Source organism: Demequina sp. B12 (assembly GCF_028823635.1).
Taxonomy (GTDB): domain Bacteria; phylum Actinomycetota; class Actinomycetes; order Actinomycetales; family Demequinaceae; genus Demequina.
This window is the reverse complement of the sequence record NZ_JAPEHU010000002.1, coordinates 1-228,173: the sequence shown is the minus strand read 5'-3', so window position 1 is coordinate 228,173 and position 228,173 is coordinate 1. Positions and strand designations below refer to the sequence as shown.

The following is a 228,173-nucleotide window of genomic DNA, read 5'->3' as shown; positions in this document are numbered from 1 at the left end:
AGTTCGCCCTCAACCGAAGCCATCTCATCACGCGTGGCATTGCGCTGTGATGTGAGTTGCGCGCACTCCCCCTCCACTTCAGCAACTCGCGCATCGACATGCTGGGTGTACTGGGCGGCAGACCTGACATCGAGTGACTCAATGCGCTTGCCATCTAGTCCTTGCCATACGTCCGCCGTGTCAGGGACGACCGCCTCTCGTGGAAGAAGTTCACGCCGGCCGGAGGATCGCGGCTCTGGCATCCCTGCAGGGAGGTCACTGCCATCGATCAACGACGTCGCCATCTCGCGCATAGTGGTCCACGCCGCGGGGTTCAGGTGAACCAGGTCCTGTTGAGGCGAGGACAGCGCCCGTTGGTGCTCGGCCTCGACCCCACGCAAGTAGTCCTCGGCAGAGTCTGCGATGCTCTGGGCGGGCGCGGCATCAATCCTCACATCGATTCCGCCGTTCTCCCCGACAAGGACACGAGTCGCACTGCGCTCGACGGACAACTTCAAGCGCGACAGCATCCACCGTCCCATCACACCAAACATGCGGGCATTGAATCCGACAGCGTGCCTAAAAACGGATGGCAGGGAGGCGTAGTGGTCACGCGGCTGCTCCACCTGCATCTCAGCTTGCGCCTGCCATGCTGGTGTCCCGAGCACGTGAGTCGCGGCGCGGTGCGCAATATCGCGTGGGTTGCCCGCGACGCGCGAGCCGGGGATAAGGGTCGCGGGCCCTTCAGGACCGAACGCGTCAAGGTCGAGAGTCGCATCTGCGAGATCGTCCACGATGTCCTCGCCAACCACGGACCGCACTGTGAAGCGCGCCACGAACACGTCGTCATCGTGAACAGTTGAGTCGAGTTCGAGATGGTCCAGCGCCCCAGTTCGCATTCCGCTAAGCAAGCCACCCACCGCGCACAGAGCAGCACCGGCGTGGCCAACGAAGTTTCCCGGGTACCGGACATAGACGGTGGAACGGTCAAGGTCCGGCCGATCCTCGGGACTAATGACCACGTTCGCATCCCACCCCGGCAGCACCAACGAGTCAGAGGCATGGGAAGCGCCGCTGACGGGAATCATGATGTTCAACTTCCGGAGGTTTGTGCTGCGGCTCTCAACCCCGTCGCCGACGGACCTTGGCAAAGCGTCATCCACGGCCCGCACCACGGTGTTTGCGGCGCTCACTACGTCCGTTGCCACTGGCGTGTCCGCAGTGATCAACTGCGCAGCGACCACACGAACCTTGTCGAGCACCTGAGTGCCGATCGCCGTAAACAGGTCCACACGAGACTGCTCGTCGCCACGCAACTCTGTCGCAGTTACCTGCGGAGGTAGTCCTTGTGCCTCCACGATGTCCTCCGGCGTGACCCATAGCGAGGGTCCCACGACACCGGCAGCGGTCCAAGCTGCAACCGTCTCTCGAACTTCACCCCCTACAGGAGCGGAGTCCGTCACATAGATGGTGCATTCCCGCAGCTTAGTTCCAGATGCCACCGTCGTCGTCCTTCCTCATGCTCTCCACGGCCGAGGCGAGGTCGGCGAGGGCGGCAAGGGTCACGTGACTGAGCTCATAGGACAGCGGTGCGTCCAGGAGGTCACGGCGCGCGGCATACTTTGCTTCGTGGTCCGCGTATACGGCACGCAACTTCGACAGCCGTTCAAGTGCTTGTGCTTGGCGCGCCTCCCATGAGCCGGCCGGGTCCGCAGCAGCCTGAAGGGTGTTTGCGCCGTCAACGATCCATGCACGGAGTTCACCCGAGCGCACGTCGGCGCCAGCCGAGGTCTCTTGTCCGAGGTCAGCAAGGCGGCGGTATCCGTCAACTGGGCGTAGCGATTCAGTAGTGTTCACTTCGAGCATTGCGAGCGCGAACGACTCAAGGATGGACGGCAACAGGTCGGGGCCGTTCGCGGCCGCTGGGGTCAACAGAGGCTTGGGGAAGTCTCGATAGTCACCAGAGCCGCTGCTGGGAGCGGGAACGTAGATGCGCGCCGCGGTCTCAAGGTCCAATTGCTTCAGCAGCGATGCCGTAAACCATCCTCGCACCATACGCGCCAGCATTGCGGAGGAGAAGGGGACGGCCTCCGTCAGGGGGCGTGCCCGGCGCCAGCGCCAGAACTCCGCCCGCGTGTCCACGGCCGCAGCCCGTTGTCCCCACTCGGTGGCGATGGGCTTCATGAGGCTGTCGAACACGACAGGCTCGTATGGCTCGCCAAGCACGGTGAAGATGTCGATCGACGCACCGTTCCGGTCCGTGAACGCCTTCGCGACCTTGTCCGTCCATTGGCCTCGCGCTTCGAGGAGCTTGTGGACGCGCTCCTTACCCGGAGACCGGTCTGGCAGAGGAATCTCAGAGAACGAAAGGTTGTACTTGATCTCGTGCCGCTCATGGACCTGGACGAGTACCGAGGGGTTAATGCTCACCAATGGCGCGGCAGCGTTGAGCGCGGCCGACAACTGCCCATCAAAGCGATCCAACCGTGCCTCATGTTCACGCGGAGATACCGCCTCGGGATCGAGATAGTCCCGCAACCCCTGTGCCACGAGATTGCCGACGGCAGTACCCGGACGCGTCACCCACGCGTCCGCACGCTTCTTGAACTGGGCAGGGCCGGACGCTAGTTCAAACCGCGCAGGCGTGGGCGCAGCCGACGCTGAGTCATGGAACCTTTCATGGCGCGGCACCCACAAGCGCTCAGCGATGAGTAGTGTCTGACTTGCTGCACCATGAGCATCAATATCCTCAGCGCCCAGAATCACCTCAATATCCGCCGTAGCCCGTGCCTCGTGCGGGCGCTCACCGCCTACGGTTCGCAGCACCGTCTCGCGAAGCAAGTCAGGAAAGTTGTCCGCCGGCTCCAGCAAGAACTCGTTGGGCGCTGGCTTGATGTGGTGAGGGACGAGATCCCCCTCAGGCCAGGTGCTCACGTCCAGCGCCCGATCATCGCTCTCGGCGACCCCCGACTCAAGGCGCTCACGGCCGTGCTCGACTGCTTCAAGCATCGGCTCCACGAGGTTGCGCACCAGGTCAGGAATCATCTCAGCGCTCAAGTCACGCACGTCAGCCTGAGCTTCCATCAGGAGTGAGCCTGCAGCGCGGTTGATCGCGGCCTTGAGAGACCCCGTTTCGCGAAGGATGACCGCTGTCGCACTATCCGCGAGGTCACCTGCCACCTCTTGGTCCACGGCAGCAACACGCCTGCGCAGTTGCTGCGCCTCGCCAACCAGTTCATCTCGTACCTGCGAGACCTCAGTCTTGAGTTGACGCACAAGCTCGGCCGTGACCGGTGCACCCTCACGTGCGATCGTCAAAGCAACCTCGGTCACGAGGTGCTTTTGGATGCTCTTTGACCAATCCGCTGCTACCGCGGACTGTGCAGCAAGCTGATCGCGTTGGAATGCCAGGCGCTGGTCATGAAGATTCGCGAGAATGGCTCGACTGACGTCACCCGCCCGCGAGCCCTTGGAGTCGATGCCATCGCGAACCTTCGTCAGCATCTGGGAAGCTGCACTGCGAACTCGTTCCTGCGTCGACTCTGGCATGAGCGCATCAATGATCTGGTTCTGCTCAGCCCCGCGCTCGTCGAGCCCCGATCGCTTGAGGAACCGCTGGAAGGACTGCGTTGCAATGTCGCGTACCAGCGCAGCACCAGGCCTGTCATCGTCCTTTGAGCGACTGCCCTCGTGCTGCGTCAACACTCGGTCAATCGCCGCGCGGGCGAGATGTTGCGATGAGTAGTCACGGAAGCGATCGCGGCCCAGGCTCACACGCGCAGACCCCAATGCAACAAAAGGCGCCTCCATACCGTCACTGTGCATCGGCATCTTGTCCCGCACAGAAGAAGCCGTTGCGGACCACTGAGCCTGAATGTAGGCGGACATGGTGTCCTGCAGAGTCTCGCTCGTCACCCACGACGCGAGCGACTTCCCCAGCGCGCGATAGACATCGTTCTGCGTCTGGAACGTCACAGCCTCGTTACGTGCACCCACCAAGAAGGGAAAACGCGGGCCGAGCCTACGTGACGCACCTACCTGCACACCGTGGCTCGCGAACAGTTCTGCCGTACCCTGCGACGCACCTGACTCCGCCCAGTAGCCATTGAGGAGCTCGCTCAGCGCCGCGAGAGAGTTGGGACGGACACCTCTGCGGGCCTCCTCCGGGAGGTAATCGAAGACGTCCGGGGCATACAACACACCAACGATGTCCTCGGCCCAACTCTCATCGAGGCTTCGGATCACATCGCACACGTCGATGACGGCACCGGAGCCACTTCCACCGGCGATCGACGACACCACAATTACCGTGGGCTCCGCGTGCACGGCAGCCGGCTCTCCTCCTAGCACGCGCGTCGCTGCCTGAAGCTCGGCCACGACCTGCGTGCCCGTCATTGAACGGTGAGCCTTACGTACCGCGTCACGAACCCGATCAAGTCCCCCAATCGTGATGATGCGCCCCAGGGCGCGGTACTGCCCTGCGCCACGCGAAGCGGGAATGTTCACCTTGTCGGGGTTCGGGCGCCACCCGCCCAGCGCATCGTGCAGATGGGCCCCACCCTTTTGCACTAGTGCAGAATCGATGGTGCGATAGTCGACGCCTGTTCCCACCAATCCTTGGTAGTTCCCCGCCGGGAGCTGTCCAGGCAAGTCCTGGTCATTTCCGTCGGCGACTGTCGGCACGTCAATGTGCAAAAACTGCCAGGCGGCAGGGAACTCTCCGGTCCAACCTGCCTTGTCGAGTCGGCTCACCAAGTCATCGCGGACCACGCGGAGGGTCTTACCCCCGGATCCGCCAACGCCAACAATGAGGAATGGGCGCAACATAACTACTCCTGTCGGTTGCTGGACACAGCTGTTTTAATCAAGGAAATCCATGGGCGGCGGCGTGCCGTCGCGACGCGGAGGCTCCTCTGGCGGCGCCTCCTTCTTTCTACGCCGGGAACCTATGACACGCTTTTCGGTTGCAGGCGGAGGCGCTAGGGCATCACCAGACCCCAAGAAATCACTGACGGGCGCCGCGGAACTACTCGAACTCGAACCGCCCACCGCATCGTCCAGGAACGATTCAACCTGGGAGTCGCCTGCTGACCGTGGGGCGCTGGACACAGCAGCATCTCGGTGAGAGTCTGTGCTGCCTCCAGTCTCACTACGACGCTCGTCAGCAGCCGCATTCATATCTGTGAGGACCTGCGACCAGTTGGAGCCGCGAATCGCATCGAGGCGCTCAGGCAAAACGGCCGCCACACCATCGGGAGCATCCACCACGATCAAGAGCCGCGCATTTGCAGTGTCACGCGTCACGCCCTCGGGGTCAGCCGTCAACACAAAGTCCGTCGTGCCCGGAAACGTCGCCCGTCCAGCATGTGCGGCGGGATCCATCGTCGCCGACCCAGGTCCCCAAAACGCCATCTGAGGCCCAGCAGTCACGATGCTCTGCGCAGAACGCCACGGATTGAGCGGCAACTTTCGATCAAACGTCACCGAGCCAATTGTCTTTCGAGGCGTAGTACTCGCAGCGCCAATCGACTGCACCCGGGAGAAGTCTTCGACCGGATCGACAAGGTCGCTACCCGGTGAGTCCGACCGCTGTACGCCAGCAGCCGTGATCACGACGGGAACCTCACAGTACTGCGCCGACTGCCCAAACCTGTAACGATCAGCCAGATGGCGCCCCAGGTATGCAGTCATAAGCGCAAACAGAATCGCAAGCGCCACCAACAGGATCGTCCACCCAACGCGCGCGACCTCGTCCACCGGGCGTTCCATCGATGCCTCGACGGGCACGGACATTGTCAACGGCTCATCCGCATCGACACCGTAGAGTTCAAGCTGCACCGACCCCTGTGCGACGCCGTCAGCACCGCTTTCTGTCGCGAGCGATAACGGAAGCTCCACCTCCTGACCTGCAGCCACGTCGACACACTCGGGCGCCTGGGGCGTCAGCGAGAGCGTGAGCCCGTCGGCACCACTGGGCCCATCAATCGCGAGTCCGGCGACGCAGGCACGGCCTTCACCTCGTTCCGGGCCCACGATCGTCAGTGAAGACGTCACAGCTTCGGTTCCGACTACGTTGGGAAACCGTAGCGACTTTTGCACCGTTGAGGGGTAAGAAGCGGGCAACACTGTCTCCGCTGATGTTCGTCCTGAGACTGGCCCCAAGCGAATTCCATGTGTGGCGGTAACGGCTGTCACATCCACGGATACATCGACTTCAGGCACAACGTCGTCGTTGGGAACTGTGACGTTGAGAACTAGACCACCGGCACCGTCCGATACCACATCAGCCGAAGCCCCCGCAGCAGACACGGTCGCGGTGACATCGCCAAAGGTATTCGCCGTGAGCGCGTCACCTTGGCGAGACAGCACCACGATGGGAACTTCCGTGGTCTGTCCAATGACAAACCCATCAGGGGGCTCCTCGACAACGACTCGAGCATCCCAAAAGTAGTAGAGACTCGCTGTAGTCCCCTCGCCCACATCGAGTGCCCACGGTCCATGCGCCCGTGAATCCAAGACCGTGATTTCGACAACCGTCAGGTCAGGTTCCGTGCGCACCTCAATGTCCGCACCATCAACTGAAGTTGAACCTGCCAATAACTCCGTCGGGCCGCTCACCGGGGCAACTATGGTCAAGGGATTCGCGTCGAGGTCTGCGCTCACCAGTACACGTGCGCGGGACACCCCGGCGTCAACGGGCATCTGCAAGACACCGCCAGCACAAGCAGGCCCCGGGCAAGCCGCGTCCGCGTCGACCACGCCACCCTCAATCAACGCGCCAGCTTCCGAAAACACGGTCCGCAACGCCGTCGCATCGGCCGCTCGCAAGTACGCGCCACCAGACCAGTCGGGTGGGATCGGCACGGTGCCGCACTCGGTGGTCGCTGAAGTCCCCTCAGCGATAGCCTGCAAAAGGTCTTGGTCCTGAGCCGATGGGGACCGGGCCGACCCTTCGGTGAACAATGCAAGCGCAAGGAGCACGGTGTTGTTAGACCGCAGCGAATCCGAGATTCCTCGGGGCGTGCAAATCTCATCGACCGCCGCTTCCTCGCTCGCATCAAATGCGCCATTGTCATCGACATCGAGACTTCCGTCGGTGAACCACAGGACTAAACTGCACGACTGCCCACCTGTCTCGTTGGCCCGCCGTTGGATGCTTTCGTTAGCACCCTTAAGAGCCTCGCGGTAGTCGGTGTGCTGAGCGTTATTGCGCGATGGAAGTTCGTCACGCACGGAGGCTCGGAGTTCCTCGCCATGAGTTCCGGTCACCGCACCCCATCCCACAAGTTCGGAGTAGGTGGTGCCAAACGTTGCCAGCGCAGCTTCCACCTCAAGCTCATCTCCAACTTGTGATGCGAGCGCTTCGAGCGAATCCAACGCGGTCTCGATCGCACCAACGCGGAGCGCTTCCGGGTCTGTTTCTTGGAGGCTCGCACTCTCGTCAACGACGATAACGGCGAGCACTCTGTCGGCGCTAGCCGCACAGGCCGAGGTTTCGGCAAGTGCCCGAGTCCCCACATCGCTCAGATCCGATGCCGCACGTGCCGCCGTAGCGGGGACTATCGCAAGAGCACTGACGACAACTGCAGTCAGGACCGCGTGCATCGCCTTCACTTTGCAAGCTCCGTCGCGACAAGAAACGCACACATCAAGCCAGCGACAAGTCCGGCGACCATCGCACCATGGGCGAGTCTGCCGAGAAATGGCTGTAGTTGAAAACGTGGATTGGACCGTCTTTTGTTCTCAAGTGACCGATGAACACTGGCGCCAGCGACAGTGCCGATACAACCCATTACGTACCCTGCCAAAGGCACGAACCACGACACGGGTTGAGTCGCACCGAGAACTGCACATGCGCCAGCAACAATCGCGAGCGCGAGTGTCACGACTGCGGGCCCACGGGGCACATAAACTCGCGTGGCCCCACCTGTCGCTACCTCAGCAACCATGCTCAATGTCCCCCTCAGGACTCGATCTTGTTGACACTAGCAGCCACCTCTGACATCGCACGTCAGAAGTGACGCCAAGAGCTTCTATGTGATGACTTGCGGATCGGCATCGCAAGTCATCAGCAGCTCCTCCAGTGTTTCGGCCTCTTCTCGCGTTACCCACAACCCGTAGATCGACTTCACCGCCACAATGCGTGCTCCGTAGTCGCACCAATACTCTTGGTGCGGAGGGAGCCACTGCGAGGGGTCCGACGCGCCCTTCACCTGATTAGTCGGTCCATCGACGGCCAACAGATTAAGTGGATCGTTCGCGAACAACTCACGGTCGTGGGCGGTCCATGACTGGGCACCCTTCCGCCATGCATCCGCCATTGCAACAACGTGGTCGATTTCGACAGCGTTGGACGTTCCCCAACCACGTTCAAACGCAATCGTCTTGCCCGTGTACGGATCTTCGAGCCGGCCCGTCGCCACCACACAACCTCCGGTGCCGCTCCGAACAACGATATCTTCCAGGTCGCGCCGAAGGATGTCGTTTCGTGTGTCGCAACCATTCCGATCTACGTCCTCCCACGCCCGCCCGAATAGTTCCCGAGAGTAGTTGTTCCACGGGTCAAGGGAGCGCACTTCGAGGCCATCGAGTAGTTCGAGGTACCGAGAAACTGTGGACTTTTCAGCGGACTCGCCCTCAGTCGGGACGGCCGTCGGTGCCGCAGCCTCAGTCGCCGCCGGCGAGGTCGCCAATGCTGCGCGATCCTGAGCAGACTCGGCCGTCTCGGGCACATCTGGTGAGCCCTTTGCATCTGGCTCAGCGGTCACTGTCACGGTGACGGGCGAACTGGGCCGTTCGGGTCCTGAGGACGTCGGTCGCATCCCACTGGTCTGGCCCAGCGTGTAGCCGATACCGCCAGCCAGAATTGATGTCACGGCGATAACCACTACGGTCTTCAGCCACGGCGGGCGCGCTCTGGGAAGGCGGACAGGCTCGTCCAAGGGGTTGTCGGCCCCCGCATCGGGGTTCCCCAAGAAATCGGCACCGTTACCCGTACTGCCACCATTCACAGCGGCCACTCTATTCCGTCGCCCCGACAAGAGTGCCCGAAATAACTAAAGGTTATGTGTCGACTTCGCCACAGTTGCCACCTCTCGTTCCGAATAGTCCCTTTAATCGGCGTAGCGTTCCCATTGGCGTCGGCCGCGGCCCAGCTTGTCTGCCAGCGACGCTACGGACTCGGAGTTTGCCCTACTGCGCAGGCAGATCCTCGGGAATGTGCGTGGCACCGTCGTCACCCAGTTCCCAGTACGGGTTCACGGCGAGTTCCCACACGTGTCCGTCCGGGTCCGCGAAGTAGCCGCTGTATCCACCCCACGGTGCAGCAGTGGGTGCCTTGAGATGAGTCGCGCCTGCGGCAATGGCCGCTTGGAAACGCTCGTCGACTTCATGCTCGGTCGCATAGTTCTGGGCCAGAGTGACGCCGCCCATGCCGAGCGTCGCCACGGCATCGGCTCTTCCCTGGTCTTCCGCTAGCGCGGGAAGCGGGAACAAGCCCAGCACGAGCGTGCCCATCTGAAAGAACACGATCTGCGGCGTTGCCTGCCGAACCTGCCAACCCCAGCGCTCATAGAACCCACGCGCAGCGTCAAGGTCGGCGACGCCGAGCGTGATCATCGATACCCGTTGAACTGTCATGAAAGCCCTTCCTGCCGTCCATTGATGACGCTACAGGTCGCGGCGAGAGGCCGCCTGGGCTCTGTCAGTTCTCGCGCAGTTGCCGGCGCCGAGTCTCCAACTGGATGATCTGCGCGAACGCTTCCTGCGCTGCCTCAGTACCCGCGCCGGCACGCTGCATGCGGCCCCGCAGTTCGGCGATCTGGCGGGTGATGCTGAGATCCAGCACCCGGGCCAGCACGGTTCCCGCGTAGTGGCCAATGGTCTCCGGCTTGTCATGCGGCAACGGTGACACCGACAGCTCCGAAATGGTGGGAGTCAGCGACTCCCCTGCTTGCTCTGCGACATCGTTCGCCCAGTCAGGTCCCGCACTGCTGGGCCCGCCGGCGGCGAGAATCGCCTCAAAAATCGCCCGGTACTGCGGCACGGAGTACGCATCAGGGCGCATTTCGAGGACCACAGCGGCGCCAAGCGGGTCCTTGACCACCTCTGCCGGTGCTTGCAGCAGTGTGCCCAGAGAAAGCGCTTCCGCTCTCACCACCGGGTCTCGGCGGTCAGGGCGTGCGGGCGCCGTCACGCCAGCGTCCGCATACGACACTTGGGGAAGCGCTCCCGTGTGTGGCGCAGGCTCAGCACCGCCACGTTGCTTGGCCGCACGCGTGACCGCTTGGCGCACAATGTCGAGGTCCATTCCCAGCCACCCTGCCAGGCGCCTGGCGTATTCGGGCTGGATGGCGCGGTCACGAATGCCCGCCACGACGGGGGCCGCTACCCGCAATGCTGCAGCGCGCCCTTCGGGAGTCTCCAAGTCGTTGGCGGACAGCGCCGTCTTGATCACAAACTCGAACAGCGGCACTCGTGCCTGCAGCAAGGCTTGGACGGCGGCGTCCCCGCCTGCCATGCGTAGGTCGCAAGGATCCTTGCCCTCAGGGTCCACGGCGACAAAGGTCTGTGCCAAGAACTGCTGGTCGAGCTCAAACGACTTCAGCGCGGCGTTCTGTCCGGCCTCGTCACCATCAAAGGTGAAGATCACCTTGGCACCGGAGGTACCCACCTTCATGGCGCCACCAACCGTGTCACCCATGAGACGGCGCACCACCTTCACGTGCTCCTCACCGAACGCAGTGCCACACGTCGCAACCGCGTTGGTGATACCCGCCAGGTGGCAGGCCATCACATCGGTATACCCCTCCACCACGATCGTGGTCCGCTCCGCGCGAATGGTCCCCTTCGCCAGGTCGATGCCGTAGAGGACCTGATTTTTCTTGTACAGCGGGGTTTCGGGAGTGTTGAGGTACTTGGGGCCTTGGTCGTCGTCGTGAAGGCGCCGCGCTCCAAAGCCGATCACCTCACCGGTGACATCCCGGATGGGCCACATGAGACGTCCACGGAAGCGGTCGTAAATGCCGCGTTGCCCGTCGGAGACCAAGCCGGAGGCACGCAGTTCGTCTTGTGTGAAGCCCTTGGTCTGCAAGTAGTCCGTGAGGTGGTTCCACCCCTGGGGCGAGTAGCCCACGCCAAAGTGCTCCGCAGCGGCGCGGTCGAAGCCGCGCTCGCGAAGGAAATCACGGCCGATGCGCGCCTCAGGGCCGCTGAGTTGCTCGGCAAAAAACTCTTGGGCGACGCGGTGAGCCTCCAGCAGTCGCTTGCGTTGCCCCGCAGTGCCTTCGCGGCGCGGTCCCCCTCCGGCTTCATACCGCAGCGTGATGCCGGTGCGGTCGGCGAGATACTCCACTGCCTCCGCGAATGGGAGACCGTCGATGCGCATGATGAACTCGATGACATCACCGCCTTCACCACACCCAAAGCAATGCCACCGGCCAGAACCAGGGCGAACGTGGAAGGACGGGGTGCGCTCATCATGGAAGGGACACAGCCCCTTGAGCGAGCCCACCCCCGCGGACTTCAAGGCCACATGCTGACCGATGATGTCCTCAATAGGGGCACGCTCGCGCACCGACGCGATGTCTTCCCTATTGATAGTCCCAGCCACGCCTGAATCGTACTCGGCGACGGCCTCCACGTCACAAGCCCCGCCTGCTACCGCACGGCCCCCCTCCGCCAGGAGCGAAGCCGTGCGGCGCGACTCGCTGCGGTCGGTAGGCTTGAGCACGTTCGCATCCATCGAAAGGACTCCCCTGTGAGAATCGATGCCTTCCTCGCTGACTCTGCTGAGGTCGTCAACGGCAAGATCTACGCGCTCGGCGCGGGATGGAACACCATCTTTGTACGGCAGTTCCCGGCGGCGCACCGACGCCTCGCCGTTGCCGCCACTGTGCACGTTCCCTTCACCGCCACCAACGCTTCCCACCAGTTGGAGCTGAAGCTGCTGACCGAGGACGGCAAGGAGTACCCCATCGGTATCCGCGCTGACGCTGACGGAAACGCTCAGCCGGTGCGCGGCATGGGCGGCGAGTTCACCTTGGGCCGTCCCGCTCACCTGGTGGACGGTGACGAGCAGGTCGCATGCTTCGCGTTCACCATTGATGGCATCCGCTTCATCCAGCCGGGCATGTTCTCCTGGGTGATTTCTGTTGACGGTGAAGAGCTGGGCCGCCTGCCCATGCGAGTGCAGCAGATCCAGCAGCAGTAGTCCATGGGCGTGTACGCCGGGGTCGTGTACCCCGCCTACCTTGCGGTGTGCGCGCTGCTCTTGTTGGCTGGCGGTGCCACCCTCATCTGGGTCAACCTCCATCCATGGCTCAAGCGCGTCGTGACAGTGATGTGGATCGTCACTGGTGTCCACGCTGTCACCGTGGTTGCCGTGCTGCTGGGCGACTCTGAGGCTGGCATTGTGCTGACCCTGGGGTATCTCCTCGCCTCGGTATTGCTACTGCCGCTGCTGGGCATCGGCCGCCTAGGTGAACCAGAGAATGCTGCCTTCGATCCCGACCCCAACCGCCCCGTGCTCGCCCCAGACCAGATTGCGCGCGTCGATGGCGGGGTGGCCATCATCATCGCTATTGCGGGCGCGGTGTTGGCCTGGCGAGTCTTCGAAATCCTGGCGGCCTAATGCATCCCATCGGTCGCATCGTGTTGGTGGCGGCATACGCCGTCCTTGGTCTTGCCGCCACAGGACGCTCGGCATACCAAATCTCCACCAAGTTCACTGAGGCTCCACTGCCCTACACCATCTCCGCGCTCAGTGCAGTGCTCTACATCGTGATCGCTGTCGCGCTGTGGCGCGGTTGGCGCGGCGTCGCATTGTGGGGCACCACGGCGGAGTTGGTGGGAGTCATCACTGTTGGCACCCTGGGGTACATCGAGCCTCAATGGTGGGCAGACGAGACCGTCTGGACCGGCTACGGATCGGCCTACGGCTGGTTCCCCCTTGTTCTCCCACTCGCCGCGCTCTGGGTCATCGTGCGCGGTTCTTCCTCTCAAGCGACAGGATCACGCCCCTCATGAGCGATAGCCCGGCTCCCAGCACCGAGACAGCTCCGACACGCGCCTCCACCGCGGGCGCTGGCGCACTCAATGTGGTGCGCGGTGCGCTGATCGGTACCGCCGAGACTGTGCCCGGGGTCTCTGGCGGCACTGTTGCCCTCATGACCGGGGTCTACGAGCCCATCTTGACCTCCGCCGGCCACTTCATCACGGGTGTACGCATCAGTGTCGTTGACGGGATCCGTGGGCGCGGGTTCTCACGGGCCACCCCTGAATGGGCGCGGGTCCGCTGGGGAATCCTCATCCCGTTGGGGATCGGCATGGTGGTGGCGCTGCTGCTCATGGCGGGCGTCATGGAGGGTCTCGTGGAAGACCATCCGGTCACGATGCGGGCACTGTTCTTCGGCCTGGTCCTGGCTTCCCTGGCGGTCCCGTTCCGATTGGCTGCCCAGTCTGCTGCGGGCCACCGCCCAGCGGGACGGTGGCGCCTTACGGATTGGGCTATCGCCGTCGTGGGTGCTGTCCTTGCCGCGATCATCGTGACCCTGCCCGGTGCGGCACTCGAACCGAGCCCTGCGGTATTGATCCCTGCAGGCGCTGTCGCCGTCTCGGCGCTCGTCCTGCCCGGACTGTCAGGCTCCTTCCTTTTGCTCACCATGGGCTTGTACGAACCCACCCTGGAAGCCGTCAACGACCGCGACCTGGGCTACCTCGCATTCTTCGCGATCGGACTCGCGATTGGACTGGTCTCGATCGTGAAACTGCTGCAGTGGCTGCTGGAACACCACCGCCGCACCACGCTGGTGGTGTTGACCGGCGTCATGGCCGGTTCGCTGGTCGCACTGTGGCCGTGGCAGGACGAGGACCGTCACCTCGAAGCACCTTCCGGCGATCTCACGGCCCCCATCATCGCGTTCCTCGCAGGCTTCCTCGTCGTCGCGGCCTTGCTGATCGTGGAACGCCGTATGCTGGCGGCAGCACGCACCGCTGAGCCCCAGACCAACGCGCCCACGGCGCACTCCGACGGCCACACTGACGGCGACGCAGCTTAGCCCGCTCACACGGGCAGGTGCACTACTGTCCGCCGCAGTACTTGTGGTGCCAGTTGTAGGCGGACGTGTCCGTCAGCGACGCCACCTGGTCCACGGCAATGCGTAGCCGTTCGTCGTCGCCGCTTGCTGCCCGGTAGTCGGCGGCAAACTGCGGCTCCATCGCGGACGCTCCCCTGTCGGCCAACGCCATCACGAGTTCACGCAGCACGCGCCGTTGCTTGGTGTAGGTGGGGCTGGTTTCCCGGGGTGCCATGAGGAAGTGGACGGCGATGCCTTTGAGGATGAGGATCTCGTCCAGGGTGTCTTGCGGCACCACCAACGTCGCATGGTGGCGGGTATGCGGGCCCTTGCCGTACTCCGCCTGCGTGGCAGCGATAGTTGCCGATGCGAACCGGCCGATGAGCTGGCTGGTCATGTCTTTCAGCGCGGCCAGAGCGGTACGTGAGCCGTCGAACTCGTCTGCCCACCACCGGAACTGACGGAGGCGCTCGAGCGCGGCAAGGAGCGCGTCCTCGTCACCCCTGCCGTACCACTCGCGTGCATGGTCGACCACTTCTTGAGCATGGCCAGGATCGCGCAACACTGACAGAGATACCTGGCGATACACCACCGAGTCCTCGACGTCATGGACCGAGTAGGAGATGTCGTCTGCCAGGTCCATGATCTGTGCTTCAAAACTCTGTGCCCGCTCGGGGGCGCCTTGACGCAGCCAATCAAAAACAGGCCGGTCATCCTCGTAGACCCCAAACTTGCGGCTGGGTTTGCCATCAGCCCGCAGCGGTGCGCCCGCTTCACCCCAGGGGTACTTCACCGCTGCATCCAAGCTGGCACGCGTGAGGTTCAAACCAATGGGCTCGCCGGTCTCAGGGTCGACCGACTTAGGTTCCAAACGAGTGAGCAGCCGTAGGGTCTGGGCGTTGCCTTCAAAGCCGCCGATGTGCCGGGTCACCTTGTCGAGGGCACGCTCACCATTGTGGCCAAAAGGTGGGTGGCCCAGGTCGTGCGCCAAGCAGGCCGCGTCCACCACATCGGGCGAGCAGCCCAGCGCCTTCGCCAACTCACGGCCCACTTGGGCCACCTCAAGCGAATGCGTCAGGCGCGTGCGGACAAAGTCACCGCTGCCCAGCCCCAGCACTTGGGTCTTGGCGCCCAAACGCCGTAGCGCGCTCGAATGCAGGATCCTGGCGCGGTCCCGTTCAAAGGGAGTGCGGTTGGGGCTCTTCGAGGGTTCGTTGACCCATCGTTCGACGTCCGCCTCGGTGTAGCCCTGGGTGATGTCGTTCACGCTCTCAACCTAGCGCGCTTCCACGACCGCTCCTGCCTCATCACCCCTGCGTGTGTCACAGGTGCGGCGTACCGTGGAAGGCATGGGACTAGTCAAGGCATTCTGCGCTGTATCTCTCGACGGCTTCATCGCGGCGCCAGGGGATGACATCTCCTGGTTGGAAGCGGACCGTCCCGAGTGGGCTCCCATGGCGAGCGGACCCTGGTCCCACCGGCCGGAAGACGCCGTCACCTTCGCCGACTTCTACGCGGGCGTGGGAGCCATGCTCATGGGACGGCGCACCTTTGATGTGGTGCATGACATGCACCAGTGGTTCTACGGCGACACTCCGGTGCTCGTGGCGACCGGACGCCCACTTCCACACACACGTCCCACGGTGACCTCGGCATCGGCGCCCATCGCGAATCTTGTTGCGGAGGCCCAGGAACTCGCAGGAGACAAAGACGTGTACCTCGACGGGGGCACCATCATTCGGCAAGCACTCGACGCGGGGCTTGTCGACCAGATGATCGTGACGGTTCACCCCACGATTCTGGGTGCCGGACACCCCCTGTTTGCGGGTGCGGAGCAGCGCCATGCGGTGACGATCAGTGACGTCCGCCGGTTCGGAGACGGCATGGTCCAACTCACCATGACGCCCGCTCGCGAGCCTAGCGATACGAGCCCGCTCCCCGCGGACGGCGGTCCAGCGGACGAAAGCGCCTTCGGCCACGCCTAGGCCTAGCCTCCGGAGACGCTCAGCTCTGCTTCGCGTAGCCGAATCTCAAGGTCGGGGGTGATGTCCTGGGTGTCGAGCCACCCATCTGGACAGGATGGCGTCCTCGACGTGCCTTGCCGCCCGCGCGGGCCTTCAGCATCGGCTCCCGGGTACTCGGTGTCGAGCGGCAGGGAGTCCAACAGTGCACGCAACTGCGGCAGCGTTTCGACGAGTCCCAAGTTCTTGCGGATCTCGCCACCCACCGGGTAGCCCTTGAGGTACCACGCCACATGCTTGCGGATCTCCCGCATGGCCTTAAGTTCATCTCCACCAAAGAACGGCACCATCAGTTCACCGTGCCGGTAGATGGTGTCAGCGACCATACGTAGACCTGGCTTCACACGGTCATCGCGCCCTTCAAAGGCAGCTTGCAGGTCAGCGAAGAGCCACGGGCGTCCCTGGCAGCCGCGACCCACCACCACGCCGTCAACACCGGTGCGTGCGACCATGTCCAACGCGTCCTCGGCCGCCCAAATGTCTCCGTTGCCCAGCACCGGGATTGACTTCACGGCCTCCTTGAGTCGTGCAATCGCTTCCCAGTCTGCGTGCCCGGAGTAGTAGTCGGCGGCGGTACGTCCATGGAGCGCTACGGCCGCAACGCCTTCGGACTCCGCCATCCGGCCTGCCTCGATGTACGTCAGGTGGTCCTCGTCGACACCTTTGCGCATCTTGACCGTGACGGGAATGTCGTACGGCGCGGCTTCGCGGACTGCCGCGCGCACGATGTCGCGGAACAGGTCCTTCTTCCACGGCAGGACCGCACCGCCACCCTTCTTAGTCACCTTGGGCACGGGGCAACCAAAGTTCATGTCGATGTGATCTGCGCGGTCCTCCGTGACCAGCATTTTCACTGCGGCACCGATGGTGGCCGGGTCAACGCCGTAAAGCTGTACTGACCGTGGTGTCTCGTCGGGGTCGTGGTGGATGATGCGCAGGCTTTCCGGGGTGCGTTCCACGAGCGCGCGGGACGTCACCATTTCCGCAACGTAGATGCCGCCGCCGTACTCACGGCACAGGCGCCGGAACGCGGCGTTGGTAATGCCGGCCATGGGCGCCAACACCACGGGAGTGTCGATAGTCAAAGGGCCGATGCGCAGGGGTGGAAGCACTCGCTCGCCGGAGGCGGGCTGAGCCGATGCGTCAGAGGTCATTCCTCTATTGTCGCGGATTCCGAAACTGCCGTGTTCTCGCCCTCGAGCGCTCCCCTGTGCCCCACGACGAGCGCACCAATGCCCGTGGTGAGCGGTACCGCAAGGACCAGCCCGATCGATCCCACAAGAGTTCGCACCACTTCTTCAGCGATCTCTGCACTCGTGAGTGACATTCCGATGGACTGGTCGTAGAGCGAGACGAGCATGATGGTAGGAAGCGCTGCCCCCACATACGCAAACGCAATGGTGTAGACGGTGGAGGCAATGTGGTCGCGGCCAATCCGCATGCCGCGAGCAAAGAGGCTCCACGCCGACAAGTCTGGCCTGGCCGCACGCAACTCCCAGACGGCGGAGGCTTGGGTCACCGTGACGTCATTCAACACACCCAAACCCGCAATGATGATGCCGCATAGGACGAGCGCTTGGAGGTCAACGGTTCGTCCTGCGAGTTCAAGGTGGGTGCCCTCTTCTGACCAAAAGCCCGTGAGATGAGAGGCCTCGACGGCCCACGCTGCCAACAGCGTAGTGATGACGAGACCGGCGAGCGTGCCCAAGTAGGCCGTCGTGGTGCGCGCATTGGCTCCGTGAGCAAGGTAGAGCAACACAAACAGCGCTCCCGACCCGGTCACCAGGCCCACGACCACGGGGTTTGCTCCCTCGAACAGCGCGGGAACCGTGAAGAAGATCACCACGCCGAATGCTGCTACCAGGCCCAGCAGCGCACCCAATCCGCGCCACCAAGCAATCGCCAGCACGAGCACGACGTACAGCACTAGCAACACCAGGATGGGAGGGCCACGGTTGAAGTCGCCAAAGATGAGCGTGCCGTCGTCGACCATGAGAACTCGGATGGAGTCCCCCTCCGAGTAGGAGAAGGTCGCCAACTCCAACGGCATCAACTCGTGGAGTCCCGATTCCGGATCCTCGTCAATGGTCACCTGGGCGACACCGGTGGCATCGTCGACCGAGTCCACGGTGACATCCACCCAGGAAGCACCTTCATAGGTGGTGGGCACCGATCGCAGGAACGACCAGTCCGATGGCCACACGGCAACCGCGCCTGCCATCGTAAGGAACACCACGATGCCCACCGCAATGGTGAGCACCGTGGTGGTACGTTCAGAAGCCCGCGGGCGGTCCTCCAGGACGTGCGAATGACCGGCGCCCATCAGCGCTCCCCCACCGCGAGCATCGGCCCCACGAAGTTACGCGCCCACCAGACGCGTGGCCAGGTACGCCTGCACCTGAGACAACGCCACGCGCTCCTGCTGCATGGTGTCGCGGTCACGGATGGTGACGGCCTGGTCATCCTTGGTGTCGAAGTCGACGGTGATGCAGTACGGCGTACCGATCTCATCCTGACGGCGGTAGCGCTTTCCGATCGCCTGCGTGACATCGAGATCCACGTTCCAGGCGGCACGCAGTTCCTTGGCCAATGCGTCTGCGGTGGGCAAGAGTTCTTCCGACTTCGACAACGGAAGGACGGCAGCCTTGACGGGTGCGATGCGCGGGTCCAGGTGCAACACGGTGCGCTTGTCGACGCCGCCCTTGGTGTTGGGGGCTTCGTCTTCGTCGTACGCCTCGACCAGGAACGCCATGAGCGAACGGGTCAGACCCGCGGCAGGCTCGATCACGTACGGCGTGTAGCGCTCGTTCGTGGCGGGGTCCAAATAGCTCAGGTCCTTGCCGGAGTGCTCCGAGTGCGTGGACAAGTCAAAGTCGGTGCGGTTGGCGATACCTTCGAGTTCGCCCCATTCGCTTCCCTGGAAGCCAAAGCGGTATTCGATGTCCGTGGTGCCCTTGGAGTAGTGCGACAGCTTCTCCTGGGGGTGCTCGTACAGACGCAGGTTGTCAGCCGCAATACCCAGGTCCTTGTACCACTGCAGGCGAGTGTCAATCCAGTACTGGTGCCACTCATCATCCGTGCCGGGCTTGACGAAGAACTCCATCTCCATCTGCTCGAACTCACGGGTGCGGAAAATGAAGTTTCCGGGCGTGATCTCGTTGCGGAAGGACTTACCGATCTGGCCGATGCCGAACGGGACCTTCATACGCGAGGTGCGCTGGACGTTGTCGTAGTTCACGAAGATGCCCTGGGCGGTCTCGGGGCGCAGGTAGTGCAGGCCCGACTCGTCCTGGCTGACGCCCAGGTAGGTCTTGAGGAGGCCGTTGAACATCTTGGGCTCGGTCCACTCGCCGCGGGTGCCACAGTGGGGGCACGGGACCTCTGCGAGTCCACCCTCGGGGGCGCGGCCCTTCTTCTCTTCGAAGGCCTCGATGAGGTGGTCCTCGCGGCCGCGCTTGTGGCACGACAGGCACTCGACGAGCGGGTCCACGAAGGCCTTGAGGTGACCCGAGGCTTCCCACACTGCGGGAGGAAGAATGACTGATGAGTCCAGGCCGACGATGTCGTCACGGCTGGAAACCATGGCACGCCACCACTGGCGCTTGATGTTTTCCTTCAGTTCCACACCCAGCGGGCCGTAGTCCCACGCCGACCGGGTACCTCCGTAGATCTCGCCGCACGGAAAGACGAAGCCGCGACGCTTCGCTAGCGAGATCACATTGTCCAGGCGTGACGGTGCCACTGAATGCTCCTTGGGTGAGAACGACTGTGTCGGCACAGTCTATCCGCGTTCCCCGCACGCGGGGCCCCGGACACGACTGTGCCGACACAGCGACCGTCGTTCTCTTAGGAGTCTTTCACCGCGCGCTTCAGTGCCGGCACCGCGGTGAGCTTGGGATAGCGCGTCTCCGGGATGTCGAGCGCCTCGCCCGTTTGCGGGTTGCGGCCTGTGCGTGCGGCGCGCACAGCAGGTTCCACTGTCGCGATGCCGGGGACTTTAACGCGGCTACCGCTCGCGACTGCGGCGGTCACTTCAACCCCAAGCGCGTCGAGGACGCGTGTGACGGCGGCCTTGTCGAGACCAGCCCGGTCGCCGATGCGAGCGGTGAGTTCAGCGGTGGTGAGGTCCATGATGGACGTCCTTTCGTAGGTCATGCGGTGGGAAATGTGCTGGGGTCGACGAGTCCGCGTTGGACTGCACGGACCAGTGGCCGGGGGACTCGGTAGGTGGTGCCGTGAACCGTGACATTCTGAAGCTCCGGTGCGCTGGCTTTCCATTGCGCGCGGCGGGAGCGTGTGCGGGAACGTGAGGTCTTGCGTTTGGGAACAGCCACGACTACCCCTGACGGCCCTTGAAGCGAGGGTTGCGCTTGTTAATGACGTAGGTCTTACCCCGCCTGCGCACCACGATCGATCCTTCTTTACGGGCGAGCGAGCGAATGCTTGCGCGTACTTTCACTGTGGTCCTCCTTGGGAGTAGCGGCGGCGGAACCGTTCCACGCGCCCTGCGGTGTCCACGACGCGCTGCTGTCCGGTGTAGAACGGGTGGCTTGCCGAGGAAATCTCTACGTCGATCACGGGGTACTCGTTGCCGTCATCCCAGGTGATCGTGGCGTCGGACGTCATCGTCGACTTGGTGAGGAACGCGAAGTTCGCTGAAGTGTCACGGAACACGACGGGGCCGTAGTGGGGGTGGATCCCTTTCTTCATGGTTACCAACTCGACTTCGTGACGCCGGGAAGTTCACCACGGTGCGCTGCTTGGCGCATGGCGACGCGGGACAGCCCGAAGGCTCTGAGGTACCCGCGCGGTCGACCATCGGAGTTATCCCGGTTGCGCAGGCGCGTGGGACTGGCGTCACGGGGTAGCGCATGGAGCGCTGCCATGGCCGTCGCGCGTTCCTCAGGGCTCAGGTGGGGGTTGACCGATGCACGCTTGAGTTCACGCCGCTGTGCCGCGTAGCGCGCGACGATTGCCGCCCGTTGCTCGTTGCGAGCGATCTTGCTCTTCTTTGCCATTAGCGGGTCTCCTTGAAATCGACGTGGCGCCGGATGGCTTTGTCGTACTTGCGCAGCACCAGCCGGTCAGGTGTGTTGCGACGATTCTTGGTGGTGATGTACCGCGTGCCGGTGCCCGCAGTCGACTGCAGGGTGATCTTGGGCCGAATGTCCTTGGACGCCGCCATCAGAGCTTCTCCCCTTGGGAGATGAGCCGGGAGACCACAGCGTCAATGCCGTCCCGGTCAATGACTTTGATGCCGCGGGTGCTGACATTGAGGCGGATGTGGCGTCCGAGTGAGGGAACCCAGTACCGCTTGCGTTGGATGTTGACGTCCCAGCGGCGCGCGGTGCGGCGGTGGGAGTGGGATATGGAGTTGCCGAAGCCTGGTGTGGCTCCGGTGACTTGGCATCGTTGAGCAGACATGCGGAACAAGGTAGTAATGAGAATCATTCTCGTCAAGTGCTACTGTGTCGGCCATGACCTCTTCACTCACGATTAGCACGCTCGCCACCTTGGACCCCATCACCCGAGCCACCGCGTCGCTGGGCCTGGTCCTGGACCGCACTGACGTTGTGACCGTGACCGTCGACATCCACGACGATGCCGTCACCCATACCCTCACCGCCTCCACTGGCGCCCTGAGTTCGACGACGACCCCGCTTGAGCATGCGTGCCTCTCCTGTGCGATCAGGGAGGTAGTGCTTCCTGAACTAGTCGCACTCCAGGAGGTCGAGACCTGGAAGCACGCCGTGATCGTCCTCCCGCCCACCTCTGAGCCGGCACCGGTGGTGCGCCTTCTCGACGACAACCTCGGACACCAGGGGCTCCTCCCCCGCGCCGCATACGGCACCACGATCGCTGCGTTCGATGCCGAGACCTTTGCCGCGGACGCCACCTCCGACGACTGGCTGGAAGATCGCGGCTGGTCGCTTCACGAAGACGACGACCGCGTCGTCGCCGAGGCCGTTGCCCCCATCGTGACGTCCTCGGACACCATTGCACTCGTGGGAGACAAGCCCCTGGATGAACACACCCTTGCCCTTGCCGACCACCTGCGAGGCGACGGCAGCCGGGTCGTTCCGTGCTCCCTCGACGACCTTCCCGCACTGGCACTTCCTGCCACCGCAGGCCGCACGCGCGACTGCCTGGAGCGCGCCAACCCTTTCACCCCCTGCCGACGCACCCCCGTCGACCGCGCTGGAGTCTGGACCGTCCGCCTCACCAGCACGCACGGCTTCCACCCTGAACGCCTGCGCGAGCATGTCGCCCACCTCGCTGGCTCTGCGACGCGCGTGCGAGGGCACTTCTGGGTGACGTCGCGCCCGGACAGCGCATGCGTCTGGGACAGTGCGGCCGGCCAGGTCTACGTGGGTGAACATGGCACATGGGGGCCGCGCACGCCGCGCACTGAGCTCATCGTCACCGGAACCAGCGACTGCCGGGACACGATCGCCGATGCGTTCTCACGGTCACTAGCGCGCCCCGGCGAAGAGCCCTCCGACGACGTCCTCGCGGATTGGCTTGGCGAGATCGACGCCTGACCACGTTCCCAACTTTGACAATGATTATCAATAGAACTTAGACTGGACATATGAACCTCACCCGCACCATGGCCGTCACCGGCGCGATCGGCACCCTTCTCCTTGCCGGCTGCTCCACAGACGCCACCTCAGGCTCAGACACCGCAGCGTCTGGTGACGCGTCATCCGCGGCTGCACTCACCGTCGGCACCGCGTTCTATCCGCTGCAGTTTGTCGCCGAACGGGTCGGCGGCGACGACGTCACCATCGAGACACTCATCTCCCCCGGCGTGGAGCCCCACGACTCAGAGATCTCTCCCGCCACAGTGCGTGCCATGCAGACCATGGACACCGTTCTGTACCTCTCTGACTTCCAGCCGGCAATCGACGCCGCCGTGGAGACCACCGAGGTTCGCACCCTTGACGCCCACCACATCGTTGACGAGAACAGCGAAGCCGTAGCAATCCACGCGGAAGAGGCCCACGAAGGCCACGACCATGCAGAAGACGACCACGACCACGAGGACGCAGAGGACCACGACGGCCACGACCACGGCTCTGCGGATCCCCACTTCTGGCAAGACCCCACGCTTCTCGCCGAGTACACCACCGACGTCATTGCAGAGTTCTCCGAGCTCGACCCCGACAACGCAGCGGCTTACGAGGAGCGTGGGCAGGAACTCATCACAGACCTGAACGATCTCGACACCGCTTTTACTGAAGGCCTCGCCACCTGCGAACGCCGCGACCTGTACGTCGGACACGAAGCTTTCGGCTACATGGCACTTGCCTACGACCTCGCCCAAGAAGGCCTGTCTGGCATCGACCCCGAGGCAGAGCCTTCACCTGCGCGCGTCCGCGAGGTGCGCGACCTCGTTCTCGAGACCGGCGCCACCACGATCTTCACCGATTCTGAAGTATCGGCGTCCGTGGCCGACTCCCTAGCCGAAGACGCAGGCGTAGAAGTCGCCGTCCTGGACCCCCTAGAGTCCGTTGTGGACGGAGACGACTACCTTGGAGTCATGAACCGCAACCTTGAAGCGCTGAGGACCGGCCTTGCATGTAGCTGACAACTCCGCTGCCGCCACCCCGCCTGCACTCGTTGCACGCGGGGTGCGCGTGCGTTTAGGCGGGCACGAAATCCTCCATGGCGTCGACTTTGACGCTCATCACGGCCAGGCAGTCGCAGTCATGGGTGGAAATGGCTCCGGAAAGTCCACGTTGGTGCGAGCCGTCGTGGGCGCTATCCCCTCGACAGCAGAAACAATCGAGGTGTTCGGCGAGCCCCGTTCCCGCAAGCATGCCCACCGCGTCGGGTATGTCCCCCAGCGCATGGGCGCTGGTTCGGGTGTGTCCGCCACCGCCCTCGAAGTGGTGACCTCTGGCCTACTCGGAGCGGGACGCCTGCGCCCACCGCGCGGTGCCCGCGCACGCGCACTTGCCGCACTCGAGGACTTGGGCGTTGAAGCTCAGGCCCACAAAGATGTCTCCACCCTGTCCGGGGGCCAGCAACAGCGCGTGCTCATCGCTCGCGCCATGGTGCGCGAACCTGAGTTGCTGATCCTCGACGAACCTATGGCTGGTGTCGATGTCCCCAGCCAGGAAGCCCTCGCGGCAGCGCTCCAGCGCAAACGCGACGCGGGTGGCGCGGTGGTGATCGTGCTCCATGAACTCGGGGCCCTGGCTTCACTCATCGACCACGCCGTCGTCCTCGAACACGGCTGCGTCACTCATGTGGGCGAGCCACCTCGTGCCCTGGGCGTCCACGCCCTGCCGGGGCACGACCATGACCACGCGCACACCGACGTGCCGGAACCGCCTGCGTCACCGTTTGCTTGGGAGGTACGCAAGTGAGTTTGCTGACTGATCCGATCGTGCAGCGCATGCTGCTAGTCGCCATCATGGTGGGTGCCACCGCGCCCATCGTGGGCACGTACTTGGTGCACCGCCGCATGGCGTTGCTGGGCGATGGCATTGGCCACGTCGCGCTCGCGGGTGTCGCGGCAGGTTGGCTCGCGGGTTCGTGGGCAGGGCTTGCCCAGAAGGATGCGCTCGCTATCCCCGGAGCCATCGTGTTCGCCATCACTGGAGCGGTCGTGATCGAACGTATGCGAGCCCGCGGCATCGCCGCTGCGGACGTGATTATGGCGATCATGTTTTACGGCGGCATCGCCTCCGGCGTGCTTCTGATCTCCATGGCCGGTGGATCGAACGCCAACCTCATGGGCTACCTCTTCGGCTCCATCAGTACCGTGAGTTGGGACGACGTGTGGGTGACCGTGATCATGGCGGTCATCATTCTCGTCATTGGCCTGGGGCTGCGCCCCGCACTGTTCGCTGTGACGCATGACCAGGAGTTCGCATTCTCGACGGGGCTTCCCGTAGGTGCGCTCAACATGGTGGTCGCTGTGCTGTCCGCAGTCACGATCACGGCGTCGATGCGTGTGGTGGGCGTCCTGCTCGTGTCCGGGCTCATGATTCTCCCAGTGGCGATCAGCCAACTCATCACCAGGTCGTTCAGCAAGACCATGACCTTCGCGATGGTGATCGGCGTGGTGCTGTGTGTCACCGGTGTGGGTATTACGCTGTTCCACAACCTGCAGCCAGGCGCGCTGATTGTTGTTCTGGGCGTGCTCCTGTATGTGGTGGTCGCCTCTGGTGTGGCTTTGCTCAAGAAGCACCGCCACCGCCGTGACTCCGCTGCACTGCGGGCAGACCTACGCGACCAGGAGGCCTCCGCATGACCGCACCATCGCCTACCCCACGCATGACTAAGCAGCGTGTTGCGGTCCTTGAGGCGCTCGAATCGAGCGAAGAGTTCCGTTCAGCACAGTCCTGGCACGACACGTTGCGTCATGGCGGTTCGACCGTGGGGCTAGCCACCGTGTACCGCTCGCTCCAGGCGCTTGCTGAGGCTGGCGAAGTGGACTCCGTTGTCACAGAATCGGGCGAGACGCTGTACCGCCGCTGTGAAACCGTGGACGAGCACCACCACCACCTACGGTGCCGCGTATGCGGTACAGCCAAGGACATCGAAGTGCCGCAGTTCGAAGAGTGGGCACAGTCCATGGCTGCGAGTCTGGGATTTTCGCAGATCGATCACACCGTCGAAGTCACCGGCGTGTGTGAACGCTGCGCCACGCAGGGCACCTGATGGCAGGAGTTCCCGGCTTCATCACCGATCTGGGGTGGTGGGCCATCGTTCCATTTTTGTTCATGGTGGTGTTCTTCCGCTCCCAAGGTACCTACTGGGTAGGCCGCTGGTTGCGTCGTGGGGCCGATGCCGTGGCGCTGCAGGCAGGAGCAACGGAAGGCGATTCCTCCGGCGCTACCGCACCCCCACCGCCAGCTACCGCGCGAAGCCGGATCGCCCAGAAGATGTCGGGTCCCGCAATGGACAGGGCTCAACAGTTCTTGGAAAAGTGGGGATTCATTGGAGTCCCGCTGTGTTTCCTCACCGTCGGGTTCCAAACCATTGTGCTGACGACAGCGGGCTACACGCGGATGCGGTGGGATCTTTTCACGGTCGCGATGCTGCCCGGATGCGCGGCCTGGGCCTTCATCTACGGGGGCATCTCCGTCACCCTCATTGAGTTGTGGAAGCAGTCTCCCTGGTGGTTCCTCGGCGGCGTCATCACCGTCGTCGCGCTTGCTTACGGCGCCACTAGGCTGCGCCGAAACGCCGGTTCCGCCGTGCGTATTCCTCAATAGCTGCCCACAGGTGCGTACGGTCCACGTCCGGCCACAGCACGTCCGAGAACACGTACTCCGCGTAGGCCGCCTGCCACGGCAGGAAGTTGCTTGATCGTTGCTCGCCACTGGAACGCCAGAACAGGTCCACGTCAGGCATGTCTGGCTCATCCAGGTGGGCGGCCAGGGTTTTCTCCGTCACCTTGTCCGGGTTGATCTGTCCCGCCGCAACCTTGCGCGCAATCTCGCGCGCGGCATCGGCGATTTCCGCACGTCCCCCATAGTTCACACACATCGTCAACGTCAGACCAGTGTTGTCCTGGGTGACTTCTTCAGTTTTCTCCAACTCCTTGATGACGGACTTCCACAGTTTGGGCCGACGACCCGCCCAACGGACGCGGACACCCCACGCATGCATCTCCTCGCGCCGGCGCGCAATGACGTCACGGTTGAAGCCCATCAGGAACCGCACCTCGTCAGGGCTGCGCTTCCAGTTCTCCGTCGAGAACGCGTATGCGCTCACATGGGTGACGCCCACCTCGATTGCGCCCGCGACCACGTCCATGAGCGACGCTTCGCCGCGCTCATGGCCCGCCGTCCGTGCAAGCCCGCGCTCCTTAGCCCAGCGGCCGTTGCCATCCATGACAACAGCCACGTGAGCCGGCACAGCACCAGCCGGAAACTCAGGTGCGACGGCACCGCCAGGGTGAGGAAAAGGCTTGTCGTAGGTCACGTCCGTCAGCCTATCGGGGCGGAGTCAACGCGGACGGCACTCCCCTGTCGACATGGCTGAGGGAACGCACCTTCTTCTCGAGGTGGAACTGCGCATAGGCTGCGATGAGGCCTGCCGCATCGCGACGGGACCGGTCCACCGACGCGTCCGCCCGTTCCCACTCGCCGCTGAGCAGAGCGTGCAACAGGTCGAAGACCTCGGGACTCGGGGCAGCAGCGCCAGGTGGGCGGCACGCCTCACACACTGCGCCACCACCAGCCACAGCGAAGGCCCGATGCGGTCCAGGCTTCGCGCACGACGCACATTCGTCGAAGCTCGGCTCGTAACCAGCGAGCGCGAGCGAACGCAACAAGAAACTGTCGAGGACGAGCCCCGGGTCGTGGGCACGCCGACTCAACGCCGCAAGGCCGCCATGAAGAAGTCTGTACTGCTCGGACGCGTCCTCTTTCTCGTGGTCGACCAACTTGTCGACCGTTTCCACCATCGCCGTCGCCGCAGTAAACAACGCATAGTCCTCAGCGATGCGGCGCGCGTACGGCTCACGTGTTTCCACCTGGCTCACGATGTCCAGATTGCGCCCCTCATACAGTTGCACATCGACCAGCATGAAAGGCTCCATGCGTGAGCCGATGCGGCTCGTCGTACGGCGCACTCCTTTAGCGACCGCGCGCACCTTTCCATGGGACCGAGTCAGCATCGTGACGATGCGGTCTGCCTCACCCAGTTTGTGAGTCCGCATCACAATCGCGTGATCGCGATACAGGGGCACTGTCAGGACTCCTGAACCATCAGGGTCCGCCCTAGCGACTCCACCTCGTCAACGCTCCAGCCGAGCGAACGATAGAAGCCCAGCACCTCGCTGTTCGTTGACCGCACCTGCAAGTTGACCTTGGGGCAGCCCAAGACCTCAAGCTCGGCAACCGCACGGCCCACGAGCGCGGTCGCGATTCCCTCACGACGACGCTCAGGTGTCACGGCGACGTGATACAACCAGCCTCGAACTCCGTCATAACCGGCCATCGCCGCACCAACCACAGCGTCAACGCCGTCACTTACCTCACAGGCGACCCAGAACAAGTCGGGGTCCCGAGCACACTTCCGAGCGATCAGCTCTGCAGGAGCATTGCGCGCGGGATCCGTAGGAAAGCACTCACGCCACAGCTCCACGACAGCGTCAGTGTCGCGCGGCGCAAAACGTCGAACTCGTACAGGCATTAGGGCTCCGAAACTTCCTCTGTGGCAAGCAACACCTCGACGGTCGCTCCCGACAGTGCTTCGTCAATCTCTTCCTCAGTGGGCTCGTCGGGAAGTGAATGGAGGACCAAAGCGGGCTGAGTCAAGGCCACGACCACCCTGTAGCGTACGGCCCCGTCCTCAGCCGCACGGCAGGCGACGGCCGCCGTGTCATAGAACGAATCCTCCGGGCATATCTCCGCAGACACATCCACCGCATCGGTCTGCGCGAGGATCGTGTACATGATGTCCTGCGCTTCCTCATCAAAAGGCAGACGCGGAGAGCCCGTCCAGCACTCCTGAACGTACGGACGCCGCGGAGTGTCAAGCTGACCGCCCCACACCACCGAGTCCGCGCAGTCAATCAACGTGAAGTCCTGAACGGAGAGGTCCGGGAGGTTGTCCGCCGCGTCCCCCGCTTCCGACGCGGCGGTGCAGCTCACGAGCACCAGGGCCGCTGCGCCCGCCACAAGAACCGCACCAGCGGTGCGTCTCATCACGGGCGTCAGCATGGCCCCAGTCTAGGTCCCCAGACCGGTGAGATCCCTGGGAAAAGGCTTCCAGGCCCTCCCTAGCGTGCGGACCGATTCACCGCCGACACGATTGCCTTGAGAGTCGCAGTGGTGATGGACGCGTCAACACCCACACCCCACAGAATGTCGTCTCCGATCTGGCACTCCACGTACGACGCAGCCTGGGCGTCGCCACCCGTCGTCATCGCATGCTCGTGGTAGTCCAGCACTTCGACCTTGACTCCCCGGGTGCCCAGCGCCGCCACAAACGCGGCAACAGGCCCATTTCCGGAAGCCTCCAGCGTCACAGGTGCCCCGTTGTCGGTGATGTCGGCCGCCAACGTGTCCGGACCGTCATCGGAACTGGTCGCCCGAGTACCCAGGAGTGAGAACCGTCCCCACTGGCCCGCTTCCGTCGGTGACGGCAGGTACTCGTCGCGGAAGACCGTCCAGATGTCATCCGAGGTCTGCTCCTCGCCAGTGGCATCGGCTTGCTGCTGCACTACCCGCGAGAACTCGATCTGAAGCCGACGCGGCAGGTCGAGGTTGCGCTCTGTCTTCAACAGGTACGCCACGCCACCCTTGCCGGACTGGCTGTTGACGCGGATCACCGCTTCATACGAGCGACCCACGTCCTTGGGGTCGATCGGGAGGTAAGGAACGCCCCACACAATCTCATCAACGGTCGTGCCCGCCGCATCGGCCTTCGCCGACATCGACTCCAGGCCCTTCTTGATCGCATCCTGGTGGGAGCCGGAGAAGGCCGTGAACACCAGGTCGCCGCCCCACGGGTGACGCGGGTGGACATCGATTTGGTTGCAATACTCGACGGTGCGGCGCACCTCATCGATGTCCGAGAAGTCGATCTGCGGATCAATGCCCTGGCTGAACAGGTTCATGCCCAACGTCACCAAGTCCACGTTGCCGGTGCGCTCGCCATTGCCGAACAGGCAGCCCTCGATGCGGTCAGCACCTGCCATGTACCCGAGCTCCGCGGCGGCCACAGCCGTTCCGCGGTCGTTGTGCGGGTGCAGGCTCAGCACCACAGAGTCGCGGTAGTCCAGGTGACGGTTCATCCACTCGATCGAGTCGGCGTACACGTTGGGGGTTGCCATCTCCACGGTCGCGGGCAGGTTGATGATGACCTTCCGCTCAGGGGTGGGCTTCCAGACGTCGAGCACCGCGTTGCACACCTTGACCGCATACTCGAGCTCGGTCCCGGTGTATGACTCGGGGCTGTACTCATAGAAGACCTGGGTGTCCGGGATGAGCTCTTCGAACTTCTGGCACAGCATCGCGCCATGGGTGGCGATGTCCAGAATCTGGTCCTCGTCCGCGCGGAACACCACCTCGCGCTGCAGGATCGACGTCGAGTTGTACAGGTGAACAATCGCCTGCTTGGAACCACGCAACGATTCGTAGGTGCGCTCGATCAGGTGTTCACGCGCCTGCGTCAACACCTGAATGGTGACGTCGTCAGGGATGTGACCGCCTTCGATCAGTTTGCGCACAAAGTCAAAGTCGGTCTGGCTTGCCGAAGGGAAGCCCACCTCGATTTCCTTGTAACCCATACGCACCAGCAGGTCGAACATGCGCATTTTGCGTTCGACGTTCATGGGTTCGATCAACGCTTGGTTGCCGTCGCGCAGATCGACGGCACACCACCGCGGTGCCTGCTCGATGCGGTTGTTCGGCCACGTGCGGTCAGGAAGATCCACGGCAATCTGCTCGTGGAAGGGCCGGTACTTGTGGATCGGCATGGGGCTCGCGCTCTGGGAGCCGCCTGTGTAGTGCTCACTCATGTGGGGAATCCTTCGTGGGTGTCGGTCTGGTAGCCGCCGGCACGCGAAACTCCGCGACGAGGATCCGGCTTAGAAACTAAGCCTCGTCGCGGCACGTAAGGAGTAGCGAGAGTGCACGCATGCCGTCCACCATAGCGGACGCATCGGCGCCCCGGCACATGCTGCTAGAAACCTAGGCGTCCCAACTGCTTGGGGTCGCGCTGCCAATCCTTCGCGACCTTGACGTGGAGATCCAGGAACACCTTGCGGCCCAGCAGCCGTTGGATGTCTTGGCGAGCGGTCGCGCCCACGTCTTTCAGGCGTGCCCCACCGCGGCCAATGATGATGCCCTTTTGCGAGTCGCGCTCCACGAACACCTGGGCACGGATCTCCAACACATCCCGCTGGGACGTATCCTCACCCGGCTCCACCATCTCCTCGATCACGACGGCAATGGAGTGTGGAAGTTCATCGCGCACGCCCTCCAACGCCGCCTCGCGGATCAACTCTGCAATCCGCACGTCTTCCGGCTCGTCCGTCACATGCCCTTCGGGATACAGCGGCGGCCCCTCGGGAAGATGCGCCGCCAGCACATCAACCAACACATCAACCTGGATGTCCTTGACCGATGACACAGGGACGATGTCCGCCCACTCACCGAGTTCCTGGACAGCCAGGAGGTGCTCGGCGACCTTGTCGCGCGAAACCTTGTCAACCTTGGTGACGATCGCGACCACGGGAGCCCGCGCTTCCCCCAGCTCGCGAGCAATCCACTTGTCGCCCGGGCCCACCTTCTCGTCTGCCGGCAGACAGAAGCCGATGACATCAACCTCAGCGAAGGTCTCCCGCACCAGGTCATTCAAGCGCTCACCCAAAAGCGTGCGTGGACGGTGCAAACCTGGCGTATCGACGATCACCATCTGCGCATCGTCCCTGTTGACGATGCCCCGGATAGCGCGTCGCGTTGTTTGCGGGCGCGACGACATGATCGCGACCTTCTCTCCCACCAGCGCATTCATGAGCGTGGATTTACCCACATTGGGGCGTCCCACAAAGCATGCGAAGCCGCTGCGGTGAGCGGTCGGTTCAGTCATCAGATTCCTCCTCAGGAGCGGCTTCCACCAGCAACGTCGTCAATCGCCTACGCCGTCCTTCCATTCTCTCAGCAGTCAAGACCAGCCCGTGGGCCGATGCGCGGGCGCCGCGGATCGGCACCTTACCCAAGGACTTCGCTAGCAGGCCCGCTGCGGTTTCGACGTCCTCGTCCTCAATGACGACGTCAAACAGCTCAGCGAGGTCGTCCAAGTCCATACGGGCGGGGATGCGGTACACACCGTCGGTGACGCGCTCAACTTCTTGAACGGTGCGGTCGTGTTCATCGACCACCTCCCCCACGATCTCTTCCAAGGCATCCTCGATCGTCACCAGCCCGGCGACACCGCCGAACTCATCGACCACGATCGCCATGTGGAACACCTCGTCCTGCATACGCCGCAGCAGGTCGTCGACCGGCACGGACTCGGGAATGAACTCCGCTTCCCGCATGAAGTCCTCGACGGGCGCACCGAGTGCACGCGTGTCATCCCACGTGCGTGCCACGACGTCCTTGAGGTACAGCACTCCGATCGTGTCGTCGATGTCGTCGCCGATGACGGGCACCCGGGAGAAGCCCGAACGCATAAACAGCACCATCGCTTTGCGCGCCGGCGTACCGGACGCGATCGTGATCATGTCCGTGCGGGGAACCATGACTTCGCGCGTGAGGGTGTCGCCGAGGCTCACGACTGATCTCAGCAGCTCTGCGTCCTCGGCCTCCAGCGCATCCTGAGCCTGCTCTACGAGATCCTCAGGCTCAGCGAGCGGTGGGGCCTTGAGCGCCGGGAGCAGCGTCTTGAGCGGCCCAGCACTCCGGGTGAGGATCCATCCTGTCCCGGCGAGCACCCGAATGGACCCTTCCGGCGCGCGGCGAGCGATCTGGCGCGGCACAGCACGCGCCACCACCAAGGATGATGCGGCGGCAATGGCGACCGCGACCACAACCGTCAGCGCAACCGGCCATTCCCACGCTTGCGTGACCGCGCCCACCACCAGCGTGGTGCACACAATCGCGACCGCCTCGCACACCGCGTACGCCACCGAGGCAGCATCGTCGGGATGCTCATCGAGCGCTGCCCAACGCGCGACCTTCGTGGGTTTGCCGTCGGGCCGCAACGCGTGCGCGAGCTCCCGTTCGCGAGCGTGGGGAAGCTGCTCAAACGCCGCGACAATGGCATGCAGTACTGCGGCCCCGAGCAAGGACAGCACACCCACCGCCACCAGGACGGCAACGGTAGATCCGGTCACGGCGCCTATCCGCGCTCAGCCAAGAAGGTCAGCAGGAGACGGCGCTGCAAAGCAAACATCTCCTTCTCCTCTTCGGGCTCCACATGGTCGTAACCCAAGAGGTGCAGGATGCCGTGAGTCGTGAGCAGCAGCATTTCCTCGGCCGGCGAATGTCCGGCGGTCACAGCCTGACGTTCCGCGACCGTGGGGCACACCACAATGTCTCCCAGGAGCCCCGCGGGCGTGGGCTCATCCGGGGTACCCGGACGCAACTCGTCCATGGGGAAACTGAGAACATCTGTGGGGCCGGGCTCATCCATCCACTGAATGTGCAGCTGCTCCATGGCAGGCTCATCCACGAACATGATGGCGAGCTCGGCACCGTCGGCGACGTGCATCTCCCGCAACACGTAGGTCGCGAGCTCGGAGAACTCGATCTCGTCGACCTCATAATCCGTCTCGTTATTGACGTCGATCAACGGTCGCCCTCCTTGAAGCGTCGTTGCTGGCCCCCGCCACGCGGAGCGCGCGACTCGTCGGCCTTGGCGTAAGCGGTCACAATCTCTGACACCAAACGGTGTCGCACCACGTCCTGGGCGCCCAACTCGCAAAAAGCGATGTCCTCGACACCGTCCAAAATCTCGCGCGAGGCGCGCAAGCCCGACTGGGTTCCACCGGGGAGGTCCACCTGCGTCACGTCACCGGTCACAACCATCGTGGTGCCAAAACCCAAACGCGTCAGGAACATCTTCATCTGCTCGCGCGTAGTGTTCTGTGCCTCATCAAGAATGACGAACGCATCGTTGAGCGTGCGCCCGCGCATGTAAGCCAGCGGTGCGACTTCGATGGTGCCTGCCTCCATGAGGCGAGGAATGGACTCCGGGTCAACCATGTCGTGCAGAGCGTCGTAGAGCGGGCGCAGGTACGGGTCAATCTTGTCGTTGAGCGAACCCGGCAGGAACCCGAGTCGTTCTCCCGCCTCGACGGCCGGGCGCGTCAACACAATGCGATTGACTTTCTTTGCTTGAAGAGCTGCGACGGCCTGAGCCATCGCCAGATACGTCTTTCCTGTTCCTGCAGGGCCGATGCCAAAGGTCACCGTGTGAGACTCAATGGCACTCACATACTCCGCCTGCCCCTGAGTCTTGGGCCGAATGGTGCGTCCCCGAGTAGAGAGGATCGACCGGCTCAACACGCTCACCGGACTCTGTGGCGCATGTGCGTCCGGCCCGGCCCCAGCATCGGCTGCCGCCGCCGCAACGCCCCGCGCGGCCGCCAGCATCCGCACCGACTCACGCGCAACCTCGGGAGTCAGCGGCACTCCCGCCGCCATGACGGACCGTAGTTCCTCGACTGCCGTCGCTGCTGCCGCAACCTGAACCTCATCCCCCGTGAACGTGATGCGGTTGCCGCGGACATGGATATCCACATCGGGATGTGCGCGCTCGATCTCCTTCATCACCGCATCCGCACTCCCCATGAGTTCCGGCATGCGTTCCGCGTCTTCAATGACGACTACTCGCTGTGGTGTCACGCAGGGTTCCATTCCAACTCAGTTCCGCCAAGAACATGGCCGTGCACGTGAAAGACCGACTGGCCGGCACTCGCTCCAGTGTTGAACACCCAACGGAACTCGCCGCCACACTCGGCATCCGCAATCTCCTGCGCCGCGAGCGCCATCGCCGCCAGTTCCTGGGGAACCTCCGCTGCAGCCGCCGCCACATCCTTGACGTGGGTGCGGGGAATCACCAACACGTGCACAGGGGCTTTGGGGGCAATGTCGCGGAAGGCGACCACATGCTCATTTTCGAGCACCTTGGTCGCGGGGATGTCTCCGTCGATGATCTTGCAGAACAGACAGTCCTCACTCATAGACCTAGCGTAGGCCCCCGGTCGTCCCTGCGTCTGCCTGGCTTCCACGGCTCCACGCCCCCCTCACTGCCGCGAGCGCCGCCATAGCGGCCGGACCGGCACTGGAGGCGCGCAGGACATGGGGTCCGAGCACAACAGTGCGGGCTCCGGCCTCTTCAAAGGCCTCGCGTTCCTCGGGAGCGATCCCGCCCTCGGGCCCCACGACGAGCCACACGTCACGGTCCAGCGGCACATCGGTGAAGTCGGTGAGCGCGGTGTCACCATCTTCATGGAGCACGAGAACGAGCGTGCCGGCCTCGACTTTTTGCCCGATGCGGGACGCAAGTTCCTTGGTCGACATCACGTTGGCGACGGGGGCGATCAGTGCTCGCCGAGACTGTTTGGTAGCCGCCATCACGACCGACTCCCATTTGGCCCGGCCCTTATCCGCCTTGGGACCGCGCCACTGGACAATCGACCGCTGGGCGCTCCACGGCACGATGCCGGTGGCACCCAACTCGATGGCGGACTCGACCGCCTGTTCGTCACGACCGCCCTTTGCCAGGGCCTGGACGAGCGTCACTGGCGCGTCACTGTCAGTCGAGACCGCATCGACCTTGATCTCCATCAGGTCGCCAGCGGCAGAAACGATCACACCCGAGGCGCGCAGCCCGGCACCGTTCACGACGTCGACTCGCTCGCCGCACTCACGGCGCTGAACCGTCACTGCATGCCGTGCCTCTGCGCCTGTCACCGCCACGACCGACCCCACGGTCGCCGCAGCCAGCTGTGGGTTGACGAACACCGGGGCACTCATACGGTTCAGCGTCCCTTGAAGTGACCGCGCAGGCGGGAGAACACTCCGCCACCTAGAGGGGCCAAGGTCGCCTCAGGCATCTCCTCACCACGCAATGCGGCAAGCTGACGCAACAAGTCAGTCTGCTCATCGCTGAGGTCCGTGGGGGTGTGCACGTCCAGGTGGACATGCAGGTCTCCACGGCCTGCCCGTTGCAGACGCCCCACGCCCAAGCCCTTGAGTTTGACGGTGCTGCCCGCATGGGTGCCCTGGCGAATCTCGACAGGCTGAGGCCCATCAAATGTGTCCACGTCCATCTGAGCGCCCAACGCCGCAGCAGTCATGGGCACCTCCAGGGTGCAGTGCAGATCGTCACCTCGGCGTTCGAACACGTCGTGCTGCTTCTCACGAATCTCGACGTACAGGTCACCCTTGGGCCCGCCTGCAACACCCGCATCCCCACGCCCAGACAAGCGAATCCGAGTGCCTGTCTCGACACCGGCGGGGATGTCAACCTTCACCGTGTGGCGTGAATGCGTGCGACCCTGCCCCGAGCAGTCACCGCAGGGCTTCTCGATGATGGTGCCGTAGCCGCCGCACGCGGGGCACGGCGAGGTCGTCATCACGTTGCCCAGAAGCGAACGCGCCATCCGCTGCACCATGCCGGCGCCGTTGCACTGACGGCACTGCTGAGGCTGAGAGCCGGGAGCACAGCACGATCCGTGGCACGTCTCGCAGACATCGGCCAGATCCACCTGGATCTCCCGAGACACACCGAACACTGCTTCCTTGAGGTCAATAGTGGCCTGCACCAAGGTGTCACCGCCACGCTGGGTCCGCGATGCAGGACCACGCTGCTGCTGGCCGCCGAACGGGCTTCCACCGCCACCAAAGAACTGCTCGAAGATGTCCTCGAAACCGAAGCCCTGCGGCCCACCCTGCGCACCGGAACGGCTTCCGCGCGGATCGACACCGCGGTCATACTGGGCGCGCTTGTCCGAGTTGCCGAGCACCTCATAGGCGGCAGCAACTTCCTTGAAGCGCTCTTCGCCCTCGGGCCCCGCGACGTCAGGGTGCAACTCGCGCGCAAGCTTGCGGTAGGCCTTCTTGATCTCTGCTTCGGACGCGTTGCGTTCCACGCCCAGCGTTCCGTAATAGTCGTTCACTCAGTCTCCACGATTCTTGACAGGTAGCGGGCGACGGCACGCACCGCGGCCATCGTCCCTGGGTAGTCCATTCGCGTCGGGCCTAGGGCACCCAGCAGTGACACGGCGTCACCGCTGCCTCCATAGCCCGCCGCCACGATCGATGTCCGAGAGAAGGCATCCTCCCCGTTCTCGGCACCAATGCGCACACTCACGTCGCGACCCTCGGCCGCCATTTCATGCAACAACCGCAACAGCACGACTTGTTCCTCAAGCGCGTCGAGCACAGGCCCAATCGCGTCCGTCTCAAAGTCGTTTGCCGCGCGAGTCAGGTTCGAAGCACCAGCGAACACGACACGTTCCACCGTGCCGCCGCGGGCTCCCGTAATCACGGCCTCCACGACTGGAGCCGCCCACTCATGCTGGCGATCACGCTGAAGCCACACCTCAAGCGCCGGCGCAAGCGTCGTAGGTGTCCGCCCCACCGTCACCTCATTGATGGCGCGAGCGGCGTCCTCGAACTCCACTTCCGTGACATCGCGACCCAACGTCACCGTCGACTGCTCAACCCGAGCATCGGCCGACACCACCACCACCAACGCACGGTCGACACCAATACGCACCAACTCCACACGCCGCACCTGCGACTCCCGCGGAGACGGATACTGCACCACCGCAACCTGACGCGTCAGTTGACTCAGCAACCGAACCGAGCGCTCCACCACATCATTCAAGTCGACAGCGTCCGACAAGAACGTGGTGATGGCTCGCTTATGTGGTGCCTGCAATGCTGCGCTCGCCACATGGTCCACGAACCGGCGATATCCCGCATCAGTGGGAATGCGACCGGCACTGGTGTGCGGCTGGGCGATCAGCCCTTCCTCTTCCAACGCGGCCATGTCATTGCGGATGGTGGCCGATGACACACCCAAATGCGCGGTGTCCGCCAACGCCTTTGAGCCCACCGGCTCCGAGGTGGACACATATCCTTCGACGATGGCGTGGAGTACCGCGCGGCGACGGTCTTCACTCACCGGGTCCTCCTTGCGCTGGGCCTCATGGCCCCGCTCTAGCACTCACAACGTTCGAGTGCTAATTCTAACGCGCACCCCCCATCCACAGCCAAGTGGCTCAACCTCGCGCATCTGCCCTGGTTGCGATAGGTTGGGAGTATTCCTGTGCATGCGGTCAGATTGAGATGAAGACCCATGCACGCGGAAGGCGTCGAGTGCGCTGAGGGAGAGATGTCACTTGCGTCATCAGATCCCCGGCGTCAGACTCCACGTCGATGGCCCAGCACTCCTACATCAAAGTGGTGAAACAGCATGACTGAGAACAACGCAACGCCTCCTCCCCCGCAGGACCCACAGCAGCCTCAGCAGCCTCAGCAGCCTCAGCAGCCGCAAGGCCAGCCAAACCAGCAGGCACCCCAGGGCCAGTACCAGCAGCCCCAGTACGCCGCGCCACAGCCCGTCAGTGAGGCAGACGAACGCACCATGGGTCTACTGACCCACCTGTCAGCAATCTTGATCGGCCTGTTCGGCCCGCTCATTTTCTGGTTGATCTACCGCGAACGCAGCGCCTACCTCAACGACCAGGGCAAGGAAGCGCTGAACTTCAACATCCTCGTCGCTATCGCATACGTCGGCGTCAGCATCCTTGCCGTCGTCACATTCGGCATCGGCTCAGTGTTGTACCCCGTGGTCTGGATCGGCGCGCTCGTGTTCCAGATCATCGGTGGCATCGCCGCGAACAAGCACGAAAACTACCGCTACCCGCTGAACTGGCGCATCGTGAAGTAACCCGGAGACGCCCCTGAGGCGTCACCCGAGGGATGTCAGGGTCCCGCATCAGCCCCATGGCTGATGCGGGACCCTTCCCTTTTATGCGAGCCTTCACATATGACTGACAACACCCACCTCCCACCGCACCCGGGCAGCCCTGCATCCACCGGCTCACCCACGCCAGACAGCGGCTACTACCCGGGCCCCGCACCCGTCGCGGCACCCCAGCCCATGCTCGAGTCGGACGCTCGCATGTGGTCGATGTTCATCCACATTTCCGCCGTCATCGGCGTCGTCATCTCCGCGAGCTTCTTGGGGTTTGTCGCCCCACTGGTGATCTGGCTGATCTTCCGCGAACGGAGCGCGCTCGTCGATCACCAGGGACGCCAGCAGCTCAACCTGCAACTCACCGGCCTCATCGTGGGTGTCGCAGCCGTGGTGTTGGGGGCCATCACGTTCGGCATTGGCTTCCTGCTCACCGGACCCGCGTGGGCCGCGTACTGGGTTTACTCGATCGTGGTGTCAATCATCGCCGGCGTGAAGTCGAACAGCGGCGAGTACTACCGGATTCGCCTCGCCATCCCCTTCTTCAAGTAACACCCGTTCCGAACTGACGGACGCCCAGCACAGGCACACCGCGACACGCCGCGCCCCGGGCCTCAACTCACCGGGTTTCCGTCAGTTCGGAACAGCCACGCCGCGCAAGGCGTCAGCATCCTCACAAGTCCAGCCAGGCGTGGGGCTCAGGTCAGCGCACGCACCACGGCATCGGCCAGCAGCCTCCCCTTGAGCGTCAACACCAGCCGGCCTGCCAAGGCCGCACGTCCGTCAACAAGCCCATCGGCCATGAGTTGCGCCACCTGCCCCGGACGGAGCTCAGGAAGGTCAGCGACGGCAATCCCCTCGCGCAAACGGATCTGCAACATCACCGTCTCCAGGTCAAGGTCCTCCTGCGTGAGCGGTTCGCGTTCGGCCGCGGGGCTGTCGCCAGCATCGAGCCTGGCCGCATACGCCCGCGGGAGTTTCACATTCCACCACCGCTCCGCACTCACCGGCACCTCGCCAACCACCCGAGGCCCCAGGTACGAATGTGCGCCAGGCCCCACACCCCACCAGTCCTGCGACGTCCAGTACGCCATGTTGTGTCGGCAGCGCTGATCGTCCGAGATCGCCCAGTTCGACACCTCGTACCAGCCGTAACCAGCCTGAGCGAGGCGCGCATCGGCCATCTCATACATGTCGGCTTGCGTGTCGAGGTCGACGGCCTGGATCAGGCCTCGCTTCAGTTGGCCACCCATGCGCGTACCGGGCTCAATGACCAGCGCGTAGGCGCTGACATGGTCTGGCTGTAGCGCGAGTACCGCATCGAGCGAAACTTCCCAATCCGCGAGCGTCTCCCCCGGCGTGCCATAGATCAGATCAAGACTGACCGCAAGCCCGGCCTCCCGCGCCCATTGCACCGCCTTCGCGACGTTCTCGGGCTGGTGTGTGCGCTCCAATGTGGCAAGCACATGAGGCACCGCCGACTGCATCCCCAGACTCACCCGGGTGAAGCCCGCCGCTGCCAGCGCAGCCAACGACTCACGCGTCACGGAGTCCGGGTTCGCCTCGGTGGTGACCTCCGCATCGGCGGCCAAACCCCAGGTCTCCTTCACCCCCGTCAGCAACGCCACGAGCGCCTCGGCGTCAAGCATGGTGGGCGTACCGCCGCCAAAGAACACGGTCCGTGCGGGGCGGCGGTCCCCTGCCATGGACTGCGCGGCCAGGGCCATCTCGGCGAGCGCGGCACTCACATAGTCCGAACGGGAGGAGAACTCGGACTCGCCCGGCGCATACGTGTTGAAGTCGCAGTATCCGCAACGCACCGCACAAAACGGCACGTGAATGTACACCCCAAAGTCGCGCTGGTTTGCGTTCGGGGCGGGTGACGCTGGAGTCACTGCTACTTCTTCTTGCCCTTGTCTGAGCCGTCGTCCGACGTGCTGAGCGCCGCGATGAAAGCCTCCGGCGGGACCTCAACAGAGCCGATGTTCTTCATCCGCTTCTTACCGGCCTTCTGCTTCTCGAGCAGCTTGCGCTTACGGGAGATGTCACCGCCGTAGCACTTCGCGAGCACGTCCTTGCGGATGGCACGAATGGTCTCGCGCGCAATGATGCGTGCACCGATCGCTGCCTGGACTGGGATCTCAAACTGCTGGCGGTCGATGAGGTCCTTGAGCTTCGTCACCATGCTGACGCCATAGGCGTACGCAGCATCTCGGTGCACGACCGCGCTGAACGCGTCCACGGCCTCGCCCTGGAGCAGGATGTCGACCTTCACCAGGTCAGCACTCTGATCACCAGCGGGTTCATAGTCCAGCGAGCCATAGCCACGCGTGCGTGACTTCAGTTGGTCAAAGAAGTCGAACACCACTTCTGCCAACGGCAGCGTGTAGTGCATCTCGACGCGCGTCTCCGACAGGTAGTTCATGGTGCCCATCTGCCCACGACGTTCCTGGCACAGTTCCATCACCGTGCCAATGAACTCGCTGGGCACCAGGATCGATGCTTCGACGACGGGCTCACGCACCTCAGAAATCTTGCCTGCGGGGAACTCGGAGGGGTTGGTGACGGTGACGATCTTGCCGTCCTCCATCTCCACCTCGTACACGACGTTCGGGGCAGTAGAGATGAGGTCGATGCCGAACTCCCGCTCCAGGCGGTCGCGCACGATCTCAAGGTGCAGCAGTCCCAAGTATCCACAGCGGAAGCCAAAGCCTAGAGCGACTGAGCTTTCGGGCTCATAGACAAGCGAAGCATCGTTGAGCTGGAGCTTGTCGAGCGCATCACGCAGCACCGGGAAGTCAGAGCCATCGAGGGGGAACAGGCCCGAGTACACCATGGGCTTGGGGTCGCGGTATCCACCGAGCGACTCCGCGGCACGGTTGTTTGCCTGGGTGACGGTGTCGCCTACCTTCGACAAGCGCACGTCTTTCACGCCGGTGATGAGGTAGCCCACCTCGCCCACGCCCAAGCCCTTGGTCGGCTTTGGCTCCGGGCTAATAACGCCGATCTCGAGCAGATCGTGGGTCGCGTTCGTCGACATCATCGCGATCTTCTCGCGTGGCTTGAGCGAGCCGTCGACGACTCGCACATAGGTCACGACGCCACGGTAGGTGTCGTACACCGAGTCAAAAATCATGGCGCGGGTCGGAGCATCAGCAACACCCACGGGGGCCGGAATGTCCTGGACCACACGATCAAGAAGTGCCTCGACACCGAGCCCCGTCTTGCCGGACACACGCAAGACCTCGTCCTCCTCGCAACCAATGAGTTGCGCGAGCTCCGCAGCGTAGCGGTCCGGGTCTGCGGAGGGCAGGTCGATCTTGTTGAGAACGGGAATGATGGTGAGGTCGTTCTCCATCGCCAAATACAGGTTGGCGAGGGTCTGGGCCTCGATACCCTGCGCCGCATCGACCAGCAGGATCGCACCCTCACACGCTGCGAGCGACCGCGATACTTCGTAGCTGAAGTCGACGTGGCCAGGGGTGTCGATCATGTTGAGCGCGTAAGGGGTGTCTCCCACCTGCCACGGCATGCGCACCGCCTGCGACTTGATGGTGATGCCACGTTCGCGCTCAATGTCCATCCGGTCCAGGTACTGGGCTTTCTGCAAACGTGCCTCGAGCACACCGGTGATGCCAAGCATGCGATCAGCGAGCGTCGACTTGCCATGGTCGATGTGCGCGATGATGCAGAAGTTGCGGATGAGCTCGGGCGCAGTCGCTGCGGGCTCGATGCGGGTCGCGGCAGTCACGGTGGTGGGGGTTCCTTACATGTGTGTATGCGGGCCAACGAGCATTTTCCCACGTTCTGCAGTTTCTTCATGCCGTTGTAGATTCTGCCGATAGAAGTCCTGATGGCGGCGGACGTCCGCAATGGGTGGAGGATCGTAACGGTGGCAACGGACGACGAGCTCTTCCGGACGGCTTTTGCCGGCGGAGCGCTCGGGATGGCAGTGCTCGACGCAAGCGCCTGCCTTCTTGAGGTCAACCCCACCTTGGCGACCTGGCTTGGACACACTCCGCAGGACATGGCGGGATTGATGCTGTCCCACATCACGCATCCTGACGACTTGGGCCGCGATCAGCGGCTCCTGGACCGTCTGAAGCGCGGCATTGCCGGCCACATTCACACACAACGTCGCCTCGTGACCCGTAGCGGTGAGGTGGTCTGGACGCGCACCACCTTCTCCCGGGTTCCCGGTGAGCCGATGCGCATCGTCGCTCAAGTGGAGGACCTTACCGAGGCGCGGCGTGCGCAAGAGTTACTTGAGCACCGCACCCTGCACGATCACCTGACGGGGCTTCCGAACCGCGCGCTGCTGTTGGACCGTGCGACAGTCATTCTTGATCATCCTGCCCCGCGTGCGGCATGCATCTTCCTTGACATTGACGACTTCACTTTGGTCAATGAGTCGTGGGGACATGAAGCCGGCGATCGCTTGCTGCTGGAGATCTCACGCCGTTTGCAGATGGCTAGCCGGCCCGGGGACACCGTGGCGCGACTTGGCGGGGACGAGTTCGTGGTGCTCGCGCCGGGCATCGATAGCGCCGATGCTGTCGCGGACTACGCCACGTACCTTCAGGAAGCGGTCAACCGTCCGGTCGCGATCGATGGCCACGAGGTCACGCCGTCAGCGTCGGCAGGACTCACCCTTGCCGTTCCAGGGATGAGTGCTGAGGCATTGATTCGTGATGCCGATGTGGCGATGTCGAGCGCCAAGCGCAGTGGCCGCAACAGTGCGGAGATGTTCTCCGAAGACATGCGCCGCGACGCGCGTATGCGCTTGTCCGTGGAGTCAGAGCTGCGCGCGGCGCTTCGCGAAGGCCAGTTGCAGGTGCACTATCAACCGATCGTGGAACTCACGACCGGAGAGATCCGTGCCTACGAAGCGTTGGTCCGGTGGCTTCACCCTCAGCGCGGTTTGCTCATGCCCGAAGACTTCCTGGGCGTCTGTGAGGAAGCGAACCTGGTGGTGCCGCTCGGTGAGGTGGTGCTCCGTGACGCATGCCGATTCCTTGCCGACAGGCCAGGGTTTGACGGGCGAGTGCTCGTGAATGTGTCCGCGCAGCAGATCGGCGGGGCCGGTCTGGTGGAGGCCGTCCGAGACGCAATCACTGATGCGGGTATCCACTCCAGCCGGCTTGCGCTCGAGATCACTGAGACCGGAATGCTGCTGGCGACCCAGGCGACGCGCACCGAGCTCGACGCTCTCACCGAGCTGGGGGTCGAACTCTTGATTGACGACTTCGGCACGGGCTACTCGGCACTGTCGTCGGTGCTGCGCTCCCCCGTCTCAGGCATGAAGCTCGCCCGCGAGTTCACCTTGCGGTTGGGCGACGAGTCCACCGGAGACCGCATCTCCATCGCTATCTCGTCGCTCGTCGCAAGCCTGAAGATGACCGGAATCATTGAAGGCATCGAAACCGAGGAACAGCGTCGCCTTGCTATCGCGCACGGCTGGAAGCTGGCCCAGGGCTACTTGTTCGCTCACCCCAAGCCCGCGGCGCAGATCCCGCACGGGCTCGCGTGGGACTCTCCGTCTCACTCGCTACGCTGACCCTGTGGAAGCCCTGCTCGCAGTCCTCGCTGTCATCGCCATCGCTGGATTCACGCTGGTGAACCGGTCTCAGACGGGAGCACGCAAGAAGCCGTCGTCCCGCCCACCCCGAGGCAGCAGCCGATCCACGGGTCCTCGGACCCGTGGCCACGACGTCCGCTCGCCAGGACGCAGGAACGGCCACAGTGGACAACGGTCCGGGGGACGTGGTGTCGCCACGGCTCAGCCCCGCCCGTACCCGGGCGACTACACCGGGTACGTCACGGTGCATTACGACCCTCACCCCGACGGCCGCCCCGACCCAGGCGAGATTGTCTGGACCTGGGTTCCCTTTGAAGAAGACCACTCCCAGGGCAAGGACCGGCCCGTGCTGCTCATCGGCTACGCGGGCGAGTGGCTCGTAGGTCTGCAGTTGACGAGCAAAGACCACGATCTCGATGCCGCCCAAGAGGCCCGTTGGGGCCGGTACTGGCTGGACATTGGCTCTGGCCCCTGGGATCGCAAGCGCCGTCCCAGCGAGGTCAGGCTGGACCGACTCATCCGTGTAGACCCGGCAGCGGTGCGCCGCGAGGGCGCTATCCTTGACAAGGAACGCTTCGAGGCCGTCCAGCATTCGCTAAACGAAGTGCATCACTGGTAGCATTGTCGTTTGTGTGTGAGCGCGCGCTCGCGCTCCAGCCCTCTAAGTTTCGCAAGTTTCATCAACATTCAAGAAGGATCGCTGTGGCAAACATCAAGTCGAAGATCAAGCGCATCGGCACCAACGAGAAGGCCCGTCAGCGCAACGTCGCCGTGAAGTCCGAGCTGAAGACCAACGTGCGCAAGGTGCGCGAGGCCATCACCGCTGGCGACAAGGACAAGGCTGTTGCCGCTCTCAAGGTCGCCGAAGTCAAGCTCGACAAGGCCGTCTCCAAGGGCGTCATCCACAAGAACCAGGCTGCTAACCGCAAGTCGGCGCTGGCCAAGCAGGTTGCCGCGCTCTAACGAGCATTCGCTTTTCTCTTAAGGCCCCGTGACGCTTTGGCGTGACGGGGCCTTAAGTGTGTCCCCTGCGGGAGTTATCGGCTCGCCAGCCCAGCGATGGTGCGAACCGCCCGCTCAAGACTGAACTCAGGTGCGCGTGCCGCTCCCTTGATCTCGGCATCGGCCTGTGCCACCGCTTCGATCGCTTCTGCCAGCGTGTCAGCGGTCCAGCGCTGGAGTTCGCGACGTGCGCGATCCACTTGCCAGGGCGCAATCCCCAGGTCCTTGGTGGGGTCCAGGCGCCTCCCCCGTGCTGCACCCACCTTGGCAAGGACCCGCAGCTTTGCTGCCAACGCCGCGTTGAGAGGCACAGGATCGGTGCCCGTTGACAAGGCGTGGCGCAGCAATGCGAGCGCCTTCGCGGAGTCTCCCGCAACCGCAGCATCGGCCACTTCAAACGCTGTCGCGTTCACACGTGTGCCGTAATACTTGGTGATGGTGTCGGGCGTGACCGAACCGTCAACGTCCCGCATGAGCTGCTGGCACGCGGCCGCCAGTTCCGCCACGTCAGCGCCCACAGCATCAACGAGCGCTCGAACGACCTGGGCACTCACGGGCCGTTTGCCACGCTCGAACTCCCCTGCCACAAAGTCAGCTAGTTCGGAGTCTTTCTTCACCGCGGGACAGGTGTACTCAGGCGCACCCGACTTGCGAATCGCGTCGAGGAGACGTTTGCCGCGAACGCCGCCGCCATGGCGAATGACCACACAGACGTCAGGGTCCGCGGTGGCCAGGTATGCCAATCCATCCGTCAGAAACTCGTCGTTCATTGCTTCCGCACCTTCGACAACGACGATGCCGGCGGCGTCGAAGAGCGACGGGCTGGCCGCGGCCAACAGGGCGCCGCGCGTGTAGGCGCCGGCATCGAGGCGCGTCACCGCGGCATCGGGCCGTGCGGTCGTAATGCGTTCGATCGCCCGCTGTCCCAACACCGTTTCCGGTCCGCTGACGAGGACCACGGGGGCTGGCTTGGCACGAAACCACGTAGCTTCTGGGGCGCGATTGCGAGGTGGCATGGCACTAGCGTGCCATGCCAGTGTGACACCGCGAGGCCACGTGAGGTTGACCGCTGACGAGAATCACGTCACCGCACTGTGCCGTCACGAGCGGGGCGGCACCGCGGTCGGCATACAACGCAACGGTCTCGGCACGCGGGTGCCCGTAGTCATTGTCACGACCGGCGCTGTAGATGGCCCACGCCGCATCAATCTGACCGGCAAGTGCCGCAGACTGATGAGCAGAGCCGTGATGCGCCACCTTCACCACATCCACACTGACGCGCCCCAATGCGGCGGCAAGGCGGTCCTGTCCCCACGGTTCCAGATCACCCAGGGCAAGCACGGCGGTGGCGCGGGCCTGGGCATGCACCACAATGCTGGCATCGTTGTCCCCCGGCGCCACCGGGTCGCCCTCCTGCGCGCTCGGCAGCACCGTCAGGTGCACGTCACCCACCCGGGCTTCGACACCGTCCGCCGGTACCACCACGTCAACCCCGTCTCTCTCAAGTTCCGCTACGGCACGCCCGCCCAGCGCCACTGACGACACCCACGCGTTGTCCACGCGCGCCACCTCCATCACCTCTGCGACTGCACCGTCGTGATCCGCATCCGGGTGGGTGAGCACCAACAGTGGAACGGCGGTGACGCCATGGTCCTGGAGGCATCGCTGCGCGGCAGGCCCGTCCTCCCCTGTGTCGATCACGACTGCACTGTCAGGCCCGGCTCGCAGCATCATCATGTCTCCTTGTCCCACGTCGCACGCGACAACATCCCAGTCGTGCACCCGCACGCCAGTCCACCGGTCGAGCAGGGCTCCAGGCACTTGGAGACCGATGACGCTCACCGCGCAGGCAACGCCCGCGATACTGGCCGCAACGGTGCGCGAGCCAGCCATGGGAGCCAGGAGCCACAGACACGCGGCGGCACCCGCGCAGATCAGTCCCGCGGTGCCGGGCAGCCACGGCCACCAGGATCCGGGTGCCTGTGCCGCAGCCTCGGCAAGACGGGCGATGGGGAGGGCCGCCATGCCAGCAATGTGTGCCAACGCGTCAGCGAGACCCGGCCACCACAGCGATGTTGCCGCACACCCCAGACCCGCCAGCATGACAGGCAGGAGCAACGGAGCGGCCGCAAGGTTCGCCGCGACCGCATACGGATTGATCCCAGGATCAAACGACACCAAGAAAGGCAACAGCGCCGCTTGTGCCGCCACGGGGATCGATATCGCGGAAGCGAGCCGGGGCGTCAGCACGCGACTCAGCCGACGCGCGATATGGGGTGCGACCACCACGATCGCGATCACCGCGGTCACAGACATTGCGAAGCCGACTTCAGTCGCGACCCCTGGAAACACATGCATGAGCACCAGCACCGTGGCGCTCAATGCGGGCAGTGCCTGTGCGGGGCGTCCCAAGGCCAGCGCCACCCCCACTGCAAGCGCCAACCCGCACGCTCGCACGACCGAGGGCTGGGTGCCAACAAACGCGACAAACGTCGCGGCCGCCACGATGATCAGGCTCGCGCGTGCCCATCGGGGCGCACGGGTGCGCCGAGCGATCGCGAGCATGACGAGCGTCACCGTCGCGAAGTGCGCCCCGGAGACTGCAGTGAGATGGGCGAGGCCCGATCTACGCATGGCGTCTGTTTGCTCGTCGGGCATGTGACTGGTGTCACCGGTGGTCATTCCGATCACGAGTCCGCGCACCTCAGCGGGGAGGGCGCTGCTGGCCTCCACCAGTCCGGTCCGCGCTTGCGCAGGTACGGAGGTGGGTGCTTGAACGGTCGTAATCTCTGCGTTCCAGGCCACCGGGTCTTGGCGCGGCTGCGGCGTCGAGAACGATGCCAGCGCCCACACACGGGCCCCACGTCCGATGCGCGGCACCGAGGACGCGCCCGACGTAGCCGACGCGCCCGACACGGCTGCCGCGCCCGATGTGGCCTCCACCGCTAACACCACTGCGGTGCGGGCGGGATGCCATGTGGCCTGCTGATCTGCTGGGGTGTCTTCACCCTCATGCGCCACGTCCGTGGCACCGCATCTGTCCCCTCCGTGGACCCGCCAGCGGTCCACCCGTACCGGGATCATGGCCACTTCCCGGCCGGCAACATCCACGGTGCGCGGCGCATCAACGACGACCGCGTCTATACACACCGGACTCTGCCCCACACTCGCCACCCACGACGTTTGCAGTGCCTCATGCGCCGCTTGGGCTGCGGTGGCAGTCAGGGAACTCGCACACGCGACAGCCACGGTGAGTGCGAGTGTGGCAACACGGCCTCCTGTGACACCGGCGGTGACCCATGCGAGCACGCCGAGGCCGGCGCTCACTGCCACGACCGCCCACGTGGGGACACCTGTGGCCAGGAGGAGGATGCTCAACCATGCGGTCCCAGCGGCTGGCAGCAACCGCACGTCATGAGGAGTCATACAGTCGCGTGGGCGCGAAGTTTCTCCACGGTTGCGGGGCCGATCCCTGCCACACGTTGGAGATCATCCACGCTCGCGAAGGGCCCGCCAGTGTCGCGTTCGTCGCTGATGCGGGCCGCGATTGCCGGGCCTACGCCTGGCAAGCCCTGGAGTTCGTCGACAGTGGCGCTGTTGACATTGATGAGGCCACCATCGCTGGTGGCGGCGAGCGTCCCTGCGACGTCCGCGCCACCACCGGTCGCAGCGGCAGCGTGTTGTTCCCATTCGTCGTGCGTGAGGACGTGGATGTGTTCGCCATCGGTGACATGCCGCGCAAGGTTAAGAGCGTCAGGAGCGGCCTCTGGGGCGGCGCCTCCGGCTGCCTCCAAGGCATCGGCAACCCGCGCTTGAGCTGGCAAGACCACAAGCCCCGGCGCGGTCACGGCACCTGACACGAACACTACGACCTCCGGCTCAGGCGGCTCAGTGACGCTGAGCGTGGCGTAGGAAGGGGTGGGCGAGGGGCCCGATGCGTGCGACGGTTCGGTGGCCCGGGAGCCACCAGCGATGATCGCCCAGACGGCGCCGGCGAGAATCGCGAGAGTCACCACGATCGTGACGGCGACGCGTGGTTCCACGCTCCACCGGGCACCGCGGTGAACCGTATCGATCTCCCGCCCGTGTGCCGCTTCATATGCTCGTGCGGCGTGGTGAGCGGCAGTAGTACGCCAGGTGGAAAGCCCTGAGGGATCCTGGGAGGCAGTGGCGGGAGGTGGAGTCACATCGTGACGCTAAATCCGGCCGCCCCTCGCATGATCGCTGAGGTGTCAGTCTGTGGGGAAGCGTGTCCGCATTACTGCCCTGGGGAGGGCGCTGCCAGCCAGGTGTCGCAGGCCGGACTACTCGGCGACCGCTAGCGGAGCCATGTCGGCCACCACCACCGCTAGCGCCCCCGGGCCTGAGTGCACGGCAAGGACGCTACTCACGGTGGATGTCACCAAAGCCGATAACTGGTGGTGATGCATACGCAACGCGCGCACCGCATCGTCCCCAAAGCTGGGCTCTCCGAGCGTCATGACCGCGACCGCGGGGTCAGCGGCAGCATCAACTGCTGCCTCCGCTCTCACCAGGACGGCGTCGCGTGCACGCGCGGTCGACCTCACCTTATGGGTGACGTGCGGTTGGCCGTCAGTGATTTCCAGCACCGGCTTCACGCTCAGCATCCGCCCCACAGTCGCGGCCGCCGATGAGATCCGGCCACCACGACGCAGGTACTCGAGCGTGTCAACCGTGAACACGCAGACCGCGGACTCTGCCACCTGGCGAGCGATCTCCACGACCCGATCCCGTGCATAGCCGGCACGCACCGCTCGGGCCGCCGCCATCGCGGCAAAACCCGTCGCCATCGCGACGGAGCCACTGTCCACCACGTCGACAGGGATGGAGACTTCTCGTGCCGCGGCTCGCGCACTGTCAACCGTGCCAGACAAATGCGCGGACAACGCGATCATGACCACTGACTCCGCACCAGCGGCCTCGGCATCCCGGTATGCCTGGGTGAAAGCGGCGGTCGCAGGCTGAGATGTGGACACCGCGGCGCCACCCTCGAGAGCGTCGAGCACTTGCCCGCTGGAGATGGACACACCCTCATCGAAGACTTCACCATCAACAATGACGGACAACGGAATCACCACGATCCCGTGCTCCGCAGCGACGTCTGCGGGCAAGGACGCAGCCGAGTCTGTGACAACGACAATGCGTTCACCCATGGGCCATAACCTAGCGATGCCCCGGGAAGCGCGCTAGAGGCGCGCCGCCCAGGGCATCAGGAGTCTGGCGACTCACAGGCAGGAAAGAACCCCTTATGCAGGGACGATGTTGACGAGCTTGGGCGCGCGCACAATCACAGTCCGAATGTCCGCACCCTCAAGCGCACGGACCACGCCAGGTGCGGCAAGGGCTTGTTCGCGCAGGTCGTCTTCCGAGATGTTGGGCGAGACTTCAAGGCGGTCACGGACCTTGCCCTTGACCTGCACCACGCAGGTGACGGTGTCCTCAACCAGGAGAGCTTCGTCGACCTGGAGCCAGCCTCCGCGGGACACGTTGTCGTGCCCCAGCATGGACCACATGTCTTCAGCGCAATAGGGCGCGAACATGCTCAGCAGCACGGCCACCTGCTCGACCGCCTCGCGGACGGCGGGGTCAGCCGCTCCTGGACCAGAGTCGATTGCCTTGCGCGTGGCGTTCACCAGTTCCATGGTGCGGGCGACCACCACGTTGAAGCGGAACCCTTCCGTCAGTTCTGCGCACTCGTGCATGGTCTTGTGGGTCACAGCACGCAGGGCTGCGTCACCGGTCGCAGGGTCAACGCCCGGTTCCGATGACACGTCGCGGGCCAGTCGCCAGGCACGTGCCAAGAACTTGGACGTGGCGCCGGGCGAGACATCCGCCCAGTCGATGTCGTCCTCGGGAGGTCCCGCGAACGCCATGGTGAGGCGCACGGCGTCCACGCCGTACTCGTCCAACTGCTCCGACAGGCGCACGATGTTGCCACGCGACTTCGACATCGCGGAACCGTCCATCAGGACCATGCCCTGGTTCAGTAGGGCACTAAACGGCTCGTTGAAGTCCACCAGGCCCATGTCGTTGAGGGCCTTGGTAAAGAAGCGCGAGTACAGCAAGTGCAGGATGGCGTGGGTGACGCCTCCGACGTACTGGTCGATCGGCGCCCACTTCTGCGCGGCCTCCGGGTCGAACGGCCCGTCCGTCTTGGTGGGCGACAGATAACGCAGGTAGTACCAGGACGAGTCGACGAAGGTGTCCATGGTGTCGGTATCGCGCTTGGCAGGCTTGCCACAGTCGGGGCACTCGGTGTTGACCCAGTCGGTCGCGCCACCCAAAGGCGACGTGCCCTTGGGCTTGAGATCCAAACCTTCACTGGGCGGAAGTTCGATCGGAAGCTGGTCGTCGGGGACCCGGACCTCGCCGCAGTCGTCGCAGTGCACGATCGGAATGGGGGTGCCCCAGTAACGCTGACGCGAAATCAGCCAGTCGCGCAGACGGTAGTTCGTCGAGGTCTCCCCCAGGCCCTTGGCCTCGAGGTCCGCGATGATCGCCGCAATGGCATCGGCTTTGGGCATGCCGTCGAGAGCCCCGGAGTTCACGAGGGTGCCATCGCCTGCTGCAGCGATGCCGGTCTCGGCGGGGTCCCCTACCTGGTTGCCGTCCTCGTCGCGCACGTCGAGGACCACCCGGACGGGCAGGTCCATGGCACGGGCAAAGTCCAAGTCGCGCTGGTCGTGCGCGGGCACCGCCATGATCGCGCCGTGCCCGTAGTCGGCCAGCACGTAGTCGGAGGCCCAGATCGGCAGACGTTCACCGTTGACCGGGTTGACGGCGTAACGCCCCAGGAAGATGCCGGTCTTTTCGCGTTCGGTGGACAAGCGGTCGATGTCCGAGGCGGCCTTGACCTGTTCCACATACGTGGCGAACTGCTCTTGGACGTCCGCGTCAGCGTCGGCCACGAGTTCCGCGGCGAGGTCCGAGTCTGCTGCCACCACCATGAAGGTCGCTCCGAACAGGGTGTCGGGGCGGGTGGTGTAAATGTCGATCGGCTCGTCGCGGCCTTCGATCTGGAACTTCACGTCTGCACCGGCGGAGCGACCAATCCAGTTCTTCTGCATCGCAATCACCTTGGACGGCCACTTGCCCTCAAGGGTGTCGAGGTCGTCAAGCAGGCGGTCGGCGTACTCCGTGATCTTGAAGTACCACTGGTTCAGCTTCTTCTTGGTGACGGGGGTGTCGCAGCGTTCACACAGTCCTCCGACAACCTGCTCGTTGGCGAGCACCGTCTGGTCCTTGGGGCACCAGTTGACGGCGCTGTGCTTGCGGTAAGCCAGGCCCTTCTCGTGGAAGCGGGTGAACAGCCACTGGTTCCAGTGGTAGTACTCGGGACGGTGGGTGGCCAGTACCCGATCCCAGTCGAACGAGCATGCGTAGCGCTCCATCGAGCTGCGCTGCTGGGCAATGTTGTCTTCCGTCCAGCCGCGAGGGTCAAGGCCGCGGTTGATGGCGGCGTTCTCTGCGGGCAGCCCGAACGAGTCCCAGCCGATGGGGTGCAGGACGTTGAATCCTCGCTGGACCCAGTAGCGGGCGATCACGTCACCGAGCGCGTAGGCCTCAGCGTGACCCATGTGAAGGTCGCCCGACGGGTAAGGGAACATATCGAGCACGTACTTCGTCGGACGCTCGTCTGCCGCGTCGCCGGAGCGGAACGGCTGGGTCTCCTGCCACACGGGTAGCCAGCGCTCTTCGATCGCGCGGAAGTCGTACCTGGATTCGTCGTTCTGGGGCGTTACAGTCACCCCGCGATTGTATCGGTGACTACGACAGGCCGATGCTGGCTTACGGTCCATCCCTGCGCCGGGGCGCGGGGTGGTGCCGCTATGCGGTTTGGGTGACGGTGACGCTGACGTCGAGTTGTTCGGTTGCGCCTGCGACCACGCCAGTCAGCGGTGGAATGTCGCTGTACTCGCGGGCACGCCCCACAATGACGTGGTGGTCGCCTACCTCGCGGTCGTTAGTGGGATCGAAGCCGGTCCATTCTCCGGTCCACCATTCCACCCACGCGTGGGACTCTCCTTCGACAGTTTCGCCGATGCCGGCGTCGCGCTTGGGATGGAGGTATCCGGAGACGTACCGGGCGGGAATCCCGACGGTGCGCAATGCGCCGATCGCAAGTTGAGCGAAGTCTTGGCAGACCCCGGACCGGTTCTCCCACGCCTCGGCCGCTGAGGTGTGCACGGTGGTGGCACCGGGGACGTACTTCATCTCGGAGTGGAGGTGTTCGCAGATTGCGCGTGCGGTGGCTTCCGGTCCCAGCTTCGCTGAGGCTTCGTGCGCGAACTCCGCCAGAGCATCGGGCGGTGATGTCACCGAGGAGTTCGCAAGGTACTCACATAGGAGGTCCCGAAAACGGGGACCTTGGAGTGCGTCCCAGCCAGCTTTCTCTCCTCGCGGCGGCTGCGAGGTGACGTCGACCACGGACTGCGCTGTCACGGTCAAGCTTTGGTGGGGTTGGAGGACTTCGAACACGGTGACATCGCACTCCCAGTAGTCCCGGTAGCTCGAGCGCCAGGTGACCGGACCGATGTCCACGGTGGAATCAAGAACGCGCTGGCGCGGCAACCAGGCAGGGGTCACGCGCGCCTCGTTATAGGAAGAACCGATGTCTGTGGCGTACCGAAAGTGAGTACGGTGCTCGATTCGCAGGGTGGTCATAGCGCCTCCTGACTCCACACGACTGTCGCGTCGGGAAGGAAGTAGCGGTCCCTAATGAGGTCCGATGCCGTGGCACAGGCCCGCTGGACGGACTGCATCTGAGAAGCGAGGTCGTCGAGGACTTCCCGCACCGGTGAGTACTCGAGGTTGGTCCGCGCGCGGCCAAGCGCCAGTTGGGCTCGTCCTGCGAGGGTCCGGCTGCGTTCCTCCCCCTCAATGTTGGTGAGGAACTGCTCAGCCATGCTCAGGTTGTAGGCGATCGAGCGGGGGAAGTGGCGGTCGACCAGAAGGAACTCGGCTGCACGCTCCTCCGTGACGAGGGCCCGCACCGTGCGCAGATAGGCCTCATGGGCTGAGCAGGTGCGGAGCAGCGTGGTCCAGTCGGGACCAGCGGTTCCTTCGAGAGAGCGGGTCATGAGGAGTCGCGCAATCATGTCGGCGCGTTCCAGTGACCGGCCAAGTTCGAGGAAGTTCCACACGTCGTCGCGGGATGTTGTCGCTGAGGCCAGTCCGCGCGTCACTGCGGCACGTTCTCTGACCCACACGAAGAACTCATGGGGACGGGCAGTACGTCCATTCCAGCGGCGCAGGTCCATGCGCGTCGTGTTCAGGCACTCCCATACCTCAGTTGAGATCACTTCCCTCGCGCGACGAGCGTTCTCGCGGGCGGCCATCAGCGCCCCTGCAATCGAGGACAACTGCTGCGGGTCGAACGCAAGGGTTTCCAGCACTTGCGCTCTCGACGCACCCCCATCGCAGGGCACGTTCATCACGGTCAGGAGCGACGCGTTGGCACTGGGTTCGTCGACCCAGGGATCCTCCAGGAGCACGTTGAGGTGAACGTCCAACAGGCGGGCAGTGTTGTCCGCGCGCTCGATGTACCGGCCAATCCAGAACAGCGATTCGGCGATGCGACTCAGCATGGCGCACCTCCCCCGCTTGTGCCTCCAACTTCGTGTTGCTGTTGCTGTTGCTGCTGTTGTTGCTGCCCCGCAACAACGTCTTCTGGGTGAGCGGACTGAGGAACGGAGGCGAGCCCCGCCAGCTCGACGCGCGACTCGACAGGTGGTTCGCCGTGGGGCCGTTGTCTGACTCCACCGAGGACCCAGGTGTCTTTGGACCCGCCGCCCTGAGAGGAGTTGACGATGAGTTGACCGCGCTGAAGAGCGACACGAGTCAAGCCACCGGGAAGCACCCATGGCTCCTCGCCATCATTGATAGCGAAGGGCCTCAGGTCGACGTGTCGCGGCTCGAGGCCACTCTCTGTCAGGGTCGGCACGGTCGACAGTTGCACGACAGGTTGCGCGATCCATCCCCGAGGATCCGCAAGGATCTGTGCACGGGCCGCCGCAAGTTCGTCACGGCTCGCGCGAGTGCCGATGAGTACGCCCTTGCCGCCGGCCCCGTCCACGGGCTTGACGACGAGTTCGTCAAGCCGGTCGAGCACTTCCTCTCGCGCTTCGTCTTCTTCCAGTCGCCACGTGTCGACGTTGGGGAGCACCGGCTCCTCGCCCAAGTAATAGCGCGTGAGGTCCGGCATATAGGTGTAGATCAGTTTGTCGTCAGCGACGCCGTTGCCGATGGCGTTGGCAATGGTCACGTTGCCAAGACGTGCAGCATGAATGAGACCTGGCGCGCCCAAAACAGAGTCCGGACGGAACTTCACCGGGTCCAAGAACTCGTCGTCGACTCGACGGTAGATCACATCGACTCGCCTGCGGCCGGCGGTGGTGCGCATGAACACGTGCCCATTCACCGTCTCGAGGTCGCGTCCCTCGACCAGTTCGACACCCATCGTGCGCGCCAGCAATGAGTGCTCGTAATACGCCGAGTTGTACACACCAGGAGTGAGCACCACGATCGTCGGGTCATGCACCCCTTCTGGAGCACTCCTCGCGAGAGCGGAACGCAGCCGGCGGGAGTACTCCAACACGGGGCGAATCCCCATGGCTCCAAAGAGCTCAGGAAACATCTGCGACATCGCACGCCGGTTAGACAACACATAACTCACGCCGGACGGCACGCGCACGTTGTCTTCGAGAACTCGCCAAATCCCATGCTGGTCTCGCACCAAGTCGATTCCGGACACGTGGACACGCACCCCGTTGGCGGGCTCGACTCCCGCGACCGCGCGGTAAAAGTACTGACTGGTGGCAATGAGACGGCGCGGCACCACCCCATCGGTCACACAGCGCTGCGAGCCATACACGTCCGCCAGGAAGGCTTCGAGAGTTCGCACGCGCTGTGCCACACCGGGCGAGATGATGTCCCACTCATCAGCGCCCACCACTCGGGGAACAATGTCCAGCGGGAACGGTCGTTCCTCCCCCGCATGGTCGAACGTGACTCCCTGCGCAAGATACGTGGACGCCAAGGCTTCCGCCCGCGAGCGCAGATCGTCTCTCGACATCCGCTCGATCTCTTCATAGACGCGCGCGTACGGCTCACGAACCTCACCGTCGAGGTCCATCGCCTCGTCCCACGCGGCTGCTGGCGCATAGCCGCTCCACGGAGTCCCAGCATCGGTCATCACCCCACGTTAACCGGGGTCCGTGACAAACGCGTGGCGAGAACGTATCGAGTGGGTATCGCACGCCTATCGCCGCGCCCAGGAGCACCCTGCCCGCTAGAGTGCCAACTATGGGCTATCCCGAGGATCTCCTAGCATCAGAAGAACGCCTACTGCTCCACCGCCACGAGCATTGGAAGGCACTGATCGTGCCGGGCTTGCTCTTCTTGGTCTATACGGGCCTGGCGATCTGGGGCCTGGTCGCGATCAGCGGAGCCGACCTGTCTGATGGCACGGCGCTAGTCCTGCGGATTGTGCTTGGGGTCGTGTGGCTAGGGCTGTTCAGTTGGCTTGGCGTTGCGCCAGTAGTGCGGTGGGCGAGCACCCATTTTGTACTGACTGACCGCCGGGTGTTGTTCCGCACCGGCATCATTACGCGGTCAGGGATCGATATTCCGATCGCGCGAATCAACACTGTCCAGTTCCGTCACGGACTCATCGACCGGATGTTCCGTACCGGCACGCTGATCATCGAGTCAGCGTCGGACGACCCACTCGAGTTCACCGATATCCCCGAGGTCGAGAAGGTTCACGCCATGCTCTACAACGAGCTCTATGACGAGATCGAGGACGAAGAAGGCCGTTGAGTCACACGTGACCGGCGGTTCGCGACCTAGTCCGGTAGTCCCGGGTTTCTTCGCTGCACCGTCGGTAGCATCGCTGGTATCAGCGCATGTCCTGGGAAAGTCGAGGAACTATGGCTACGGACCAGCGTCCTGACTCCGGTCAGATCGATGCCGCGGCAATCGGCCACGCCCTAGGAGCAGTCAGTGCCGCAGCATTGACAGGCACTCCCGAGGACCCTGCGGCTGCACGTGCGCGCGTCATTCGCGCGCTGATCGAGGCGGCTGACGGTATCAGCGCCCACGACATGGCCGCCACACTGGATCTCCACCCCAATACGGTCCGCAATCACCTCGACGTCCTCGTCGCCCAAGGGTGCGCGCATGCCATCAGCGAACGGTCTGGTGAACGCGGCAGACCCAGGACGCTGTACTCCCCTGTCCCGGAACGCCTGACCCCGTTGCACGTGCTGGACCAGGCCCTCGGCAATGCCCATGTCAGTGCATCTCCTGGGGAGGTTGCCGCCGCCGCGGCAACCACCTGGCTGGCAGCAAACCACGCGCGGCCTACCGAAGCGACAGGCGATCAAGCGGTCAGCGATGCCGTCGATGCGTTGGAACAGTTGGGATTCGAGGCCGCCAGCGACGCCGTGGGCGACCACATCGAAGTCACGGAGTGCCCCTACACACCGCTGATCGCCACACGGCCTGAGATCTGCACCATTCACGCAGAGGTGATCGCACAGATCCTGGCCTCTTCCGGCGGGACCGTTGGCTTGAGGGAACTCGAAGTGTGGCCTCGTCCTGGACTGTGCCGAGCCAATCTGGCCCGAACCGACCGTGAACCTCACCAACGGGTGACGCCAGCCTCGGCCACGCCGCAGTAAAGGGCGGCTTCCCCGTGTCCGACCGCGGTTAGTCGCGTAGCCCTCCACCGGACGCTTCACGTGCCCATAGTTCGGCCGCATCTTGCGCGGCACGCATCGCGTCATCGAAAGCCATAGCGGCAGCACCCTCGTCGTAGCCGTCTTCAGTATCCGCGGCCCGCCCTACGGCTAGACCCACGAGAAAAGTCGCCAGGACGCCCCGGTCTGGTGTTGCTGTGCCAGCCCTTCGCGCCAACTCCACCAGGCGTGCCACATCGACGATTCCGGTGTCGAGTCCCAGCTCCCCTGCGAGCCCTTCGACCCAGGCTTCCAACTGTGTGTCTGCCATGAGGCGCCTCCTATCCGTCAATGCCATCTTGGCAGTGTTGCCCCAGGAATGTCGGAGAACATCGCCGCGCCACGTGCCGCAGGACGCCAGTTCAGAGCGAGCGCACGACAGTGACCAGCACGTCTCCGTCGCGCACTGTCACGGGGTACACCGTCAGATCGGGACTCGTGTGGACTGGTTCCTTGTCCATCGTCACCAGGCACTCTCCAGTGACAAGCGAGAAGACCTGTTTGTATAGCGGCGAACAGATCGTAGGCTCTCCCCCGCGGTCCCCCGTGATGCCCCGGGAGATCACCGCAGCATCGGCGAATGGGCACATGTTCTGAACCGCATGGACCGTACCGTCGTCAAGGCGGAACAGGGCGACCTGTTCACCCTCGACGAGCGCGGCCGCGCCCAGCCCTGGAGTGAGGTCGTCGATGCGACAGACGTGGATTTCGCTCACGGTAGCGGTCATCACAGGGCCCTTCCCGCATCGGCAAGCATGGACTCGCGTTCGGAACCGGTCGCCGGACGTCGTTGCCCGCGTTCCACGACGTATGCCAGGGACGGATCTGGCTCCTGGGGCGCGTTCACGAAACTCTGGAACTGGCGCAGGCGTTCCGGGTCGTCCAGCACGGCCTTCCACTCGTCCTCGTAGGAGTCCACGTGGTGAGCCATGTGCGCATCGAGGTCGTCACAGATTCCTAGCGAGTCGTTGACGATGACATCACGGATTGCATCAAGGCCACCTTCGTACTCGGCTTGCCAGGGCGCGGTGCGCTGCAAGCGGTCTGCCGTGCGGATGTACAGCATCAGGTACCTGTCAATGACCTGGAAAACCGTGGCATCGTCAACGTCCTCAACCAGCAACTGAGCGTGTGCAGGGGCGAAGCCACCGTTGCCGCCCACGTAGACGTTCCAGCCCTTCTCCGTCGCAATGACGCCTACGTCCTTGCCGCGAGCCTCTGCGCACTCGCGGGCGCATCCCGACACACCAATCTTCATCTTGTGTGGGCTACGCAAGCCGCGGTAGCGCAACTCGAGCGCGATCGCCATCCCCACCGAGTCCTGGACGCCAAAGCGGCACCACGTGGAACCCACGCACGACTTCACCGTGCGGAGGGACTTGCCATAGGCGTGCCCTGACTCCATGCCAGCGGCCACGAGGCGCTGCCAGATCGCTGGCAACTGTTCAAGGCGGGCACCAAAGAGGTCGATGCGCTGACCGCCAGTGATCTTGGTGTAGAGGTCAAACTCTTGCGCAACCTCTGCGATCACCATGAGTTTGTCGGGGGTAATTTCGCCGCCGGGAATGCGCGGCACCACCGAGTAGGTGCCGTCCTTTTGCATGTTCGCCATGACGCGGTCATTGGTGTCTTGTAGCGCGGCGCGGCCGTCCGCCAGCACGTGCTCGTTGTAGATCGACGCCAGGATGGATCCGACAGTGGGCTTACAGATGTCACAACCGTGACCGGCACCAAACCGGTCGATGATGTCGGTGAAGGTAGTCAGGCCAGCCACCTGGATTGCGCTAAACAACTGGGAGCGCGACATTGCGAAGTGCTCGCACAGGGCGTTCGAGACTTCAAAGCCGCCCTTCTCCAGCTCGGTGTTCATGATCTTCTTCACCAGCGGCAGGCACGATCCACACGCCGTTCCCGCCTTGGTGCAGGCCTTCACTGCGCCCAGGTCGTGGCAACCTTCCTCGTTGACCGCATGCCGGACGGACCCCGCGGTGATGTTGTTGCATGAGCACACGGTGGCTTCATCAGGCAACTCAAGTTCGGGGCGCTCAGCGACACCCTCCGGAAGGATCCAGCTAGACGGGTCGCCAGGCAGCGCCGAGCCGACCATGGGGCGCAACTGCGAGTAGGCCGATGCGTCCCCCACGAACATTCCACCCAACAGGACGGACGCGTCGTCGGTCATCACCAGCTTCTTGTACGCACCGGAGAAGGGATCGGAATACACCACTTCGAGCGCCCCGGGAGTGGCGGCGAAGGCGTCGCCGAACGATGCGACGTCCACACCAAGGAGCTTCAGTTTGGTCGCGGTATCCGCGCCGTTGTACTGCGATGAGCCGCCCAGGAGGCGCTCCACGGTGACATCTGCCATGGAGTTACCGGGAGCGATGAGCCCGACGGAGAGGAAGGCATCTGGCTCACTGGCCGCACATTCACCGATGGCGGAGATGCGCGGGTCTTCGGTGCGGCAGGCGGCGTCGACCTTGACTCCGCCGCGCTCGCCTAGCGCCAGTCCAGCGTCCCGCGCCAACTCGTCGCGTGGACGAATACCGGTGGCAAAGACCACCACGTCGAACAACTGCTCGGAACCGTCGTTGAATCGCAAGGAGCCCACGTTGCCGTCCGCCCCGGCAAGCACCGCATCGGTGGCCAAGGAGCACTTGACCTGGACTCCCATTCGTTCAATCAGACCTTTGAGAGCTTCGCCACCGGAACGGTCGACCTGAAGCGCCATGAGCCGGTCGGCAAACTCGATGACGGTCGAGGTGGCACCCATGCTTTGCAGCGCTCCGGCGGCTTCGAGCCCCAGGAGACCACCACCGATCACGGCTCCCCGCACGGGACCGCCATGTCCGGGGCGGGAACGGACCCACTCTTGCAGGGCGGCAACATCGTCGAGCGTCCGGTACATGAACACGCCCGGCAGGTCGAGCCCAGGCAGCGGCGGCGCCCAGGCAGACGAGCCTGTCGCGAGAACGAGCTGGTCGTACGGGAAACTTTCACCAGCATCCGTCGTCACTGCACGGGCGGCACGATCGATGCGGGCCACGCGGGCGTCACGCACCAAGGTGACGCCGCTGTCGTTCCATAGTCGCTGATCGCCAAGCAGCAGATCCTCGGGGTTTGCCTTCGAGAAGAAGCTCGTCAGCGCCACACGGTCATACGGCGCGTACGACTCTTCGCCGATCACCGTGACGTGGAACCGACCGTCAACGTCGCGCTCGCGCAGGGTTTGGACAAAGCGTTGGGCGACCATGCCTGCGCCAACCACCACGATGCGTTCGGGACTCATGTGCCACTCTCCGTTGTCTAGCACGGGTCTTGTCCCGACCCAAGAGAGCGAGCAAGTCCCGTATTACCAGGTGCGTCGAGTTTTACACACGCGCAGGGCAAACCTGCGTGACTAAATACCTACGAGGACACGTCGGGCAAGAGCGACTGGTAATGATCCGCCATGATCTGCACCAAGGCCGGGTGGGGAGCCAGCGGGCCCGTCACGTAGTCGGCACCAGCTTTCTCAATCCGGCGCTGGAAGAAACCGGGAGCCAGCAGGTATGAAGCAACAGCCACCACCCCGTCCTCGCCGTTGCCACGAGCCTGTGCCACGGCATCGGCGACCGAAGGCTGGGTCCCCGCCGCAAAACCGATGCGCACCGGACCACCCCACCGCTCTCTGAGCATCTCCGCCGCCGCATCTGTGTCCGCCTGCGAACGAGGATCCGAGGAGCCTGCTGCCGCAAGCACCACCGTCGCATCGTGCGGCACCCCCTCCTCATCAAGCCTCTGCACCACAATGTCGATCAGCCGCGAATCAGGGCCCAACGCCGGGGCCGAGACCACATCTGCGCGATGCTCAACCGCCTCCGCAATGTCGACATACACGTGATAGCCACCGGCAAGCAGGATCGGCACCACGATCGCACTCAAGCCCTCGCCCTCGGGAATCGCATGCACGACCTCGTCGACTTTGGGGTCCTGGACGTCAACGAACGCCTCACGCACCTCCAGTCCTGTGGCAGCCCTCACGTCATCCAACAGCTCACGGATGACCTGCTGCCCAGCTTCCTCGCGAGTACCGTGCGCGCATCCGATCAAAATAGGCGACGTTGACATACGCAAACCCCCAGGGTTATCCAAGGTCAGCGGCGGGAACCGACGGTGTCGCTGCCAGCTCCGATGCCAACAACTCCGGTTGTGCGACCTTGCCGACGACGATAATCGCCGGAGGTTTCACCCCTGTTTCCGCGGCAATACGAGCAATATCTCCCACCACACCCCGCGTGACACGCTCACGCGGCGTGGACCCGTTCTCGATAATCGCCACCGGCAACTCCGGCGCGCAACCAGCCTCCACGGCAGCCGCAGCGATGTCTGGAAGCGCCGTCACTCCCATCAAAAACACCACCGTCGCGCCAGCGACCATCGCCGCAAGCGCTGCCTTGTCCGCCCCAGCGTGTCCAGTGGTGACAAGCACCGATGTCGCGACCGAACGTTGAGTCACGGGAATCCCAGCCAGCGCCGGGACCGACAACGCACTCGTCACGCCCGGCACCACTTCCACGTCGACACCGGCCTCAAGGCACGCATGCACCTCTTCACCACCGCGACCAAACACGTACGGATCGCCACCCTTGAGACGCACCACCGTCTTCCCCGCCACGGCATGCTCCACGAGGATCCGGTTGATCTGGTCTTGTGGAACGGGGTGCCGGTCAGGCGACTTGCCCACGTTGATCACCTCGACGTCGTATGGCACGGCGACCAACAGCTCCGTCGCCCCCAAACGATCGGCAACCACGACATCGGCTTCCGCCAGCGCCTGCTTGCCACGAACGGTGACCAGCCCAGGGTCGCCCGGGCCAGAACCCACCAAGATCACCCGACCCGCCCCTGGCCGCTTTCGCCGAAGATCAACCTCACCCGCGTCGATATGAGCCGCCACCGCGTCACGGACAGCACGAATGCGTGCAGGATCGGGGTCTCCTAGCGACAACACGCCCACAGCAAGGTCACCGTGGTGGCTCATCGCCGCCTGGCGTGCCGTGCCCCGCGCAGCATGGGAGGCATCGATGCACCAGGTCCGGCGCTCCGCGGCCCATTGGGCAACGTCATCGTTCAGTTCGGGATTGTTCGTCGCCGCAAGCACGAACCACGCGTCGTCCAGGTCGGAGGCACGGATGCCGCGTTGCAGCACCGTCAGATCACCGTGCAACGCACGCCGTTCAATGTCGGCATCGAGTTCAGGAGCGATGACCACCACGCGGGCACCCTCCGACAAGAAACGCCTCACGCGGCGCGCTGCGACGGTTCCCCCACCTGCCACCACGACGCGCTTCCCGCGCAGGTCAAGTCCTACAAGAGCAGTCATCGCCGTCGCACTACCCCTGCGACTGTGCCCATGCCGCGGCTGCGTCAACCGCCGTCGCCACATCGGCATCCGTGTGGGCGTGGGAGACGAACCAGGTCTCGAAGGCACTGGGCGGCAAGTACACGCCAGATTCCCGCATGCTGTGGAACAGCGAGGCAAACGCTTGCGTGTCCTGTACAGCGGCCTGGTCAAAGGTCACGGGGCTGTGCTCCAGACCCAGGAAGAAAGACACCAGCGTGCCGGCACGACCCACGGCATGCGTGACGCCGGCGTCGGTGAAGGCAGCAGAGACACCAGCGGCAAGCGCGTCAGCGAGGCGGCCGATGTGCGTGTAGACGTCCTCGGTGAGCAGTCGCATCGTGGCGAGACCGGCAGCAACGGCTACCGGGTTTCCCGAGAGCGTTCCCGCTTGATACACGGGGCCTAGCGGCGCGAGTTGCTCCATCAGATCAGTCCGCCCGCCCAAGGCGGCCACAGGCATTCCCCCGCCAATGACCTTGCCGAAGGTGACGAGATCCGGCTGCCACGGCTCGATGCCAGCCGCAATGTCGAGGTCACGCTCAACGCCCCAGTAACCTGCGGGCCCCGCACGGAAGCCGGTCAGCACCTCATCCACGATGAACACGGCGCCCTCATTGCGGCACAAGGTCGCAATGAGACGGTTGAAGCCACGCGGAGGCGTCACTGTTCCCATGTTCGCCGGAGCGGCCTCCGTGATCACAGCCGCGATGCGCGCGCCATGCTCGGCGAACGCTGCGGTGAGAGCGTCCTCGTCTCCGTACGGCAGTACCAGAGTGTCGGCGGCTGCACCGGCAGTGACGCCAGCCGATTCCGGAACGCCTGCGGTGGCCAGGCCAGAGCCTGCGGCAACGAGCAGCGCATCCGAGTGCCCGTGGTAGCAGCCAGCGAACTTCACAATCACGTCGCGACCGGTGGCTCCGCGTGCCAACCGGATTGCCGTCATCGTGGCTTCGGTGCCGGTGGAGACCAGCCGGACACGTTCTGCTGGCGCGTACCGGCCGCGAATCTCTTCTGCGAGTTCCACCTCACGCTCGGTCGTGGCGCCGAACGACAGCCCGCGCGCGGCAGCTTCCTGAACGGCCTGCACCACCGTGGGGTGTGCGTGGCCCAGAATCGCGGGGCCCCACGAGCCCACAAAGTCCACGTAGTCGCGCCCATCTGCGTCAGTCACACGAGACCCCTGGGCGGACGCAATCGGCACAGGCTCACCGCCGACGCCGTTCCACGCGCGGACAGGCGAGTTCACACCACCCGGCAGGATCGCACGGGCACGGTCGCTACGGATACTCATTCAACGCTCCTTCAGCCACTGTGCGACCTCAAGGGCCGCATAGGTCAGCACAATGTCAGCGCCGGCACGAACGATCGAGGTCACGGCCTCAAGATGCGCTGAGCGGCGGTCAATCCAGCCGCGTTCTGCGGCGGCTTCGATCTGGGCATACTCGCCTGAGACGTGGTACGCGGCCACGGGGACGGCCGATGTTGCGGCAACGTCCGCGAGCACGTCCAGGTACGGGAGGGCTGGCTTCACCATCACGAAGTCGGCCCCCTCACCTTGGTCAAGGTCCGCCTCCACGGAACCCTCGCGACGGTTCGCGGGGTCCATTTGGTACGTCTTGCGGTCACCCGTGAGTTCCGACTCCACCGCGTCACGGAAGGGCCCGTACGCAGCCGAGGCATATTTGGCGCTGTACGCCAGGATGCTGGTGTCGGTGAAGCCTTCAGCATCGAGAGCGTCGCGGACTGCGGCCACCTGGCCGTCCATCATTCCACTCAGTCCGAGGACATCCGCGCCCGCCCGCGCTTGGGCCAGGGCCATGTGGCCATAGATGGTGAGCGTGGAGTCGTTGTCGACAGAACCGTCGTGTGCGAGCACGCCGCAGTGGCCGTGGTCCGTGAACTCGTCCAGGCAGAGGTCAGCCATCACGACCAGGCGACCCGCTGCCGCTGCGGTGGCGCGTGCGATGGCGAGGTTAAGGATTCCGCCGGGGTCGACGGCACCGCTGCCATCCGCGTCACGCACCTCCGGGATCGCAAAAAGCATGACGCCGCCGAGGCCGGCAGTGACTGCTTGCTCGACGACATCGTCAAGGGCGGCCAGCGAATGCTGGTGAACGCCTGGCAAGGACACGATGGGACGCGACTCCGTGAGGCCTTCCTTGACGAAGACCGGCAACACCAACTGGGCTGGGTCCACCCGGACCTCGGACACCAGTCGCCGCATCGCCGGAGTGGTACGCAAGCGGCGCGGGCGGCGTTGCGGGAAAGCCATTACTTCTCCTCGGGGGCCTCGGGCACGATGGCCTCGTCGCTGGGGTCGGGTTCAGCGGCCTCTGTGTCCTCTGACTGCACTGCGGCGGACTCCGGATCGAGAGCTTCCAGCAAGCCCGCAACAATCCCGTCGTACGACGGAGCCTGCGCGACCGCAGCAACGGACAGGCCCGCGGCGCGAGCGGCGGCCGCAGTCATGTCACCGATGGCAATCACAGGCGTGTCAGCAGCCATTTCGGGGCAGGTCGCAGCGAGTCGTTCAGCAACAGAACCCGACGTCAGCAGCACACCGTCGAAGGCACCGTCCGCGAGCATCTCGCGAACATCGGGGTCAGGGCCGTCGCCATCAACGGTGCGGTACGCCTCAACGATGTCAACAGTCCAGCCCTTGCGCGCCAATCCCCGTTCGAGCACAGGAGACGCGAGATTGCCCAAAGGCGCGAGCACGCGCCCCTGACCCTCAGGAAACTCGGCCACAATGCCGCGAGCGTTCTGCTTGTCCTCGGGGACCAAGTCAACAGCCAGACCGACGTCCTGACAGACAGTTCGGGTGGCTTCACCCACGGTGGCGGCCTTCGCCTGGGGCTGAGGGTTGCTCAGCCGCATGCCACGCGAACGTGCGATCTGGTCCATCGCGATGACCGCGTTGCGGCTCGTGACTGCCATCCAGTCATAATCCCCCGCACACCAGGCGAGAGTGGCTTCCTCGAGCGCCTCCGGGGATGCCGGACCTGCAATCGCGATGAACTCGACCTCCTCCACGATGGCGCCCGCTGCGGCGAGCCGCTGAGCCAGGTGACGTCGCTGGGCGGTGACGGGCACCAGCAGGCGCTTTCCACGAAGTGCTGACAGGTCCATGAATCAACTGCCTCCCATGAGTCGCCCGGCACCACGTCCGAGCAAGGTGAATCCAGTACTGCGGCCAAGCGACGCTGCCTCCTGAGCAGGGCCGTTGGTGGTTTCGTTCAAAGCGAGAGTACCCGCGCCATTGATCACGCGAGCCTTCAACGTCAGACGGTCGCCTTCCACGGTAGCCAACGCCCCCACGGGCGCAGCACAACCGGCGTCCAAGACGCCGAGGAGCGCGCGCTCTGCCGTCACGGCGCGGCGCGTATCCGCATGCTCAAGGTCGCGCACAGCATCGGCCCACATGGGGTCCGCATCGGGAAGGATCTCGACCGCGAGCGCTCCCTGGCCGGGTGCCGGGAGCATCTGGGCGGGTTCGAACAGCTCGGTTGCCTCTTCGATGCGGTCGACGCGACGAAGTCCCGCAGCTGCCAGCACCACGCCGTCAAGCCCCTCGTGCAGTTTGCCCAAGCGGGTGTCGATGTTGCCGCGCAATCCCTCGACCTTCAGGTCAGGGCGTAGCGCGAGCAGCTGCGCGGCCCGTCGCGGGGACCCGGTGCCGACGCGAGCGCCCGAGGGAAGGTCGGCAAGGGACACTCCCCGAGTGCAGAGTGCGTCACGCACGTCTTCGCGCTCGGGGACGGCAGCAAGCTCAATGTCGGGATGGAGAGCGACGGGAAGGTCTTTGAGCGAGTGAACCAACACGTCGCACACGCCGTTGAGGAGAGCATCGCGAAGCGCGTTGACGAACACGCCGGTCTGACTCAGCCCCACGAGCGACCCTTGGGAGACGTCACCTTCGGTGCGGATGTGCACCATTTCCACGTCAAGGTCGACACCGCGGGCGGCAGCGGCTTGAGCAATGGCGTCCGCAACCATGCCGGACTGCGTACGCGCAAGCTTGGAGGCACGCGTACCCAGACGAAGCTTCATGATTGGCACTCTTTCACTCGGTGGGGTCGGACTGGGGGTCTGCGGAGCCATGGGCGGAGTCGTCCGGCCGACGGCGGCGGGACTGCGCAATCATGGCGGCGGTCGCCGTGGCGATCACCGCACCCGCCACGACGATCCACACCCACACGCGGGACGAGTCGTCGGTCTCCCCCGCTGTGACGGTTGGTGTGGCGCTCGGCTCGGGGGTCGCTTCCAGGCTTGCGCGGATAGGCGAAGGTTCCACCGTGGGCGTTGGGGTGTCGCTTGAGGCGGACGGGGTGGCCGACGGTGTTGCTGACGGTGTGGCCGATGGCTCGACGCCGGGAGCGTACGTGAACTCGATTGTTCCCTCAATGGGGTGCCCGTCTTCGGCCACAATCCGCCATTGAAGGACGGTGTCGCCTGCAGGCAGGTCGGCGTCCACGGCGGCAGCAAGCGCGGACTCCTCCGGATACTCCGGTACGAGTTCATAGATGGCACCGGTCGCGTCGACGAGAGCAAGCTCGGAGCCGATGTCCAAGATGGCCGACGTGAAGTCCAAACGCACGATGTCGAGCGACTCGACGGTGGTGCCGGGTTCGGGCGTGGAGGCTCGCAACTCGGTGTGCGCTGCCGCGACGGGGGCGACAGTCACCATGCCGACCACAGTCAGCAACGCCACGATGGCGCAACGAGCACGGACAGTCACAACGGAGGGCATGCCGCCATTGTCCCATTGCGGGCGACGCCTGCGTCACTTCCCGGCCACTCAAGGTTCACCACACCTTTGCGCCAGCGTTCACCTCCAGGCCGCACCGCCAGACCACCATGGGAAATGTGAGAGTCGCGCTAGTGGCAGAGTCATTCCTCCCGCACACCAATGGCGTCACCCATTCGCTGCTGCGGGTCATCGATCATCTCCTCGACCACGGGCACCAGGCCATGGTGATGACGCCGCAAGCGCGACGCGGAGACGGCGACCACCACCCCACGTACCGTGAGGTGCCAGTGACCCCCGTGCCGGCCATCGGCTGGCCGGGCTACAGAGACGTGCGGGTATGCACCGCCGGTCCCGCGCGCATCGGCCGAACGCTCGCGTCGTGGAGACCCGACATCGTTCACCTGGCGTCACCCTTCATGCTTGGATGGGCTGCGTTGAAAGCAACGCAGCCACTGGGGCTGCCCACGGTCGCCGTCTACCAAACGGACGTGCCGTCCTATGCGGCCCGGTACCGCGCACCCTGGGGCGAAGAGTTGCTGTGGCGGCGCGTGCTCGACATTCACGGCCGTGCCGACCGCACCTTGGCTCCATCAAGCCACGCCCAGCACCAGCTCGAACAGCGCGGCGTGCCTCGCGTCCACCGATGGGGGCGAGGCGTCGACATCACGCGCTTCCACCCCGCACGGCGATCGACAGCGTTGCGGGCCGCGTGGGCGCCCGGCCACCACACCGTCATTGGATACGTCGGACGGCTCGCCCCCGAAAAGCAGGTCGAAGACCTCGCGGCGCTCGCGAACATCCCGAACACCACGCTCGTCATCGTCGGCACTGGGCCATCAGAACCGCAACTACGACGGCTCCTCCCGCACGCGGTGTTCACGGGGTTCCTTGACGGTGATGATCTTGCTGAGGCGATGGCCAGCTTTGACGTCTTTGTTCACTGCGGGCAACTCGAGACGTTTTGCCAAACCATTCAAGAAGCCCACGCGAGTTCCGTTCCCGTCGTTGCTCCCCGGCGCGGCGGCCCGGTGGACCTGATCGAGGACGGCCTCAATGGCATGCTCTACGCCCCGGGGGACGCGGCCCAGTTACGTGCCGCCGTGACGCATGCCGTCACTCATCCACAATGGCGCGCGCGTGCGGGCAACCATGGACGTGTCGCCGTCCAGGGCCGGACCTGGACTGCAGTGTGCGACCAGTTGGTCGAGCACTACCGCGACGTCATCGAGACCCGTGCCCGCACCCCACTCGTGGAAGTCGCATCGTGAAGATCGCACATGTCGCCAACTTCTATGGGCCCCGCTCTGGAGGACTCCGGACCGCGGTCAATGCCTTGGGAAGGGGCTACGCCGAACACGGCCACCACGTCCTCATTGTTGTTCCAGGCGCGCGAGACGGACTTGAACGCACCGCGTCCGGAACCCGCGTCACCATCCGCTCACCCCTGCTGCCGGGGACAGGCAACTACCGTGTCATCACCCGGCTCGCTGCCGTGCGAGACACCTTGGAACGGTTTGCGCCGGACATCCTCGAAGTGTCCGACCGCACCACGCTCAGCGGCCTCGGATCGTGGGCCGCCCCCCGCGGCATCCCGACGATCTTCTTTGCCCATGAACGCGTGGACGGCCTCGTCAATGCGTATGCACCCGCCACCCTGCGGCCTCGCGGAAAGGCACCGGCCCGGTGGTGGCGCCCCGCAATCGACACTCACAATGCGGCCATCCATGCTCGATTCACCACGGTGGTGTGCACCACCCAGTTCGCCGCCGCCGAGTTCTCCCGGCTAGGCCTCGCCACGCGGCATGTTCCGCTCGGCGTCGATCTCGACCGGTTCGACCCCGGCGCCCTGAGCCCCGCGCTGCGCCACACTCTTGCACCCCCCGATCATGTGGTCCTGGTCATGGCGACTCGCCTCGCGCGCGAGAAACAACCAGAACTCGCCATCGATGCTGCGCGCCTGTTGCACTCACGTGGGGTGAAAGCGACCCTGGTCGTGGCCGGTGCTGGTCCGCTCCAACGTTCACTACGCACGCGAGCAGCCGGAATCCCGGTCAGATGGTGCGGGTTCATCGACGACCAGGACCAGTTCGCCGCTCTCCTCGCCACCGCGGATGTCGCCATCGCGCCCGGCCCCATCGAAACCTTTGGACTCGCTGCCGTGGAAGCGCTCGCGTGTGGCACCCCAGTAGTAGTGAATGCCGCGTCAGCGCTTTCCGAGGTCGTGGGCCACGCCGGGATTGCTGCCCGCGGCACCCCAGGCGATATGGCGACAGCCATTTCAGCGCTGCTGGCACGGGACTCGCGCGTTCGGCGAGAGCGTGCACGCCTGCAGGCGGAGTCGATGCCGTGGACGGCCACCGTCGAACGGATGCTGGCGATTCACCAGGACCTGCATACACGCCACGCCTCCCGGACACTCCGATGACCGGTCCCCGCGTTGCGGCCATTGGCGACTCCATGACGCTGGGTGTTGGCGATGGACTCCAGCAAGCGTGGGGGCAAGTGGGGTGGGCCCGGCATACGGCCGATGCGCTGGGCGCCTCGGACTACCTGTGTACCGCTGCCAACGGCGCCAGGGCGAGGGACTTGCCTTCGCAGGCTGCTCGGGTGCGCCGCTGGAACCCCGACATCGTGCTGTGCACTATTGGCGGCAACGACGCCTTGCGAGCGGATTTCGATGCCCACGAGGTGCAAGAGTGCGCGACTCGCGCGCTGCAACTCTTAGCCGCTCCCCCGCGCAGGCTTGTCCTCATGACGATCGACCGCATCGGCTTGTTTGACCTGATGCCACGACGAGTCAGTGCCGTCATGGCTGAACGTGCCCAGAGAGTCAATACGGCGCTCAGAAGCGCGGGCGACCTGGTCCAGGTGAGCTGGGTGGACGGCGCGGCCGTGATGGCTGATGTGGGCGTGCGGGGGTGGCATGTGGATCGCATCCACCCCTCGCCGTTGGGTCACCGTGCCTTGGCACAGCAAGCGGTGACCGTGGTGACCCCGCAGTGGCCCATGACGGCACGGATCCCCGCAGCCCCACCGACGCCGTCACGGCCCGCCCAGATGTGGTGGCTCGTACAGCATGGGACACCGTGGGCTTTCAAGCGCAGCAAGGATCTTCTGCCCGCCGTGGTGGGTGTGATCGCCACGGAGCTGGCGCACGAAGGGCGCCGTCGACACTCTGCCGACGACGCCCTTCGTGGCTGACGGGACAGGCGACGCTGCCCCGTGAGGTTTAAATGAGCCAGCGGTTCTTCTGGACCACGTCCAGCTTCTTCCACCAGGTTCCCAATCCAATTGCTTGGTAACGAACCTCAAGCGGCACTACTGCGAGGAGCGCAATGATGTAAACGATGTGCTCGTCGAGGAAGGGGTTGGTCGAAGGAAGCATCTGAGTGAGATACATCATGAAGAGCATCGCGGAACCAGCCAACAGGCCGACACGCGTGCCAATACCGAGAACGAGGGCGAGGCCCACGCCAGCAAGGCCGAGCATGAAGGGCCAGTCGGTCCACGCCTGGCCGCCCAGGTCAACGAAGAAGTCGTGGAACGGACTGTTCGGGTTACCTGCATAAACGAGGTACCCCTCGGTAATGCGGGCACCGCTCAGCCATGCTGAGTCACACATAGCCTCGATGGTGAACGAACCGTCTTCTGCCGTGGTGCGGCAGGTCGAGAATCCAAGCCCGAAGAGCTTGTCGAGGAAGGCCCACAGGAACACCCAGCCGATCGCAATGCGGGTGATCGACAGGAAGACCCAGCCGGTCTTTGAACCTACGGGGCCGGTCAACTCCCCGCTGGTGGATTCAGTGGTAGTCATCGTTGTCTCCTTTGATGCGGATACGTAAGACGCGTCCGTCAGGGCGCCTCATTTGACACAGTACTCCCGATCCCTGTTCACGGCAGAGGGAAACCGCAGGTCTTTGCCGAACTGTCACATCCGTCACACTCTGCTCATCTGGGGCGCGTAGCATCGGCGCATGACTGGACTCTCACCACTCGCGCTCCCCGCCCACGACAGCCCTGCTTGGCTGGACTTTTCCGACACATATGTCGCTGAGCGTCTCGGGCTGGCTGGCCGCGAGCTTGACGCTCTGCGTGACGGGTCAACGCAGGACGCGCTGGGTTCGTGGAACACAGCGGACATCGCGACAGACCAAGCCGCGACGCTCATGGAGACGTTGGCCGAGGTTCACCCCCTGGCAGACGTGCGCAAGCGTGCGAGCGAACTCCATCAAGATGTCGTCGGATTTGTCTCGCGGCGCGACAGCGACCCCGTCCTCTACGCAGCCGTGCGCGATCGGCTCGTCGCCACAGACCCGGAAACGGAGTACCTCCGCGCCTTGGTGTTGCGCGACTTCGAGTTGGAGGGCGCACATCTCGATGACGAGGCGCGCGCCCACATCACCGACGTGACCGCCCAGATCACTCAGGCCTCGAACGAGTTCTCCGACAACATTCGCGAAGATGTCGGCTCCGTGAAGGTACCCGCCGCCGCGCTCGCGGGGTTGCCCCAGGACTACATCGACGCGCACACGCCTGGACCCGACGGGCTCGTGACCATCACAACGGACTACCCCGACATGGTGCCGTTCCTCGACATGGCGGCGGACCGTGACGCACGCGAAGCCCTCATGCGCGCGGACTACAACCGCGCGCCCGCCAATGACGCGGTGCTCCGTAGGCTCCTGGCGCTACGCCAGCAGAAGGCGCAAGCTTTGGGCTTTGCGTCGTGGCCTGACTATGCGACCGCGCCCATGATGATGACCGATGGCGATGGGATCGAGACTTTCCTCACGGAGGTCAACGCGGCTGCTCACCCGGCTGGGCTGAAAGATGTCCAGATGATCCTGGACCGGCTTCAGCAGGATCACCCGGACGCGACCGCAGTCAAAGTCTCCGATTCGCGTTACTACCTTGAAGTGTTGAAGGCGGAGAAGTTCGGCGTTGACGGACGCGTCGTCCGCGAGTACTTGGACTACGCACGGGTGCGTGACGGCATCATCGCACTCGCCGGAACCCTCTTCGAGCTCACGTTTGCGCCGGTGAGCGACGCGCCACGCTGGCACGAGGACGTCGAGGTCTACGACGTGGCCGATGCCGGGGGAACGCGCATCGGCCGCATCCATCTGGACATGCACCCGCGCGCGGGAAAGTACGGTCACATGGCGTGCTTTGGCGTGGTGGGCGGCATTGCCGACACGCATCTGGCGGAGAACGCCTTGGTGTGTAACTTCCCGCGCGGCAAGATGACTTTTGACGATCTCGAGACCTTCTTGCACGAGTTCGGTCACCTCATGCACGGCATTGTGTCAGGCCGTGCACGCTATGCGCGCCTTGCGGGCTTGAGCGAACGCGGCGAGTGGGACTCTGTCGAGGCACCGTCACAGTTGCTCGAGGACTGGGCGTACTCCCACGCCGTCTTGAAGGACTTCGCCACGAATGATGCAGGCGAGCCCATCCCTGCGTCACTCGTCGATTCCATCCGCGCCAGCCGTGACTTGGGCGGCGGTCTCCTGACCTGCCGTCAACTGGTCTACGCGAACTTGTCCTACCGTCTGCACCGCGATGTACCGGAGGACTTGGCGGCAGCATCGGCGGCCGTCGAGCGTGAGTTCGATGTCAGAGAGCCCTTGGACGGCACTCACCAGTACCGCTCCTTTGGGCACCTGACGACGTACTCGTCCTGCTACTACACGTACCAGTGGAGCCTGTCGATCGCGAAGGATCTCGCCACCGGGTTTGATATCGATGACTTGCTGAACGTGGAACACTCCCGGCGCTATCGCGACACTGTGCTCGCACCTGGCGGGTCGAAGCCTGCCGCTCAACTGGTCGAGGACTTTCTGGGGAGGCCCTTCACGACGGACGCTTACGCCGCCTGGCTGGCATCCCTCGCATAGCGCACAGGCCCGATGCGTGAGGCAAGGCCGGGCACGGCAGCCTCACGCATCGGCTTGTGTACCTAAGCGTCGAGCGTCACGGTGAGGTGTGCCTCGAAGTGGTGCTTGAGCACCTCACTCATGGGGGTCGCGCGCACTCCCATCAACCACTGCACCTGCAGTCCGTCCATGACCGCGACGGCCTGCTGGGCGGCGGCAGCGCAGTCGACGCCATCGCGAACCTGCCCCTGGGAGGCCGCGGTGCGGTAGGCAGCCTCGATGCGCGAGACAAGGTTGTCGTAGCGTTCGATGAAGAAGTTCCGGGCGGGATGGTTCTTCGACGTCGCCTCCGCTGACACAACGGCGTACAACTCGACCACGCCTGGTCGGTTCTCATTCAAGCGGGCCGATCGCACCAAGCTCTTGAGGGCCTCGATGCCGTCTTCCCCGTTGACGGGGTTGACTTCCCCATCCTGCTGATCGCGACGCTCAAGGACAGCCATGAGCAGCGCTTCCTTAGTGGGGTAGTGATAGAGCAGGCCCGGGTGAGACATGCCGGCCCGCCCAGCGATGTCGCGCAACGAGCTACCGCGGTAGCCGTTTTCTGCGAACTGCGCCATCGCCACATCAAGGATGTGGGCTTTCGTGGCGCGTCCGCGGGCATAGGTGCGCTCGGCTACTGATTCGCCCATTTCGGCAGATTCTTCCTGAATGGTGGTCAATTTGTCGTTCACGACCACGAATCTACCATACGGTCAGAAACATGGTAGTTTCCCCCTACATCTGTAAGTCGAAAGGATTCGCGTGAGCACCGTCGCCTACCTCGATCCATCCCTCCCCATCCCGTCTCGAGTGGACGACCTTCTGGGCCGCATGACGCTCCCGGAGAAGGTGGGGCAAATGATGCAGATGCACACCTACGGGGGCGTCGACCACCTCATCACCGACCTGCACGTCGGATCGATCCTCCACGCCTCCCCCGAACGACTCGCACGCGCCCACGAGCTCAACGCGCGCACACGGCTCGCCATCCCCCTGCTGATCGGCGAGGACTGCATCCACGGCCACTCCTTCTTCAAGGGCGCGGAAATCTACCCCACCCAACTGGGCATGGCCGCATCATTTGACCCACACCTGCTCGAACGAGTGGCCCGCGCAACTGCCGTTGAGGTCGCCTCGACAGGCATCCACTGGACCTTCTCCCCCGTTCTGTGCATCGCCCGCGACCTCAGATGGGGGCGCGTGTCAGAAACCTTCGGCGAAGACCCGCACCTCCTGGGCGAACTGGGCGCCGCCATGGTGCGCGGTTACCAAGGCGACGGCCTCGCAGACCCCACGGCCATCCTCGCTACGTCCAAACACTTCGCCGGGTACTCCGAAACTCAAGGCGGCCGTGACGCATCCGAAGCCGACATCTCGCGACGCAAACTGCGCTCCTGGTATTTGCCGCCGTTCGAACGCGTCGCCCGCGAAGGGTCCGCCACGTTCATGCTCGGCTATCAGTCGACTGACGGCGTCCCCATCACGATCAACTCGTGGCTGCTCAACGACGTACTTCGCGACGAGTGGGGCTACACCGGCACCCTGATCACCGACTGGGACAACGTGGGCAACCTGGTTCGCGAACAGCGCCTGTTCCCGGACTACGCTCACGCTTCGGCGGCGGCCGTGAACGCCGGCAACGACATGATCATGACCACTCCTGCGTTCTTCGAGGGGGCGCAAGACGCCGTCGAGCAGGGGCTCTTGGACGAGTCGCGCATTGACGAGGCGGTCGCCAGAGTCTTGACCTTGAAGTTCGCACTCGGGCTGTTCGAGGACTCCCGCATGGCAGACCCCCAGCGCCAAGCCGCCGTCATCGCCAGCCCCGAACACCGCGCGCTGAACCGGGAAGCGGCACAACGGTCGCTGGTCTTGCTCGAGAACAACGGCGTGCTGCCGCTAGCGTCTCAGACGCCGCTCACCGTGGCCGTTGTGGGCCCGAACGCAGACGACCCCGACACCACACTGGGCGACTGGGCGGGGGCCTCGGGCCAGGCCGATTGGCTGATGGAGGGCCACCCGCGCGACATGATCTCCACCGTGCTCGACGGTGTTCGCGCCGGGGCACCCGCTGGCTCGACCGTCATTCACGCGCGCGGTGCCGACATCATCACGACCGGCCCCGACCCCCAAGGCGCGTTCTTCCCTGACGGGCAACCACGCCCGCACATTGCCTTTCCCGTCGACCCTGACCCCGCCATGATTGCGGAGGCAGTCGAGGCCGCTACCGGCGCCGACGCCGTCATCGCGGTGCTGGGCGACCGCATCGAACTCGTTGGCGAAGGTAAGTCGACCGCGACTTTGGAACTCCTGGGCGGCCAAGTCGCGCTGCTTGACGCCCTGGTTGAAACCTCGACGCCAGTCATTCTGGTGGTTCTGGCATCCAAGCCGCACGTGCTGCCACGCTCAGCCGACAAGGCTGCGGCCGTGATTTGGGCAGCGAACCCCGGGATGGCGGGCGGGCACGCCCTAGCCGACCTGATCTTCGGCGCGGTCGAGCCGTCGGGACGCCTCCCTCTGTCGTGGCCGCGCCATGTAGGCCAACAGCCCACGTTCTACAACCAGATCGACGCCCAGCACGGGTACCGCTATGCGGACCTCACTCAGGAGCCTCGTTGGGTCTTCGGTGAAGGACTCTCCTACTCGACGGTTGAGTACAGCGACCTCACTATCCACGAGCCTTCACTAGGACCGACAGACACGGTCCGGGCGCACGTCACCGTGACAAACACGGGAACGCGGCCCGTCCTCGAAACCGTGCAGGCCTACGTGCGAGACAACGTCACGTCAGCCACCTGGGCAGACCGTGAACTTAAATCGTTTGTACGACTGCCGGTGCCTCCGGGCGAGTCAGCGACGGCCTCAATCGAGATCCCCGTGTCCGCTTGCTCCATCGTGAACTCTCATGAAGAACGCGTGGTCGAGCCGGGAGACTTCACCCTGCTCGTAGGCCCGTCGTCGCGACTGTCCGACCTCCTTACCGCGCCGTTTCACGTGCAGGAGCGCTAGTCCATGACGGCGCCCACCCCTGTGATCACGCGGGAACTTTCCCGCGCACGCCTGGCGGTGTCGCTGATCTTCTTCACCAACGGGATCGTCCTAGGCGGATTCGCTCCGCGCGTGCCTGCTATCAGGGACCATCTGGATCTGACGTACGGCACGTTCGGCCTCGCCATGTCGATGTGGCCGGTAGGTGCGCTGCTGTTGGGGCTTGCGGCAGCACCCATGGTGCGCCACCTGCGATCGTCACGCGTCGCGACGGTGGGAATGGTCGCATCGGCGCTCGCGATGGTGCTGGCGGGCACTGCTGGCAATGTGTGGGTGTTCGGCGTTGCGCTGTTCTGGGTGGGAGCGACCGATGCGTGGGTGGACGTCGCGCAGAACGCCCACGGTTTACGGGTCCAACGACGTTACGGCCGTTCGATTTTCAACTCGTTTCACGCGTTGTGGAGTGCAGGCGCGGTCGCCGGTGGCGTGATCGGCGCGGTGTGTGCGGGCGCCGATGTGTCGGTGGCGGCACAGTTTGGGGCTCAAGCGGTGCTGGTCACAGCGGTCAATGTGGCGGTCTACCGGTGGCTGTTGGCAGGGCCTGAGCCGCAGTCGGTGGCCGACGAAGGTGCCGGTGAGGCGGGTGTTCCTCAGCACACTCCGTTGCGTTCTATCCCCTGGCGTACCTGGGGCCTGCTCCTCGCCTTGACCATCATCGCCATTGGCGGAGGGTGGACCGAGGATTCAGCGTCTACCTGGTCCGCAAGCTACATGTATGACGAGCTGGGCGCCACGGCAGCGGTCGCGGCGTTCGCGTTCATTGCGATGCAGAGTTCTCAGTTCGTCGGGCGACTCCTGGGCGATGCGATGGTCGACAAGTGGGGCCAGCGCTCCGTCGCTCGCTGGGGTGGCTCACTCGTTGCGGTGAGTATGGGTCTGGCGCTCGCCTTTCCGTCAGCGTGGGGCACTGTTGTGGCGTTTGGCGTGGCGGGTTTTGGTGTCGCGACGCTGATCCCTGGTGCGATGCATGCGGCGAATGAGCTTCCGGGCTTGCGGGCGGGTACGGGGCTCACGATCCTGTCGTGGCTGCTTCGCTTGGCGTTTCTGTTCTCCCCAGCCCTCGTGGGCGCGATCGCTGACGCGACCTCGCTGCGCGTAGGGCTCATTCTGATGCCGGTCTTTGGGCTCCTTGTTGTTGCGCTTGCCGGCTCGATGGCTCCGAAGGCCACTCGGTAGGCCCCCGTCAGCGACGGCGGGAATAGACGGCAACCGCCTGCGTTATTAGATGCAAACGCATATAATTACGAGAGTGGCGGACGGCCCGCAACGTGAGACCTCGCGGCGCCCGTCATCCGTCCCGCGCTCGTCACCCCCAGGAGGCTCCCATGCAGTTCGGCATCATGTCCGTCTCGGACATCACCCGCGACCCTGTCAACGATTACACCCCGTCCGAGGCCGAGCGCATCAAGAACACCCTTGCCATCGCCCTCAAAGCGGAAGAGGTCGGACTCGACGTCTTCGCGATCGGTGAGCACCACAACCCGCCGTTCTTCTCCTCGTCCCCCACCACGCTGCTCGCGTCCATTGCCGCTCAGACTGAGCACCTCACAGTGACGACCTCCACCACATTGATCACCACCAATGATCCTGTGCGCATCGCGGAGGAATATGCACTGCTGCAACACCTCACCCACGGGCGCATGGACCTCATGTTGGGCCGCGGCAACACAGGTCCGGTCTACCCCTGGTTCGGCCAGGACATTCGCCAAGGACTGCCCCTCGCCCTGGAGAACTACAACCTGCTGCACCGTTTGTGGCGGGAGGACGTTGTCGACTGGGAAGGAAACTTCCGCACACCCCTCCAAGGCTTCACTTCCACTCCCCGCCCTTTGGACGACGTTCCCCCCTTCGTGTGGCACGGGTCGATCCGCACCCCCGAGATCGCAGAACAAGCCGCCTACTACGGCAACGGTTTCTTCGCGAACCACATCTTCTGGCCCAAGGAACACACCCAGCGCATGGTGCAGTTCTACCGCCAACGCTTCGAACACTACGGCCACGGCGCCGCCAAGGACGCGATCGTGGGGTTGGGTGGTCAGACCTTCATCGGCAAGACGTCGCAGGAGGCCCGCGACCGCTTCCGCCCCTACTTCAACGAGTCTCCCGTCTACGGCCACGGCCCCTCACTCGAGGACTTCTCGACGCAGACACCGCTGGCCGTCGGGTCTGTTCAGGAAGTCATCGACAAGACCCTCACCTTCCGCGAGTACGTGGGCGATTACCAGCGCCAGCTGTTCCTCATCGACCATGCGGGGCTGCCTGTCGAGATGGTGCTGGAACAGTTGGAGTTCTTGGGCGGAGAAGTAGTTCCTGTGCTGCGCAAGGAGACCGAGTCTCGCCGCGATCAGGCCGCGCCCGCCAACCCGCCCTCGCACGCCGACCTGGTGAAGGCCAAGTATGGTGACAGTGAGCCCCGGCAGCCACGCCCCAACGCTAATCGCGGCGACAACGTCACCGGAGCTTCCCCTTACCAGGACTCCGAAGGCACCCAAGCCGTGTATCCGACCTTGTGAGGAAGCCATGACCAGCGCCAAGAGCCGCACGCGGGAAGCCAATGTCGCATGGGAGCAGGCCATGACCACCCATGCCGTGCTGATGCGCACCTTCGCCGCGCATGATGTGTGGTGCGATCTCAGCGTCCGCGAGTACGACGTGCTGTACACCCTGGCCAAAGCGAAGGAGCCGTTGAGGCTCAGCGCCCTGGGCCACGGGGTGCTGTTGAGCCAGCCCGCACTGTCGCGCATGGTCGATCGTCTTGTCTCCCGCGGGCTGATCAGTCGCTGCGTGGATCCGGCCGATGCTCGGGCCACTCACCTATCCCTCACCCCTGAAGGCGTCGCTCTCCAACGCAAGATCGGTCGGGGCCACGGCGCTCACGTCGCCACCGTCATGCAGACCGCGTTCACGGACGAAGAAATCGCCACGTTTGAGGCGCTTCACCGCAAACTCATCGCTGCAACACTGGAGATGTCATGACCCAAGAGACGTACCGCATCGTGGTGGTGTCGGCCGGAGTGTCGAATCCCTCGTCCACCAGCATGCTGGCCGACCGCACGGCACAACGCGCAGTCGCGCTTGCCAGGGCGCACGGGCACGATGTGGAAATCAGCGTGGTCGAACTGCGCGAACTCCTGCCCGAACTCCCGCAAGCACTGTCGACTCAGTTCATGGGGCCCGGCTTCCGCCGTGCGATCGACCTGCTTGCCGAAGCCGATGGCGTCATCGCAGCAACACCGGTCTACAAGGCCGGCGCATCGGCAGCCTTCAGCGGATTTTTCCAGGTTCTCGACAACGATCTCCTCATCGGCAAGCCGGCAGTGCTGGCGGCGACGGCGGGAACGTCCCGGCATGCTCTGGTGATCGACCAAGAAGTGCGCGGCATGTTCGCGTACTTGCGTGCGCTGCCGGTGCCGACCAGTCTCTTCGCGGCGCCCGAAGACATGAACGATCCTGCGTTGGGGTCCCGGATTGACCGTGCAGCACAGGAACTCGTGTTGCTGATGGAGTCCGGGTTTGCTCGTGCCGTCCGCGGTGAGACCTGGGACACCTATAGCCACGAGTTCGGCTCTGACGCAGGCCGCGAGGTGACGGTCGACTTCTCGAGTGCCGTCATGAAGCTCGCGGCGGGCGGCACCCTGCCGTCACAAACGTCACGAAATAGAGACAAACCGACCACGCCACGGTAACCAGAGGTCACAAGTGTGTTGCAGTGGGTGCAACTGGCAATGATCGGGCGCTAGCCTCGTGACAGCCCCCTGGTGAGTAAGGACCTAGATGACTCTTCACAGTGACTCAGACGTCGTTCGTAGCGACGCCAGTTCCCGTTACGAGTACTCTCTCAACGGCGATCTTCTGGGGTTCATTGAGTTTGTCGTCGAGGGCCCGCGGACCATCTTGACTCACACCGAGGTCCCCGAAGAGTTCCATGGAACCGGGGTCGCTCGCGAGCTGGCCGCCGGGGCCATGGCAGACCTCGCCACGCGTGACACGGTCGTCGTTCCTGCCTGCCCCTACCTTGCGCGCTACCTGCGCCGCTGTGACGACCCCGGCTTCACCATCGAATGGCCGGCGCCTCGCTCCTCCTAACGGCGCTCGCTCCCACGTCCGAGCCCTACAAGCCGCGAGCGCGGGCTACTACCCGCCCGCGTTGAGAGCCCCAAAACCGCTCAAGCATGTCGTGCAGCTCGGCTGCGGAAGCATCGGCACCAAAGGCCTCTGTCAGCGGCTCGAACTTCACGCCGTATGCGAGTTTCCCCGCGCGGACCGGCTCGAAGCCCATGTGGTCGACCAGGGTGGCCACGACCTCAGTGTCGGCGGAGTCGTCGCCGGCTACCGCGACCGCAATCCTGTCCGCGCTGCCACGAGGGCGCGCCAGCTCTTCCAGGGCGTAGCCACTGAGATGGTTGAGTGTCTTCACGATGCGCGCCCCGGGGAGGTGGAGTGCCACAACTTCGGACGATGACGTGGTCGCGTCTTCAAACTCGGGCCGGGAGCCGTCGAGTTCCCACCAGTAGTTCATCGCATCGATCACGAGAGTCCCAGCCAGGTCCGGGAGGTTGCGGTACTGGTGCAGGGGCACTGCCAGCACCACGACATCGGCGCTCACCACAGTGCCAGGGTCGTCGAGCGAGCCCGCCATCGCCACGTCATAGCCGGCGGTGCGAAGCAGCGCGGCGATGGCCTTTCCGACGCGGCCGGCGCCCAGGATCCCTACGGTAAGTCTCGAGTCGGTCACGGAAGTCACCCTAGGCGACGCACACAGTTAGGGTGACTCTCGTGACTTTTGCTGAGGATTCTCACCGCGCTGTCTTCTTGGACGTGGACGGCACGTATGCGGACCATGGCGTGGTCCCCCCTGCCCACGTGGAGGCTGTCCGCGAGCTGCGCGCAAATGGCCACTATGCGCTGCTGTGTACGGGACGCCCTGCTTGTGCTGTCTCTCCCCTGCTGACGGCAGCCGGTTTTGACGGCATTGTGAGTTCAGCTGGCGCACGCGTCGACATCGGTGGCGACATCATCACGAGCACGTTGTTCCCGCAGGAGGTCACGCGCCGAGCCGTCGAGGTTCTCGAGAGCCATGGGGCGACTTATGCCCTGGAGGCACCTCAAGCGATGTACGCGTCCGCGGCGGTGGAGCAACTGCTCGACACGTTGGCGCCCGGGCCTGCGGCCACCAAGGAGCGTCACCAGGCATGGGAAGTGTTCCGCGGCGCTTTGGTCGTCAGTGATGCGTTGGGCGAGCACGATTGCGCCAAGATCTTTGTGTTCAACTCCGGTGGGCTGATGGCCGATGTGGTGGCAGAGATTGGTCCCGAGGTGTCCGTAGTCGCGGGCTCCAACGAGTCGCTGGGCGAGCGCACCGGTGAGATTCACCTCACGCACATCACCAAGGCTGTCGGCATGGAAGCAGCCAGAGTTGCACTGGGCGTCCGGCCGGAGAACGTCGTCGCTGCAGGTGATGGTCCCAACGACCTCGAAATGCTGGCAGGAGCCGCCACGGCCATCGTCGTCGAAGGTGCGCTGCCTGAACTGATGGCGCACGCCGATGTCGTGGCACGGCCTCCGCGCGACAACGGTCTCGTGTCAGCGTTCCGAGAACTGGGCCTGATTTAGGTCGCTTGCACCCCGGGGCTTTCGGGATGTCACACCTCGGTGCGAGAATACTGAATGTCCCCGTCGATGCGCGCTGTCTGTGCGGATCCGATCCGCACCCACGTGTCGACCAGAAAGGCACTCTCGCATGACTGACGCTGCGGCCCGCACCGCCGTCTCCACTGATACCGAGTCCACGACCGCCCGGGACAACCTTGTCATCCGGGTCCTCATCATCTCGGCATTCACGGTGATCTTGAACGAAACCATCATGGGTGTTGCCATTCCTCACCTCATGACGGACTTGGGCATCACCGCGATCGACGCCCAATGGCTCACGACCGCATTCCTCTTGACGATGGCCGTCGTGATTCCGATCACGGGGTTCCTGCTCCAGCGGTTCCCCACCCGACCGCTGTACATCATCGCGATGTCCGTGTTTGTCGCGGGCACTGCCATGGCCGCTATCGCGCCGGGCTTCGAGGTGCTGCTACTGGCACGCATCGTGCAAGCATGCGGTACTGCCGTGATGCTGCCGCTGCTCATGACGACCGTGATCTCCCTCGTTCCCGAAAAGGAACGTGGCAAGCGCATGGGCACCATCGGCATGGTGATCTCCGTGGCGCCCGCCATCGGTCCCACGATCTCTGGCCTCATTCTGGCCTTCCTGTCATGGCGCTTCCTGTACGTCGCTGTCTTGCCTGTGGCGATCACCGTGCTGGTCTTCGGCATCATGTCGATGCGGTCCACCAATGAGCCCAAGAAGACGCCCTTGGACGGGTTCTCCGTCCTGTTGTCGGCAGTGGGGTTCGGCACCCTGGTCTACGGCTTGAGCCTCATCGGCGAGTCCGCAGAGGGCAATATTGCCGTGGCCATCAGCTACTGCGCCGTGGGAGCCGGGGTCATCGGCCTGTTTGTCTGGCGTCAGATCGCGCTCCAACGGCAAGACCGGGCGTTGCTTGATCTCAGGACCTTCGCGTCACGTACCTTCGCAGTGTCGACCGCGATGTTTGTCGTGTGCATGATGTCGCTGTTCGGCACCATCATCCTGCTCCCGCTGTATACGCAGGGCGTCCTTGGCATGACAGTGCTCCAGGCGGGTCTGCTGCTCTTGCCCGGCGGCCTCACCATGGGACTACTGGCCACGCCGGTAGGCCGCGCATACGACAAGATCGGGCCACGCGCACTCCTCATCCCGGGCACGGTGCTGGTATCGATCGCATTGTGGTCGGCAGCGCTGATCCTGGGCGAGACGACGGCCTGGTGGGTGGTGCTTGCGATTCACATCACCATGTCCGTGGGCCTTGCCCTGATCTTCACGCCGCTGTTCACCGCGTCGCTGGGGTCGCTACCCCGGCACCTGTACTCGCACGGCTCCGCCATCGTGTCGACCATCCAACAAGTAGCGGCGGCCGCGGGCACCGCACTCTTTGTGGCGTCGATGACAGCAGTGATGGTGTCGCAGGAAGCAGCGGGGGCTTCAGAAACGGCAGCCCACGCTGAGGGCATCACGACCGCCTTCCTGATTGGCGCGATCATCGCCACCTGCGGCATCGGACTTGCCACCTTGATCCGCAAGCCCGAGTCAGCTGACGGCCCTGCCGTCGCCGCGCACTAGCGAAAGCGAGCACACCACCGGCCACGGCGCGTGGCCCTGAGCCCTAGGGCCGGGACCACGCGTCAGGTCAGCGGTGTGATCCGAGTCCAGGTGGGGTGTTTCGGTTCGCGCCCGTCCCCTGAAGAGCGCCGTGTCAGACGTCGCCCCAGCCAGGGCAGCACGTATGTGGCGTAGTAGCGCGCCTCTGCAAGCGCCCCGGTTGCCACGACCTCTTCCCCGTCAGCCGCCGGCAACGCTGTCTCTACCCCCAGGTGTGTCAGCACGCGGGCAGCAACACGGGAGTGCCCCAGAGCGTTCAAATGCAAGCGGTCGGCAGACCAGTACGGAGCACGCGCCAGCTCGGTGTCAGACCAGTTGTCGACGAACGGCTGATCAGGACGTCGCTCGAGGAGCTCCGCGACGGCGTCGAGGTAGATTTTCCCCCGTTGGCTCATCATCGCTCCACGCGGTAAGCGAGCCGTGGGGTCGCCTCCGGAGAGCAGCAGAAGTTCAACGCCAGCGGCGTCGCACCGGTCAATCGACATCTCGATCAACTCCATGATGCGGTCAAGATCGAACCCAGGCCTCATCATGTCGTTGCCGCCGCCATTAAACGTCACCACCGTGGGCAGAGGGTCCAGGCCCAACACGTGCTCGAGCTGTTCGTGGACGATCGGCTCGATCAAGCGGCCACGGATGGCGACATTGACGTACTCGACTGGCTCGTCGAGACCGGCGGCAAGCCCCGCCGCGACAAGGTCCGCCCACCCGCGAACACCACCGTGGGGAAGGTCGTCCCCCACACCTTCGGTAAAGCTGTCCCCGATCGAAGCAATGCGCATACGGGCCACAGTATCTGGGAACCGGGACCTTGCTGTGCGACCATGGAGGCATGCCAACCTTGCACGACTTCACAGCGACGTCCCTGTCCGGCAAAGAACGCAGCCTTGCAGATTTTGCCGGTGAGGTGGTGCTGGTCGTGAACACGGCATCGAAATGTGGCTTTACGCCGCAGTACGCCGGCCTCGAAACCCTGTACAAGGGCTACTCGGAGCAAGGCTTCGCCGTGTTGGGGTTCCCGTGCAACCAGTTTGGGTCACAGGAGTCCGGCACGGAAGAAGAGATCGGCGAGTTCTGCCAAGCGAACTACGGTGTGAGTTTCCCGATGTTCGCAAAGGTGGACGTCAACGGCAAGAACGCGCACCCGGTGTATCAGTGGCTCAAATCGGAAGCTGGCGGAATGCTGGGCTCTGCCATCAAGTGGAACTTCACCAAGTTTCTGGTGGGCAGGGACGGACACGTGATCGCGCGTTACGGATCCAACACGGAGCCCGAGCAGATCGCCGCAGACATTGAAAAAGCACTCACCACGGAGGCACACGCATGAGCCGGATCGACTCGGGCGGCAAGGAACTGTCGGCCAAGGATCTACGTGACCGCTACTGGGAACTCGCCGTCACCGACTCGAAAGTCAGCGTCTTCCAACACCGCAGCCCCTGGGCGGCTTGGGTTCCTGTGCTTCTGGTGCTCTTCTACGCCGTCAACACCTACCGAGTCATGACGACGACGGACCACGTGGAGAACTCGCTGCTCGCATCCATCATTTGGGCACTCATCTTGCTGGTACCTGCAGGAATCGTGTTCTGGCTGTGGGGCATGAACCGACGCCGCACCGTTGTACGCCTGATGAACCGCCGGGATACCCCCGACGGCGCGTCGATCACGCTGCGTGACAACCACGCTGGTCGTCATGACTATCTTGTGGAGCCTGAGGAAGCAGACCGGATCGCACGGATCATCGCGGACTCACAGGCAAAGTAGCCACCAGCACTGAGGAACCTGCACCCATGACAGAAGCTACTGTCCCCGCAGTCATGGCGGCTCTCGCCGACCTCGAGGACCCCAAGATCCTGGCGGTCAACCAGCGCCACGGCGACGATCACGCCGTGAACCTCACCAAGGTGCGTGCCATCGCGAAGTCGGTCAAGACCAACCACGATCTTGCGCTGGAGTTGTGGGCTTCGGGCGACTCCGCGGCTCGCCTGGTGTCTTTGTTGATCTGTCGACCGAAGAACTTCTCTGCTGCCGAGCTGGACGCCATGATGCGAGACGCGCGTATCCCCAAGGTCCGCGACTGGCTCATCAACTATGTGGTGGCGAAAAGCCCTCACATGGAGGATCTGCGGGTGGCCTGGTTCGACGACAAGGATCCGATGGTGGCGGCTGCAGGTTGGGCGCTCACGTCACTCCGCGTGCGCAAATCCCCCGAAGGTCTCGACATGCCGGCCCTGTTGACCCTGATCGAACAGGACATGAAGGACGCACCCGACCGTCTCCAGTGGGAGATGAACAACACGCTCGCGAACATCGGGATCGAAAACGCCGACCTGCGGGACCGAGCACTCGACGTTGGGGAGCGCCTCGAAGTCCTCAAGGACTATCCGACGCCGCCGAACTGCACGTCCCCGTATGCGCCGGCTTGGATCAACGAGATGGTCAACCGGCAAACGTAGGGTCGTCCAACGCGCCATTGCAACAAGGGGAACCCGTGTTGGCACGATGTGGTGTCGCGGTCATGTACAGCGCAGGATTGTCTGCACCCAGATATGCGAAAAGCCGCTCCGAAGAGCGGCTTTTCTACGATGCTGTCTCAACACATCGTGGAGCTGAGGGGACTCGAACCCCTGACCCCCTGCATGCCATGCAGGTGCGCTACCAGCTGCGCCACAGCCCCGTGATCTTGCGATCCCGTGCCCCTGAGGGCGAAAGTAATAGTAGCCCAATCTTGCGCCGAAACCTAATCCGCGCATCGGCTCCTCAGGCGCCTTCGCTACAGCGCTCCGCACCCATACGCGTCGAGTTTCCATGGCCCGTCTGGCCTGGGCGTCACGACAGACCAGGCCGCGTGAGGGACATGTCCTAAGGGGCTCTGGGTAGGTGAAACGTGCAAGACGTGAGACAGCCCCAACTGGATTGCGGAACCGTGGCTGACCACAACGACGCCCCCTTCCACCTTGGCTAGCTGACGGAGGCATTGGCCCACGCGGGCGGCGACATCGGCCGAGGTGCCCCACCCGTCGATCTGGGGGTCCTCGCCACGCTGCTTCGCGGCGTACTCCTCGGGCCAACGGCTTGCGACCTCCTGGTGCGTCAGCCCTTCCCACACTCCATAGGAGCGCTGGGTCAACGCTTCGTCGACCTGGACAGGCACACCGGCAAGGTTGGCGAGTTCGGCAGCCGAGTCGCGAGCCCTCGCGAGCGGGGAGCTCACAATGTGGAGGTCTGTCCCCCACGCATCGACGATGCGTTGACCAGCGATACGGGCTTGGGCACGTCCCTCGTCTCCAAGCGGGATGTCCAACGACCCCTGGAGCCGCCCCTCCGTGTTGAAGCCGGTGCGGCTGTGACGCCACAACACGATCGTGGTCATGAGTTGACCGCCGTGGTCACCGAGGAAAGCCCATTCAAGCGATCGCCCACGGTATCCGGCCCGATGCCGTGGCGTTCGAGTGTCCAACGCCCGTCATTCCGGCGCTGTAGCCGGCTCCACTGGGCGTTGTCGAGCGGCTCAAGGGTGCGTGGCGTGGCACGAAGATCAAGCAGTGCGTGAAGGCCCTGGGTGATTGCTGATCCGTGAGCGACAACCACGAGAGTCGAGTCCGCGCGCTGCGCCCACTCCTCGATGCCCGCGATGACACGCGCCGTCACCTGGGCATGCGTTTCATAGCCGTCGATCTGCGGCTCTCCCCCACCCCGCCAGACTTTCATCTGGTCGGGATAGGTGGCCTCTCGCTCGGCAATGGTGAGACCTTCCCACACTCCGTACGCACGCTCTTGGAACCGTGGGTCGAAGGCGACGTCGAGCCCTGCGGCCGAGCCAATGGCTTGGGCCGTGTCTGCGGCTCGCACCAACGGTGATGACACCACCGTCGAGTCGGCGGGAAGCAACGGAGCCAGCGCGTGGGCGGTCCGCGCGATCTGGTCACGGCCGTCGGCATTCAACGGAATGTCAGAGGCGCCTTGGAGGCGTCCATCTGCATTCCACTGCGTACGGCCATGCCGCACTACATACAACTGCACGTCTGTGTCCTTACGTCAGGTCTGTCGGTACGTGCCTACCGGGAACCTAGGCGAGGGATACGACCGGGCAGTCCTTGTAGAGGCGCTCCAGGTCGTAGTAGGCGCGCTCCTCATCGTGCATCACATGGACGATGATGTCGTTGAAGTTCAGCAACACCCAGCGACCCTCACGGTGACCTTCACGGCCAATCGCCTTCGATCCGAGCCCGTGAAGGGACTCCTCGATGGCGTCCGCGATCGCGACCACTTGGCGCTCGTTCGAGGCTGAGGCGATGACGAAGACATCGGTCAACGGCATCGCGCTCGTGACATCGAGGGCCACGATGTTGCTGGCCTTCTTGTCGTCTGCGGCTTTGGCGGCTTCGCGGGTGAGTTCTACTGCTCGATCAGTCGCGGTCAATCAATTGCCCTTCAACACGTTCCATACGATGACTCCCAGCACGAAGGCTACGGCACCGATGACCGCGAGTTGCGCCCATCCAAAGTGGTGGCGACCGCCCGCGGGGTGGAGTTCTGGCTTTTCCCGAGGTTCGATCTCGAAGTTACCGGTCTCGACCGGGTCCACGTGCGCGGCTGGCTGGAAGGTCGACGTTCGCACGTTGGACAGGTCCGGTAGTGGGAGCGCTTCGCTTTCCAGCTGCTCGCGATCGACGTCGACTTCGATCTGGCCGGTCACGGCGGGCACTTCTGCCGTCATGAGCGGGTGGCTGTCCCATTGGGATGCCGCTTCCCCAGCGGACGGGGCCCCCAGAATCGCATCGAACGACGGCTCTGCGCCCGAACCAGGCGTCAGGGAGTCGTGTCCGGGACCGTCTTCGTCATCGCTGCTGAATCCCCATTGCGTGCCGGACTGGAGGTCGGTCGACTCACCACTGCTCTCGGCGGGTTCCCAGGGTTCGAGGTTGGGGGCAGGCGTGGGCTGCTGCGCTGGCGCCTCATACTGTGGCTCGTCGGCACGAGTGTCGTAGGACGGCTGCGGTGCCGGTGACTGATGGTCGTATGCAGGAGCCGATGCCGCGCTCGGCACAGAATGATGACCGCCCCACTGGTCGTAGGTGCCGGCGGCGTAGCCTCCCGAGGGCGCCGCGTCATCGTCTGCGTAGAGCGGGCCGTCATCGTTCTGCGGGGCCGAGGGCGCCTGCGGCTGCGCTCCCATCGGCGCAGAAGGCGCGGACGGGGCAGCTTGGCTGGGGGCCGAAGGTGCCGGCGCGGACGCAGCCGAAGGTGCTGACACGTGTGAGGTTGCGGCGGGTGCAGATGCTGCGGAGTACGCGCTCGGCGCTGTCAGCGACGAACCTGCGGATTCGGCAGCCTCGCCACTTGCCTGACGTTCCATCAAGCGCCGCTGCGCGGAACCCGGGGGGAACAGCATGTCGAACATCTCGGGGGTCATCCCCGGGGGCATACCCAAGGGGCGTGCAGGTTCCTGTGCAGGTGCGGAAGGCGCCGCTGGTGCTGAGGCGCTCGCAGGTGCCGATGCGGGCTCGGCGGGCGGGGCCGAGACCACGGAGGCAGGTCCACTCGCGTTGACAGGAGTCGCTGCCGTCATGGGCTGACTCTGTGGCGAAGGGCTCTGTGGAGAAGGGCTCTGTGGCGACTGGTGCTGTGAAGTTGGGTGCTGTGGCGACTGCGCCGGAGGCAGCGGCTGAGATGTCGCGGGCTCACGAGGGGCGCTAGGCGCTGCCGGCGCAGAAGCAACGTGTGGTGCCGACTGCGGCTGCGGTGCGGACCACGACTGTGATGCCGCCGGCGCCGAATCTGCAGTTCCTGCGGGGTCTGCGGTGTCGGGAATCAGCGAGGACCGCCGTGGCGAGGCGGACTCGGGACTTGCGACCGGAGCACCTGAGTTGGGCGCCTGGGGCGAGACTGCGCCACGCACCTGGGCGATCTCGTCAGAAGCCGTTTGCGCATCGCGCTGAGCCGCGGCGGCCTTATCGCGGGCAATCTTCTCCTGCTCGGCGATACGCTCCGGAGTCATCGCGGGGATCTGACCTGTCGCGATCATCTCCTCTTCCGCGGTCCACGTTTCGACGGGGTGCTCCAGGCGCTCCATACGGCGGCGTTCACGGCGCGAGATCGCGCGCAACTCGGACGTCTCCATAGGGATGCCGTGCGTGTCGAGCCCAGGCTCGAGCGGTGCGGTGTCATCGAGGCGATGCGCCTCCCGCTGCTCGCGTGCACGACGCTCACGACGTGAGTGCGGCCGCTCCTGGTCAGTCATCCAATCCTCCTGCGTACAGGTCGTGTTGCGCGATGTAATCCGCCACGGCGCTCGGCACCAGGTAGCGAATCGGCGCACCCGCCCTCACCCGGCGCCTGACGTCTGTCGAGGATACCGCCATGGCTGGTACTTCAACCAGCGCGTGTGGAGTATCCAACTGACCCAACGAATGACCGGGCCGAGTCACTCCCACAAATGTGGCAAGTGTGGAAAGTTCCTCAGCGTCCTTCCATTCTGACAAGCGAGCCAGGGCATCGGCCCCCGCCATGAAGTACAACTGCGCACCGGGATTGGCGTTCGCCAGGTCTCTCAACGTATCGACTGTGTAGGTGGTTCCCCCGCGGTCGATGTCGACTGACGACACGGAGAAGCGGGGATCGTCCGCGACGGCGAGCCGACACATCGCCAACCGATGCTCGTCGGAGGCCACCTGCTCCCCTTGCTTGAAGGGTTGCACGTGTGTGGGCACCACAATCATGCGGTCCAGGCCGAGGGCGGCACACACCTCCGACGCAGCGGCGAGATGGCCGTGGTGGATCGGATCGAATGTGCCGCCAAAGACACCGACTCGCTGATGCGGTGCGGTCACGTCAGTGGCGGGTGCCAATGCTCCGGAATGCGAACGTCACGAACAGCAACGCCATCAGACCAGTGAAGGCAATGAGACCAAAGGCCTCTGCAGGAATGGGGAGTTCATTGACAACGTGCGTGGACTCAGCAGCGGCTTCCGCGAAGATCACTGGGGGACTTCCTTCCGTCAAGATTGACCGTCATTATTCCATGGACATGGAGAGCGTCAGGGACGCACGTGACCATCTCCGTAGGCGATCCAGGTGGTGGTCGTCAGCTCACCAAGCCCCATGGGCCCACGGGCGTGCAGTTTCTGTGTCGAGATTCCGATCTCTGCACCGAGCCCAAACATCGCACCGTCGGTGAAGCGCGTCGAAGCATTCACCATGACCGCCGCGGTGTCGATGCCTGCCACGAAACGATCGGCGGCGCCAATGTCGTCGGTGACAATCGCCTCGGTATGACCGGTGCTGTACAGAGCGATGTGAGCGACTGCCTCATCGAGGCTGTCCACGACCTTCACAGCGAGATCCAGGCTCAGGTACTCCGTGGCCCAGTCATCATCCGTTGCGGGAACCGTCTGCACCCCGTCCGGCGCAAGGTCCGCCGCTGCCTGATCCACGTGCAGAGTCACATGCTGCTCGTGCAGAGCGGTCATCACGGCCGGGAGAACTGAAGGCGCGGCGTCTTGATGCACCAGCAAGGTCTCCGCAGCATTGCACACGCCCACACGCTGGGCTTTCGAGTTGACCACGATGTCGATGGACCGCTGCAGCGGCGCAGATGCATCGAGGTACACGTGACAGTTGCCCTCACCGGTCTCGATGGCAGGCACCGTCGCTTCCCGCACGACAGTTTGAATCAGGTCGCGTCCTCCACGCGGAACGAGGACATCGACAAGACCGCGTGCATTCATCAGCACGCGTGCGCCTTCACGCCCGTAGGAGTCGATAGATTGCACCGCGTCACGGGGTAGACCCACACTCTCCAGTGCGTCCTGGAGCACGGCCACGATCACTTCATTCGAGTTCGCGGCAGCTGATCCACCGCGCAACACCGCCGCGTTGCCTGACTTCAGCGCCAGGCCTGCAGCGTCCACGGTGACGTTGGGCCGGGCTTCATAGATCATGCCGACCACTCCCATCGGCACGGCCTTCTGCACCAGCCGAATGCCGTTGGGGAGCGTCGAACCGCGCTTCACTTCGCCCACGGGGTCCGGCAGCCCGGCGAGATACCTCAAGGCATCAGCAATCGCCTGCACCCGCTCGTCGGTCAGAGTCAGCCGGTCGACAAGCCCCGCTGCCATCCCATGCTCGCGCCCACGAGCCACGTCACGGCCGTTGGCCTCCACAATCCGCGCAGACTGCTGCACGAGTGCATCGGCCATGGCGTGCAGCGCCGCGTCCTTCACGACGCGCGTGGCGGATGCGAGCGCTCGTGACGCAAGTTTGGCGCGCTGGCACGCTTCCAGGACAGCCGTCTCAACGTCCGGGGTTACGGAGGTGTCAGTCATGCGGCCAGTCTAGCCAGCACCTGATCTCAGATCGAAGAGGCCTTTCTTTCCTCGCGGATCAGCGTGCGCGTTGCGGCACGACTGCAGCGACAGGCTCCTCCGGTTCGCGCGCCTCTCGGTCGCGGCGGTGACGCGCCGCTTTGTCCACCTCGATGGTGATGACCATGACTGACGTCAATGCGAGAACGATGCCCCACTGGCCCAGGGACAAACTGGTCGAGCCAAGCCAGTTCTGCAAGAACGGAACCTCGGTCGTAGCCACCACAAACACCACCGTGGCAAGCGCAAGGGTGGGAACTTTTCCCCAGGGCCCGCGCAGACCTGACTCGGGGTCGCGCCGGAGCTGTGCGCCGCTGATGAAGGTTCCCAGCGCGATGATCGCGTAGGCCATAGTGACTGGCGCCGATGCATGCTCAGTCGACAGCTGGTCGTTCCACACCAGGAGCGGCACAAGCGCAGCAAGCATCAGCACTCCGCCATAGAGGAGCCACCGCAACACATTGCCCTTCGAGGCGATTCCTTCGCTCGTATCCCTCGGGGGCCGCTCCATCAGGCCAGGTTGCTCGTCTTCCAGCAAGATGGCGGCGACCGCGAACATCGCCACGGAGAAGTTCAACATCAGCACCATGACGGGGGTGAGCGCGTTTCCGCCATTGAGGTTCAGGATGCTCGCGACCAAGAACAGCAAGATCAGCGAGATCAACTGAGACATCTGGAACACCAGGTAGTTCGAGATTTTCGCGTAGACGACGCGACCGAGCTTCACTGCGCGGACCAGGGTGGCAAAGTTGTCGTCAGTGAGCACCAGCTTCGCAGCCTGCTTCGTCACCTCAGAGCCGGAGCCCATTGCGACGCCGATGTCGGCCTGCTTGATCGCCGCAGCATCGTTCACAGCATCGCCTGTCATCGCCACCACATCACCACGGGCTTGCAAACGTTGAACGAGCCGTAGTTTGTCTTGCGGAGTGACTCGTCCGAACACGCCCAGGTCGTCGACGCGTTCATCGATCTCTTGGTCCGTCAGCGCCGCAAACTGAGCTCCAGAAAGACCGTCACCGGGCAGGTCCAGTTCACGCCCGATCGCTTGCGCGGTCACGACGTGGTCACCGGTAATCATGCGCACCGCAATACCCGCAGCGTGTGCTTCATCCACCGCCTTCTTCGCCTCGGGGCGCAAGGGATCCACGATCCCGACGACCGCGACGAACGCCAGGTCGGAGATGGCGGCCATCGGATCGGCGATGGCCGCCCCTTCGTCCTCAGGTGCGATGACCTTGATCGCCAGTGCCAACGTACGCAAACCTTCGGCGGAGCGTCGTTCAATCTCCGCCGTGATCTCGTCGCTGACCGCCGCGATGTCGACTGTCCGGTCTCGCTCCTTCACTGCAGACGTGGAACGGTCCAACAGAACATCTGGCGCTCCCTTGACGACGGCAATCAAGCGCCGCTGTCCTTGCCACTGGACATGGTGGAACGTCGCCATGAACTTGTAGTCGGAGTCGAAGGGCACCTCTGCTTCACGAGGGAAGCGACGTCGTGTCTCGTCTGCGTCGACGCCAAGCTTTTCTGCCAACACCACGAACGCTGCCTCGGTGGGATCACCGACTACCGCCCCGTCAGCGGACACCGTTGCGTCGTTCGGAAGCGCCAGGCCGTAGGCCAGCGCGGGCCCCGGCTCAACTACGTCACCCTGAGTGCGCCGGATGTGGCCTTCAAAGGAGTACCCGGCGCCGTCAACAGTGAAGGTCTCCCCACCCAGCCAGATGGTGCGTGCCATCATCTGATTCATGGTGAGCGTGCCGGTCTTGTCCGAACAAATCGCGCTCGTGGCACCCAGCGTCTCCACGTCGTTCAGCGAAGTAATGATCGCTTTCGACTCAGCCAGACGCGATGCACCCCACGCCAGCAACTGCTGAACAAACGTGGGCATACCTGTAGGGATTGCAGAGATCGCGACCGCGGTTCCCAGGAACATCAGGTCCGCGAATGACTGCCCTCGGATCAGGCCCAGACCCACGATCAAGACCACGGCACCCCAGGCGAACGCGCTGATCACACGCGTGAGGCCTGCGAGTTCACGTTGCAGAGGCGACTTCACGCGTTCCACCGCGGTCAGCATCGACGCGATGGAACCCATCTCCGTCTGCATCCCCGTGGCGACCACGAGCACCGTGGCAGTACCGCGCGTCACTGAGGTGTTTTGGTACACCATCGACACTCGGTCACCCAAGGGCGTGTCCGCCGCGGCGACGGGCTCGGCGTGCTTCTCAATGGGTGCGCTTTCGCCGGTTAACGCAGCCTCTTGCGTCTCCAGCGTGGTTGCCCTCAGAATGCGCGCGTCGGCGGGGACAATGTCACCCGCTTCAAGTTCCACCACGTCACCGGGAACAATCTCAGTTGCCGGAACCTCGACGACCGCTCCCCCGCGATTCACCCTGACGTGTGGGATCTGCATCGTGGCCAACGCATCCACGCTTGCTTGGGCTTTGCGTTCCTGGCTGGCACCGGACCACACATTGAACACCACCAGCGCCGCTACGAGCACGCCGGTCGACCACTGTGCGATCGCCATCGACACAATCGCCACCGCGATCAGCATGATGTTCATCGGATCAGCCAACTGCCGCAACGCTAGCTGCCAGATCGTGGGCGGAGGCGCAGCAGTCAGTGCGTTGGGACCGTAGCGTTCCAATCGCTCACGTGCATCGCTTGCGGTCAACCCGTCAAGCGAGCTGTCCACTACTTGTGCGACGTCCGAGGCGGACATCGTCCACCACGCTGACGGGGAATCCTGCCTATCTTGCGCCATATGTGACTCCAAAGAGGTCCAGTGCTTTGGAGTCTATGGCCTACTGGGCCTCACCTTCCTGTTGCCGAGGTCCCGGTGCCGCGGGAGTCCGCTATGGCACGGTCACGATGAGGTCGTCAATGTGAACAAGCGGCCGTGCAAAGTGTTCACCCAGGTCGTTGCGCAGTTGGTCCGTCGTCTGACCCAGCATCTGGGGTATCTCATGTGAGGCAAAGCCCGACAGGCCCCGGGCTACTACCACGCCGGTGGGTGAGACCAACTCGACAGGATCGCCCGCGTCGAACTCGCCACGCACCGCTCTCACGCCCGCAGCCAGCAGGGAGGCGCGCCGCCCTTCGACAGCATGCGCGGCACCGCTGTCGAGCAGCAGTTGTCCCTCCATGCGCGCGGCGTGCGCCAACCAGGTCAGCCGTGTACCTGCGCGTTTGCCTGTGGGGAGGAACAACGTGCCAACGCTGTCTCCCGACACTGCTGCAGCCACGGAGGGCGCGGATGTCAACACGGTCACGACTCCCGACGAGGTCGCAATGGTCGCCGCTTCCAGCTTGGTGACCATGCCGCCGGTACCCAGCGCAGACCCTCGCTTGGAGATATCGACTCCAGCGACATCCTCGGGGCCCGCCACCACGTCAATACGGCGCGCTCCAGGAGTGTCCGGAGCAGCGGTGTACAAGCCGTCGACGTCCGTCAGCAGCACTAAGGCATCGGCTCTCACGACGGTCGCCACCAGGGCGGCGAGGCGGTCGTTGTCACCAAAGCGGATCTCGTCGGTCGCGACAGTGTCATTCTCGTTGACGATGGGGACGACACCGAGTTCCAGCAGACGATCGAGTGCGCGCTGGGCGTTCCCGTAGTGGGTACGCCGCACCATGTCGTCCGCGGTCAGCAAGACCTGGCCCACGTGGAGTCCGTGGGCGCCAAACGCACGCGAGTACGCGGCGATCAGCATGCCTTGACCCACCGACGCAGTGGCCTGCGCGGTGGAGAGTTCACGTGGACGGCTCGGCAATCCCAGGGGGCCGATGCCGGCAGCGATCGAGCCCGAGGTCACCAAGATCACTTCGCGGCCAGCGGCACGCATCGAAGCGAGAACATCGACGAGAGCGCCCAGCGCGGCCTCATCGAGTTGACCGTCGATACCCGTCAGGGAAGACGAACCGATCTTGACAACGACTCTGTGTGCCTGAGCAATGGTCTCCCGCACGGTCATGCCTACTCGTCCTCCGTGGGATCCGTCCAGTGTCCGGCATCTCGCTCGGTCCACAGTTCCTCACGGGCAGCCTGCTTGGCGTCCATGCGTTCCTTGTGGTCGGCGCGCTTCTGAGCGCGCGTGGCGCGGTTGCTTCCACGCTCGTGCTCTTCGACACGCAGGTCCGTCCCCCGCGAGCCCAGCAGCTCTGCGCCGGCAGCCATTGTGGGTTCCCAGTCGAACACCACACCACCGTCTCGCGGACCGATGACGACTTCCGAACCAGGCACTGCGCCCGCCTTGAACAGGGCGTCTTCAACGCCAGCTCGCGCCAAGCGGTCGGCCAAGTATCCGACGGCCTCGTCGTTGGCGAAGTTAGTCTGCTTGACCCAACGTTCCACCTTGGTTCCCCGCACCTGGAAGTAGTCCAGCGCACCATCGCGCACGTGGGTCACAGTGAAGCCGCTGTCGTCGACAGCCTTGGGGCGGATGGTGATCGGGGCCTTCTCCAGCACTGGCTCCGCGGCACGGTGGTCGGCCACCATCTTCGCCAGTGCAAAACCTAGTTCCCGTAGACCCTCATGAGATGCCGCGCTGACCTCAAAGATGGGCAGCCCGGTAGCGGCGAGGTCGTCGTGCACCATCGCGGCAAGTTCACGTCCGTCCGGCACATCAATCTTGTTGAGGATGATGATTTGGGGGCGTTCTGCCAGCGGTACGCCGCTGATCGCCTCGTCTCCGGTGTACGCGCGCAACTCGTCAGAGATCACCTGGAGATCCTTGACTGGATCGCGGTCCGTTTCCAGCGTGGCGGTGTCAAGCACGTGCGCGATCACGGAGCACCGTTCGATGTGGCGCAAGAAGTTGTGGCCTAGGCCCTTTCCTTGCGACGCGCCTTCGATCAAGCCGGGCACATCAGCCATCGTGAAACGGGCGCTTCCGGCCTGGACCACGCCAAGGTTCGGCACCAGCGTGGTGAAGGGGTAGTCCGCAATCTTGGGACGGACCTTACTCATGGCCGCGATCAGAGAGGACTTCCCTGCACTGGGGTAGCCCACGAGTGCGACGTCGGCGATCGACTTGAGTTCTAGGACAACCGTGGCCTCATCGCCGGGTTCGCCGAGGAGGGCAAAGCCAGGGGCCTTGCGCTTCTGCGTGGCGAGTGCCGCGTTGCCCAGGCCGCCACGGCCACCCGCGGCGATCACGAGTTCCGCACCGTCGCCGACCAGGTCCGCGAGGACTTCACCGTCAGTGGTCTTCACGATCGTGCCGTTGGGCACGCCGAGGCGCAGATCCTTCGCGTTGGCCCCGTGACGGTGATCACCGGCGCCCTGGGCGCCGTTGTCAGCTGCCCGGTGCGGCGAATGGTGATAGTCAAGGAGCGTCGTCACCTGCGGGTCAACGACCAAGACCACCGAGCCGCCTCGACCACCGTTGCCACCGTCAGGTCCGCCCAAAGGCTTGAACTTCTCGCGGTGCACGGAGGCTACGCCGTGTCCACCCTTGCCGCCTGCGACGTGCAAGACGACGCGGTCAACGAACGATGCCATAGTCGCTGAGCCTCCCAGAGTCGTGGGTGTGGTGCACCCGGTGAGATACGCGTCAGGGGCGCCACCTCACCGGCGACGCCCCTGACGTTAAAGAATGAAGTGTGGCTCTTAGCCTGCCACCACGTCGACGACCTTGCGGCCACGACGGTTGGTGAACTGCACCGTGCCAGCCTCGAGGGCGAACAGGGTGTCGTCCTTACCGCGGCCCACGTTGTGGCCGGGGTGGTGGTGCGTGCCACGCTGACGGATGAGGATCTCACCTGCGGAGACAGCCTCGCCGCCGAAGCGCTTCACACCCAGGTACTGGGGGTTCGAGTCACGACCGTTGCGCGAGGAACTCGCGCCCTTCTTGTGTGCCATGAGTATTCCTCGCTTACTTGATGCCCGTGACCTTCAGGCGCGTGAGCTCCTGACGGTGGCCGATGCGCTTACGGTAGCCGGTCTTGTTCTTGTACTTCAGGATGTCGATCTTGGGTCCACGCTCGTCGCGAACGACCTCAGCGGTGACCTTGACCTTGGACAGAGACTTTGCGTCCGAGGTGATCTTGTCACCGTCGACGAGCAGCACCGGAGCGAGCTCAACAGTGGAGCCCTGCTCCGCCTTGAGACGGTCGACGACGATGATGTCGCCTTCGGACACCTTCTCCTGGCGGCCGCCCGCCTTCACAATCGCGTACACCATGAATTCGAATCCTTCAAAGCTTGTGGTTTTCCTGCCGCTGCCATGCACGGCGCAGGCAGGCCTTGGCGCTTGCGCACCGACGTACAAATATACGCGGCACAACCCGTCAGGTCAAACTGACGGGCCCACCATTGTGCGCTACTTCTGAGTGTTGTCGTCTGCGTCTGCAGCAGGGGCCTCCGCGGGCGCGGAGTCATCCTGTGCAGGCACCTCAACAACGGTCTCCTCGACGTCAGCCGCCGAGGAATCCGAGACGGGCTGCTCGCCTTCAGCGGGCAACTCGTCAGCGTGGTGAGCTTTCTCTGCAGCGGCCGCAATCGATGCCAGGGTCGCCTTCACGGCGGCCCGGGCCTCTTCACGGTCGTCCAGAGCGTGTGTCTCACCCTTGGGGCTGTCCTCCTCAACTACTTCAGCCTTCTTCTGCTGCTGCTGTTGCTGAGGCTGCGAACCTTGGTTCTGCTGTTGCTGGTTCTGCTGACCCTTATTGCGTCCGCCACGGCGACGCTCGGGCTGCTTCTCGCTGGCCTCGGCCACGGGCTCCCCGTGGACCAAGAAGCCACGACCCTTGCAGTGGTCGCAGGTCTCGGAGAACGCTTCCACCAATCCCTGGCCCACACGCTTGCGCGTCATCTGGACCAGACCCAGGGAAGTGACCTCCGCAACTTGATGCTTGGTCCGGTCGCGGCCCAAGCACTCGATGAGTCGGCGCAACACCCGGTCACGGTTCGCTTCCAGCAGCATGTCGACAAAGTCGATCACGATGATGCCGCCGATGTCGCGCAGGCGGAGCTGGCGCACGATCTCTTCTGCGGCTTCGAGGTTGTTGAGCGTCATCGTCTCTTCGAGAGTGCCGCCCTTGCCCACAAACTTGCCGGTGTTGACGTCGATCACCGTCATGGCTTCGGTCCGGTCGATCACCAAGGATCCACCAGACGGCAGCCACACCTTGCGATCCATGCCCTTCGCCAACTGCTCGTCAACGCGGGAGTCAGTGAACACATCGCCGTCACCGTGGTAGCGGTGCAACCGGTCCATCAAGTCTGGTGCGACCTGGCCCACGTACGCGCTGAGCGAGTTCCACGTGTCCTCGCCCTGAATCGTGAGCGAGTCAAAGTCCTCATTGAAGATGTCTCGCACGACACGGATCGCCATGTCGGGTTCGCCACGGAGCAGCTTAGGGGCCTTGCCGTTCGCTGCCTCAGCCTGAATGTTCTCCCACTGACGCTTCAAGCGCTCGACGTCTGCACGCAGTTCGTCTTCCGAGGCGCCCTCGGCGGCAGTACGGACGATGACCCCAGCATCGGCCGGAATCACTTCACGCAAAAGCTTCTTCAAGCGAGCGCGCTCAGTGTCGGGAAGTTTGCGGCTGATGCCGGTCACTCCACCGCCGGGAACAAACACCAGGAAGCGTCCCGCGAGCGAAATCTGGCTCGTGACGCGAGCACCCTTGTGGCCGATGGGGTCCTTAGTGACCTGGACCATGACGGTGTCACCGGGCTTCAATGCCAACTCGATACGGCGCGGCTTGCCTTCAAGTCCGGCGGCATCCCAGTTGACTTCACCCGCGTACAGCACAGCGTTGCGACCACGGCCCACGTCAACGAACGCCGCTTCCATTCCGGGAAGGACGTTCTGCACACGACCCAAGTACACGTTGCCAGCCATGGACTGCTGCGCCTGGTGGCTGACGTAGTGCTCGACGAGCACATCGTCTTCGAGTACCGCGATCTGGACACGGTGGTCCTTCTCGCGCACCACCATCGAACGCTTCACTGATTCGCGGCGTGCAAGGAACTCCGCTTCCGAGATCACTGGGCGACGGCGCTGGCCGTCACGTGACTCGCGTCGGCGCTGACGCTTGGCCTGGAGGCGGGTTGATCCCTGCAACTGGTCGTCCTGAGCGGCTCCCCCGCCGTTTCCTGAACCAGACCCCGAACGTGAGCCACGACGACGGCGACGACGGCGCGAGGAACCGCCCGCCTCTCCTTCGCCCTCGGTGTCACCCTGGTCGGCACCCTGTGCGTCACCCGACTGGCCGCCAGCGGCGTTGTCGGATGCGCCACCGTCGGTGCTGGAGTTCTCCGAAGGTGTTGGCTTCTGCTGCTTGTCGCTCTGACCGCTCTCGCTGTCGGAGGCATCGGCGCCCTCGGCGTTGCCGCCCTGGTCACCACCCGTCTTGCTGCGACCACGGCCGCGGCCGCCACGGCGACGGCGACGCTTGGCCCCAGCGTCAGTTCCTGCCTCGCCCTCGTTCCCTGCGGACTGCGATGCCCCGTCTGCAGTTGCAGCGGCAGAGGCCTCCTGGGTGTCCTTCGCAGGTGCGTCGGCGGAAGCAGCATCGTCCTTCTTCGTGGATGCCTTGGCATTGCGCGGCTTGGTCTGCTTCTGAGATGCGTCTCCGTCTGCCGATGCAGACTTGCCGGCCTGCTTCGTGGACTTGCCAGCGTCAGTAGCGGTGTCGTCTTTCTTACCGCCGCTCTTGGGCTTGTCGGCAGACTTGGCGCCCGACTTTGCCTGCGTCTTCTTGGCAGGAGCCTTCTTCGCAGGCTTATCTGCGGCATTGTCGCTCGAAGCTGCCGGCGGACCGGCAGGGGCCGATGCTCGACGGGGCTGGGCAGGCTCAGGCGCCTGGAAGATCACGGCTGTAGTCGCGGTCTCGGGTGTGGTCTTTTCCTCGCTCACGCGGGTACCTCGAATCGACACGGACCACACTCCGCGCCGACTTTGGTTGTCGGTCATGGCTCACGGGTTCGTGGCCACCAAGTCTTCAGGTCGCGGCGGACAGCGGCGCCTGCCTATCGAGCGCCTATCCCCGATGTCTCCGCCTGCCGGCTGTAGCCCGGCGGGACCAGGACGGGACTGGCTGCTGCGCAGTCGCTGCGTCTGTCGCGCGGTTGGCACCCGGTGTGGCTGGGTGCGGACCTGCCCACCATTGTGACACACGGCATGCACTACCGGCCCAAAGCCCCTGGGAACAGCGTGTCCCCGCCATCGTGACCGAACCGTAACGCACCCCGGGACCTTGGTCCCTGCGGCATCCGGGCGCACCGCCAGGTAGCGTTATCGCCATACGACATTGAAGGGAAGTCCCCCCTGTGGATGTGCTTGAACTCGCGCGGTGGCAATTCGGAATCACCACCGTCTACCACTTCATTTTGGTGCCACTCACCATCGGTCTGTCGACACTGGTCGCCATCATGCAGACTGCCTGGGTCCGTACCGGAAAGCAGAAGTACTACCGACTGACCAAGTTCTACGGGAAGCTTCTGCTCATCAACTTTGCACTCGGTATCGCTACCGGAATCGTGCAGGAGTTCCAGTTCGGCATGAACTGGTCCGAGTACTCGCGGTTCGTAGGCGACGTCTTTGGCGCCCCGCTAGCGATGGAAGCGCTCATGGCGTTCTTCCTGGAGTCGACCTTCCTCGGGCTCTGGATCTTCGGTTGGGACAGGCTTCCCAAGAAGGTCCACCTTGCGACCATCTGGTCCTTTGCGATCGGTTCACTGCTGTCCGCTTACTTCATCATTGCGGCCAACTCCTGGATGCAGCACCCCGTGGGTGCGGAGTACAACGCGGAGACCGGCCGCGCAGAGATGACAGATATCTGGGCGGTGTTGACGAATAACACCACGTTGGCGGCATTCCCCCACGTCATAGCGACGGCGTTCTTGGTCGCGGGAACCTTCGTGGCAGGTATCGCGGTCTACTGGATGGTGCGGAAGTCTCGCGAAAGCAAGACTCACGAGGACTTGCCGATGTACCGCACGGCGGCGCGTTTTGGCGCGGTCGTCATGTTGCTGGCCGGCATCGGTGTCATCGTCACCGGTGATATTCAAGCCAAGCTCATGTTCGAGCAGCAGCCCTACAAGATGGCGGCAGCCGAAGGCCTGTGTCATACCGAAGAAGGAGCCGCGTTCTCGCTGCTGACGATCGGAAACTTGGCGGGTGACGACTGCGGATCTGTCCAGCACCTCATCGAGGTTCCCGGCATGCTCGCCTTCATGGCGACCGGGGACTGGGACGGCACCGTGCTCGGGCTCGATGACCTGCAGGAGATGTACGCGGAGCGCTACGGCGCGACCACCCCTGACGGTGAGGAGATCTCGTACCAGCCGAACCTGATGATCACGTACTGGTCGTTCCGCCTCATGATCGGTCTCGCCGCGTTCTCTGCAGCCCTCTGCGTCGCGATCTTCTGGTTCACGCGCAAGAACAAGGCAATCGATCAAGGGTGGATGTCGAAGCTCGCCATCATTTCCCTGCCCATGCCGTTCCTCGCGGGTAGCTTCGGCTGGATCTTCACGGAGATGGGCCGTCAGCCCTTCGTCGTTGCACCGAACCCCACGGGCTCTGACCAGATTTTCTTGATGACCATGTTCGGCGTGTCCGAGTCGACCTCAGTCACCGAAGTTGTGATCTCCCTCACCACGTTCACGCTGGTGTACGCGATCCTGGGTGTCTTCTGGTTCAAGCTCATGCATCGCTATGCGATCGAAGGAGCTCCGAACCCGGAGCCGGAGGAACACTCCACCGATCCTGACCGCCCCATGTCCTTCGCATACTAGGAGTCCCCCATGGATCTGGCACTTGTATGGTTCATTCTCATCGCGGTCCTGTGGACCGGATACCTCGTCCTTGAGGGATTCGACTTTGGCGTCGGCATGCTCATGGAGAAGGTCGGCAAGGGTGACAAGGGTCGCCGCGTCGCCCTGAACACCATCGGCCCCGTGTGGGACGGCAACGAAGTGTGGTTGCTCACCGCGGGTGGCGCCATGTTCGCGGCCTTCCCTCACTGGTACGCCACCCTCTTCTCGGGCTTCTACCTACCCCTGCTGCTCATCCTGGTGGCGCTCATCGTGCGTGCCGTGGCGATCGAGTATCGCGGCAAGATCAACGACGATGCCTGGCGTCGCCGTTGGGACTGGATGATCATGGGATCGGCATGGATCCCGTCGATCCTGTGGGGCGTGGCGTTCGCCAACATCGTGCGTGGTGTCCCGATCGACGAGAACATGACGTACACCGGAGGCTTCTTCAACCTCCTCAACCCCTACGCTCTCCTGGGTGGCGCCACGACTCTGGTGCTGTTCCTCAGCCACGGTGCGATCTTCCTTGCATTGAAGACGTCGGGCGAGGTTCACGACCGTGCCGCGGCAGTCGCGAAGACCCTGGCCCCCATCGCAGTCGTCGTCGCCGGCGCCTTCGCGGTGTGGACCCAGCTCGCCTACTCGGTCACCTGGACCTGGGCTGCCGTGGCCATCGCCGCGGTCGCACTCCTGGGGTCGATGTTCTTTGGCAACCAAGGAAGCTACGGCAAGGCATTCGCTACCAACGCGGTCGCCATTGCCGCGGCAGTGGTGCTGATCTTCGGCTCGCTCTACCCCGACGTCATGCCGTCCACGACTGACCCCGCCTACTCGCTCACCTTGGAGAACGCGTCGTCATCCGACTACACGTTGACTGTGATGACATGGGTGGCCGTGATCTTTGTGCCGATCGTGCTGGCGTACCAGGCCTGGAGCTACTGGGTCTTCCGTCGCCGTCTGTCGCTGGACCACATCCCCGAGCACTCGTCGCTCACCTTCATCAAGAAAAAGTAGCGAGTGCGACCACTCGACCCACGCCTGGCAGGACGAATCGGTCCTGCCAGGCGTTACATCGTTACGACGGCTTTGCTGGGCTTCTTCACCGCCCTGCTGATTGGCGTCCAAGCCCTCGTGTTGGCTCGAGTTTTGGCTCCCGTGCTGGCACCTGGCCCCCTCACCGACGACGGACTTGGTCCGCTCGGCTTCGTGGTGCCACTCGAGGCCCGGCAACTCTCCGTTGCATTGGCCTGGCTGATCCTGGTGGTGGGTCTACGGGTTGTTGTCACATGGGTTCAGGAGCGTCTGGCCCACCGCGCAGGTGCGCAGGTCATTGCGGAGCTCCGGGAGCAAGTGGTCTCCCACGCGACTGCACTGGGCCCCCGGTGGATCGCTTCAGGAGAAGGCACCGCGGTCGCTACAACCGTGACCCGCGGCCTCGAATCCCTGATGCCTTACTTTGTGCGGTACCTCCCACAGTTGTTGCTGAGCGTCACCGTGACCCCGGTGATGATGGTCGTGGTGTTGGGTTTGGACTGGATCTCTGCGCTGATCGTGATCGGCACCGTGCCGTTGATCCCGATCTTCATGATCCTCATCGGCCTTGTCACCCGGGAACGCTCAGCGAAGCACCTTGATGCGATGCAACGGCTTGCGTCGCGGACACTCGATCTCATCGAAGGCCTCCCCACGTTGCGGGCGCTGGGCCGTGAACGCGGGCCCGCCGCTCGCGTGCGAGAGCTCGGCGATGCACAGCGTCGCGCCACGATGGGTTCCTTGCGTATCGCCTTCATGTCAGGCATGGCGTTGGAGCTGCTGACCACCCTGTCGGTCGCGTTGGTTGCCGTCACCCTGGGATTCCGACTCGTCGATGGAAATGTCTCGATCGAGACGGCACTCGCCGTGCTCATCCTCGCTCCTGAGGTGTACTTGCCGCTGCGCATGGTGGGGACCCACTTCCACGCGTCAGCGGACGGCCTCGCCGCCGCAGACGCCGCGTTCGAAGTCCTCGAGATTCCCGTCGAGGACTCCACCGGCAAGCCTGCCGCGCCCTCGCTCCACGGCGCGTCGTTGGTGATCGAGGACCTGTCGGTCGCGACGCCTGACGGACGACGGCTCGCTCCTGCGCGTCTCAACACTGTCATTCGGCCAGGAACCGTGACCGCACTCGTCGGCCCCAATGGGGATGGCAAGTCCACCGCGCTTGCAAGCCTGATGGGACTTCTTCCTGCAGACTCAGGTTTCGTCGCTGCCCTGACCGAGCATGGTCGGACCGACACGATCGACGTTGACCTGGCCACCTGGTCCACACAGTTCGCGTGGGCGCCCCAACGTCCCGACCTCGGACCTGAGGGGCGCACTCTGAGCCTGGGCCAACGGCAGCGCGTCGCGCTCGACCGGGCCTTCGCATCGGCCCGTCCCGTCCTCGTGTTGGACGAGCCCACCAGCCACCTGGACCGGGCACACCGTGATCAGGTGATCACACGCATTGTCGCTGCGGCACAGTCCGGCACCACGGTGGTGGTCGCGACGCACGAACCCGAACTGATCGCCGCCGCAGATGTGGTGGTTGACGTGACCGCGATGGAGGTGGCGCGGTGAAAGAACTGCGCACGCTGATCCGCGAATGCGATCTGTCGAAGCCCCGCGTCGCCCTGGCGATCCTGACCGGCTCCGCCGCACTTGGATCTGCGGTGGGCCTGAGCGCCGTGGCAGCCTGGATGATTGCCCGCGCGGCAGGCATGCCCTCCCCCGCCGACCTCGCGATCGCCGCCGTGGTCGTCCGGTTCTTCGGCATCGGCCGTGGACTCTTTCGCTATCTGGAGCGCTTGGTGTCTCACGACGCAGCACTGCGCGGCGTCGTGGCCCTACGTGCCCGCGTGTATGAGCGGTTGGCCGCGGCGCCAGCCGACTCGGTCCTGAGCTTGCGACGCGGTGACACGCTCGCGCGCATCGGCGCTGACGTGGATGCCGTGGGGGATGCCGTGGTGCGCGGCGTGATCCCGTTGGGCGTGGCGTTTGTCGTGTCAGGCGTGGCTGTGGGCATCAACGCATGGATGGACCCTGCAGCGGGCATCATTCTGGCGGTGGCGTTGGCTGTGGCCGCGTTCGGCGCTGCGGGATTGACGTGGCGCGCCGCACGCCTCGCGGCGGAACGGTCGGTGACGGCCGATGCCAGGGTCACCGAAGCAGTGATGTCCAGCCTTGACGGTGCTGCAGAGCACCGGGTGTGGGGCACCGCACAGGAAGCCCACGAGGCGCTCCAGGACGCGGATCGCGATGCGGTGTCCTCCCAGGAGCAGTCGGCGCGGCCCGCCGCCTTTGCCGCCGCGCTGCAAACCCTGTGTGCTGGCGCTGCACTTGTCGGGTGCGTCTGGGTCGCTGTCAAAGGTGCCCACTACGGCGAGTACGGCCCTACGACCGCCGCCATCATCGCGTTGCTGCCGCTCGCGGCATTCGAAGGCGTCAATGGGGTTCCCGGAGCCGTGACTCAACTGTTCCGCTCCCAGAAGGCGGCTCAGCGCATCGTCGCTATGGCGCCCAACACTGACTCCCGTGGTGTCTCGACGCAGCCGGCCGAGCCGGACTCGGCAGAGCCTGGCCTGTTGACGGTCCGCCTCACCGAACTCCAAGCAGCATGGCCGGAGATGACCCCCACGGTCCCCATCACCGCCAGCGTAGGACCGGGACAGATTTTGGCCATTGTGGGACGTTCGGGAGTGGGCAAGACCACCGTGCTCACCACGATTGCTGGCGCATTGGCACCGCACGCGGGCACTGTCGACATCCACGGGGAAGGCGCTCACACGGTGCCTGCAGAACGCGTCGGCACGGACGTGGGCATGACCGCTGAAGACGCGCACATCTTTGGAACGTCCGTCATGGAGAACCTCCGCGTTGCCCGCGGAGACGTCACCGAGGATCAGGCAGCCGAGGTGTTGGAACTCGTAGGGCTGAGCTCGTGGATCGCGGGGCTACCCGACGGTCTCGACACCGTCCTCGGCACGGGTGGAAACTCTGTTTCCGGTGGCGAGCGTAGGCGTCTGCTTCTGGCTCGCGCCTCGCTGACGACGCAGCCGGTGATCCTCATCGACGAACCCGCCGAGCACCTCGATGAAGCCGGACGGACAGCATTGCGCGCGGTGCTCCAGCATTTGTCGGCGCACAACCGTACGGTTGTCATCGTGACTCATCACCTGGAACTGACCGACCTTGCCACCGAGGTGGTGAGCCTCGATGCCTGACCGGCGTGCCAAGGACATCTCCCTCGCAGATGCCATTACCGCCCTCAACCAGAACCTCGAGCTCGACGAGGTTCTTGACGTGTTCGTGGAGTCCGCGCGCGCCCTGACCGGCGCCAAGTACGCGGCACTCCACGTGATGGATCCACAAGGCAAGTCGGTGGCCTTTCACGTGAAGGGCATGGACGACTCCACCCAAGGCATGATCGGCCACCCCCCTGGCCGTGTGGGTGTCCTGGGCAGGATCCCCGATCACGGGACGCTCGCCGTCGAAAACGTCCGCACGCACCCCGCACACCAGGGGATGCCCGCGAACCATCCCGAGTTGGGGACGTTCCTGGGCACCGCCCTGACGGTCCGCGACACGGTCTTTGGATACCTGTACCTGGCGGACAAAGACGGTCCGTTTGACGACGGCGACGACCACTTGATCATGGCGCTAGCTGCCGGAGCCTCCGTTGCGATTGACCACGCCACACTGTATGAGCAGGCCAAGCAGCGCGAGCGGTGGCTTGAAGCGTCGCAACGACTCACTACCGAGATGCTCACCATCACGGACGAAGAAGAAGCGCTCCAGGGCATCGTTGATGCGGCCTGCGATCTTGCGGGCGCCTCCACGGCAGCGCTGGTCCTTCCGGGTGTCGACGACCAGTGGATCATCGAGATGACCGCAGGTGACGGATCTGAAGCGCTCATCGGTTTGGCGTTGCCGGCTGAGGGCCGCGCCATGGAGGTCGTACGCACCGGCACCGGCATCGTCGCGCCCGCGCCCCCCGGCACCCATGTCCTGAAGGAAGTCACCGAGTACGGACCATCGCTGTACGCACCGCTGTCAGCGGAAGGCAAAGCCATCGGCCTCCTGATGCTGTGGCGCAACAACGGTGAAGCAGAGTTCAGCGAAGACGACTTGCGCACCGCTCAGCGCTTCGCACACCAAGCGGCGCTCGCGTTGACGCTGACGGAGTTGAGCCATGCTCGCAATCACTCCGCACTGTTGGAGGAACGCGAACGTTTGGCCGACGACCTGCACGACTTCGTCTCGCAAGAGCTCTTCGCTACCGCGATGCAGATCGAAGCGATCTCATCGGAATCGAAGCCTGAGGTGCGCGCGCGGCTGGCGGAAACACTCGAACACGTCAAGCGCGCCCAACACGAGGTACGGGGCGTGATGCGCGCACTCGCAGGTCAGCGGTCTGCCGAGCCGATCGCCGATCGCGCACGGCGGGAGCTGACCCTCGCCACCGCATCGTTGGGGTTCTCCCCCGACATTGTGGTCGCTCAGTGGTCGCCGGTGGCCGATGCCGTGGCTCATGACAGCACGCTCGCGGACGACATCATCGCCGTCATGCGTGAGCTGTTGTCGAATGTCGCCCGCCACGCCAAGGCGTCTGCAGTGAAGTTTTGGATCACCGTCGAGGACGCTCGCCTCGAGATTGGCGTCGAGGACAACGGCATTGGTCCCGCGGGCGCGCTCAAGCGGTACTCGGGAACGAACAACCTGGCAAACCGCGCGTTGCGACGCCATGGATCGTTTGCGCTTCACGCCGTCAACAAGGGCGCAGACATGCCAGGTTCCGTTGCCACCTGGAACGTCGAGGTGACGTCGTAGTTCTGAGGGTCTGGCTTAACCCCGGAACGACTGAGCGCGACGCTGCGTCGCCCACGCCACGATCTGCGTGCGGCGGCGCAAACCCATCTTGGACAGCACCGAGGTGACGTGGTTCTTAACGGTCTTCTCCGCGATACCGAGTTGTTCGGCAATCTCACGGTTGGACTTGCCCTCACCGACGGCCTGCAACACACGCCGCTCGGTGGGGGTGAGGCGAGCAGTGGCCTCGTCTTCACCAACCGCGATGTGCTGGCCGTGTTCGCGACCCGTGGCGGCATCGAGCACCGCCTTCACCACCTCAGCTGAGCCGGCCGTCTTGGCAACAAAGGCGTCAGCACCGGCTTGACGAGCGGCAGCGCGCGCCTCGTCGTCGTCATAGCTCGTCAGCACCACGACGTGGGTGTCGGGCAACGTCTTGCGCACGTGGGCAATGACGTCGAGTCCAGTGCCGTCCGGAAGACGAAGGTCGGAGAGAATCACGTCGGGACGCACAGCGTCAGCACGACGCACCGCCTGGGCGACAGAGGCGGCCTCTGCCACAACCTCGACCCCGTCCGCGCGATCAAGAATGTCGCAAATTCCACGTCGAACGACCTCGTGATCATCGAGGACCAGCACTTTTACGTCAGCCATACCCTGCATCGTAGGCGTAACCTCCCGTTGGAACCTAGCGGGCACGCCCACCGCGGGGCGCCCATCGTCGTTGACATGCGGCACACCAGTGAGTGGCGCGCCCTCCTACCGTGGCGCGGCGCAGCAACGCTCCACACCGACTGCACGGCTCCCCCGCTCGCCCGTACGCTTCAAGCCCGCGGGCAAAGTAGCCTGACTCGCCGTTGACGTTGACATACAGCGAGTCAAAACTCGTGCCGCCCACCTCAAGCGCGCGCCCCATCACATCGGAAGCCGCGGCAAGCAGGCTCTGCGCCTGCGCACGCGACATCGCCTCTGCAGGCCGTTCGGGGTGGATCTGCGCCAGCCACAGCGCCTCGTCGGCATAGATGTTCCCCACCCCGGAGACCAGACCCTGATCCAAAACCACCTGCTTGATGCCACGCCGGCCGCGGCGCCACGACGCCACTGCCCCCGCAACGTCCAGCATCGGATCCAGGGCATCCCGGCCGATGTGCGCCACGCTCACAGGCAGAGCGGGAAGCGAGCTCCCGTGCCCGCCAGGGCCGCCATCGCCCGTGGCGACCAAATCCTCCACGTGCAGGTAGCCGAACGTGCGCTGGTCGAGGAAGTCGATGACCCACCTCTCGCCATCGCGCTCCACGACCAGGCGTGTGCGGCAATGCGGATGTGGTGCGGGGATGTCGGCACCCCGGTGGACGCGGAACTGCCCCGACATGCCCAGATGAGCGGACAGCGCGTCGGTTGGGGTGTTGAAGCCAGCGTGCGCATCGGCTTGATACGTCAGTGGCATCCACAGGAACTTGCCGCGCCGCACTGCCGTCACGATGGTGGCCCCTACAAGGCGGCCAGTGAACTCGTCTGCGCCACCGGCCATCAGCCGCACGCAGGAGGCCCGACGCACGTCAACGGACACCACTCGGGCACCTTCCACATGGGGCACCAGGCCGGCACGAACCGTCTCTACTTCTGGGAGTTCAGGCATAGGGAACTGCCGTCTTACGCACGTGTAGCGGAAGCGTCCATGCCTACGAGGACCTTGTAAGCCTCAGCAGCGGCTTCCTGCTCAGCATACTTCTTGGCGCTGCCCACTCCGGTGCCATACGCCTCACCGTCGATGGTGACGGTGGCGGTAAAGGTACGCGCGTGGTCCGGTCCATCACCTTCGCAGGAGTAGAGGGGAGCACCCTTGCCGCGTTCAGCACATGCTTCTTGGAGCGAGGTCTTCCAATCCAAGGCGACGCCGGAGGTGGCAGCAGCCTTGAGGTGACCGTCAACGAGGTTGAGCACCACGTCACGCGCCACGTCGATCCCGTGGCTGAGGTATACGGCACCGATGATCGCTTCGACAGCGTCGCACAGAATGGAGTCTTTGTCGGCGCCGCCCGTGGTGCGTTCGCCTTTGCCCAGCAGGATGCAGGGGCCCAAGTCAACTTCCCGAGCGATCTCCGAGAGCGCCTTTTGCGACACTGTGGCGGCGCGCATCTTCGCAAGCTCGCCTTCAGGGAGGTCGGGGTGATCGCGGTACAAGCGATCAGTCACGATGATGCCCAAAACAGAGTCGCCAAGGAACTCCAGGCGCTCATTCGTGGGCAGCCCACCCGCCTCATAGGCGAATGAGCGATGAGTAAGCGCGAGGACGAGCAAATCAGGGTCGATAGTGACCCCGAGGCGCGAGATCAGGGCGTCGGCCGCAGCCTGCCCTGGAATCGTCACGATGCTCGTCCCCGCGCTGGAAAACTCTTTACAGCTCGTTCTCGGTGCGCAGTGCCTCTGCGTACTGGCGACCGTTGTAGGCGCCGCACGAAGGGCATGCGGTGTGGGCGAGCTTGTCCGCCTTGCACGACGGGCACGTCGTGAGGTTTGCAGCGGTCGTCTTCCACTGCGAGCGGCGCGCACGCGTGTTGCTGCGCGACATCTTGCGCTTAGGAACTGCCACGGCTAACTCTCTTTCTGTTCAGTCAAACTCTGTAGCGCCGACCACCTCGGGTCGATCACCTCGTGGGCGTGGTCCGGATCATCCGCAAGCCTGGCACCACATTGGTCGCACAGGCCGGGGCAATCCGGGCGGCACAGCGGGGTGAACGGCAGTGCTGTCACTACCGCGTCCCGCACCACGTCCTCAAGATCCAGGTTCTCACCATCAAACTCGAAGACGTCCTCAGGCTCTTCCTCGTCCTCGCCAGAGCCTACCGGTTCTTCAGCGAACAGCCCTTGAACAGCAGCATCGACATCAAGTCGAACCTCATCCAAGCACCGTCCGCACTCACCAATGGCTTGCGCGCGCACGCTTCCCGAAACCCAAATACCGTCCGACACCGACTCCAAACTCGCATCGAGTTCAACGGCGGCACCTGACGGCACGCCAACGATATCCGTACCCAGGGCTTGAGGGGCCGGAAACGACTCGCTCACTGAGCGGTGCGCACCAGGGCTTCGCACGATGTCCCTCACTTGGAACACGTACGGAGAGGTGCTTGGGCGGTGCGACATCGTGCGCGCCTCCCATCGATTCCGGTCTCGCAAGACCTGGTCCGTGCAACGTCAGCAGGACCGGCGCACTACTTTACGCGATAAATGCCCCTGGTCTCAACCTGAGCCCAGGGCGCGTCAGGCCAAAGCCTCAGCAATCGCCTCAGCAACCCCCTGCGGAACGTATCCCGAGACGTCTCCCCCGTGCCGTGCCACGTCTCTCACCAGCGACGATGCGACGTGGCTCAAACCATTGTCGCCGACGATAAACACCGTCTCGATGCCGCTCAACGAACGGTTCATCAACGCCATCGGACGCTCCGCATCGAAGTCCGCTCCGCCGCGCAGACCCTTCACGATCGCATCGGCCCCCTGGGCGCGACAAAAGTCCACCAGCAATCCATCCGTGCGCAAGACCTCAACCCCTGGCACATGCGCCGTTGCCTGCGCGGCCAACTCCACGCGCGCATCGGCGCTCAACAAGGGCGTCTTGGTCGAGTTGTGCGCCACCGCGAGCACCACGCGATCAAACAAGGACGCGGCGCGCGTCACAATGTCCACGTGCCCCACCGTGATGGGATCGAACGTGCCTGGGAAAACCGCGATCGTCATAGCGACGACGCTACCTCAGCTCGAAACACTGCGGCGCGTCACGCCTGGACGTGTTCCGCGTAGAACAGTCGCGTCTCCCCGTAGTCCTTCGACGTGAGGACCTCCAACGCCGCCGGCCACTGGGGCGCGCGTGCACGAGTGGAGCCTTCCAACACCACCGTCGCCTGCGGCGCAAGTAGCGCCGGCAGTCCCTCCAGGAATGCGTCTACCTCATCAGGGTTCAAGTCGTACGGCGGATCGATCAAGACCAGTGTGAAACCGGGCGTGGTCGCGGCCGAGCGGGCCACGAACGGCGCCACTTTCTCCCGCACCACCCGAGCCTGTCCCCCCACGCCAAGTTCCCGCACGTTCGTCTGCAGGACCCGAACAGCCGGGGCACCCGACTCCACCAACGTGACCTCACTCGCACCACGGCTCAACGCCTCAAAACCCAGCGCTCCAGAGCCCGCGAACAGGTCCAAGACCTTCGCCCCCGTCAACACTCCAGAGTGATCGAGCCGCGAAAACAACGCTTCCCGTACGCGGTCGGTCGTCGGACGTGTGCCCTTGGCTGGCACCTGAAGACGACGGCCGCCCCACTGTCCCGCAATGATTCGTGTCACGGCTCCAGCGTATCGAGGCGACCTCGCTAGAGTTGACGCGATCATCGAACAAGCGACGTGTCTGAGGGGACGTGAAGCGTGACTATTGATCAGCACAAGAATGCTGAGATCTCACCTTGGTGGAAGAGCGCACGGGTGCTCGTGCCCGCGGCTGTAGGAGCGGGTTTGCTGCTGTTCGTGGGCGGATGGGCACTTGCCCGCGCCACGGCAGACTCGGACGCACCGGCAACCGTCACGTCCGCAACCGCGGCCCCTTCACCCTCACCCACGCCGAGCGGCACCCAGGTGGCGGAGCCCCCGGCAGTGGCTCCTACGTGTGCTGCTGAGGTAGACGTGACCTCGGAATGGTCAGGGGGCTTCCAGGCCAACGTCATCGTGTCCGCTTTCGGCGACGTTGAAGGCTGGACAGTGACGATGTCCGTAGGTGATGCCGTGATCGATGGCGCGTGGAACACCACCCTCAAGTCGGGCGCCAGCGGCAACGTGACAGCCAGCAACGTCGACTACAACGGGACGATCCCTGATGGCGGCACCGCGACCTTGGGATTCACTGCATCGGGTGAACCGGACTTCCAGGACGTCGCCTGCACTGCTGTGGCGCCGGAAGCTGACTAGACGCTAGCCGCGGTCCAAGAACGCCTCGCGCTGCGGGTCGAGCCAGTCGGCAACTGCTCGCGCCAACACCGGGTGGTGCTCGAGAAGCGGGTCCTCCTCGATCAGGGCGTATGCGTCACGGCGAGCGTCCTCGATGAGCGTCGCGTCCTTGATGGCACGCAAGAGCCGCAACGACGATTTGCCCCCCGACTGCGAGGCTCCCAACACGTCACCTTCGCGCCGCAGCTCAAGGTCCCTCTCCGCTAACTCAAAGCCGTCAGTAGTGGCCGCGAGCGCATCGAGTCGTTCGCGAGCGACAGTGCCTTCCTGAGCGCGTGTCACCAGCAAACACAGCGACGGCAACGACGAACGCCCCACTCGACCGCGCAACTGGTGCAGCTGCGAGATTCCGAACCGCTCCGCGTCGAGCACCACCATCATGGTGGCTTCCGGAACATCCACGCCGACCTCAATGACTGTCGTTGACACCAATACCGGAGTGGCCCCTGACGCGAACCTGGCCATCGCGGCGTCCTTGTCTTCTGGAGCAAGCCGGCCATGCATGAGGCCGATGCTCACCCCAGCAAGCTCGGGGCGTGACGTCAGTTCGTCGACGGTTCCCGCGACCGATGCCAGGGGCACCTTGGGGTCCTCAGCGACCAGGGCATCGTCGATGTCCAGGGGTGTCGCGGACTCGCTCTGGTCCGAGTCAACGCTGCCTTCGATGGGGCCGTCGGCATCGTTGTCGTCGATGCGGGGAGCGACCACATACACGCGTCTACCCTGCGCGACTTCTTCTTTGACACGCTGCCAGGTGCGCGTCAGCCACGCTTCGTTGTCTGCGGGAACCAGGTGCGTCGTGATCTCTGCACGTCCGGCAGGGCGTTCGCTGAGCGTTGATGTTTCGAGGTCACCAAAGACTGTCATCGCGACCGTGCGCGGAATGGGCGTAGCCGTCATGACCAGCGTGTGAGGCGGGTGTTCGCCGCGATCCCGCAGCGCATCCCGTTGCTCTACTCCGAACCGGTGTTGCTCATCCACGACAACCAGGCCTAGGTCTGCGAACTGCACCGTCTCGCTCAGGAGTGCATGCGTGCCCACCACAATTCCTGCGGCACCGGAGGCTGCTTCCGCAAGCGCCTGGCGCTTCGCTGTGGCGCCAAGCGAGCCGGTCAGTAGTGCGATTCGTGTGGCACCGTCGGCACCACCGAGCATGCCTCCATCGGCCAGCGAGCCCATGAGGTTGCGCAAGGAACGTGCGTGTTGGGCGGCGAGCACTTCCGTAGGCGCCAGCAGCGCTGCCTGCCCGCCGGCATCCACCACTTGCAGCATGGCCCTCAAAGCGACCACGGTCTTGCCCGCGCCCACGTCGCCTTGGAGGAGCCGCAGCATCGGCTTGGAAGAAGCCAAGTCCGCGCTGATGTCACGTCCCACCGTGACCTGCCCGTCCGTCAACGGGAAGGGAAGCTGAGAGTCCAGCGCGTCCCGTAGCCCGTCGGCCACCTCAGGCCGTGGCACCGAACGCAGATGCTGGTGGGCGGCCCGCTTGCGCGCGAGCGCTGTTTGCAGCACGAAAGCTTCTTCACAACGGAGCCGGTCCTGACCTCGCTTCCAGTCGTCCGTCGTGTCCGGCACATGGACGAGCTGAAGGGCCTCACGCAGCGACGGCAGGCCGCGGCTCTCCAGCAGCGCAGCCGGTAGCGGATCAGGGACATCGTCTTCTGTGAGCGGATCCAGGACGGTACGCACGGACCGGCCGATGCGCCAGGTGGGGACCGCGGAACTGGCCGGGTACATGGGGATGGGGCGAGAGGCTTCAAGGACTGCCTGGTCCTCGCTGTCTGCATCGACACCCACGATGAGGTAGTCCGGATGAGTGAGTTGTCGGCGTCCGCGGTACTCCCCCACGGTGCCGGTAAACAGGCCCGTCCGGCCGGCACGCAACTTGTCTTCGTGCATGCGCAAGACTCCAGCGCGCTTGGCGAAGAACGTCAGTTGCAAGGTCTCGGAGCCGTCCGTGACGATCGCCTCAAGCATGGCTCCGCCACGTGAGCGCATTGAACGCACCTGCGCGGACCGCACCTGAGCCATGACAGTGACATGCTCGCCCAGATGGAGTTGACCGATGTTGGTCATCTCCCCTGGGGCGCCATACCGGCGCGGGTAGTGACGGACCAGGTCACCGACGGTCTCAACGCCGAGTTTGGCGAGGCCGTTGGCGGTGCGGGCACCCAAGACAGACTTGAGTGGCTCCCGCAGGCGATCGCTGGTCATGACGCGTCTGAAGCGCCGCGTTCCACACCGATCAGGACCGCAGGCGCATGGTGTCCTCCGCGGTACACATGAATGTCGGCGTACGGTGCCGCCGCGGGCACCGAGGTCTTCACCACTTCGGTCACCGCTTCCGGCACACCTGCCGCGAGGATCAGTGACACAACTTCCGCATCAGGGGTGATCATCGCGTCCACGTCCGCATCGAGCGCATCCGCGCTGGCACCACCCACGGAGGTGCGAGCGACCGCGGCAGCCATCTCCTGAGCGAGGTCCTGCCCCGGCGTCACGACTGCCGCCGCAGCAATGGCCGACACCACGTGAGCCTCATGGCTCGCCTCCACCACTGTCAATTGCGGCGTTTTCTTTCCGTTGCGGTGCGCAAGATCGAGCGCCACCGCCTTCAGGTGCGGGTGACCGGCCACGACGACCGCGGAAGCACCCGATGCATCCTTCACCGCACGCTTGAGCGCCCGCTTGCTCAGCCCCGACGGCTCGGGAACCACCAACACCACCGCTCCGGCATCGGCGAGCGGCTCCGCCAGCCCCGGGCATGTGGTCAACGCGACCACGCCAGTCGACGAGCGGTCCGCATCATGCGCGACGCTGATGTTGCGCACGATGATCTGGTGGGCGTGCGTCGCAATGCCGTGCTCGACCGCCTGCGCTGGCACGTCGGTGTGGACGTGCGCCTGCCACAGGTGGTGTGCGCCAGTGACAGCGACAGAATCGCCCAGGGTCTGCAGTTCCCCCGTGAGCGCTTCACGGATGTCCTCCGTGTCTTGCGCCACGAACATGACCTCGTAGGCCCCGCCGTGATGGTCGTGCACGTCATGCGCGGTGACCTTGAGATCGTGATCGCTCAACTCCCAGGGAACTTCCTCAAAGTCGGCAAGCGCACTCTCCCCCGCCATCGTTTCCGCGAGCATCTCGAGTTGGAGCACCAGGCCCGCAGCACCGGCATCGACGACGCCGGCTTCCTTCGCGTGCGGTAGCTCGTCGTGGGTACGCACCAGCGCGGCGCGCGCAGCCACCACGGCCTCAATGACCGTGGCATCCCTGGAGGCACCCGAGTCGGCCGCGCTCCGCGCGCCTTCCGCAGCGCAACGCGCCACGGTCAAGATGGTGCCCTCCACCGGTGACCCCACCGCCTGGTAGGCGGACGATGCTGCCTCTTCCAACGCTGCCGCAATCGCCTTGGACTTCGCCCCCGTCAAGCCGCCATGAGAGTCAAGCGACGACAGGAAAGACGTGAGGTACTGGCTCACAATGACGCCAGAGTTGCCACGCGCCCCCAGCAACGCGCCGCGCGTAAACGCAGCGACCACTTCGCGATGAGTCGCCGTCTCCGGCAGCTTCGCCACCGCCCGGTTTCCCTCCTGAAGCGTCAGGTACAGGTTGGTCCCGGTATCCGAGTCGGGAACCGGAAAGACGTTGATGGAATCGAGCCGACCACGTGCACGCTTCACCGCTGCAGCCCCCGAAGAAAGCCAGCGTCGAAGATCGGTCGATTCAGCCATCAGTCCCTTTGCTATCAGCGGCGTCACAGTTGTGGCACCCAGGCCTCTATGCTGTCATGTGCCCCTGACACCCCTGTGTGGCACACGCGGCGTTTGCTGTGGGAGCAACTGTCAGATACTCTAGTGCGGTTGCCCGAACACACCGGGCTCATAAATGTGGCGCTCCGCAGTACCCGTGGACGCGCAAAGACACCAAGGAGAACTATCGTGGCTGCCAACTGCGACGTCTGCGGCAAGGGACCGTCCTTCGGTCACTCCATCTCGCACTCGCACCGCCGCACCAAGCGTCGCTGGAACCCGAACATCCAGCGCGTTCGTGCCGTGGTTGCAGGTACCCCCAAGCGGGTCAACGTGTGCACCTCGTGCCTCAAGGCAGGCAAGGTGCAGCGCGCCGTCTAAGGCGTACTCAACGAAAGAAGCGGGCGATTCCCCTCGGGGACGCCCGCTTTTTCGTGCCTGCGGAAGGCGCGGGCCCCACATGGGGCAGCCACCTCCCGCCCTCACTCACCCAAAGTGGTCCCATCCCTGCACCGCAGGTGCTGCACCATCAATCAGCAACGTCGGCTCACCCGCGGTGACCTGACCGATGACTGTCCAGCCGGCCGGCACCGCTGACTCCCGTGGGAAACACCCCAGCATGTGGTGGTCCTCACCGCCCCCCAGCGCCCACGCCAACGCGTCCTCACCCAGCACCTGGGCCGTGAACGCGGCTGCCTCATGAACCGGGACAGCCCCAGAATCCACACTGATCTGCACCTGAGAAGCCCGCGCAATCCGCTCCGCGTCACGCACCAGCCCGTCTGACAGATCCATCATCGCTGTCACACCGTGCAGCGCGGCCTCCAGCCCCGCCCCAATGCGCGGTTGCGGCCTCAAAAACAGCTCGATCGCCTCCGGCGCATCCCGCCTGCCAGCATCGAGCAGCGCCAACCCCGCACGCGCCGCACCCAACGGCCCCGACACCGCCACAATGTCCCCCACCTCAGCATCGGCGCGTGTCACCGGCTCGACGCCGTGCGTCTCACCCAACGCAGTGACCGCCACCACGATGTGGTCACTCGACGACAGATCTCCACCGATGACCCCCACGCCATGGGGCTCGCACGCTTTGCGCAGGCCGTCGGAGAAGCTCAAGACCCACTCGACCTCCAGGTCACCTGGGAGCGCGAGCGAGATCTCCAACGCGGTCGCGACCGCGCCCATCGCGTCAATGTCCGCGAGATTCTGCATCGCAGCCCTGAAACCCACGTCCTCGCCCGTGGACCATGCGCGGCGGAAGTGGCGATCCTCCACCAGCATGTCCGCTGACACCACCAAGTGGCCGTCGACACCCATCACGGCGGCATCGTCCCCCGGGCCCAGGATCGTGGCGTCAGACTCCGGAAGTCGGGGCGCGAACAAAGCGATGAGTTGGTCCTCAGAGAGGTCACTGATGCGGGTCATGGAACGAGGGTAGCCACCATTACGCTTGAGTCATGCGCCGCCACGTCTCTCTCGCCGCGCTCGGCACCCTCAGCGCACTCGCTCTCACCGCGTGTGCGCACCCGCTGGTCGTGGACCCAGCCGAATACGCATCCGACCCCGATTGCGCCCAGGTCATGTTGGCCATCCCCACCGTCGTGGGCGGACTCGAACAGCGTGGCACCACCTCCCAAGCCACCCAAGCCTGGGGAGAAGACTTCCCGATCGTGGCGCGCTGCGGCGTGGAGCCGCCTGGCCCCACCACAGACCCCTGCATCTCGGTGGCGACGGCGTCTGCGGATGTGGACTGGCTCGTGACAGAAGAGGACGACATGTGGGTGGCGGTCACGTTTGGCCGGTCCCCCGCGCTCGAACTGACGGTGCCCACGGTGCGCGCGGACGATGCCATCACGGAAATCCTCGCGGCGGTCTCGACGGCTGCGGCGCGCGCGCCGCACAACAACCTCGAATGTCGCTAACGCTGGTCCGAGCCACAAGGCGCGGGCCGCAACTTCTCTAGCGCAAGCCCAGAGGGCGGTGCAGCGCGGTCTGAAGCAACGTTTCTACCAGCTCGGGGAAAGACTTCCCCGCCGCCGCCCACATGCGGGGGTACTGGCTGGTGGGAGTGAACCCAGGCATCGTGTTGATTTCGTTCACCGTGATGGTGCCGTCCTCACCGAGGAAAACATCGACGCGCGCGAGTCCTTCCGCCCCTACCGCGCGGAATGCCCGCAACGCGATGTCACGCACCCGCGCCGCGGTGTCCTCGTCAAGGTCGTCCGCCATACGCAGGACAATCGCATCGGCGTCCAGGTACTTCGCTTCAAAATCGTAGAAGTCGTGGTCCCCACCGGTGATGATCTCGCTGGCGCCGGAAGCGACCGGGCCGTCCAGAGTCTCCAGCACCGCCGTCTCGATCTCGCGTCCCAGCACCGCCTGCTCGATGAGCACCTTGGGGTCATGCTTGACGGCGTCGGCCAGTGCCGCCGGCAAGGTCGCGAGGTCCGTCACCTTGCTGATCCCCATCGACGAACCGGCGCGGGCGGGCTTCACAAACACAGGCAGGCCCAATGCCTCGACCTGGGCCATTCGATCGGCCACGGAGTCGCCGCGCAGCAAAGTGACGTCTGGCGTCACTGGCAGGCCTGCGTCGCGGAAGGCAGCCTTCATGAACTGCTTGTCCATCCCGGCTGCGGACGCCAACACTCCGGAGCCCACATAGCGAACGTCAACGAGTTCAAGCGCGCCCTGCACGGTGCCGTCTTCGCCCCACGGGCCGTGGAGCAGCGGGAACACTACATCGACGTGCGCCAGGTCTTCCACGACGCCGTCTTCGCTGAGGGTGCGCCACAGGTTGTCACCGGCACGCGCAGGGGGCACCACCGTGGAACCCTTGTCCGCCACCGTTGGCATGTGGCCGTCCGTGAGCTGCCAGTCCGCGGGATCGTCGCTGACGTGGACCCAACGACCCTCAGCGGTGATGCCGACGGCCACCACGTTCCACCGGTCGCGGTCGATGGCACCCAACACACCCCCAGCCGTGACACAGGACACGCCGTGCTCGGACGAACGCCCGCCGAACAGGACCAGAACAGTCTGGTCCGCCATTAGGAAACCTCCGCCTTGCGCGGGCGTGACAGCAACGAGGTGATGACGTCCGCGATGGGATCGCCGTCATGCAACATCCGAACAACCGAATCGCAAATGGGGACGTCCACGCCGTACTGACGGGCCAACTCCTGAATAGACAGCGACGTCTTCACACCCTCTGCCGTGCCACCCGTGCGGGCCAGAGCGTCGTCGAGCGATAGCCCGGCGCCCACGTAGGCGCCCAAGGTGTGGTTGCGTGACAGCGGCGATGCACACGTGGCGATGAGGTCACCCATGCCCGCAAGTCCCGAGAACGTGTCCGGATGCGCCCCCACGGCGGTGCCAAGCCGAGTGATCTCCGCCAGGCCGCGCGTAATGACTGTCGCGGTGGTGTTGTGACCGTAGCCCAGGCCGTCGGTGGCGCCCACGCCTACCGCCACGACGTTCTTGAACGCGCCACACAACTCGACGCCGACCAGGTCCGTGTTGGTGTACGGCCGGAAGTACGCCGATGCTGTGGCCCCGGCAACGAGTTCCGTTGCGGCACGGTTGGCGCCGGCAACGACGGTTGCGCACGGCTGTCGGGCAGCGATCTCGCGAGCCAGGTTGGGACCTGATACGACCGTCATCCGTTCGGGCTCAATGTCCCACAGCTCCGTCAGCACCTCACTCATGCGTTTGTGGGTGCCGACTTCGATACCCTTCATGAGCGACACGACGACGGCACTACGAGGGATCAGGGGCTTCCAGTCCGCGACGATCGTGCGCAACTTCTGCGCGGGAAGCGCCACCACCACAATGTCCGCGTCAGCGAGTGCGGCTTCGATGTCGGTAGTGGCGTGGATTCCTGACGGCAGCGGAAGGTCCGGCAAGAAACGCTGGTTGATGTGTTCGGTGTTGATCTGTTCAGCGACGTCCTCGTCACGTCCCCACAACGACACCTGCGTGCCAGCATCGGTCAAAACGGCGGCAAAGGTGGTTCCCCAGGCACCTGCTCCAAGCACGGCGGCCTTGGTCATCTACTTGCCTTCCTTCTTGTCGTTGCGTGAGTCATAGGGTTCCGCGGGCGGTGTTTCGCCGCGCAACTCCCCCACCATTGTGGTCAACGTTGCCATGATGCGATCCGTCGCGCCACGCAACGCCTCGATCCCCACGTCACCGGTACGGAAATCGTCCAAGTCAATCGGTGGCCCGGCCTTCATCTTCACGAGTTTGGGTGGGATCAGGCTGGGTTTCTTGCCGTAGGGGGCGAGAAGCTGGTGGGCCCCCCACTGCGCGATCGGGATGACCGGCACGTTGTGGTCCAGCGCCATGCGGGCAGCACCTGTGCGCCCTTTCATGGGCCATAGATCTGGGTCACGGGTCAACGTGCCCTCAGGGAACACCGCAATGGAGTCGCCGCGTTGGAGCAGCTTGACGGCCGCATCGACCGCGTCCTTTGCTTTCGCGGAGCCGCGGTGCACCGGAACCTGGTCCAGGCCCTTCAGTCCCCGTCCAGCCAGGGGGATGTCAAACAGCGACGCCTTGGCGAGGAAGTGGGGCGCGAACCCGTGGTCGTACAGGAAGTGTGCGAGCGTGAACGGGTCGGCATAGGTGGCGTGGTTGGACACCGCAATGAAGCCTTGGTCCTGAGGAAGGTTCTCCCCTCCCGACCACTCGCGCCGGGTGACACCCATCAGCAGGGGCTTGACGAAGAAAGCGGCGGTTTTGAAGCCGCCTGGCATACGGGGCGCCACGTCAGTCGATCACCGCACCAAGCGCGGCAAGCTTGCCCCGGAAGTTCTCGTAACCGCGGTCAATGATGCCGATGTTGGTGACGGTGGAGGTGCCTTCTGCCGCGAGCGCAGCAATCAGGTAGGAGAAGCCGCCACGGAGGTCAGGGACCTCGATCTCTGCTGCACGCAAAGGCGTGGGGCCGGAGATCACGGCGGAGTGTTTGAAGTTCAGTTGGCCGAACCGGCACTGCTTGTCTCCCAAGCATTCGCGGAACAACTGCACCTGGGCGCCCATCTGGTTGAGGGCGGAGGTGAAGCCCAGCCGGTTCTCGTACACCGTTTCGTGGACGATGCTGAGTCCGGTTGCTTGCGTCAGCGCCACGACGAGGGGCTGCTGCCAGTCCGTCATGAAGCCCGGGTGGACGTCGGTCTGAAGCGCGATGGACTTCAGTTCGCCGCCGGGGTGGAAGAAGCGGATGCCGTCAGGCGTCACCTCGAACTCACCGCCCACCTTGCGGAACGTGTTCAGGAACGAACCCATGTGCCGCTGCTGGGCGCCGCGCGCAAAGATGTCGCCGCCGGTCGCGAGCGCGGCAGATGCCCACGAGCCCACCTCGATACGGTCGGCCAACGCCACGTGGTCGAAGCCCTTGAGGGCCGCCACACCTTCGATGGTGATGGAGCGGTCCGTGTCCACGGAAATGATCGCGCCCATCTTCTGGAGCGTGTCGATGAGGTCTTTGATTTCGGGTTCGACGGCGGCGTTGTGCAGCGTCGTGATGCCTTCAGCCATGACCGCGGTGAGCAGCAGCTGTTCGGTGGCGCCCACGGAGGGGTAGCTGAGTTCGTGCTTGATGCCCTTGAGTCCGTGCGGGGCGGTGAGGTGCAAACCGTCTGCGCCCTCGTCGACGACCGCACCGAACTTCTTGAGGATTTCCAGGTGGAAGTCGATGGGCCGGTCGCCGATGCGGCAGCCACCAAGGTCGGGGATCACCGCGCTACCCAGACGGTGCAGGAGAGGTCCGCACAACAGGATGGGGATACGGGACGAGCCGGCGTGCTGCGCGATATCCACGGCGTCCGCGGACGTCAGGTTCGCGGTGTCCATGACCAAGACTCCGGACTCCACGTCGTAGTCCACTCCCACGCCGTGCAGTGACAGGAGCGAGGAAACGATCTCCACGTCACGGATCTGGGGGACGTTACGCAGTGTGGATGTGGTGGAGCCCAGCAGTGCGGCCACCATCGCCTTGGACACGAAGTTCTTCGCACCACGGACGTGGACCTCACCGTTCAGAGCGCGCCCACCGGTCACGCGAATTGAGTCGGTCATGTCTCTATCGTGCCTTATGCCCGTGCGCTCCTTGCGCATCTGAGGCAGTTGTCCACAGTCGGTGAACAGCCGGCATGGGAGGATCGCCGCATGGATTCTCCTCGGTTGGGTGTGCTCTGTGCGGGTCTCACGACTCTGGATGTCGTACATCTGGTGGATGCCGTTCCACCCGCCAACCTCAAGGTGGCGTCGCGTGACTTCTTCATGGCTGCGGGTGGTCCCGCCGCCAACGCGGCCGTGGCATCGGCCCATTGCGGTTCCCCCACGACCCTGGTGACGGCCCTGCCGCCCCACCCCCTCACGGATGTGATCGTGAGCGACCTCACCGATTGCGGAGTCGACGTTGACATCGCGGATCACACACTCAGCGGACCGCCGCTGACAGCCGCCATCATGATCACGGCCTCCACGGGCGAGCGTGCCGTGGTTTCGCCCACGAGCGCCGCGACAGACGTGCCCGCAACGCCGCCACAGTGGGACGCCGCGTCATTGGTCCAAGACGCGGGGGCGGTCCTGATCGATGGCTATCACCGGCATCTGTCGGTACCGCTGGCGTGTGCAGCCCAGGAACGTGGCGTTCCGGTGGTGCTCGATGCCGGCTCCTACAAGCACTACACCCCTGAACTCGTGAAGGTCACCGATATCGCGGTCGTCAGTGACGACTTCCGGTTCCCGGACTCCCCTGGCGACCCGCACGACACCCTCGAAAGGCTCATGGCAGCGGGTGTGAGCGCCGCTGTGGTCACTCGGGGACACCGGCCGATGCTCCTGCAACACGGAGATGACCTTCCCGTGGAGATTCCCGTCACCCCGGTACCAGTGGTGGACACCCTGGGCGCGGGCGACTTTTTGCACGGCGCACTCGCGCACCGCATCGCCACGCTCGGCTTCGCACCCGAGCGCCTGGCCGACGACCTCGCATACGCGTCACAGGTCGTCGGACGTTCACTCGGGTCGTTCGGCACCCGCGCCTGGCTGGGGTAACTGCTCCCCCGTCACCACCCGGTCCGCCCCTGCACGGGTGGCCCGCACCACCGCATCGTTGTCCCGGTCTACCGAGTCGACCCAGGCAACCGCAGCATCGGCCTCACGACCCGTCGCGACCCGTCTGTCGATGAGCCGCTGACGCGTCACCTCCCATGGCACGTCGAGGAACCATGCTTCATCGAGATATGCGCCGATGCCCGCCCACGGCTCGTCCTTGAGCAACAGATAGTTGCCCTCGACAATGACCACTGCGGCCTGAGGCGGCACGCTCATCCCGTGTGCGACAACGTCGTGACGCTCCCGGTCATAGGTGGGCCACGGCACAGCCGCACGGTGAGGCTCACGCACAGCCGCGAGCGCGCCCTTCAACGCCTCAACATCGAACGTGTCCGGCGCACCCTTGCGATGCGCCAGCCCGCGTTCACGGAGCACGTCCGCGCTGAAGTGAAACCCATCCATCGGCGCCACGACTGCAGGGAAGCCCCCGTCGCTGATCTGCTGTGCCCACAGCGCCGCGGTCGTGGACTTCCCCGCACCCGGCGGTCCCGCGACCCCGATGACCACGGTGCGCCCCAACGAGGCAGAGCGGCGTGCCCACATCACCAACGCATCAAGCGGTCCCAAGCGATGCAGCGGCGGCACAGGGGAAGCCCTCGCGGCACTGTCCCCCGTCATGGTGCGGTCACAAAGATGTCGAACAACTCGGGCCGGCGTGCGTGCACCAGGGCCGCGAACACCACCGCATCAAACAACAGATGCACCGCCACCACATAGCTGAGGGACTTGGACTTCACAAACAACCATGCTTGCACCAACGCGAACGGAATGGTGAGGGCGGGACCCCACTCCCGGTACCCCAACTCCCACAAGAAGGAGACGAACACGATCGACTGCAACACATTCGCCAGCCACAACGGGAAATGCCTGAGTAGCAGCGCAAACACCGTGCAAATGAAGAACAACTCGTCCCAGATTCCCACGGCGTTCACGCCCAGGAACAGGCGCCACACATCGGTGTCACCGCTCAAGTCAGGCCAGTTCAGGTACGCGCCGGAACCGATGAAGTAGTACGGCAACACCAGGTAGCCCACCACGAGCGTCACCGCCAGGTACACCCACTGGCCCCGCGTCCACTTCTTCCCCGTCCGCACAGGGAACCTGACCGCACCATGACCGCGCCACCACCGTGCCAGCGCCCACGGCACCAGCACCGCCAGGCTGAGCGCCACGGCAAACCGCGCAATCCCCGCATTGGAGAGGTCCGCCTGCAACGAGATCGCGGAAATGATGACCTGACCCGCCGCGATGAGCGTGAGGTCCTTGGCGAGCTCCCGGTCCACCCACCACGCCAGGGCAACACCCAGCAGCAGCGGCAGATAGCCCGCGGGACGGACGTGGACAGCAAAGAGCAAGACGGCAGCGCCGCACACCAGAAGGGCCGATGCGACACGCAAGACATCGCGCATCGTCAGGCTGACCGCGGTGTCGGTGCCGCTGACAGAAGTCGGGGACATGGGGGCCAGCATGGCACGGCCTGACGGTGCGGCGGTGACGCGATGCGCGGGCGGCGGTGCGGAGGCACGGCGGTGCGACGGTGCGCAGTGCGACGGTCAACGGGCGTTGCACTGCCCACGGACCGCTCACCCGTTAGGTTCCGCTGGCGACTTTTCGAGTCAGGCGCGGATATGCAGCGCCCAAGGTGACCTGGCGGACCACGTTGAGGGTGAGGAAACTGGTCCACACGATGCCGTTAGTGAGCCCTCCGGAGGTTCCGGCGCTGATCAGCACCATGGGCACGAACACCCCCAGCACTGATACCGCCATCGCACCGAACATCAGCCCCGCTTGACCGGCGCCCAAGTAGACCCCGTCGAACCAGTAGGCCCCCCACGACAGCAATGGCAGCAGCGCAATCCACGGCCAATACTCCAGGGCAGTCGATCTCACGTCTGGCAGGTCCGTCAACAACGTTAGGATGACGCCTCTCCCCAGCCAGAACACCAGCGTGAGCCCTACACCGATCACAGCCATGGGGATGGCGGTCGCAATGACAGAGGCATGGAACTGGGGCACGTCCCCGGCGCCCGCCGCGTGAGAGACCAGTGCCTCCGCGGCATTGGCATACCCATCCAGTGCATACGAGGCCAGGTTCATCATTTGGAGCATGATGGCGTTCGCCGCCAAGACTTCCGGCCCAAAGTACGAGCCCACCGAGGCCACGAACGTGACCACTCCGGTCAGCAACGCCGTGCGTCCCATAAGCGAACCATTGAACTTCAAGAGCGTGGTCCAGCCTTGGCGCAGGCTGCGGTCCCGCCAGTCGCGGAAGGTCTGCCGCTGGGTGGGGGTGAGCTTCCGCCACAGCAAGATGAGCGCCAATGCGGCTCCGATGAGTTCCGAACCGAACGTGCCCCAAGCGGCCCCCTGAGCCCCGTATCCGAGCGCACCCACCAAGATGAGGTCCAGCACAATGTTCGCGACTGCCTGGGTGCTCGCGATCACGAGCGGAATGCGCGTGTTCTTAGCCCCAATGAAGTAGCCCGAGACCACCAGCGCGAGCAGCATCGCCGGCAGGCTCATGCCGCGAATCAGCGTGTACGCGATCGCCGCATCCCGTGCGGGGCCCGCGGGTGCCAGCACGTGAAGAATGGCCGGAACCACTACCCACATGACCACCAGCCACACTGCGGCCATGGCCAAGGCCAACCCCAAAGCCCGCTGGACGTGACGGACCGCTCCGGGAGCGTCGGCCCGTCCCAAAGACCGTCCCACCAAGGAGGTGGTGCCGGTACGCAGGAACGCGAAGATCCAAAACAGCGTCGACACGACGGCTGCACCTAGGCCCACAGCGCCGATGTCCGTGGCAGTCGCAAAGTGGCCCAACGCTGCGGTGTCCACCAGGCCTGCTAGGGGCACGGCCACATTGGAAGCGATGGCGGGCAACGCAAGCGACGCCGCGGCCCGGTGCGGAAGCGGCCGGGCGACGCGACGTCGCTGAGCGGTGTCGTTGCTCGTGATGAGCTCCGTTCTTACAAAGAGTTACTGCGCTGGACGCGCAGCGACGACCTCCTGCTTGGGTTCAGTCTTGGCAGGAAGGGTCTTGGGACGCCATGCGGAGCGGGTTGCCTCAAAGGCTGTGATGTCTTCTTCATTCTGAAGGGTCAGACCGATGTCATCCAAACCTTCCATGAGACGCCACCGGACGTAGTCGTCGATCTCGAAGGGCACGGTGATGTCGCCGCACGTAACGGTGCGGTCTTCGAGCGAGACGGTGATCTCCTTGCCGGGCTCGGCCTCGAGGGCCTTCCACAGCAGTTCGATGTCGCTTTGCTCCACGACCGCGGCCAGCAGACCCTGCTTGCCGGAGTTGCCGCGGAAGATGTCCGCGAAACGGCTGGCGATGACCACGCGGAAGCCGTAGTCCTTCAGCGCCCACACTGCGTGCTCACGCGAAGATCCGGTACCGAAGTCGGGGCCGGCCACCAGAACCGAGCCGGCCTTGTATGCCGGCTGGTTCAGGATGAACGACTCGTCACCGCGCCAGGCGGCGAACAGGGCGTCGTCGAAGCCCGTCTTGGTGACGCGCTTGAGGTAGACGGCGGGGATGATCTGGTCGGTGTCGACGTTCGAACGACGCAGCGGAACACCGATGCCAGTGTGAGTGGTGAACTTTTCCATGGCGGCGCTCCTTACGCGTCAGCGCCGACGAGCACGTCGACGTCTGCCAGGTCGGCGGGGCTGGACAGGGTGCCGCGCACAGCCGTGGCTGCAGCGACGAGAGGGCTGACCAGGTGGGTACGTCCACCCTTGCCCTGACGGCCTTCGAAGTTACGGTTCGAGGTCGAGGCGCTACGCTCCTGCGGCTTCAACTGGTCGGGGTTCATACCCAGGCACATGGAGCAGCCGGCGTTACGCCATTCCGCACCAAAGTCGATGAAGACCTTGTCGAGGCCTTCAGCTTCTGCCTGCAGGCGGACTCGAGCGGACCCCGGCACCACCAGGAAGCGGGTGTTCGGCGCCTTGGTGCGGCCCTGGATGATTTCTGCAGCAGCGCGCAGGTCCTCGATACGACCGTTGGTGCACGAACCCAAGAACACGGTGTCGATCTCGAGTGAGCGCAGCGGCTGTCCGGGAGTGAGGCCCATGTACTTCAGGGCGTTCTCTGCGGCTTCGCGCTGGTCGGCGTCGGCGATCTCGTCCGGGTTGGGAACGTTGGCGCTCAGCGGCAGACCCTGACCAGGGTTGGTGCCCCAGGTGACGAAGGGCTCCAGGTCCGCGGCTTCGAGGTTGACCTCGGTGTCGAAGGCGGCGTCTTCGTCGGTGACGAGGGTCTTCCAGTAATCGACGGCCTCGTCCCAGTCGGCGCCTTCGGGTGCGTGAGGGCGGCCCTGCACGTAGTCGAAGGTGGTCTGGTCGGGGGCGATCAGACCTGCACGGGCACCGGCTTCGATGGACATGTTGCACACGGTCATGCGTGCTTCCATCGACAGGCTCTTAATGGCATCGCCCCGGTACTCCAGGACGTAGCCCTGGCCGCCGCCGGTGCCGATCTTCGCGATCACGGCGAGGATGATGTCCTTGGCCGTGGTGCCTTCCGGCAGTTCACCGTTGACGTTGATCGCCATGGTCTTGAACGGCTTCAGGGGCAGGGTCTGGGTGGCGAGCACGTGCTCGACCTCAGAGGTGCCGATGCCGAACGCCAGGGCGCCGAACGCGCCGTGCGTGGAGGTGTGCGAGTCGCCGCAGACCACGGTCATGCCGGGCATCGTCAGTCCCAGCTGGGGGCCAACGACGTGCACGACGCCCTGGTCGGCGTCGCCCAGCGAGTGCAGGCGGATGCCGAACTCCTTGGCGTTGTTGCGCAGGGTGTCGATCTGGGTGCGGCTGGTGAGGTCCGCGATCGGCTTGTCGATGTCGAGCGTGGGGGTGTTGTGGTCCTCAGTCGCAATGGTGAGGTCCGGGCGGCGGACCTGACGTCCGGCCAGGCGCAGGCCCTCGAATGCCTGCGGGCTGGTGACCTCGTGGCACATGTGCAAGTCAATGTAGATGAGGTCCGGCGCGCCGCCCTCTCCCTTACGGACCAGGTGGCTGGCCCACAGCTTTTCAGCGAGCGTGGTTCCCATATCTACCTCTCTACCTCCAGATGTTCACATCTCACGATGTGAGACGCTAGTATCGCTCTATGGACAATCATAGCGGCGTTGGCGTAGTAGACAAGACCGCGGCCATTCTGGGGGCCCTCGAGAAGGGCCCCGCCACCCTGGCCGAGCTCGTCACCGCCACCCACCTCGCCCGCCCCACCGTGCATCGGCTCGCCTTAGCACTGGAGCACCACCACCTTCTGGGGCGCGACAGCAACGGTGCGTTTGTCCTGGGACCACGCTTTGCACAACTGGCCGCCACCGTGGGCGAAGACCGCCTGGTCTCCGCCGCCATGCCAGTGCTCACCACCTTGCGCGACCGCACCGGCGAATCCAGCCAGCTCTACCGACCTCACGGGGAACAACGCATCTGCATCGCCGCCGTCGACCGGCCTGTGGGTCTACGCGACTCCATCCCTGTGGGCACCACCATGACCATGCACGCAGGATCCGCGGCGCAAGTCCTGCTGGCATGGGCCGAACCGGAACGCATGCATGCCGGACTCGCAGGATCAGCGTTCTCGGCATCCGATCTGGAACGGGTGCGCGAACGCGGCTACGCGGAAAGCGCGGGAGAACGCGAATCCGGGGTGTCGTCTGTATCCGCGCCCGTGTGGGGAACCGCGGGAACCGTCATCGCCGCCGTCTCCATCTCCGGCCCCATCGAGCGGCTCACCTCACACCCCGCAGGCGAACACGCCGCAGCCGTGACCGACGCCGCCCGGCAACTCAGCGACGTCCTACGCCGCACCGAGCACTAACGTGGCCGAGTCCAGTCACGACCAGCGGGGACCCGCACCCCGGCCCATCGTGGTGTTCGACGGCGACTGCGGCCTGTGCAATGGCTTTGTCGCCTGGCTGATCCGGCGCGACCCCCACGGACGCTTTCTCATTGCAGGCTCGGCGGGTTCCGTTGGCACGGCCACGCTCGCGGCAAAGGGACTGCCTGCCCAGATCGCCCACTCCACCCTGGTGGTCGCCACACCCGCGGGCGCAGCGCTACGGTCCGATGCCGTCCTCACGGTGCTCGCCGGACTGGCCTGGCCGTGGCGCGTTGTGGGCACCTGCGGACGGGCAGTTCCCCGGCGGCTTCGCAACGGGATCTACGACTGGATTGCGGCCCGGCGGCCGCGCAGGCCCGCGAAGGATTCGGCGTGCGGCACTCCCCCGCCCGCACTCGTCACACAATGGCGTGCACGCTTGGCGACCATGGAGGATGTCCGAGCCCTCGCATCGGCCTCATGACTGGGCCTGAGAACGAAAAAACTCCCCACCGTAACCGGTGAGGAGTTTTGTCCGTAGCCCCGACGGGATTCGAACCCGCGCTACCGCCTTGAGAGGGCGGCGTGCTAGGCCGCTACACAACGGGGCCCCTAGCTGTCCATTCACCGTCACGGTGCCTGGCGCGAGATAAGACTCTACAGCATGGAGAGCGCATTTCGCTAATCGCCCTCGCGGCCGATGCGTCTCACCCTCACGGCCGATGCGCCCCCGGTGCCACACCACCCATGATCAAGGCATGACGCGCTCCGCTACCGACACTCTCACCGACATCGCCTTACGTGCATCCCAGCATCGCCAGACCAATGAAGTGCGGTTCGCGATCAGCGCGCCAGGCTTCCGATGGTCCTACTTGGAAGACGGGGCGCGCGAGCAATACTTCATTGCCTCCATCACCAAGCTCGCCACCGCGGCAATCGTCTTCCAACACATTGAGGAACGCCGGTACTCGCTCGACGCGCCCGTGGCGGCACTACTGCCACCGGAGGACGTGGACGGACTTCCCGGCATGACAACCGACCGTGGCGACAACCCGGTCACCGTCGCGCACCTGCTGGCACACACCTCGGGGATCACTGACTACTTCGAAGCAAAGACAGCGGGCAACGACAACATGCTGACCCGCATTCGCCAGCAAGACCTCAGCTGGGACCGGCGCGAGGCTATCGATCTAGTGCGCGGGCGGCCAGCGCTCAACCCACCGGGGATCACCAAGCGTGCTCACTACTCGGACACCAACTATCAGCTTCTTCAATTGATCATTGAGCGTCACGACGAGCCGTACCCACAGGCTTTCCAGGCCCGGATTGGCGCTCCCCTGGGCCTGCGCGACACCTACGTGTTCTCCCCGGACACACTCGACAGGTTCGCGACCGTCGCACCGTTCAAGGACGGCGACGCTATCTTTGACCGTCCGCGGGCCATGGCATCGTTTGGGGCCGATGGCTCGATCGTGTCGACCACGACAGATCAGCTGCGTTTCATGAAGGGCTACCTGGGTGGCGAGTTGTTCTCTGCCGACCACCTTGCCGCCGCGACGCACACATGGCGGCCGGTGTTCTTCCCGCTGGAGTACGGCCTGGGGATCATGCGGTACCGCATGCCGCGCGCGTTCTCCCCGTTCAGCCCCATGCCACCCTTCATTGGCCATTCGGGTGCGAGTGGCGCGGTGCTTTTCCACGATCCGGACCGGGACCTCACCATCGCAGGTGCCGTCAACCAGTTGCACAACCGTGGGCTCGTCTACCGGATGTTGAGCCGCATGGAGCGCGTGCTGCGTTAGGCCTCGAGGGCCTGTGCTGGGGTGTCGTGGCGGGCGTGGTCTCCGAAGCATCGGTGGCCAGGACCATAGATGCTGAGGATCTCTGCGCTGCGGTCACCGTCAGCGCCGAACCAGTGCGGGATCGTGGTGTCGAACTCGGCTGCTTCTCCGGCCTGGAGGGTCCACTCGTTGTCGCCCACGCGCAAGCGCACGCGCCCGTTGACGACATAGATCCAGGACGACCCGGGATGGGTACGCCTATCCGCTTCCCCCGCGTGGGGCGGCATGACAATTTTGAGTACGTTGATGTCGCTCTCGCGATGATGGAGCGGCACTTCGATCCGGCCGTTGCGGCGGCGTGGGCGTAGGCGCACGCGAGGGTCTCCCACGTGTGGCATGCCCACGAGTTCATCGAGTGGCACGCGGTACGACTGCGCCAATGTCACCAGGAGTTCGAGGGATGGCTTGCGCGCCCCCGATTCGAGGCGGGACAGCGTGCTCACGGAGACTCCTGTCGACGCCGACACGTCTTTGAGCGTCAGACTGTGACGTTGCCTGAGCCGTCGTAGGCGTTCGGGGACGGCATTCATGACGGATTCCGTTACGGGGAACTGGTCGGCCATGGGTCTAGAACATCCCCTGTTTGCTCTTTTGGCAAGTTTCATTGCGCATCGCACTGTGCCGCGCCCAGCATCGTGACATGACCTCTGTTGACGCCGTCCACCGGCAGACCGCTGCGCGCGGCACGCTTAGCCCACTCCTGGCGATGACCCTCGCGATACTCGCGGGAACGCTCGGCATTGCCGTGGCGAACATCGCCCTGCCGGCCATTGCGGCGGACCTGGCCGTGACCACCAGCAGCACCACGTGGGTGGTGTCCTCCTACCTGGTGGCGATGACGGCGGCAACGTTAGTGGCGGGCCGCCTGGGCGACATGTGGGGCGACTCACGGGTGCTCACTGGCGGGCTGACACTGCTTGCCGCCGGGAGCCTGGGGGCCGTGTTCGCCACGTCCCTGCCGCTCTTGATCGCCGCGCGCGCCGTTCAAGGCACAGGCGCTGCCGTGGCCCTGGTGCTCGCGATCGCAGTGGCCAAACGTATTGCCCCCGAGGGCAAGACGGGCAAGGTCTTGGGACTCTTGGGGTCGACCAGCGCGCTGGCCCAGGTGGCGGGTCCGTCGCTCGGTGGCCTCCTGGTGGAGGTGTGGAGTTGGCGCGCGATCTTTGTGCTGTTGACGGTGGTGGCGTGCGGTGCGGCTGGCATTGCATGGAGGCTGGCGCCAGGCCCGGCCGCACATGGAGCTCGCCCCCGCTCCAAGCCGCTTGACACCCGGGCGGCGTCCTTGTTTGCCCTGTCGATCGCCTCGGCGGTCACCGCGATCACGTCGGTGGCGACCTTGCCGTGGCTCGCGGTCGCGATCCTGGGCGGCGTGGCCATGGCTACGGGCGTGTGGGCGTGGCGGGCCGATGCGTCAGCCCAGGCCCGCGGCCGAGCGGCAGTCATTCCACGGGGCCTCATGGGCGCCCCGGGCTTCAGCGTGACGCTGGCGATGAATGCGCTGGTGTGTGGCGCCATGATGGCGATGCTGGTGGTTCCGCCTTACTTCCTGATCGGGGCGGAACTGTCAGCGATGGAAGCGGGCGCCATCATGGCGGTGGGGCCGGCACTTGGGGTGGCGACGGGGTGGCTCGCGGGCCGGCTGGTGGATTCGTGGGGCGCCCGGCCGGTGCGCATGGCGGGGACTGCGCTGGTGGCGCTGGGCTGCGCGGGGATCGCTGTCGCCGTGCCGGTGTGGAGCTGGTGGGGCCTGCTGGTGCCGATGACCCTGCTCACCCCTGGCTTCCAGGCTTTCATGGCCTCTAATACCGCGCTTGCGATGCAGGCTGCTGGCGAGGACCGAGGCGCGGGTAGCGGTGCACTGACCCTGTCGCGAAACGTGGGCCAGGCGCTGGCGACGGCACTGCTCACCGCGATCATGGCGACGCTGGTTCACGTAGGCGGTATCCGCATCGGCTCCCCCACGGTGATGCTGGTGTGCTTTGGTGCGGCGGCGCTGATGGCGGGTATCGCACTACTGCTGCCCGTCTTGGCTCGTCGGCGGCGATTCCTTGCGCCCCAGCAGGTCGTTATGTAAAGTTGAGTGTAGGCGACTCAAGTTGGGTCGCATGTGGCTCACACCAATGTGACCGATAGGAGGACACCATGACTGCCACCCCGCAGGCCCCTGACACTCAGGAGCAGCAATCCGCACTGGAACAGTTCGGACAAGACTTCACCGCGCTCGCCGAGGCAGGCTCACTGGACCCTGTCATCGGTCGTGATGAGGAGATTCGCCGCGTCATGCAAGTGCTGACCCGGCGCACTAAGAACAATGCGGTCCTCATTGGCGAACCCGGCGTGGGCAAGACCGCGATCGTCGAGGGCCTTGCCCAGCGCATCGTTGCTGGCGACGTTCCCGCTTCCCTGAAGGACCGCCGGGTAATCGAGATCGCGATGAGTTCCGTTGTTGCTGGCGCAGCGTTCCGCGGCCAGTTCGAGGAGCGCCTCAAGGCCATCCTTACCGAGGTCGAGCAGGCCGAGGGCCGCATCATTCTGTTTGTGGACGAACTCCACACCATCGTGGGCGCAGGCAAGGCCGACGGCAGCGTCGATGCGGGAAACATCCTCAAGCCCATGCTCGCGCGCGGCAAGCTGCGCATGATTGGCGCGACCACCCTCAACGAGTACCGCGAACACATCGAGACAGACTCCGCCCTGGAGCGCCGCTTCCAGCCCGTGTACGTGGGCGAACCCAGCATTGAAGACACAGTTGCGATCCTGCGCGGCTTGCAAGAGAAGTACGAGGTCCACCACGGCGTGAAGATCACCGACGAAGCGATTGTGTCCTCGGCACGCCTGTCCGACCGCTACATCTCCGACCGCTTCCTGCCAGACAAAGCCGTGGACCTGATCGACGAGGCCACGTCCGCGTTGAAGATGCAGTTGGACTCGATGCCCATCGAACTGGACCGCGCACGCCGTCGCATCATGCAACTGGAGATTGAGCGCACTCAGGTCGCCAAGGACAAGGCCGACGCCGCCCGAGCACGGCGCGATGAGATCGATGCGGAGATTGGGCGCCTGCGTTCGGAATCCGAGGAGCTCAACATGCGCTGGGCACGCGAGAAGGACCTCATTGTGCGGGTCTCCAGCGCCACCGAACGGCTGGAAGGTCTGCGCGGTGAACTGGAACGCGCCGAGCGTTTGGGAGAACTCGAAGCCGCAGGTCGCATTCGTTATGGCGAGATTCCGGCTGCAGAAAAGGAGATGGCCGATGCCCGGGCTCAGTTGGACAGCATTGACCCTGCCGAACGCATGCTCCGTGAGGAGGTGACGGGCGAGGACATTGCGGCAGTGGTCGCGAAGTGGACAGGCGTTCCGGTGGAGAAGCTGCTGACCGACGAGTCGGCCAAGTTGGGCCACTTGGAGGACCGCCTGCATGCGCGGGTGGTGGGCCAGGACACCGCCATCACGAGCGTGGCGGATGCGATTCGCCGTGCGCGTGCCGGCATCGCAGACGAGCACCGTCCCATCGGTTCGTTCTTGTTCCTTGGACCCACAGGCGTGGGCAAAACGGAACTAGCGCGTGCGCTTGCCGAGCAGTTGTTCGACGACGAGCGCGCCATGATCCGCATCGACATGTCCGAGTACATGGAGAGTCACGCGGTGGCACGCCTGATCGGTTCCCCTCCCGGCTATGTGGGCTACGAACAGGGCGGTCAACTGACGGAGGCCGTGCGCCGGCGCCCCTACAGCATCGTCCTGTTTGACGAGGTGGAGAAGGCCCACCCGGATGTGTGGAACGTGCTGTTGCAGGTGCTCGACGACGGCCGCCTCACGGATGGGCGTGGCCGGACCGTGAACTTCACGAACACGATCCTGATCATGACCAGCAACTTGGGTTCGGACAAGGTGCTGGCGTGGGACGGCGTGGACCGGGGTGAACTGGAAGCTCAGTTGCAGTCGGTGCTGAAGAGCGCCTTCCGGCCAGAGTTCCTCAACCGGTTGGACGATGTGGTGATCTTTGACCGGATCGACCCGGAGGCCATGGAAGGAATCGTGGACACCGAGTTGGCGAAGACCTTGGCTCGCATCGCTCAGCAGAAAGGCGTCACTGTCACGGTGGACCAGGCTCTGAGGTCGTCGCTGGCCACGGACGGGTTCGATCCTGCCTTTGGTGCCCGGCCGCTGAAGCGACTCATCCAAACGCGTGTACTCAACGTGCTCGCCAAGGAGATCGTTGACGGTCGCATCGCCGAGGGCGATCATCTCGCGGCGAGTTGGGACGGCAACGCGGTGACGTTGGAGCCGGTCTCCTAACGAACTCGTCGTCACTGTTCCCCACAGCCAAGGGCCGATGCGCTCCTCCGGTGAGGAGCGCATCGGCCCTTGTGCGCGTGGCCACCATCGCGCCACGCGAGTAGGGTGCGACGCTTAGTCGACGCGTTCCGCGCCCAGCTCTTCCAGGAGCGCGATGACGCCTGTGGCGTCGAACTCGTAGGCCTCACCCAGAAGGGTCTGACCTTCGAGGTCCGTGTGGTTGTAGTCCGCGCCAATGTCGATCAAGTACTGGGCCGCGGCAACCTGGTCAGACTCGGCCGCAAAGAACAGCGGGTTGGCGCCGTACATGGGGTTGACCAGGTCCGGGTCAGCGCCGGAGTCCACCATGGCCTGCAACGCGTCGACGGAGTCATTGCGTGCGGCGAGGTGCAGGGGCGAAGCGTTGTAGATGCTTTCGTCGAACTGTTCGGGGTCTGCACCTGCGTCAAGCAGGAGTTGGGTGGTCTCTGCGCTGGCCTGGTTGAGGCCCGCCGTGTGCAGCGAGTTGTAGCCGATCGCGTCGGTCGCAGCAGCGTCCGCACCTGCAGCGATGAGCGCCTCCACGATCTCGGTGTGGTCGCCTGTGATAGCCATGCGCAGGGGCGTGAACCCCAGCCCAAAGTCGGCCTCAGGGTCAACGCCGCCTTCGATAAGCGCGTCAACGAGAGCGGTGTTGCCGTCGCCGATGGCCTGCTCCAGCTGCTCATCCAGGGGCGCGTCGGTCACAGTGGCGGCTTCTACGGTTGCCTCGGTGTCCGCTCCCCCGTCGCTGGCGTTGTCGCCGTCGGCCGAGCAGGCGGTCAAGGCCACTCCCACGGCGGCGAGCCCCGCCACCAGTCCTATCCGAATCTTCATCGTTGTCCTCCCGTGTTGGTGGGGCGCGATCTGCGCTTGCAGAGTTTCCTAACGCCGTTTCCAAACACTGTTATACAACTCCGATGCGGCAACGCGCAATCCTGAAGTTGAGAACGCGCGACTCACGCCGCCGCGGGGACCAGCGCGCCGTCCGGGCAAGAAAAAAGACCCGCCGCAGCGGGTCTTCTTCACTGGCTGGCCTACCTGGACTCGAACCAAGACTAAAGGAACCAGAAACCTTCGTGCTGCCAATTACACCATAGGCCAGTGCGGTCGTGGGGTATCCCCGACCGGCGCATAACTCTACCCCGCAAGTGCCCAATCTTCCAAAACGAGGTCCCGGGCACCGCCTTGTCAGTCCCAGTAAACCTCTGCCAAGGTTTCCGCCGTCACGTAGTCCGCCCCAATGAGAGCGTTGCAGGCCGGCGCAAGCCCGTCCATCACGGTAGCCAGGTCACTCGCCGACCCCCACGGCATTCGCACTCCCGCAGAGATCGACAACGGGCCACACGCAATCACATCGACCCTGGTGAGGTAGGAGCCCACGCCCATCACTTCCTCGGGTTCACCCACCCGCAACGCCACCGCACGCCCATTGGCCAGCACTCCCGTGGACTGTGCGAAGTCATCGGCACGGGTAGTCGCCACCGGCACCCACGGCTCCTGTGCGTAGAGCGCCGACTCCACCACTTCCAATGCGCCCGCCCAGTAGTTGAAGCTGTCGGGCCGCGTCACGGAAGGCTGCTGCCTGTCGACCCGCAGCAGCGCCATTAGATGCGTCACTTCCGCGGGATGACCGCGGACCCACACCTGCTCTGCCACGGTGGCCCGAAAGTGCCGGTCCTGACGTGCTTGCGCCACCAAGTCACCTACCAACGCCTCATTCCCGGTGTCGATGATGCGCACCGACACCGGGCAGTTCTTCGTGCCCGGGACTGTTTCGTCCACCGTTCCGTACGTGGACAGGTACAGGTCAGGCTGACGCAGCATGGGCACCGGGTTGGCTCGGCTCATCGGCATGGGGGTCAGCCCCAGAAAGTTCGCCACGCGTGCCAGCGACTCTTCCTGGTCCACAATCCGCGGCTCGTATGGGAAACCCTCGTCTGCCGAACACCGTGCGGCCGCGAGCCTGCCCTGGAACTCCGCATACGCCACCGCTGTCACGGCACGCGCATCGGCCGCCGTCACTGCGTTCGTGTGCTCCGGTATGGGCTCATCGTCGTCCGCGCCCGCCAGGACCACTCCCACCGCGAGCGCAAGCGCTACACACGCCCCCAGCGCCAGTACACGTGCCTTGGCGCGGCCACGCGGCGGTTCACCCGACGGATCGCGTCCCGCACCTTCGCCGTTACTGTCTGGAGGCTGCGCCTGCGGGCGTTGCCGTCTGTGCCGTCCGCGTTCAGGCCGCGGCGGTTCCACCGGCACATACTCCTCAGCCATCACCGCCTCCGGGCGCGGGATCCTCAGCCTTTCCAGGCTACGTCCGCTCCGCCGCCACCGCTAGGGCATGTCGCGAGCCACCGCGAGACGGCTACAGGTGATCGAGCAACCCCAACAAGCCACTGATGCGGACGGTCCCCGCAGGCGCCTCACCGTGGCCTGCACGTCGCGTTCCAGGACGGTCCAGCCACACCCCATGCAATCCAGCAGCGTGGGCACCACCGGCATCGAGATCAGGCTCGTCCCCCACATACGCCGTCACTGCCGGCTCCACCGCCAACAGCCGGCAACCCTCCACAAAAACCCGCGCATCGGGCTTGCCCACGCCAAAGGTGTCCACCCCCACGAGCATCGGCACTCGTTGTAGGCCACACGCCGCAAGTTTGAGCACCTGATAGTTGAAGTCCGCATTGGAGACCGCCCCGTACGGGATCCCCCTGGCGTCGAGTTCGTCCAGCAGCGCTGCGGAGTCCTCGAACGCGTGCCAGCCCTCACGGAAGTGGCGCTCGAATCCCGCATCCCAGATGTCGTACGCCTCATCGTCGAGGTGCGGCCCACCAAACGCCGCGTGGAGTTCGATCGCGCGGCGTTTGCGCTGCTCCCGGTGCGTCATTTCGCCGCGGGTGTGCGCGCGGTACCAGCCGCTGCGATCTTCGCGCCAATGCGCCAGCACCTCTTCGGGGTCTGCCCCCGCATCCAGGTACTCGTCTGCGACCCGCAACAGCGCGTGGCGGAACGCGCCACGGGTGTCCACGAGCGTGTCGTCTATATCAAGCAGCACGGCCTCAATGGCCATAGAAGTCACCTTCCGGAGCGGTCAGCGGCGGGCCAACGCCATCGTGATCCAGGACTCGCCGTCTTCTTCGTAGCGGTCCGTTTCGGTAAAGCCCAACGTGGCGTAGGACGCTCGCGCCCGCGTGTTCCGCTCCAACACGTCGAGCGTCACCTGGTTGAGCTGCAGGTCAGTGAACGCGTGTGTGAGCAGCACTTGAGCGGCTTCCGTCCCCAGTCCACGGCCGTACCAGCGGGGACCGCGCAACGCGATGCGAAAGTTGGCGCTTCGACGGTCCACGTCGTACTCGTTGAGCACTACCTCGCCCGCGAAGTCTCCCGTGGCCTTCTCCACGACCACCAGGTCCAACCGGTCGGGTGCAGTCGCACGGGTGTCGACCCACTGCTCGATCTGTTCACGCGCAAAGGTGGTCCGAGTGGCCGTGAGGTCGTTGCCCTCGGCATCGTTGACCATCTCCCACACCGCATCGGCGTCCGCAGGGTCGCCGGTGGTGTCAGTGACGGCACGCGGCACATACGGACGGAGCGTCACAGCCTTGCCGGGCAGAGTGGGTTTGGCCCACATTCCCAGGTCTGGCTCGTGACGCTCCGCCGTCATGATGGTGTGCCGCGTCTAGTTGGCGAGTGAGTCGCGCAGACGCTGCAAGCGGTTGAGCGAGTGTTCGCGGCCCAGGATCTCCATGGACTCGAACAGCGGCGGCGAGATCTGGCGGCCGGTCACCGCGACTCGCAACGGCCCAAAGGCAAAGCGGGGCTTAATCCCCATCTCTTCGACCAGGACTGCCTTGAGTGCTTCCTGCTGAGCCTCCGGCCCAAAGTCGTCCAAGCCGCTCAGCACCCGGATCGCGGCGTCAAGTACCTCGACCGCGTTGTCCGGCAGCTTCGCGAGCGCCTTCTCGTCGTAGGTGACGGCAGCATCGTCGATGAAGAAGAAGCCCAGCATGGCGGGCGCTTCTCCGAGCAACTGAATGCGGGTCTGGACCAGGGGTGCGGCCTCGGCGAGGGTCTGCTCTTCGTGCGGCTCCAGCTCGCGAGTGTCACCGGAGGACAGGAAGCCGGCCTCGTACAGGTAGGGCACGGTTCGCGCCACGAACTCGCCCACGGGCAGCAGGCGAATGTGGTCCGCGTTGATGGCCTCGGCCTTCTTGAGGTCGAAGCGCGCCGGCGTGGGCGTGACGTCCGAGATGTCGAAGGCCGCCACCAGCTCGTCCGGCGTGAACACGTCCCGGTCGGGACCGATCGACCAGCCCAGCAGCGACAGGTAGTTGAGCAGCCCCTCGCGGATGAAGCCGCGGTCGCGGTGCAGGAACAGGTTCGACTCCGGCGCACGCTTGGACAGCTTCTTGTTGCCCTCGCCCGTGACCATCGGCATGTGCGCGAACTGCGGCACCTGCTCGGCGATCCCCAGGTCGACCATCGCTCGATACAGCGCGATCTGGCGCGGCGTCGATGACAGCAGGTCCTCGCCGCGCATGACGTGGGTGATGCGCATCAGCGCGTCGTCGACCGGGTTGACCAGCGTGTACAGCGGCACGCCGTTGCCACGCACGATCACGAAGTCCGGGATCGAGCCGGCCGGGAACGTCACCTCTCCGCGGATGAGGTCGGTGAACGTGATGTCCTCGTCCGGCATGCGCACGCGGATGACCGGCTGGCGGCCTTCGGCACGGTAGGCGGCCTTCTGGTCCTCCGTGAGGTCGCGGTCGAACCCGTCGTAGCCGCGCTTGGGGTCGCGGCCGGCCTCGCGGTGGCGCGCCTCCACCTCCTCGGGCGTCGAGAAGGACTCGTAGGCGTAGCCGCCCTCGAGCAGGCGGCGTGCGACGTCCATGTGAAGCTCGTGGCGCTCGGACTGGCGGTACGGCGCGTAGGGACCGCCCACCTCGGGGCCCTCGTCCCAGTCGAGTCCCAGCCAGCGCAGCGCGTCGAGCAGCTGCTCGTAGGACTCCTGCGAATCGCGCTCCGCGTCCGTGTCCTCGATGCGGAACACGAAGGTCCCGCCGTGGTGACGGGCGTGCGCCCAGTTGAACAGCGCGGTGCGGATCAGACCCACGTGCGGCGTGCCCGTGGGCGACGGGCAGAACCGGACGCGGACCTCGCTCGTGGCGCCGTCCACAGCGGCGCTCTCGACGGCGGCGGTCATCGGCGGATCACCGGGTTGCGCAGCACACCCAGCCCTTCGATCTCGATCTCCACGATGTCAGCGTGGTTGAGCTTGGTCACCCCGGACGGCGTGCCGGTGAGGATGACGTCGCCTGGAAGCAGCGTGGTCACCTCGGAGGCCATGGACACCGCGTGCGCGACGTCACGGATCATGTCCTTGGTGTTGCCGTTCTGGGTGAGCTCGCCGTTGATACGCGAGCTGATCACAGCGTCGTCCGTGTCGAGGTCCGTCTCGATCCATGGGCCCAGCGGCAGCGACGTATCGAAGGCCTTGGCGCGAAACCACTGATCCTCGGCGCGCTGCAGGTCACGCGCGGTGACGTCGTTCGCGCAGGTGTAGCCGTAGATGTACTGCTCGGCGTGCTCGGGTGCGACGTCCTTGCACAGGCGACCGATCACCACGGCGAGCTCCGCCTCGAGCTGCACGTCGTCGGAGTACGAGGGCAGCACGATCGGGTCGTCCGGCCCGATCACCGCAGTGTTGGGCTTGAGGAAGATGATGGGCACCTCGGAGGCCGGCCCGCGGTGCGGGATCTCCTTGGCGTGGGCCTCGTAATTCTTGCCCAGGCAGATGGCCTTCGAGCGAGGGATCACCGGCGCGAGCAGCCGCACATCGTCGGTGAGCTTGATGCGCTCGTCCGTCACCTCCCCCGGCGTGTACATCGGGTCGCCGGTGAGGACCACCAGCTCCTCGTTCCCTGGCTCTCCGTCGACGACCGCGTAGCGCGGCTCGTCGCCCGTCGTGAATCTGGCGATACGCATGGGCTCCAGCGTAGTGGCCGGGCAGTGCTGTCGCCGCCGGGGGCGGCCGCCGTACGATGCGAAGCATGGAGACGGGCCCCAGCAGCGCCGATGCGGTGATCGCGGACGGCGACGCTCGCTTGGCAGCATTGCTACGACACGCCGACGCACTGCCGGACCATGCGGTCGCGCCCGACTTCGCGGGCGACAGGGTTGCGGACGTGCTGGCACATCTGCACGGCTGGCACCTGCTGTTCCTCGGCTGGATCGACGACGAGGCAGCGGGGGCTGAGCCCGGGGCGCCCCCTCCGGGCCACACCTGGGAGCGACTCGCGGAACTGAACGCGGCAATTCTCGCCCAGCACTCGCATCGCACGTATGCCGAGCTGCGCGAGCTCCTGGTCGCTTCTCACGGGCGCATGGTGGAGGCTGTGCGCGCTCTCGACGACGACCGGCTGTTCGATCCGCAGGCGCGCCCGTGGACCGGTGGCCCATCTCTGGGCAGGGTCGCGCACGAGTGCCTAGGAGACCACTACGCGTGGGGCGAGGAGGCGCTGGGCCAGTGCGCGGTATGAGCGCTGTCGCCAGTTCGACGCGCATCGACGGACTGGACGTCGCGCGCGCCGTGGCAGTGCTGGGCATGTTCGCGGCGCACCTGGGCAACGACGGTGTGCACGGGCCCACCGCAGGCGCCTGGCCGTGGCTGCTCGCGTCGCACGGCTTCCCCTCAGCGCTGTTCGCGGTGCTCGCAGGGGTGTCGATGACGCTGATGCTGACGCGTCGGGGCGCGGTGGCGGCCGTCGACGTCGATGATCTGACGCTCGGACGGACTCGCGTCCGGATCGCCGTCCGCGGCGGGCTGCTCATCATGCTCGGCCTCTTCCTCGAACTCTTCGAGGCGCCGATCGCGATCATCCTGCACCACCTGGGGCTGATGTTCCTGCTCGCGCTGCCGGTGCTCCGATGGCGCACGCGGTGGCTCGTCTCTCTCGCCGTGGTGCTCGCGCTGACGGGCGGCTGGATCACGCGCACGCTGGACGGCTGGGCTGCCAATGCGGGCATCAGCGATCTGCCGCTGATGGACACGCTGTGGGACGGCAGCTATCCGGCCGCGACGTGGATGACCTACATCCTCGCAGGGCTCGTGGTGGGCCGAGCGGACCTGAGGTCGCGGGTCGCCACTGCGTGGCTCGGCGGACTGGGGGTCGTGATCCTCACGGCGACGAGCGTCGCTGCCGTGATGCTGCGCGACGCGTGGGGCGAGAACCCGGAGTGGCTGTCCTCGCAGGACCACTCGTTCACCCCGGTCGAGGCCGGGCGCAACATCGGGGCGTCGCTGGCGGTGATCGCGATGTGCCTCGCAGTGGCGCGGCTCGCACCGCGGCTCACCTGGCCCCTCCAGGCGACGGGCGCGATGGCGCTCACGCTCTACACCCTGCAGGTGCTGGTCATCACCATCGTGGGCGACTGGACGGTGCGCGAGCCGGTCAACTCCGCGCTGGTCGCGCTGTGGCTCGGCTCGATCGCGTTCGCGAGCGCCTGGAAATACTGGGTGGGGCCGGGGCCGCTCGAGCGGGTGCTGACGGTGATGTCGAGCGAGACCGCGGACGCGTGGGAGGACGCGCGTTCGCGCCGCGACGCGCGGTCGCGCTGACGCGAGGCGGCGGGCCTACGCTCGTCTCATGGAGCGCGCTGTCGAGGATTGGCTGATCGCCGGCGACCCCGCCGTGCGCTGGCAGGTGATGCGCGACCTGCTGAACGCCCCCGCGGAGGACGTCGCCGTGGAGCGCGCGAAGGTGGTCCACGAGGGTTGGGGCGCGGCGCTGATGGCCGCGCGCGATCCGGACGGTGGCTGGGCGCGCGCGGCCTTCTGGCCCGAAGGCTTCACGCCCGAGGACTGGCAGCGCGAGGGCCAGCCATGGACCGCCAGCTTCCCCGTCCTGATGCTGCTGAGAGACCTGGGTGCCGTGCCCACGGACCCCGCCCTCGCATCGGCCCTCGACGCCGTGGAAGCGTGGGTGGTGTGGGAAGAGGGCGGCCAGCCCTTCTTCCGCGGGGAGGTCGAGCCGTGCATCAACGGCCGCGTGCTGGCGCTGTGCGTGTGGGCGGGGCGCGACGCCGGACCCATCGTCGAGCGCCTGCTGTCCGAGCAGCTTCCCGACGGCGGCTGGAACTGCGAGGTCGAGCGCGGCGCGACGGTATCGAGCTTCGACACCACCATCAACGTGCTCGAGGGACTCTCGGCGTATCGCGATGCCGCGGAAGCCCCGGCACTCATCGACGAGGCGATGCGCGCCGGCGAGGAGTACCTGCTCTCACGGAGCCTCTTCCGGCGGCGCTCCACCGGTGAGGTCATCGATCCGGCGTACCTCGAGCTGTCCTACCCGCCGCAGTGGCACTACGACGTCCTCCGCGCGCTGGACTACCTGCGTGATGCGGACCGCGCGCCGGACCCCCGTGCCGCCGAGGCCATCGAGGTGATCCGCTCCAAGCGCCTGCCCGATGGCCGCTGGCCTCTCGAGCGGGTCCCGCGCGGCCGCACCCACGTGGATCTCGAGCCGGTGGGCGAGCCCAGCCGCGTCATCACACTGCGCGCCCTGCGCGTGCTGCAGTGGTGGGACCAGGCGCGCGCATGACTCAGTCGCGCGGGTCGATGCGCACAGTGGCCGCCTGTGTCCTCTCGGACACCATGGGCGGCAGGTACTGGCTGTCCGCGTACTTGGCGCGGTAGGCGGCGTCGATCGCCCCGGTGAGGGACGCATCGGCCGGAGTGAAGGTGACCTCCACCGTGTGGCCGCCGGCGCGAATGCGTCCGGCGCCCTGCGCCATCGCCGACTGGTGCCAGCGCGAGCGCACGCCGTTGTAGGCGCGCACGTAGAGGTTGCCGTCGACCACCACGGACCAGATCCAGGTGGGCGTGCCGTAGGTGGTGCCGTCCTCGCGGAACGGCGAGATGTGAAGGTCGTCCGTCGCGGCGATGTCCGCGAGAACGTCCTGGTTCCAGTCAGTCATGGTGTCTCCTTGTCGAGTCTGGTGGGCCTGGTGAGCCGATGCGGTCACAGGCTGGGGTCGGTGAAGCGGTGAAGACCGCACGAGATCAACGTCCCGCATCCGTGCGATGGTGCGGGTCCGATACGTGGCGAACGTCAGCGGCCCAGTTCGGCGTCGCTGACGTGCTCCTTCCAGACCGTGGTGGTGGCCGGGTCCTCGCCGTTCTCGAGGATCGCGAGGTGCTCCATGAAGGAGTCCTCGGCCGCGGCGTGCCAGTGGTCTTCGCCCGGGGGCGTGAAGATGGTCTGGCCAGGGCGAACCTCGACGATGTTGCCGTCGCGGTCGCCGAAGTAGGCGACGCCCTCGGTCACGTGGCAGTACTGCCCGCGCGCGTGCGAGTGCCAGGCGGTGCGGGCGCCGGGCGCGAAGCGGACCTTCGCGACCACCGAGCGCTGCTGGTCGCCCATCGGGTAGGCGACCATGTCGACCCACACGTCGCCCGCGAACTGCTCGGGCGGGTTCTTCATGGATCCAGGGACCTGGAGGAAGCTCATGCTCATGGTGGTGCTCCTTACCTGGCGAAGATCTGCTGGGCGACGGTGAGCGCGGACACGGCCCGCGGCCATCCGGCATAGAACGCGACGTGGGTGATCGCCTCCTTGATCTCGTCCTCGGTGAGACCGTTGGCGAGGCCCATGGGAATGTGTGCGTGCAGCTGCTCGGTGTTGCCTGCGGTGACGAGGCTGGTGACCGTGATGAGGCTGCGGTCGCGCGGCGACAGCTCCTCGGTGCGGGACCAGACCTTCCCGAACAGGACGTCGTCCGTGAGCTCCACGAACGTGGGCGCGAAGTCGCCCATCATCCTCTGCATCGGGGTCTGCTGCTCGTCCGTCATGTCATGCTCCTTGCTCAAACCGGGTGGCGGTGTCTCCGTCCCTGGCGTCAACACCCAGTCCACACCCGTTCATCCGCGTCTGCCAGGTGCTGTCAGAGGTACCCCTCGCAGTACCTCCCTCGCTGGGGAGCGACGACGTACCGTGGACGCATGACAGCACGTGAAGAGGTTCGCGAGTTCCTGGTGACTCGCCGCGCCAAGGTCACTCCCGAGATGGTGGGCCTGCCCACGGTCGGCAGCCGTCGTGTCCCCGGCCTCCGTCGAGGGGAGGTCGCGGTCCTCGCGGGCGTGAGCGTCGAGTACTACACCAAGCTCGAACGCGGCGACCTGCGCGGGGTGTCGGACGAGGTGCTGGAAGCCATCGCCTCGGCCCTGCGCTTCTCCGAGGCCGAGCGCTCCCACCTGTTCGATCTCGCGCGTACCGCGAACGCGGGCACCCGCGCGCGTCGCCGTCCCGGAGCATCGACCTCCATCCGTCCGAGCCTGCTCCACCTGGTGGACTCGGTGTCCACAGGTGCCGCCGTGCTCGGAGACCCGCGCAGCACCATCGTCGCCACGAACGACCTCGCACGCGCCCTCTACGACCCGCTGTACAAGGCTCAGGGCGACAGCGTGAACTATGCGCGCTACATCTTCCTGGACCCCAGCTCACGGCAGTTCTATCCGGACTGGGACACGATCGCGGACTCCGCGGTCGCCAGCCTGCGCACCGTCGCGGGCCGCAGCCCGTTCGACAAGTCGATCACGGACCTCGTGGGCGAGCTGTCCACCCGGTCCGAGCACTTCCGGACCCTGTGGGCGCGCCATGACGTGCGCCTGCACATCGAGGGAATCAAGCGCGTGAACCACCCGGCGGTGGGTGTGATCGAACTCGAGTACAACACTCTGACGCTGCCCGCCGACCCTGACCTGGGACTCACGATCTACACGGCGGCCCCGGGCTCAGAGTCCGCGGAGAAACTGCAGCTCCTGGCGAGCTGGTGGGCGTCCGAGAAGACGTCGCGTGCGGCCCACCTCGAGACCGACGCCCGCTCCTGACCCCCTGCCGGCACCCGGCGGCCGGCCCCCATTCCTACCGCCTCTGGAGGCATCCATGACCACCATGCGCGCGTATGTCGCATCGCCCGAGACCGACGTCCCCCAGATCGCGGAGCGTCCCGTTCCCACGCCCGCCGGCGACCAGGTGCTGGTGCGCGTCGAGGCGGTCGCGCTCAACAACGCGGACCTGTCCCCCGCGAGTGACACCTTCGTCCCGGGCTTCGAGTTCGCCGGCGAGGTGGTCGCGACCGGTGACGACGCGGATGCGAACCTGGTCGGCACGCGCGTGATGGGCATCGCGCCCGCCGCCTTCGCGGAGTACGTCGTGGCGCATCGCCGTCACCTGCTGCCGGTGCCGGACGGCGTCGAGTCTGACGCCGCCGCGACGCTGCCCACCGGGCTGATGACCGAGCACGGCGCCATTCGGCGCGCAGGGATCGCGGCCAGCGACTCGGTGCTGGTGACCGCCGCGACGTCAGGCATCGCGATGCTCGGGATCCAGGAACTGCGAGCCCTGGGCGTCGGCACCATCATCGGCACCACCCGCACGCCCGAGCACCGTGAGTCCGTGCTCGCGGCTGGTGCGGACCACGTCATCGTCACCTCGGGGTCGGACCTGGCGACGGCAGTCCGAGACCTCACCGACGGCACGGGCGTCGATGCGGTGCTGGATCACGTGGGCGGCGCCGGCCTCGCCGAGGCGATCCGCGCCGCGCGCCAGGGTGGCACGGTCGTGTCGGTGGGCCGGCTGGGCGGCGCCACCGCGGAGATCGATCTGTTCGAGCTCGCGCGCCAGCGGGTCACGCTGCGGTCCGTCTCGTATGGGCTCACCCCGCCCGAGGTGATCGGCGACCTCATGGACGGCGTGCGTGAGCAGGTGCTGCCAGCCGTTGCTTCGGGCGCGATCGCTCCGCCACTGGATCGGACGTTCGCCTTCGAGGATCTCGAGGAGGCCTTCGCGCGTCTCAAGGGTTCCGCGGGGCACGGGAAGGTCGCGCTGCGGCTGACGTAGTCTCCGCTCGCGGCGCCTGCGGCCCGTCAGCTCTCTGCGTCCTCCAGCAGTCCGCGGAGCGATGCCTGGATCGCGACAGTGGCGGCTCCACGGGCCCACCGCGTGAAGTCCGAATGGTCGATGCGGAGCTCGAGTTCGTGCGCGTCGGGATCGCGATCCTGGCGCAGCTGCCGTCGCACATCGTGCTCCGCGGCGTCCAGGAGCGCGATGCCGTCGCCTCCCACCACGACCACGTCCACCATGGCGAGGTCCGCGACGAGCGCGAGCAGACGACCCAGCGCGCGCGCGGCGCCGTCCACAATCTCTGCGCACGCACGGTCGCCTTCGCGGGCGAGGTCGAGGATCTCGCTGAACGCGGTGGGACGCCGCAGTGCCACCGTCGCCTGGGCTTCGAGGCTCGGGATGGACAGCACCGCAGTTGCGCATCCGCGATGGCCTGCCGCGCACGGGATGCCGTGGCCCTCGAGCGGGATGTGCCCCGCCAGGCCCAGGCCGCTGTCGCGAGTGCGGATCACCTGACCGTGTCGCACGAGGCCCAGACCGACGCCTGCACCGATCGTCACGACCGCGAAGTCGTCGAGCCCACGCGCGGCCCCGAACCAGTGCTCACCTGCGGTGAGCGCCGAGACGTCGTTGTCGATCACGACCGGCACGCCAAGCCGCTCCTCGAGCATGCTCGCGAGCGGCGTGCCCCGCCAACCCAGGAAGGGAGCGCGGTCGACAGTGCGTCCGTCCACCGCGCTGCCACCCAGAGACAGGCCCACGTAGGCGAGCTCGCCGGGATCGATCAGCTCGCGGATCAGCCCGGCCGTCACATCCGCGACCTGCTCCGGGTCGTGCGAGTCCAGAGTGCCGCTCTTGGAGGCGAGCTCGTGGGCGAGCATGTCGGTCACTACCGCGATGACCTCGTCGCCCGTGAGCTTGGCCCCCACGTACGTGCGCCCGCCCGGAACGCCGCTCAGTGGACGCGACGGACGGCCCGGTCCTTCGAGCGCTTCGGAGCTCTCCTGCACGAGTCCGCGATCGATGAGCGGCTTCACCGCTCGAGTCATGGTCGACTGCGACACCGCGAGGCGCGTCGCAAGCTCCGTCCTCGAGACGGGACCGTGCACGAGGATCGCCGAGAGCGCCGCGAGCTCGACGTCTGCGCCGCGACTGCCGCGCGGTTCCACGCTCGTAGTGATCACCTGGCGCCTCCGATCTGCGCTTCAGGATGCCACAGGCGGCGCAACCGTCTGGTCAGCATCGACACGATCGATGACGACCACGATCGCCTGCTCCGGCCAGAGCACCGGCGCGCGAAGGCCTACCTGCGCCAACGCACGACCCGTGGTGTGGACGCCTGCCATCCAGGCTGGCCCGCGACGCTGCACCGCCTGAGCCGGCTCGAACTCGACCGCGGCGACGCGGTACACGGCGTCGGGATCGAGCCCGGGAATGCGGAACGCCGCCGGCGAGGTGCCCGAGGCTGTGGCGCACTGCGCGTAGGCGAACACGGCCGACGACCGGTCCTCGCCGATGACGCCGTGCGCCAGAGCGCTCGGGTCTGGGTGGTCCACCCGGACCGTCCGACCACTGTGCAGGAGGGATCGACGCTCCCGGTAGAACGCCGTCCAAGCACGGAGCGCCTCGAGCTCGTCGTCGGTCGCCTCGAGAATGTTCCACTCGATCCCTGCGTGTCCGAACAGCGCCGTGACCGCGCGGAACTGGACGCCGTGGCGTCGTCCGGAGCTGTGAGAGATCGTGGGGCCCACGTGGCTGCCGAGCAGCTCCGGGGGGATCATCACGCTGGTCCAGCGCTGGATCTGCTGACGTTCGAGCGGGTCGTTCTGGTCCGAGGTCCAGAACCTGTCCGCGTGCATCGCCATGCCCAGGTCGATCCTGCCTCCGCCCGAGGCGCACGACTCGATCTCGAGACCGGGGTGGCGCGACTTGAGCTCGTCGAAGAGGCGATAGATCGCCTCGGTCTGGCGACGCACCGCCGGCACGCCGTCGTGGCCCGGGTCGACGAGCATCCGATTGTGGTCCCACTTGATGTAGTCGACCCCGCTGTCCGCCACGACCGCAGAGACCTGCTCCAGGACGTGAGCGAAGGCATCCGCGTGGGTCAGGTCGAGCACCAGCTGGTGCCGGGCCAGTGGAGGCACCCGCCCCGAGACGTGGAGGATCCAGTCAGGATGTGCGCGATACAGGTCTGAGTCGGGGTTCACCATCTCCCCCTCGAACCACAGACCGAACTGCATCCCCAGTGCGTGCACGCGGTCCGACAGGGGCCGCAGCCCCTCGGGCCAGACCTCAGCGGAGACCGTCCAGTCCCCCAGTCCCGACCAGTCGTCGCGACGGCTGCCGAACCAGCCATCATCGAGGACGAAGCGCTCGACACCCACGGACGCAGCACGCTCCGCCAGCCGCGTCAACGTGCCGAGGTCATGGTCGAAGTACACCGCCTCCCAGACATTGAGCGTGAGCGGCCGGGGAGTCGCTGGATGAGACGGACGCGAGCGCAGCCATGCGTGCGAGCGTGCGCCCATGCCGTCGAGCCCATCGGCCGAGTACACCGCGGCCACCGTGGGGCACCGGTAGACCGCACCGGGCTCGAGCTCCGCCTCACCAGGCTCGATCAGCTCACCGACACCGAGCGTGGCACGTCCGGTCGCGGCACGTTCCGCCGCATGGATGGAGCCGCCGCTCCACAGGAGCGACATCCCCCAGACCTCACCCGACTGGAAGCTCACGTTCTCCGTGAGCGCGCACTGCACGATCGTGCCGTCATGACCTGGCCGCCCTTCGCGGCTCTCGCGCAAGCGGAGGCCTGGGGCGAACGGCATGCGGTGGGGCTGGCGCTCGCGCAGCCACCGGCCCGAGAAGTCGAGCGTCTCGATCGCACGGTCCGGGACGGGGAGCCAGACGAGCAGCTCGTCCAGCGTGTACACGGTCGCGCCCTCGTTCGTCAGGCTCATGTCGACCAGCAGCACGCCCTCCGCCGTGAGCGTGAAGGTCTGCTCGACGCTCACCTCGAGGGCCGTGTCCCGCAGGAACACGGAGACCGTCCTGTCGGTGCTGTGGACATCGACGACGGCGAACAGCGGGGAGAACCCCGTCGCGCCTCGGTGCCCCCGGATCGCGGGCCGGCCCATGAAGCCGCGGGCCGCCTCGCGCATCAGGCCTGGATCCACGGGCTCGTCGAGGTCGTTGTGCGGAATCGCAGGTGTCCTCATCGCGCGCAGCGCCTCGGGCGAGATGTCGCCCAGCGGTGCGCCCCAGTGCAGCACGGCTGGGTAGCCTGCGCTGACGTCGAGGATGAACTCGACGCCGTCGGCGCGAAGCGTCGACACGCTGTCACGGTCAGTGCGCGTGAGATCGGTGGCGGTCATGACCTGGTCCTCTCGAAAGTGGGGAGAGGTGGCCGGGCATCTGTCGCCCGGCCACCTCGCCCAGCCGGCTACTCGAACAGCGCGTTCACGCTGTCGTTGGCGGCCGGCAGGGTGTCGGTCCCCCCGGAACCCGACATGATCGACTCCATGACCGGCCCCATGATCGCGTTGACATCAGACTTGAAGTCCGTGATCGGGAACAGGACGGTGGTGCCGTTGTCCACGTGCTGAGTGAAGGCGGTGACGTCCACGCCGTTGGCCTCGAAGGCCGCGACAGCGCGGTCGGTCGCCTCGACGATCGCGGGGAACACCACTCCGGCTTCGCCCACGACGTTCTGGCACTCGGGCGAGCCGAGGTACTTCACCCATGCCCACGCGGCGTCAGGGTTGTCGGTGGACGCGGCGATGTTGTCCGCCAGTCCGTTGAGCATCGACGCGTTCTGCCCGTTGGGACCCACAGGAGTGGCCGCCACCGCAGGGGTGAACGTGTCGCTCTCCGAGCCGAACACATAGCCGGTCATCCAGGAGCCGTTGGGGACCATGGCGGCCTTGCCTGCGATGAGCTGGTCCGCCCAGCTGATGCCCTCCTGCGCGGCGAACGTGGGCATGTAGCCCTTGTCGACCAGCGAGTACCACCAGTCGATCGTCTCCGCGAAGGCCGGGTCGTCGAAGTTGTAGGACGTGCCCCAGGGCTCATCGGTCTGCGTCCAGCCCAGCGTCGCCGTGAGGAAGCTCCACTGGGTCTGGCCGTCGGCTCCGCCGGCGCCCTCCATCCACAGTCCGTAGGTCTCGACGGAGGTGGGGTCGAAGCCCTCCTCGTCTCCACGGACGCCGTTGGTGTCGATCGTCAGCCGGGCGATGACGTCCTCGTAGGTGCCACCGTCCTCGGGGTTCCAGGTCAGGCTGCTCATGTCCTCGGCGGTGAGACCTGCTGCCTCGACGGCCTGCGCGTTGTAGAACAGCGCGATCGTGTCGAAGTCCTTGGGCAGCCCGTACTGGATCCCCTCGGGGTCCTGCCAGAGCTCGACCAGGCCCTCCTGGTAGATCGACATGTCGACGCCATCGGCCTCGATGTAGCCGTCCAGCGGCAGCACCTGGCCGTTCTTCTGGAACTCCGGATAGTACGCGACGTGGCTGGTGAACACGTCGTAGTTCTCACCCGAGACGAACCCGGTGGTCACCTTGGTCCAGTAGTCGTCCCAGCCGATCTGCTCGATGTCGACCTGATAGCCGGGGTTCGCCGCCGCGAAGTCCGCGGCGCACTGCTCGTACGCCGGGAGCTGGTTCGAGTCCCACAGGCCGTAGCTGATGGTCGCGGCGTCGCCATCGCTGGCTCCGTCGCCGCCCTGTCCTGCGGTCTCGTCGCCATCGCTCGAGCACGCGGCCAGGGAGACGGCGGCCAGGGCGATGAGGGCGGGGGTCATCATGGACTTCTTCATCGAGGTCCTCCTTGTGTTGGTGGTGCGGTTGGTGGTGTGAAGAGAGGTGGAGCGTGGGTCGGGAGTCGCGATGGGGTTCATCACTTGACTCCCGAGGACTGGATGGAGCCGACGATCCGACGGCCGAACACCAGGACGAGAATGAAGATGGGCACCGCGGCGACCAAGGAGCCGGCCATAAGGCCCGCCCAGTCGGGGCTGCCTTGAGGCGTCTGTGAGCGGAACACGCCGAGGCCCACGGTCAGCAGCGTCGACTCCTCCGTCTGGCCGACCAGGAGCGGCCACAGGTAGTCGTTCCAGTAGAAGATGAACTGCAGGATCCCGATGGTGATGATCTGCGGCATCACGATGGGGAGCACGATGCGCGAGAAGATGCGCCACTGACTCGCCCCATCGATGGTCGCCGCCTCGATGAACGAGCGGTTGACCCCCAGGAAGAACTGCCGCAGGAAGAACACGACGAAGGGCGAGAAGAACATCGCTGGCAGGGCGATGCCGATGTACGTGTTCAGGAGGCCGAGCTCGCGCACGAGCAGGAAGTTGGGCAGCAGCGTGAACATTCCGGGCACCAGCAGGGCGACGAGGAAGATGCCGAAGACCACGTCCCGCCCGCGCCACTCGAGCAGCGCGAACGCATAGGCCGCCATCGAGCTGAGCATGACCTGCGCGACGGTGATGATCGTGCAGACGATCACCGAGTTGACCAGGTACTGCGTGAAGTTGATCGCGCCCACCGAGCCGCCCTCAGCGAGGGCGTCAGCGGTGGACTGAAGCCCGAGCACCCGCTGGAAGGGTCCCAGGGTGGGCTCGACGGGAAGCAGGCTGAGCGGCTCCGAGAACATCGCACGGTTGTTGCTGAGCGCGGTGCGCAGCATCCAGTAGAAGGGGAACAGCGTCGCGAAGACGACGAGCCCGATGGTGACCCAGCCGAGAGGTCGCGTGATGAATCGGCGTCGCCGGTCGTGCGAGGACTGGACGGTGGAGGGAAGTGTCGTGGTCGCCATGTCAGCGCTCCAGATCGCTCTGCCCGGCGCGGAAGGCTCGCATCTGCACGAGCGCGATCACCGCCAGGATGAACATGAGGATGACCGACAGCGCGCTCGCATAGCCGAAGTCGAATCGGGCGAAGGCTCGGTCGTAGATGTAATAGGTGATGGCGTTGGTCGAGTCGACCGGACCGCCCTGTGTCGTGACGGCGATGGTGTCGAAGATCTGGAACGATCCGACCACCGTGACCACGAGCACGAAGGCGAGGACGGGACGCAGCAGCGGCAGGGTGATCGAGCGGAACACCCGCCACTCGCCTGCGCCGTCGACGGCCGCGGCCTCGTAGACGTCGTGAGGGATGGCCTGTAGCCCGGCGAAGATCAGCAGCGTCGTATAGCCCAGGTGGCGCCAGACGTTGACGAGCGCGATCGTGGTCATGGCGTACTGCTCGTCGCCGAAGAACCCGATGCGGGTGATCCCGATCGCGTCGAGCCCCGAGTTGATGAGACCCAGGTTGTAGTCGGCGAGCCAGTACCAGACCAGCGCGACCACAACGTTGGCGATGAGGTACGGGAGCATCACCACGCCGCGGATGAGCATCGAGCGCGTGAACCGGTGGAGCAGGACGGCGAGCAGCAGCGCGACCAGAGTCTGGACCACGATGTTGATCGCGACGTACTGAAGCGTCACGCCCATCGAGTTCCAGAAGACCGGGTCGTCGACGATCGCCGCGTAGTTCTCGAGCCCCACCCAGGTGGGCTCGCTCAGCAGGTTGTAGTCGGTGAAGCTCAGGTAGAGACCACGGACGGCCGGCCAGGCGAAGAAGACGAGGAAGCCCAGGAGCGCGGGAGACAGGAAGAGCATCGCGGTTCCCAGCTGTCCGCGGCCGGGGCGGCGCTTGGTGCGCGCCGGCCCGGTTGCCTGCGGAACCGTGGTGAGGGGCGTCGTTGCCACTCGGATCACCTCCGAATAACTTTCGTTGTGCAAGTAACGTACGCCCGAGGAGTGCTTGTGTCAACCGCAACGACCGCGGATTGATGGTCACGCTTTCGTTATAGAAGTAATTGGCCTGATCTGCCTCCTCTCTCGCGAGAGTTGGATCCGCCGTCTTCCTGGGACAATGGACGTCATGTCCGTCGCCTCCCCCACCCGCATCCTGCTGTCACGGGATGACTGGACGACTGCCGCATCGGCCCACGAGGCCCGCGCGGACACGCTGACGGCCGGGCGGCGCGAGCGCGCGGCGCGCGGCGAGAGCCACGCGATCGAGGACTTCCTCTACGACTACTACTCGACCAAGCCGGCACAGCTGCGGCGGTGGCACCCCGGCATCGACGTGGCCCTGGACAGGGCCGATGCGCACGCCGGGTGGCGGTGGTACACCACCTCGGGAGGCGTCACGACGATCGACGTCGCCGGCTTCGTGGCGGACCGCGGCGAGGGCGTGCGCCACATCCGGCGCCTGCTCGCCGCCACCGCGGGGCGCGCACCGATGCTGGGCTGCTTCGGGATGCACGAGTGGGCGATGGTCTACCGAGCCGCGGACGCCGAACGCCGCCACGGGCTGCCGCTGCGCCTGGGCGCCGCCGGGACGGACGCCGTGGTCGACGCACACCCGCTGAGGTGCACCCACATCGACGCGTTCCGGTTCTTCACGGCGCCCGCCGCGCCGCTCAACGCCCATCAGCTCACGCGCGCCGGCCAGGTCGAGATGGACCAGCCCGGCTGCCTGCACGCGACCATGGACCTGTACAAGTGGGCCATGAAGCTGGGCCCCGCCGCGCCCGGCGACCTGCTGCTGGACTGCTTCGAGCTCGCGCTCGACGTCCGGCGCGTCGACATGCAGGCGTCGCCGTATGACGTGTCCTCCTACGGGCTCGAGGCGATCCCAGTGGAGACGCCCGCCGGAAAGTCGGAGTACGCCTCGAGGCAGCGCGCCTTCGCGCGACGAGCGGCACCGCTGCGTGAGCGGCTCATCGAGATCTGCGACGCGGTGCTCGACGCCGGCTGACGCTCGCTCCCGGCGCGCCAGCAGTCACTCAGTGCCGAGAATCGCTGTATTCCGGCACTCACTGACTGCCAGGAGCCGCCGACGGGGGATCGAGTTCCTCGACGGGCGCCTCGGTCGCCGGAACGGCGCTGCGTCCGGCTGATGCGACGGCTCCCACGCCGGCCGCGGTCACCAGGGCGATGCTGGCGACCACCACCCACGTGAGGCGCTGGTCGAGCAGGACCAGGCCCGCGAGCGCCGCGATGGCCGGGGCCAGCGCGAGCAGGATCGCGAACGTCTCCGCCTTCATGCGGCGCAAGGCGCTGAGCTCGATCCCGTACGGGATGGCGGAGCTGAGCACGGCGACCACGAAGGCCAGAGCAAGCGCAGCGGGGTTCAGCAGCGCCTCGCCCACCACCACGCCCGCGACGGGAACCGTCAGCAGCGCGCCCACGGCGGTCGCGAGCGCGAGGCCCACGACGCCCGGCATGCTGGCGCCCGCCGCGCGGGCAGTCAGGATGTAGGCCGCCCACATCACCGCCGCGCCGCCCGCGAAGAGCATGCCCACGGGGTCGAGGTCTTGAGCGCCGCCGCCCAACAGGGCTACGCCGGTGCCGGCGAGCACGGCCCACAGCACCCCGCGCCAGCTGCGGCTCGCCACGACGCTGAGCACCAGCGGACCCATGACCTCGATGGTCACCGTCACGCCCAGTGGGATGCGTGCGAGCGCGAGGTAGAAGAACGCGTTCATGGCTGCCAGAGAGACGCCGAACGCGAGCACGGTCCACCAGTGCACGCGCGCGCCGCGGCGCAGGCTGACCACCGCGAACGGCAGCAGCACTAGCGCGGAGAACAGCAGCCGGCTGGCGATCACTCCCCACGCCCCGATGTCCGGGATGATCGTCACCGCGACGGCCGCGCCCGCCTCCTGGCACGCGAGCCCCACGAGCACCAGCAGCGGCATGCCGGCGGTGCGGCTGAAGGACGTCATGGCGCCATCGTGCCGCATCCCGCGGGCATGCCGGACACGTGCTCCTGGGCTCGCGGCCGGTCGAACACCACCGTCTCGCCCTCGACGGCACGAACCGCGCCGCCGGTGAGGGCAGCGATGTCGGCGCGGAGAGTCGCCACGAGCTCCGGCGGCACCCGTAGCGACAGGCGCGCGACTGAGCCATACTCGGGCTCGTCGAGGACGGCCCGGTGGGTGTCCGCCCACGTGTGGAGGTAGGCCAGGACGCGGCCGGCCTCGGCATGCGGCGCATCGGCCGTGACACGCGTGAGGTGGACGCGATCGACCCACGTCGCTGCGTCGAGAGCGCCCGACACCGCACTGCCGTACGCCCGCACCAGCCCGCCGGCGCCCAGCAGCGTCCCACCGAACCACCGCGTCACCACGGCCACCACATCGGTCACCTCGCGGTGGCGCAGCACCTCGAGCATGGGCGCGCCCGCGGTCCCGGCCGGCTCGCCATCGTCATTCGAGCGCTGGCGGTCGGCGTGCGGCCCCAAGATGAGTGCGGTGCAGTGGTGCCGCGCGTCCCAGTGCTCCTTGCGGCGCGCGGCGACCACCGCATCGGCCTCGTCGACGGACACCGCGGGCGCGAGGTGCGCCAGGAAGACCGACCGCTTGACCTCGAGCCGGTACTCGACCGGCGCGGCGATCGTGGCCGGCAGCGCGTCCATGGTCAGGAGCCGCGCGCCTCGTCGACGCCCATGTTCGCCAGTGCGTCGGCACGCTCGTTGCCGGGATCGCCGGCGTGGCCCTTCACCCAGACCCACTCGATCTGGTGGCGGGCCACCTGCTCGTCGAGCGCCATCCACAGTTCCTGGTTCTTGACGGGCTTCTTGTCGCGTGTCTTCCAGCCATTGCGCTTCCAGCCCTTCATCCAGGACTGGACGCCGTTCATCACGTACTGGGAGTCGACATGGAGCGTGATGTGGCATGGGCGCTTGAGCGCGGCCAGCCCTTCGATCACAGCTGTGAGCTCCATGCGGTTGTTGGTGGTCTCCTTCTCGCCGCCGAAGAGCTCCCGTTCCTTTCCGCCGGAGCGCATCAGCGTGCCCCAGCCGCCGATGCCCGGGTTTCCCTTGCAGGCGCCATCGGTCCACATGTCCACGTGCGTCATCTCGCTCACGCGGTCACGATAGGCCATGGGCGCATCCCGCCTGATGCGGCACACTGGTGGCCATGCCGCGCCGCGCCTCCGCCAGCACCCCCGCTGTCGCCGCGTTGATCCGAGCCGGCATCGCGCACGAACTGCACCCGTACGAGCACGATCCTGCCTCGGAGCTGTCCTACGGCCTCGAGGCCGCCGCCGCGCTGGGAGTCCCGCCGGCGCAGGTTTTCAAGACGCTCTGCGTTCTTGCGGACGGCACGCTGTCCATGGCGATCACCCCCGTCGACGGCACGCTCGACGTCAAGGCAGTCGCCAAGGCCCTGGGCGCCAAGCGCGCGACTATGGCCGACCCCGCCGATGCCGAGCGAGCCACCGGCTACGTCGTGGGCGGCATCTCGCCGCTGGGCGGACGCAAGCGCCTGCCGGCAGTGCTGGACTCCAGCGCACTCGACCTGGACCGCGTCTACGTCTCCGGCGGCCAGCGCGGACTCGACCTCTCTCTCGCCCCGACGGACCTGGTGCGCCTCACTGGCGCCGCCGTCGCCACCATCCGGAAGGACTCATGACCCCGCTCTCCGCCGCCCCCGACCAGTGGAACCCCGCCGCACGCCTCGAGGAGGTCAAGGCGCGTGTGCACATCGCGGAGGCGCAGTGCGGCCGCGCCGGCGCCGGAGTCCAGGTGCTGGTCGCGACCAAGACCTGGGACGCCGATGCGGCGGCGGCTGTCGTTGCGGCGGGAGGTGCCGTCGTGGGCGAGTCGCGCATGCAGGAGCTTGCGGAGAAGGGCGCGGCTCTGCGGGCGGCCGGGGCGCGCGTGCACGTGATCGGGCAACTGCAGCGCAACAAGGCTGGCATCGCGGTCGAGTACGCGGACTGCGTGCAGACCGTCGACTCCATGCGCCTTGCGGAACGGCTGTCGCGCCTGTGTCTCGAGGCCGAGCGGGACCTCGAGGTGATGATCCAGGTCAACGTCTCGGGCGAGGAGTCGAAGGCCGGGGTGGCCCCGGAGGAGGCCCTCGCGCTGGCAACACAGGTCCAGGCTCTGCCCGGTCTCACGGTGACCGGCTTCATGACCATCGGGCTCAACTCGGACGACGAGGACGCGGTGCGAGCCGGCTACCGGCGCCTGCGAGACATCCGGGATGCGGCGCTCATCCGTTCGGAGCGCGGCGAGTTCCCTCTGGCAGACGCCTGGCACCTGTCGATGGGCATGTCGCGTGACCTCGAGTGGGCCATCGCGGAGGGCGCCACCATGGTGCGGGTCGGGACCGCCGTCATGGGCGACCGCGCGCAGACCTGACTCGGCGAAGGCGCCTGTTCTGGCCCTACGTGCGCGATCCTCCTTGCGAGGCGCAAGTGCGCTTCTAAGTTAAGTCTCTGAAGCAGACAAGTCGCAGACCTGAGCAGGAGGGATGTCCCATGTACCGGGAACGCTATGAGAGTCGTGGACGGCCTCCCGAGGCGCGGCGCAACCTCCAAGATCTACTTCGCCTCACGCTGGCCGCAGTCGAGATCGCAGGCACCCGTCGGGAGGCCATGGACGCCGTTGCCGACTCGATCCAAGCTCCGGGATCGCTCGCCACGTATCGCCACGATGTGTACGAGACGACGGTCGTGTACGAGTTCGGCCAGCTCGCGCGCCAGGACTTCGAATCGCACGGGAACGTGGCTGTGTGGGAGAGGCCCCTGACTTGGACCCGTCCAGGCGGCACCTATGCGAGTTCCGGTCACATCGACATCTCTCTCTTCAACTCGCGGCGGCAAGTGGAGACGCGCATCGAGTTCGGAAAAGCGGAACCTCGGCCGCGTGCGCGCCCACCGCGGGACGAGAAGCTTGAGTCGGACGCTTTGAAACTCCACGACGCGCGCAACGACTTTGCTTCACGTCGCGCCGACGCGGACGCCCCCAGAGGGTACGCGTCTGAGAACTACGTGGTGCTGTGGGACTTACGCGACTCTCGGAAGACTAAGTCCACCGCCCGCCCAACCAAGAAGGCCTTCGACTCCTGGTTCGATCGTTGTTCGGCACATGCTCGGGCGGCGTCCGGACGCCTTGGGTTCGATGTCGTCCTCGAGACGGCCGCGGCATCAGACATGATGAGTTTCAAAGCCGATGTGCGACGCGGCGCCTATGCCGCAATCTTCCAGGTGTTGCCGTGAACAGTTGCAACAGGCTGAGTGGGCGCTGAACCTCGCCACACGGCCGCGAGCGCCGCATCGGCCCTTCACGAGACAATGGCCGCGATGACTTCCGCCGACGCCACCCTCCTGAACCGCCTCCCCCAGCCCGAGCAGGGAGTCGCGCCCGACCCCGACGCGCTCTACGAGGCCTTCGCGACGTGGGCGGAGGGGACCGGCCTGCCGCTGTACCCGCACCAGGACGAGGCTCTCATCGAGATCGTCTCCGGCTCGCACGTGGTCCTGGCGACGCCCACCGGCTCGGGGAAGTCGCTGGTCGCGGCCGGCGCCCACTTCGCCGCCCTCGCCGCGCACCAGGCGGGCACCGGCGGCCGCACCTTCTACACGGCGCCGCTCAAGGCCCTGGTGAGCGAGAAGTTCTTTGCGCTGATCGAGTTGTTCGGCTCCGCGAACGTGGGACTCATGACCGGCGACAGCGCCGTGAACCCGGACGCGCCCATCATCTGCTGCACCGCGGAGATCCTCGCGAACCTCGCCCTGCGCGACGGTGCCGCCACGGACGCCTCGCTGGTGGTCATGGACGAGTTCCACTTCTACTCCGACCCGCAGCGCGGATGGGCCTGGCAGGTGCCGCTGCTCGAACTGCCCCACACCCAGTTCGTGTTGATGTCCGCCACCCTGGGTGACACCAGTTGGCTCGTGGAAGACCTAGAAAGCCGCTCCGACCGCTCCGTTGCCGAGGTCACCACGCTTGAGCGGCCCGTCCCCCTCAGCTTCGACTACAGCCTGGACCCGCTGCCGGAAGTCGTGGAACGCATTGTCCAGTCAGACAAGTCCCCGGCCTACGTCGTCCACTTCACCCAAAAGGATGCCGTGGAGCGTGCCCAGTCGCTGCTCAGCATGAACCTCGCGTCCAAGAGCGAGCGTGCCGTCATTGCCGACGCCCTGGACGGCACTCGCTTTGGCACCGGCTTTGGCAAAACGCTGTCGAAGTTCTTGCGAGCCGGCATTGGTGTTCACCACGCGGGCATGCTGCCCAAGTACCGGCGCATCGTGGAACGCCTCACCCAACAGGGACTTCTCAAAGTGGTCTGCGGCACCGACACCCTCGGAGTCGGCATCAACGTGCCCATCCGCACCGTGCTGTTGACCTCGCTGGTGAAGTACGACGGCGAACGGATGCGTCACCTCAGCACCCGCGAGTTCCACCAGATCGCGGGCCGCGCCGGGCGCGCCGGCTTCGACACCGAAGGCTCCGTGATCGTGATGGCCCCCGAACACGTCATCGAGAACCGCAAAGCGCTCGCGAAGGCCGGCGACGACCCCAAGAAACGCAAGAACATTGTCCGCAAGAGTGCCCCCGCGGGCTCAGTGAACTGGACCGATGCGACATTTGAGCGCCTGCGCGACGCACCACCAGAGCCGCTCACCTCGTCGTTTGCGGTCACGCACGCCATGGTGCTGAACCTCCTATCCCGCGGCACAGAGAACGCCGCATTGGACCGTCCCGCCCAGGACCCTGTGCAGGCCATGCGCGACCTGCTCGAGGCAGTCCACGAGACGCCCGCGCAGCGTTCCAAGCACGCCCGCCAGGCGTTGCGGATCTACCGCTCACTACGGATCGCTGGCGTCGTGGAGCGGGTACGCATTCCCGACCCCTCGCACCCGCGCGGCGAGCGTCCATCGGTCCGTCTCACCGTAGACGTGCCACGCAACTTTGCCCTCAATCAGCCCTTGTCCCCCTTCGCGTTGGCGGCAATGGACCTGCTCAACGTGGACAGCCCTGACCACGCGCTCGACGTGGTGTCCGTGATTGAATCCACGCTGTCCGATCCGCGTCAGATTCTGCTCGCACAACAGAACGCCGCACGCGGTGAAGCGGTCGCGGCGATGAAGGCCGACGGCATCGAATACGAGGAACGCATGGAGTTGCTCGAAGAGGTCACGTGGCCCCAGCCACTCGCAGACCTCCTGGAGCCTGCGTTCGTCAGCTACCGGCGCACGAACCCCTGGATCTTGGATGCAGAACTGTCCCCCAAGTCCGTGGTGCGGGACATGCTTGAAAAGGCCATGTCCTTCGGCGATCTGGTCTCCGTGTACGGCCTGGAACGCACCGAAGGCGTGGTCCTGCGGTACCTGGCGGAGGCCTACCGAGCATTGCGCCAGACCGTTCCCGAGGAACACCGCACGGACGATGTAGCCGCCATCACCGACTGGCTGGGCGAACTCGTCCGGGGAACCGATTCATCGCTGCTGGACGAGTGGGAACGCCTCCAGAACCCGGAGGTGTCCCTGGGCGACGATGCCGACCCAGCATCGGCCGCCGCCAGCCCTTCGATGACAGGCCCCGCGCGCCCCATGACAGGTAATGTGCGCATGTTCCGCCGTCTGATCCGCAACGCCATGTTCCGCCGTGTGGAACTCGCCGCTCGTGAGGACTACGCGGCGTTGGAGGCCCTCGACAAGCGTTCCGGTTGGAACGCGAACGCATGGCGGGACGCGCTCGACCCGCTGTTTGTGGCCCAAGGCGACGACGCCATCGGGATCGGCCCCGACGCTCGCGCCGCTGCGCTGCTGACTTTCGTGGAGCCCGGGGGCGACCACGGCATCGGCCCTGCTGTCGCCGCACTTGCCGCGACGGAACACGGCACCCTGCCCGAAGGGATGTGGCTGGTGCGCCAGGTCTTCGACGACCGGGACGGCGACCACGACTGGGCCATCACCGCGACCGTTGACCTCGATGCTTCCGACGAGGCAGGAGCTCCCGTGATCGACATTCTGAACGTGGGCGCCGCCTAGGTTCTTTGGCCAGCCGAAGTTCTTCTTTCGGCCTATCTACCAGGCTTTTCGGCCAACTTAAGACAGGCTTGCCTTCCTAGCGCGCACCCCACCCGCAGTTCTACTGTGGCGAGTATGAGCACGACAGACCACCACAACATTGACGAAGAAGCCGTCACGCGGCGCCTGAATGCGCTGCGTGCTGGCGTGCTGGGAGCGAACGACGGCATCGTCTCCACCGCAGGTCTAGTGATCGGTGTGGCGGCGGCCACTCCCGACAACCACGGCGCCATTCTGGCCGCCGGTGTCGCAGGCGTGGTCGCGGGTGCATTGTCGATGGGTGTAGGCGAGTACGTGTCCGTGTCCTCGCAGTCCGATGCCGAAAAGAGCCAGCTCCGCCGTGAGGCCCGCTGGCACAAGGAACGACCCGAATGGGAGCTGGAACAACTGGTCCAACTCAATGTCGAGACGGGCATGAGCGAAGAAACCGCGCGCAAGGCCGCCGAGGAGCAGACCGCCCACGATCCCCTAGGAATCCACTCGCGGATGCACCTGGGAATCGACCCCGAAGAAATCACCAACCCCTGGCACGCGGCGTGGGCATCGCTGTGCGCCTTCACGCTGGGCGGCCTACTGCCGTTGCTGACGATCCTGCTGGTGCCCACATCCGCCCAGGTCCCCGCCACCTACATCGCGGTGCTGATCGCAGTGTCACTCACTGGCTACACGTCTTCGCGCCTGGCTCACTCACCGCGCACGCGGGCGATCATCAGGAACATCGTGGGTGGCGCGCTGGCCATGGGGATCACCTGGGGCATCGGTGCGCTGATCGGTACCGCAATCTAACGCAGCGCGCCCCTTTCCCCTGGCCGTAGATACACGGCGGGGATGAGGGCCGATGCGCGCCCTCGCCGTAGTTTTCAGGCGGGTTTTCCGCTGGCCCAGTTACGGCACCAACCCGATCCACTCGGGAGTGGAGAACTTGCTGTCCACTTCCGCCTGAGCCTTGGCGAGTTCGTCCGGGGAGACCGCGCTGGATTGGGTCGCATAGCGGCTAGCAAAGTGGTCGAGGAACGCGGCGATCACGTCTTCGCGGGCCATCCCCGTCTGACTGCGCAGAGGGTCCACGCGCTTGTTAGCGCTCTTGGTGCCTTTGTCTGACATCTTCTCGCGGCCGATGCGCAGCGTTTCCAGCATGGCGTCCGCGTCGATGTCGTACGCCATGGTCACGTGGTGAAGCACCGCTCCTGAGGAGTATCGCTTCTGGGCGGCGCCGGCGATCTTGCCCGCCTCGGAAGCGATGTCGTTCAAGGGCACATAGCGGGCTTTGATTCCCACGTCAGCGAGGGCACCCAGCACCCAGTCGTCTAGGAAGGCGTAGGACTGCTCAAACGACAGTCCCTCCACGAGGGACGTCGGTACCGACAGCGAATAGGTGATGGTGTTGCCCGGCTGCACAAACATCGCGCCACCGCCGGACACACGGCGAGTGACGGTGATGTCGTGCTTGGCGGCACCCTCAGGGTCAACCTCATTGCGCAGCGACTGGAACGATCCGATGATGACGGCGTTGGACGCCCACTCCCAGATACGTAGCGTGGGCGCGCGCCGGCCTGCCGCTACCTCCCGTGTGATGACGTCATCGAGTGCCATCTGCAGGTGAGGCTCACGGGGCTCATCGTGGAGGATGTCGAACGTGTGGTCACCCCAGCTGGTGGCGTGACCGAGCGCGCGCCGCACTGCGATCGCGACTGCTTCCGGACTGAACCCCACAAAGTGAGCGTCTGGTCCGGCTGCCCGCTCCACGACCGCCGCGAGCGTTCCCACGGTGGAGTTGGCAGGCAGGCCCGTGAGGGCGAGCCGAATGTCGAGCAGTGCTTCCGCAGGCTCAAGGAAGAAGTCACCGGAGATGACGACTCGCGACAGGCTGTCGCCGGATACTTCAACATCCGCGACCACGAGTTTGCCGCCTGGAACCTTGTACTCACCGTGCATGGATCCATTGTGTCCACGGCTCAGATCGTTGATTGACCCGTTTCGTTACCGGCGTAGCCGAACGCGCGCCGCATTACCGGCGCTCCACACCGGCCTTCAACAATCCGTAGACCAGCGAATCCACCATGGACTCCCATGCGGCCTCGATGATGTTCGGGCCCACGCCCACCGTGCGCCAGGTCTCCCCTGTCTCGCGGTGAACGGTGGTGATGAGGACACGAGTCACAGCGTCGGTGCCGTGGGAAGCTTCCATGATGCGGACCTTGAAGTCGGTCAGCTCGAAGTGGTCGATCTCGGGATACGCCGCCACCAGCGCGGTCCTGAGCGCATGGTCGAGCGCGTTGACGGGACCGTTTCCTTCGCCCACAGAAACGTGGCGCTGGCCACCGGCGAGGAGCTTCACGATCGCCTCAGCATCGGCGTCTGTGGGGTCACCCAACTTGGACGAGACGCGCACACGCCAGGTCTCGACGTCCCAGAAGGTGTTGTCTTCGCCCAACTCGTCGCGCAGGAGCAACTCAAATGAGGCATCGGCGGCATCAAAGGTGTACCCGGCGGCTTCCGCGTGCTTCACACGCTCGGTGACGCGGCCCAGAAGTTCGCCCTGGCCTTCCAGATCGAATCCGAGCTCTTTGCCCTTGAGTTCGATCGAAGCACGGCCTGCCATGTCGGAGACCAGCATGCGGAGCCCGTTACCCACGAGTTCGGGCTGGGTGTGCTGGTACAGGTCGGGATCCACGCGGATGGCCGATGCGTGCAAGCCGGCCTTGTGCGCAAAGGCACTGGAGCCCACGTAGGGCTGGCGTGCGAAGGGGGCGATGTTGGTGATCTCGGAGATGGCGTGGGCGATGCGGGTGGCTTCGGTGAGCCCGTCGCCCTTCAAGACCGTGAGCCCCTTCTTGATCTCCAGGTTCGCGACCACGGTCACGATGTCGGCGTTGCCGGTGCGCTCGCCGTAGCCGTTGATGCAGCCCTGGACGTGGGTGGCACCGGCAGCAACCGCGGCCATCGAGTTCGCGACGGCGCAGCCGGAGTCGTTGTGAGCGTGCATGCCCAGCGGCACATCGACGCGAGACCCCACGGCACGAACAATCTCGGTGACATCGTCGGGGAGCATTCCGCCGTTGGTGTCGCACAGGCACAGGGTGTCGGCGCCGCCGTTGATCGCGGCCTGGAGGGCGCGCACGGCGTAGTCGGCGTCGTAGCGGTAGCCGTCAAAGAAGTGTTCTGCGTCCATGATGACGCGGCGGCCTTCGCCGGTGAGGAACGCAAAGGTTTCCTCGATCATCGCCAGGTTCTCGTCAGGGCTGACGCGCAGAGCACGTTCCGCATGGCGAATATCTGACTTGCACACCAGCGTGATGATGGGCGCCTCGGAATCGAGCAGCGCGCGCACCTGCGGGTCAGCGGCGGCAGTGGTGCCCGTCTTACGAGTCATGCCGAAGGCCGCGAACTGCGCGTTCTTGAACGACAGCTCCTTGGCAACGAGCCCAAAGAACTCGGTGTCCTTGGGGACAGCACCCGGCCATCCGCCTTCAATAATGCCCACACCCAGTTCATCCAGAAGCGGGGCAATCGCCATCTTGTCCGCGACGGACAGGTTCATGCCTTCTTGCTGTGCGCCATCCCGCAGGGTGGTGTCGTAGACCTCTACTTCGAGATCCGTCATGGTGTGTGCTCCTTGTGAAGTGCCATCATTCCGTTGCGCCCGGCCGCGGGGCGGCGGTGCTTGTGGCGGTGCCGGAGAGTCATCCCAACAAAAAAGCCTCCCAAGGGTGCGGGAGGCTGCGCGTCGGGAATACTCTCGCCGACGCGCTACAGAATGATGATCGCGGTGTGCATCGGGTTCAGTATTGCACAGCGTCCGTGGAGCAGGTACCCCCGTGGGCCACTCATCCCCGCGTTTGCCGGCCGGGAGCCGTACTTCCTGGTGAGACCATGACCGCAATGCGAACGATGAGGGGGTCACGTGGGTACGTGGGCAGCGACAGTGGAGGCGTTACTCGCGGAGCGTGGAGCCGCACTTCACGGGTATGCCGTGGCGTTGACGGGCAACCACCATGCGGCGGAGGACTTGCTGCAGGATGCGCTCGTCAAGACTTTCCGTAGTGGCCGCGGCTCAGTCACCGTGAATGAGGCGCATGCGTATGTGAAACGCGCTATGCAATCGGCGGCGATTGACTCGCATCGACGCAGGCGGGCTCGCCCTGAAGAAAGCGAACTGACTCCGCACACCGATGCTGCTGCTCCAGACCCCACGGCGGCGGTCGTCAACCGCAACGCTCTCCTGCACGCGCTCGCTGGGCTCACGCCCCGTGAGCGCACCTGCATGGTGATGCGGTTCTTCGACGGCTATAGCGCGGTGGACATCAGCCAACGGCTGGGCCTATCCCCCGGCACGGTGCGCAAGTACCTGTCGGACGCCACTGCCACTCTTCGCCAGCGCGGAGTCGACTACGGGCTTCACCCTTCGGACATTGATGACGCCGCGGCAAGTGTTCCGCTGCTGACCCGACCATCCTCTCGAATGACCACGAACGGAGCACGCGCATGAGTACCGCTTTCCAGAACGAACTGTCCTCCTTGATTGACGATGCTGGCAGCAGCTTCAGCGACACAGCATGGGGAGCCGATGCCCGGGGTGCGGTGGCAACGGTGCGGCGTGCGCGGCGTCGGCGCCAGATGGTCCACGGCGCGTCTGCGGCGGGGGCGGTAGCGCTAGTCGCGGCAGGCAGTGTGTACGCTCCACGCCTCGCTGGTCCTGATGAGGGGGCCGCAAGTGCTGCGAGTGGGGCCGATGCTGCCGTGACGGACGGCCTCTCGGACGGCGTCACGGCGCCCACAGCGCCCACGGCTGAGCTTCGCTCGAATGACGGGATGGTGCTGTGGGAGTCCGCGCAGTTCCGTGCGCAGAGCGATCCACTGATGCGCGCGGATGCGCAAGCGGCCTTCACCTGTGCGGGCATGGACTGTGAACCGGCATGGGTGGGTTCCAGCGCATTGGTGGATGCACGGGCGTCCGTCAGTTACACGGAGGACGGGGACGCTGGCGCTGCGTTGGAAGTGGAGTGGCGGCTCACCAACATCACCGACCAGGACATCCTGATCGAGCGCGACTCGCAGGGCGTGTTCATCGAGGTGGAGGGCGCTCCGGTGACGGACCTTCAATACGGCGGCACCTCCTTCTCGGTGGCGCCGGAACTGCCGTGGTACAGCCGTCAACCCGGCGCACGCGCCGACTCCGAGAACGGCACCTTTGTGTTGGATCCCGGAGTCACCGTGAGCGGCACTGTCGCGGTGCCGCTGGAGGGCTACCTCGCGCCCGACGGTGAACGCGCCACTCCCGAGTACATCCTTGATGGAAACTCCTTCACCGTCACCGTGCAGGCAAGCATCCCCACGGACGTTCGTGCTTACCAGGTGGTTCTTGCGGGCACTGAGCCAACGGTGTTCAGTCTTGTTGATGGCCAGGTCAACGCCAGGGTGCCTGGGGCTCCAGAGAACCTCGACTAACCCGGACGCCGGAACGCAGGGCCGAGCGGCGCGTCTACCTTTGCAGGGTGTTGAGGTGGGCGCGCCGCTGTTTCCAGTCCGGCAGGTGCCGGTCCATGAGGGCATAAAACGCCGGGCCATGGTTCTGCTCAAACACATGAGCGAGTTCGTGGACGATGACGTACTCCAACGCGTCAGTACCGCGACGCGCCAGTTCCAGGTTGAGGGAGATGGTGTGGCGCACGGCGTTGCATGAACCCCACCGGGACTTCATGATCTTGATTGTCACCTTCGGCAACGTCTCTACGCCCATCCGAGCACACCACAGAGGCATCAGGCGTGCCACGTCGCTGCGCATGTGGGCGCGCAGAGCATCGGCTTGTGGTCCGGGAACCAACGCGGGCTCCATCTCCGCCAGCAAAGCTGTCCGTTCTGCGATCCATGCGGCCTTCGAAACCACGAAAGCGTCGATGGTGCGCGTGGCCGTGTTCGGAGGCGCACTGACTTTGACCTGCCCGTCGCCTTCCACGCGCAGGATGATGCGGCGTTGGCCGCGCCTGCGTGTGAGGCGATACTCCGGGACGGGTTGCTTCATGGTGTGTCAAGGCTAAACGGCACCACCGACAGTCGCGGAATCTTCTGTGAGGCGGGCTCAACGTTTTGCCCCTGGGCTGCGTATGAGCAAGCATGACAACCAGGACAATGACCGCATGAGCGCGTGGGCCAATACTCTCGACGAACTGATGCGCTCCCGAGCCTCATCCTTGTTCGGGTACGCCTACGTATTGACCGGTGACGCCGCCGAAGCGGAGGACCTTCTCCAAGATGCTTTGGTCCGCACGTTCCGCTCGAATCGACGTTCCGGCAGCCTCAACGAGGCGCACGTCTATGTGAAGAGGGCGATCTCGTCCGCTTTCATCGACGGCCATCGGCGCACCCAAACCCGGCCTCAGCGGGCCACGGGAGACGACGGGAACTTCGCCGACGCATCGGCCATCACGCCCGGCCCAGAGAACCACGTCACACAAAGCGTGGACCTCCACCAAGCCATCCTCACATTGCCACCCAAGCAACGCGCCTGTGTGGTGCTGCGCTTCTTGGAGGACAAAACGGTCGCGTCGATTGCCGCGGAACTCAGCATCGCGGACGGCACCGTCAAACGCCACCTCCATGACGCGGTCGCCACTCTCAGAACCCGTGTCACGGACGTCGACTTCGACGCCCCACCACGCGACACCGTCGCCGTTCACAGCACCGAAGGAGCACAACGATGAGCACCACCCACCAGCAGTTCGCCTCGATCGCCGATGCCGGCGCACGTCTGTTCACTCAGTCCCACCTGGCGCACAGCCACCAGCACATCACCCACCAAGTACGCCGCCAGCGCGTGGCGCGCGCCAGCGCCACGACCGTTGCCAGCATCGGCCTTGTGGGGGCGGGCGCCTTCGGCTTGGTGTCGTTGGCACAGCCCTCCACAACCGTGGTGGGACCGGCAGCCAGCGGCAGTGCGGACCCCGACGCCTTCCCGTCGGGTCTCCCCACTGCGGAGACTTCCACTTCCCCCGACACCGCCACCGAGGCCATCGCGGAAGGCACTGTGGACATCACCGCGGAGTCTCACCCGAAGGACGCTGCCGCCCAGATCGCCGAGCTCTACGGGGTGAGCGCGGACCACGCTCTGGCCGCCATCACATCGGCCCTTCCTCCCGAGGCCGACGGCAACGCCGAAGGCTGGCTAGGGGAAGGCACCTACGACGTTGAACCGTCCGTGTCGCTGGAGCGCATGGCGCAACTCATCACTGCGCAGATGCCCGAGTCCCTCAGCGCGGCCGGAATCCCTCGTGACGAATGGCAGGCCACCGTCATTGCAGCGTCCATTGTCCAGGCGGAGGTGCCCGAAGGCACTGAGCAGAGCGGGTACCAGGCCGTTGCAGACGTGATCGCCAACCGGCTTGCGGCGGACATGAGTTTGCAGGTCGACTCGCCGTTGATGTACGCGTTGGGCAGCGAGTCGCTGTATCCCACCGTGGAACAGCTCGAAACCGACAGTCCGTACAACACGTACGGGAAGCCCGGCCTACCTCCCACTGCGATCGGCATGGTCAGCCCCACGAGCCTCGACGCCGTCATCCAAGCGCCCCAGAGCGACGTCATGTACTACGTCGTCACCGGACCCACGGTTATCGAAAGTGCCGTCACCTGGGACGAGTTCATGGAGTTGCTGGAACGCCTCTACATTCCTGACAACGACTAGGCGACCCGCGTCTAGGCGACCCGGCGCATCCAGCCGTATGGGTCTTCTGCGCGGCCGTACTGGATGTCAGTGAGCCGGCCTCGTAGGCGCATGGTCAACGCGCCAGGACCGCCGTCGGCGACCACCACATCGAAGTCTGGGGATACCAGACGGGCCATGGGGGTGATCACGGCGGCGGTTCCGCATGCGAACAGTTCCACGACCGAGCCATCTTCGATTCCTGCGCGCAGGTCGTCGAGCGAGATGTCACGCTCCACCACGTCGCGGCCTTCGTCACGCAACAACTGAAGGACCGATGCGCGGGTCACGCCTTCCAAGATGGTGCCGGTGACGCGCGGCGTCCAAATGGTGCCGTCGCGCCGCACAGCGAACACGTTCATCCCGCCCAGTTCTTCGATGTACTTGTCTTGCTTGGCGTCGAGGAACAGCACCTGGTCGCAGCCGTTATCCTGCGCCTGCTGCTGCGGCAAGAGCGAACCTGCATAGTTACCGCCGGTCTTCGCCTGGCCCGTTCCACCTTCGCCTGCACGGTGGAAGCCTTGGGCTACCCAAATCGAGACGGGCCGCACGCCACCGGAGAAGTACGAGCCCACGGGGCTTGCCATCACCAGGTACTCGACCTGGTGTGATGGCCGCACACCCAGGCATGCTTCCGTGCCAAGGAGGAATGGTCGCAGGTAGAGGCTGGACTCTCCCGTGGTCGGGACCCACGCTCCGTCCGTGGCGATCAGGGCTTCGATGGATGCCATGAAGTCGTCTTCACTCACGGCGGGCAGCTGCAGCCGTGCCGCCGACGCCGCCATGCGTGCTGCGTTCATTTCCGGACGGAACAGGCGTATGGAGCCGTCTTCCCAGCGGTAGGCCTTGAGTCCTTCGAACACCTGCTGCGAGTAGTGCAGCACAGTCGCTGCCGGGTGAAGGCTGAGGTTCTGGAACGGCTCAACGCGGCGGTCGCCCCAACCACCGTCGAGGGTCCAGGTGGCGCGGGCCAGGTGGTCGGTGAACACCATGCCGAAGGCAGGCGACTCCATGGCCGCGGCGCGTTCAGCGTCTGATGCGGCGTGAGGGTTGCGTGTCAGCGTGTAGTCAGCGGCGGTGATGGTGGGCGAAACGTCCATTCCGTCACCCTATCCGCGCCATCTCCCCTGGCCGTACATGCGCGGCGGGGTTTGCCTCGATCCGAGGCCCTGGCCGTAGATTCCGGTCGCGTTCGCGGTGGTACGGACGTACCGTCAAAGGAGAAGAAACCCCAGAATCAGCCCCAACGGAGGAGCAGCCATGGCGATCACGCACATCAACCCCGAAGGGATGCACACCTCGATCGTGTTTTCGCATGGAGTAGTGGCGACGGGTTCCACAACGCTCTATGTGGGCGGCCAGAACGGCACCGACACCGACGGACACATCACAGGCGATGTGGTGGACCAAACGGAGCAAGCGCTGCGCAATGTTCTGCAGGTCCTCACCGCTGCTGGTGCGTCACAGACCGATGTCGCCAAACTCACCATCTACCTGCACGCCGATGCTGACGTCCAGGAGGCGTTCGGCGGCGCCCAAGAGGTGTGGGGCGACCACCCCGTGCCGCTGACTGTGGTGAAAGTTGCAGGCCTCGCGCGCCCCGAAGCCTTGGTCGAGATCGACGCCGTTGCGGTGATCGACTGACGCTAACGCGACTGCCCTACCCCGGTCTTCTCGAGGTAGTCCTCGATGTGGTTGTCGGGGATGGTGTGGTTGTCGGTGCCGTCTGCGTCGGGGTCGGTGATGGTGGGCACTGGGCCGGTGGGGGCGGTTTGTCCTGAGTTGCAGTGGCCGTTGAGGTCACAGTCCACCAGGCGTGGTTTGGGGTTGTAGATGTGCAGGCTTTGTGGCGGGTTGGTGGTGGTGGCAGTGCCTGGTGCTTGGATCCAGGTGGTGGCGTTGTTGAGGCTGTAATGTCCCTCCCACGTGGTGGTGAGAGCCAGTTGGGTGCGTCGTTCTGGTCCGCGTGCGAACGCTACCGGTGGGGTGTCTGCTTGGGATGAGTCTGCACGTGTCATGGGATGGGTGGTGCCGTCTGTTTGGGTCCACACCCAGCGTGTGGGGGTGGCACGAAGCATCACATCGGTTCCAGCGAGGTTCACGGTCACTGTTTGGGGTGTGTCGTCCACGGTGGGGAACAAACCCCAACTGGTGGTGGTCCATCCGTCCCCTGGCCACCACGTGTAGCCGGGTGGGGTGATGGTCATGGACTGCCATGCGTTGATCGCTGCCGCATGCACCGGATCTGTGGCGCAGGTGTAGCCGGTCACCCGTCGCCATGGCCCGTATGCAGTGTCGGTCACGGGGTCTGACTGCCACAGCGGATCCCTGACCGCCTCACCACTGGGACACATATCCGCAGGCACCTCTACCTCAGTCCCAGGACACGAAGGCACCACACCATAGAACTCCGGAGGCGAGTTCAACAACGGATCCTCCGTCTCCGCGAACCAGCCCAAACACATCGGAGCACGCACAAACTTAGGCTGAGGTCCTGACGAGACCACCGGCCTAGTTTCGTGCAGTACTTCTTCGAGTTCTACAGCCACGTCGCTCTTAGAAGTGTTACCCCGCCACGATCGATCGAGGCAGGTACCTTCACAGTCCCCCGGTGCGACTGCATGCGCAGGTGGAGTAACGACAAGAGCAAGGATGAGGGCAAGCAGCGAGCAGGACTTTCCGAGCACGACGCGCCACATCAGTTCTCATCAACTGTCGCGACTTCGAGCAGCGAGAACCTCTCCCCACCCCATTCCATGTGGAACCGCCCAACCAGAGAATCGGCGGGCACCTCTGAGGCGACTGTCCCGTCGGGCTCAAAGTAGGTCATGGCCGCAATTTCGATCGGTAGGTCGACAACCCAAGTGCCGTCAGTCTGAAGTCCCTGACCCGCTCCCCACACATCGAACTCAAGCTCGCCTCCGGCCATCGTCAAGCCAAGCCGCGCATCCTCTTCCGCGCGCTCAAGCACGCTCAGGCAGAACTGACAGCCAGCGTCCGAAAGATACGCGAACAGTGACGTATCTCCCGTACGCGCCAGTGCTTGCGACTCACCTGCCATGAAAGCCGAGAATGCTACCGCGCCATCGAAGCTCTCGGACTTTGCGGCCTCAGGCAACGCCGCGAGCACGTCCTCTTCGGTTAACGCGGTAGGTGTAGGCGAAGCGCTGGGCGACTCCGTGACGACAGCAGTAGGCGACTCGTCAGGCGTAGGCGTGGCAGTAGTAGTGCCGCCCCCGGTACACGCGGTCAACGTCAGCAGCGCGACTGCGGCTACAACAGCACCAGCACGGCGCGCGGAAGTAACAAGAACTCGTGGCATGTGAGGTTCCCCCATGCCTTGGCACGCTACCCACGCACGGACTCAAGCGAAAGCGGAACCGCGCATCTGTGGACAAACTAGACCACGCATTGACGCTCCCAGACCCGCAACACAACGAGCGCGGAAGCGCCCGCGCACGTGTCAGCAGTAGTCGCACACTCCTGTGGCGGGGAGGTTGGTGAAGCAGGACGAGCATGTCAGGATCACGGGCTCTGCGGGCTTGACGGGCTTTGCCGGTGCCGCGGCTGCCGCAGGGGTGTCCCCGCTCCCGCTGAGAGGACCGTCGGCGACGGCGCCGGGAAGCTCAATCCACTGCGATTCGCCGTCCTGTGGGTGGAGCGCCACATACACGGACGTGATGTAGGCCACGGGCTTTTCTGCGCCGAGCGGTTCGAGCGCAATGTACGAGCGGGACTCGGGGATGTAGATGTGTTCGTAGCGCAGACCGCGAGTCACATCGCGGACTTTGTCGACCGCTCCTAGCGGCAGTGCGAAGTCGGCCAGGGCGGCGTCAAGGGTGCGGAAGTAGGTACGGAGTTCGAGGTCGAGCGCAGAAGTCACCGGAAGATTTTGCCGCATTTGTGGGCATGCTCTGGACGCCGCGCCGGGCTCTCCGGCGTGTCTGGTCAAGACACGCCGGAGAGGACTTCCCAACACCTCGGATTGTTAGCGCGGGTTGCGGTATTTCCACATGGTCAGGGAGCCGAAGACGCTCACCAGCACCGCGGACCACAGCAAGGTGATCCCTAGTTCGCTGCCCAGCTCGGTGCCGTTCATCAGCGCGCGAACTGCGGTCACCAGGTCCGACACAGGGTTGACGTCCACCCAGGCTTGCAACCAGCCGGGCATGGTGGAAGGGTCCACGAAGATGTTGGAACCGAACAGCAGCGGCATCAACACAAAGCTGGCGACACCCATGATGGCTCCGGGTGTGCGGAGGATCAGTGACAGGAACGTCCAGATCCATCCCAGCGAGAATGCGAACACCAGCAGCAGCGCGACGCCAAGCACCACTCCTACAAAGCCACCACCGGGACGCCACCCAATCAGCAGGCACACGATCGACGTCACGATCGCGGCAACAATGAACCGTACGGCGTCTCCCAGCAGCATGCCGACCAGGGGCGACGGACGCCAGATGGGCAGCGAGCGGAACCGGTCAAACACGCCCTTATCGATGTCTGTCCGCAGCGTGGTGCCGGTGTACATAGTGATGAACAGGACTGACTGCACCAGCACACCGGGGGCGATGTACGCGATGTACTCGGACACGGATCCTGCAATCGCACCACCAAAGAGGTACGTAAACAGCAGAGTCATGATGACGGGGAACACCGTGACGTCGAACAGTTGCTCGGGCACGTGCTTGATCTTCAGGAGTGCACGCCAGCCAAACGTCACGGACGTCGACAGCGCGCTGGGGCGGGCTGGGCGTTCGGTCGAGGACAGCGCCGATGCAATGGCGTGGGCTTGAGGCGCACGCTCAACAGGAGCGACAGCTTCTTCGGTACTCATGCTGCGTCCTCCTCTTGGGTGGTCGGTTCGTCCGCGGCGTGGCCGGTCAGCGCAAGGAACACTTCATCCAAACTGGGTTGACCGAGCGAGAACTGAGCAATGCCGATGCCTGATTCATCCAACGCTGTGAGGGCACGCGTGACGCGGCCGCGATCGTCAATCGCTGCAGTGAGCGCTTGCGGGTCGGCAGTCACATCAACGGGGACGTCCAGCTCGCGCGTCAGCAAACTACGCGCATTGTCACGCTGGTCGCGGTCCATGACACGCACGTGAAGCGTGCCGGATCCCACAGAGGCTTTGAGTTCCGTGGCGGTGCCTTCGGCGATGATCTTGCCGGTGTCGATCACGGAGATGCGGTCGGCCAGTTGGTCGGCCTCGTCCAGGTACTGGGTGGTGAGCATCACGGTGGTGCCAAAGTCCACCATGGCGCGCACGATGTCCCACACCTCATTGCGACTGCGTGGGTCTAGTCCGGTGGTGGGTTCGTCCAGGAACAGCAGTTCCGGTGTCACCACGATCGACGCGGCAATGTCGATGCGCCTGCGCATTCCTCCGGAGTACTTCTTGACGACTCGGTCGCCGGCCTCTGCCAAGCCAAACGCTTCGAGTAGCTCGTTTGCACGTTTGGTCGCGCCCGCGCCACCGAATCCGTACAACTTCGCGATGAGGCGCAGGTTCTCGCGGCCTGTCAGGTCTTCGTCGACGGACGCAAACTGGCCGGTGAGCGACACACGGGAGCGAACCTCGTCGGCTTGACGCGCAATGTCGTAGCCAAGAACGGTGCCTGTGCCGGCATCGGCCCTAATGAGGGTGGCGAGCATCCGGATCGCCGTAGTTTTTCCTGCCCCGTTGGGGCCTAGAAAGCCGTGGACTCCGCCACGTTCAATCGCAAGGTCAATCCCATCAACGGCCCTGGTTTCGCCGTAAGTCTTGACCAGGCCGTGAGTCTCAATGGCAAGTTCTGCCACGTTGCCCCTCCTCGGTGAACGCGCCAGGATCTCCGGCGCATCACAACAGAGTAAGACGGCCCTCCGACATCCGGTAGGGCTACGGGCTCGAATCGTTCTTAAGGACGAACGATGCCCTGAGTTCCTCCCGCACCACGGGCGTGCGGGTGCTCCCGCTAGTGCTGATGCACGCGTTTGGTGGTCGCGACCGCTTCTTTGAGCTGTTCGGCGTTCATGCGGACGCCGTATGCCGGGGTGTCTCGCTCCACGCGCCACGACTTGGAAAGCCCGCCAAGGTCAACGGCGTCGTAGCCCAGGGTGTCGAGAAATGCTCGCACCACGGCTTTCGCTCCGGGGTCTGCGCCTGCGATGGCGAGGGCACGGCGGTCTTCTGTGCCGGCGGGGAGTCCGTGGGCGGGGATGTCTTTAGCGTTGATGTGGTTGAACGCCTTCACTACGTGACTGTGGGGCAGGTGGCGTTGCAGGAGTTCACTGGTGGTGGACAGGTTGCTGTCGAGCGTGGCGATGCGGCCGTCGCGTTCTGGATAGTAGTTGGTGGCGTCTAGGACCACGGTGTCCTCCAGGGGCTCCCGCGGCAGGTCCCGAATGGCGTGAAGCGGGACAGCCACAAGCACGAGGTCCCCTGCCCTGGCGGCTTCTTCCACGGTCGCGGCTCTGGCGTGACTATGCCCCAACTGGTCGATGGTGTCGTGAAGCGTGTCCGGTCCGCGCGAGTTCGAGATCACCACCCTGTGCCCCGCCGCGATCGCCGCCTTTGCGACGTTGAACCCAATGTTGCCAGCGCCAATGATGCCCACAGTGCTCATGTTCTGGCAACGAACAGCAGCGCGGCGGCATTCCCACGAATGCCAGGTTTGATGGCTTATGTGCGGTTTGGCTGGGCTGGATTTTGCCGGGCCGATGCGCGCGCTAGCTTTGCGAGGCAAGTTACGGCAAGCTGCGGGAATGGAATCACCGGTGAGTGCGGCTTTGCGGGGGCAGATCTTTGATGAGGTGGCCGCGCGGTTTCTGTCGTCTTCGATTGTGAGCCGTCAGGAACTGCTGGACTTCACAGTGGGCGGTGAGTCGATGCCCTTGATTGACCGTTCGCGTGGCATTCGCAACCCCAAGCCGCTTGAGGCCACGTTAAGTGTGGTCTCCTCTGCAGATGGCCCATACGCGGATGAAGAGGTTTCGCCGGGCATCTGGCGCTACGACTTCCGTGCTGGCGGTAGTGGCGGAGACAACCGCAAACTCATCGCGGCTCACCGGCTTGGTGTTCCGGTTTTGCTGTTCCGGAAACTGCAGCCGAACGTCTACCAAATCGTGTATCCCGCTCGCGTGGCTCACGTCAATGAAGCCGAATCCCACGTGTTGATCAGCTTGGAGGAACTATCTGGGTTCTCTCCAGGCGAGGCGTCCGTGGTGGAGCGAGGCTACGCCGAGTACCTGGCGAAGCGCCGGGTGCATCAGCCTGCATTCCGCGCCATGGTGATGCGCGCCTACGACACCCAATGCACCGTCTGCCGCTTCAAACACGGCGAGCTATTGGACGCCGCCCACATCACTGCAGACTCTTCGCATTCTGGGGACGCCACGGTGACTAACGGCATGGCAATGTGCAAGATCCACCACGCCGCCTACGACGCCAACTTCCTGGGCGTCTCCCCTGACTACGAGATCCGGATCAACGCACGCCTGCTAGACGAAGTAGACGGGCCGATGCTGCGGCACGGCTTGCAGGAAATGCACGGCGTGAAGATTACGTTGCCTGCGCGGCGTGCGGAACAGCCCGACCGCGAGCGCCTGGCCGAGCGGTTTGAGGTGTTCACGCGGGGGTAGGGCACACGAGTGCTTCGTTCCAGGTGTGCGTGGACCAGGCACGCTCCACCGCTTGGGCCTCCGGTATCGAATCGAAGCCCCCGACTGGTCAGAAACGGTCGCCGAGTTATGTTGCTAAATCAAGTCAAGCGCTAAGGTTCGACGCAACACCATCAGCCCGACGGAAGGCCATGTCAGTGCCGCAGGACGCTCCGCGCGAGGATTGCTTCTTCATTTCTCCGATTGGTGACGACGAGTCACCAGAACGCAAGAACAGTGACCTAGTCATGAATCACATCCTCACCCCCGCATTGGTGCCGGCGCACGTTACCGATGTTCGCCGTGCCGACGGCGACGCCAACCCCGGTGAAGTTACTCCGGCAATTGTGAAGGCGATACTCGACGCGAAACTGGTTGTGGCCGATCTGACTGGCGCGAACCCAAATGTGTACTACGAGCTCGCCATCGCGCATGCGTTTCGCAAGCCCACCATCCACATCGCGAAGCCGGGAGAACTCCCGAGGTTTGACATCAAAGACTCACGCGTCATTCGGTACGGGGTTGTCGTGGACGAGGCGGCAAAGGCAGTGGCTGCGATTGACAAGGCGGCGCGTTACGCACTCGACCACCCTGAATCCGCTGAGACTCCAGTATCTCGCACTGCAGACTTGGTGTCACTGCGGCAATCTGACAATCCTGCCGCCGAGCAAATCGAGTACTTGACCCAGACAGTTGCCCACCTCGATGCACGCATCGATCGCGCCCTCAACCGCTCTGGCGATGAGACGCTGAAGCGTTTGCAGCGGTCGCTCGGACTCGTCGAATCGGATGATCTCGCTGCATGGGCCAGGCGCCTACGGTCGTTCGTCATCTCGGTCGTACGGCACCCATCTAGCGTTGAGAAGGATCCGTCTGACCTGGAAGCGTTGATGGGACTCGTGCCGGTCCTCGTCGAGGTCGAACAGGAGCTTGAGCAGGGTGCGCCGGACACTAAGGCCGTCCGGAATGCTACTGAAACCCTGGAATCGATCTACCACGATTTGACCGCGATTATGCCCGGAGCGTCCATCCCACAAATGCCGGCAATGTAGCGCGCCCTGCACTTGGCGCGGTCCAGAACGACCTGGACGCACAACTCACACTCCTACCGTGGGGGTGTGCTGACGAGTTGCTCCCTTCGAGGCTCTACTGGACTGTCAAGGCTGGACCTCTCGGACGTGCCGACGCCGCCGCCCCCACAGCAAGTAGAGGACCGGGCCGATCGGAAAGAGGAAGACCGTAATGCCAACCCAGACCCACTTGGGAGCCACCCTCGGCTCGCCGCGTGCAATGTCAACGATCACAAGTGCCATGAGTGCCAGTACGAAGACACCCATGCTCGATATGCCAAACGTCTGGACGCTTCCCACAATTTCTGCCTACACACTTCCCCCTCGGTAGGCCCGCACACGGGTGTGGAGCCAATCTAGCGACTCGCCACCCAAGACGGAATGAGCACACCCTGCCAGTTGCGTAGTCGACGCCTACCCACCGCGACAGCCAGTCCAAAGTGCCCAAGCCTCACAACGCCTGCGCCAGCATCACGATAATCCCGCTGGGGCCGCGCACATACGTCAACTTGTACACATCGCCATAGGTGGCAACACCGCGCAGTGGGTGGCATCCGTGCCGTGCGGCGATCTCCAACGCGGCGTCGATGTCACCTACTGAGAAAGCCACCCTGTGCATCCCAACCTCGTTGGGAGCGACGGGCTCGCGCTCAATCGGTTCGGGATGCAGGTACTGGAACAACTCAATGACGCCCTGCCCGTCCGGTGTTTGGAGCATCGCGATCTTGGCGTGATTGCCGTCCAAGCCCACTGCGGTGGAGGCCCACTCGCCGCTGACCTCGTCCCGCCCCATGACGGTGAGACCTAGGTCTACAAAGAAGTTGATCGCCTGGTCCAGGTCACGGACCGCGATCCCGACATTCTCCAACTTGATCGCCATAGTCGGAGGCTAACGTTCGCTCCGAGGCCCCGCATCCCGGCAGCATCCGCCAAGAGACCTACCGTCCAGCGAACACCTCGATCGCCTGCCGCAGCCACTCGGGCAACTCGCCTCCAAAAGACACCACAATCGAATGCTGCAGTGGATCGTCCACATACGACCGCCCTAACGCGCCGTAGGCGTCAACGGACAGCGGCACCGACTGAGTAAGCAATGCGTAGTGGTCGGCCACACCGCGCTGGGCCTCGTCAGAGTCCACGGACACACCTCGCCTCGCCATCTCCGCGAGTCGACTCATCACCTCCGCAGAGGCCGCCACCACGTGCTCAATGTCGGCCACAGACATGGATTCCATTCCACGCGCATAGGCCGCGTAGGACTCCACCAGCCCCGCTGGGTACTGGATCTTCAAACGGTCAACCAGCTGGGCAAACTCGCGGCGATACTCACCTCGCAACGCCTCCGGGTCTTCCACTCGCGCCCCATCCAACCGCGCAATCTGCTCCTCAATCGACGCCGCCAACACCTCCAAACGCGCCTGCTCCGCTCTCACCTCGGCAAGGTGCTGACGCAGCGCATCGGCTTCACTGGTGTGCTCGTCAAGGATGCGAGCAATCTCACCAAGGCCCACACCAGCCCGGCGCAGGGAGACGATGCGGTAGAGACGCGGCAGCATTTCCACCCCGTACCAGCGGTATCCGTTGTCGCTGACTCGGGAAGGTGGGAACAGCCCCAGATGGTCGTAGTGGCGCAACATGCGCGCCGAGACCCCCGTGCGCTTGGCAACCTGACCTATCGACAGATCCACGGACACTCCCCCTCACGGCCCATGCGGCCTTCACCCTTGACCTTCACATAGTGTCAACTTTTAGGATCGAGCGCATGCCATCGACAGACCAGGCCATCGCCCGCACCACGCCCGTGAACTGGCAGGAACACAGGCCAGTCCACAGGGAAGACGGCGAACTCGTGGGAGTCATCGTCGGGGACAGCGAACTGTGGTCGCCGTGCACGGTCTTCGGAACGGCGCTTGCCGCTCCACGCCCGCACGACCAAGCCGTCGACTACTTGCACGCCCACGGCCTCAGCGCCCTGGCCGACCCCTGGGAGTTGCTACATGAGGGCGCGTGGATCAACGTGAGCATCGTGGAAGCAGACCCCAACCGGGTCACGGTGCAGTTCGCGGACTACGGGCGCGCGGACCTGTTTGGCCAGCGGCACACGCTCGCGGCGCCGGCAGGCGAGAACCTACGCCGCCGCTAGGCGACTACGACCCCACCGCTAAGCGACCATCGACGCGCCACAAGCACCAGCGAACCGCACACCACACCCGCTACAACGGATGCGTCAGCCGCCGCACAAACTGTTGGGTCCGCTCTTCCTGGGGAGCGCCCAGCACCTGGGCGGGCGGCCCCATTTCCAGCACAGCGCCGGAGTCCACGAACGCCACCTTGGAAGCCACCTCGCGGGCGAACTGCAGTTCGTGGGTGACTACCACCATGGTCCAGCCCTCGGCGGCCAGGTCGCGCATAAGCAGCAGCACGTCGCCCACGAGCTCGGGGTCCAACGCTGACGTGGGCTCGTCGAACAGCAGCAGTTCAGGCTTCAACGCCAGCGCGCGCACAATGCCTACGCGCTGCTGCTGGCCGCCGGAAAGCTGGTGAGGATAGGCATCGGCCTTGTCGCCAAGCCCCACGCGCTCCAACAGGGCGCGGGCATCTTCTAACGCGTCCTCCCGCGCCCGCCCCTGCACCACCACGGGGCCTTCGACCACGTTCTCAATGACGGTGCGGTGAGGGAACAGGTTGTAGTGCTGGAACACCATGGCGGACTGGTCGCGCAGGGTGCCACGTGCCCGCTCCAGCGCCTTCGCTCCCCCACGTCCAGCAAACCCGGCCCCAAAGTCCACGGACACGTCGCCTACCCGCACTACTCCGGCATCGGGCGTCTCTAGTCCGTTGAGGCAGCGCAGCAGCGTGGTTTTGCCGGAGCCGGAGGCGCCAATGATGGCGACCACTTCACCGCGTTCAACGGTCAAGTCAACGGACTGAAGCACCTGGTTGTCACCAAAGGCCTTGGAAACTCCAGCGACAGATAGCAACGGCGCGCCGCCAGTGACGGGCTGATCAGGCAACTGCGACATGGCGTTCCAGCCTCCTTTCAATCCGCAACTGACCGGACGAGAGCGCCAGGCAGATCACCCAGTACACAATGCCGGCCTCGATGTACAGGAGCATGAACTCCTGAGTGAAGGCCGCGATCTCTTGGGCTTTGCGGAACATTTCGCTGACCAGAATCAGCGACGTCAACGAGGTGTCTTTCACCAAAGAAATGAAGGTGTTGGACAGCGGCGGGACTGCCACACGCGCGGCCTGAGGCAGGATGACCCGCCTCAGGGCCGTGCGTCGTGACATCCCCACCATGTAGGCCGCTTCCCATTGGCCCTTGTCAACGGACAAGATGGCGGCTCGCACCACTTCCGCGGCGTAACCACCCACGTTGAGCGACAGAGCAATGATGGCGCTGGGCCAGGGATCAATGACCAGTCCCAATGACGGCAGTCCATAGAACACCACAAACAACTGCACCAGCAGCGGCGTTCCGCGAATCACGGAAATGTACAGCCGCGCCAGCGCAGACACTAGACGGTTGCGGGACAGGCGCGCGAGCGCCGCTCCCACCGCCAACACCATGCCCAGCGCGAACGATGCCAGCGCAAGCGGAATGGTGCCAGCAACCGCTGCTAGCGCCAGGGGTCCTAGGGAATCCCAGAACAGGGACCAGTCAATGTCCATTAGGAAGCAGACTCCACAGAAACGTCGTCACCAAAGAACTGCTGCGACAGCTCGGCGAGCGTGCCGTCTGCTTCCAGAGTAGCCAGGGCATCGGTCACTGCCTGGGCAAGTGCTTCGTCACCGCCGGCAAACGCGAAGGCGCTACGCGAACCCTCGTCCGTTTCCAACGCAACCTTCAGTCCTTCGGCTCCGGTTTCGAGCTTGTAGTCCAGCCAGGTGAGCTTGTCGTTGATGGTGGCGTCCACGCGGCCCTGGTTGAGCAGTTCCACCGACTGAGCCCAGCCTTCGATCGCTTCAATGTTGGCGCCAGACTCCTTCGCCAAAGTGCCGAACGCGGACGTGAGCGACTGCGCCAGGGTCTTGCCTTCGATGTCATCCCAGGAGCTGATCTCGTTGTAGTCATCGCGGACCACCACCACACCGTTGGAGAACGTGTAAGGCGCGGAGAACTCGTACACCTCTTCACGTTCAGGAGTGACGCCCACCTGGTTGGCCACGGCGTCAAAGCGGCCTGCCTCAAGACCGGTCAGCAGTGCATCCCACTGGGTCTCCTCGAACTGGATCTCAACGCCCAGTACCGCTGCCACAGCGCGCGACACCTCGACGTCGTATCCGGTCAACTCACCGGTGCCATCGGCGTGGAAGGTGAACGGACGGTACGTGCCTTCCGTGCCGACCACGATGACACCCGCCTCCTGAATGTCCGTCAGCGACGTGTCAGTACCAGCGGCGGCGCTGCCGATCGCAGTGGGGTCCGCGTCGGAGTCAGCGGCAGAGCAAGCGGTGAGGGCCAGAGCGGACGCCACCAGCGCAGCGGGGAGAGCAAAACGAGTCTTCATGTCAGGTGCCTTTCGTAGGGCGGGAGGGGGCGCATCGGCCCACTGGGATCACCAGTGCACAACGTTCACAAGAACGCTCACACGGGCCGATGCTTGGGTGGGGTACAACGACGGATACAGATGGGGACACTCACCACGCAAGGGTGGCGCGCATACATGTGAGGCTGTAGGAGCCAGGACGGCTACGGGAGCCAGGGGTGCCGCAGGGCTACACACGCACCTGGACTGGCCAGGTGGGGAGCTTTCTCAGCGGCTCGCTCAGCAGAGCGGTGTTGTCAGCAACAACACATCATGGCGGCACGACAGCACATCATGCCGAGCCCGCGGTGCGGGAGGCGTGACAGGGTGCTAGTCGAGGTAACGCTCATGGAGGGATTTAACCACGGCTACGACGCCGCTATTCCCACTGTCAAGAAAAAACAAGGACGACCACAGCCGGGAGGGTGGCTGTGGTCGTCCAAGGGTCCTGCTAGATCTAGTGACGGCGGCGCAATGCCATCAACCCAAATCCAAGCGCAAGCAGAAGGGTGCTTGCCAGGACCAATCCAGTGGCCTGCACACCGGTGCTGGCCAGCTGGGTTCCCCCCTGATCCGCATCACCGTCAGACTCCGGTGCAGGAGTCTGCGTTTCATGCGGCTGTCCGGGCGTCGGATCAACGCTCGGAACAACTGTGGGCTCCACGGTTGGAACCGGGCTGGGCTCCACACTGGAGCCTCCAGTGGGCTCAGGTGTGGGCTCCTGGCTGGGAGTCGTCGTGGGCTCAACGGGGTCATTGAACAGCGTCACCGGAGCGGAGGTTCCCGTATCCGTGATCGTGGCATACACGGGCGCTGTCGCGAGTGCGTAGCCCTGGGGTGCGACCGTCTCCGTGATCGCGTAACGCCCTGCGGGGATTCCACCCGGCATGGCTGGGTCTTCCGGAATGACAATCGCGCTGTCGGCACCGGCGGCGTCTTCCACCATGAGCTGGCCGTCAACAACGAACGCGTCTTCCGTGATGACCTGGTTGTCAGGGCCGGTCACGGTGAAACGCGCGTCACGGTCCGTGATCCGCACCTCAGGCCGCTCCGAGTCAGCCTTCACCACCATCAGCGGGTAGCCGTCGGAAGGCGTGATGGTGGCTGTTGCAGAGCCGATGCGGTTGACCACGGGGACGTTCTCGGTGAAGTCATCGACAGTCACCTTGAAGTTCACGCCCACGGACGCGCCGGCGGGCAGTGTGGTGCCGGGCATTTGCTCAATCTCAACGGTCGAGTCAGCCGCGTTCCAGGTTGCCGAAACGTTGCCGCCCATGGAAGTAGTCGTGGTGCTGGACACCGTACCTGCGTCGAGGTCGCCATCAGCGACAAACCCCTCAAAGGTCAAGCCTTCGGGGATCACATCCTCCAACGGGATAATCCGCACGCCCGAGTAGTCACCGTGCGGAATCAGGTTCACGCGGTAAATGAAGGTGTCCTGTGCAAGCGATCCATCTGGGGTGAGCTCTACACGCAGGTTGCGTGTCCACTCACCCTGGCCGGAGTACAGAACCTTCTCTACTTCCAGCTCGTCGCCATACGTCGATGCCCGACCAGTGGCTTCCGATACCCACGTGTACGACTCCACGTCATCGGCTTCGACACGCGCCGTGTTGGTGAGGTGAACGGTCTGCTTGCCTTCTACGGGATGGGTGGGTAGCGCAAAGCTGTACTGAAGACGCTTGGTCACCGGAGCGGCCAGGTCAACGCCGCCAGCCACTGCCGAGCCGAACGTGTCCGACAGCGTGAACACCAACGAGTCACCGCTGCGGACCACAGTGAAGTCGTCCCCCGACAGGCCCGAACGTCCGTCATAGGTGCCCACGATCGAGGCTCGGATCGCTTCTAGATCGCTGATGTCGAACACCGTGGTGTCCACCTCATCGATGAAACGCGCCTGGTTCAGGTTCGGCACCGCACCGTTGGCGATGGTGAAGGTGTAGGGCACGTGCGCCGATTCCCCCGGGCGCAACACAAACGAGCCGTCCGTGGTCTTAGCAAACTCCGTGGGGTCGTCAATGACGCTGCCGGGAGGCCTGGGCACCAGCAGCGAGCGTGTGTGCCGTGCGCGGTAGTGGCTCTTGTCGTCGCTGTAGTCGAAGTAGCCGTCGTTGATGATGCGGTACCGCGTCTGCACCTGAGGCAAACCGTCCGGATCGTGGTCCGCAGACAAACCCTGGAACGAATGCCAGGCGGCCTCCGCGGTGACGGACATGTTCGCGGTGACGTCCTGCCCAAAGTTCACCTCGAGCGTCTGACCCGCGTCAGTGAAGCGGTACTGGTTCACGCACACGTCATCACTGAAGTCCGCAGCGGCTTCACAGGTGGCCGATGCTGGGGTCAGGACAAACCCGTTTGCGGAGATCGCGCTCGAGTCCAGGTTCCACACGGCGGCTTGCGGCAGCGTGTCCGTGAGGACGACGTTGCGGGACAACTCGTGGCGGGTGCCCACAAAGTCCGCGAACCGAGTGAGATTGGCGCGCAAGGTGTAGTTCACCACCACGGGAGCGGAAAGCTCGCCTGCATCGGTCACTTCCACCATGACTTGGCTAGCCAGGTTGGAACGCTTCTGGAACGCGGAGCTCAGGCTTGGCGTGGGCTCTGCCGCGATACGCCCGCCAATGGTGGTCTGCACCCGGGCGCTCACGCCCCCAGCGGTGACCTGATTGGCCAGCGGCTGCGTGTAAGAGCCTCCCTTGACAGGGTCGATGGCATCGGCCGCTGCCTGAAGCGCGGCCCGAAGGTCAGCGACACGTTCGGACCGCACATACGCGTTGTATGTGATGTACAGACGCGAGTTCGCAGGCAAATCCAGGTTCGCAAAGGTGACCGAGTCACCCGACACCACAGGAGTACCCAAGGGGAACGGCGCACTGGTCCTGTTGAAGCCATCCGCGTCCCACGTCACGATCGAGCCATAGAACGTGGTGGCGTCGTAGCGCAGGTAGTCACTCAACGTGTCGACCACATCCACGCCGGACCGTGCCTCCACGCTGTCCACCCGCAACGTGTAGGGCACAGGCAAGGTGGTCACTGAAGGAGCGAGCTGCACCTGTCCGGCAGCGTCACGGGTCACCGCAGAGTTGAGCCGATGCGTGCCCACAGACTTCGCAGTCGTGTTGGTCAGCGCGGGGCGTAGCTCGTCGCCAGGCTCCCGCACAATGAGATCCACGCTGACGGTCTGTTCCCCCACCGTCCACGTGACAGTGCGATATCCCGTGCCCGTCGACGGGGCGTCAAACTGGAAGTCAAAAGCGATCACGCCCTGATCGACAGTGCCATCAAGAGGGTTCTGGAACGTCAACACCACGTTGCCGTCACTATCCAACGCCAACGACTCCACAATCGTGTTGCCGCTGGGCACAGTCAGCGCCCCCGCAGGCACGGTGATGCCATCCGGAACCTGCACCGTCACCGAACCGCCCGGCGTTAACTGCGGCACCGAGTACTGCAGGCGGGCAGTGTACGTCTGGCCGGGTTCAACCAGCGCATCGCCGTTGTAGGTCTGGCCCCCGTACTCGATGGACAACGTGACACCAGCGGTCGCGGCCTGCGCAGGAACCGCCTGCAAACCCAGGACCGACAACGCGGCCACCATCAGGGCCGCCACGGCCACACGAACAAGGTGACGAGTTTCCCGCCAGCGGCCTACGGCCGTGTGCGTGGACGTCATGTGAATCTCCCTCAGCGCGGTGCCGGGGGCACCGTCGTTTGCTGTCAAAGGTCAAGCCCCGGGTCCCCCTCCACCCGAGGCTCACCACCTCCCGGCACCCCTCATCGGCCATGTGACCCGTTTCAAGGCAGCACACAGTGACGCCGCTCCCAGGGGCGCACGCATGCGGGAAATGGAGGCTCAAACGCGGTGCGGCCACGCTTGAACTGACGGCAGTACAACACCTGATAGATCCGCAAAAGCCGGGGTTCCACCAGAAATCACCCCCCAGGTTCACCCCATGTGAAACGCCAGGAGGTCAAGCACACAGCCCCCCGTGGGATACGGTCACTGGATACCGACTGCGCTGAGGGAAACTGCGTGGCACCGGTTGCTACGAAGCGCCCTACCGGAAGGGCGGAAGCGGAAGGCCGATGGCAGGTGACGTAATGGCACCCAAACACGCCATGGGGACACACTCCTCATGGGCGTTGCTTGAGCGAGCCACGGAAGTCCGCAGCCTGCGAGACCTCGCCACCATCACCGTTATCGCGGCACTGCCCAGTTGGGGCGCCACCACCTGGATGCGCCAGTGCCAAGCCCGTATCGAATCCCACACGGGAACCAAGACCTGGTGGTTCACCAACAGACGCGGAATCGAAGAAACCATCGCGGACCCCGCGTCCGCGAGCGCTCCGGTCTACTTCATCAGCAAGGTGGAGCTCACCGACGACGACCCACTGTGGGAACAACTCGTCGCCCTCACTCAACTCCCCCACCGTCCCCGCGTAGTCGTCAGATCGCTGGACCTTCCGCCCCCGCTGCCCGTCGACGACGTGCATGTGATGACCGAGGCCGACCTCGCGCTGAGCGCCGTCGAAGTGACGTGCCTCGCGCAACTCAACGAAATCGACGCCCCCGCCACGATGTACGCATCCCTCACCGGACGGTACCGCGGCAACCCCGCACTTGTACGCCGCAGGCTCGAAATGCTGCGCACCGCAGAAGGCTCATCACCCTGGGCAGACCCCGACGTTCGCCTCGACCTGCACCTCGTCACAGAGTTGGCCACCAGGTTCATCGACGTCCAACCCGAACGCCGTGACTCCAGCACCATGATGCAACTGTTGCGCCGCGCCTCCCACCTGAGGCGCGCATCGGCCGAACTGCTGACGGGCGCCCACCACGACCGCACCACCGTGCACGCCAACTTTGAACGCATCCGGATGCTCCCCCTGGGAACTCACGAGGTCGATCCTGAAACAGGCCAATCCGTCATGGAATGGCATCCAGAGGTATGGGAAGCGGTCCAGCGATATCGCAGCCCGGACGCGAACCTTGCAGCACTCCGCGACGGTCTTGCCGCAACCCAAGCCAACGACCACCTGGGTATGCAGGTCTACTACTTGCTGGCACTCGGGCAGGTAGGCCAAGCGGAAAGCCTCATCTGGAAGAATCTGCGCTTCTTCCTCCTGTCGCCGCCAGCCGTCATCATCCAGGCCATCACCGCAGTGCCGTGGGCTCAGCTGCGCCATTTCCCTGCAATGCTGCTCATCGCAGGCGAGTACCGTTCGCGGCAAACCCTCACACCCGCAGTGTCCGAACAGTTCTACCTGGCAGCCTTGTCACAACTGGCCATGCGCCGGCCTCGCTCCCCTTTCGAGAAGCTCCAGGTCGTCACCCGGCAGGTCATGGCTCACATGTCGCTAGGCCAACGCAGCGACACCATGCGCCTGCTAGCCGAGGTCGAGGAGCTCTTGGGCGACAACAGCCACCCCGGGCTCCTGTCGCTCGCCGCGAAGGACGCCACCGTCGCCGAAAACCTCGCCGCAGAGATGTACATCCCCTTCTGGGCAGCCACTCAAGTCGACGACAATATGCAGGCGCTGCTGTTTACGTCCGTCATGCGGTCACATCACAACCCCAACAGCCGCACCGCCATGGCTGACTCCCAGGCCGCGCTGACTCACGAAGTCTTCCTGGGCTACGCACCCGACCATCGCGATGACCTGGGCTCGTCCTTCACCGATGCGCTGGTGGTCCTGGAATGGGGCGATGATGAACGCGCCCTCCACCTCACAGAGTTTTTGGCAGAACGCCGCAAACAAGCGCCGTCCCGGTCAGTGGCGGAAGCTTTTGTCCTCATGATGCACGCGGTGTTGACCCCGGACTCCATGGACCGCCGGCTGCTCCAAGACTCCCTCCAACGCAGCAGCCACTACTGGGCGGACGGGCGGCCCAGCGCCGCGATCTTGGGCGCTACCACCATGGCCACGCTCGCTGTGGGTGACGTGGTGACCGCCTTGCGGCTGATCCGCAGCCGACCGCCTCAGGAGTGGTTCACCCTCACCGCTGAGGCGCTTGTCATGCTGGCGCTCGACCGCGCAGGGGAAGCGATGGAGGCCGTCGAGCAGGTCGACTCGATTTGCACCGCGCCACGTTCCCGCGCCATCGCTGGCGCCATCGCCGCCGTGGCACACCTGCGGATGGATTCCCCGGCCGCAGCGGTGCAACGTCTGGAAGCGACGCTACGCGGCACCTCAGCAGGCTTGCTCCGGGTAGGCCTGAGGTTCGTGACAGCAGAGGACTTCGACGACCTCATGAACTACTTGGACCAATGTTCACCCGAACTGGCCCGAGTACTGTCCGAGGCAGCCACGGACACTCGCCACTGGCACCGCGCAACACTAGCGCCGCTCACACCAGTGGACCGCGAAAACCTCAAGGCCCTCCGCAACGGTGCCACCAACACGGAGATCGCTCAGCAGCGCTTCGTGTCGATCAACACCGTCCGCACTCAGATCCGCCTGCTGCTGCGCAAACTCAAAGCAAGCGACCGGATGCAGGCCGTGGCGTACGCCGAACGGTTAGGCGTTTTCGAGCAGGAGTAGCCCCCTGCTGCGGTGTGCCGCTTACGCGGCGCTCGGAGGGGTGGGCTTGTTCTGCGAGTAGATCGACTCGATCACATCCGCAAAGTGCTCCTGCACCACGGCACGGCGAATCTTCAGCGACGCCGTCATCTCTTCCTTGGCCTCAGAGAACTCGCGCGGAAGGATGCGGTACTCCTTGATGGCCTCTGCGCGCGACACCTTCTCATTGGCCGATGCGATCGCGCGACCAATCAGTTCACGCACCTTCTCGTTAACCGACGCCTCTTCGACGTTCATCTCAGGAAGGTCGTGAGCTGCCAGCCAGTCGGGCAGCAGCACCGGGTCGAGCGTCACCACGGCCGAGACAAAGTGGCGGCCATCGCCTACGACCACGGAGTCCTGAATGGCCGGGTGGGAACGGATGGAGTCTTCAAGGATGGCGGGCTGAATGTTCTTGCCCGACGACAGCACCAGGATTTCCTTCTTGCGACCAGTAATGGTCAGCATGCCGTCCACGATTTCGCCCAGGTCACCCGTGGCGAACCAGCCATCACGCATCACCTGAGCGGTCGCCTCAGGCGCATTCCAGTAGCCGGAGAACAGGCAGATGCCCTTGACGAGGATCTCGCCCTCGTCGTCCACCATGACCGAGTTACCAGCGATGGGGCGGCCTACCGTGCCCATGCGGTTGTCATCCGTGGGGGTGCCACCCACAGCCGACGAGGTCTCCGTCAGGCCGTAGCCCTGCATCACAGTGATGCCCAAGCCACTGAAGTAGTGACCAATCTCAGGGGTGAGCTTGGCGCCGCCCGCTAGCACGTAATCCAGGTTGCCACCCAACAGGCGGCGAATCTTCGACAGCACCAGAGCATCGGCCACCTTGTAGCGGGCCTTCAGGCTCGCACTGACGGAACCGGCCTCCTGCGCGCGGGACACATCACGTGCCACATGCGCGGACCAGCGGAACAGCACCTTGCGCACACCCGACATCGACGTGTCGGCACGGTTGTAGATGGTTTCGAACACGCGCGGCACCAACGGCATCCACGTAGGCTTGAATGCTGCGAGGTCCGCGACCAGCGTCTTGTGGTTCGAGGTGTAGCCAATGACCGAACCAGCACTGAGTGCAAGGATCATCGCGAACCGGGCAAAGATGTGCGACAACGGCAGGAAGAGCAGCACGCGGGTACGGTCCCCCTGAACGAACCCGCCAAACGACGGGTCAGCTTCCACGTTGGCAGCGTGCTCCACCATGTTCCGGTGCGTCAGCATCGCACCCTTGGGGCGGCCCGTGGTGCCCGAGGTATAGATGATGCTCATCAAGTCATCAAGAGTGACGTCTTCTGTGCGTGCAGCAAGGTCCACGTCGCTGACGCCCTGTCCTGCCGCAGCAACTTCATCAAGTCCCTGGGCGGTCAGAGCAATGACCTGCGGCGCGGAGGCAAGCCCGCTGACCATCTCCTGGTTCGCTTCCGACTGGACACCCACCACAGAGATCCCGGCGTCCTCAATGATCCACGCACACTGCGATGCGGAAGACGACGGATAGATCGGGACGGTCACGCCGCCAGCAGCGAGGACAGCAAAGTCCAGGACTGACCACTCCAAGCTGGTGTCAGCCATGAGTCCCACACGGTCGCCCGGCTTCACGCCCTGAACCATCAAACCCTTGGCCACTGCGTTTACCCGGTCGCGGAACTCACCCAGCGACACTGTGAACCACTCACCGGCCGCGTCCTTTGCCTCGGCAAAGGGGGCACTCGGGTTCGCCGATGCGCGCGCCTCAAGCATTGCGGTGAGGTTCATGTGGTCCTCAACGGTCACCAGACCGGGGGACGTCAACTCAAGGGAAGCCATACTCAATCGTAACCTACGGCGCCGTAAGTTACGGTACCGAAGGTCACGTGGTCGCTGTGACCTGAGTCACTGCCGCGACGCGGGCTGCTCAGCGGCTTGAACACCCCGCACCCGTGCGGCGCGTGTGAGGAGGATCAGGTCTCGCAGCACCACGATGCCAGTGACTCCCGCCACCGTGGCGACGAACGCATCGAGGTAGAGGAAAGGCCCACCCCTGACCGCCATCACCCCCTCCTGAGGAAGCATGGACGTCACCTGTGAGACGAGCAGTACGGCCGCCCACCACGTCAGCCCCACCAACGTGACGACTGCAAGCCAGCGGTGCACACCAAGCAACGTCGTTCCACGTGCCGCAGGACGTCGCCTCAACCACCACCCCACAGCGATGCTCACGATACTCGCGGCCATGACGGCCGCCACCACCACGTTGCCCCACACCGGCATCGTCCGCTCAGAAGGCAACACTGATGCCCCGGGCCTATCCCACGTCGAGTAGTTCTCCGGAACCGCAGTCAGCACAAAGCCAGCGACTGCCACCAGAACGAGGCGGAGCCCCAACGACCACAGCCCTACCCGAACTGTCACCACAGCGCGATCTGCGCCACCATCAACCATGTCCCCCACAGTGCACAACCTACTGCGACCAGCCAGAACACCGCTACCCACACCGCGCCGGGAATCCTGGTGAGCGAGGCGAGCGTGTCGGCATCGGACCCACGCCCACCGCCGCGGCGTCGTGTCCGGCTCAGTTCCACCACGGCACGCACGGCACCCAGCAGCAGCAACCACGCCAAGCCGTAGGCCACCGCCACGCGCCACGCGTCAGGGCCAGCCCACGCCAACCACCCCAGGCCCGCAAGCAATGTCGCAACCACGAGGAATCCGTACACATTGCGCATCTGCACCAGCACGACAATCAGCACCATCACCGCGGCCCACAACAGTCCGAACACATAGCCGGCATGGATCACAGCTGCCGCACCAATCCCCACCAATGCAGGTGCGGGATAGCCAGCAAACGCAGTCAATGCCAGCGGCAACCGCCTCGCGGACCCAGCATGTGTTGTCAATCCGGAGGTATCAGCATGCAGCCGGATCCCGCGCACCTTGCGCCCCAGCAGAGTCGCAATGAAGGCGTGCCCCACCTCGTGCACCACAGTGACAACGTGACGCACCACATGCCACAACTGCGGGACCAGCACACACACCACCACCGCGGCAAGCGGCCATAGCGCCGATGCTGGCGTGGCGGCAACCTGCGTCGTCACGTCACCCCAGACGGTGTCGACGATGCTCACCCGACGCGGTGCATCCAGCCGTAGACGTCATCAGCGCGACCGTACTGAACGTCAGTGAGGCGTTCACGAATCGCCATCGTCACCGAACCCGCATCTCCCGTGCCAACGGTCACGTCGAACGACTCTGACGCCAACCGCCCCACTGGAGTGACCACAGCCGCAGTCCCGCAGGCGAAAATCTCCGCGATGTCGCCCGAGTCAATGCCTGCGGTGATCTCCGCGAGCGTGATGTCGCGCTCCACTACCTTCTTGCCGTCGTCTTCCAGCAACTGAATGACGCTCGACCGGGTGATTCCTTCAAGGATGGTGCCCGTCAGGCGGGGAGTCTCGATGGTGCCGTCAGCACGCACCACGAACAGGTTCATGCCACCCAGTTCCTCAAGGAACTTGCCCTCACGGGCATCGAGGAACATCACCTGCTGACATCCGTGAGCATAGGCCTCCTGCTGCGGAAGCAGACTGGCCGCATAGTTGCCACCACACTTCGCGGCACCCGTGCCACCGGGCCCTGCGCGGTGGTAGTCGGTAGCGACCCAAATCGACACGGGCTTCACACCGCCCGGGAAGTACGGCCCAACCGGCGACGCAATGAGCAGGTAGTCCATGACGTGCGCCGGACGGACCCCTAGGAACGCTTCCGAGGCGAACATGAAGGGACGCAAATACAGGCTGGACTCTTCCGAGCCGGGCACCCACTCGCCGTCCACCGCTACCAACGCCTCAATGGACCCAAGGAAGTCCTCGACGGGCAGTTCCGGCATGGCGAGCCGCCTCGCGGACCGGTTGAAGCGCTCGGCGTTCGCGACCGGGCGGAACAGGTGCAGCGACCCGTCTTCCCAGCGGTAGACCTTGAGGCCCTCGAAAATCTCTTGCGCGTAATGCAGCACGGCGGCGGCAGGGTCCAACTGCAGCGGAGCATACGCTTCCACGCGGCGGTCGTTCCAACCCTCGTCTTTGCGCCACTGCATGCGCGCCATGTGGTCGGTGAACTGCACTCCAAAGCGCAGGTCTGCCAACGCTTCCGCCCGTGCCGCGGCGCTTGTGGGCGCTGGGTTGGGGCGGACCTCGAAGGCCCCGGCGTTGGACGTGGTGGCGGTGTCAGTCACTTCAGAGCCTTCCTTAGTTTGTGGTGGTGCGCTGGCAGTCACTGAGTGTCACAAAACGGCTGTTTCGTGCACTCAGTGACTGCCAGAACGCATCAGGGTGCGGTGTTAGCCGCGGATGCGGGCAGCCAGCGCGTCGCCGACTTCCGCTGTGGTGCGCGTCGAGTCACCCTTGGCAGCGGCATCGGCCGCAACGGCCTCTTCCACCCGGGCAGCAAGCTCGGGGTAGCCAAGGAAGTCAAGCATGAGGCCCACCGACAGGACGGTCGCGGACGGATCCGCAATGCCCTTGCCAGCAATGTCCGGAGCAGAACCGTGGACCGGCTCAAACATGGACGGTGCGGTCTTGTCGGGGTTGACGTTGCCAGACGCCGCCAAGCCGATGCCACCGGAGATGGCTGCGGCCTGGTCCGTCAGGATGTCACCGAACAAGTTGTCGGTCACAATCACGTCGAACTTGCCAGGGTTGGTCGTCATGACAATGGTCGCAGCGTCGATGTGCAGGTAGTCCCAGGTCACATCAGGGAACTCCGGCGCGACGGCCTCAACCGTGCGGCGCCACAAGTGGCCCGCGTGCACCAGCACATTGTGCTTGTGGACCAACGTGAGCTGCTTGCGCTCACGCTTGGAGGCCACCTCGAACGCGTAACGAACCACGCGTTCCACGCCGTGACGGGTGTTGACGGAAACCTCGGTCGCGATTTCGTGGGGGGTGTCGACGCGCAGCGCGCCGCCGTTGCCCACATACGGACCTTCGGTGCCTTCACGCACCACCACAAAGTCCACCTCGGTGACATCCCGCAGCGGCGAGACCTCTCCGGGGTACAGACGCGACGGACGCAAGTTCACATACTGGTCCAGGGCAAAGCGCAACGGCAGAAGCACGCCACGCTCCAGGACCCCGGAGGGCACCGAAGGGTCACCGATCGCGCCCAGCAGGATCACATCGTGTTCCTTGATGGCGTCGAGGTCTCCCTCGGTGAGGGTGTCACCGGTGGCGTGCCAGCGGGCTGCCCCCAGGTTGAAGTCGGTGGTCTCGAAGGCGATGTCGGTGCCTTCGGTCGCGGCGGCAAGGCACTTCAGGCCTTCTGCCACGACCTCAGGGCCAATGCCGTCTCCGGCAACAACAGCAAGCTTGTAGGTCTGGCTCATCGGGCAGTCTGACCGTCCACGTAGTCAGTGTCCACATCGTTCTTCCACGAGAACAGCTTGCGCAGTTCGCGGCCGGTCTCCTCGATGGGGTGGCCTTCACCCTTGGCGCGCAGTTCCTTGAACTCCACGCCGCCGTTGTCCTGGTCGTCGATGAAGCGCTTGGCGAAGGCACCGTTCTGAATGTCTGCGAGCACAGCCTTCATGTTTTCCTTCACCTCGGGGGTGATGACGCGGGGGCCGGACACGTAGTCGCCGTACTCGGCGGTGTCGGAGACGGACCAGCGCTGCTTGGTGATGCCGCCTTCCCACATGAGGTCCACGATCAGCTTGAGTTCGTGCAGCACCTCGAAGTAGGCGATCTGAGGCTGGTAGCCGGCCTCGGTCAGCACCTCGAAGCCGTACTGGACCAGCTGCGATGCGCCACCGCAGAGAACTGCCTGCTCACCGAACAGGTCGGTTTCGGTTTCTTCGGTGAAGGTGGTCTTGATGACGCCGGCGCGGGTGCCGCCGATGCCCTTGGCGTAGGACAGTGCGAGTGCCCAGGCGTTGCCGGAGGCGTCCTTCTCAACGGCGACGATGTCGGGGATACCGCGGCCTGCGACGTACTCGCGGCGCACGGTGTGACCGGGAGCCTTGGGGGCAACGAGGATCACGTCGACGCCTTCGGGAGCCTCGATGTAGCCGAAGCGGATGTTGAAGCCGTGCGCGAACGCAAGGGTCTTGCCCTCAGTCAGGTGAGGCAGGATGTCGTCGTTGTAGATGGTGCGCTGGTGCTGGTCGGGCGCCAGGATCATGATGACGTCTGCCCACTGAGCGGCCTCGGCGACGGTGTTGACGGTGAAGCCGTCTTCTTCTGCCTTGGCGGTGGAGTTGGAGCCGGCGCGCAGTGCCACACGCACCTCGACACCCGAGTCGCGCAGGTTCTGAGCGTGCGCGTGTCCCTGGGAGCCGTAGCCGACGATTGCGACCTTCTTGCCCTGGATGAGGGTCAGGTCTGCGTCGTCCTCGTAGAACATTTCAGCCATGCTGGGTTTTCTCCTTCTCTTGAAAGCGTGGTGGGCCGATGCCGGGGTGGCGTCAGGCCCTCACAGTTGAGTAACCGTGTGGTTGCGTTACGCGGTGGCGCGCTCGAAGGCACGCTCGGTGATGGACCGGCCACCACGGCCGATGGCCACGGTTCCGGACTGGACGATTTCGCGGACGTCGTGGGCGCTCAGTGCCGCGAGCAGCGCTTCGAGCTTCTCGGGTGCGCCGACTGCTTCGATGACGAGCGAGTCGGAGGCGACGTCGACGACGTGGGCGCGGAACAGGTCCACGATTTGCAGGACGTCTGCGCGCTGGCGGGCGTCTGCTCGGACCTTGACAAGCAGCAAGTCGCGCTGGACCGACTTCTCGCGTTCCAACTCGACGATCTTGAGAACGTGCACCAGCTTGTTGAGCTGCTTGGTGACCTGTTCGAGCGGCAGTTCGTCTACGTCGACCACCACGGTGATGCGGGAGATCTCGGGGTGCTCCGTCTGACCCACCGCGAGCGAGTGGATGTTGAATGCCCGGCGCGAGAACAGACCGGCGACGCGTGCGAGCACGCCGGGCTTGTTCTCTACGAGGACGGAAAGAGTGTGCCTAGTCATGGTCTTATTCCTCCTCGCCGCGGTCCCACTCGGGGGCAATGCCGCGTGCGTACTGAATCTCGTCGTTTGACGTTCCGGCTGCGACCATCGGCCACACCATGGCGTCGCGCGACACCGTGAAGTCCACGACCACTGGCTGGTCGTTGATCTCCATGGCGCGCTTGATCGTGGCGTCCACGTCGGCATCGGACTCGCAACGCAGGCCCACGCAACCCATCGCATCGGCCAGCTTTACGAAGTCCGGGATACGGGCGGTGCCGTGCCCGGTGTGCAGGTCCGTGTTGGAGTAGCGCTGGTTGTAGAACAGCGTCTGCCACTGGCGCACCATGCCCAGTGACGAGTTGTTGATGATCGCCACCTTGATGGGGATCTCGTTGATGGCGCAGGTCACGAGTTCCTGGTTGGTCATCTGGAAGCATCCGTCACCGTCGATGGACCACACGGTGCGGTCCGGTTCGCCCACCTTGGCTCCCATCGCGGCAGGCACGGAGAAGCCCATGGTGCCCAGTCCGCCCGAGTTGATCCACGTGTTGGGACGTTCGTACTTGATGAACTGGCTGGCCCACATCTGGTGCTGACCCACGCCGGACGTGAAGATGGTGTCCGGGCCGGAGATTTCTCCCAGGCGCTGAATCACGTGCTGGGGGGCGCTCAGGTCGTCGTCCGTGGGGACGTAGCCCAGGCCGTAGGTGTTGCGCCAGTCGTCGAGCTGCGCCCACCAGGCTTCGAGGTCCGGCTTGCCGTGCTTGCGGTGTTCTTCTTCCAGTGCTGGCACCAGAGCTTCGAACACGTCTTTGAGGTCACCCACGATGGGCACGTCGACGGCGCGGTTCTTGCCGATCTCCGCGGGGTCAATGTCTGCGTGCACGATGGTGGCGTTCGGGGCAAACGATTCGAGCTTGCCGGTGACACGGTCGTCAAAGCGTGCACCCAATGCCACGACCAGGTCTGCCTTCTGCAGGGCCGCCACGGCAGCGACGGTGCCGTGCATGCCGGGCATGCCCAGGTGCTGCGGGTGCGAGTCGGGCAGTGCGCCACGGGCCATCAAGGTAGTGGTGACGGCAGCGCCGGACAGGTCGGTGAGCTTGCGCAGTCCGGCCGATGCTCCGGAACGGATCACACCACCACCCACGTAGAGCACGGGGCGGCGGGAGGTGGCGAGCAGGCGCGCGGCTTCCTGAACGGTCTTGGCGTGCGGGCGGGCGCCCGAGTTGAAGCCAGGCAGTTCGATCCGTTCGGGCCACTGGAAGGTCATGGGCGACTGCTGCGCGGACTTCGCGATGTCGACGAGCACGGGGCCGGGGCGTCCGTGGGTCGCAATGTAGAACGCCTCGGCGATGGCCTTGGGGATCTCGTTGGGGTCCGTCACCAGCACGTTGTGCTTGGTGATGGGGGCGGTGATGCCCACGATGTCCGCTTCCTGGAAGGCATCCGTGCCGATCATGGCGGCACCCACCTGGCCGGTGATGGCCACCATGGGGATGGAGTCCATGTTGGCATCCGCGATGGGGGTCACCAGGTTGGTGGCACCGGGTCCGGAGGTGGCGATGCAGACGCCGGGCTTGCCGGTGGCGTGTGCGTAGCCCTGGGCGGCGTGGCCGGCACCCTGCTCGTGGCGCACCAGGATGTGGCGCAGGCGCTGCGAGTCCATGAGGGGGTCGTAGGTGGGAAGGATGGCCCCGCCGGGCAAACCGAAGACGTCGGTTGCGCCCGCGCACTCTAGCGACTTGATGATCGCCTGAGCGCCCGTCATCTCTTGGCCATTGGTGGCCTGTGCGAGGGCTTGAGGCTGCGGTGCTAACGCAGAAGGCTTAGGGGCCTTGACCTGTGCCATCTTCTCTCCCGTTGAGTCGATCGGTGGTGAGGCAGTTCTTCTGTCCGCCTCCTTCATGGAAAAACCCCGAGGCCTGGTGGCTGTCGGGGTCTGCGCGCGGACGTTGCCTGGGTGGGGACTTAAGCGTCCGCGCGCCAGATAACTAGAAGGATCGCCTGCATGTTGAAGACTCTACGCCCGCCTGGGACAGGATGTCACCATCTGGACAAAGAATCTCACATTGTGGTTCACGGTCTTATATATTGAGACGCGCACTCCCCGTTTCCTGCAGCCGTAGAGACTCGGCGGGATCTGGCGCAATGAGCGCTCCTAGCCGTAGGTTACCGACGCATTCCTCACCTGACCAGGACCGATGTGCGACTCAGGTTGGCTACGGAACGTAAGCCAAGCATCGGCCTGACTCGGGCCATGTCCGGAGGAAGGCGCACCCCCACCCCACACGCAACAGCGCCCCTGGCCGCAGAAAATCTACGGCCAGGGGCGCTGAGGCAACGATTCACCGCCGTGTATCTACGGCCTGGGGAGATTAGCTGAGCACCGCACCCTTAGACGCGGAACCCACGAGCTTCTGGTACTTGCCCAGAACGCCCCTGGTGTAGCGAGGCGCGATGGGCTCCCACCCGTCGCGGCGTGCCGCCATCTCTTCGTCGGAGACGTGAAGTTCGAGCGAACCATCGGCAACGTTCAGGGTGATCTTGTCCCCGTCACGCACGAACGCGATGGGGCCAGCGTCGACGGCCTCGGGGGCGATGTGTCCCACACACAGGCCGGTGGTGCCTCCGGAGAAACGACCGTCCGTGACAAGCAGGACGTCCTTCCCCAGTCCCGCACCCTTAATGGCTGCGGTGATCGCAAGCATTTCGCGCATGCCGGGGCCGCCCTTGGGCCCTTCGTAGCGGATCACCACGCAGTCGCCGGCCTGAATGGTGCCGTCCTCGAGCGCGTCCAGTGCGGCGCGCTCACGGTCGAACACACGTGCGGTGGCCTCAAACACGGAGTCATCGAAGCCAGCGGACTTCACGACCGCACCTTCAGGGGCAAGCGAGCCCTTGAGGATGGTGATGCCACCGGTCTTGTGGATGGGGTTGTTGAGCTGGCGGACCACACGGCCGTCGATCGTGGCGGGCTTGAGCTCCGCCATGTTCTCCGCAAGAGTCTTACCGGTCACGGTCATGACGTCGCCGTGCATGAGGCCCGCTTCCAGCAGGGTGTTCATCACGGCGGGGACGCCGCCCACGCGGTCCACGTCGTTCATCACGAACTGACCAAAGGGCTTGAGGTCTCCCAGATGCGGGGTGCGGTCTGCGACGCGGGCAAAGTCGTCGAGGGTGAGGTCCACCTCGGCCTCGTTCGCAATGGCCAGCAAGTGCAGGACCGCATTGGTCGAGCCGCCGAAGGCCATGACCACGGCGATGGCGTTTTCGAACGCTTCCTTGGTCATGATGTCGCGGGCAGTGATTCCCTTGCGCAGCATGTTGACGACGGCTTCGCCGGACTTGTGGGCGTAGTAGTCGCGGCGACGGTCGGGGCTGGGCGGGGACGCGGAACCGGGAATGGACATGCCGAGCGCTTCGCCCACGGAAGCCATGGTGTTGGCGGTGTACATGCCGCCGCACGCACCTTCACCGGGGCAGATCGCCTTCTCGATGGCCAGGCGGTCCTCTTCCGACATGAGACCGCGAGCGCAAGCGCCAACGGCTTCGAAGGCGTCGATGATGGTGACGTCCTTCTCGGTGCCGTCACTCAGCTTCACGTGGCCGGGCATGATCGAGCCTGCGTAGAGGAAGACCGATGCGAGGTCGAGTCGCGCGGCGGCCATGAGCATGCCGGGCAGGGACTTGTCGCAGCCGGCGAGGAGGACGGAGCCGTCGAGGCGTTCGGCCATCATGACGGTTTCGACGGAGTCGGCGATGAGGTCGCGCGAGACGAGCGAGAAGTGCATGCCCTCGTGGCCCATGGAGATGCCGTCGGAGACGGAGATGGTGCCGAACTCGAGCGGGTAACCGCCGCCTGCGTGGACGCCTTCCTTGGAGCCTTGTGCCAGGCGCTGGAGCGACAGGTTGCAGGGCGTGATTTCGTTCCAGGAGGAGGCGATGCCGATTTGGGGCTTCGCGAAGTCTTCGTCGCCCAGACCTACGGCACGGAGCATGCCGCGCGACGCGGTTGCTTCGAGTCCGTCGGTGACCTGGCGTGAGCGTGGCTTGATGTCTGGCGTCTGCGTCATAGTGGCGAGTCTAGAACTTGCGTGTGCTCGTGTTGTTCTGGGGGCAGGAAAACTCCGCTTGACATTGACGTAACGTCAACTTCTACGCTGGTTTCCATGAACACCACAGCACCGGCCGATGCGGAGGAGACCTTCCTCGACATCGCTCAGATCTCACGCCTCACCGGCGTCACGTCCCGCACCCTGCGGTACTACGACAGCATCGGCCTCCTAGCGCCCGCCTGGACCGGTCACGACGGCCGGCGCCACTACGGGCGCGCAGAACTGCTCCGCCTGCAGCACATCTTGGTGCTCCGTGAACTCGGAACACCCTTGGCAGGCATCGCCACGATCGTCGACACCGACGACCCCACCGTCACCATCGCCGCGCTCCGCGACCACCTCGCTGGACTCGTGGCCGAGCGAGATCGCTTTGCACGCCTGGCGGCGACCGTGGCCAGCACCATCGATTCATTAGAGAAGGGAACTCCCATGACAAACGAGGACATCCTCGACGGCTTTGACCGCCGCAAGCATGAACCAGAAGCACGTGAACGCTGGGGCGACGACGCTGTGGACCAGTCCAACGCCAAGTGGGAGGCGCTGGGCAAGGAGGGGCAACAGCAACACCTGGACACCCACCGCGAGGTCGTGGAGGCGCTGGGAGCCGCGATTCGCGTGGGCTTCGCGGCGGACTCCGCGGAGGTTCAGGAGATTGTCGCCAAGCACTACGCCTGGGTCTCACTGTTCTGGACCCCTACTGCAGAGACCTACCGCGGGCTCACTCAGATGTACGTCGACGACGAGCGATTCCGCCGCAACTATGACGAGGTTGCCCCCGGTGCGGCGGTCCTTCTGCGTGATGCGGCAGACATCTATGCTGGCCGAGAGTTGTCGTAAACCCCGACACGCACGACGCGGCGTCACGGACGTACCAGGGGAATAACTCAGCACTCTCAGCGTTGGGAACGGTAATCATGGGCGGCACATTCGGTGCTCAGCCCCATAGCTCACCAGGAGACCTCCGTGACGACGCTCGGCCTACTGATTGGCTCGATGCCCCTTGCCCGCACACAGCACCAGCTCATTCGGCTCCTCACCGATGCGGCTCCTGATCACACCACAGTTGTCCCCCTCGACGCGCAACGACTCCCCCACCACGCCCCGTACGACGACGTCCCCGTCCCGACCCCGGCGCACGAATGGCGGAGGTCCATCGCCGAGCTCGACGGCATCGTGGTGCTGGCCCCCACGGTGGAACGCTCCATTCCGGGCGCGTTGAAGAACGCTATCGATTGGGCGGGCACCGCGGGAGGTCCGAGCGCGCTTGAAGGCACGCCCACGATCATCGCGGGCGTGAGCGTAGGCCCACTTCCGCGGTTCGCGTCCCTTCAGCACCTCCGTACGGTCCTGACCGACGTGGGGGCTGCACTGCGTTCGCAGCCGGAGACCGTCTTGTTTGCCACCCCGGAGGCATTTGACGGCTCCGGCGCCGCGGTCGACCCTGACCTCATCGATGAGGCCCGCGACCTGATGTCAGCGGCCGCAGGGCTGACCGTGCATGTGCGCCGCACCGATGCCGTGGCCTCCACCACGGACCCGGTCGCAGAAGTTCTGACCGCGGGCCCCGCGCCTGTCAGCCCAGTCGAGGGCATCCCCGTCGCGTAAAGGGGCACAGGCGCCGCCTCCGGCACTGTGACAGGCAGCCGATCACCGCGCTGTCACCCGGGCTGCGAAGAAGCACGGACGACGAGTTCGGGCTGGTACACCACATGTTGGCGGGCATCATTCGTGGACTTCTCGCCCTCCGCAACCAGCAGATCGACGGCTGTCGAGCCGATGGCATCTCGTGGCTGACGCACCGACGTAATGGGCACCACTGCCGCTGCTGCGAACGCGATGTCGTCATAGCCGACGAGTGCCACATCCTCGGGGATTCTCACGCCGTCGGGTCCTGCCAGTAGCGCCTGCTGCAGCCCGATGGCGATCAGGTCGTTGGCCGCGAGGATCGCATCACAGGTGCCAGCACGCACCATCGCTCGTAGGCGCTCGCCGGCCTCCCGACCCGCATCTAGAGTCAGGCCTGGGGTATCCACCACGATGAGGTCGTCCGCACCAGCCTCACGAACGGCAGCCCTCGCCCCCGCACAACGATCCCGAACCTGGTGAAGCGAACTGGGGCCGCCCACGAAGGCAATCCGCTCGCGGCCCTGCGCCAGCACGTGCATCGCCGCGAGCCGCCCGCCTGACACGTCATCGACCGCCACGGAAGCGATGGTGTGGTCCCCGGACCCCCGGTCCACCAACACCACGGGAACTCCCCGTGCGCGCAGTCTGGCCACGTGTTCGGCTGCGTCTGCTGTGGGAACCAGGAGGACTCCCGACACCCGTTGGCGCTCGAACTGGTCGAGGTGGGCGGCTTCTCGCGTAGCCGACTCATCCGAGTTTGCGAGCAGCAGGGTTCGCCCGTAGTGCGCGGCCCGGTCTTCTGCGCCGCGCGCGACATCCGTGAAGAAGGGGTTACCCATGTCCAGCACAATGAGCGCAATCTGATTGGACTGCCCTGCGCGTAGCTGCCGGGCTGCGTCGTTGCGGACGTAACCCAAGGCCTCGATGGCGTCGTGGACACGGTGGATCGTCTCGGGGCGGACGGTGTCGGGTCGGTTGAGGACGTTCGAGACCGTGCCAACTGACACCCCTGCTAGCTGCGCGACTTGCTTCACGCTGACGCCCATGTCACTTTCCTCCATCACGACTGTGACGTGATCCTGCCACAGGTTTTAGAGCATCGGTCAAAAACACGCACCGTGCCGCCCTGCCTATTGAATCGTTACATTTCCGTGACGGCAACCCCTTTGACAGGTGTTGCCGTCGGCCCTACATTGAACCTACTTGAATCGTTTCATCAATGGCGACTGAAACTGGAGTGTCAATGTCGACGCCTGTCCCCCGCGTCGAGCAACGGCCCGCACTGTTGCTCGACCGTGTATCCAAGTCCTTCGGGTCCGTAATGGCACTCAAGAGCGGCTCCCTGCGCATGGAATCGCACAGCATCCACGCACTGATCGGCGAGAACGGTGCAGGCAAGTCCACGCTCGTCAAGATCATCGCCGGCGTCCACCAACGCGACGCAGGCACAGTCGAACTCGCAGGAGAGAGCGTCAACTTCTCCAACACCGCCCAGTCCAAAGATGCCGGCATCGCAGTCATCTACCAAGAGCCCACACTGTTCCCCGACCTCTCGGTGACGGAGAACATCTTCATGGGACGCCAGCCCGTGCGCGGACTGCGTGGTGTTGACCGGCGTTCCATGCGCACCCAAGTCACGGCACTCTTCGACCAGCTTGGAGTCTCTCTGGACCCGGACCGGCCCACACGTGGCCTGTCCATTGCGGACCAGCAAATCGTGGAGATCGCAAAGGCCATCTCGCTCGACGCCCGCGTCCTCATCATGGACGAACCCACTGCGGCACTCTCTGGCGTCGAAGTAGAACGTCTCTTCAAGGTGGCTCGGGCCTTGCGAGACGAAGGCCGCGCCCTTCTGTTCATCTCGCACCGCTTCGACGAAGTGTTTGACCTATGCGACACCGTCACGATCATGCGTGACGGGGAGTACGTCGCCACCACCGCGATCGAAGACACCAGCGTCGACGAACTCGTGCGCCAGATGGTGGGCCGCGATGTCACCACGCTGTACCCCAAGGAGCCGGCGTCGATTGGCGAGGATGTGCTGGTTGTCGAAGGCCTCAGCCAACGTGGACTGTTCCACGACGTCTCCTTCTCAGTGAAGTCCGGCGAGATCGTGGCGCTAGCGGGGCTCGTCGGCGCAGGCCGCAGCGAGATCGCGCGCGCCATCTTCGGAGTCGACGACTACTCCTCTGGAACAGTGTCCGTCAACGGAAAAGCGATCAGGAAGCATGACCCAGCCAACGCGATGGGCGCCGGGATCGCCCTCGTGCCAGAAGATCGCCGCAATCAAGGTGTGATTCTCGATTCCACCGTGGCGCGCAACACGACACTTGCTATTCGTCGCAGCCTCACAAAGTACGGTCTCCTGTGGCCGTCGGCAGAGAACGACGCAGCTCGGCGCTGGGCCTCTCGACTTGAAGTAAAGACCAGCGCCCTAGACGCTCAGGCCGGCACACTCAGCGGCGGCAACCAGCAAAAGGTCGTACTCGCCAAATGGCTTGCCACCAACCCCACGGTACTCATCGTTGACGAACCCACCCGCGGCATCGACATCGGCACTAAGTCGGAGGTTCACCGCGACCTGTCCACGCTCGCTGGCATGGGCCTCGCCATCGTGATGATCTCATCCGAGCTGCCTGAAGTCCTCGGCATGGCTGACCGAGTCTTGGTCGTGCATGAGGGCCGCATCACCGCCGAACTCGATCGCGACGAGGCCACACCCGAGTCGGTCATGTTCGCCGCTACCCACAGCAAGGAGTCGGCAGCATGAGTGACAGCAGTTCCACGAGCATCCTGGCCCAGTCCCAGGTTCTCGCACGTCTGGGGCGCATTGGGAAGGCACGTGAGGCAGGAGTCCTCGCAGCCTTGATTGCAGTGATCGCGATCACCACGGTGCAGAACCCCAACTTCCTCTTCTCCAGCGACGGATTCCGCGACCTACTCGTCACCCCCGCGATCCTCATGATCGTCGCGGTGGGCCAAGCAATGGTGATCGTGACACGCAATGTGGACCTGTCGGTAGGTTCCGTGGTGGGCCTCAGTGCCTATCTCACGGGTCGCGTGTTCATCGACTTCTCCTGGCTCCCCTGGCCCACGGTGTTTCTCATCGGCATTGCGTGTGGCGCGCTGCTGGGACTCATCAACGGTTGCCTGGTGGCCTTCGCGAAGGTTCCGTCACTCGTCATCACGCTGGGCACTCTCTATGCGTACCGCGGCATCAACGTGATGTGGACTGGCTCCGACCGCATCAACGCGTCCGACATGCCCCAGGACTTCCTCGCACTCGGCACCCAATCGTGGTTCAGGATTCCGGTCATCACAGTGATCGCGCTCATCGTCCTGGCCATCGCCGGCTGGTACATGTACACCCAACGGGGCGGACGCGAGTTCTATGCCATTGGCTCCGATCCGGATGCGGCAAACCTCTATGGACTTAAGGTCCGCCGCAGGGTGCTGTCCGCGTTCGTCTTGTCCGGCTCACTCGCCGGCCTCGCAGGAGTCCTGTACGCGGCACGCTACGGAACGGTGAACTCCCAAGTGGGCTCGGGTCTCGAACTCGAGGCCGTCGGCGCAGCCGTCATCGGCGGCGTCGCAATCTTTGGCGGGTCAGGCTCAGTGTTCGGTGCCGCCATCGGCGCGTACCTGCTGCTCACCATCAACCGTGCCCTGCCAGTGCTAGGAGTCGAGGACTTCTGGCAGCGCGCGGTGGTCGGCGTACTGATCATCGGCGCGATCGTGCTGGACAAGCTCGCGGCGAACCGGCAAGAACGCCGCCTTCTCGCACTCCGAGATACCGAACAAGACAGTTCCCCACCGCCCGCCGTTGCCCAAGACAAGGAGGCGCACCGTGGCTAGCGCCGTTGCAGAGCGGACCACTGTCCGTACCTACCGCGACTACTCGCGTCCGTGGTGGCGGCGTGCGCTCCTCACTCGAGAGATCGCCATCGTCGCTGCCGTGATTGGCGTCTACGTAGTCGCCGCAGTCGCCGTACCGAACTTCTCCTCGCCCATCACGCTCACGTACCTCATGCTCGATATCGCGGCGATCCTGCTGATCGCATTGCCGATGACCATGATCATCGTGACGGGCGAGATCGACCTCTCGGTCGCGTCGGTCGTGGGATTGTCGAGCGTCACCTTCGGAACCCTGTACCAGGCGGGGCTTCCCATTCCGCTGGCCATGCTCGCCGCATTGGCCGTTGGCGCGATTGCAGGGTTCATCAATGGATTCCTGGTGACCGTGGTGGGACTCCCATCGCTGGCCGTCACGATCGGAACCCTGGCTCTGTTCCGAGGGCTCGCCGTAGGAATCCTCGGCACGACGGCGGTGACCGGCTTTCCCGACGCCTGGACAGACCTTGCGACCTCAAAAATCCCGGGTACCCCCATCCCCAGCGTCATGATCGTGTTCGTCATCCTTGCGATCGGGTTTGGACTGTTGCTCCACGCCACGCCATTCGGACGGGGCGTGTTCGCCATCGGACAGTCATCGGAAGCCGCCCGGTTCTCCGGTGTGCGAGTCGAACGCACCAAGCTTCTGTTGTTCGTCGCCTCGGGCACCATCGCCGCCCTTGCCGGCATTTACTACACGCTCCGTTACGGCAGCGCCCGCGGCGACAACGCCACGGGTCTCGAACTCAGTGTGATCGCCGCAGTCCTGCTGGGCGGCGTCTCCATCTTTGGCGGACGCGGCGCACTCCACGGCGTCATCGCAGGCGTGTTCCTGATCGGCATTCTGGCAAGCGCACTCCGCCTCGCCAATGTCACCTCTGATGTCATCAACATCATCACCGGCACCCTCCTCGTGGTGTCCGTTGTCTCCCCCAGTCTTCTCGCGTGGGCACGCTCCTCCTGGGCGCGCCATCGCGGGAACAGAGAAGCCGCTGGCGGCACCACGCCCGCTCCCGCGGTTGGTCATGCAAACCCCGATGCACAGCCATCGCAGCACAAGGAAAAGGAAGCACAATGACGTCTTCACTCACCCCTAAGAAGGGCGGTCTTGCCGCTCTGGCAATGACGGTCGCACTGGTGGTGGCCGGTTGCTCCAGCGGCTCCGACTCAGACCCCACCTCAAGCGCCACCGGTGGCGGCTCGGCCGAAGGAGGGTCTGACGCTAACTTGGCGATCACGTTCCTCCCCAAGAACCTGGGCAACGCCTACTTCGACACCTCCGACGCGGGTGGCGAGGAGGCCATTGGCGAGTTCGGCGGCACCTACGCAGAAGTGGGACCCGCGGAAGCGGCACCCGATGCACAAGTCAGCTACATCAACACTCTCACCCAGCAGGGAGTCGGCGGTATCGCGGTTTCCGCGAACGACCCGGAGGCGATTTGCGATGCCTTGAATGAGGCTCGCGACAATGGCGTCAAGGTCGTGACGTTCGATTCGGACACCAACCCTGACTGCCGCGACATCTTCATCAACCAGGCAACCGCCGAGGGCATCGCCCAGGTGCAGGTCGACATGATCGCCGAGCAGATTGGCGACGAGGGTCAGATCGCCATCTTGTCGGCAACCGCGAACGCGACCAACCAGAACGCATGGATTGAGCTGATGGAAGAGATGCTTGCGGCAGATCACCCCGACATCGAGTTGGTGGATGTGGTGTACGGCGATGACGACGACCAGACGTCCTTCGACAAGACGGCCGCTCTTCTGCAGACCTACCCGGACCTGAAGGGAATCGTCTCACCGACCACGGTGGGTGTCGCAGCCGCAGCACGCTACCTGTCGACCTCTGAGTACAAGGGCGAAGTGGCTATCACCGGATTGGGCACTCCGAACCAGATGCGCTCCTACGTGGAGGACGGAACCTGCGAAGCGTTCGCCCTGTGGAACCCGGGCGACTTGGGCTACTTGGCCGCATACGCCGCCAAGGCGCTGATCGAGGGAGAGATCACCGGAGCCGAAGGCGACATGTTTGAAGCCGGCAAGCTCGGCGAGTACACCGTCGACGCTGACGGCGTGGTGCTGCTGGGAGACCCCTACGTGTTCGACGCAGACAACATCGGCGACTTCGACTTCTAGACGAACGCCAAACAGCGCTGGTCCGAGGACTCCCTTGGAGCCTCGGGCCAGCGCCCCTCCCCTGTGTGACGCCGTTAACCCTTGGAAAGAAAGCGAAGCTATGACTGCCTTCGATGCCATCGCCCACCGCCTCGAGGAACAGGCAATCGAACTCCCGTCGTGGGCGTTTGGTAACTCCGGCACGAGGTTCCGGGTCTTCACGACTCCAGGAACTCCACGCGATCCTTTCGAGAAGATCGCGGATGCCGCTCAAGTCCACAAGTTCACGGGACTCGCTCCGAGTGTTGCTCTCCATATTCCTTGGGACAAGGTGGATGACTACGGCGTATTGCGCGCGCATGCTGAGGAGCGGGGAGTCCGGCTCGGCACCATCAACTCGAACACGTTCCAGGACGAGGACTACAAGCTGGGTTCGCTTGCCCACCGCGATGACCGCATCCGTCGCAAAGCCATCGACCACCACCTCGAATGCATCGACATCATGGACCAGACGGGATCGCGCGACCTCAAGATCTGGCTCGCAGACGGCACCAACTACGCGGGCCAGGACGACATGCGCGGCCGCCAGGACCGCATGCACGAGGCCCTTCAAGAGATCTACGCGCGCATCGGCGAGAACCAGCGCCTGGTGCTCGAGTACAAGATCTTCGAGCCGGCTTTCTACCACATGGACGTGCCGGACTGGGGTACGAGCTACGCCCAGGTGGCGGCCCTCGGCGAGCGCGCCACCGTGTGTCTTGACACGGGCCACCACGCCCCCAGCACCAACATCGAGTTCATCGTCATGCAGCTGCTGCGCCTGGGCAAGTTGGGATCCTTCGACTTCAACTCGCGCAACTATGCCGACGACGACCTCATCGTGGGCGCCGCTGACCCGTTCCAACTGTTCCGCATCATCGTCGAGGTAATCCGTGGCGGCGGCTACGGCAACGACGGCGACACGGCCTTCATGCTCGATCAGTGCCACAACATCGAGGACAAGATCCCCGGTCAGATCCGCAGCGTCCTGAACGTGCAGGAGATGACTGCCCGAGCCCTGCTGGTGGACCGGGACGCGCTGACCGAAGCGCAGGTCGCCGGCGACGTCCTGGGAGCCAACGGCATCCTCATGGACGCGTTCTACACGGATGTGCGTCCCGATCTCGCCGCATGGCGCGAGAGCCGCGGACTGCCAGGTGACCCCATGGCGGCCTTCGCGGAGTCGGGTTATCTCGCCAGCATCGCGGCGGAGCGCGTGGGTGGGACCCAGGCAGGATGGGGCGCCTGAGCCATGCCTCGCGTGTGCTTTACCCTGCAGGTCGACCCTGACCGGCTCGACGAGTATGTCGACGCCCACCGGGCCGTCTGGCCCGAGATGCTCGAGGCGATTCGCGATGCGGGACGGCGCCACTACAGCCTGTTTCTGAGCCCCGACGGACTACTGGTGGGCGTCTACGAGACGGACGACGACGAGGCGTCCGCAGCGGCACTCGCCGCGGATCCGCGCACCGCACGCTGGGAAGCCGCGATGGCTTCCTTCTTCGTGGCGCTCGACGGCGCCCGGCCCGACCAGGGCGCACCCCAGCTTCCCGAGGTCTTCCATCTGGAGACCCAGCTTGACGCGGCCGACCTTCTTCACTGATTTCCCGAAAGGACCCCCTCATGACGAACCCCGTGGTCTCCGACCTCATCACGCGCTCGAACCGCTTGGGCTCGGACCCCAAGAACACCAACTACGCGGGTGGCAACACATCTGCGAAGGGCACCGAGACCGACCCGGTCACCGGCCAGCCCACCGAGCTGGTGTGGGTCAAGGGCTCCGGTGGCGACTTGGGCACACTCAAGGAAGCCGGCCTGGCAGCGCTACGCCTGGACCGCATGCGCGCGCTCGTGGACGTCCACCCCGGCATCGACCGTGAGGACGAGATGGTCGCGGCCTTCGACTTCTGCCTCCACGGCAAGGGCGGCGCCGCTCCGAGCATCGATACCGCGATGCACGGCCTCGTGGACGCAGCGCACGTCGACCACCTCCACCCGGACTCCGGGATCGCGATCGCGACCGCTGCCGACGGCGAGGAGCTGACGCAGAAGATCTTCGGCGACCAGGTGGTGTGGGTGCCGTGGCGCCGCCCCGGTTTCCAGCTGGGCCTGGACATCGCGGCGATCAAGGCGGCGAATCCGCAGGCGATCGGCTGCATCCTGGGCGGCCACGGCATCACCGCGTGGGGCGACACCTCCGAGGAGTGCGAGGCGCGTTCGCTGCAGATCATCGACACCGCGGCCGCGTACATCAAGAGCCACGGCAAGGCCAACCCGTTCGGCACAGCGCTTGAGGGCTACGGTGCTCTGGAGGCCGATGCGCGACGCGCCAAGGCGGCCGCGCTCGCTCCCACGATTCGCGGCCTGGCATCGACCGACAAGCCCATGGTGGGCCACTTCACCGACGCGGACGAAGTGCTGGACTTCCTCGCGAGCGCCGAGCACCCGCGCCTGGCCGCACTGGGCACGTCCTGCCCCGACCACTTCCTGCGCACCAAGGTCAAGCCCATGGTGCTCGACCTGCCCGCGGACGCTCCGGTCGAGGACGCCATCGCGCGTCTCAAGGAGCTGCACACCGAGTACCGCGCCGACTACCAGGCGTACTACGACGCTCACGCAACCGAGGACTCCCCCGCCATTCGCGGCGCAGATCCGCTGATCGTGCTGGTTCCCGGAGTGGGCATGTTCTCGTTCGGCGCGAACAAGCAGACCGCACGCGTGGCCTCCGAGTTCTACATCAATGCCATCAACGTGATGCGCGGCGCTGAGGCCCTGTCCACGTACACCCCCATCTCGGACTACGAGAAGTTCCGTATCGAGTACTGGGCCCTCGAGGAGGCCAAACTCCAGCGGATGCCGAAGCCCAAGTCGCACGCGACCCGCGTCGCATTCGTCACCGGCGCGGCCTCGGGCATCGGCAAGGCCATCGCGACGCGCCTGGCCGGCGAGGGCGCGTGCGTGGTCATCGCGGACCTCGATCTCGCCAAGGCCCAGGAGGCCGCGGCGGAGCTGGGCTCCACCGACGTCGCGGTGGGCGTGCAGATCGACGTCAGCAGCGCCGATGCGGTGCAGGCAGCGGTGAACGAGGCGGTTCTCGCGTTCGGCGGCATCGACCTGATTGTCAACAACGCTGGCCTGTCGTTGTCCAAGCCGTTGCTCGAGACCACCGAGAAGGACTGGGACCTCCAGCACGACGTCATGGCCAAGGGATCGTTTCTGGTCTCGCAGGCCGCGGCGCGCGCGATGATCGCGCAGGAGATGGGCGGCGACATCCTGTACATCGCGTCCAAGAACTCGGTCTTCGCCGGCCCCAACAACATCGCCTACTCCGCGACCAAGGCCGACCAGGCTCACCAGGTGCGACTGCTCGCCGTCGAGCTGGGCGAGCACGGCATCAAGGTCAACGGCATCAATCCCGACGGCGTGGTCCGTGGCTCCGGCATCTTCGCCGGCGGCTGGGGCGCCAACCGCGCCAAGACCTACGGCATCGAGGAGGACGACCTGGGCAAGTTCTACGCCCAGCGCACCATCCTGAAGCGCGAGGTGCTGCCCGAGCACGTGGCGAATGCGGCCGTGGTCCTCACCGGCCCCGACATGACCCACACCACCGGCCTGCACGTGCCGGTGGACGCAGGCGTGGCAGCCGCCTTCCTGCGATGAGCACGGCACCAGGGTCTACTGCGGCGGTCGCCGCGGTCGACCTGGGAGCCACCAGCGGCCGCGTCATGGTGGGGCACGTCGGTGCCGACACGCTGCGGATCCGTCAGGTCGCACGCTTCGCGAACGGCCCCGTCTCGCTTCCCGACGGTCTGCACTGGAACATCCAGGGCCTGTACCGCGCGGCACTGGATGGGCTGCGCGACGCCCGCACGTGGGAGAAGGACGTCGCATCAATCGGCATCGACTCATGGGCCGTCGACTACGGACTGCTCCGCGCTGGTCGGTCGCTCGGAGAGCCGTTCCACTACCGCGACGCCCGCAATGAGCTCGCCGTGGAGCGCGTGCATGCGCGCGTGCCGTTCGCGGATCTCTACCGCCGCAGCGGGTTGCAGTTCCTGCCATTCAACACGCTCTACCAGCTCGAGGCCGAGGACTCCGCGGTGCTGGCCGCCGCGGATCGCCTGCTGCTGGTGCCGGACCTGCTCGCCTACTGGCTCACCGGCCGCGAGGTCGCCGAACGCACCAACGCCTCCACGACCGGGCTGCTCGATGTCGCGACGCGCGAGTGGGACCACGAGCTGGTGTCGCTGCTCAACCTGACCCCCTCCCTGCTGCCGGAACTCGTGGAAGCCGGTACTCGCATCGGCCCGCTGCTATCCGCGCCCGCACAGCACACCGGCCTTGCCGACGCACAGGTGGTCGCCGTGGGCAGCCATGACACCGCTTCCGCGGTGGTCGCAGCGCCGATGCGCGAGTCGGGAGGCGCGTACATCTCCTGCGGGACGTGGGGCCTGGTGGGCGTCGAGACCGAGCGGCCGGTGCTCACCGATGCTGCACGCGAGGCCAACTTCACGAACGAGGGCGGCGTGGATGGCCGCACGCGGTTCCTGCACAACGTCATGGGCCTATGGCTACTGAGCGAGTCCATTCGCACGTGGGAGCGCGACGGCGAGCAGATCAACCTGGAGCGTCTGCTCGCGGAGGCCGCTGCGGTGGGCCCGGACGTTCCGGTCTTCGACGCGAACGACCCCGTGTTCATGGCCCCCGGGGACATGCCCGCGCGCATCGCCCAGTGGTGCACCGAGCGCGGCCTCGCCGCGCCGTCCGGCCGCGCTGAACTCGCCCGCTCGATCATCGAGAGCCTGGCCCAAGCATTCGCGCGGGCGGTGGCCACGGCATCGGCCCTCTCAGGGCAGCATGTCGACACGATCCACATGGTGGGAGGCGGCGCGCTCAACGAGCTGCTCTGTCAGCGCACGGCGGACCACTCCGGACTGACCGTCATCGCCGGTCCCGTCGAGGCCACAGCGCTGGGCAATGTGCTGGTGCAAGGTCGCGCGCTGGGCGCGATCGACGGCACTCTAGAGTCGATGCGAGACCTCGTGCGGCGCACCTTCGAACCGCGTTCATTCGACCCCCACTCGTGACACCGCAGCGCGTACCAGGACTGAAGGAGTCTGACGTGAAGCAAGACCGACACTTCCCCAAGCCAAACGAGCTGGCGCCGCTCATGCGCTTCAAGAAGTTCGAGATGGACGGACGCAAGCGGCGGCTCGCGAAGGCGCACACCATCGCAGATCTACGCAAGATCGCCAAGCGGCGCACCCCCAAGGGCGCGTTCGACTACACCGACGGCGCTGCCGAAGCGGAGCTCTCGCTCGCCCGCGCGCGCCAGGCCTTCCGGGACATCGAGTTCCACCCGGCCATCCTGCGCGACGTCTCCGCCGTCGACACGTCCGTCGAGATCGCAGGCGGCACCTCTGCCCTGCCATTTGGCATCGCACCCACGGGCTTCACCCGCATGATGCATTCGGAGGGAGAGCGCGCCGGCGCGTCTGCGGCGGCCGCGGCGGGCATCCCGTTTTCACTGTCGACCGTGGGCACCACCTCGCCCGAGGGTGTGGCAAAGGCTAACCCCGACGGTCGCAACTGGTTCCAGCTGTACATGCAGAAGGATCGCGACAAGTCGATGGACCTCGTGACCCGCGCTGCGGAGTCCGGCTTCGACACCCTGCTGGTCACGGTGGACGTGCCCGTCGCGGGTGCCCGCCTGCGCGACAGCTACAACGGCTTCACCATCCCGCCGCAGCTGACCCCCAAGACCGTACTCAACGCGATTCCGCGCCCCGAATGGTGGGTGAACTTCCTCACCACAGAGCCGCTGACCTTCGCGTCGCTGTCGGAGTGGGACGGCACCATCGGCGAGCTGCTGGACGCGCTGTTCGACCCCACGCTGGACTTCGACGACCTCGCGTGGATCCGCGAGCAGTGGAACGGCAAGATCTTCGTCAAGGGCATCCAGACCGTTGCGGACGCAAAAGCCGTGATGGACGCCGGCGCGGACGGCATCGTGCTGAGCAATCACGGCGGCCGGCAGCTGGACCGCGCGCCCATCCCGTTCCACCTGCTGCCGGAGGTGCGTCGGGAGCTCGGCGACGAGGCCGAGATCATCCTCGACACCGGGATCATGTCGGGCGCGGACATCGTCGCGGCGCTCGCCATGGGAGCGGACTTCACGCTCGTAGGCCGTGCATACCTGTACGGGCTCATGGCCGGCGGCCGCGAGGGTGTGGACCGCACGATCGACATTCTGCGCCGTGAGATCGTGCGGACCATGAAGTTGCTGGGCGTCGCGTCAGTAGCGGAGCTCACCCCCGACCATGTCACTCAGCTGCAACGGCTCGTTCCTCGCACTCACTGAGCGCACCGGACTGCCCTGCGGCGGCGAACAGCTCAGGGTCTGCTGGGCGTCTACACGGGGGCTTGTGGAAGAAATTTAGTTGCGTTTGGAATAGTTGAGACATCACGTATTGTTAGAGCCGATGTAGCCACCACTGCTGGTGGCCACTTCCCCAGTGATCTCATCGAAAGGACACCCGCATGCCCCGCATCGGCATCATCGTCGGCTCCATTGCTTCCGGCTCCATCAACCGCGTCGTCGCAAACGCCCTTCCCGCACTCGCCACCGACCCGGACGCGCAGTTCGAGATCATCGAGATCAAGGACCTCCCGCTCTACAACTATGAACTCGATGCCTCCTACCCGGAGTCTGCGGTGGAGCTCAAGAACGCCATCGAATCTGTTGATGGCGTCATCATCGTGACCCCCGAATACTCGCGCTCGATCCCCGGCGTCCTCAAGAACGCTCTGGACTGGTCGTCGCGTCCCTGGGGCCAGAACTCCTTCAACGGCAAGCCCGTGGCGATCATGGGCGCTTCGATCGGCACGACCGGCACCGCCGCGGCTCAGCAGCACCTGCGTGCAATCCTGGGGCACTTCAACGCCGCCACTTTGGGCCAGCCCGAGACCTTCTTCCACTTCCGTCCCGAGGCATTCGCCGCCGACGGCTCAGTCCAGGACGAGACCTCGCAGGCCATCCTCGCAAACTTCGTCAACGCGACCGTGGATCACGTCAAGCGTCACGCCCTGGTGAACGCGTAGGCCCCAAACATCCCTTAAAGTAGTTCTCCTTGTGGGTTCGCCTCCCACCACCCCCCTTGGGAGGCTGGCAGCCCATACGCAGTCCGCGTACAACACCGCAGACTGCACCTTCAGCGGCGGCCGTCCGGGAACACCTGGGCGGCCGCCGCCGTTCTACCGGGCATGACAGTCCCTGACTCCAGTCTTTGGTGGGTGCGCCGCGACATGCGGCTGGCCGACAATCCTGCGGCCGCGAGCGCTGCTGAGTCTCGCAACCATGCGGCGATCATGTGTTGGACGCCAGGAGTCCACTTCTGGTCGGGGCGTCGGGTGGCGCACCTTGCCCGGGTGGCATGGCAGTTGCGTGAAGCGATGGGCGGCGCATTGTCGGTCCGTCGCGGGGAGCCCGCACAGGTCGTCACGGAGGCAGCGCGTCAGGCCGATGCGTCGGTGGTGTGGGCGGCGCAGGAGTTCAGCCCCTCAGGGGTTGCGACCCAAGACGCGGTGCGCACTGCACTTGAGGCGGACGGCCGCGAACTGCGGTTCGTGGGTTCACCGTACGCAGTGGCTCCTGGCCGGGTTCGTAAGTCCGACGGGGACCCTTACAAGGTGTTCACGCCGTTCCGAGAGTCCTGGCGTGCGCACGGCTGGCGCTCCCCTGCTCCCGCGCTGGACGGACACGGCTGGGACCGGCTGAGCGCATCGGACCAGGATGTGGATCTTGACCAGATGGCCGCTCACGGCGACACCACGGATCCGTTGCTCGCGCCGCACGAGTTTCGCGAGGAGCGTGTGCTGGCGGACTTTGGCTCATTCGTGGACGATGCCCTTGACCGTTACCAAAGTGAACGCGACCGCCCGGACCTTGACTCCACTTCTCACCTGTCCACGGCGCTGGCGTTCGGTCAGATCCATCCGCGTACGGTGTTGGCTGCCGCTGCGCGCCATGACCATCCGAGTGCTCGTATCTTCGAATCTGAGTTGGCGTGGCGTGAGTTCCATGCGGACGTCCTCTTCCACCATCCTGGAGCACGCCGCGAGTCATTGACCCCGGTGTTGAGCAATCAGGACTGGGTGGCCGGCACCAAGGCGGACGCCGCGTTCATGGCTTGGCGTGACGGCCTCACGGGCTTTCCGATGGTGGATGCGGGGATGCGTCAGTTGGCGCAGACCGGGTGGATGCACAATCGTGTGCGGATGGTCGTCGCGAGCTTCTTGGTGAAGGACTTGCGGGTGCCATGGCAACGCGGCGCAGACCACTTTCGGCGTGCACTCGTCGACTATGACCACGCCCAGAACCAACTGAACTGGCAGTGGGTCGCTGGCACAGGCCGTGACGCGGCGCCGTTCTTTCGAATCTTCAATCCTGAGTCACAGCGGGACAAGTTCGACCCCCAGCGTCGCTATGTAGAGCGGTGGATCCCTGAGTTGGACACTCCCGGATATCCCACGCCGATGCTCGACCACAAGGCTGAGCGAGCGGTGACGTTGGAGATGTACCAGCGCGCGAAAGCCCAGCGATCGCGCTAGTTTCGAGGTATGACCGTCGCTGAGGTCAACGTCTGGATGGCGCACCACGACACTCCCATGCAGGAGGTCATTGAGAGGGTGCGCCGCATTGTGCTGGTCTCAGACTCACGAATCGATGAGTGCATCCGATGGTCTACGCCGACGTTCACCTACAAGGGCCGGGCGATGGCGAGTTTCTATCCCAAGGGCTCCATGTATGCCACGTTGATCTTCCATAAGGCGGGTCTTCTGCCGCAGCGGTTTCCGCACCTGGAGTTCGCGCCACGTGATGCACGCGCCATGCATGTGATCTCGATTGCTGAGGCCGAACTGCTGCGCGATGAGATCGGCGAGATTGTCAGCAGTTGGATCCGCTGGTCTGATGCGGAGGCGCTGGTCGACTCGTCGAAGTTCGCCTGACCAGTCGTGATGACTAGGCGCGGCCCACGGCGACCACGTTGACGGGGCCCGCGCCTGACCGGAGAGCGTCGATTTGGGCGTGGACGAGCGCCACGTAGCGTGGGTCTGTCAGTTGCGCGAAGCCTGCCACGTGCGGAGTCAGGATAACGCCGGGTGCCGTGTACAGCGGGTGACCTTCGGGTAGCGGTTCTGGGTCGACCACGTCGAGCGCTGCGCGCAGCCGTCCTGACGTGACCTCTGCGAGCAGGGCGTCGGTATCCACGACGGCTCCCCGGCCCACGTTCACCAGAAGTGCGTCGTTGGGCATTGCGGCGAGGAAGCGCGCATCGACCAACTTGTCGGTGCTGTCGTCGTGCGGGGTCACGACCACCACGATGTCGAACCGAGGCAGCAGCGCGGGCAGGTCTTCGACGGCGTGCACCACGACACCGTCGGGGGCGGTACGCGCCGACCGAGCGACCCCCTCAACGTGAGCTTCGCAAGCGCGCATGCGCGCCCCGATCGCGGCGCCAATGGACCCGTAGCCCACGATGAGGACGCGCGCATCGGCCAGAGAGGGCGCGGTCTCGTACGCATCCCAGACACCCCGCTGTTGAGCGTCGAAGAAACGTGGCAGTGCACGTTGAGACGCGAGCGTGAGCAGGAGCGCCATCTCCGCTGTCCGCGTGTCATGCACGCCACGCGCATTGCACAAGGCAACCCCCGCAGGCACGAACGGCACGGCGTGCTCGTAGCCGGCCGAGGGAATCTGGATTGCGGCCAGAGCAGGCAGTGTCCCGAGCCTGCCGTAGAGGGTGCGGCCACCGGTCCGATGCGCGAGGCACGCCATCGTGATGTGGTCGCGTTCTGCGGTGGGCGGGTCACTTTCCGCAGGGTTCCACACCACCACGCGGACGTCGGCGGGGACCTCGCCAATGGCATCGGCTACTTCTGGGGTGGGAACGGAGACAGTGATCACGGCGCTAGTCTGTCACGCTCGCCCAGGACGGGGCGGGGCCGTCGAGTCTCGCAGCACGAGTTCAATCGGGAGCCGCACGTGGGTGTCGGTGGAGTTGCCATCGATGCGGTCGAGCAGCATCTGCATCGCGGCCGCTCCCATGTCGTGCAAGGGTTCACGCACGGTCGTCAGCGGGGGCGTGGCGAGTGCCGCGTCGGGCACATCGTCAAAACCCACGACCGAGAGATCCGCCGGCACAGAGAGTCCGCGGTTCTGAGCGACGTTCATGGCCGCGATCGCCGAGACATCGTTCGCACCCACGATCGCGGTAGGCGGGTTGGCGCTGTCGAGCCATGACTCGGTGATGGTGGCGGCCAGCTCTGCTTGGTAGCGCGCTTCCACCACGAGCGTGGGGTCAACCTCGAGGCCAGCCTGCGCGTGCGCGTGGCGGAAACCGCCTTCGCGTGACTGAGCCGAGTCCAGTTCGCTACGGCCGCCCAGGAAGCCGATGCGCCGGTGCCCCAGTTCGATGAGGTGGTGGGTGGCTTGCAAGGTCCCGTCAAAGTTGTCGACGTCGATGGTGGGAAGCCGGTTGGGGCCAAAGTGCGGGTCAACGGCAACCACGGGCACCACCATGTCTCCGTCGAGCACCGTGGGTGTCACGATCACCGCACCGTCGATCAGGGTGCCCCCCAAACGCGCCAGAGAGCGACGTTCCCACCCATGCGTGAACCCACCCGAGTGCGCGAGCAGTTCATAGCCGGACCCACGTGCCGCCTTGTCCGCCCCTTTGAGCAGTTCCGCCGCGAAGGGATCGAACTCCGCCACCAGCACGCCCAGTACTTGCGTCTTGCCCGCACGCAATGCTGCGGCGGAGAGGTTACCTGCGTATCCCAACTCGTCGATGGCACGTTGGACAGCTTCGGTGGTGGCGGCAGAAACTCCGTAACGCCCGTTGACCACCTTGGAAACCGTCGGAACCGACACCCCGGCGGCGGCCGCGACATCGGCGAGTTTGATGCGCGCGGGGGTGTCCATGCTCCGATGATATTCCCCCGCCGCCGCTACGCGACTTACCAGGCGCATCGGCCTGTTCCGGCGTAAAGTCGGCTCAAGGGCCGATGCGGGCTCATACCGGCGAGCGAGGGCGGACCTGAGTGGACATCATCTTTGTGCTCGAGGCACTCGTGGTGCTGGGTGCGATCGTCATGGGTACGCGCGCGAGCGGCATTGGCGTGGGCGTGTGGGGCGGCGTGGGCACGTTTGTGCTGGTGTTTGTCTTCGGCGAGGCGCCCGGCGAGCCACCCGTGGACGCGATCCTCATCATTCTCGCGGTCGTCACCGCGGCGGCTCTCATGCAGGCGTCCGGCGGAATCGACTGGATGGTGGCGATGGCGGCACGGGTGATCGAAAGGCGACCGCGCCAAGTCACCGTGATCGCACCGCTGACGGCTTTTGCGTTCTGTGCCGGCGCTGGCACCGGTAACATCATCTATCCGCTGCTGCCAGTGATCTACGACGTGTCGTACCGCAACCGCATTCGCCCCTCGCGGCCACTGACCGTCACTGTCGTACAGTCCGGCATCGCGCTCGCTGCCTCGCCGGTTTCCGCAGCCATGGCCGCCATGCTGACCCTGACCGATGTCGCCCCGTACAACCTCGGCCTGGGCACCATCTTGGTGATCACCATCCCGGCGTGCGTGATCGGCATCGTCGTGACCGCGATCGTCACCAACCACCTGTGGCGCGACTTCGACGATGACCCGGAGATCCAGCGCCGCATCGCCACCGGAGAACTCCCCCAACCCGGTGCCGCCAGCGATGGGGCCCGCGCATCGGCGCACCTGACCTACACCGCGCGTGGCCGCAACGCCGCACTCGTGTTCCTCGCCGGCGTGATGGCGATCGTGACATTCGGAATCTTCCCGGACCTGCGCCCCTCTTCCACCGTGGACGGCGTTGCCACGCCCGTGTCCATGACGGTGACCATTGTGCTGATCATGCTGGTCGTCGCGGCGCTCATCATCATCGTGGGCCGGCCCACGATGAGCGACGTCCCCACCCAATCCGTGTTCAGTGCTGGCATGGTGTCAGCGATTGCCCTTTTCGGAATCGCCTGGCTCACCGCTACGTTCATCACCGCACACCAGGACTACATCATCAGCACCGTAGGAGAATGGGTGACCGATTGGACGTTCTTGTTCGCCGTCGCGGTGTTCCTGGTGGCAGCGATGACCACCAGCCAGTCCACGGCAACGCGTGCGATCGTGCCCATCGGTCTTGCCGCCGGAATGCCGCCGGGAATCATCACCGGTATGTGGGCCGGCGCACTCGGTGGCGTGTACACGCTGCCCGCCAATGGCCCGCAGATCGCCGCCGCAAACTTTGACCAGACGGGCTCTACCAAGCTCGGTACCAAGTTGCTGGACCACAGTTTCTTCGTCCCGATGCTGGTGATGGTGGTCACGACGGTTGCCGCCGGTGCCGCCATTGGAGCCTTGGTATGACCCTGTCCGAGCGCTCGTGAAAGGCTTCTCCCATGACCATTGACGATGTTTCTGCCCGTGTTCACTCCCTCATGCCTGGGGTGATCGGCGACCTTGAAGAACTGATCGCGCTGCCGTCCGTAGCGTTCCCGGGCTTCCCTGCGGAGCCTGTGGAACGCATGGCGCAGCGAACGTTGGAGATACTTCGCGAGGCAGGCGTCCCGAACGCACATTTCGCAGACGTGCCCCACGGATACCCGCCTATCTACGGTGAAGTGCGCGGCCCGGAAGGTTCGCCCACCGTCGTCTTGTACGCCCACTACGACGTCCAGCCCGCACCCGAGTCTCAGGGCTGGACCACCGACCCCTGGACCGCTACCCACCGGGATGGTCGCATCTACGGCCGTGGCGCCGCCGATGACAAGTCCGGACTCGTCAGCATCCTGGGGACGCTGCGCGCATTCGACGGCAACTTCCCCTGCACGCTGCGCATCATCATCGAGGGGATGGAAGAGACGGAAAGCAACCTCGAAGAGTTTGTGGACGCGCATCCCGACCTCTTTGCCTGCGATCTGTTCGTCATCGCGGATATGGGCAACCTCCGCGTGGGCGAGCCTGTCATGACCACAGCCCTGCGTGGTGACGTGTCCTGCACCGTCACCGTCCGCACCCTGGAACATCCGCTTCACTCAGGCGTCTACGGAGGTCCGTCACCCGACGCCATGATGGCGCTGGCCCGGCTTCTCACCACGCTTCAAGACGATGCCGGAGACGTCACGGTCGAAGGCGTGACCGGCGGAGCGTGGGATGGCGCGGACATGGCGGAGGAGGACTTCCGTGCGGGCGCTGACCTCCTGCCGGGTGTCTCCCTCGTGGGGACCGGAACCATTGCGGACCGCCTCTGGGCCAAGCCATCCATCAACGCGATCGGCATCGACACCACCAGCATTGCGGACTCGTCCAATGTGATTCTTCCGGAAGCAAGCGCGAAGATCTCCATGCGCATCGTTCCCGGCGCTGATCCGCAGGCGGAACTCGATGCGCTCGTCCGCCACCTGTCCACCCACGCACCATGGGGTGCTCAGGTGGAGGTCACGCCCATCAAGGCGGCACCGCCGTACCGTGTCGACACGTCGGGGCCTGGATACGCTGCGGCCCGCGAGGCCATGGCTCAGGCTTTCGGCAAACCCGCCGGTGAGGCGGGCTCCGGCGGCTCGATTCCGCTCGTGCAAACCCTCCACGACGCCTCCCCTGGCGCCGAGTTCGTACTGTGGGGGCCCGAGGATGTCGCCCTCGCCAGGGTTCACGCGTCAGACGAGAGCGTCGACCCGGACGAGATCGAACGGATCATCGTGGCGCAGGTGCTGCTGCTGAACTCCCTGGCGCGGCCCGAAGCTTCTCCCAGCGGCACCCCCACTCACGCCACCGACTAGCAGCGAAAAAACAAAACGCGCCGGGCCGTCCCTCCGGAAGAGGTGAACGACCCGGCGCGTATGCCGTGTCAGCAGTGTGCCGTCAGCGCCTAGCCTTCGACCCCGGCACGCTGCAGGATGATTTCCCGCACACGCCCAGCATCGGCCTGACCGCGGGTGGCCTTCATGACCGCTCCCACGATGGCTCCAGCAGCCTGGACCTTGCCGTCCTGAATCTTCGCCAGGACATCGGGCTGAGCGGCGAGTGCTTCGTCAACGGCAGCCTCCAGGGCGGAGTCGTCGGAAACGACCTCGAGGCCCCGAGAAGCCACCACCTCAGTGGGCGAGCCTTCGCCGGCAAGTACACCTTCAAGCGCCTGACGAGCCAACTTGTCGTTGATCTTGCCGTCGTCGATGAGTCCCTGGAGTTCCGCCACGTGTGCAGGGGTGACCGGCAGCTCTTGGAGAGTGACGTCGCGGTCGTTGGCGGTACGGGCCAGTTCGCCCATCCACCACTTGCGTGCGGCCTGTGCCTTGGCACCGGCCGCCACGGTTGCGGCGATCAGGTCCAGGGCATCGGCGTTGACGGCGTCACGCATGTCCAGGTCAGAGAAGCCCCATTCCTCCATGAGACGCGCGCGCATTTTCGCGGGGTGCTCGGGGATGGTGCTCCGGAGTTCCTCGACCCACTCGCGGCTGGGCTCCACGGGCAGCAGGTCAGGCTCCGGGAAGTACCGGTAGTCCTCCGCTTCTTCCTTGGAACGGCCGGGGGTGGTGGACCCGGTGTCCTCGTGCCAGTGACGGGTCTCCTGCACCACAGGCTCGCCTGCGAGCAGTAGCTCAGCCTGACGCGCGGCCTCGTGGTGGATCGCGCGCTCGATGGCACGCAGCGAGTTCACGTTCTTGGTCTCGGAACGCTTTCCGAACGGCACTGCGTTCTGGTCTTCGCCAGGCGCCGCCTTGGGGCGCAGGGACAGGTTGACGTCGGCACGAACCGAGCCCTGTTCCATACGACCGTCGGAGATGTCGAGCGCCTTCACAAAGTCGCGGATGGTCGCCACGTAGGCGCGAGCGACTTCAGCGGTGCGGGCACCCGCACCGGTAATGGGACGGGTCACGATCTCGACCAGTGGCACACCGCCGCGGTTGTAGTCCACGAGGGAGTGGGATGCACCCTGAATACCGCCGGTGCCGCCCACGTGAGTGTTCTTGCCTGCGTCTTCTTCCATGTGCGCACGCTCAATGCCGATGGTGAACACTTCACCGTCATCCAACACCACGTCGATGCTTCCGTCGTAGCAAGTCGGCTCGTCGTACTGCGAGATCTGGTAGTCCTTCGCCAGGTCTGGATAGAAGTAGTTCTTGCGGGCGAACCGGCTGGACTCGCGGATGGAACATCCCAGTGCTAGCCCCAGGCGAATCGCCGACTCCACGGCCTTCTCGTTCGTGACGGGCATCGATCCGGGCAGGCCCAGGCATACGGGGCAGACCTGCGTGTTCGGCTCGGCACCGAACTCGTTGGCGCAGCCGCAGAACATCTTGGTCTTGGTGTTCAGTTCGATGTGCACTTCGATTCCGAAGACCGGGTCGAACTGCTCCATCGCCTTGTCGTAGGTCATGGCGCTCACTTGGCCACCTCCAACTCGGGGGCCTGTGCCGCCAAGGGGCCGCCCCATTCGTCGGCAAGCGCCTTCTCAAGCGCCGCGCCGATGCGGTACATCCGGGCGTCCTCGTGCGCCGGAGCCAGGATCTGGAAGCCTGTGGGCAATCCGTCCTCTGGTGCCAAGCCCGAGGGAAGCGACATTCCGGGGATGCCTGCAAGGTTTGCGGGGATGGTGGCCACGTCGTTGAGGTACATCGCGAGCGGGTCGTCGATGCGTTCACCCAACTTGAACGGCGTCGTGGGGGTGGTGGGGCTCACGAGGACGTCGGCCTGCTCGAAGGCCGCGGCAAAGTCACGCTGGATGAGCGTGCGGACCTTCTGAGCGGAGCCGTAGTAGGCGTCGTAGTACCCGGCGCTCAGGGCGTAGGTGCCCAGGATGATACGGCGCTTGACTTCGTCGCCAAAGCCTTCTGCACGCGTGGCCGACATGGTGCGTTCAACGTTGCCCTTTTCGACTCTCTTGCCAAAGCGCACAGAGTCAAACTTGGCAAGGTTGGAGGACGCTTCCGAAGGCAGGATCAGGTAGTAGGCCGCAAGCGCGTACTCGAACGACGGGCACGAGACCTCGACGATTTCGGCGCCGAGTGCCTTGAGCTTGTCGAGGCTTTCCTCGAAGCGCTGCTCCACGCCTGGCTGGTATCCGTCCCCGGACAGTTCCTTGATCACGCCGATGCGCACGCCGGTGAGGTCGGCTTCCCGACCTTCACGAGCGGCAGCGACACAGGAGGGCACCGGCTCGTTGAGGCTGGTGGCGTCCATGGGGTCGTGTCCGCCCATGACTTCGTGAAGCAGTGCGGCGTCCTCGACCGTACGGGCACACGGGCCCAGCTGGTCGAGCGAGCTCGCTAGCGCGATGGCACCGTAGCGGGACACACCACCGTAGGTGGGCTTCACGCCCACGGTCGCGGTGACCGATGCGGGCTGGCGGATGGAACCACCGGTGTCAGAGCCGATGGCCAGCGGTGCTTCAAATGCCGCCAGGCTTGCGGCGGAGCCACCACCGGAGCCACCGGGAATACGGTCAAGGTCCCAGGGGTTGTGTGTGGCGCCAAAGCCGGAGTGTTCAGTGGAAGATCCCATCGCGAACTCATCCATGTTGGTCTTTCCCAGGATGGGCATCCGTGCTTCGCGCAGCTTGCGCGTCACGGTCGCGTCGTATTGGGGAACCCAACCTTCAAGGATCGTGGAGCCGGCGGTCGTCGGCATTCCCTCGGTGACGAGGATGTCCTTGACCGCGATCGGCACGCCTGCGAGTTCCGGAAGCTCCTCTCCCGCTGCCCGTGCGGCGTCAACGGCGCGCGCGGTAGCGAGAGCGCCCTCGGCGTCGATGTGCAGGAAGGCGTGTACGTCAGTGTCGACTGCGGCGATGCGGTCGAGGTGCGCTTGGGTGAGTTCAACGGAGGTGACGTCGCCTGCTTTGAGCGCAGCGACCATCTGTGCCGCTGTGGCACGGGTCCAGTCGGTCATGCTTCCTCCCCAAGAATCTGCGGCACACGGAACCGACCGTCTTCGGCCTGAGGAGCACTGGAGAGTGCTGCTTCTTGGCTGAGCGAGGGGCGGACTTCGTCTGCACGGTGGACGTTGCTCATCGGGATGGGGTGTGAGGTGGCGGGAACATCTTGTCCTGCCACTTCAGCGACCTTGGCCACGGAGTCCACGATGGCAGCGAGCTGCCCAGACAGACGGTCAAGGTCCTCATCGGTCATATCAATACGCGCGAGCGCCGCGAGGCGCGCCACGTCGGAACGTTCGAGGGAAGACATGCGACGAGTCTAATGGCGTGGGCCTCAGTGTGAACCCACCACTATGGACGCGGAGGCTCCCACGAGTAGCCAAGGAGCCGGATGGCGAGGTGGCCGTCAACGGTGTCGCCGGCGTCTGCGCTGGTGACACGGGTGATCGAACCGTCGGCGTTGTCGATGACGGTCCAGTCGAGGTCTTCTCGGCGTTCGAAGCCCAGTTTCTCGTAGAGGCGGTGGGCGACGTGCATGGACTCCATTGTGGACAGGACGATGCGGTGGGCACCGTTGTTCACGGCACGTTCCATGGCCGCGCGGGTGAGGTTTGCGCCGATGCCTCTGCCGCGTTCCAACGGGGACACAGCGAGCATGCGCAGCTCGTATTCGTCGGGTCCGGCTAGTTCAGCAAGCGAGGACCCTGGTGGAACCACGGTGATGGTTCCAATGACTGACCCTTGCCCGTCGACGCCGTCCGCCATGATCAGCAAGTCCGCATCGTGAGCCCTGGTGCGGGCGTCCTTGAGCTGAGGGATGTACGGGTGGGCTTGGTCTACCAGTCCGTCTGCGAGGTATGCGAGGGCTGTGAGTTGACCGATTTCGCTCAGCCGTGAGGAGTCGTCTGGATCCACACGTGTGATGCACTCGCTCATGGTGCTCCCCGGGGTGTGAGTGAGGCGTCCTTCGTTGGACGACCGTCCGTCCAATGTAGTCACCGACACCGGGGGATGCCAAGAGATATCGCGAGAAAGGTCAACACTGTGGAAAACACACGCAAGTTACCTGGGGAAATGCAGAAGGGCCGCCCTGGTGGGGGCGGCCCTTCTGTGAAATGGTGTCCCGC

Annotated in this window: 220 protein-coding genes and 3 tRNA genes (1 of these 223 running past the window's edge); 83 read left to right on the top strand and 140 right to left on the bottom strand. The window is 64.9% G+C overall.

The window, feature by feature from the left end; translation table 11 throughout:
* The 6 genes from ON058_RS05575 to dnaG all read right to left on the bottom strand — a co-directional run.
* A protein-coding gene (locus ON058_RS05575; RefSeq protein ID WP_274668044.1) for a hypothetical protein crosses the window boundary here: on the bottom strand, positions 1-1,481 show its start. It extends 1,507 nt beyond the left edge of the window; only the first 1,481 of its 2,988 coding nucleotides appear in the window; the start codon lies at positions 1,479-1,481; the stop codon falls past the left edge of the window.
* Complete coding sequence (locus ON058_RS05570; RefSeq protein ID WP_274668043.1) at positions 1,465-4,806, bottom strand: tubulin-like doman-containing protein; 3,342 nt, start codon at positions 4,804-4,806, stop codon at positions 1,465-1,467. The genes ON058_RS05575 and ON058_RS05570 overlap by 17 nt, the downstream gene beginning before the upstream one ends.
* A gap of 33 nt (positions 4,807-4,839) precedes the next feature.
* On the bottom strand, positions 4,840-7,584 hold the full coding sequence (locus ON058_RS05565; protein ID WP_342453008.1) for a VWA domain-containing protein: 2,745 nt from the start codon (positions 7,582-7,584) through the stop codon (positions 4,840-4,842).
* Positions 7,585-8,012: 428 nt separating this feature from the next.
* Complete coding sequence (locus tag ON058_RS05560; RefSeq protein ID WP_274668041.1) at positions 8,013-8,990, bottom strand: HNH endonuclease family protein; 978 nt, start codon at positions 8,988-8,990, stop codon at positions 8,013-8,015.
* Between the two features lie 181 nt (positions 8,991-9,171).
* Positions 9,172-9,618 carry a VOC family protein gene (locus ON058_RS05555; protein WP_274668040.1) on the bottom strand — a complete coding sequence of 149 codons (447 nt, stop codon included), beginning with the start codon at positions 9,616-9,618 and terminating at the stop codon, positions 9,172-9,174.
* Positions 9,619-9,682: 64 nt separating this feature from the next.
* A complete protein-coding gene (gene dnaG, locus ON058_RS05550; RefSeq protein ID WP_274668039.1) occupies positions 9,683-11,590 on the bottom strand; it encodes a DNA primase in 1,908 nt (635 codons plus the stop codon).
* Positions 11,591-11,737: 147 nt separating this feature from the next.
* Between dnaG and ON058_RS05545 the strand changes: the two genes are divergently transcribed.
* The 4 genes from ON058_RS05545 to ON058_RS05530 are packed head-to-tail and all read left to right on the top strand — an operon-like array spanning position 11,738 to position 14,036.
* The gene (locus ON058_RS05545) at positions 11,738-12,190 is read left to right on the top strand and encodes a hypothetical protein (protein WP_274668038.1); all 453 of its coding nucleotides are present in this window, start codon (positions 11,738-11,740) and stop codon (positions 12,188-12,190) included.
* A 3-nt stretch (positions 12,191-12,193) separates the two neighbouring features.
* On the top strand, positions 12,194-12,610 hold the full coding sequence (locus ON058_RS05540) for a hypothetical protein (protein ID WP_274668037.1): 417 nt from the start codon (positions 12,194-12,196) through the stop codon (positions 12,608-12,610).
* Positions 12,610-13,005: a hypothetical protein gene (locus tag ON058_RS05535; protein ID WP_274668036.1), complete on the top strand. Its 396-nt coding sequence runs from the start codon at positions 12,610-12,612 to the stop codon at positions 13,003-13,005. The genes ON058_RS05540 and ON058_RS05535 overlap by 1 nt, the downstream gene beginning before the upstream one ends.
* Positions 13,002-14,036, top strand: a complete 1,035-nt coding sequence (locus ON058_RS05530; RefSeq protein ID WP_274668035.1) for a DUF368 domain-containing protein — start codon at positions 13,002-13,004, stop codon at positions 14,034-14,036. The genes ON058_RS05535 and ON058_RS05530 overlap by 4 nt, the downstream gene beginning before the upstream one ends.
* A gap of 22 nt (positions 14,037-14,058) precedes the next feature.
* Here ON058_RS05530 and ON058_RS05525 read toward each other — a convergent pair whose 3' ends face one another.
* A complete protein-coding gene (locus ON058_RS05525; protein ID WP_274668034.1) occupies positions 14,059-15,321 on the bottom strand; it encodes a deoxyguanosinetriphosphate triphosphohydrolase in 1,263 nt (420 codons plus the stop codon).
* 82 nt (positions 15,322-15,403) lie between these two features.
* On the opposite strand from ON058_RS05525, the gene ON058_RS05520 reads away from it, so the two are divergent.
* Entirely contained in the window at positions 15,404-16,039 is a 636-nt protein-coding gene (locus ON058_RS05520; RefSeq protein WP_274668033.1) for a dihydrofolate reductase family protein, read from the top strand.
* 2 nt (positions 16,040-16,041) lie between these two features.
* Here the strand turns inward: ON058_RS05520 and dusB are convergent, their stop codons facing one another.
* The 10 genes from dusB to rpmB (ON058_RS05470) form a co-directional block, all read right to left on the bottom strand.
* Positions 16,042-17,229: a tRNA dihydrouridine synthase DusB gene (dusB, locus tag ON058_RS05515; RefSeq protein ID WP_274668032.1), complete on the bottom strand. Its 1,188-nt coding sequence runs from the start codon at positions 17,227-17,229 to the stop codon at positions 16,042-16,044.
* A complete protein-coding gene (locus tag ON058_RS05510; RefSeq protein WP_274668031.1) occupies positions 17,226-18,398 on the bottom strand; it encodes a YibE/F family protein in 1,173 nt (390 codons plus the stop codon). Before ON058_RS05510 ends, dusB begins: the two co-directional genes overlap by 4 nt.
* A 36-nt stretch (positions 18,399-18,434) precedes the next feature.
* Positions 18,435-19,817, bottom strand: a complete 1,383-nt coding sequence (locus ON058_RS05505) for a glycine--tRNA ligase (RefSeq protein WP_274668030.1) — start codon at positions 19,815-19,817, stop codon at positions 18,435-18,437.
* Between the two features lie 104 nt (positions 19,818-19,921).
* Positions 19,922-20,230, bottom strand: coding sequence for an HU family DNA-binding protein (locus tag ON058_RS05500; protein ID WP_274668029.1), 309 nt, complete (start codon positions 20,228-20,230; stop codon positions 19,922-19,924).
* Entirely contained in the window at positions 20,227-20,409 is a 183-nt protein-coding gene (rpmF, locus tag ON058_RS05495) for a 50S ribosomal protein L32 (RefSeq protein ID WP_274668028.1), read from the bottom strand. Before rpmF (ON058_RS05495) ends, ON058_RS05500 begins: the two co-directional genes overlap by 4 nt.
* A 2-nt stretch (positions 20,410-20,411) precedes the next feature.
* Positions 20,412-20,534 (bottom strand): 50S ribosomal protein L36, encoded by a 123-nt coding sequence (rpmJ, locus tag ON058_RS05490; RefSeq protein ID WP_274668027.1) that lies wholly within the window; start codon positions 20,532-20,534, stop codon positions 20,412-20,414.
* Entirely contained in the window at positions 20,531-20,785 is a 255-nt protein-coding gene (locus ON058_RS05485) for a type B 50S ribosomal protein L31 (RefSeq protein ID WP_274668026.1), read from the bottom strand. Before ON058_RS05485 ends, rpmJ begins: the two co-directional genes overlap by 4 nt.
* 2 nt (positions 20,786-20,787) lie before the next feature.
* Complete coding sequence (gene rpsN / locus ON058_RS05480; RefSeq protein WP_274668025.1) at positions 20,788-21,093, bottom strand: 30S ribosomal protein S14; 306 nt, start codon at positions 21,091-21,093, stop codon at positions 20,788-20,790.
* Positions 21,093-21,260, bottom strand: coding sequence for a 50S ribosomal protein L33 (rpmG, locus tag ON058_RS05475; protein WP_274668024.1), 168 nt, complete (start codon positions 21,258-21,260; stop codon positions 21,093-21,095). Before rpmG ends, rpsN begins: the two co-directional genes overlap by 1 nt.
* Complete coding sequence (gene rpmB / locus ON058_RS05470) at positions 21,260-21,499, bottom strand: 50S ribosomal protein L28 (RefSeq protein WP_274668023.1); 240 nt, start codon at positions 21,497-21,499, stop codon at positions 21,260-21,262. Before rpmB (ON058_RS05470) ends, rpmG begins: the two co-directional genes overlap by 1 nt.
* Before the next feature lie 53 nt (positions 21,500-21,552).
* Here rpmB (ON058_RS05470) and ON058_RS05465 point away from each other — a divergent pair, with 53 nt between their 5' ends.
* The 6 genes from ON058_RS05465 to ON058_RS05440 are packed head-to-tail and all read left to right on the top strand — an operon-like array spanning position 21,553 to position 26,307.
* The gene (locus ON058_RS05465; protein ID WP_274668022.1) at positions 21,553-22,617 is read left to right on the top strand and encodes a GTP-binding protein; all 1,065 of its coding nucleotides are present in this window, start codon (positions 21,553-21,555) and stop codon (positions 22,615-22,617) included.
* A 50-nt stretch (positions 22,618-22,667) separates the two neighbouring features.
* Complete coding sequence (locus ON058_RS05460) at positions 22,668-23,666, top strand: metal ABC transporter substrate-binding protein (RefSeq protein WP_274668021.1); 999 nt, start codon at positions 22,668-22,670, stop codon at positions 23,664-23,666.
* A complete protein-coding gene (locus ON058_RS05455; protein WP_274668020.1) occupies positions 23,653-24,450 on the top strand; it encodes a metal ABC transporter ATP-binding protein in 798 nt (265 codons plus the stop codon). Before ON058_RS05460 ends, ON058_RS05455 begins: the two co-directional genes overlap by 14 nt.
* Positions 24,447-25,340 carry a metal ABC transporter permease gene (locus ON058_RS05450; protein ID WP_274668019.1) on the top strand — a complete coding sequence of 298 codons (894 nt, stop codon included), beginning with the start codon at positions 24,447-24,449 and terminating at the stop codon, positions 25,338-25,340. The genes ON058_RS05455 and ON058_RS05450 overlap by 4 nt, the downstream gene beginning before the upstream one ends.
* Positions 25,337-25,750 carry a Fur family transcriptional regulator gene (locus tag ON058_RS05445; protein ID WP_274668018.1) on the top strand — a complete coding sequence of 138 codons (414 nt, stop codon included), beginning with the start codon at positions 25,337-25,339 and terminating at the stop codon, positions 25,748-25,750. Before ON058_RS05450 ends, ON058_RS05445 begins: the two co-directional genes overlap by 4 nt.
* Entirely contained in the window at positions 25,750-26,307 is a 558-nt protein-coding gene (locus ON058_RS05440) for a hypothetical protein (protein WP_274668017.1), read from the top strand. Before ON058_RS05445 ends, ON058_RS05440 begins: the two co-directional genes overlap by 1 nt.
* On the opposite strand, the gene ON058_RS05435 is transcribed toward ON058_RS05440, so the two are convergent.
* From ON058_RS05435 to hrcA, 13 genes are all read right to left on the bottom strand, one after another.
* Complete coding sequence (locus ON058_RS05435) at positions 26,261-27,028, bottom strand: isoprenyl transferase (RefSeq protein WP_274668409.1); 768 nt, start codon at positions 27,026-27,028, stop codon at positions 26,261-26,263. The two genes, ON058_RS05440 and ON058_RS05435, sit on opposite strands and share 47 nt — an antisense overlap.
* A gap of 1 nt (position 27,029) precedes the next feature.
* A complete protein-coding gene (gene recO / locus ON058_RS05430; protein ID WP_274668016.1) occupies positions 27,030-27,788 on the bottom strand; it encodes a DNA repair protein RecO in 759 nt (252 codons plus the stop codon).
* Between the two features lie 2 nt (positions 27,789-27,790).
* Positions 27,791-28,234 carry a GNAT family acetyltransferase gene (locus ON058_RS05425; protein WP_274668015.1) on the bottom strand — a complete coding sequence of 148 codons (444 nt, stop codon included), beginning with the start codon at positions 28,232-28,234 and terminating at the stop codon, positions 27,791-27,793.
* Positions 28,234-28,764, bottom strand: coding sequence for a hypothetical protein (locus ON058_RS05420; RefSeq protein ID WP_274668014.1), 531 nt, complete (start codon positions 28,762-28,764; stop codon positions 28,234-28,236). The genes ON058_RS05425 and ON058_RS05420 overlap by 1 nt, the downstream gene beginning before the upstream one ends.
* Before the next feature lie 59 nt (positions 28,765-28,823).
* Positions 28,824-30,566: a 2-isopropylmalate synthase gene (gene leuA / locus ON058_RS05415; protein WP_274668013.1), complete on the bottom strand. Its 1,743-nt coding sequence runs from the start codon at positions 30,564-30,566 to the stop codon at positions 28,824-28,826.
* A 164-nt stretch (positions 30,567-30,730) separates the two neighbouring features.
* Entirely contained in the window at positions 30,731-31,639 is a 909-nt protein-coding gene (gene era / locus ON058_RS05410) for a GTPase Era (protein ID WP_274668012.1), read from the bottom strand.
* On the bottom strand, positions 31,632-32,888 hold the full coding sequence (locus tag ON058_RS05405; protein WP_274668011.1) for a hemolysin family protein: 1,257 nt from the start codon (positions 32,886-32,888) through the stop codon (positions 31,632-31,634). Before ON058_RS05405 ends, era begins: the two co-directional genes overlap by 8 nt.
* Before the next feature lie 5 nt (positions 32,889-32,893).
* The gene (gene ybeY, locus ON058_RS05400) at positions 32,894-33,346 is read right to left on the bottom strand and encodes an rRNA maturation RNase YbeY (RefSeq protein ID WP_274668010.1); all 453 of its coding nucleotides are present in this window, start codon (positions 33,344-33,346) and stop codon (positions 32,894-32,896) included.
* Positions 33,343-34,359, bottom strand: a complete 1,017-nt coding sequence (locus ON058_RS05395) for a PhoH family protein (protein WP_274668408.1) — start codon at positions 34,357-34,359, stop codon at positions 33,343-33,345. The genes ybeY and ON058_RS05395 overlap by 4 nt, the downstream gene beginning before the upstream one ends.
* A 38-nt stretch (positions 34,360-34,397) precedes the next feature.
* Entirely contained in the window at positions 34,398-34,739 is a 342-nt protein-coding gene (locus ON058_RS05390) for a histidine triad nucleotide-binding protein (RefSeq protein ID WP_274668009.1), read from the bottom strand.
* Positions 34,740-34,743: 4 nt separating this feature from the next.
* Positions 34,744-35,535, bottom strand: a complete 792-nt coding sequence (locus ON058_RS05385) for a 16S rRNA (uracil(1498)-N(3))-methyltransferase (RefSeq protein WP_274668008.1) — start codon at positions 35,533-35,535, stop codon at positions 34,744-34,746.
* Positions 35,536-35,540: 5 nt separating this feature from the next.
* Entirely contained in the window at positions 35,541-36,680 is a 1,140-nt protein-coding gene (gene dnaJ, locus ON058_RS05380) for a molecular chaperone DnaJ (RefSeq protein WP_274668007.1), read from the bottom strand.
* Positions 36,677-37,693: a heat-inducible transcriptional repressor HrcA gene (gene hrcA, locus ON058_RS05375; RefSeq protein ID WP_274668006.1), complete on the bottom strand. Its 1,017-nt coding sequence runs from the start codon at positions 37,691-37,693 to the stop codon at positions 36,677-36,679. Before hrcA ends, dnaJ begins: the two co-directional genes overlap by 4 nt.
* Positions 37,694-37,984: 291 nt before the next feature.
* Between hrcA and ON058_RS05370 the strand changes: the two genes are divergently transcribed.
* A complete protein-coding gene (locus ON058_RS05370; RefSeq protein ID WP_274668005.1) occupies positions 37,985-38,461 on the top strand; it encodes a DUF4870 domain-containing protein in 477 nt (158 codons plus the stop codon).
* A 99-nt stretch (positions 38,462-38,560) separates the two neighbouring features.
* Positions 38,561-39,040 carry a DUF4870 domain-containing protein gene (locus ON058_RS05365; protein WP_274668004.1) on the top strand — a complete coding sequence of 160 codons (480 nt, stop codon included), beginning with the start codon at positions 38,561-38,563 and terminating at the stop codon, positions 39,038-39,040.
* Positions 39,041-39,186: 146 nt separating this feature from the next.
* Here the strand turns inward: ON058_RS05365 and hemW are convergent, their stop codons facing one another.
* Positions 39,187-40,383 (bottom strand): radical SAM family heme chaperone HemW, encoded by a 1,197-nt coding sequence (gene hemW, locus ON058_RS05360; RefSeq protein WP_274668003.1) that lies wholly within the window; start codon positions 40,381-40,383, stop codon positions 39,187-39,189.
* Positions 40,384-40,385: 2 nt separating this feature from the next.
* Positions 40,386-42,239 (bottom strand): translation elongation factor 4, encoded by a 1,854-nt coding sequence (lepA, locus tag ON058_RS05355; protein WP_274668002.1) that lies wholly within the window; start codon positions 42,237-42,239, stop codon positions 40,386-40,388.
* A gap of 141 nt (positions 42,240-42,380) precedes the next feature.
* Between lepA and ON058_RS05350 the strand changes: the two genes are divergently transcribed.
* The 3 genes from ON058_RS05350 to rpsT all read left to right on the top strand — a co-directional run bounded on the left by ON058_RS05350 (position 42,381) and on the right by rpsT (position 45,029).
* Entirely contained in the window at positions 42,381-44,045 is a 1,665-nt protein-coding gene (locus ON058_RS05350) for a bifunctional diguanylate cyclase/phosphodiesterase (protein ID WP_274668001.1), read from the top strand.
* Positions 44,046-44,049: 4 nt separating this feature from the next.
* On the top strand, positions 44,050-44,685 hold the full coding sequence (locus tag ON058_RS05345; protein ID WP_274668000.1) for a type II toxin-antitoxin system PemK/MazF family toxin: 636 nt from the start codon (positions 44,050-44,052) through the stop codon (positions 44,683-44,685).
* 83 nt (positions 44,686-44,768) lie between these two features.
* Positions 44,769-45,029, top strand: coding sequence for a 30S ribosomal protein S20 (gene rpsT, locus ON058_RS05340; RefSeq protein WP_274667999.1), 261 nt, complete (start codon positions 44,769-44,771; stop codon positions 45,027-45,029).
* Between the two features lie 74 nt (positions 45,030-45,103).
* Here rpsT and holA read toward each other — a convergent pair whose 3' ends face one another.
* The 8 genes from holA to ON058_RS05300 all read right to left on the bottom strand — a co-directional run bounded on the left by holA (position 45,104) and on the right by ON058_RS05300 (position 56,223).
* Positions 45,104-46,084 (bottom strand): DNA polymerase III subunit delta, encoded by a 981-nt coding sequence (gene holA / locus ON058_RS05335; protein ID WP_274667998.1) that lies wholly within the window; start codon positions 46,082-46,084, stop codon positions 45,104-45,106.
* 4 nt (positions 46,085-46,088) lie between these two features.
* Positions 46,089-48,494 carry a ComEC/Rec2 family competence protein gene (locus ON058_RS05330; protein WP_274667997.1) on the bottom strand — a complete coding sequence of 802 codons (2,406 nt, stop codon included), beginning with the start codon at positions 48,492-48,494 and terminating at the stop codon, positions 46,089-46,091.
* Positions 48,491-49,255: a ComEA family DNA-binding protein gene (locus ON058_RS05325; protein ID WP_274667996.1), complete on the bottom strand. Its 765-nt coding sequence runs from the start codon at positions 49,253-49,255 to the stop codon at positions 48,491-48,493. The genes ON058_RS05330 and ON058_RS05325 overlap by 4 nt, the downstream gene beginning before the upstream one ends.
* 117 nt (positions 49,256-49,372) lie before the next feature.
* Positions 49,373-50,242 (bottom strand): DegV family protein, encoded by an 870-nt coding sequence (locus tag ON058_RS05320; RefSeq protein ID WP_274667995.1) that lies wholly within the window; start codon positions 50,240-50,242, stop codon positions 49,373-49,375.
* Positions 50,243-50,335: 93 nt separating this feature from the next.
* Positions 50,336-52,837 carry a leucine--tRNA ligase gene (gene leuS / locus ON058_RS05315; protein ID WP_274667994.1) on the bottom strand — a complete coding sequence of 834 codons (2,502 nt, stop codon included), beginning with the start codon at positions 52,835-52,837 and terminating at the stop codon, positions 50,336-50,338.
* A 79-nt stretch (positions 52,838-52,916) separates the two neighbouring features.
* Entirely contained in the window at positions 52,917-53,753 is an 837-nt protein-coding gene (locus ON058_RS05310) for a transglutaminase family protein (protein ID WP_274667993.1), read from the bottom strand.
* The gene (locus ON058_RS05305; protein ID WP_274667992.1) at positions 53,750-54,676 is read right to left on the bottom strand and encodes an alpha-E domain-containing protein; all 927 of its coding nucleotides are present in this window, start codon (positions 54,674-54,676) and stop codon (positions 53,750-53,752) included. The genes ON058_RS05310 and ON058_RS05305 overlap by 4 nt, the downstream gene beginning before the upstream one ends.
* Entirely contained in the window at positions 54,670-56,223 is a 1,554-nt protein-coding gene (locus ON058_RS05300) for a circularly permuted type 2 ATP-grasp protein (protein WP_274668407.1), read from the bottom strand. The genes ON058_RS05305 and ON058_RS05300 overlap by 7 nt, the downstream gene beginning before the upstream one ends.
* 170 nt (positions 56,224-56,393) lie before the next feature.
* Here ON058_RS05300 and ON058_RS05295 point away from each other — a divergent pair, with 170 nt between their 5' ends.
* Together ON058_RS05295 and ON058_RS05290 are read left to right on the top strand one after the other, a co-directional pair.
* Complete coding sequence (locus ON058_RS05295; RefSeq protein ID WP_274667991.1) at positions 56,394-56,909, top strand: PH domain-containing protein; 516 nt, start codon at positions 56,394-56,396, stop codon at positions 56,907-56,909.
* A 110-nt stretch (positions 56,910-57,019) separates the two neighbouring features.
* Positions 57,020-57,772, top strand: a complete 753-nt coding sequence (locus ON058_RS05290; RefSeq protein ID WP_274667990.1) for a helix-turn-helix domain-containing protein — start codon at positions 57,020-57,022, stop codon at positions 57,770-57,772.
* A gap of 28 nt (positions 57,773-57,800) precedes the next feature.
* On the opposite strand, the gene ON058_RS05285 is transcribed toward ON058_RS05290, so the two are convergent.
* From ON058_RS05285 to ON058_RS05240, 10 genes are all read right to left on the bottom strand, one after another.
* Positions 57,801-58,100, bottom strand: coding sequence for a DUF6457 domain-containing protein (locus ON058_RS05285; RefSeq protein WP_274667989.1), 300 nt, complete (start codon positions 58,098-58,100; stop codon positions 57,801-57,803).
* A 91-nt stretch (positions 58,101-58,191) separates the two neighbouring features.
* Complete coding sequence (nirD, locus tag ON058_RS05280; protein WP_274667988.1) at positions 58,192-58,557, bottom strand: nitrite reductase small subunit NirD; 366 nt, start codon at positions 58,555-58,557, stop codon at positions 58,192-58,194.
* On the bottom strand, positions 58,557-61,118 hold the full coding sequence (gene nirB, locus ON058_RS05275) for a nitrite reductase large subunit NirB (protein ID WP_274667987.1): 2,562 nt from the start codon (positions 61,116-61,118) through the stop codon (positions 58,557-58,559). The genes nirD and nirB overlap by 1 nt, the downstream gene beginning before the upstream one ends.
* 119 nt (positions 61,119-61,237) lie before the next feature.
* A complete protein-coding gene (locus ON058_RS05270) occupies positions 61,238-61,939 on the bottom strand; it encodes a sirohydrochlorin chelatase (RefSeq protein WP_274667986.1) in 702 nt (233 codons plus the stop codon).
* 16 nt (positions 61,940-61,955) lie between these two features.
* On the bottom strand, positions 61,956-63,194 hold the full coding sequence (gene cobA, locus ON058_RS05265; protein ID WP_274667985.1) for a uroporphyrinogen-III C-methyltransferase: 1,239 nt from the start codon (positions 63,192-63,194) through the stop codon (positions 61,956-61,958).
* A 10-nt stretch (positions 63,195-63,204) separates the two neighbouring features.
* Complete coding sequence (gene hemL / locus ON058_RS05260; protein ID WP_274667984.1) at positions 63,205-64,506, bottom strand: glutamate-1-semialdehyde 2,1-aminomutase; 1,302 nt, start codon at positions 64,504-64,506, stop codon at positions 63,205-63,207.
* Positions 64,507-65,487, bottom strand: coding sequence for a porphobilinogen synthase (gene hemB, locus ON058_RS05255; RefSeq protein WP_274667983.1), 981 nt, complete (start codon positions 65,485-65,487; stop codon positions 64,507-64,509). It abuts the gene before it with no gap.
* Positions 65,487-66,344 carry a uroporphyrinogen-III synthase gene (locus ON058_RS05250; RefSeq protein ID WP_274667982.1) on the bottom strand — a complete coding sequence of 286 codons (858 nt, stop codon included), beginning with the start codon at positions 66,342-66,344 and terminating at the stop codon, positions 65,487-65,489. Before ON058_RS05250 ends, hemB begins: the two co-directional genes overlap by 1 nt.
* 3 nt (positions 66,345-66,347) lie before the next feature.
* Positions 66,348-67,265, bottom strand: a complete 918-nt coding sequence (gene hemC, locus ON058_RS05245) for a hydroxymethylbilane synthase (protein ID WP_274667981.1) — start codon at positions 67,263-67,265, stop codon at positions 66,348-66,350.
* 13 nt (positions 67,266-67,278) lie between these two features.
* Positions 67,279-67,965: a copper resistance CopC family protein gene (locus tag ON058_RS05240; RefSeq protein ID WP_274667980.1), complete on the bottom strand. Its 687-nt coding sequence runs from the start codon at positions 67,963-67,965 to the stop codon at positions 67,279-67,281.
* A 116-nt stretch (positions 67,966-68,081) separates the two neighbouring features.
* On the opposite strand from ON058_RS05240, the gene ON058_RS05235 reads away from it, so the two are divergent.
* The 3 genes from ON058_RS05235 to ON058_RS05225 are packed head-to-tail and all read left to right on the top strand — an operon-like array spanning position 68,082 to position 71,166.
* Positions 68,082-69,233 carry a glycosyltransferase family 1 protein gene (locus ON058_RS05235; protein WP_274667979.1) on the top strand — a complete coding sequence of 384 codons (1,152 nt, stop codon included), beginning with the start codon at positions 68,082-68,084 and terminating at the stop codon, positions 69,231-69,233.
* Positions 69,230-70,390: a glycosyltransferase gene (locus ON058_RS05230; protein WP_274667978.1), complete on the top strand. Its 1,161-nt coding sequence runs from the start codon at positions 69,230-69,232 to the stop codon at positions 70,388-70,390. Before ON058_RS05235 ends, ON058_RS05230 begins: the two co-directional genes overlap by 4 nt.
* Complete coding sequence (locus ON058_RS05225; RefSeq protein WP_274667977.1) at positions 70,387-71,166, top strand: GDSL-type esterase/lipase family protein; 780 nt, start codon at positions 70,387-70,389, stop codon at positions 71,164-71,166. Before ON058_RS05230 ends, ON058_RS05225 begins: the two co-directional genes overlap by 4 nt.
* A 28-nt stretch (positions 71,167-71,194) precedes the next feature.
* On the opposite strand, the gene ON058_RS05220 is transcribed toward ON058_RS05225, so the two are convergent.
* Positions 71,195-71,779 (bottom strand): hypothetical protein, encoded by a 585-nt coding sequence (locus ON058_RS05220; protein ID WP_274667976.1) that lies wholly within the window; start codon positions 71,777-71,779, stop codon positions 71,195-71,197.
* Positions 71,780-71,939: 160 nt separating this feature from the next.
* On the opposite strand from ON058_RS05220, the gene ON058_RS05215 reads away from it, so the two are divergent.
* On the top strand, positions 71,940-73,862 hold the full coding sequence (locus tag ON058_RS05215) for a M3 family metallopeptidase (RefSeq protein ID WP_274667975.1): 1,923 nt from the start codon (positions 71,940-71,942) through the stop codon (positions 73,860-73,862).
* 62 nt (positions 73,863-73,924) lie between these two features.
* On the opposite strand, the gene ON058_RS05210 is transcribed toward ON058_RS05215, so the two are convergent.
* On the bottom strand, positions 73,925-74,575 hold the full coding sequence (locus tag ON058_RS05210) for a TetR/AcrR family transcriptional regulator (RefSeq protein WP_274667974.1): 651 nt from the start codon (positions 74,573-74,575) through the stop codon (positions 73,925-73,927).
* A 70-nt stretch (positions 74,576-74,645) separates the two neighbouring features.
* Here ON058_RS05210 and ON058_RS05205 point away from each other — a divergent pair, with 70 nt between their 5' ends.
* From ON058_RS05205 to ON058_RS05180, 6 genes are all read left to right on the top strand, one after another.
* Positions 74,646-76,892: a glycoside hydrolase family 3 N-terminal domain-containing protein gene (locus ON058_RS05205; RefSeq protein ID WP_274667973.1), complete on the top strand. Its 2,247-nt coding sequence runs from the start codon at positions 74,646-74,648 to the stop codon at positions 76,890-76,892.
* Between the two features lie 3 nt (positions 76,893-76,895).
* Positions 76,896-78,107 carry an MFS transporter gene (locus tag ON058_RS05200; RefSeq protein WP_274667972.1) on the top strand — a complete coding sequence of 404 codons (1,212 nt, stop codon included), beginning with the start codon at positions 76,896-76,898 and terminating at the stop codon, positions 78,105-78,107.
* Between the two features lie 149 nt (positions 78,108-78,256).
* On the top strand, positions 78,257-79,444 hold the full coding sequence (locus ON058_RS05195) for a CE1758 family FMN-dependent luciferase-like monooxygenase (RefSeq protein WP_274667971.1): 1,188 nt from the start codon (positions 78,257-78,259) through the stop codon (positions 79,442-79,444).
* A 7-nt stretch (positions 79,445-79,451) separates the two neighbouring features.
* The gene (locus ON058_RS05190) at positions 79,452-79,907 is read left to right on the top strand and encodes a MarR family winged helix-turn-helix transcriptional regulator (RefSeq protein WP_274667970.1); all 456 of its coding nucleotides are present in this window, start codon (positions 79,452-79,454) and stop codon (positions 79,905-79,907) included.
* The gene (locus ON058_RS05185; RefSeq protein ID WP_274667969.1) at positions 79,904-80,617 is read left to right on the top strand and encodes a CE1759 family FMN reductase; all 714 of its coding nucleotides are present in this window, start codon (positions 79,904-79,906) and stop codon (positions 80,615-80,617) included. Before ON058_RS05190 ends, ON058_RS05185 begins: the two co-directional genes overlap by 4 nt.
* A gap of 88 nt (positions 80,618-80,705) precedes the next feature.
* Positions 80,706-81,017 (top strand): GNAT family N-acetyltransferase, encoded by a 312-nt coding sequence (locus ON058_RS05180; protein WP_274667968.1) that lies wholly within the window; start codon positions 80,706-80,708, stop codon positions 81,015-81,017.
* A 25-nt stretch (positions 81,018-81,042) separates the two neighbouring features.
* On the opposite strand, the gene ON058_RS05175 is transcribed toward ON058_RS05180, so the two are convergent.
* Positions 81,043-81,666 (bottom strand): NADPH-dependent F420 reductase, encoded by a 624-nt coding sequence (locus ON058_RS05175; protein ID WP_274667967.1) that lies wholly within the window; start codon positions 81,664-81,666, stop codon positions 81,043-81,045.
* 41 nt (positions 81,667-81,707) lie between these two features.
* Here ON058_RS05175 and ON058_RS05170 point away from each other — a divergent pair, with 41 nt between their 5' ends.
* Together ON058_RS05170 and ON058_RS05165 are read left to right on the top strand one after the other, a co-directional pair.
* Positions 81,708-82,544, top strand: coding sequence for an HAD family hydrolase (locus ON058_RS05170; protein WP_274667966.1), 837 nt, complete (start codon positions 81,708-81,710; stop codon positions 82,542-82,544).
* A 127-nt stretch (positions 82,545-82,671) separates the two neighbouring features.
* Positions 82,672-84,141: a DHA2 family efflux MFS transporter permease subunit gene (locus ON058_RS05165; protein WP_274667965.1), complete on the top strand. Its 1,470-nt coding sequence runs from the start codon at positions 82,672-82,674 to the stop codon at positions 84,139-84,141.
* Between the two features lie 62 nt (positions 84,142-84,203).
* Here ON058_RS05165 and ON058_RS05160 read toward each other — a convergent pair whose 3' ends face one another.
* Complete coding sequence (locus ON058_RS05160) at positions 84,204-84,962, bottom strand: SGNH/GDSL hydrolase family protein (RefSeq protein WP_274667964.1); 759 nt, start codon at positions 84,960-84,962, stop codon at positions 84,204-84,206.
* A 50-nt stretch (positions 84,963-85,012) separates the two neighbouring features.
* On the opposite strand from ON058_RS05160, the gene ON058_RS05155 reads away from it, so the two are divergent.
* From ON058_RS05155 to ON058_RS05145, 3 genes are read left to right on the top strand one after another with little or no spacing between them, the layout of a single operon-like run.
* The gene (locus ON058_RS05155; RefSeq protein ID WP_274667963.1) at positions 85,013-85,507 is read left to right on the top strand and encodes a glutathione peroxidase; all 495 of its coding nucleotides are present in this window, start codon (positions 85,013-85,015) and stop codon (positions 85,505-85,507) included.
* Positions 85,504-85,941, top strand: coding sequence for a hypothetical protein (locus ON058_RS05150; RefSeq protein ID WP_274667962.1), 438 nt, complete (start codon positions 85,504-85,506; stop codon positions 85,939-85,941). The genes ON058_RS05155 and ON058_RS05150 overlap by 4 nt, the downstream gene beginning before the upstream one ends.
* Positions 85,942-85,967: 26 nt before the next feature.
* Positions 85,968-86,633, top strand: coding sequence for a DNA alkylation repair protein (locus ON058_RS05145; RefSeq protein WP_274667961.1), 666 nt, complete (start codon positions 85,968-85,970; stop codon positions 86,631-86,633).
* 148 nt (positions 86,634-86,781) lie between these two features.
* On the opposite strand, the gene ON058_RS05140 is transcribed toward ON058_RS05145, so the two are convergent.
* The 14 genes from ON058_RS05140 to ON058_RS05075 form a co-directional block, all read right to left on the bottom strand.
* A tRNA-Ala gene (locus tag ON058_RS05140) sits at positions 86,782-86,854 on the bottom strand.
* Positions 86,855-86,950: 96 nt separating this feature from the next.
* The gene (locus ON058_RS05135) at positions 86,951-87,550 is read right to left on the bottom strand and encodes a histidine phosphatase family protein (RefSeq protein WP_274667960.1); all 600 of its coding nucleotides are present in this window, start codon (positions 87,548-87,550) and stop codon (positions 86,951-86,953) included.
* On the bottom strand, positions 87,547-88,200 hold the full coding sequence (locus tag ON058_RS05130; RefSeq protein ID WP_274667959.1) for a histidine phosphatase family protein: 654 nt from the start codon (positions 88,198-88,200) through the stop codon (positions 87,547-87,549). The genes ON058_RS05135 and ON058_RS05130 overlap by 4 nt, the downstream gene beginning before the upstream one ends.
* Before the next feature lie 46 nt (positions 88,201-88,246).
* Entirely contained in the window at positions 88,247-88,600 is a 354-nt protein-coding gene (gene rsfS / locus ON058_RS05125) for a ribosome silencing factor (protein ID WP_274667958.1), read from the bottom strand.
* Positions 88,601-90,421, bottom strand: a complete 1,821-nt coding sequence (locus ON058_RS05120) for a hypothetical protein (protein WP_274667957.1) — start codon at positions 90,419-90,421, stop codon at positions 88,601-88,603. It abuts the gene before it with no gap.
* Positions 90,414-91,010 (bottom strand): nicotinate-nucleotide adenylyltransferase, encoded by a 597-nt coding sequence (gene nadD / locus ON058_RS05115; RefSeq protein WP_274667956.1) that lies wholly within the window; start codon positions 91,008-91,010, stop codon positions 90,414-90,416. Before nadD ends, ON058_RS05120 begins: the two co-directional genes overlap by 8 nt.
* A gap of 1 nt (position 91,011) precedes the next feature.
* Entirely contained in the window at positions 91,012-91,161 is a 150-nt protein-coding gene (locus tag ON058_RS05110) for a hypothetical protein (RefSeq protein ID WP_274668425.1), read from the bottom strand.
* Between the two features lie 56 nt (positions 91,162-91,217).
* Entirely contained in the window at positions 91,218-92,504 is a 1,287-nt protein-coding gene (locus tag ON058_RS05105) for a glutamate-5-semialdehyde dehydrogenase (RefSeq protein WP_274667955.1), read from the bottom strand.
* A 58-nt stretch (positions 92,505-92,562) separates the two neighbouring features.
* Positions 92,563-95,271, bottom strand: coding sequence for a cation-transporting P-type ATPase (locus tag ON058_RS05100; protein WP_274667954.1), 2,709 nt, complete (start codon positions 95,269-95,271; stop codon positions 92,563-92,565).
* Between the two features lie 133 nt (positions 95,272-95,404).
* Entirely contained in the window at positions 95,405-96,523 is a 1,119-nt protein-coding gene (gene proB, locus ON058_RS05095) for a glutamate 5-kinase (RefSeq protein ID WP_274667953.1), read from the bottom strand.
* Positions 96,524-96,525: 2 nt separating this feature from the next.
* Positions 96,526-98,052: a GTPase ObgE gene (gene obgE, locus ON058_RS05090; RefSeq protein WP_274667952.1), complete on the bottom strand. Its 1,527-nt coding sequence runs from the start codon at positions 98,050-98,052 to the stop codon at positions 96,526-96,528.
* A 108-nt stretch (positions 98,053-98,160) separates the two neighbouring features.
* Entirely contained in the window at positions 98,161-98,412 is a 252-nt protein-coding gene (gene rpmA / locus ON058_RS05085) for a 50S ribosomal protein L27 (RefSeq protein WP_274667951.1), read from the bottom strand.
* Positions 98,413-98,425: 13 nt separating this feature from the next.
* Entirely contained in the window at positions 98,426-98,734 is a 309-nt protein-coding gene (gene rplU, locus ON058_RS05080; RefSeq protein WP_274667950.1) for a 50S ribosomal protein L21, read from the bottom strand.
* A gap of 138 nt (positions 98,735-98,872) precedes the next feature.
* Complete coding sequence (locus tag ON058_RS05075) at positions 98,873-101,416, bottom strand: Rne/Rng family ribonuclease (RefSeq protein WP_342452986.1); 2,544 nt, start codon at positions 101,414-101,416, stop codon at positions 98,873-98,875.
* Between the two features lie 413 nt (positions 101,417-101,829).
* Between ON058_RS05075 and ON058_RS05070 the strand changes: the two genes are divergently transcribed.
* From ON058_RS05070 to ON058_RS05050, 5 genes are read left to right on the top strand one after another with little or no spacing between them, the layout of a single operon-like run.
* Positions 101,830-103,299 (top strand): cytochrome ubiquinol oxidase subunit I, encoded by a 1,470-nt coding sequence (locus ON058_RS05070; RefSeq protein ID WP_274667949.1) that lies wholly within the window; start codon positions 101,830-101,832, stop codon positions 103,297-103,299.
* A 9-nt stretch (positions 103,300-103,308) separates the two neighbouring features.
* The gene (gene cydB, locus ON058_RS05065; protein ID WP_274667948.1) at positions 103,309-104,334 is read left to right on the top strand and encodes a cytochrome d ubiquinol oxidase subunit II; all 1,026 of its coding nucleotides are present in this window, start codon (positions 103,309-103,311) and stop codon (positions 104,332-104,334) included.
* Positions 104,335-104,337: 3 nt separating this feature from the next.
* Positions 104,338-105,918 carry an ABC transporter ATP-binding protein/permease gene (locus tag ON058_RS05060; RefSeq protein ID WP_274667947.1) on the top strand — a complete coding sequence of 527 codons (1,581 nt, stop codon included), beginning with the start codon at positions 104,338-104,340 and terminating at the stop codon, positions 105,916-105,918.
* Positions 105,915-107,561, top strand: a complete 1,647-nt coding sequence (gene cydC / locus ON058_RS05055; protein ID WP_274667946.1) for a thiol reductant ABC exporter subunit CydC — start codon at positions 105,915-105,917, stop codon at positions 107,559-107,561. Before ON058_RS05060 ends, cydC begins: the two co-directional genes overlap by 4 nt.
* The gene (locus ON058_RS05050) at positions 107,554-109,167 is read left to right on the top strand and encodes a GAF domain-containing protein (protein ID WP_274667945.1); all 1,614 of its coding nucleotides are present in this window, start codon (positions 107,554-107,556) and stop codon (positions 109,165-109,167) included. The genes cydC and ON058_RS05050 overlap by 8 nt, the downstream gene beginning before the upstream one ends.
* A gap of 15 nt (positions 109,168-109,182) precedes the next feature.
* On the opposite strand, the gene ON058_RS05045 is transcribed toward ON058_RS05050, so the two are convergent.
* The 7 genes from ON058_RS05045 to rsmD all read right to left on the bottom strand — a co-directional run bounded on the left by ON058_RS05045 (position 109,183) and on the right by rsmD (position 113,486).
* Positions 109,183-109,800, bottom strand: a complete 618-nt coding sequence (locus ON058_RS05045; protein ID WP_274667944.1) for a response regulator — start codon at positions 109,798-109,800, stop codon at positions 109,183-109,185.
* Positions 109,801-109,834: 34 nt separating this feature from the next.
* Entirely contained in the window at positions 109,835-110,785 is a 951-nt protein-coding gene (gene mutM / locus ON058_RS05040; protein ID WP_274667943.1) for a bifunctional DNA-formamidopyrimidine glycosylase/DNA-(apurinic or apyrimidinic site) lyase, read from the bottom strand.
* 14 nt (positions 110,786-110,799) lie between these two features.
* The gene (gene rnc, locus ON058_RS05035; RefSeq protein WP_274667942.1) at positions 110,800-111,516 is read right to left on the bottom strand and encodes a ribonuclease III; all 717 of its coding nucleotides are present in this window, start codon (positions 111,514-111,516) and stop codon (positions 110,800-110,802) included.
* 28 nt (positions 111,517-111,544) lie between these two features.
* Positions 111,545-111,739: a 50S ribosomal protein L32 gene (rpmF, locus tag ON058_RS05030; RefSeq protein WP_274667941.1), complete on the bottom strand. Its 195-nt coding sequence runs from the start codon at positions 111,737-111,739 to the stop codon at positions 111,545-111,547.
* Positions 111,740-111,741: 2 nt separating this feature from the next.
* Positions 111,742-112,215, bottom strand: a complete 474-nt coding sequence (locus tag ON058_RS05025) for a DUF177 domain-containing protein (RefSeq protein WP_274667940.1) — start codon at positions 112,213-112,215, stop codon at positions 111,742-111,744.
* 195 nt (positions 112,216-112,410) lie between these two features.
* Complete coding sequence (gene coaD, locus ON058_RS05020; RefSeq protein ID WP_274667939.1) at positions 112,411-112,884, bottom strand: pantetheine-phosphate adenylyltransferase; 474 nt, start codon at positions 112,882-112,884, stop codon at positions 112,411-112,413.
* Positions 112,885-112,922: 38 nt separating this feature from the next.
* Complete coding sequence (gene rsmD / locus ON058_RS05015; protein WP_274667938.1) at positions 112,923-113,486, bottom strand: 16S rRNA (guanine(966)-N(2))-methyltransferase RsmD; 564 nt, start codon at positions 113,484-113,486, stop codon at positions 112,923-112,925.
* A 78-nt stretch (positions 113,487-113,564) separates the two neighbouring features.
* On the opposite strand from rsmD, the gene ON058_RS05010 reads away from it, so the two are divergent.
* On the top strand, positions 113,565-114,101 hold the full coding sequence (locus ON058_RS05010; protein WP_274667937.1) for a cellulose binding domain-containing protein: 537 nt from the start codon (positions 113,565-113,567) through the stop codon (positions 114,099-114,101).
* A gap of 3 nt (positions 114,102-114,104) precedes the next feature.
* On the opposite strand, the gene ON058_RS05005 is transcribed toward ON058_RS05010, so the two are convergent.
* Complete coding sequence (locus ON058_RS05005) at positions 114,105-116,354, bottom strand: ATP-dependent DNA helicase RecG (RefSeq protein ID WP_274667936.1); 2,250 nt, start codon at positions 116,352-116,354, stop codon at positions 114,105-114,107.
* The gene (locus tag ON058_RS05000) at positions 116,351-117,871 is read right to left on the bottom strand and encodes a DAK2 domain-containing protein (protein WP_274667935.1); all 1,521 of its coding nucleotides are present in this window, start codon (positions 117,869-117,871) and stop codon (positions 116,351-116,353) included. The genes ON058_RS05005 and ON058_RS05000 overlap by 4 nt, the downstream gene beginning before the upstream one ends.
* Before the next feature lie 207 nt (positions 117,872-118,078).
* On the opposite strand from ON058_RS05000, the gene rpmB (ON058_RS04995) reads away from it, so the two are divergent.
* Positions 118,079-118,270 carry a 50S ribosomal protein L28 gene (gene rpmB / locus ON058_RS04995; RefSeq protein ID WP_061962473.1) on the top strand — a complete coding sequence of 64 codons (192 nt, stop codon included), beginning with the start codon at positions 118,079-118,081 and terminating at the stop codon, positions 118,268-118,270.
* A 105-nt stretch (positions 118,271-118,375) separates the two neighbouring features.
* Here rpmB (ON058_RS04995) and ON058_RS04990 read toward each other — a convergent pair whose 3' ends face one another.
* Positions 118,376-119,314 (bottom strand): thiamine-phosphate kinase, encoded by a 939-nt coding sequence (locus ON058_RS04990; RefSeq protein ID WP_274667934.1) that lies wholly within the window; start codon positions 119,312-119,314, stop codon positions 118,376-118,378.
* A gap of 32 nt (positions 119,315-119,346) precedes the next feature.
* Here ON058_RS04990 and ON058_RS04985 point away from each other — a divergent pair, with 32 nt between their 5' ends.
* Positions 119,347-119,811 carry a DUF3515 family protein gene (locus ON058_RS04985; protein WP_274667933.1) on the top strand — a complete coding sequence of 155 codons (465 nt, stop codon included), beginning with the start codon at positions 119,347-119,349 and terminating at the stop codon, positions 119,809-119,811.
* A gap of 37 nt (positions 119,812-119,848) precedes the next feature.
* On the opposite strand, the gene ON058_RS04980 is transcribed toward ON058_RS04985, so the two are convergent.
* Genes ON058_RS04980 through murA form a run of 4 tightly spaced genes read right to left on the bottom strand, consistent with a single transcriptional unit; the run spans position 119,849 to position 123,970 of the window.
* Positions 119,849-120,940 carry a D-alanine--D-alanine ligase family protein gene (locus ON058_RS04980; RefSeq protein ID WP_274667932.1) on the bottom strand — a complete coding sequence of 364 codons (1,092 nt, stop codon included), beginning with the start codon at positions 120,938-120,940 and terminating at the stop codon, positions 119,849-119,851.
* A complete protein-coding gene (locus tag ON058_RS04975) occupies positions 120,940-121,941 on the bottom strand; it encodes an NAD(P)H-dependent glycerol-3-phosphate dehydrogenase (RefSeq protein ID WP_274667931.1) in 1,002 nt (333 codons plus the stop codon). The genes ON058_RS04980 and ON058_RS04975 overlap by 1 nt, the downstream gene beginning before the upstream one ends.
* Positions 121,942-122,646: a 1-acyl-sn-glycerol-3-phosphate acyltransferase gene (locus ON058_RS04970; protein ID WP_274667930.1), complete on the bottom strand. Its 705-nt coding sequence runs from the start codon at positions 122,644-122,646 to the stop codon at positions 121,942-121,944.
* Between the two features lie 13 nt (positions 122,647-122,659).
* Complete coding sequence (gene murA, locus ON058_RS04965) at positions 122,660-123,970, bottom strand: UDP-N-acetylglucosamine 1-carboxyvinyltransferase (RefSeq protein WP_274667929.1); 1,311 nt, start codon at positions 123,968-123,970, stop codon at positions 122,660-122,662.
* 90 nt (positions 123,971-124,060) lie between these two features.
* Here murA and ON058_RS04960 point away from each other — a divergent pair, with 90 nt between their 5' ends.
* A complete protein-coding gene (locus ON058_RS04960) occupies positions 124,061-124,954 on the top strand; it encodes a PfkB family carbohydrate kinase (RefSeq protein WP_274667928.1) in 894 nt (297 codons plus the stop codon).
* Here ON058_RS04960 and ON058_RS04955 read toward each other — a convergent pair.
* From ON058_RS04955 to leuC, 5 genes are all read right to left on the bottom strand, one after another.
* On the bottom strand, positions 124,916-125,632 hold the full coding sequence (locus ON058_RS04955) for a nucleoside/nucleotide kinase family protein (RefSeq protein ID WP_274667927.1): 717 nt from the start codon (positions 125,630-125,632) through the stop codon (positions 124,916-124,918). The genes ON058_RS04960 and ON058_RS04955 overlap by 39 nt on opposite strands.
* The gene (locus ON058_RS04950; RefSeq protein ID WP_274668406.1) at positions 125,629-126,423 is read right to left on the bottom strand and encodes a CPBP family intramembrane glutamic endopeptidase; all 795 of its coding nucleotides are present in this window, start codon (positions 126,421-126,423) and stop codon (positions 125,629-125,631) included. The genes ON058_RS04955 and ON058_RS04950 overlap by 4 nt, the downstream gene beginning before the upstream one ends.
* A 181-nt stretch (positions 126,424-126,604) precedes the next feature.
* On the bottom strand, positions 126,605-127,900 hold the full coding sequence (locus tag ON058_RS04945; RefSeq protein WP_274667926.1) for an MATE family efflux transporter: 1,296 nt from the start codon (positions 127,898-127,900) through the stop codon (positions 126,605-126,607).
* A 96-nt stretch (positions 127,901-127,996) separates the two neighbouring features.
* Positions 127,997-128,635: a 3-isopropylmalate dehydratase small subunit gene (gene leuD, locus ON058_RS04940; RefSeq protein WP_274667925.1), complete on the bottom strand. Its 639-nt coding sequence runs from the start codon at positions 128,633-128,635 to the stop codon at positions 127,997-127,999.
* An 11-nt stretch (positions 128,636-128,646) separates the two neighbouring features.
* A complete protein-coding gene (gene leuC, locus ON058_RS04935) occupies positions 128,647-130,080 on the bottom strand; it encodes a 3-isopropylmalate dehydratase large subunit (RefSeq protein ID WP_274667924.1) in 1,434 nt (477 codons plus the stop codon).
* A 59-nt stretch (positions 130,081-130,139) separates the two neighbouring features.
* On the opposite strand from leuC, the gene ON058_RS04930 reads away from it, so the two are divergent.
* Complete coding sequence (locus ON058_RS04930; RefSeq protein WP_274667923.1) at positions 130,140-130,859, top strand: IclR family transcriptional regulator; 720 nt, start codon at positions 130,140-130,142, stop codon at positions 130,857-130,859.
* Position 130,860: 1 nt separating this feature from the next.
* Positions 130,861-131,343: a thiol-disulfide oxidoreductase DCC family protein gene (locus ON058_RS04925; protein WP_274667922.1), complete on the top strand. Its 483-nt coding sequence runs from the start codon at positions 130,861-130,863 to the stop codon at positions 131,341-131,343.
* A gap of 54 nt (positions 131,344-131,397) precedes the next feature.
* On the opposite strand, the gene ON058_RS04920 is transcribed toward ON058_RS04925, so the two are convergent.
* Positions 131,398-131,470: transfer RNA gene (locus ON058_RS04920), tRNA-Glu, on the bottom strand.
* 147 nt (positions 131,471-131,617) lie between these two features.
* Between ON058_RS04920 and ON058_RS04915 the strand changes: the two genes are divergently transcribed.
* Complete coding sequence (locus ON058_RS04915; RefSeq protein ID WP_274667921.1) at positions 131,618-132,661, top strand: serine hydrolase; 1,044 nt, start codon at positions 131,618-131,620, stop codon at positions 132,659-132,661.
* Here the strand turns inward: ON058_RS04915 and ON058_RS04910 are convergent.
* Positions 132,658-133,263 carry a helix-turn-helix domain-containing protein gene (locus tag ON058_RS04910; protein ID WP_274667920.1) on the bottom strand — a complete coding sequence of 202 codons (606 nt, stop codon included), beginning with the start codon at positions 133,261-133,263 and terminating at the stop codon, positions 132,658-132,660. The two genes, ON058_RS04915 and ON058_RS04910, sit on opposite strands and share 4 nt — an antisense overlap.
* Before the next feature lie 77 nt (positions 133,264-133,340).
* Between ON058_RS04910 and ON058_RS04905 the strand changes: the two genes are divergently transcribed.
* Both ON058_RS04905 and ON058_RS04900 read left to right on the top strand, forming a co-directional pair.
* Positions 133,341-134,774 (top strand): MFS transporter, encoded by a 1,434-nt coding sequence (locus ON058_RS04905; RefSeq protein ID WP_274667919.1) that lies wholly within the window; start codon positions 133,341-133,343, stop codon positions 134,772-134,774.
* A 68-nt stretch (positions 134,775-134,842) separates the two neighbouring features.
* Positions 134,843-136,999: an ATP-dependent Clp protease ATP-binding subunit gene (locus ON058_RS04900; protein ID WP_274667918.1), complete on the top strand. Its 2,157-nt coding sequence runs from the start codon at positions 134,843-134,845 to the stop codon at positions 136,997-136,999.
* 114 nt (positions 137,000-137,113) lie between these two features.
* Here the strand turns inward: ON058_RS04900 and ON058_RS04895 are convergent, their stop codons facing one another.
* The 7 genes from ON058_RS04895 to ON058_RS04865 form a co-directional block, all read right to left on the bottom strand.
* Positions 137,114-137,854: an ankyrin repeat domain-containing protein gene (locus ON058_RS04895; protein WP_274667917.1), complete on the bottom strand. Its 741-nt coding sequence runs from the start codon at positions 137,852-137,854 to the stop codon at positions 137,114-137,116.
* A 192-nt stretch (positions 137,855-138,046) separates the two neighbouring features.
* A tRNA-Gln gene (locus ON058_RS04890) sits at positions 138,047-138,121 on the bottom strand.
* 87 nt (positions 138,122-138,208) lie between these two features.
* A complete protein-coding gene (locus ON058_RS04885; protein WP_274667916.1) occupies positions 138,209-139,294 on the bottom strand; it encodes a hypothetical protein in 1,086 nt (361 codons plus the stop codon).
* Between the two features lie 91 nt (positions 139,295-139,385).
* Entirely contained in the window at positions 139,386-140,090 is a 705-nt protein-coding gene (locus ON058_RS04880; protein WP_274667915.1) for an HAD family hydrolase, read from the bottom strand.
* 21 nt (positions 140,091-140,111) lie between these two features.
* The gene (locus tag ON058_RS04875; RefSeq protein WP_274667914.1) at positions 140,112-140,684 is read right to left on the bottom strand and encodes a GNAT family N-acetyltransferase; all 573 of its coding nucleotides are present in this window, start codon (positions 140,682-140,684) and stop codon (positions 140,112-140,114) included.
* Between the two features lie 15 nt (positions 140,685-140,699).
* Positions 140,700-142,226, bottom strand: coding sequence for a glutamate--tRNA ligase (gene gltX, locus ON058_RS04870; protein ID WP_274667913.1), 1,527 nt, complete (start codon positions 142,224-142,226; stop codon positions 140,700-140,702).
* A complete protein-coding gene (locus tag ON058_RS04865; protein WP_274667912.1) occupies positions 142,223-143,008 on the bottom strand; it encodes a fumarylacetoacetate hydrolase family protein in 786 nt (261 codons plus the stop codon). The genes gltX and ON058_RS04865 overlap by 4 nt, the downstream gene beginning before the upstream one ends.
* A 65-nt stretch (positions 143,009-143,073) precedes the next feature.
* Here ON058_RS04865 and ON058_RS04860 point away from each other — a divergent pair, with 65 nt between their 5' ends.
* The 3 genes from ON058_RS04860 to ON058_RS04850 are packed head-to-tail and all read left to right on the top strand — an operon-like array spanning position 143,074 to position 145,623.
* Complete coding sequence (locus tag ON058_RS04860) at positions 143,074-143,562, top strand: ClbS/DfsB family four-helix bundle protein (protein ID WP_274667911.1); 489 nt, start codon at positions 143,074-143,076, stop codon at positions 143,560-143,562.
* On the top strand, positions 143,559-144,641 hold the full coding sequence (locus ON058_RS04855) for a heparan-alpha-glucosaminide N-acetyltransferase domain-containing protein (RefSeq protein ID WP_274667910.1): 1,083 nt from the start codon (positions 143,559-143,561) through the stop codon (positions 144,639-144,641). The genes ON058_RS04860 and ON058_RS04855 overlap by 4 nt, the downstream gene beginning before the upstream one ends.
* 28 nt (positions 144,642-144,669) lie before the next feature.
* The gene (locus tag ON058_RS04850) at positions 144,670-145,623 is read left to right on the top strand and encodes a hypothetical protein (RefSeq protein ID WP_274667909.1); all 954 of its coding nucleotides are present in this window, start codon (positions 144,670-144,672) and stop codon (positions 145,621-145,623) included.
* A gap of 1 nt (position 145,624) precedes the next feature.
* Here ON058_RS04850 and ON058_RS04845 read toward each other — a convergent pair whose 3' ends face one another.
* The 3 genes from ON058_RS04845 to ON058_RS04835 form a co-directional block, all read right to left on the bottom strand.
* Positions 145,625-145,999, bottom strand: coding sequence for a DUF2255 family protein (locus ON058_RS04845; RefSeq protein ID WP_274667908.1), 375 nt, complete (start codon positions 145,997-145,999; stop codon positions 145,625-145,627).
* Positions 146,000-146,133: 134 nt separating this feature from the next.
* The gene (locus ON058_RS04840; protein WP_274668405.1) at positions 146,134-146,532 is read right to left on the bottom strand and encodes a cupin domain-containing protein; all 399 of its coding nucleotides are present in this window, start codon (positions 146,530-146,532) and stop codon (positions 146,134-146,136) included.
* Between the two features lie 17 nt (positions 146,533-146,549).
* The gene (locus ON058_RS04835) at positions 146,550-146,873 is read right to left on the bottom strand and encodes a carboxymuconolactone decarboxylase family protein (RefSeq protein WP_274667907.1); all 324 of its coding nucleotides are present in this window, start codon (positions 146,871-146,873) and stop codon (positions 146,550-146,552) included.
* A gap of 150 nt (positions 146,874-147,023) precedes the next feature.
* Between ON058_RS04835 and ON058_RS04830 the strand changes: the two genes are divergently transcribed.
* Both ON058_RS04830 and ON058_RS04825 read left to right on the top strand, forming a co-directional pair.
* On the top strand, positions 147,024-147,911 hold the full coding sequence (locus ON058_RS04830; RefSeq protein WP_274667906.1) for a helix-turn-helix transcriptional regulator: 888 nt from the start codon (positions 147,024-147,026) through the stop codon (positions 147,909-147,911).
* Between the two features lie 55 nt (positions 147,912-147,966).
* Positions 147,967-148,923: a zinc-binding dehydrogenase gene (locus ON058_RS04825; RefSeq protein WP_274667905.1), complete on the top strand. Its 957-nt coding sequence runs from the start codon at positions 147,967-147,969 to the stop codon at positions 148,921-148,923.
* A gap of 26 nt (positions 148,924-148,949) precedes the next feature.
* Here the strand turns inward: ON058_RS04825 and ON058_RS04820 are convergent, their stop codons facing one another.
* The 5 genes from ON058_RS04820 to ON058_RS04800 form a co-directional block, all read right to left on the bottom strand.
* Positions 148,950-150,110: an ROK family transcriptional regulator gene (locus tag ON058_RS04820; protein WP_274667904.1), complete on the bottom strand. Its 1,161-nt coding sequence runs from the start codon at positions 150,108-150,110 to the stop codon at positions 148,950-148,952.
* A 21-nt stretch (positions 150,111-150,131) separates the two neighbouring features.
* A complete protein-coding gene (locus ON058_RS04815) occupies positions 150,132-152,297 on the bottom strand; it encodes an alpha-galactosidase (RefSeq protein WP_274667903.1) in 2,166 nt (721 codons plus the stop codon).
* A gap of 68 nt (positions 152,298-152,365) precedes the next feature.
* Positions 152,366-153,736 carry a sugar ABC transporter substrate-binding protein gene (locus tag ON058_RS04810; RefSeq protein WP_274667902.1) on the bottom strand — a complete coding sequence of 457 codons (1,371 nt, stop codon included), beginning with the start codon at positions 153,734-153,736 and terminating at the stop codon, positions 152,366-152,368.
* An 80-nt stretch (positions 153,737-153,816) separates the two neighbouring features.
* Positions 153,817-154,740 carry a carbohydrate ABC transporter permease gene (locus tag ON058_RS04805; protein WP_274667901.1) on the bottom strand — a complete coding sequence of 308 codons (924 nt, stop codon included), beginning with the start codon at positions 154,738-154,740 and terminating at the stop codon, positions 153,817-153,819.
* Position 154,741: 1 nt separating this feature from the next.
* Positions 154,742-155,587 carry a carbohydrate ABC transporter permease gene (locus tag ON058_RS04800; RefSeq protein WP_274668404.1) on the bottom strand — a complete coding sequence of 282 codons (846 nt, stop codon included), beginning with the start codon at positions 155,585-155,587 and terminating at the stop codon, positions 154,742-154,744.
* A 265-nt stretch (positions 155,588-155,852) separates the two neighbouring features.
* Between ON058_RS04800 and ON058_RS04795 the strand changes: the two genes are divergently transcribed.
* Positions 155,853-156,734, top strand: a complete 882-nt coding sequence (locus tag ON058_RS04795; RefSeq protein ID WP_274667900.1) for a 3-methyladenine DNA glycosylase — start codon at positions 155,853-155,855, stop codon at positions 156,732-156,734.
* A 58-nt stretch (positions 156,735-156,792) separates the two neighbouring features.
* On the opposite strand, the gene ON058_RS04790 is transcribed toward ON058_RS04795, so the two are convergent.
* The 3 genes from ON058_RS04790 to rnhA are packed head-to-tail and all read right to left on the bottom strand — an operon-like array spanning position 156,793 to position 158,839.
* On the bottom strand, positions 156,793-157,704 hold the full coding sequence (locus tag ON058_RS04790; protein ID WP_274667899.1) for a DMT family transporter: 912 nt from the start codon (positions 157,702-157,704) through the stop codon (positions 156,793-156,795).
* Positions 157,701-158,396: a YigZ family protein gene (locus tag ON058_RS04785; protein ID WP_274667898.1), complete on the bottom strand. Its 696-nt coding sequence runs from the start codon at positions 158,394-158,396 to the stop codon at positions 157,701-157,703. The genes ON058_RS04790 and ON058_RS04785 overlap by 4 nt, the downstream gene beginning before the upstream one ends.
* A gap of 2 nt (positions 158,397-158,398) precedes the next feature.
* Positions 158,399-158,839 (bottom strand): ribonuclease HI, encoded by a 441-nt coding sequence (gene rnhA, locus ON058_RS04780; protein WP_274668403.1) that lies wholly within the window; start codon positions 158,837-158,839, stop codon positions 158,399-158,401.
* Between the two features lie 62 nt (positions 158,840-158,901).
* On the opposite strand from rnhA, the gene ybaK reads away from it, so the two are divergent.
* From ybaK to ON058_RS04755, 5 genes are all read left to right on the top strand, one after another.
* Positions 158,902-159,396 (top strand): Cys-tRNA(Pro) deacylase, encoded by a 495-nt coding sequence (ybaK, locus tag ON058_RS04775; protein ID WP_274667897.1) that lies wholly within the window; start codon positions 158,902-158,904, stop codon positions 159,394-159,396.
* Positions 159,393-160,130, top strand: a complete 738-nt coding sequence (locus ON058_RS04770) for a YggS family pyridoxal phosphate-dependent enzyme (RefSeq protein WP_274667896.1) — start codon at positions 159,393-159,395, stop codon at positions 160,128-160,130. The genes ybaK and ON058_RS04770 overlap by 4 nt, the downstream gene beginning before the upstream one ends.
* Positions 160,131-160,249: 119 nt before the next feature.
* The gene (locus ON058_RS04765; protein WP_274667895.1) at positions 160,250-160,990 is read left to right on the top strand and encodes a hypothetical protein; all 741 of its coding nucleotides are present in this window, start codon (positions 160,250-160,252) and stop codon (positions 160,988-160,990) included.
* A gap of 84 nt (positions 160,991-161,074) precedes the next feature.
* Positions 161,075-163,768 carry an RNA helicase gene (locus ON058_RS04760; protein WP_274667894.1) on the top strand — a complete coding sequence of 898 codons (2,694 nt, stop codon included), beginning with the start codon at positions 161,075-161,077 and terminating at the stop codon, positions 163,766-163,768.
* Positions 163,769-163,882: 114 nt separating this feature from the next.
* A complete protein-coding gene (locus ON058_RS04755) occupies positions 163,883-164,593 on the top strand; it encodes a VIT family protein (RefSeq protein WP_274667893.1) in 711 nt (236 codons plus the stop codon).
* A 99-nt stretch (positions 164,594-164,692) separates the two neighbouring features.
* Here the strand turns inward: ON058_RS04755 and ON058_RS04750 are convergent, their stop codons facing one another.
* Complete coding sequence (locus tag ON058_RS04750) at positions 164,693-165,742, bottom strand: biotin/lipoate A/B protein ligase family protein (RefSeq protein ID WP_274667892.1); 1,050 nt, start codon at positions 165,740-165,742, stop codon at positions 164,693-164,695.
* Positions 165,743-165,815: 73 nt separating this feature from the next.
* Entirely contained in the window at positions 165,816-167,411 is a 1,596-nt protein-coding gene (gene cimA / locus ON058_RS04745; RefSeq protein ID WP_274667891.1) for a citramalate synthase, read from the bottom strand.
* Positions 167,412-167,711: 300 nt separating this feature from the next.
* Between cimA and ON058_RS04740 the strand changes: the two genes are divergently transcribed.
* Together ON058_RS04740 and ON058_RS04735 are read left to right on the top strand one after the other, a co-directional pair.
* Positions 167,712-168,296, top strand: a complete 585-nt coding sequence (locus ON058_RS04740; protein ID WP_274667890.1) for an RNA polymerase sigma factor — start codon at positions 167,712-167,714, stop codon at positions 168,294-168,296.
* Complete coding sequence (locus tag ON058_RS04735; RefSeq protein ID WP_274667889.1) at positions 168,293-169,255, top strand: hypothetical protein; 963 nt, start codon at positions 168,293-168,295, stop codon at positions 169,253-169,255. Before ON058_RS04740 ends, ON058_RS04735 begins: the two co-directional genes overlap by 4 nt.
* A 34-nt stretch (positions 169,256-169,289) precedes the next feature.
* Here ON058_RS04735 and ON058_RS04730 read toward each other — a convergent pair whose 3' ends face one another.
* Positions 169,290-169,829: a M48 family metallopeptidase gene (locus ON058_RS04730; RefSeq protein WP_274667888.1), complete on the bottom strand. Its 540-nt coding sequence runs from the start codon at positions 169,827-169,829 to the stop codon at positions 169,290-169,292.
* Between the two features lie 82 nt (positions 169,830-169,911).
* On the opposite strand from ON058_RS04730, the gene ON058_RS04725 reads away from it, so the two are divergent.
* Together ON058_RS04725 and ON058_RS04720 are read left to right on the top strand one after the other, a co-directional pair.
* The gene (locus ON058_RS04725; protein ID WP_274667887.1) at positions 169,912-170,508 is read left to right on the top strand and encodes an RNA polymerase sigma factor; all 597 of its coding nucleotides are present in this window, start codon (positions 169,912-169,914) and stop codon (positions 170,506-170,508) included.
* A complete protein-coding gene (locus ON058_RS04720; RefSeq protein WP_274667886.1) occupies positions 170,505-171,488 on the top strand; it encodes an endolytic transglycosylase MltG in 984 nt (327 codons plus the stop codon). The genes ON058_RS04725 and ON058_RS04720 overlap by 4 nt, the downstream gene beginning before the upstream one ends.
* Positions 171,489-171,499: 11 nt before the next feature.
* Here ON058_RS04720 and ON058_RS04715 read toward each other — a convergent pair whose 3' ends face one another.
* On the bottom strand, positions 171,500-172,606 hold the full coding sequence (locus ON058_RS04715) for a branched-chain amino acid aminotransferase (protein ID WP_274667885.1): 1,107 nt from the start codon (positions 172,604-172,606) through the stop codon (positions 171,500-171,502).
* Positions 172,607-172,766: 160 nt separating this feature from the next.
* On the opposite strand from ON058_RS04715, the gene ON058_RS04710 reads away from it, so the two are divergent.
* Complete coding sequence (locus ON058_RS04710; RefSeq protein WP_274667884.1) at positions 172,767-173,150, top strand: RidA family protein; 384 nt, start codon at positions 172,767-172,769, stop codon at positions 173,148-173,150.
* Between the two features lie 2 nt (positions 173,151-173,152).
* On the opposite strand, the gene ON058_RS04705 is transcribed toward ON058_RS04710, so the two are convergent.
* The 6 genes from ON058_RS04705 to ON058_RS04680 all read right to left on the bottom strand — a co-directional run bounded on the left by ON058_RS04705 (position 173,153) and on the right by ON058_RS04680 (position 178,237).
* On the bottom strand, positions 173,153-173,809 hold the full coding sequence (locus ON058_RS04705; protein ID WP_274667883.1) for a hypothetical protein: 657 nt from the start codon (positions 173,807-173,809) through the stop codon (positions 173,153-173,155).
* Positions 173,810-174,204: 395 nt separating this feature from the next.
* A complete protein-coding gene (locus ON058_RS04700) occupies positions 174,205-174,828 on the bottom strand; it encodes a DUF6318 family protein (protein ID WP_274667882.1) in 624 nt (207 codons plus the stop codon).
* A 141-nt stretch (positions 174,829-174,969) separates the two neighbouring features.
* Positions 174,970-175,389 (bottom strand): hypothetical protein, encoded by a 420-nt coding sequence (locus ON058_RS04695; protein ID WP_274667881.1) that lies wholly within the window; start codon positions 175,387-175,389, stop codon positions 174,970-174,972.
* Between the two features lie 105 nt (positions 175,390-175,494).
* Entirely contained in the window at positions 175,495-176,343 is an 849-nt protein-coding gene (locus ON058_RS04690) for an ABC transporter permease (RefSeq protein ID WP_274667880.1), read from the bottom strand.
* Positions 176,340-177,311 carry an ATP-binding cassette domain-containing protein gene (locus ON058_RS04685; RefSeq protein ID WP_274667879.1) on the bottom strand — a complete coding sequence of 324 codons (972 nt, stop codon included), beginning with the start codon at positions 177,309-177,311 and terminating at the stop codon, positions 176,340-176,342. Before ON058_RS04685 ends, ON058_RS04690 begins: the two co-directional genes overlap by 4 nt.
* A 155-nt stretch (positions 177,312-177,466) precedes the next feature.
* On the bottom strand, positions 177,467-178,237 hold the full coding sequence (locus ON058_RS04680) for an NADPH-dependent F420 reductase (RefSeq protein WP_342452978.1): 771 nt from the start codon (positions 178,235-178,237) through the stop codon (positions 177,467-177,469).
* A 31-nt stretch (positions 178,238-178,268) separates the two neighbouring features.
* On the opposite strand from ON058_RS04680, the gene ON058_RS04675 reads away from it, so the two are divergent.
* The gene (locus ON058_RS04675; RefSeq protein WP_274667878.1) at positions 178,269-179,132 is read left to right on the top strand and encodes an HNH endonuclease; all 864 of its coding nucleotides are present in this window, start codon (positions 178,269-178,271) and stop codon (positions 179,130-179,132) included.
* Positions 179,133-179,302: 170 nt separating this feature from the next.
* Complete coding sequence (locus tag ON058_RS04670; RefSeq protein ID WP_274667877.1) at positions 179,303-180,202, top strand: hypothetical protein; 900 nt, start codon at positions 179,303-179,305, stop codon at positions 180,200-180,202.
* A gap of 105 nt (positions 180,203-180,307) precedes the next feature.
* On the opposite strand, the gene ON058_RS11140 is transcribed toward ON058_RS04670, so the two are convergent.
* The 3 genes from ON058_RS11140 to ON058_RS04660 all read right to left on the bottom strand — a co-directional run bounded on the left by ON058_RS11140 (position 180,308) and on the right by ON058_RS04660 (position 181,908).
* Positions 180,308-180,463 (bottom strand): PLD nuclease N-terminal domain-containing protein, encoded by a 156-nt coding sequence (locus ON058_RS11140; protein ID WP_369334902.1) that lies wholly within the window; start codon positions 180,461-180,463, stop codon positions 180,308-180,310.
* Positions 180,464-180,671: 208 nt separating this feature from the next.
* Positions 180,672-181,100 (bottom strand): VOC family protein, encoded by a 429-nt coding sequence (locus tag ON058_RS04665; RefSeq protein WP_274667876.1) that lies wholly within the window; start codon positions 181,098-181,100, stop codon positions 180,672-180,674.
* Between the two features lie 58 nt (positions 181,101-181,158).
* Positions 181,159-181,908, bottom strand: coding sequence for a TipAS antibiotic-recognition domain-containing protein (locus tag ON058_RS04660; RefSeq protein ID WP_274667875.1), 750 nt, complete (start codon positions 181,906-181,908; stop codon positions 181,159-181,161).
* Between the two features lie 74 nt (positions 181,909-181,982).
* Here ON058_RS04660 and ON058_RS04655 point away from each other — a divergent pair, with 74 nt between their 5' ends.
* Positions 181,983-182,363, top strand: a complete 381-nt coding sequence (locus ON058_RS04655; protein WP_274667874.1) for a hypothetical protein — start codon at positions 181,983-181,985, stop codon at positions 182,361-182,363.
* A 70-nt stretch (positions 182,364-182,433) separates the two neighbouring features.
* Here ON058_RS04655 and ON058_RS04650 read toward each other — a convergent pair whose 3' ends face one another.
* The 4 genes from ON058_RS04650 to ON058_RS04635 all read right to left on the bottom strand — a co-directional run bounded on the left by ON058_RS04650 (position 182,434) and on the right by ON058_RS04635 (position 188,425).
* Positions 182,434-183,243: an amino acid ABC transporter ATP-binding protein gene (locus ON058_RS04650; protein WP_274667873.1), complete on the bottom strand. Its 810-nt coding sequence runs from the start codon at positions 183,241-183,243 to the stop codon at positions 182,434-182,436.
* On the bottom strand, positions 183,227-183,895 hold the full coding sequence (locus ON058_RS04645; RefSeq protein WP_274667872.1) for an amino acid ABC transporter permease: 669 nt from the start codon (positions 183,893-183,895) through the stop codon (positions 183,227-183,229). The genes ON058_RS04650 and ON058_RS04645 overlap by 17 nt, the downstream gene beginning before the upstream one ends.
* Positions 183,895-184,734: a transporter substrate-binding domain-containing protein gene (locus tag ON058_RS04640; protein ID WP_274667871.1), complete on the bottom strand. Its 840-nt coding sequence runs from the start codon at positions 184,732-184,734 to the stop codon at positions 183,895-183,897. Before ON058_RS04640 ends, ON058_RS04645 begins: the two co-directional genes overlap by 1 nt.
* Before the next feature lie 475 nt (positions 184,735-185,209).
* A complete protein-coding gene (locus tag ON058_RS04635) occupies positions 185,210-188,425 on the bottom strand; it encodes a SpaA isopeptide-forming pilin-related protein (RefSeq protein WP_274667870.1) in 3,216 nt (1,071 codons plus the stop codon).
* Positions 188,426-188,853: 428 nt separating this feature from the next.
* On the opposite strand from ON058_RS04635, the gene ON058_RS04630 reads away from it, so the two are divergent.
* Positions 188,854-191,295 carry a LuxR C-terminal-related transcriptional regulator gene (locus tag ON058_RS04630; protein ID WP_274667869.1) on the top strand — a complete coding sequence of 814 codons (2,442 nt, stop codon included), beginning with the start codon at positions 188,854-188,856 and terminating at the stop codon, positions 191,293-191,295.
* A 21-nt stretch (positions 191,296-191,316) separates the two neighbouring features.
* On the opposite strand, the gene ON058_RS04625 is transcribed toward ON058_RS04630, so the two are convergent.
* The 9 genes from ON058_RS04625 to ilvD all read right to left on the bottom strand — a co-directional run bounded on the left by ON058_RS04625 (position 191,317) and on the right by ilvD (position 202,373).
* Positions 191,317-193,131 carry a long-chain fatty acid--CoA ligase gene (locus ON058_RS04625; RefSeq protein WP_274667868.1) on the bottom strand — a complete coding sequence of 605 codons (1,815 nt, stop codon included), beginning with the start codon at positions 193,129-193,131 and terminating at the stop codon, positions 191,317-191,319.
* Between the two features lie 66 nt (positions 193,132-193,197).
* Positions 193,198-193,746, bottom strand: coding sequence for a hypothetical protein (locus ON058_RS04620; protein ID WP_274667867.1), 549 nt, complete (start codon positions 193,744-193,746; stop codon positions 193,198-193,200).
* The gene (locus ON058_RS04615; RefSeq protein ID WP_274667866.1) at positions 193,713-194,429 is read right to left on the bottom strand and encodes a M50 family metallopeptidase; all 717 of its coding nucleotides are present in this window, start codon (positions 194,427-194,429) and stop codon (positions 193,713-193,715) included. The genes ON058_RS04620 and ON058_RS04615 overlap by 34 nt, the downstream gene beginning before the upstream one ends.
* A complete protein-coding gene (locus tag ON058_RS04610; RefSeq protein WP_274667865.1) occupies positions 194,426-195,535 on the bottom strand; it encodes a branched-chain amino acid aminotransferase in 1,110 nt (369 codons plus the stop codon). Before ON058_RS04610 ends, ON058_RS04615 begins: the two co-directional genes overlap by 4 nt.
* Before the next feature lie 105 nt (positions 195,536-195,640).
* Positions 195,641-196,684: a 3-isopropylmalate dehydrogenase gene (locus tag ON058_RS04605; RefSeq protein ID WP_274667864.1), complete on the bottom strand. Its 1,044-nt coding sequence runs from the start codon at positions 196,682-196,684 to the stop codon at positions 195,641-195,643.
* Positions 196,681-197,709: a ketol-acid reductoisomerase gene (gene ilvC / locus ON058_RS04600; protein WP_274667863.1), complete on the bottom strand. Its 1,029-nt coding sequence runs from the start codon at positions 197,707-197,709 to the stop codon at positions 196,681-196,683. The genes ON058_RS04605 and ilvC overlap by 4 nt, the downstream gene beginning before the upstream one ends.
* Positions 197,710-197,796: 87 nt before the next feature.
* Positions 197,797-198,315 (bottom strand): acetolactate synthase small subunit, encoded by a 519-nt coding sequence (ilvN, locus tag ON058_RS04595; RefSeq protein WP_274667862.1) that lies wholly within the window; start codon positions 198,313-198,315, stop codon positions 197,797-197,799.
* A 4-nt stretch (positions 198,316-198,319) separates the two neighbouring features.
* Positions 198,320-200,149, bottom strand: a complete 1,830-nt coding sequence (locus ON058_RS04590) for an acetolactate synthase large subunit (protein WP_274667861.1) — start codon at positions 200,147-200,149, stop codon at positions 198,320-198,322.
* A gap of 526 nt (positions 200,150-200,675) precedes the next feature.
* Positions 200,676-202,373, bottom strand: a complete 1,698-nt coding sequence (gene ilvD, locus ON058_RS04585) for a dihydroxy-acid dehydratase (RefSeq protein ID WP_274667860.1) — start codon at positions 202,371-202,373, stop codon at positions 200,676-200,678.
* 96 nt (positions 202,374-202,469) lie between these two features.
* On the opposite strand from ilvD, the gene ON058_RS04580 reads away from it, so the two are divergent.
* Together ON058_RS04580 and ON058_RS04575 are read left to right on the top strand one after the other, a co-directional pair.
* Positions 202,470-203,252: a MerR family transcriptional regulator gene (locus ON058_RS04580; RefSeq protein ID WP_274667859.1), complete on the top strand. Its 783-nt coding sequence runs from the start codon at positions 202,470-202,472 to the stop codon at positions 203,250-203,252.
* A gap of 126 nt (positions 203,253-203,378) precedes the next feature.
* Entirely contained in the window at positions 203,379-204,020 is a 642-nt protein-coding gene (locus ON058_RS04575; RefSeq protein WP_274667858.1) for an NADPH-dependent FMN reductase, read from the top strand.
* A gap of 53 nt (positions 204,021-204,073) precedes the next feature.
* On the opposite strand, the gene ON058_RS04570 is transcribed toward ON058_RS04575, so the two are convergent.
* On the bottom strand, positions 204,074-205,087 hold the full coding sequence (locus ON058_RS04570) for a LacI family DNA-binding transcriptional regulator (RefSeq protein ID WP_274667857.1): 1,014 nt from the start codon (positions 205,085-205,087) through the stop codon (positions 204,074-204,076).
* A gap of 197 nt (positions 205,088-205,284) precedes the next feature.
* Here ON058_RS04570 and ON058_RS04565 point away from each other — a divergent pair, with 197 nt between their 5' ends.
* The 12 genes from ON058_RS04565 to ON058_RS04510 all read left to right on the top strand — a co-directional run bounded on the left by ON058_RS04565 (position 205,285) and on the right by ON058_RS04510 (position 219,095).
* The gene (locus tag ON058_RS04565) at positions 205,285-206,811 is read left to right on the top strand and encodes a sugar ABC transporter ATP-binding protein (RefSeq protein WP_274668401.1); all 1,527 of its coding nucleotides are present in this window, start codon (positions 205,285-205,287) and stop codon (positions 206,809-206,811) included.
* A complete protein-coding gene (locus ON058_RS04560; protein WP_274667856.1) occupies positions 206,808-207,896 on the top strand; it encodes an ABC transporter permease in 1,089 nt (362 codons plus the stop codon). Before ON058_RS04565 ends, ON058_RS04560 begins: the two co-directional genes overlap by 4 nt.
* Positions 207,889-209,010, top strand: coding sequence for an ABC transporter permease (locus ON058_RS04555; protein WP_274667855.1), 1,122 nt, complete (start codon positions 207,889-207,891; stop codon positions 209,008-209,010). Before ON058_RS04560 ends, ON058_RS04555 begins: the two co-directional genes overlap by 8 nt.
* Positions 209,007-210,068, top strand: a complete 1,062-nt coding sequence (gene rhaS, locus ON058_RS04550) for a rhamnose ABC transporter substrate-binding protein (RefSeq protein ID WP_274667854.1) — start codon at positions 209,007-209,009, stop codon at positions 210,066-210,068. Before ON058_RS04555 ends, rhaS begins: the two co-directional genes overlap by 4 nt.
* Positions 210,069-210,168: 100 nt before the next feature.
* Positions 210,169-211,335, top strand: coding sequence for an L-rhamnose isomerase (gene rhaI, locus ON058_RS04545; RefSeq protein ID WP_274667853.1), 1,167 nt, complete (start codon positions 210,169-210,171; stop codon positions 211,333-211,335).
* Between the two features lie 3 nt (positions 211,336-211,338).
* Positions 211,339-211,689, top strand: coding sequence for an L-rhamnose mutarotase (locus ON058_RS04540; RefSeq protein WP_274667852.1), 351 nt, complete (start codon positions 211,339-211,341; stop codon positions 211,687-211,689).
* A gap of 20 nt (positions 211,690-211,709) precedes the next feature.
* Positions 211,710-213,746, top strand: a complete 2,037-nt coding sequence (locus tag ON058_RS04535) for a bifunctional aldolase/short-chain dehydrogenase (protein WP_274667851.1) — start codon at positions 211,710-211,712, stop codon at positions 213,744-213,746.
* Positions 213,743-215,173 (top strand): rhamnulokinase family protein, encoded by a 1,431-nt coding sequence (locus ON058_RS04530; protein WP_274667850.1) that lies wholly within the window; start codon positions 213,743-213,745, stop codon positions 215,171-215,173. Before ON058_RS04535 ends, ON058_RS04530 begins: the two co-directional genes overlap by 4 nt.
* A gap of 83 nt (positions 215,174-215,256) precedes the next feature.
* Positions 215,257-216,447 carry an alpha-hydroxy acid oxidase gene (locus ON058_RS04525; RefSeq protein ID WP_274668400.1) on the top strand — a complete coding sequence of 397 codons (1,191 nt, stop codon included), beginning with the start codon at positions 215,257-215,259 and terminating at the stop codon, positions 216,445-216,447.
* Positions 216,448-216,626: 179 nt separating this feature from the next.
* A complete protein-coding gene (locus ON058_RS04520) occupies positions 216,627-217,187 on the top strand; it encodes an NADPH-dependent FMN reductase (RefSeq protein WP_274667849.1) in 561 nt (186 codons plus the stop codon).
* 162 nt (positions 217,188-217,349) lie between these two features.
* Complete coding sequence (locus tag ON058_RS04515) at positions 217,350-218,696, top strand: deoxyribodipyrimidine photo-lyase (RefSeq protein WP_274667848.1); 1,347 nt, start codon at positions 217,350-217,352, stop codon at positions 218,694-218,696.
* A gap of 9 nt (positions 218,697-218,705) precedes the next feature.
* Entirely contained in the window at positions 218,706-219,095 is a 390-nt protein-coding gene (locus ON058_RS04510; RefSeq protein WP_274667847.1) for a DUF1801 domain-containing protein, read from the top strand.
* A gap of 13 nt (positions 219,096-219,108) precedes the next feature.
* Here ON058_RS04510 and ON058_RS04505 read toward each other — a convergent pair whose 3' ends face one another.
* Positions 219,109-220,053 (bottom strand): 2-hydroxyacid dehydrogenase, encoded by a 945-nt coding sequence (locus tag ON058_RS04505; RefSeq protein ID WP_274667846.1) that lies wholly within the window; start codon positions 220,051-220,053, stop codon positions 219,109-219,111.
* 12 nt (positions 220,054-220,065) lie between these two features.
* Complete coding sequence (locus ON058_RS04500; protein ID WP_274667845.1) at positions 220,066-221,070, bottom strand: LacI family DNA-binding transcriptional regulator; 1,005 nt, start codon at positions 221,068-221,070, stop codon at positions 220,066-220,068.
* 119 nt (positions 221,071-221,189) lie between these two features.
* On the opposite strand from ON058_RS04500, the gene ON058_RS04495 reads away from it, so the two are divergent.
* Both ON058_RS04495 and ON058_RS04490 read left to right on the top strand, forming a co-directional pair.
* Positions 221,190-222,539, top strand: a complete 1,350-nt coding sequence (locus ON058_RS04495; protein ID WP_274667844.1) for an anaerobic C4-dicarboxylate transporter family protein — start codon at positions 221,190-221,192, stop codon at positions 222,537-222,539.
* A 32-nt stretch (positions 222,540-222,571) separates the two neighbouring features.
* On the top strand, positions 222,572-223,951 hold the full coding sequence (locus tag ON058_RS04490) for a M20/M25/M40 family metallo-hydrolase (protein WP_274667843.1): 1,380 nt from the start codon (positions 222,572-222,574) through the stop codon (positions 223,949-223,951).
* An 89-nt stretch (positions 223,952-224,040) separates the two neighbouring features.
* Here ON058_RS04490 and gatB read toward each other — a convergent pair whose 3' ends face one another.
* Genes gatB through ON058_RS04470 form a run of 4 tightly spaced genes read right to left on the bottom strand, consistent with a single transcriptional unit; the run spans position 224,041 to position 227,982 of the window.
* Positions 224,041-225,549, bottom strand: coding sequence for an Asp-tRNA(Asn)/Glu-tRNA(Gln) amidotransferase subunit GatB (gatB, locus tag ON058_RS04485; RefSeq protein WP_274668399.1), 1,509 nt, complete (start codon positions 225,547-225,549; stop codon positions 224,041-224,043).
* A gap of 5 nt (positions 225,550-225,554) precedes the next feature.
* Positions 225,555-227,060, bottom strand: coding sequence for an Asp-tRNA(Asn)/Glu-tRNA(Gln) amidotransferase subunit GatA (gene gatA / locus ON058_RS04480; protein WP_274667842.1), 1,506 nt, complete (start codon positions 227,058-227,060; stop codon positions 225,555-225,557).
* A complete protein-coding gene (gene gatC / locus ON058_RS04475) occupies positions 227,057-227,356 on the bottom strand; it encodes an Asp-tRNA(Asn)/Glu-tRNA(Gln) amidotransferase subunit GatC (RefSeq protein ID WP_274667841.1) in 300 nt (99 codons plus the stop codon). Before gatC ends, gatA begins: the two co-directional genes overlap by 4 nt.
* Positions 227,357-227,397: 41 nt before the next feature.
* Complete coding sequence (locus ON058_RS04470) at positions 227,398-227,982, bottom strand: N-acetyltransferase (RefSeq protein WP_274667840.1); 585 nt, start codon at positions 227,980-227,982, stop codon at positions 227,398-227,400.
* Positions 227,983-228,173 lie beyond the last annotated feature (191 nt).

What these genes read in the sequence shown, in the direction of transcription:
- ON058_RS04800 (WP_274668404.1), bottom strand. Translation starts at nt 155,587, where the DNA reads ATGCTCTTCCTGTCTCCCGCGCTCCTGGGCTTCCTCGTCTTCTTCGCC.
- ON058_RS04535 (WP_274667851.1), top strand. Translation starts at nt 211,710, where the DNA reads ATGACGAACCCCGTGGTCTCCGACCTCATCACGCGCTCGAACCGCTTG.
- rnhA (WP_274668403.1), bottom strand. Translation starts at nt 158,839, where the DNA reads ATGACGCACGTGGACATGTGGACCGATGGCGCCTGCAAGGGAAACCCG.
- ON058_RS05100 (WP_274667954.1), bottom strand. Translation starts at nt 95,271, where the DNA reads ATGTCCGCCTCGGACGTCGCACAAGTAGTGGACAGCTCGCTTGACGGG.
- rpmA (WP_274667951.1), bottom strand. Translation starts at nt 98,412, where the DNA reads ATGGCACACAAGAAGGGCGCGAGTTCCTCGCGCAACGGTCGTGACTCG.
- ilvD (WP_274667860.1), bottom strand. Translation starts at nt 202,373, where the DNA reads ATGACGCAGACGCCAGACATCAAGCCACGCTCACGCCAGGTCACCGAC.
- ON058_RS04990 (WP_274667934.1), bottom strand. Translation starts at nt 119,314, where the DNA reads ATGACCCGCATCAGTGACCTCTCTGAGGACCAACTCATCGCTTTGTTC.
- ON058_RS05135 (WP_274667960.1), bottom strand. Translation starts at nt 87,550, where the DNA reads ATGACCACGATCGTGTTGTGGCGTCACAGCCGCACCGGCTTCAACACG.
- ON058_RS04845 (WP_274667908.1), bottom strand. Translation starts at nt 145,999, where the DNA reads ATGACTGACTGGAACCAGGACGTTCTCGCGGACATCGCCGCGACGGAC.
- ON058_RS05285 (WP_274667989.1), bottom strand. Translation starts at nt 58,100, where the DNA reads ATGGCAGACACACAGTTGGAAGCCTGGGTCGAAGGGCTCGCAGGGGAG.
- gltX (WP_274667913.1), bottom strand. Translation starts at nt 142,226, where the DNA reads ATGACCGCCGCCGTCGAGAGCGCCGCTGTGGACGGCGCCACGAGCGAG.
- ON058_RS05150 (WP_274667962.1), top strand. Translation starts at nt 85,504, where the DNA reads ATGAGCCGGATCGACTCGGGCGGCAAGGAACTGTCGGCCAAGGATCTA.
- ON058_RS05295 (WP_274667991.1), top strand. Translation starts at nt 56,394, where the DNA reads ATGGGCTATCCCGAGGATCTCCTAGCATCAGAAGAACGCCTACTGCTC.
- ON058_RS04755 (WP_274667893.1), top strand. Translation starts at nt 163,883, where the DNA reads ATGAGCACGACAGACCACCACAACATTGACGAAGAAGCCGTCACGCGG.
- ON058_RS05425 (WP_274668015.1), bottom strand. Translation starts at nt 28,234, where the DNA reads ATGCCTGTACGAGTTCGACGTTTTGCGCCGCGCGACACTGACGCTGTC.
- cobA (WP_274667985.1), bottom strand. Translation starts at nt 63,194, where the DNA reads ATGACTGCTCTTGTAGGACTTGACCTGCGCGGGAAGCGCGTCGTGGTG.
- ON058_RS04520 (WP_274667849.1), top strand. Translation starts at nt 216,627, where the DNA reads ATGCCCCGCATCGGCATCATCGTCGGCTCCATTGCTTCCGGCTCCATC.
- ON058_RS04750 (WP_274667892.1), bottom strand. Translation starts at nt 165,742, where the DNA reads ATGCACGGTGAGTACAAGGTTCCAGGCGGCAAACTCGTGGTCGCGGAT.
- ON058_RS04975 (WP_274667931.1), bottom strand. Translation starts at nt 121,941, where the DNA reads ATGACCAAGGCCGCCGTGCTTGGAGCAGGTGCCTGGGGAACCACCTTT.
- nirB (WP_274667987.1), bottom strand. Translation starts at nt 61,118, where the DNA reads ATGAGTCCCGAACGCATCGTGGTGGTTGGCGCAGGCATGGTCGCCCAA.
- ON058_RS05310 (WP_274667993.1), bottom strand. Translation starts at nt 53,753, where the DNA reads ATGACCACCCTGCGAATCGAGCACCGTACTCACTTTCGGTACGCCACA.
- ON058_RS05520 (WP_274668033.1), top strand. Translation starts at nt 15,404, where the DNA reads ATGGGACTAGTCAAGGCATTCTGCGCTGTATCTCTCGACGGCTTCATC.
- ON058_RS05185 (WP_274667969.1), top strand. Translation starts at nt 79,904, where the DNA reads ATGACCCAAGAGACGTACCGCATCGTGGTGGTGTCGGCCGGAGTGTCG.
- ON058_RS05510 (WP_274668031.1), bottom strand. Translation starts at nt 18,398, where the DNA reads ATGGGCGCCGGTCATTCGCACGTCCTGGAGGACCGCCCGCGGGCTTCT.
- ON058_RS04790 (WP_274667899.1), bottom strand. Translation starts at nt 157,704, where the DNA reads ATGACGTCCTTCAGCCGCACCGCCGGCATGCCGCTGCTGGTGCTCGTG.
- ON058_RS05330 (WP_274667997.1), bottom strand. Translation starts at nt 48,494, where the DNA reads ATGACTCCTCATGACGTGCGGTTGCTGCCAGCCGCTGGGACCGCATGG.
- ON058_RS04590 (WP_274667861.1), bottom strand. Translation starts at nt 200,149, where the DNA reads ATGGCACAGGTCAAGGCCCCTAAGCCTTCTGCGTTAGCACCGCAGCCT.
- ON058_RS04515 (WP_274667848.1), top strand. Translation starts at nt 217,350, where the DNA reads ATGACAGTCCCTGACTCCAGTCTTTGGTGGGTGCGCCGCGACATGCGG.
- ON058_RS05145 (WP_274667961.1), top strand. Translation starts at nt 85,968, where the DNA reads ATGACAGAAGCTACTGTCCCCGCAGTCATGGCGGCTCTCGCCGACCTC.
- ON058_RS04510 (WP_274667847.1), top strand. Translation starts at nt 218,706, where the DNA reads ATGACCGTCGCTGAGGTCAACGTCTGGATGGCGCACCACGACACTCCC.
- ON058_RS04500 (WP_274667845.1), bottom strand. Translation starts at nt 221,070, where the DNA reads ATGGACACCCCCGCGCGCATCAAACTCGCCGATGTCGCGGCCGCCGCC.
- ON058_RS04875 (WP_274667914.1), bottom strand. Translation starts at nt 140,684, where the DNA reads ATGACGGCGGAGCGTCACGAGCCAGACCTGGGAATGTGGGCCAAACCC.
- ON058_RS05485 (WP_274668026.1), bottom strand. Translation starts at nt 20,785, where the DNA reads ATGAAGAAAGGGATCCACCCCCACTACGGCCCCGTCGTGTTCCGTGAC.
- ON058_RS05565 (WP_342453008.1), bottom strand. Translation starts at nt 7,584, where the DNA reads ATGCACGCGGTCCTGACTGCAGTTGTCGTCAGTGCTCTTGCGATAGTC.
- ON058_RS05570 (WP_274668043.1), bottom strand. Translation starts at nt 4,806, where the DNA reads ATGTTGCGCCCATTCCTCATTGTTGGCGTTGGCGGATCCGGGGGTAAG.
- ON058_RS05240 (WP_274667980.1), bottom strand. Translation starts at nt 67,965, where the DNA reads ATGCCCTCCGTTGTGACTGTCCGTGCTCGTTGCGCCATCGTGGCGTTG.
- ON058_RS05190 (WP_274667970.1), top strand. Translation starts at nt 79,452, where the DNA reads ATGACCAGCGCCAAGAGCCGCACGCGGGAAGCCAATGTCGCATGGGAG.
- ON058_RS04645 (WP_274667872.1), bottom strand. Translation starts at nt 183,895, where the DNA reads ATGGACATTGACTGGTCCCTGTTCTGGGATTCCCTAGGACCCCTGGCG.
- rhaS (WP_274667854.1), top strand. Translation starts at nt 209,007, where the DNA reads ATGACGTCTTCACTCACCCCTAAGAAGGGCGGTCTTGCCGCTCTGGCA.
- ON058_RS04825 (WP_274667905.1), top strand. Translation starts at nt 147,967, where the DNA reads ATGACCACCATGCGCGCGTATGTCGCATCGCCCGAGACCGACGTCCCC.
- ON058_RS05250 (WP_274667982.1), bottom strand. Translation starts at nt 66,344, where the DNA reads ATGGACCTGTCAGCACTTCGTGGAAAGCGCCTGCTGGTGCCCGTCACC.
- ON058_RS05000 (WP_274667935.1), bottom strand. Translation starts at nt 117,871, where the DNA reads ATGGCTGAATCGACCGATCTTCGACGCTGGCTTTCTTCGGGGGCTGCA.
- ON058_RS04540 (WP_274667852.1), top strand. Translation starts at nt 211,339, where the DNA reads ATGCCTCGCGTGTGCTTTACCCTGCAGGTCGACCCTGACCGGCTCGAC.
- ON058_RS04735 (WP_274667889.1), top strand. Translation starts at nt 168,293, where the DNA reads ATGAGTACCGCTTTCCAGAACGAACTGTCCTCCTTGATTGACGATGCT.
- ON058_RS05535 (WP_274668036.1), top strand. Translation starts at nt 12,610, where the DNA reads ATGCATCCCATCGGTCGCATCGTGTTGGTGGCGGCATACGCCGTCCTT.
- obgE (WP_274667952.1), bottom strand. Translation starts at nt 98,052, where the DNA reads ATGGCATCGTTCGTTGACCGCGTCGTCTTGCACGTCGCAGGCGGCAAG.
- ON058_RS04930 (WP_274667923.1), top strand. Translation starts at nt 130,140, where the DNA reads ATGGACAATCATAGCGGCGTTGGCGTAGTAGACAAGACCGCGGCCATT.
- ON058_RS04970 (WP_274667930.1), bottom strand. Translation starts at nt 122,646, where the DNA reads ATGCCAGGCGGCTTCAAAACCGCCGCTTTCTTCGTCAAGCCCCTGCTG.
- ON058_RS05200 (WP_274667972.1), top strand. Translation starts at nt 76,896, where the DNA reads ATGACGGCGCCCACCCCTGTGATCACGCGGGAACTTTCCCGCGCACGC.
- ON058_RS04665 (WP_274667876.1), bottom strand. Translation starts at nt 181,100, where the DNA reads ATGGCGATCAAGTTGGAGAATGTCGGGATCGCGGTCCGTGACCTGGAC.
- ON058_RS04560 (WP_274667856.1), top strand. Translation starts at nt 206,808, where the DNA reads ATGAGTGACAGCAGTTCCACGAGCATCCTGGCCCAGTCCCAGGTTCTC.
- ON058_RS04720 (WP_274667886.1), top strand. Translation starts at nt 170,505, where the DNA reads ATGAGCACCACCCACCAGCAGTTCGCCTCGATCGCCGATGCCGGCGCA.
- ON058_RS04620 (WP_274667867.1), bottom strand. Translation starts at nt 193,746, where the DNA reads ATGGTTGATGGTGGCGCAGATCGCGCTGTGGTGACAGTTCGGGTAGGG.
- ON058_RS05220 (WP_274667976.1), bottom strand. Translation starts at nt 71,779, where the DNA reads ATGACTACCACTGAATCCACCAGCGGGGAGTTGACCGGCCCCGTAGGT.
- ON058_RS04815 (WP_274667903.1), bottom strand. Translation starts at nt 152,297, where the DNA reads ATGACCGCCACCGATCTCACGCGCACTGACCGTGACAGCGTGTCGACG.
- ON058_RS04625 (WP_274667868.1), bottom strand. Translation starts at nt 193,131, where the DNA reads ATGGCTTCCCTTGAGTTGACGTCCCCCGGTCTGGTGACCGTTGAGGAC.
- cimA (WP_274667891.1), bottom strand. Translation starts at nt 167,411, where the DNA reads ATGACGGATCTCGAAGTAGAGGTCTACGACACCACCCTGCGGGATGGC.
- ON058_RS05290 (WP_274667990.1), top strand. Translation starts at nt 57,020, where the DNA reads ATGGCTACGGACCAGCGTCCTGACTCCGGTCAGATCGATGCCGCGGCA.
- ON058_RS04710 (WP_274667884.1), top strand. Translation starts at nt 172,767, where the DNA reads ATGGCGATCACGCACATCAACCCCGAAGGGATGCACACCTCGATCGTG.
- ON058_RS04805 (WP_274667901.1), bottom strand. Translation starts at nt 154,740, where the DNA reads ATGGCGACCACGACACTTCCCTCCACCGTCCAGTCCTCGCACGACCGG.
- dusB (WP_274668032.1), bottom strand. Translation starts at nt 17,229, where the DNA reads ATGACCTCTGACGCATCGGCTCAGCCCGCCTCCGGCGAGCGAGTGCTT.
- ON058_RS04910 (WP_274667920.1), bottom strand. Translation starts at nt 133,263, where the DNA reads ATGGCCGACCAGTTCCCCGTAACGGAATCCGTCATGAATGCCGTCCCC.
- ON058_RS05540 (WP_274668037.1), top strand. Translation starts at nt 12,194, where the DNA reads ATGGGCGTGTACGCCGGGGTCGTGTACCCCGCCTACCTTGCGGTGTGC.
- ON058_RS04655 (WP_274667874.1), top strand. Translation starts at nt 181,983, where the DNA reads ATGCCATCGACAGACCAGGCCATCGCCCGCACCACGCCCGTGAACTGG.
- gatB (WP_274668399.1), bottom strand. Translation starts at nt 225,549, where the DNA reads ATGACCTACGACAAGGCGATGGAGCAGTTCGACCCGGTCTTCGGAATC.
- ON058_RS04525 (WP_274668400.1), top strand. Translation starts at nt 215,257, where the DNA reads ATGCGCTTCAAGAAGTTCGAGATGGACGGACGCAAGCGGCGGCTCGCG.
- ON058_RS04565 (WP_274668401.1), top strand. Translation starts at nt 205,285, where the DNA reads ATGTCGACGCCTGTCCCCCGCGTCGAGCAACGGCCCGCACTGTTGCTC.
- ON058_RS05160 (WP_274667964.1), bottom strand. Translation starts at nt 84,962, where the DNA reads ATGCGCATTGCTTCGATCGGGGACAGCTTTACCGAAGGTGTGGGGGAC.
- ON058_RS05365 (WP_274668004.1), top strand. Translation starts at nt 38,561, where the DNA reads ATGACTGACAACACCCACCTCCCACCGCACCCGGGCAGCCCTGCATCC.
- ybaK (WP_274667897.1), top strand. Translation starts at nt 158,902, where the DNA reads ATGCCGCGCCGCGCCTCCGCCAGCACCCCCGCTGTCGCCGCGTTGATC.
- ON058_RS04570 (WP_274667857.1), bottom strand. Translation starts at nt 205,087, where the DNA reads ATGGGCGTCAGCGTGAAGCAAGTCGCGCAGCTAGCAGGGGTGTCAGTT.
- cydB (WP_274667948.1), top strand. Translation starts at nt 103,309, where the DNA reads ATGGATCTGGCACTTGTATGGTTCATTCTCATCGCGGTCCTGTGGACC.
- rpmB (WP_274668023.1), bottom strand. Translation starts at nt 21,499, where the DNA reads ATGTCTGCTCAACGATGCCAAGTCACCGGAGCCACACCAGGCTTCGGC.
- leuD (WP_274667925.1), bottom strand. Translation starts at nt 128,635, where the DNA reads ATGGAAAAGTTCACCACTCACACTGGCATCGGTGTTCCGCTGCGTCGT.
- ON058_RS05155 (WP_274667963.1), top strand. Translation starts at nt 85,013, where the DNA reads ATGCCAACCTTGCACGACTTCACAGCGACGTCCCTGTCCGGCAAAGAA.
- ON058_RS04855 (WP_274667910.1), top strand. Translation starts at nt 143,559, where the DNA reads ATGAGCGCTGTCGCCAGTTCGACGCGCATCGACGGACTGGACGTCGCG.
- ON058_RS05320 (WP_274667995.1), bottom strand. Translation starts at nt 50,242, where the DNA reads ATGGGTGAACGCATTGTCGTTGTCACAGACTCGGCTGCGTCCTTGCCC.
- ON058_RS04690 (WP_274667880.1), bottom strand. Translation starts at nt 176,343, where the DNA reads ATGAGTACCGAAGAAGCTGTCGCTCCTGTTGAGCGTGCGCCTCAAGCC.
- ON058_RS05460 (WP_274668021.1), top strand. Translation starts at nt 22,668, where the DNA reads ATGAACCTCACCCGCACCATGGCCGTCACCGGCGCGATCGGCACCCTT.
- ilvC (WP_274667863.1), bottom strand. Translation starts at nt 197,709, where the DNA reads ATGGCTGAAATGTTCTACGAGGACGACGCAGACCTGACCCTCATCCAG.
- ON058_RS05500 (WP_274668029.1), bottom strand. Translation starts at nt 20,230, where the DNA reads ATGACCTACGAAAGGACGTCCATCATGGACCTCACCACCGCTGAACTC.
- ON058_RS04640 (WP_274667871.1), bottom strand. Translation starts at nt 184,734, where the DNA reads ATGAAGACTCGTTTTGCTCTCCCCGCTGCGCTGGTGGCGTCCGCTCTG.
- rpmG (WP_274668024.1), bottom strand. Translation starts at nt 21,260, where the DNA reads ATGGCGGCGTCCAAGGACATTCGGCCCAAGATCACCCTGCAGTCGACT.
- ON058_RS04730 (WP_274667888.1), bottom strand. Translation starts at nt 169,829, where the DNA reads ATGAAGCAACCCGTCCCGGAGTATCGCCTCACACGCAGGCGCGGCCAA.
- ON058_RS05385 (WP_274668008.1), bottom strand. Translation starts at nt 35,535, where the DNA reads ATGAGTGCCCCGGTGTTCGTCAACCCACAGCTGGCTGCGGCGACCGTG.
- ON058_RS04960 (WP_274667928.1), top strand. Translation starts at nt 124,061, where the DNA reads ATGGATTCTCCTCGGTTGGGTGTGCTCTGTGCGGGTCTCACGACTCTG.
- ON058_RS04850 (WP_274667909.1), top strand. Translation starts at nt 144,670, where the DNA reads ATGGAGCGCGCTGTCGAGGATTGGCTGATCGCCGGCGACCCCGCCGTG.
- hemC (WP_274667981.1), bottom strand. Translation starts at nt 67,265, where the DNA reads ATGAAGCTTCGTCTGGGTACGCGTGCCTCCAAGCTTGCGCGTACGCAG.
- ON058_RS04895 (WP_274667917.1), bottom strand. Translation starts at nt 137,854, where the DNA reads ATGAAGATTCGGATAGGACTGGTGGCGGGGCTCGCCGCCGTGGGAGTG.
- ON058_RS05465 (WP_274668022.1), top strand. Translation starts at nt 21,553, where the DNA reads ATGACCTCTTCACTCACGATTAGCACGCTCGCCACCTTGGACCCCATC.
- ON058_RS04605 (WP_274667864.1), bottom strand. Translation starts at nt 196,684, where the DNA reads ATGAGCCAGACCTACAAGCTTGCTGTTGTTGCCGGAGACGGCATTGGC.
- ON058_RS04630 (WP_274667869.1), top strand. Translation starts at nt 188,854, where the DNA reads ATGGCACCCAAACACGCCATGGGGACACACTCCTCATGGGCGTTGCTT.
- ON058_RS04650 (WP_274667873.1), bottom strand. Translation starts at nt 183,243, where the DNA reads ATGTCGCAGTTGCCTGATCAGCCCGTCACTGGCGGCGCGCCGTTGCTA.
- ilvN (WP_274667862.1), bottom strand. Translation starts at nt 198,315, where the DNA reads ATGACTAGGCACACTCTTTCCGTCCTCGTAGAGAACAAGCCCGGCGTG.
- ON058_RS05165 (WP_274667965.1), top strand. Translation starts at nt 82,672, where the DNA reads ATGACTGACGCTGCGGCCCGCACCGCCGTCTCCACTGATACCGAGTCC.
- proB (WP_274667953.1), bottom strand. Translation starts at nt 96,523, where the DNA reads ATGACCGTGCGGGAGACCATTGCTCAGGCACACAGAGTCGTTGTCAAG.
- ON058_RS04905 (WP_274667919.1), top strand. Translation starts at nt 133,341, where the DNA reads ATGACCTCTGTTGACGCCGTCCACCGGCAGACCGCTGCGCGCGGCACG.
- hemL (WP_274667984.1), bottom strand. Translation starts at nt 64,506, where the DNA reads ATGAGTATCCGTAGCGACCGTGCCCGTGCGATCCTGCCGGGTGGTGTG.
- ON058_RS05270 (WP_274667986.1), bottom strand. Translation starts at nt 61,939, where the DNA reads ATGTCAACGTCGCCTATTTTGATCGGATGCGCGCACGGTACTCGCGAG.
- ON058_RS05215 (WP_274667975.1), top strand. Translation starts at nt 71,940, where the DNA reads ATGACTGGACTCTCACCACTCGCGCTCCCCGCCCACGACAGCCCTGCT.
- ON058_RS05370 (WP_274668005.1), top strand. Translation starts at nt 37,985, where the DNA reads ATGACTGAGAACAACGCAACGCCTCCTCCCCCGCAGGACCCACAGCAG.
- holA (WP_274667998.1), bottom strand. Translation starts at nt 46,084, where the DNA reads ATGCCACCTCGCAATCGCGCCCCAGAAGCTACGTGGTTTCGTGCCAAG.
- ON058_RS05180 (WP_274667968.1), top strand. Translation starts at nt 80,706, where the DNA reads ATGACTCTTCACAGTGACTCAGACGTCGTTCGTAGCGACGCCAGTTCC.
- ON058_RS04470 (WP_274667840.1), bottom strand. Translation starts at nt 227,982, where the DNA reads ATGAGCGAGTGCATCACACGTGTGGATCCAGACGACTCCTCACGGCTG.
- rplU (WP_274667950.1), bottom strand. Translation starts at nt 98,734, where the DNA reads ATGGTGTACGCGATTGTGAAGGCGGGCGGCCGCCAGGAGAAGGTGTCC.
- ON058_RS05195 (WP_274667971.1), top strand. Translation starts at nt 78,257, where the DNA reads ATGCAGTTCGGCATCATGTCCGTCTCGGACATCACCCGCGACCCTGTC.
- rhaI (WP_274667853.1), top strand. Translation starts at nt 210,169, where the DNA reads ATGACTGCCTTCGATGCCATCGCCCACCGCCTCGAGGAACAGGCAATC.
- ON058_RS04580 (WP_274667859.1), top strand. Translation starts at nt 202,470, where the DNA reads ATGAACACCACAGCACCGGCCGATGCGGAGGAGACCTTCCTCGACATC.
- ON058_RS05105 (WP_274667955.1), bottom strand. Translation starts at nt 92,504, where the DNA reads ATGACTGACACCTCCGTAACCCCGGACGTTGAGACGGCTGTCCTGGAA.
- ON058_RS05420 (WP_274668014.1), bottom strand. Translation starts at nt 28,764, where the DNA reads ATGCTGACGCCCGTGATGAGACGCACCGCTGGTGCGGTTCTTGTGGCG.
- ON058_RS04830 (WP_274667906.1), top strand. Translation starts at nt 147,024, where the DNA reads ATGACAGCACGTGAAGAGGTTCGCGAGTTCCTGGTGACTCGCCGCGCC.
- gatC (WP_274667841.1), bottom strand. Translation starts at nt 227,356, where the DNA reads ATGTCTTCCCTCGAACGTTCCGACGTGGCGCGCCTCGCGGCGCTCGCG.
- ON058_RS04765 (WP_274667895.1), top strand. Translation starts at nt 160,250, where the DNA reads ATGTACCGGGAACGCTATGAGAGTCGTGGACGGCCTCCCGAGGCGCGG.
- ON058_RS04530 (WP_274667850.1), top strand. Translation starts at nt 213,743, where the DNA reads ATGAGCACGGCACCAGGGTCTACTGCGGCGGTCGCCGCGGTCGACCTG.
- leuC (WP_274667924.1), bottom strand. Translation starts at nt 130,080, where the DNA reads ATGGGAACCACGCTCGCTGAAAAGCTGTGGGCCAGCCACCTGGTCCGT.
- ON058_RS05530 (WP_274668035.1), top strand. Translation starts at nt 13,002, where the DNA reads ATGAGCGATAGCCCGGCTCCCAGCACCGAGACAGCTCCGACACGCGCC.
- rpsN (WP_274668025.1), bottom strand. Translation starts at nt 21,093, where the DNA reads ATGGCAAAGAAGAGCAAGATCGCTCGCAACGAGCAACGGGCGGCAATC.
- ON058_RS04950 (WP_274668406.1), bottom strand. Translation starts at nt 126,423, where the DNA reads ATGCGCGATGTCTTGCGTGTCGCATCGGCCCTTCTGGTGTGCGGCGCT.
- ON058_RS04880 (WP_274667915.1), bottom strand. Translation starts at nt 140,090, where the DNA reads ATGGCCATTGAGGCCGTGCTGCTTGATATAGACGACACGCTCGTGGAC.
- ON058_RS04865 (WP_274667912.1), bottom strand. Translation starts at nt 143,008, where the DNA reads ATGCGTATCGCCAGATTCACGACGGGCGACGAGCCGCGCTACGCGGTC.
- ON058_RS04885 (WP_274667916.1), bottom strand. Translation starts at nt 139,294, where the DNA reads ATGGCTGAGGAGTATGTGCCGGTGGAACCGCCGCGGCCTGAACGCGGA.
- ON058_RS04785 (WP_274667898.1), bottom strand. Translation starts at nt 158,396, where the DNA reads ATGGACGCGCTGCCGGCCACGATCGCCGCGCCGGTCGAGTACCGGCTC.
- ON058_RS04715 (WP_274667885.1), bottom strand. Translation starts at nt 172,606, where the DNA reads ATGGACGTTTCGCCCACCATCACCGCCGCTGACTACACGCTGACACGC.
- mutM (WP_274667943.1), bottom strand. Translation starts at nt 110,785, where the DNA reads ATGCCTGAACTCCCAGAAGTAGAGACGGTTCGTGCCGGCCTGGTGCCC.
- ON058_RS04490 (WP_274667843.1), top strand. Translation starts at nt 222,572, where the DNA reads ATGACCATTGACGATGTTTCTGCCCGTGTTCACTCCCTCATGCCTGGG.
- era (WP_274668012.1), bottom strand. Translation starts at nt 31,639, where the DNA reads ATGACTGAACCGACCGCTCACCGCAGCGGCTTCGCATGCTTTGTGGGA.
- ON058_RS04635 (WP_274667870.1), bottom strand. Translation starts at nt 188,425, where the DNA reads ATGACGTCCACGCACACGGCCGTAGGCCGCTGGCGGGAAACTCGTCAC.
- ON058_RS04795 (WP_274667900.1), top strand. Translation starts at nt 155,853, where the DNA reads ATGTCCGTCGCCTCCCCCACCCGCATCCTGCTGTCACGGGATGACTGG.
- ON058_RS04985 (WP_274667933.1), top strand. Translation starts at nt 119,347, where the DNA reads ATGCGCCGCCACGTCTCTCTCGCCGCGCTCGGCACCCTCAGCGCACTC.
- ON058_RS05050 (WP_274667945.1), top strand. Translation starts at nt 107,554, where the DNA reads ATGCCTGACCGGCGTGCCAAGGACATCTCCCTCGCAGATGCCATTACC.
- ON058_RS04915 (WP_274667921.1), top strand. Translation starts at nt 131,618, where the DNA reads ATGACGCGCTCCGCTACCGACACTCTCACCGACATCGCCTTACGTGCA.
- ON058_RS05120 (WP_274667957.1), bottom strand. Translation starts at nt 90,421, where the DNA reads ATGACTGACCAGGAGCGGCCGCACTCACGTCGTGAGCGTCGTGCACGC.
- ON058_RS04670 (WP_274667877.1), top strand. Translation starts at nt 179,303, where the DNA reads ATGTCAGTGCCGCAGGACGCTCCGCGCGAGGATTGCTTCTTCATTTCT.
- ON058_RS04840 (WP_274668405.1), bottom strand. Translation starts at nt 146,532, where the DNA reads ATGAGCTTCCTCCAGGTCCCTGGATCCATGAAGAACCCGCCCGAGCAG.
- ON058_RS05555 (WP_274668040.1), bottom strand. Translation starts at nt 9,618, where the DNA reads ATGACAGTTCAACGGGTATCGATGATCACGCTCGGCGTCGCCGACCTT.
- ON058_RS05005 (WP_274667936.1), bottom strand. Translation starts at nt 116,354, where the DNA reads ATGACCAGCGATCGCCTGCGGGAGCCACTCAAGTCTGTCTTGGGTGCC.
- leuA (WP_274668013.1), bottom strand. Translation starts at nt 30,566, where the DNA reads ATGAGTGAGCACTACACAGGCGGCTCCCAGAGCGCGAGCCCCATGCCG.
- ON058_RS04835 (WP_274667907.1), bottom strand. Translation starts at nt 146,873, where the DNA reads ATGACGGACGAGCAGCAGACCCCGATGCAGAGGATGATGGGCGACTTC.
- coaD (WP_274667939.1), bottom strand. Translation starts at nt 112,884, where the DNA reads ATGACGATCGCGGTTTTCCCAGGCACGTTCGATCCCATCACGGTGGGG.
- ON058_RS04810 (WP_274667902.1), bottom strand. Translation starts at nt 153,736, where the DNA reads ATGAAGAAGTCCATGATGACCCCCGCCCTCATCGCCCTGGCCGCCGTC.
- ON058_RS05390 (WP_274668009.1), bottom strand. Translation starts at nt 34,739, where the DNA reads ATGAGTGAGGACTGTCTGTTCTGCAAGATCATCGACGGAGACATCCCC.
- ON058_RS05305 (WP_274667992.1), bottom strand. Translation starts at nt 54,676, where the DNA reads ATGCTGAGTCGCATCGCCGAATCGCTGTTCTGGATTGGCCGGTACATC.
- ON058_RS04760 (WP_274667894.1), top strand. Translation starts at nt 161,075, where the DNA reads ATGACTTCCGCCGACGCCACCCTCCTGAACCGCCTCCCCCAGCCCGAG.
- hemB (WP_274667983.1), bottom strand. Translation starts at nt 65,487, where the DNA reads ATGGCTTTCCCGCAACGCCGCCCGCGCCGCTTGCGTACCACTCCGGCG.
- ON058_RS04725 (WP_274667887.1), top strand. Translation starts at nt 169,912, where the DNA reads ATGAGCAAGCATGACAACCAGGACAATGACCGCATGAGCGCGTGGGCC.
- ON058_RS05045 (WP_274667944.1), bottom strand. Translation starts at nt 109,800, where the DNA reads ATGGCTGACGTAAAAGTGCTGGTCCTCGATGATCACGAGGTCGTTCGA.
- ON058_RS05445 (WP_274668018.1), top strand. Translation starts at nt 25,337, where the DNA reads ATGACCGCACCATCGCCTACCCCACGCATGACTAAGCAGCGTGTTGCG.
- ON058_RS05440 (WP_274668017.1), top strand. Translation starts at nt 25,750, where the DNA reads ATGGCAGGAGTTCCCGGCTTCATCACCGATCTGGGGTGGTGGGCCATC.
- ON058_RS04900 (WP_274667918.1), top strand. Translation starts at nt 134,843, where the DNA reads ATGACTGCCACCCCGCAGGCCCCTGACACTCAGGAGCAGCAATCCGCA.
- ON058_RS04860 (WP_274667911.1), top strand. Translation starts at nt 143,074, where the DNA reads ATGGAGACGGGCCCCAGCAGCGCCGATGCGGTGATCGCGGACGGCGAC.
- ON058_RS11140 (WP_369334902.1), bottom strand. Translation starts at nt 180,463, where the DNA reads ATGGCACTTGTGATCGTTGACATTGCACGCGGCGAGCCGAGGGTGGCT.
- ON058_RS04980 (WP_274667932.1), bottom strand. Translation starts at nt 120,940, where the DNA reads ATGGCGGACCAGACTGTTCTGGTCCTGTTCGGCGGGCGTTCGTCCGAG.
- ON058_RS05395 (WP_274668408.1), bottom strand. Translation starts at nt 34,359, where the DNA reads ATGCCGGAACTCATGGGGAGTGCGGATGCGGTGATGAAGGAGATCGAG.
- ON058_RS04770 (WP_274667896.1), top strand. Translation starts at nt 159,393, where the DNA reads ATGACCCCGCTCTCCGCCGCCCCCGACCAGTGGAACCCCGCCGCACGC.
- ON058_RS05225 (WP_274667977.1), top strand. Translation starts at nt 70,387, where the DNA reads ATGACCGGTCCCCGCGTTGCGGCCATTGGCGACTCCATGACGCTGGGT.
- ON058_RS05300 (WP_274668407.1), bottom strand. Translation starts at nt 56,223, where the DNA reads ATGGACCTCGACGGTGAGGTTCGTGAGCCGTACGCGCGCGTCTATGAA.
- gatA (WP_274667842.1), bottom strand. Translation starts at nt 227,060, where the DNA reads ATGACCGACTGGACCCGTGCCACAGCGGCACAGATGGTCGCTGCGCTC.
- murA (WP_274667929.1), bottom strand. Translation starts at nt 123,970, where the DNA reads ATGACCGACTCAATTCGCGTGACCGGTGGGCGCGCTCTGAACGGTGAG.
- ON058_RS04955 (WP_274667927.1), bottom strand. Translation starts at nt 125,632, where the DNA reads ATGACGGGGGACAGTGCCGCGAGGGCTTCCCCTGTGCCGCCGCTGCAT.
- nirD (WP_274667988.1), bottom strand. Translation starts at nt 58,557, where the DNA reads ATGACCGCTACCGTGAGCGAAATCCACGTCTGTCGCATCGACGACCTC.
- ON058_RS04700 (WP_274667882.1), bottom strand. Translation starts at nt 174,828, where the DNA reads ATGCCACGAGTTCTTGTTACTTCCGCGCGCCGTGCTGGTGCTGTTGTA.